Source organism: Kaistella gelatinilytica, assembly GCF_015679325.1.
Classification (GTDB): Bacteria; Bacteroidota; Bacteroidia; order Flavobacteriales; family Weeksellaceae; genus Kaistella; species Kaistella gelatinilytica.
In genome coordinates, this window is the sequence record NZ_JADPVI010000001.1 from 403,701 (window position 1) to 634,386 (window position 230,686).

Sequence of the window (230,686 nt, forward strand, 5' to 3'; positions counted from 1 at the left end):
CTTGATGAAGCCACACAATATGCCGGAGTATTTAATGTGGTAACTGAAACGGTGTTACTTGCCGCGGAAACATTATCATAAGGATCAACTGCTTTTATATAAAAACTATAGGTCGTATTGGTTGAGAGACCAGTAACGATGGAAGTTGTTACATTCCCCGCAACAGTTGCTGTTTCGGTGCCATCTTTGTAAATGACATAGCGGTCTATTCCATTTGTATCAGTAGATGCGTTCCAGGTTAATTTGGTCTGTACTCCTGTCGTATTTGATGCTGCTAAACTTGTAGGAGCTGTAGGAGCTGTAGTATCTGGAATTGCTAAATATTTCGGTCCAATCCCAACTGCGTAAAATGCATCCTGTGTTGCAATAGCTTCCGGTGAACCAACTCCATACAAATCTTTTGCTGCCTGAATACCAAAATCTCTGGCATTTCTGTAGTTGGAAGAAGGAGTTAAATAAGTAGTTTCCAAACGGTAAACAATTTTTTCCGCTTTTGCAATGGTGATCCCTGTCACATTATAAATGCTTCCGATGTCATTTGTACCCGCTTTTCCGACAGAAAGAATATAGAACCAATGGTTTAAAACTCCGCTGTTGTAGTGCACACCACAATTATCGTTTGTATTGGAATTAGGCGCTGCACAACCTTCTTCAATCGTTGCAGGTTTCCAGTTGATACCGTGATAAGTATCTGGTTGTGGAGAAAGACCGGATTTCGGATTACTCATCGAACGAAGGTAGAAAGGAGAAACTTTCGTAATATCCTCGCCGATCAACCAGGTTTGTTTAGTTGGTGCGTATTTAAATTCCGCTGCAGCTGCCCAAATATCAGACAAACCTTCATTCATAGCTCCAGATTCTCTGTTGTAAATCAAAGCCGCTGAACTTGAGCAAACGCCATGACCTAATTCATGTGCAGTAACATCATATGCGGTAAGAGGTTTAAAAGTCGAGGCTCCATCACCGTAAATCATTTCAGAACCTGTCCAACCTGCATTTTCGTACGCATTGCCGTAATGCACGTAACTTCTTAAAAGTGTTCCCGATCCGTCATAACTATTTCTACCAAAAGTGGTGAAGAAATAATCGTACGTATTTTCTACTCCCAAATGTGCATCTAAAGCAGCATTGTCAAAAGTAGCATTGTCAAATTCTGCCGCAGTCCAGTTATTGTCATTATCTTCGAAATCAACTGCAGCCGAAAGTGTTGTACTTTTTTTCAAGTTATAAGTTCGAACACCACCGCCTCTCGTTGTATCGTTCAAGGTATACTTAACTGCAGATACCATTGTGGTTTGTATATTTTGGGTACCGCTGTATCTCGTATCCGCAGTGCCCAGAACTAAAGTCGGGAAATTTTTACTTGTTTCTGCAAATGGTGCGACCGAAATTGGTAAATTTTCATCATTGCTCTGTTTCTTTTGAGCATGTTTCAGAATCGGATCAACTGCAATAATTCTTCCCTCAGTTGCATCCACGAAAATATAATCTCTACTCAAAGGTTGCGCCGCATAAATATCGAATTTATAAGCTAATACTAAACTGTATTTATCAGCACCTTGAGAAACCGGCATGTAAACCAATTCACCGGTGGGTTTTTTGTAGGTGTTTTCTGCAATATATGCAGCATCTTCCCACATGTATTTTTCAGCACCAACACTTTTAACGGCTTGTTGAAAAGCTGCATTTGAAGATAGAACAGGTGTTGACGAAGTTTTGTCATCCTGAAAAATTTCACCATTCATACTGATGAGTTTTCCATTTTGATAATGCATAAAGTAAATTCCGCCCTCTACCTTGATGTTGTTTTGATACAATTGGTATTTAGCATCAGTAAATTTTCCCGTAAAATCTTTCTCAGATTTTAAAAGTCGCAATTCTTCTGTAGGACGCAATTTCAAAATATCTTGAAAAATTGTTTTTACAGAACTTTCATTCAGGTTCGAATTATCATTGAAAACGACCAGACTTACACCGCCATTTGCATTGGTTATTCTTTGCTTAACAAGATCTTGAGCAGAAATTGAATCAGTAAAACTAAGGAGCATTCCCAAGATACCGAGCGTGAGTAATTGTTTTTTCATAACTATTGGTTTAATGTGGTGTAAAATTAATAATTATTTTAATGTCCCATTAAAAAATTGCTATTAAATTTCAGCGAAGTTTGGTTTTTATATAATTGGAGCGCGGAGACAGAATTTAAAAATTATTATCACAAAAAAATTTCCTTTCTTTAAATAAGGAAAGGAAATTAAATATTAAGAAAATTTGCAATATAGAGCAGGAAAGGATTTAATTTTTAATTACTTTTTCATTCAAATTTACTTTTTTTTGAAAGATAATCAATGATGATATAGATGATTTAGCTCCTTGATCTTTTTTATAGGAGATCCCTGTTGCTTTTTTGATGTCAGCACCAAATTTCAGCAAAATATTTTTTGCTTTATGCGCGCGATTCAGGTTTGGTGTATAAACAGTAATTTCATTTTCATCTAAAAAGTGATCTTCGACTAAAGATTCTGGTTGAAACTTTGTATTTCTTGTAAAACCGGGGAACTGTTTTATAAAACCTGCTTTTTTCAGTCGGTTTGCTGCCGAAATTGCCTCATCGATCGTTGGAAAAATTCCGATAATATTGTAAGTCATGGCTAAATGTTTGAAGTTAATAAAATAATATGCTCTACATAGTGTATGCAAATTTTATGACATTCGATGACTATTTTTCGACTTTAGCAATTCTTTAACATTAAAAAAAGCGAAAAAATTAATTTTCGCTTTTATGATTGCATCATTGCTTTTTATAACACAGCTTAAGTTTAAGAATTTTACTTCTCTCTTAATTCCTGTTTGAAATTTATTGCTTCTTTATTAAAGTTTGGAAACATCAATTTGACCGGTTTTATCTTCAATCTTATAATTTAACGCTTTGGCTAAAACAAAAATATTGTCGAGATTTTCTAAAAGCTGTTTTCTGCCTTCCGCGCGAAGTCGATTTTGATTCACACTTTTATACGCATTGTCCTTTGCCGATTTCGTAATTTTTTGAAAATCCTTTTCATCAAAACGGTTGAAGAAAGAATCATCGAGGGACTGAATTTCTACACTGGGCGTAATTCTTACATCTGCATTTGGCAATTCTTTGATGATCAATTTTTTGTTGATCGAATCGACCTCGAGTTTCATTTTGGTGAGATCGTACGAAACCTGAGCATTGGTCTTTGTAAAGGTGATGAGTTCTTTTTCAATTTTTGGCAACATTCCTCCTAAAAGCTCCGAAGAAATTTTGGTTTTCTGCATGCTCGAAAAATCCTGCTCCATAACCACCAGTTTATTCATTTTCGTGATTTGATTGGTGATAATGTAATAATCGTTTTGAACTTTGTCTTCGGATTTTTTGGTGATCGCATTCCAGATTAAAAACAGAAGAAGCATTGCCGCAGCTCCTAAAACGAACGCTATAACTATTTTGTTTGTTTTCAATTTATTTAAGTAGATCTTTAAATGAGGTATCATCTTTTTTCAGAATTTCAACCAAGTCTCTCTCGAGATAACCTGATTGAGGACTTTCAATAATCCGGCCAATTTCTTTGCCATATTTTTGAACGATTACGGTGGGAACTTTCTGAATGTTGTAAGGACCTTCTTCACCACCGGGAGCTTCTTTTTTACGGTTTACTGCAATAATATCCACTTTGTTCTCTGGATAATTTACGGCTTCCAAAATTTTAAATAATCTCGGAACTTCGCGATGGCTGTCTTCACACCAGGTTCCCATGACCAAAGTGATGTTATACGTGTTTATTTTTGCTTTTTTCAAGTCTGCAATTGCATTTTGATCGATCGCATAGTCATCATGTTCTTTAACGTACCATTCACTGTATGGTTCTTTCAGCAATTGATTTTTGGTTTGATGTCCTAAAAGCATTTTTCCGTCATTTGTAGTTTGAACTTCTCTGTTAACGACCATTTTTTGAGTATTACAGGATTGAAGGGTTAAAAATAAAGTTGTTGCAGCAAGTAGAGCCTGAGATATCTTTTTCATTGAGTTGGAATAAAATTATAATTAAAAAATTTAATTTTCTAAAATCGTTTTTAAATCGGCAGGAGAGTAGTATTTGTTTTTTAAAACCTTGTGATCCGTTTTACGGTGAACATTAATCTTTTCACCAGATTTCTCCGAAAAAGCATCTTCTCCCTTTTCTTTATAAAATTCGATGGTTTCATCTGCTTCCTTTTGACTGGAGCAAGCTTTCGACATATTAGATCGCTGAACTTCATTAAAAAGTGCTGGAAATTTTTCGCCTAGACCAAATTCTAGAACTGCGCCACTTAAAACATACTGAAGATCGCACAAAGCATCGGCAATTTCTACCAGATCATTATCGGCAATGGCTTCTTTCAATTCATTTAATTCTTCCTGTAAAAGGGAAACTCTCAATTCGCATCTTTCTTTGGACGGAATTTGAGGTTTTTCTAAAATCGGAGCATTAAAGGTTTTGTGAAATTCTGCAACCTGATTCAGCGCGTCTATTTTTTCCATTAAATTTTAATTTGAACAAAGATAAACATTCAGTTTAATAAATTGAAATGGCTCAAGAAAACAATGTTTATTTAAGCACTATTCATGGCAGATTTTTTTTAAATTTTTAATCACGAAGATCACTTAAAATCTTTCAGGCAGGAACCCAAGAACTTCAAATTTCTATTTATTCACAAATATTCATCTGTAAAACTCTGCCATCATTATTGAACATTTTCCCGCTGAAGCATCCGTCATCTCGTTTTTTTAAAACACAGTTTGCCGAAATATTCCCTTTTGTCAATTCGTTCAGGTGCAGATCATTATTCATCGCGATCCCGGAAAGTTCATATAACTGGTCCTGTTTTTTATCATAGGAGTATGTTCCTTTGACGGCTGTAGATTTACTGTTAAAAGATAATTTAAACGTAGCTTCTAATTTCCCTACCTTTCCGTGGTATATTTTTTCAATATTTTCTACAAGATGTAAAGGATTGTTGTTGTCGTGTAATGAATTTGGCGATGGTGATTCAGTGCATAAATTAATCCTCCTCATGCAGTCATTAAGGTCGCAATTGCGGTAATCGTGACCGCAATCGATGTTTTCTCGGTTTTGTTTTCAGTTGTCATTTGTGTAGTTTTTGTTATTATAAAATTAATAAAAATTTGAACACAAAAAAAAGCACCTTAAAAAAGATGCTTTGTATATCATAAAATTGCAGTTGCTATTTTGAAATTTCTCTTCCAATAACCAGTCTCTGGATTTCAGAAGTTCCTTCGCCAATCGTACATAATTTTGAATCTCTGTAGAATTTCTCAGCCGGGAAATCTTTCGTGTAACCATAACCGCCAAAAACCTGAACAGCGTTGTTTGCAATTCTTACACAAGCTTCAGAAGCGTATAGTTTGGCCATTGCGCCTTCCTTAGTCATCGGTTGTTTTGCATTTTTCAAATTGGAAGCACGTTGAATTAAAAGTTCAGCAGCATCAATTTCTGTTGCCATATCTGCCAGCATAAAATTGATCGCCTGGAATTGATTGATCGCTTTACCGAACTGATGTCTTTCCAGTGAATATTTTAAAGCTGCTTTGTAAGCTCCTCTTGCTGTTCCTAAACTTAAGGCAGCGATAGAAATACGACCACCATCTAAAATTTTCATGGCTTGTTTAAAACCTGAACCAACTTCTCCTAAACGGTTTGCATCTGAAACTCTTACATTATCAAAGATCAATTCTGCAGTTTCGGAAGCACGCATTCCTAATTTATTTTCTTTTTTTCCAGAGGTAAAACCAGGTGTTCCTTTTTCTATAACAAAAGCTGTAGAATTATTTTTTGCTCCTTTTTCTCCAGTTCTGGTCATAACGACTGCTATGTCACCGGAAATAGCGTGGGTTATAAAGTTTTTAGCACCATTGATGATCCAGTCATCGCCATCTTTCACAGCAGTTGTACTCATGCCACCAGAATCAGATCCTGTGTTATGTTCAGTTAAACCCCATGCTCCGATTACTTTTCCGGAAGCTAATTGTGGCAACCAGCGGTGTCTTTGTTCTTCACTTCCAAATTCGTAAATATGATTTGTGCAAAGTGAATTATGTGCTGCAACAGACAATCCGATAGAAGGATCAACCTGTGAGATCTCATCTAAAATCGTTACGTATTCATGATAACCTAATCCGGAACCACCATATTCTTCGGGAATTACAATTCCCATAAAACCCATATCTCCTAATTCGTGGAACAATTCTACGGGGAAAGTCTGGCTTTCGTCCCAATCCATAATGTTCGGTCTGATCTTTTTTTCTGCGAAGTCTCTCGCAGTTTCTGCGATCATATTAATGTTGTGTAAAGTATCACTATTCATATCAAATATTTGTTTTCAAAGATAATTAAAATGCTCAAGTCTGAAAACACTTTTTTTAAGAAAAATGTTATGCTGTGATCGGTTCATTTAGATAATCATCAGTTTGAAATTTTAATTTCTCTAAACTTTAATATGAAAAATACTTTTTGATGTACTTAATTATCTACTTTAGCAATCCAAAATTTTTAGTAATGAAAAGAATTCTACTTTTTTGTTTTTTAATTCCTTTTATAGGATTTGCTCAGATTCCATCGGGATATTATGATGGGACCTCAACGTTGACAGGTTATGCTCTGAAGTCCAAACTTCACGATATTATTGCCAAAAAAACGATCAGTTGGCATTATGGTGATCTGCAGAATTTTTATAACCAGACCGATGTTGATAAATATTATGATTATGATGCATCGAATACGACCATTTTATTAGATATGTATTCTAATAATCCGACAGGAACCACCGCTTATCATTATACCAGTGCGCAAATGATCGGTTCTGCAAATGCGGAAGGATTGGGTTGGAATAGAGAGCATATGATGCCGCAAAGTTCGTTTAACAGTAATTATCCGATGTATTCAGACTTATTTTTTGTGATCCCAACAGATGCAAGAATTAATCAGCTGCGAAGTAATTATCCGTACGGAATGGCGGGAACAACGAATTACTGGTTGTTTACGAACGGTTCTAAAATTAATAAAAACGGCACGCCAAATTCCGGATATACAGGAAGAGTGTATGAGCCAATTAATGAGTTTAAAGGCGACATCGCAAGAAGCTTATTATATTTCGCTGTTCGATACGAAGGTAAACTCAACTCTTTTAATTTTTATAATGGAACTTCGCCCGCGAATGACACGAGTCCATTAGATGGAACGGAAGAAAAAGCTTTTGAAAACTGGTACATTGCCATGTTGCTCCAATGGAATAATCAGGATCCCGTGTCCCAGAAGGAAATTGACAGAAACAACGCAGTTTATAACATTCAGAAAAACAGAAATCCTTTTATCGACCATCCTGAATGGGTTAATTTGATCTGGTCACAAACTCCCGCGACTGTTGCTCCACAAGCTGCTTCAAATTTAGCCAGCTCACAAACCAGTGCGTATTTTGTTAATTTAAACTGGACTCCGTCTGCAGATACAAACGTGATGGGTTATAAAATTTATCAAAACGGAGTTTATGTAGATTACAGCAGAACAAACACTATTATTATTGATCACCTCACGCCGTCAACTACTTACAATTATACGGTAAAAGCTTACAACAGCAGCTACATGGAGTCTGCTGAAAGTAATTTATTACCAGTAACCACTCTTGATTCTGATGTTTATGCGCAGGATTTAATAATCACAAAATATCTCGAAGGAACAGGTGATAACAAAGCCCTGGAAATTACCAACAAAACAGGACATCCTGTTAACATGAATAAATACCGTTTATATATTCAGTATTACAGCGGTACCAATTACTATTCTCCCGCACCTTTTGAATTGGAAGGAACTGTCGCAAATAATGAAACTTTCGTTGTTTTAAATCCAAAATCGAATTTTACATGTATTACTAATGATCAGGCGAGATTTGTTTCAGATGCACCACAAATGACTTATGACGGAAGTAACTACATCGAACTTAAATACCTTACTTCAACTGTAGAAAGTGTAGGAAGTTATGGGGTTAATAATTTCTCCACCTTAGGGAATGTATCGTTATATCGATTGCCTTCTGTTGGTCAACCTACCAAAACCTTCGATCTTTCAGAATGGAAAGCTTATCCTTCGGATTATTGCCAGAATATAGGCAGTTTGGCTGCATCAAATGTTAATCTTAACACAGAAAATGCATATTCTATCTATCCGAATCCGGTTGTAGGAAATACTTTATCTGTTAAAGGAATGCAAATTGAAAAAATCAAAAATGTTTCGGTAATTGATCTTTCTGGAAAACTGATCCTTCAGGAAAATGAACCATTTAAGAACAATAATACTTTAGATGTTCATCAATTGAAAAGTGGTGTTTATATTCTACAGCTTGATGACCAATCAGTCAAGTTTATTAAAAAATAAATAAAATTCTAAATTTCATAAAATCCCATCAATTTATTTTGATGGGTTTTTTTTTAGCGAAATTTAATCTTGAGCCAAATATAATTTCATTCTCGCTTCGTATTCTGGTTTTACTTTAATAAAATTGAAGATTTTTTTATTGTTCGGCGATGTACTTCGGATGTAGATGATCTTATCTGCAGAATATTTAAAATATGGATGGTTTTTCAGCCATTCTTCTGGAGCTTCTGACAAAGTATATTTCACGATTCTCGATTGATCCAGTCGTGCGACTGCGATCAATTTTTGGGCTAAATCTTTATCAATTTCATACGTGTCGATAATTTGCTGCATGTTTGCAAAACCTCCTAATTTCTTTCGGAAACTCAGCATCATTGCGGCGCTCTTCTCATCGAAACCAAATTCGACCATTTGTTTAAATGTAATTTGATTCAAATCAATTTTTGAAAAATCTGTTTTAGATTCAGAAGCAATTGTCTTAGATTCCGAAGAGTAGTTTCCCTCTTGTTTACTTCTGGAAGTGGTTTTAATATTTTCAGGATTTAAAATGATGAAAGGTTTGATTTCTTCCATTTTTTCTGCGGAAATAACGAAACAGCTTGCGATATCGTCAATGTTTTTGAAACTGCCTTTCAAATTTCTATCGCGATAATTTAAAATTACTTGTGCTTGTTTTTCAGAGAAACCTAATTTTCTCCAACCTTCGAAATCAGTCGTATTAGGATCAAAATTTTGATAAGCAGTTTTGGCTTTTTCAGTTGGTGTGCTTTTAAATTTTGAAGAGGGAGAATAGTTTTCCGGCGTATTTTCCGGCAGTAAAAGATAAGGAGCCATTTTGCGATAATTATCCTCAGTGATCATAAAACAAGCTTTGAATTTTTCCTTGCTTAGAAAACTTCCGCCTAAATAATTTTTATATTTTAAAATAGAGGTTGCCTGATTTTCGGTAAAACCCATTTTTACAAAATCATTTACACTAAAGTTGTCAGGATTGAATTTCCCTGGAATAATAAGGTCTTTTTTCTTAAAAGTTTTGTAATTGTTGGAATAGTTACCGGAACTTTTATATCCACCTGAAGAGTAGCTTTTATAAGCAGATGAGCCAGTTTCGGGCAACAAAATATAAGCTTCCAGTTCATTAAATTTCTCTGGGGAGATCGCGTAACATTTTTTGAGTTGTGCTTTTGATGTGAAATTTCCACCGACTACTTCTTTGTATTTCAAAATGGTCGCAACTTTTCTTTCTGTAAATCCCAATTTTGCCCAACCTTCTTCTGTTAACTCATTTGGATTAAATTCTTTTAAAGGAATTTTTTCTGAAGCGATATACTCCTCAGTCTTAAAAGTGGGAGTCGAGGAAGGTTGATTTTTGCTGTTAAAATAAAGTAAACTTGAAAATAGGATCGTCCCGGAAGTGGCGAATCCTAAAAAGTAATTTTTGGCGGCGGAGAATTGTATGTGGAAACTCATGGCGTTATATTTATGCAAACATAACCTCATTCAAGAAAAAAATCGCGGGTAAATTTACCCTTTTGATATAGTGAATTAACCCATTTTATTCGGGTTTTTCCACCAGAGAATCTTTCAATTTTTGTAACTCTGCTTTTACGAATTCCAACCGGTCAATCATACTCACGGTTTCAGAAATTTTAGAATTGGTCGTCACTGCAATTCGGGCGCCGTCTAAAGTATACCCTTTCTCTTTAACGAGATGGTAAATGATTTTCAGATTTTTAATGTCTTCCGGCGTAAAATAGCGATTCCCCTTTTTATTTTTTTTAGGCTTAATGATGGGGAATTCTTTCTCCCAATACCGAATAAGCGACGCGTTCACATCAAATGCTTTTGCGACTTCACCGATGGAATAGTAGAGTTTGTCTGGTAGATTTAGTTTCATGAAATGTCGATCAGAAATTTAAGATTCGAATAATGAAAGGTATTAAAGTTCAATTGAAATTTTAACTTTTCCACCCAATCCTTTTTCAACGATGTCAAATAAAGTTTTTAGGGTCAAATTACTCCCATTATTTTCGATTTTTGAAATATACTCCCGTTTTTTATCTACCAAATTTGCTAATTCTGTTTGGGTAAGTTGCTTCTCTTCACGTGCTTTCTTTAACTGTAAACCAATTTTAAAAGATTCAAAATCTCTGTCTAATTCATCACGTCTTTCTGTTCCTGCCTTTCCGTAAACATCATCTTTTATTTTTTGCCAACTTTTAGTTTCCATTATCTCTAGATTTTTGTTCGTAATATTCAGCCATTATTTTTAAGGCTTTTTCAATTTCATTCTTAGGTGTTTTCTGTGTTTTCTTTTGAAAAGCATTCATTAAAACAACCAATTTTTCTCCGTTAAAAAAGCAAAAAACTCTCCAAATGTTCGATCCTAATTGTATTCTCGCTTCGTAAAGACCTTCAGTTCCAACAATATGTTTTAAATAGTTTGAGGGAACACGTTCCAAAGTTTCAATTGCTTCAATAATTTTATAAATCTTATTTTGAACCTTGATGTTTTGGCTCAAAATAAAATCTTCGAAATAGTTTTTAAAGGCAATAACTTTTCGGACTTTCATTTTACAAAGGTAATTTAAAAGTTACAATTTAGCAAATGAATAAGTAAAATAAGGTTTCTAACAAATGATGAGTCGCTATTAAGATTGAGTCAAAATTTAATCTTGATGTTAATAAGCAATTTCAATTTTCAGTTTTTTGTTCTTCAATCTCTGACCCTCCAGTTTTTTCAAGAGCGCAACAACCTTTTGTCGATTGACTGCCACATAAGAAGTGGTGTCTTTCACTTCAATGAGACCAATATCGTCTTTTTCTAATTCTCCTTTTTTGATGAGGAAACCTACAATATCTACTTTATTCACCTTATCTTTTTTTCCGGCACTTATATATATAGTTAGATACGGCGTTCTTGCAGGCATTTTATAATCCTGAGTCAGCTTTTCTTCAGGCGTATTTTTTTTAATGAAAGGGAAATTTTCATCTTCCGTCATTATTAAATAGACGAAACCTTTTGCATTCATTCTCGCCGTTCTTCCGTTCCTGTGGATGAACGCATCTTCTTTTGGCGGCAATTGATAATGAACGATCGATTCGACTTCAGGAATATCTAAACCACGGGAAGCTAAATCAGTTGTAATTAAAATTCGGGAAGAGTCATTTTTGAATTTTAGCAAAGCGCGTTCTCTTTCGTCCTGTTCCATTCCGCCGTGAAATGTTTCGCGGGAGATTCCTTTTTCTTTCAATAATTCTGAAATACGATCGACTGCATCACGGTGATTACAGAAAATCAAAGTTCGTTTATTTCCTATTTTACATAAAAGTTGAAATAGCGTTTCCAGTTTTTCCTCTGAAGTCGTGATTACTTTTCGCAGCTGAAAATCTGGTTTTATTTCCAACACTTTCAAGAAATCAACTTTCTCTTCATTGTTTAAGCCTGTGAAATCTGGAATTTGATCCATTGCGGTTGCAGAAGTCAGGATTCGTTGGGAAAGAAGGGGCATTTCACTGATAATTAAACTCATATCATCATGAAAACCAAATTCTAATGATTTATCAAATTCGTCTAAAACTAAAGTTTTGATGGTGGTTGCGTCAAAATTATCGTTTTTTAAATGATAGGCTATTCTTCCGGGAGTTCCTATTAATAGAGCCGGAGCTTCAATTAAATTATTGACTTCAATTTTTTTATCGTGACCGCCGTAGCAAACACTCACTTTAAAATCGGTTCCCATTGCTTTGAAAACCTGTTCGATCTGTAAGCCTAATTCCCGGGAAGGAACGAGGATCATGGCTTGAATTCCTGAATTTTCTTTTTTGAGATTTCTTAAAACCGGAAAGAGGAAAGCGAGCGTTTTACCTGAACCTGTAGGAGATAAAAGGAGAAGATCTTTTTCATTTTCGGAAGCTTTATAAGCAGATTTCTGCATTTGATTCATATCCTGAATCTGCAAATTTTGATAGAGTGACTGTAATTCCATTTTGCAAATGTAAGAATTTCGAGGTTGAATTGTATCCAGATTTAGTTTTCGGGGCGAGATTTTCTAGTCCGGATCGGAGCGGCATCCTTTTTTATTATTGCTGTTTCGCACTTTTTCGATAGGTTGCGTGTTTTCATTCCCAATGACAAAAAAGATAGAGTCCTTCGGCAAGCTCAAGATAAACTCCTAGCGGGAAACAGCTTCAAATTATTTAGAATTTATTTAGGCTCATTTCATTTAAAACGCTTATCTTTGCACCACTTTTTGTGGAAGCATTTGGCGCAGTTAAAACATTAACAATTAACATCTTCTCTATTTTTCATCCCACCACATTGAGCCAGAATTGAAAAATTTAGAATACAAATTATTTTATTTTATGTCAGAAACGACAGACAAAGCAGGGGTTCTTTTGAACCAAAACGTAGCTCCAGAACAATTTGACTGGGATTCTTTTGAATCAGGTTTAGATGCTGAAGCAAGACAGGAAAAAAGCGATTTGGAAGAAATCTATAATGGATCTCTTAACAATCTTCAAGACAATGACGTACTTATTGGTAGAGTTGTAAGACTTACTGACAAAGAAGCTATTGTTGATATCAACTTCAAATCTGAAGGGGTTATTTCTCTAAATGAATTCCGTTATAACCAAGGACTTGCTGTAGGCGACGAGGTGGAAGTAATGGTTGACAGAAGAGAAGACAAATCTGGTCAATTACAGTTATCTCACAAAAAAGCAAGAACGCTTAAAGCTTGGGATAGAGTAAACGAACTTCATGATACAGGCGAAATCGTAAACGGTTTTGTAAAATCAAGAACGAAAGGAGGTATGATCGTGGATATTCACGGTATCGAAGCTTTCTTACCAGGATCTCAAATTGATGTTAAGCCTATTAAAGATTACGATCAGTTCGTAGGGAAAACAATGGAATTCAAAGTTGTGAAAATCAACCCAGAATTTAAAAACGTTGTAGTTTCTCACAAAGCATTGATTGAAGCAGATCTTGAAGGTCAGAAAAAAGAAATCATTGGTCAATTAGAAAAAGGACAGGTTCTTGAAGGAACTGTTAAAAATATTACTTCTTACGGGGTATTCGTAGATTTAGGTGGTGTTGATGGATTGATCCATATTACAGACCTTTCTTGGAGCCGTGTTAATCATCCATCAGAAATCCTGGAAGACGGACAAACTGTAAAAGTGGTAATCCTTGATTTTGATGACGAGAAAACTAGAATCCAGTTAGGTATGAAGCAATTGGAAGCACATCCTTGGGATGCACTTTCTGCCGATCTTAAAGTTGGAGACAGAGTAAAAGGAAAAGTAGTGGTTCTTGCAGATTACGGTGCATTCGTTGAGGTTGCTCCAGGTGTAGAAGGATTAATTCACGTTTCTGAAATGTCTTGGTCAACTCACTTAAGAAGTGCAGGTGACTTCGTTAAAGTTGGTGATGAAGTAGAAGCAGAAATCTTAACTTTAGACAGAGAAGACAGAAAAGTTTCTTTAGGAATGAAACAATTGAACCAGGACCCTTGGTCTAATATCGAATCTAAATATCCAGTAGGTTCTGAGCACACAGGAACAGTAAGAAACTTTACTAATTTCGGTGTATTCGTTGAATTGGAAGAAGGAATTGATGGATTAATTTACATCTCTGATCTTTCATGGACTAAGAAAATCAAACACCCATCAGAATTCTGTGCAGTAGGTGATAAATTGAAAGTTGTTGTTCTTGAATTAGATACAGCTGCAAGAAGATTATCATTAGGTCACAAACAATTGTTAGAGAATCCTTGGGATAAATTTGAAACTAAATACGCTGAAGGAACTGTACACGCAGGAAAAGCTACAGAAGTATTCGACAAAGGTGCACAGGTACAGTTTGACGATGCTGAAGTTGAAGCATTCTGCCCATCAAGATTATTAGAGAAGGAAGACGGATCTAAAATCAAGAAAGGAGAAGATGCTCAGTTCAAAGTAATCGAATTCAACAAAGAATTCAAAAGAGTAGTAGTTTCTCATACAGGAATCTTCAGAGACGAAGAGAAGAAAAATGTAAGAGATAACTCTTCTAACACTTCATCTGTTAAACCAGCATCATCTTCAAACAACGAAGAAAAATCAACACTTGGTGATTTAGATGTTTTAGCAGAATTGAAAAAGAAAATGGAAGGGAATTAATCCTGATTTTCAATTATAAAAAAGACGCCTCAATAACATGAGGCGTTTTTTTGTGTTAAATATTCAAAACATATCAAAATTTTTTATAAATTCGGTGCCAGATAATTAATATATATGAAAAATAGAAATTTACCCTTGAAGATTGCGGCGGTTTGCTTTATGTTTTCTTTTGGTAGTGTGAATGCACAGGATTTTAAATCGATAATCCAGAGTCACATCTCAGCAAAGAATACATTCCTAAAACCTAATCTCAATAATTTTGAGATCGTTAATCAGGATTTTTCCAAATCAATGAATGGCGAAGTTGTAAAAATACAACAGTCCTTTAATGGAATTCCGGTTTATAATGCATTAGGTACTGCGTTGGTTAAAGACGCAAAAGTTACTTACATTAATGACAATTTTACAAAAAATTATGTAACTGCTTCACAACCGAGCTCAGCAAAAGCAACAAAATCAATTTTTGGAGATGTAGCTCAGACTTTAAAGCTGAAAAACAGCAGTACTTACCAACTTATCGGCATTAATGATGCTGATACAGACGGTGCATTCGTAAAGTCGCGTTTAATTTATTTTCAGACAGAAAGCAATGACCTTAAATTATGTCATGAGTTTATTTTCGAAGAAAAAGGAACTTCTAACTATTGGGATATTCTTGCTGATGCATCTACAGGACAGATTTTAAGCAAACAGAACCTTACGCTTTCCTGTAATTTTAAGCATGATGCTTACAGTCATGATTATTCAGCACACACCCCAGAAGGTTTTGCTAACGATTTCTCTTCTAATAAAGATGCGATTGGTGCAGCTGCTTTAAACGCAAGTTATCGGGTATTTGCTTTGCCTTTAGAAAGTCCAAATCATGGTGCCAGAACTTTGGTTAACAATCCATGGTTCATTGATGCTTCACCAGACGGATGGCATTCTATCGCAGGCGGAAGTTTCCCGGGAGATTATACGACCACAAGAGGTAATAATGTTATGGCTTACGATGACAAAGCCAGTGCAAATGCACCTGGCTCTTATGCTGATGGTGGTGCAGGCAGAGCTTTTGATTTTCCTTTTATCTTAAATGATACTGCAGGAAATCTAAATGCAGCTACAACGAATTTATTTTACATTAATAATAAAATTCACGATATTTTTTATCGTTTAGGATTTACAGAAACAGCTAGAAATTTCCAGGCCTGGAACTTTAGTAAAGGTGGTGCGCAGAATGATTATGTTCAGGCAGAATCACAAGATGGCGGTGGAATGAATAATGCGAATTTCGCTACCCCAGGAGATGGTTCAAGACCAAGAATGCAAATGTACCTTTGGGATGCAAAGGTGATCGAAAGAGTATTTTATAATGCACCAGCAGAAGCAGTTGGCAGAGTGGTAGCCAATTATATTTCTACAACTTTTGGTCCTGCTTTGGATGCAACAGGAGTTACTGCAGATGTTAAAATAGCTGCTGTGATCGATGGTTGTACACCTTTACCGGCAGGTTCACTTACAGGAAAAATTGGATTGATCGCGAGAGGAACTTGTGAGTTTCAGGCGAAAGTGCAGGCAGCACAGGATGCAGGTGCAAAAGGAGTTATCATTTATAATTTGCCTGAATCTGCACCAACAGCAGGTATGGCAGGAGTAAATCCAAATATTACCATTCCATCTGTTTTAATTGACAGTTCTGAAGGAATTTACATGAAAGGTCTTTTAGCAACTAAAAACGTAAATATCACTTTAAAATATGATCCTACAGGACAAGCAACCAGAGACGGTAGTTTTGATAACGGTATTGTAGTACATGAATACGGCCATGGAATTTCTAACAGAAATACCGGAAATGGTTCATCTTGTCTTAACTCATCAGTTTCTAAAGAGCAAATGGGTGAAGGTTGGTCAGATTTCTTTGCTTTGATGTTGACTAATCAACCGGGAGCTACAGCTGCTGTTGCAAGAGGAATTGGTACTTATGCTACATCTGAACCGATTACTGGTGGTGGAATCAGACCTGCAAAATATTCTCCGGATTTTGCGATCAACGCTTACGGATATGGTGATACCAACGGAATGGAATATTTACCTGCTGGTCAAACTGTTAAAGTTCCGGATGTTCACTCAATTGGATTCGTTTGGGCAACAATGTTATGGGATCTGCACTGGAAATATGTTGAAAAATACGGCTATTCTTCAGATGTAAGCTTAAACGCAACCAACGGAAGTACAAGAGTACTGCAAAATGTAGTGAACGGTTTGAAACTTCAAGCTTGTAACCCTACATTTATCGATGGTAGAGATGCTATTTTAGCTGCTGAAGCGGCAAATACAACTACAGGAGGTGCAGACAAATGTATGATATGGAATGTTTTTGCAGCCAGAGGTTTAGGTATTGATGCTTCTGCCGGTTCTAAAACAGACATCAACGATCAAACTTACAGTTATGACGTTCCTGCAGAATGTGTTTTAGCAACAAATGATGTGAATGCTACAAAAGCCTTCAGTATCTATCCAAACCCTGCTAAAAACGAATTTTTCTTAAAATCTAACAAAAGTATTTTAGGAAAAGTTAATGTAGAAGTTTTCGATGCTAGTGGAAAATTAGTTTCCAGCCAGAAAATTGCAGCTACAGAAGCAGTAAATACACAAGCTCTTCCAAATGGAGTTTATGTAGTGAAAGTTACAGGATTAGGAGTAGAGTATTCTTCTAAACTAATGATTAAAAAATAATTTTTAATTAATATTTTTAAACCGTCTTGTATATGCAAGGCGGTTTTTTTTATGGCATTTTTTTTAAGTTGAGATTTTTCGTAAAACATTTCTATCTTTATACTAAACTCAAAATACCATCATGAAAAAAATCTACATTTTAATTTTAGGATTGTTCTGCTTTTTCGCTTCGGCGCAACCCTACAGTATTTTACTCAAAAATGCAAACTGGACGATCACGAAAATCCAGTGGAGCGGTGTTGATCATTATCCACCGGTTCCCTTTACACAATCAGGCAAAGTGGCTTTCGATTTCGATAACAATAACGGATTCAAATCTACATTTTTCAATACTGCGGGTGGGAAAGTTACTTTTGGTGCTAACAATGCAGCTTATTTTACACTTCAGAATGTTGCGGTTACTTTAGCCGAATATTATGGAGAAAACGAACAGGCTGTTCGACAGTTTGATTCGATGGCAACTGCCTTTTATTTCGGATTTCAAACCTCAGATCAGTTCACTTTTCAATATGAACAGATTTTTTCCGGTAAAAATTTAATTGTCACCAATAAATATGGAAACAAAATTTTCTACTCCAATCTGATCTTAGGGAATAACGAGGTTCCTTTAAACAACGAAAATTCCATTTATCCTAATCCTGCAAAAAATGAGATCTTCCTGAGATCATCAAAAGCTATCGCAGAAAATTCTACTGTAGAAATTTTTGATAACTCCGGCAAATTGATTTCTACACAGAAAATTTTGACAAAAAATTCATTTAGTGTACAAATGCTTCAGAATGGAGTATACACGGCTAGAGTCAGCAATTTAGCAGAGCAATATTCTTCCCGATTTATTATTAAAAAATAATTTTTGGAAAATACTTTTAGACTTTCTTTCCATTTGAAGACTCGTTTTATATATTTTCAAATCCCACATCACGTTTCAATAAATGCGCTCTAAAAAATAAATTTGAATACAATTTTACAAAATACTGGCAAAATATCCAGCTATTTCATCGAAATGGGGATTTCTGATTTTGAAGAAGCCTGTGAATTCGTTAAAAACCTGCCTTATAAAAGAAATTTTAATAAGGAAAATATTTTCTGCATTTTGGAGGAAGAAGGTGGTACCTGCAGCACGAAACACGCTTTGCTCAAAAGAGTAGCCGATGAAAATAAGATCCTCGGCGTAATATTAATGCTCGGAATATTTAAGATGAATTCTCAAAATACTCCAAAAATAGCCAAGATTCTTCAAAAATATGATTTAAGAGAAATGCCGGAAGCGCACAACTACTTAAAATTCAAAAACGAAATTCACGACTTCACCACCAGAAATTGCAAACCTGATGATTTTATACACGATCTCGTACAAGAAATAGAGATTCAACCGGATCAGATCACCCATTTCAAAGTAGAATATCACAAAAAATTCCTCGGAAATTATCTTTATAAAAACCCTCATCTCAAATATTCGCCCGAAGAATTCTGGCAGATCCGCGAAGAATGTATCGTCGCTTTACAGCAATAAAAAACCCATCAAAATTAATTGATGGGTTTCTCTATTCTGATAAACAGAATTACTTTTTGTAAGCAGCGTCTTTAATTCTCGCTTTTTTACCTCTAAGGTTTTGAACTTGTAGAAATTTCTTTTAAGATAAAATCCATCATTTAAAATATTTTAAATAAAATGATATAATTTTACAAATTTAATTTTGGTAAAGTGACTTATGTTACATTATTAAAAAAAATTGTTTACTAAATTTGAAGATAATTAAAATTTTAGATTTAAAAATTATGGAAATGTTACAACAAGAACAGGAAGTTTTTACAATGCCTAGAATTGGAGATAAAGCGCCAGAATTTAAAGCGGTAACCACTCAGGGTGAAATTAATTTTCCATCAGATTATAAGGGAGAATGGTCGATTTTATTTAGTCATCCTGCAGATTTTACGCCGGTTTGTACCTCAGAATTTATAACTTTTGCACATTTAGAAGAAAAATGCAAAAAAGCAAATTGTAATTTGGTAGGTTTATCAATTGATGGTTTATACAGCCATATCGCCTGGTTAAGAACCATAAAAGAAAAAATAAAATTTAACGGAATGCAGAATGTTGAAGTTAAATTTCCTTTAATAGAAGATATTTCAATGTCTGTTGCCAAAAAATATGGCATGATTCAAGCCGGTGAAAGCAAAACTCAAGCTGTGAGAGCGGTATTTTTTGTTGATCCAGCGGGGATTGTGAGAGCATTAATTTATTATCCTTTAAGTTTGGGACGAAATTTTGATGAATTGTACAGAGCATTAATCGCGATGCAAACTGCAGATAAATTTGATGTGGCAACACCCGCAGATTGGAATCCCGGTGATGATGTCAGCATTTCGCCTGCTGGTTCATGCGGCGTTGCAGAACAAAGAATGAATAGCACAGACGAACTGGAATGCGAAGATTGGTTTTTCTGTACCAAAAAATTAGACAAAGATTTAATTTTAAGCGAAATTCTGAAAAAATAATATAAAAACCTAAAGAGCATTGTTACAAATGCTCTTTTTACATTCTAAAAATCCTTTTATGGAAGACATGATTTTTTACGATCGGTTGCAATTTGCATTTACGATCACCTTTCACTACATATTTCCTCAATTAACGATGGGATTGTCTTTATTGATCGTCTTTTTCAAATGGAAATATTTAAGAACCAATGTTGATCAATACAACGATGCAGCAAAATTTTTTATGAAGATTTTTGCCATTAATTTCACCATGGGAGTCGTCACAGGAATTCCGATGGAATTTCAATTTGGGACCAATTGGGCAAAATTTTCTGAATTAACCGGGGGAATTATCGGGCAAACTTTAGCCATGGAAGGCATGTTTTCCTTCTTTCTAGAATCTTCATTTTTAGCACTTTTTATTTTCGGTGAAAAATTAATGGGACAAAAACTGCATTTTCTAACAGCGTTTCTCGTGTTTTTAGGTTCTTGGGCAAGTGGTTGGTTTATCTTAGCAACCAACGCATGGATGCAACATCCCGTGGGTTTTGAAATTTTAGATAATGGAAAGTTTGTATTGAATAATTTTTCTGCACTATTTAGCAATCCTTGGCTTTTACCGGCTTTTTTACATAATCAATTGGCATCAGTTGTTACTTCTTCATTTGTAATGGCAAGTATTGGTGCTTTTTATATTTTAAGAAAAAAACAAGTAGAATATGGCCAATTATTTATTAAAACAGGCGTTATTTTCGGCTTTGTTTCTAGTGTTTTATTGGCATTTCCTACTGGAGATTGGAATGCAAAAAATGTGGCAAAACATCAACCAGGAAGTTTTGCTGCAATGGAAGGAATTTTTAAAACGGAAGAAAAAGGAGCAGAAATTGTGCTCATAGGCCAACCCAATATGGTTGCAAAAAAATTGGATAATAAGATTGCAGTTCCAAATGTTTTAAGTTTTCTAACGTATCAAGAATGGAATAAACAAGTACCCGGAATGGATCAATTTAAAAAAGAAGAATTACCTGATAATATACCGGCTTTGTATTATTCTTATCATATTATGGTTGGTTTAGGCACCGTTTTCATTGGCGTAATGGCATTGGCTTTATTCTTTTTGTGGCGAAAAAAACTCTACACTTCTAAGGCTTTATTATGGACGATTATGTTTTTGGTGCCGTTTCCATATATCGCAAATCTTACCGGTTGGTACACTGCAGAGTTGGGAAGACAGCCATATTTGGTTTATGGATTATTGAAAACAGCAGATGGAATTTCGCCTACCGTTTCATCGGGTAACACCTTATTCACACTACTCGGTTTTGTCGCTTTATACATGTTACTAGGTTTACTATTTCTCCTCTTGGTTGGTAAAACCATCAATGAAGGTCCAAAACCACAAACACATTAATTATGGAAATATTTTGGTTTATCATCATCGCTATTGTTTTAGCCATGTTTTTTATTTTAGATGGATATGATTTCGGTGCGGGAATTATTCACTTATTTTTCGCAAAAAAGGAAGAAGACAAAGAGCTCATCACAAAATCTGCGGGTTTGTTTTGGGATTCAAACGAGGTTTGGCTTGTAGCAGCTGGTGGAATGCTTTTCATGGCTTTTCCCAAATTTTACGCTTCCGTTTTTAGCGGCTTTTATTTACCGCTAATTATTGTCTTATGGTTAATCGTTTTTAGAGCGATTGGTTTGGAATTTAGAAGCCAGTTTAATTTTCAAATGTGGAAAGATATTTGGGATGTCTCGTTTGGCTTTTCAAGTTTGTTATTGGCATTATTTTTCGGAATTGCATTGGGAAATATCGTTCGAGGGGTAAATTTAGGTGGTGTTGAAAACGGCGTTTCCACTCATGAAGGTCATTATTTTTTCTTGCCTTTGTGGGATAGTAGTTTCAGCCCTTTAAGCGCAACACCAGGAATTATAGATTGGTTTACCATTATTATTGGTTTAATTTCTGTAGTTACTTTAGCAATGCATGGTGCAAATTGGATTATTCTTAAAACCAATTCTACCATTAATAATAAACTGAAAAATGTCATTTTTAAATTAAATATTGTACTCGCAATTCTTACCTTCATATCCTTATCCGTTTGGCAAATCGTAAAGTCCAATTCATTAGATAATTTCTTTCATAAACCATATTTATTGGTGTTTCCAATCATTTATTTTACAGGATTAATCGGTCTATTTTATATCAAAAAATTGAAAAAAGATCTCTATGGTTTTGTGTTTTCCACTTTAATAATTTTGGGCGGAATTACCTCTTCATTGGCGTCATTATTCCCCGTCATATTACCATCTACTAATAAGGTTAATGAGAATTTAACAATTTATAATACCGCTGCAGAGAAATATGGTTTATCAGTTGCTTTGATTTGGGGAATCATTGGTATTGCTCTCATTATCATTTATTTCATTGTCCAAAAAAGATTAATGGGCGGAAAAATTGATAACATGGATTACGGCAAACATTAATTAAATTTCAACCAATGACAGACACATTAATTGCATTAATCAGCATTCTTGCTGGGATTTTTGGAGCCAATCTTTCGGGTTTAATATTTAAAAAATATTCTTTCGGTATCATAGGAAATACTATTGCAGGCGTTTTTGGAAGTATCTTTTTTATTAAATCATTTGGAAGGTTGGGTTTTGATCCTGTTTCCATTATGAAATTGGGCGAGGTTAACTTAATAGTATTTCTGATCAATATGCTCATTTCATTCTTTGGCGGAATATCAGCCGTTTTTTTAATTTTTCAATTGAAAAACAAAATGAATAATTCAGCAAAGAAAAAATCTGTAAATAATTGATTATGTGTAACCAAGATTACAGTCTATCGATTTTTTAGTATCTAAATTTGAATTAACAAAAATAAAAAAATGTCAAAAATAGTCATTTTAGGTGCCGGAATTTCTGGCCATACAGCCGCCGCACATTTGCGCAAGAAATTAGGCAAGGAACATGAAGTTTTAGTCGTTTCGCCCACTCACAATTACCAATGGTTTCCCTCAAATATTTGGGTAGGAACTGGTAAAATGAAAGCAAAAGATGTGATTTTTCCACTTGAACCTTTATATAAAAGAAAAGGAATTGGCTACAAACAAGCCAAAGCAGTGTCTTTTCATCCAGAAGGGAATGCCGAAGAAAACAAAGGATTTGTAAAAGTAGAATATGTTTACGGGGAAAAACTAGGCACGCAAGAAATCGTAAACTACGATTATCTTATTAACGCAACGGGTCCAAAATTAGCCTTTGATTTAACGGAAGGTTTATTACCAGCAACCAATAAGGTCTATTCGGTTTGTACTTATGACCATGCTGCTCATGCTTCGGAAGCGCTGCAAAAATTAATAAATGATATAAAAAATTCTGATAAAAAAGTGAAAATACTTATCGGAACTGGTCACGCAAAAGCCACTTGTCAAGGTGCTGCTTTTGAATATATTTTGAATGTAGAAAAAGAGTTGGTCAATTTTGGCGTAAGAGATAAGGTAGAAGTTACTTGGATTTCCAACGAATATGAACTTGGCGATTTTGGTATGGATGGAATGTTGTTGGATTATGGCGGCATCAATATGCGCTCAAAAGACCTAATAGAAATGGTTTTTGAAGATAGAGGCATCAATTGGATTTTAGGAGCGGCCGTAACAAAAGTTGAAGATGGTATCCTTTATTACGAAAATTTAGATGGTGAATATAGAACTGAAACTTTCGATTTCGGAATGCTAATCCCTGCTTTTTCTGGGCATGGTTTTAAAGCATTTGATAAAAATGATATTGAAATCACCGAGAAGTTATTCAAAGGATTCATGATTGTAGATGCAGATTATACCGCAAGACCTTATGAGGAATGGACTGTGCAAGATTGGCCAGAAACCTACCAAAATCCATCTTACAAAAACATATTTGCCCCAGGTATAGCATTTGCGCCACCACATTCTATTTCAAAACCGAGAAAAAGTAAAAACGGAACAGATATTACACCATCACCACCAAGAACCGGAATGCCTTCTGGAATTACAGCCAAACTTGTTGCCGACAATATTATAGATTCTATAAAATGTGGCAAAGAATCCCTGCACCACAAAGGTTCTATGGGAAATATGGGCGCCGCTTGTATCGCTTCTGCAGGATTTGGAATAACGAAAGGAAGCGGAGTAAGCATCACAACTTACCCAATCGTTCCAGATTATGTAAAATATCCAAACACAAGTGGAAGAGATATCAATAAAACATTTGGAGACATCGGTTTAGCAGGACATTGGGTGAAACTTTCTTTGCATTATGCCTTTATTTGGAAAGCGAAAATGCGTCCGTTTTGGTGGTTGATTCCAGAATAATTGAAAGTTAAATAATTAATCTTCATTTTTCAAAAAACGTATCCAATAATTAAAATTAAAAAAAATGACACAAAGAATATCAGACTCACAGAAAGCAAAAATGCAAAATCCTTTCCTTCAATTTTTCAAATTCCTTTACCTGAATGTAAGGATCTTAAAAATTGTAGCAAGCGGCCATGGCGGAACGAGGAAATAGAATTTATGTAAAGTCTAAAAATATAACTGGCAACTAAAACACTAAAAAACCCATCAAAATAAATTGATGGGTTTCTCTATTCTGGTAAACAGAATTACTTTTTGTAAGCAGCGTCTTTAATTCTCGCTTTTTTACCTCTAAGTTGTTTAAAGTAGTAGATTCTAGCTCTTCTAACTTTACCTCTTCTGTCGATTTCAATTTTTTGCAAAGCAGGCATGTTCAAAGGAAAAACTCTCTGTACACCAACATCACCGCTCATTTTTCTGATGGTAAATGTTTTGGTAGCACCAGTTCCTCTTAATTGAAGAACAGTTCCTTTAAAAAACTGAGTTCTCGTTTTCGCGCCCTCTTTAATTTCGTAATACACAGTGATGGTGTCACCGGCTTTGAATTCTGGGAATTCTTTTTTTGTGATGTACTTGTCTTGTACGTACTTTACTAAATCCATTTTTATAATAAAAATTTGTTTTGTCGAGCTAAGCAACTTTCACGGCCATCGTCAGAGGTTGATTAACAGGTTGCAAAAATACTACAAATATTATTATCACCCAACACTTTAAGAAAATAAATCACATATTTCTTAACCTTAACCTTAACCTTAACCGTAACCTCAATCTTTTTTTGGGCGTGTCCATCACTCGGTCATTAAGCGCTCGCTTCGCTCGCGCAACATTCCCTCATTCAGGTCGGGCTGTATGCTAAATCTTTTTTGCCCTTCCTTTTCCCCTCGCAAAAAAAAGGATACCGCTTCCATCCCTCACGCAAACTCCGCGAAAATAAAAAATGTAGAAAATCAAGGTATTTCAAACCTTTGTATACTTAGGTCATAACTAATTTTTCTAAGAACTCATCTTACTAATGTGTTAAGAAATCTTTCTGACTTTCTGGTTAACAACAATTCATAACGATTTACAAAAATTCCAAATTCCAAAAAAATTCGTAAATTCATGCCACCAATTTAATAAAGAAAAATGATCGATAAAAGAGTAAAAAATGTAGAAGAAGCCATCGCAGGAATCAGCGACGGAATGACCTTGATCGTCGGCGGATTCGGACTCTGCGGAATACCTGAAAATACAATTCATGCTTTAGTAGAAAGCAATGTTACCGATTTAACCTGTATCTCAAATAATGCAGGAGTTGATGATTTCGGCTTAGGATTACTTTTGAAAAAGAAACAAATCAAAAAAATGATCGCTTCTTACGTAGGAGAAAATGCCGAATTCGAAAGACAAATGCTTTCCGGAGAATTAGAAGTTGAATTGACGCCACAAGGAACTTTAGCCGAAAAATGCCGAGCAGCACAACATGGAATTCCGGCTTTTTATACTCCTGCAGGTTACGGAACAGAAGTCGCAGAAGGAAAAGAAACCAAAGATTTCGAAGGTAAAATGCACATTCTCGAACATGCTTTCAAAGCAGATTATTCCATTGTAAAAGCCTGGAAAGGCGATCACGCCGGAAATTTAATTTTCAAAGGAACGGCAAGAAACTTCAATGCGCCGATGGCAGGAAGTGGAAAAATCACAATCGCTGAAGTGGAGGAATTGGTAGAACCGGGACAACTCGACCCGAATGAAATTCACATTCCGGGAATTATGGTTCAAAGAATTTTTCAGGGCGAGAAATTTGAGAAAAGAATTGAGCAAAGAACAGTTAGAAAAAGAAGTTGAAAGTCTTCTGATTTTAAGACTTCAAGTGATGATTAAACGAAACATTTCCCGAATGGGAAATGTTTTTTTGGATCCACGTTTAAAGATTACTCTGTTCAAACGCAATCCACTCACTTTTAAAATACTCTTCCTCAATTTCTGAACAATTGAAACCATTTTCAAAATCTTGAAGTTTGAAATCATTATCTGTCCAATATCCGTAATTATCTTTCCAAGGCATTATCATTACAGTTTTTCCATCTTTATCTAAACCAATTTCTTTTTCTGGAATTCCATCTTCATCAAATTCAATAAGCCAAATATTAATATTTTGAATTTGATTTTCAAAATCAGGATTTGCTTTTGGAATTACTGTCAATAGAAATTTCGATAGTATAGTTTGAAAGAAACTTGATCTTTTAGGTTTAATAGTTTCCTCTAATTTTATTTTTAGATAGGTGTTTTGCATTTAAATATTCGTCACGATTCAGTTTTATGACTGAATTATATTTTTTGTAATTCTACAATTTTCCGCACACTTTCCTTTGCAGAAATTACGGCTCCTTCCATATATCCAGGAAATCTGGATGAAGTTTCAGAACCGGAAATAATTAGTCTTTCGTCAAAATAAGTACTTCTAAAAATTGGATTTCCATTATTTTGATGCGGAAAAAGGGAATGTTCAGAATCTTGAAAAGTGTTAATTTCTTCACTCCAAACCCATTCTTCATAAGTCAGAAATTCAGTAATCCGACTTCCAAAAATAGTTTTCAACTGTTTTAAAACAAGTTCTTTTCTTTCAGATTTGGAAAGATTTTTAAAGGCAGAATTGATAAATCCGCACAATGCAAATTTCGAGTTTTCCGCATCCGACTGATCGTAAAATTCTGTAACTGGACCAACATTACTGAAAAGCGTTCGAGGTAAATTTTCTTCCTTCCAAAAAGGTTTTTCAAACGTAAGCGCAACTTTTATAGAATCTTCCATCCACGTATGAGTTTGTAGCGCAGTTTCCCGCAAATCAGCCTGAAGTTCAGGCTGAAATGTGATTCGATTCGCCCACAATTTCGGCGGTAATGCGAGAACAACAGCATCGCCTTCAAAAATATTTTCTGCTTTTACGCTAACTGAATTTTCTTTAAATGAAATCTGACTTACCGATTCATTTAGAAATAAATCAGCGGAATCTAAACATTCTAATAAATTATTAATAAGAGTCGAAGTTCCACCAGAAATTCGGTAGCTCGGTTCACTTTTAGGAATCTCCACGATTTGTGTCGGAAATTTGGATTGAGGTTGGTAAAAAACTTCCTCGTCCATATATTGCTCAAATCGGCTGATTCCTAAGTCTTCCAAAAGTGCTGTTAAATTCAGATGTTGAGCAGTAAACCAGGTCGCACCCATTTCTATCGGAGCTTCCTCTTTTCTGTAGATGGTGTTTATTCTTCCGCCAACTCTGTTTCTGGATTCTAAAATTTTGAACGGGATACCTTCTTTTTTCAAAAGATAAGCGGTTAAAAGTCCCGATAAACCTGCTCCTACGATGATGATCATTCTTAATAATTTCTAATTGTAATATAATTTGACTGCTCCATTTTCAATATTTTATGAAAAATTAGATGATGGTGCTTTCTTGAAGAAAGTCATAATTGCAGCAATAAATAAAGCTATAATGCTCAAAAGCCAAAGATAATATCCAGAACCAAGTGCTGTAATGTTTGTCGTTGCGCCACTTTCACCGTCCATAATAGAATTGAGGCTTGTGAAATAGATTGCAAGAATTAAAGATAAGGTTACCGGTATAACTGCAAATTTCTCTTTATTGAGTATCAAAAAACCACCAAAAAAATAGAGTGGATTTGCGAGCCAGATGATTGTTGGGATTAATCCTCCTCCCAAAATGGCCATCCATCCAGCAAGCAAAATATAAAAGGAATTGGAATAAATATCTGCCTTTGGATTGGCAACATAAAATGGCGTAAAAAACATTGAAGAAATATAGAGCGTAAAACTTCCTACTACCAACCAAAAATGCACACTTTTAAACTTTTCTTTTATCATCATAATATTTTTGGCGCTAACAAATTCAGTAAAGGTAGCTCTTAAATATACGTAATCTCACTAATCCGTTCGAAAATCGAAACATCGATATTTACACGAAGTTGTGAGTAAAAACTTATTACTTAAACCGTCGTTCCAACCATTTTCCTTTCCCCAATTTGTTGTCTCCACATCGCATAGTACAATCCTTTTTCTGTCAATAAATTTTCGTGAGAACCGGTTTCGATAACCTGACCTCTTTCCAGAACATAAATTCTGTCGGCATGCATAATCGTGCTCAATCGGTGCGCAATCAGAACCGTAATTTGTTCTTTTTCTTTGGAAATTTCCCGGATGGTAGAAGTGATCTCTTCCTCTGTGATACTGTCTAGAGCCGATGTCGCTTCATCAAAAATAAGCAAGTGTGGCTTTCTTAATAATGCTCTTGCAATGGCGATTCTTTGCTTTTCTCCACCACTTAACTTTAAGCCAGCTTCACCAATTACGGTATCAATTCCTTTTTCCGCTCGTTCAATTAATGCAGTACAACTTGATTTTTTCAAAGCCAGTCGCAGATCTTCTTCGGTCGCATTTGGATTTACGAAGAGAAGATTTTCTTTAATGGTTCCAGCAAAAAGTTGTGTGTCTTGCGTTACGAAACCGATCTGATTTCTCAGTTCATCAAAATCAAATTCATTTCCGTTGATGTTATTGTAGAAAATAGAACCTTCTTTCGGGCGGTACAATCCCACTAATAATTTCACCAAGGTACTTTTTCCGGATCCACTTGGACCGACAAATGCAATGGTTTCTCCATTTTTCACTTCGAAAGAAATGTTATTCAACGCTTTGTATGACGCAGATTGATGTTGGAATGAAACTTTTTCAAACTGTAATTTTTCTATCGCACCAATTTGTTTCGGCGTGTGCGGTTTTTCTTCACTCGGTTTCTTCATTAAATTATCGAAATTAAAAAGCGATGCTTCTGCTTCCCGATAAGAAATAATGATGTTCCCGATTTCCTGCATGGGTCCGAAAATAAAGAATCCATAAAAAACCAGGGATAAATACTGTCCCGGAGTCACGATATTTTTGAAAATTAGAAATAATAAAGTGAAAGTGATCACCTGTTGCAGAAAATTAACCAGCGTTCCCTGAATAAAACTCAAAGAACGGATGCTCTTTACTTTTCGCAATTCCAGTCCTAAAATTTTGTACGTATTGCTGTTCAGTCGTTTAACTTCCTGATTGGTTAAACCCAGACTTTTTACGATCTCAATATTTCTTAAACTTTCTGTCGTACTTCCTGCTAAAGCCGTTGTTTCTGACACAATATTTTTTTGAATTCCTTTAATTCTCTTACTCAACATATTGGTAATGAAAGCGATGAAGAAAATTCCAACCACATAAACCGGCATGATCGACCAGTGCAAACGGATCGCATAAATGGAAACGAAAATAATACTTACCAGAATTCCGAAAAAGATGTTGATGAAATTGGTGATAAATTTTACTGAATCTTCCCGAACTTTCGTTAAAATTGAGAGTGTTTCGCCACTTCTTTGATCTTCAAACTGTTGGTAAGGCAATGCCATTGAATGTTGCAGACCATCCGTAAAAATATTGGCGCCAAATTTTTGGGTGATGACACTTACCACATAATCCTGAAAAGCTTTCGCAATCCGGCTTACCATGGCAGTTCCTATCAATAATCCTAAAAAATAAAAAACACCGTGATAAAGATCGGTTCCCTTTAAAAATTCATCTAAAGTTCTGGGCAACAACTTTTTAGTATCAAAAAAATTAGGATGTGTTACCAACTGATCCAGAATATTTCCCGTGATCGCCGGACCGAACAGGGAGAAAACCTGATTAATTGTTGCTAAAGCTAAAGATAAGATCAGCAGCCATTTATGTGGTTTTAAATATCGTAATAATGTTTTCATTCTGTAAAAATAAGTGGGCGCAAAATTACAGATATAATTCCGATTGCTCACGAAATCTCATAGATTGACTCGATACTATTTTTATATTAAAAGGAATTTCTATAAATTGCAGCATAAGATAAAGCCATGCTCACAAAAGAACAAATCGCCCAAAGAATTTCAAAAGAAGTTAAAGACCGTTACTACGTAAATCTCGGAATCGGAATTCCGACTTTGGTGGCGAACTTCGTTTCTCACGATCTTTCTGTAGAATTCCAGAGTGAAAATGGTGTCCTTGGAATGGGACCTTTTCCTTTTGAAGGAGAAGAAGATCCGGATTTAATTAATGCGGGAAAACAAACCATAACCACGCTTCCGGGAGCATCGTTTTTTGATTCTGCTTTCAGTTTTGGAATGATCAGAAGTAAAAAAGTTGATCTCACCATTCTTGGTGCGATGGAAGTTTCGGAAAAAGGAGATATCGCCAACTGGAAAATTCCGGGAAAAATGGTGAAAGGAATGGGTGGCGCGATGGATCTTGTAGCTTCTGCAGAAAATATTATCGTGGCAATGATGCACGTGAACAAAGCCGGAGAAAGCAAAATATTGAAGAATTGTACGCTTCCTTTAACGGGAGTTGGTTGTGTGAAGAAAGTGGTGACAGAAATGGCTGTTTTAGAAGTAACGCCAAATGGATTCAAACTTTTGGAAAGAGCACCCGGAGTTTCCGTTGAAGATATTATAAAATCAACAGAAGCCGACTTAATTATCGAAGGAGAGATCCCCGAAATGCAATTCTAACCAGATAGATCTACTTATCATACAAAAATCCTTTTCAAAACTGAAAAGGATTTTTTGCGAGAACTTTCTCGCGTTGCTTTTTCAAATTAAGTAAATTCAAAAAGTAAAAATCTATGTGATTTAAAATCTTTTAGAAATTATTTTACTTAAATTCACAGTCAAGCTGAACTTGTTGCAATATTTTAAATTATTTCAAAATCTCCTTCAAAAACATCATCGTGTGATTCCAGGCTCTTTTCGCCATCACTGCATTATAATCCGGTGATTCTGGATTGGTAAAAGTATGTTTTGAATTCGCGTAAGTGATAACTTGCCAATCCGCTTTTCCTTCCTTCATTTCTGCGACCAAAGCGTTGTAATTATCCTGAGTTACGCCTTCATCATCTGCACCATTTTCAACTAACATTTTTATGGAGATCATTTCGTTTTTTCTCGAGGCATCTTTTCCTAAACCTCCATGAATAGAAACAACACCTACAACCGGCATTTTTCCCCGCGCCACTTCCAAAGCTCCTGTTCCGCCAAAACAGTAACCGATCACCGCAATTTTTTCAGGATTTGCACCGCTTTTTTTCAATTGTTCCAGCGCCAAAGAAATTCTTTTCTGGTAAGCTTCAAAGTTTTGTTTGTAAGAACCAGCGATTTTTCCGGCAGATGGATAATCAGTTGGATTATTTCCTACTCCATATATATCGGCGATAAAGGCGATGTAACCAGCTTTTTCTAATTCTTCAGCGGCCATCTTTGCCTCCTTATCAATTCCCATCCAAGCGGGTAAGATCAAAACTCCGGGAAGTTTCTTTCCTGCATTTGAAGTGACTAAACCACTTAATTTTTGAGCGCCGTCCTGGTAAGAAACGCTCTTCAGTTTTTGCCCGAATAGTGTTCCTGATGCCATAAAAATCGCTGCTAAAAATACATTACGTATCATATTATTTATTTTTTATTGCTGTAAAAGTACATACAAACTCATTTATATCGATGACCAAAAATAAAATCATGTCGATTGATATTTTTAATAATAAAATCACAAAGATTTTCATTTCGAAAAAGTCATGCTCTAATTTTTGATTTCTAAATTTAAAGATTTAATTTTGTTCTGATCGAAGTTGTAATTTATTTACTTTCCTTCTCATTAAGTTTTTTAAAAATTAATAAAATATGTCAAAATATAAAATTCAAAAATCACCTTTCATCGTTCCCACAACTGACGGAAAACTTATTGAAGAGATCTGGGGAAATTCCACTGATAATTCTAATATTTCGATTGCTCACATGGTTGCACCGCCAAAATGGAGCGAACCTTCTCAAACGCCAGAATTTGATGAATTCACCTATATTATTAAAGGAAAAAAGCAATTTGAAATCGACGGAGAAATCGTCATTTTAGAAACCGGACAAAGTATTCTCATTCAAAAAGGAGCTAGAGTGAAATATAGCAATCCGTTTGAAGATCCATGCGATTATTTAGCAATTTGTCTCCCTGCATTTTCTATGGATCTGGTAAACAGGGAAGAATAAAACTTTGCTGTCATTCAGAATGAAGCAAATCGGAGTGATAAATTTCCTAGTATAATGAGTTTGGGCAAAGTGTTCTTTAAAATCTACCAACAGCGCTTAAAATTCCACGCCCAATTCCTTCAGTTCTTTTTCTAAATCGGTATCTTCTTTAATATGAATACAGATAAATCCTAAGGATTTGGCTACTATTATATTTTGGGAATTATCATCGATGAATACTGATTCTTCTGCTTTAATCTGATACCGGTTTAACAGAACCTCCCAAATTTTTGGATCTGGTTTAATCAATTTTTCTGTACCTGAAACCACAATTTTATCTTGAAATATTTTAAAGAAATCATACTTTTCCAACGCAAAAGGAAAAGTTTCTGCGGACCAGTTTGTTAAACCGAAAAGTTCATATTTTGAATGCTCCAGTTTCCGTAAAACGGCAACGTTATGAGGAATATCCGACTTTAGCATGGTCGTCCAGTTGTCATAATAAGCACGAATTTCCTTTTCCCATTCCGGATGTTTTGCTACCTGAATTTCGGTTCCTTCTGCTAAAGTTCTGCCACGATCCTGCTCTGAATTCCATTCATCAGTGACGATGTTTTTCAGAAAATGTTCCATCTTTTCATCATCATTAAAATGTTCCTTGAAATAATAACGCGGATTCCAATCCATTACCACGCCACCGAAATCGAATATAATATTTTTAATGCTCATTAATTTTCATTTAAATTGTTGACTTATTAAGCGTGAATTTTTTAGTATTTCTAAATATAATTGAAGCCAGAGTAATCACCAAAATGAGATGCAGATAAAAAGAGTTCAGAACCAAATCGGTGTAACTCATTTTAAAATTACTCAAAGAGATCAAAAGTAAAATTTGGGCACCGTAAGGAATGATACCCTGAACATAACAAGCGAATATATCAAGTACAGAAGCGCTTTCCTGGGGTTTCAATTCATATTTATCGGTAATTTCTTTAGAGACTTTTCCGGAGATTAAGATAGCGATCGTATTGTTAGCAACGCAAAAATTTGCAACACTTACCAAACCGCCAATTCCCAATAAAGCAGTTTTTTTCGAACTGATTATTTTGCTGATATTTTTTAATAAAAAGTTAATTCCACCCGCTTTTTCAACCAGTGCTGCTAAACCACCTGTTAGAAGAGAAAGTAAAAAGATTTCGGTCATACTTGTAAAACCTTCGTAGGTATTCTTTGCAAATTCCATCACGCCAAAGGTTCCGTAACCCATTCCTAAAACTCCGGCGAAAAGCAATCCTGAAAACAGGACTACAAAAACATTAATACCAATGATAGAAAGCGTAATAACTAGTAAATAAGGGAGAATCAAGATGAAATTAAAATCCTTTTGTTCCATTACAACCGAGCTTGGTTCCTGATTAAATCCCATAGCAACTAAAATAATAACGGCAATTATAGCGGCTGGTAACGCAAGTTTAAAATTGACTCTGAATTTATCTTTCATGGCACAACCCATACTTTGAGTCGCCGCAATCGTGGTATCGGAAATTACGGAAAGATTATCGCCGAACATGGCTCCCGAAAGCAAAGCCGCACCAATTAAACCCAGCGGAGAACCACTTTTTTCCGCCAAATCAATTACGATCGGTCCTAAGGTAACAATCGAACCAACTGAAGTCCCGGAAGCGAAAGAAAGAAAAGACGCAATCACAAAAATTCCGACCGGGAAATAAGCTGCCGAGATATAATTTAAACCTAAATTAACAATCGTATCAACACTTCCGGTTGCTTTTGAAACCGTGGCAAATGCGCCTGCTAAAAGATAAATAATACACATGGTCAATATTTTACCATCGCCACATCCTTTTAGAAAAGTATCGATTTTCTCGTTCACTTTACCTTTAAGTAAAATAAAGGCGAATACAATTCCAATTAAAGCTGCGACAGGAGAGGGCAAGGCGTAAAAATCCTGATTATATATTCCCGCTCCCAAGAACACAAAAACGAAGATCAGTAAGGGAATTATGGAGGTAAAAGAGCCATTTGTTTTAGTCATGTTGCAAAACTAAGCTTCAAAATATCAAAATGCAAAAAGTTGATGATGAAAGAATGATCTGTAAAGATTTTTAGCTCAAAATGGAAACCTCCATTAAAATTCACCTTTATAAAACTCATATTTTCCATCAATAAACTTTGCGGAAATATGTTGCAAACCATTGCTTAAAATAATCTCTTCCGCAAGTAAGACCGAATTATATCTTGCCGTTTGCTCAAATGTTTTTTCGGTGAGTTTAATTTCCGGCGCTTTGCACTCCACTAAAATTTTTGCTGTAGTTTTTTCGGTCACGAGCAAGTCAATTCTCTTTGTTGTACCGTTTAAAATCAATTTTTTTTCCAGAATTAATGAAGACAGATTTCGGCTTTTAATAAAGTGAAAATAATGCACCCAATGTTGTCGTACCCATTCTTCCGGCGTTAACAGGAACCAGGATTTACGCACCACATCATAAATAAAAAACTTATCTTTGTCTCTCTTGATTTGAAAGACAAAATCCTCATTAAAATTCAGTTTCGGAAGTTCCATTTATGAAAGAATTAGATTTAATCCTCAAAAATATTAAAAATAAAGAGCTTTTGCCTATTTATTTTTTTCATGGTGAAGAACCTTACTTTATGGATGTTGCTTTGAAATCTTTTGAAAATGATTATTTAGAAGAAGACGAGAAAGCTTTTAATCAAACCGTCGTTTACGGAAAAGACACCAATTATTCCGACGTTCTTTCTTTGGCGCGACAATTTCCCATGATGGGAGATAAACAGGTCATTATTTTGCGGGAAGCTCAGGAAATTAAAATGACTGATAAAGAAGCTGAAGCGCTAAAGGTTTATTCTGAAAATCCTGTCGAATCAACGCTTTTGGTCATCGCGCACAAGTACAAAAAAGTAGATGCTCGAAAAAGTTTTGCCAAAAATCTCACAAAAAGTAAAATGCTTTTCCTCAGTGATAAAGTCAAGGATTACGAAGTGGCAAAATGGATCTCGGGCGAAATGATCAAGTTGGGTTTGAAAAGTAAACCTCATATTCCTGTTTTGCTTTCAGAGTATTTGGGTACTGATCTGTCTAGAATTTCAAATGAGTTGCAAAAACTCAAAATGATTTTAAAGGAAGGCGAACTGATTGACGAGAAGATCATCGAAACCCATATTGGGATCAGCAAAGATTTCAATATTTTCGAACTCATCAAAGCTTTAGGTAAGAAAGATTCGACTAATTCTTTTAGAATAGCTCATTTTTTAGGTAAATCACCTAAACAAAATTCTTTTCCGATGATGATGGGGAATTTGTATAATTTCTTTTCAAATTTGGTTATTTTCCATACAATGAAGGGAGAATCGCCTCAAAATCAAGCTTCTTCGATGGGAATAAATCCTTATTTTATTAAAGATTTCGCCGAAGCTGCGCGTTTTTACAACCTTAAACATTGCACCAGAATTATATCCATTTTGCGCGAGATGGATCTTAAAAGTAAGGGGTTAGGCGCTGTAAACATGACGGAAAGTGAATTGTTAAAAGAGATGGTGTATAAAGTTCTGCATGTTGATCAATACAAAGTGAAGCTTTAATTTTTCTTTATTTTTGGGCGACTTTATACGCCTTCTCTCGTCATCATTGACGACACTTTTTTTTTCCACTTCATTGCACAAAAAGAGCTCCACTCAGGTCGGGTCTTAAGTAGTGCATAAAATTAAGATGGGCAATCATCTTAATTTGCAAGAAATTTAAAAAGATTTATTTCACTATTTCCAATTCACTTTTGGAATAGATATTTTTAGTCATTGACAAAATTCATCGGCAAAAACTTCTTTACCCCAAAATAAATCACGATTTTTGACAACTCAAAATTGTATCTCAACTTTAACCTTAATTAATGGAAGAAAATATTTTAGAATGTGTCATCGTAGGTTCCGGTCCAGCCGGTTTTACAGCTGCAATTTACGCCGCAAGAGCCGACTTGAAACCAGAATTATATACCGGACTTGAACCAGGTGGACAATTAACAACCACCACAGAAGTTGATAATTTCCCGGGATATCCGAATGGAGTTACTGGTCCTGAAATGATGATGGATCTTCAAAAACAAGCCGAACGTTTCGAGACAAAAGTTCATTACGAAATGATCACCAAAGCCGAATTTTCTACTGAGGTTGGTGGAAATCATAAATTATGGGCAGGGAATAAAGAAATTGTAGCAAAATCTGTCATTATTTCTACTGGAGCAACTGCAAAATATTTAGGTTTAGATGACGAAAAGAAATATTCGGGAGGCGGCGTTTCTGCCTGTGCAACCTGCGACGGCTTTTTCTACAAAGGAAAAGATGTTGTGGTTGTCGGAGCTGGAGATACTGCTGCTGAAGAAGCTACTTATTTAGCAAAGCTGGTCAATAAAGTGACGATCCTTGTTCGTAAAGATTATATGAGAGCTTCAAAAGCGATGATCCACAGAGTAAGCAATACTCCAAATATTGAGGTGAGATTTAACCATGAATTAATTGGTATTGAAGGTGAAAATTCTTTGGTTGAAAGAGCGGTTGTCATTAATAACCAAACTCAGGAAACTTCAAAGATAGACGTTCACGGGATTTTTATCGCAATTGGTCATAAACCTAATACAGAAATTTTCAAAGATCAGATTACTCTAGACGATAACGGTTATATCAATACCATTCCCGGGACTTCAAAGACCAATTTACCTGGTGTTTTTGCTGTTGGAGATGTTCAGGACAGTCATTACAGACAAGCAATTACTGCAGCCGGAAGCGGTTGTATGGGTGCGATGGATGCAGAAAAATATTTGGGAGAATTGGTTTAATAGTTTGAAAGAGCCAAGTTAAAAGTAAAAAGAGCCAGGTTAAAATAATTCGAAATATATCAGGTTAGTTTTAAAAAGTAGACGTTGGGTAAACGTTCCAATAAATTAAATTTGTCTTAAGCGAAAGTGAAAAACTTAATCTATATATTTATCGGTGGCGGATTAGGAAGCGTTTTGCGTTTCCTAATTTCTAATTATACTCAAAAGCTTTGGAACATTAATACGTTTCCAATGGGGACTTTTGTAGTGAATTTGATTGGATGTTTTTTGATCGGAGTTCTGACTTCCTATTTTATCAAAGTAGATAATTACCTCAAATTTCTTTTAATAACAGGCTTTTGTGGTGGATTTACAACATTCTCCACGTTCTCCGCGGAAAATTATTCTTTATGGCAAAATGGCAACTATTCGATCTTATTAATTTACATTTTTTTAAGTATAGTTGTAGGTTTATTAGCTGTTTACTTGGGTTTACAAGTTGCTAAAAATTAATTTTTCCTTTGATAATGAAGGTTTTAAAACTTTTTTGCAAAAATAATTTGGTCAATGTATAAAAGGTCTTTATATTTGCACCACTGAAAAAGAGAAATCTATTTCATTGGAGAACTGGCAGAGTGGTCGATTGCGGCAGTCTTGAAAACTGTTGACTGTAACAGGTCCTGGGGTTCGAATCCCTAGTTCTCCGCGAAAGCAAAGCCCTAAACAATATGTTTAGGGCTTTTTTTGTGATCATTTTTCTTTTACTTCAAAAAAATTGGATCAATTAAAATTACTGAAGTCTAATAACTTTAAAAATAATCTACGATTAATTTTTACAGTTTGCTGATATTTTAATATGAAAGCATTAAAAAGGTAAATCGATAGATTCTGAATCAATAAAATCTTTCGTATACGGTTTCTCCAAAAAACTCAGTGGTGGCTTTTGAAATTTAAGAATATCTTCTCTTTGAATGCCATAGACTGACCAGTAATTCGTCATCAACTGCGCAAATATATCTTCGTCCCAAAATCCGAAAACAGGGCGGTTTTCATTAGGCAAAACAGGAATTGCTTCAATCGTAATTCCTTCATCCGTATTTTCGATTTTAAATTCCGGTTTGTACTGTAAAATATAATCGGAATAGTGGAATCTTGCGAATAATTCTTCAAATTGAACCGGATGTAAAATGTGACCTTCCATTTTCTCCAGAATTTCTTTTTGTTTCTCGCCTATGATACCATTGTCTTGTAAACACGCAATAAATCCGAAACCCTGAACGCCAAACTGAAACAGTAAATTCACCGTATCATCGCGATAACTGATGATATCTTCTGAATATTTAAGCGGAAATACTGCAATGCTCCATGGTTTTTTTCCGACAAAAGAAATAGGTTCAACAATAGATTGCATCATTAAATGAAAATTTCCGAAACGTTCCCGCAATGTTTCTGATAAATCAAAAATTTGTCTTAATCTCAGATTTCGTTCACTTTCATACCTCATTTCGTAGTACAGCATTCCGTAAACCATTCTTCCGCTCCAAAGAAAAAGTAATTGCTCATCGAGTGCTTTCATGCCTTCAAATCCTTGTTGGTAGGCTTCCTGAATTTTTTTTTCTAACTCCTCAAAAGCTTTTTTCACGCGTGGCGAACAGGGTAGCTGTAGATCAGCGTAAGTGTACGATTTCGATTTATCCATCATTTCAATTCGGTCTGTTCCAAATTTAAAATGATCTAAAAGCCAAACGGGAAATACAGACATTTTTTCGGTGGTCAGATTGCCGGTGAGAAAACAGAATTGGTCGTCGAAAATAAGATCCGTGAATGGATTAAAAAGAGATAAGGACATAAATGATGAGATATTAAATTGGAAAATTTTTGCAAATATAACCATTAATGATGGCTTCCTTTAGAATTGGAAAGTAGAAATTCAAGCCTTTATGAATTTAACATCTTAGCTTTTTCCAGCTGGATCTTTTCGATCCATTCTTCAAATAATTTTTCAAACTTTTGCTCAGCATCCAACTGTTTCAGCTGTTTGATCATTCCCAATAATTCATTTTGAATGTATTGATCTTCTTTTCCGTAATTCCAGATTGGAATGATACATTTTTCAAAACTTTGCAGAAAAGTTGAACTTGGACGGTAGATGCGAGCTGTTTTTTGGTCGTCGAATAGGAGTTCTGGAAGTTCATGCGTCATTTTATATTGTAGCAAAGAAAACAACGCGTGAAGACTGAGCACCGCAGTCGCCGGATCATTAATTCCGGGACTTAAACCTTTGAGGGCAATTTCTGCGAGCTGATTGAAGCCGTAATCTGCACTTCGATCGATAGGTTGTCCACTGAAGAAATCTGCGCACTCTGAAATATTTTTCACTTGATCTTCTGAAATTTCACCCTTTCCATACACGCGCATACATGGCGAGTTTTCTAAAATAAAAGTGCCCTGCTGAAAATAAAAAGAAACATATAAATCGTTTTTATCGCAATAATGCAGGATCCTCTTTTCATTAAAACCCTGGAAATATCCGGATCGATCTGCTTTAATTTCTACGAAGGGCAAATTTTCCCAGGTTTTTATCTCTTTTTTGATGGGTTCAAAATCTTTTTTCATCGTAAGAAAAGTTTGTTTTCTTACCCTGTCGATCACCGTTTCGTATTTTACTGTTTGAGTAACATAATCCAGAAAATAAATGAAGAGAAAAATGTCAATCACCGTCAATAAAATAAGCAGATATATGCTGAGTGCGGGAACATAAATTCCACTTGAAATATCTCTGATTGTACTCAATAAAAATAAAGCATAGACAATTGTTCCGATATAAATTCCTAAAATAACCTGCTGAAACCGGTTCTCGATCATGCTGTTCAAAACGCGGTTGCTCATTTGTGAAGCCGCCTGATTCAGCACGATCATCACCATCGAAAAACTGAAAACGGTGAGAGAAATGATCGCGCCTGCAACCGTAGAAATAATAGTTCTCGCTGTTCCCGCATCTTTTAAACTCAGCCAACTTAGATTCGATTTTAATTCTTTTCCAAAAGGTGAGAAATCTAAAACCAACATCACCCAAGATAAAAAAAGAAAGCCAACTGCGATCAAAGCAGGGTAGAACGCGATGCTTTCCACCATTTTGTTATAATAAATTCGGGACCATTTGGGAAAGCTCATCTTTAGAAATTTTGTCCTTTAAAAATAGGATAAATTCCTGGGTTTACTCATTAAACCTTTTTTAAATTTCGGAAGCTATAACTTCAAAAGACTTTTCAATCAGAATTTTGATCTCCATTAAAAAAGAAAATCTTGAAAATCATCCACAAAAAAACCTTGAAAGTTTTATCGATCAAGGTTTGGAGAGATTTCTGAGTTTTAGATTATTTCATTTTCATTTCATTTTTTTTCAGCGGCATCAAAATCGGGATCATTTTACTCACGCCCTGTAGATAAGCTTCCGGATTAGAATTTCCGCGGTGACACGTGATGCAATAAACGGAGGTTATCTGTTTGGGTTTCGGATCGGGAACATGGGGCAGAAAATATTTGGAATTGATGTCATTGGTCATGACCAGCATTCCACGCGCAATTTCTTTGTTCATCTTCGCATCTGACGCAAAGTCCAGCTTTTCGGGATTGTCTTTCTGTGCGGCGTGACAATGCGAACAGTCGACACCTAAAGAGGCGTTAAAAGTGTGCATTACAAACATCAGGCTGTCTTTCGTGATGTTCTGTGGCAAAACTTTGAGATTCTTCCAGTCCGTATTCATTTCATTTACGGGATGGTGAATTTTTGTAGAATTGGTTGTTAAAGTAATGATAACACCAATCATTCCCAATAATCCAAAGAAGGATAAGAGCGATTTTAGTCTGTTGCTTTTCATAATGTTATGTTTTTAAAGAACATCTAAGTTATTAATTTTTAGGCGATGAAATTTAATAAATCGCTATTATTTAATTGTAGTATATTTTTAAATAGCAATTGAACCCATTGAGATTTAGCACCTTAATTATTTCACAAAAACTATATTTAAAGAAATTTGTTTCAATATTAGGAAGGTTCATGCCTATTTAGAAAGTTGAAAACCAAGTTGAAAAGATGATGAACATTTTGCATGTTTAAGCATTTACTGATTTCCTATTTTAAATTCTGAAAGTAAAATTTCAATTATCGAACGAAATTTTTTATCCCACACTTTTGTGAACTTTATCCCTTTATTTTTAATAAAGAATTTTCAGATCATCAACAACCACTATCCAGACATCATCAAATCATCACGCATTGTCGCAAACGGATTTCGCTAATAAGTAATTCATACCACTATTCAACTTTTTATTGACATCTTTTTGGAGTTGAGAGGTGTAATTTTGCAGTTCGAATTAGATGAACCAGAAAATTGAATGAAGATGAAAACCGAAATTAAAACTATTTTAGTACCACTCGACTTCTCCGATAAATCAAAAAATGCACTGAAAGTTGCAGCAAAAATGGCACTTAGGCATCAGGCAAAACTGATTGTCGCTCATATCGTTTATACCTATTATTTGATTGATCGCGGTGGGAAGGAAGTGATTGGCTCGCAAACGGTTCAGGAAAATATGGATGACGGAAAAATAAAGCTTGAAAAATTGCGTCTTCGATTGCTGGAGAAATACGATCTAAATATCGAAACCAAGATCAGTACTCAGAATATGGTCGATACGATCAATGAACTGGTATTGACGGATGAAGTTGATCTTGTGGTAATGGGAACTTCCGGAAATCAAAAAATGAAGCAGTTTATTTTAGGATCCAATTCCTACAATGTTCTTTTACATGCGAACTGTTCGGTGCTGCTAATACCTGAAAATTTCAAAAAGACATCTTTCAAAAAAATTCTTTTTCCAGTTCGGGTCAAACATCAATTGCATCACAAAGCTGATCTATCTGTTTTATTAGCCAGTAAAAATGAGGGCGGAATTAATCTTCTGGGAGTTGGGAAACCAAACAAACTCGTCGACGTGAGAAAAGCTTATATGGAAATGAAGAAAAATTTGCTTTTAAAATCAGCAGATTATCTTTCAGAATTTCAGGTGTCGAACGATAATGCCGGAATGATCTGCAAAGCAGCGAAAGACAAACAAAGTGACATCATTATTTTGGCAGATCAGGATGAAGAGTCCTGGAAATCATTCATGTCAGATAATTTCTTCAAGAAAATGATCAACAAAAGTGATGTTCCTTTATTGATCGTAAAGTCGAAATTAAAGAAAATAAACAGCAATATGGAACGCATCGCAAACTATGATGTAACAATGCCAATTCCGGGATAAAATAAAGAAAAATGATTACTATAAATACTTATTCAGAGCAAAATAAAGCGCCAGAAGAAATCAAAAAAGAGATCATCGATTTTCTCTTTGAAAACTTAGAGCAATACGGCGATCCTAAAAGCGATATTGAAAAATCTTTGGATTATGCTTTTGGGAAAGAAAACAAACCGGGTGGAAATGTACTTTCCGCCGTCGATTCAGAAACCCAGAAAATTGTCGGCGCCGTTATCATTAATAAAACTGGAATGGACGGATATATACCGGAAAATATTTTAGTTTATATCGCGACCGATAAAAATATGCGCGGAAAAGGAGTTGGCAAACAATTGATGCAGAAAGCGATTGAAGTCTCAGAAAGCGACATGGCTTTACATTGTGAACCCGATAATCCTGCCCGATTTTTATACGAAAAACTGGGTTTTACCAGCAAATATCTCGAGATGAGATTAAAAAAATAAGATGTCATATATTACTTTACACGCTACAAAACTTCGGCATAATTTCAAACTCCTCGATCAGATCTTCGCAGAAAATAAAATCGAGTGGGCGATCGTAGCGAAATTACTTTGTGGCAATGAGAAATTTCTGAAAGTATTGCTGAACCTGTCTGATAAAGAAATTTGTGATTCGAGGTTAAGCAATTTAAAAACGATTAAAAAACTATCTCCAGAAACGCAGACGATTTATATAAAACCACCTGCAAAACGCTTGGCAACAAGTATTGTGAAATTTGCAGATGTAAGTTTCAATACTGAATTAGGAACTTTGGAATTGCTTTCTAACGAAGCTGTTTTACAAAATAAAATTCACAGAGTTGTTTTGATGGTTGAAATGGGAGAACTTCGGGAAGGAATTATGGTGCGAAATCTCATGTCATTTTATGATGAAGTGATTGCTCTACCCAATATCGAAGTCGTAGGATTAGGCACGAATTTAAAATGTTTGAACGGGATTTTACCCGATGAGAGAAAACTTTCCAAACTTAAACGTTTCAAAGAGATCATCGAAGAAAATTCTGGGGAGAAAATTCCTTACATTTCTGGTGGTTCTTCAGTGACGATCCCTTTGATCTTTAAGAATGAAATTCCGCTTGGGATCAATCATTTTCGGGTGGGAGAAACTTTATTTTTTGGAACAAATGTTTATACCGATTCTTTGATTGCAGGAATGTACCACGACGTTTTCACCTTGACTGCTGAAATTATTGAGATGCAGGAAAAGCCAACGATCCCTTCTGGAATTGCAAGTACCAATTTGGTAGGTGAAGTTCCTGTTTTTTCGAAAGAAAAGAAAGGGAAATCCTCGCTTCGGGCAATCGTTGATGTTGGTTTGCTGGATATTGATCATAAAGATATTGCAGCATTACTGCCAGGAATTGAAATCATTGGCGCAAGTTCTGACATGCTGATCTTAGACTTGGGGGAAAATGTAGAAAATCTGGAAGTTGGTGACACCATTGATTTTAGTATGAATTATATGGCAGTTTTACGCGCAATGAATTCAGATTACGTCGATAAGAAAGTAGAAAATGAAATGGTTCCTTTTGGAATTGGAAACGACGAATATCTTTGTTTAAATTAAAGTAGAGATTGCTTATTCAGTTTAATTTATTTTCATTAAAATGGTTTGTTTTACCTTTGATAAAATATTAAAACAGACTACTTATGCCTACTGTTATCAATGCAATTACGATCGATTCTTTGAAACGTCCTTTTTCCTTTGATGGAGAATTTGTGATATTAATGGCTTCTGATCTTATCTCTGTTTTTTCTGCACAGAATTCCATCAAGACTAAATTTTACACTTTATTAATTGTAGAAAGCGGTTCGGGAAATTTGATGATCGATCATGAAAGGTATGAATTGAAGAAAGGCAATGTTTTCTTCGTCAATTATAATCAGGTTTTTCGCTTTTCGGAAGTTGAAGATTTTAAAGGAGAAGCCGTGCTTTTTACGCGGTCTTTTTACAATTTAATTTACACCGGAAACCGAAAGATAAAAAATGATACTGCTTTTTTGAACTTGCCGCCATTAATGGAATTTTCAAAGAATGACCTGGCCAATTTTAAAACAGGAGTTGCAGATATGAAGAAAGAATTTCTGTCGCCCACTATTTTAAGCAAAGAAATAATCTGTCTTTTATTAAAGGCTTCGATGCTGAAATACATCAGAAAGACCGATCATACCGAATATATCGACTTCAAGACGAATCGAAAAAGTTTGTACATCGAAGATTTCAGAAATCTGGTGGAGATTCATTTTAAAGAATTGAAAAGAACCTCGGACTATTCACAAAAACTAACGATCTCAGCCAACTATTTGAATGCTTTGATCAAAGAAAAATTAGATCTCTCTGCAGAAAATTATATTCAGAATAGAGTCATTTTAGAAGCGGAAAGACTTCTTCTGAACACGCATTTATCAGTAACCGAAATTTCTTTCGAACTGGGTTTTTCAGACAAATCTCATTTCGGAAAATATTTCAAAAAAATAACTCAGGAAAGTCCTAATCAATTTAGAAAGAAGTTTCAGGACGCAAACAATAATTTTTAACCTTTAAATTAGTATTATGAAATTAACTACAAATAATAAAACAGCCAAACTCCCAAAATCTTTTTACACCGGGATAAAATCGTTGATCGGCGGCATCAATCTGCTCAGCAATAAACAGATTCTGAAGGAAAAGGATAAATTAAACAACATGCGAAACGGAAAGGTTCGCGCTTAAATTTTCAACAGAAAGTCAACAGACTTTATCAATCATTAAAGCAATTTACGCATCGTAGATTGCTTTTTTAATTGTTAATGTCTTTAGGTTTAACTTATTCAGGATCAAACCGATAAAAACCATAAACTATCAAGAATATTTTATAAAATCTCACCGGTTTAGGCATAATTTTTTCTTTCGGAAATAAAAATCTTAAATCATGGCCACAAAAAATTTTTTCGAGAAATTTGCTAATGCTGCAACCACTTTCACTGGGAGTTCATCTGCATTTTTGGGAGCTTTGGCGATTGTCATTATCTGGGCTGCAACAGGTCCTGTTTTTCAGTATTCAGAAACCTGGCAATTGATCATTAATACGGGAACGACCATTATCACTTTTCTGATGGTTTTCTTAATTCAAAAAGCGCAGAATAAAGATTCTAAGGCCATCCAAATAAAATTGAACGAATTAATTGCCGCCAATAAAACCACGAGCAACAGGATTGTAAATATCGAAAATTTAACCGAAGAAGAACTGGATCGGATTCATAAATACTACGAAAAATTATCGGACGAAGCGGAGGAAGATGCAGATTTACATGCTTCCCATTCTATTGATGCGGCCACAAAAAATCAGGAAGAAAAATCAGAGTACTTTCGGAAAGAACATGTCTGATCATCTTTATAAACCAAAATAAACAACATTATTTAATCATTTTCCGCAGAGGTTCAAAACAAATTTTATGTTAAAATTTGAGCTTTGAATGTTTTTTCTGTAATATTGAAAGATCAATATTCATTGTGGAAGAACTTATAAAACGTTTTTTATCTCTAATAAAGTTGAAATTTAGTAATTTGGTAGTGATGCTTTTTTTAGTGTTCACCAATTTTTCGTTAGCAAAACCGCTAGCTTCTAGAAATGTGATCGACAGTTTAAAAAAAGAACTCAATCGAAATTCGATTGATGATCTGCAAAAATTTTCAATTTTTAATTCCTTAAGTATTTCTTACAGAAAAGTGTCTCCCGACAGCAGCATGCATTATGCAACAAAAGCTTTGGAACTGGCAAATAAATTGAAGTTGGAGAAAGAAAAAGGAGATGCGCTTCAAAATTTGGGGATCGCATATTTCTATGCAAATGACTTCAAAAAATCTTTAGATTATTTATACCAGTCTTTAAGCATAAGGGAAAAAATGGCAGATTCTGATAAAATTGCTCATACCTTAAACAGTATTGGGAATGTTTACTTTAATCTAAATAATGTTTCGGAAGCTCTTAAATTTTACAAACGATCTTTAGTACTTGCACGCAAGTTAGGCGACCAAAAAAGGGAAGCTTCCATTTTGAATAACATGGGAAGTTTGTACGTTTCTAACAATCGAATAGACACTGCTTATGTTATTTTAAATCAATCAATCGCAATACTTGAAAAGCAGCACGATTCTCCTACACTAAGCAGTTCTTATAACAATTTGGCCCTTTTGTACCGTAAAAACGAAGCGTATGAAAAGTCCTTGAAGTACGATCAAAAAGCCCTGAACATTAATAAAGAAATGGGGCGGAATTGGGAAATCTCTTATGTCTCCAATTCTATTGGTGAAACCTATTTGTTGATGAAAAATTATCAGAAGGCATTTGAATATTTTAGTGAAGGTTTACGTGTTGCTGAAACTTTACAAAATCAAGATGTTTTGCTTTTTAGTTATCGGTCGATGACAAAATACAACAATGCGGTAGGAAATCATGCTGAGTTTGATAATTATTTCAATAAATATGAATCAACCAAAGACGCTATTTTCACTACCCAAAATACGAACTCCATTGCAGAAATGCAGGTGAAGTATGAAACGGAGCGAAAGGAAAAGGAAAATGCCTTGCAGAAACTACAGATTACCAAAGAGCGAAGTTTAAAGAACACGTTTATTTATCTTTCTATTCTTGTTTTGGTCGCGGTAGTTATTCTCTTTTTCCGATTCAGGGTGAAGAAAAAACTCAGTTCCAAACTGGAAATTTTAGTTAATGAGAGAACGCATGATCTGCTCTTAAACCAATCGAAACTTACCGAAGCGCAACGTATCGGAAAATCTGGAAGCTGGGATTGGGATTTGGTGAATGATCAATTGAGCTGGTCCGATGAACTGCCTATTATTCTGGGGCGAAAAAACACGGAGATGAATTGGGTTACTATTTTGCGTACTGTTCATGTAGAAGACCGTCCTAAACTCATTGAAATTCTCCGAAAAAAATTTAGTGAGTTGGATTCCCATTTTGTTTTCGATTTTAGAATAGTAGCAAATAATACAATAGAAAAATATATTAGCGTTTACGCGGAATTAACGAAAGACAATTCAGGCAAAATAATTTTAGTTCAGGGAAATATTCAGGATGTCACCGAACGAAAACTCGCTGAACTCGCTTTAATTGAAAGTGAAGAGTTATACAGAAAATTAATTAGCGCTTCACCGGACGCTGTTTTCAAAATAAATGAAGAGGGCTTAATTGTTTTCGCAAGTCAGCAAAGCAAAAAACTTTTCAGAATTTCAGATGAAAGTTTGATTATCGGAACCCATATCAACGAATGGATTGTGAAAACGGATCAATTAAGAGTAATCGAAAATCTCACGTCGAAAAGTTCCGAAAAAAGCAACAGAGATACTGATATACTTTTACAGCGAAAAGATGGAAGCACTTTTTCGGGCGAGCTAAGAACTGCGATCATTAGTGATTCTGACGGAAAATCTACAGGATTAATTGTTGTGGTAAGAAATATCACCGACAGAAAGCAAATGGAACAGCGAATTTTGCGAAATACCATTGAAACCGAAGAGCGCGAAAGACAGCGTTTTTCAGAAGATCTGCATGATGGTTTAGGACCTTTATTATCTACGGCGAAGATTTATTTAGAATTAATTGCTGCTCGAATGGAGAAGCCTACTGAACAAAAGGAATTTATAAAAATGACAGATGATCTCCTACTAGAATCCATAAAAAGTACCCGTGAAATTGCAAATAATCTCACGCCAAATTTATTGAACGATTTTGGACTTATCGAAGCATTGAGTGTAAATGTGGAGAAGATCAATAAAATGAATACCATTTCTGTGGCTCTCAAAATTGATGAGAACTTTCCCGAGTTACCCAAGCAAACGGAAGTCGCTCTCTACAGAATTATTTCAGAATTACTCACTAATTCCCTGAAACACGCTTCCGCAACTAAAATAGATATTGCACTTTTAAAAACGCAAAAAGAAGTGAAAATTACCTATTCTGACAATGGAATTGGGTGCGATATTCAAAAAATACTTTCATCACCTTCGAAAGGTTTGGGCTTATCAAATATCACTTCACGCGTAAAATCCATTAACGGAAACTGTACTTTTAAATCAGTGCCCGGAGAATATTTTAGAACAAATATAACCTTATCACTCGTTGAAGAACACGAACAATACAATGCAAACTTTTTAAAAGCATGACAGACATTATTAAAATAATTTTGGTAGATGACCATCCGATTTTTTTGAAGGGACTTCGTTTAATGATCAACGAATGCAGTCAGTTTAAAGTCATCGGAGAAGCGACGAATGGGCAGGAGTTTTTGGAACTTTTGACCAACCTAACTCCAGATCTTGTTTTAATTGATATTAAAATGCCGGTGATGAATGGAGTCGACGCAACAAAAGAAGCAATAGAAAAATATCCTGATTTGAAAATTATGGCACTCACCATGTTTAGCGACTTGAAATATCTTCGGCTTATGGCTGAAGCTGGAGCGAGTGGATTTATCTTAAAAAGTATTGGTAAAGCGGAGTTGGAGTTTGCAATAAATACCTTGAAAATCGGTAAAACCTATTTTTCACCGCAATTACTCGCCGAATTTGCAGAGTTCGATCCTGCACAATCTTCAGGCATTTTTCTGGAGGATTTAAATGAGCGTCTTACCGAGCGGGAACTTGATGTTTTACAATATATTGTCAATGGTCTATCTACACAGGAAATTGCTGATAAATTATTTATAAGTAAACGAACAGTAGAAGGACATCGTGCTAATCTTATCGCTAAAACTGCGACGAGAAATGTTGTTGATCTCGTAATTTATGCCATTAGAAATAAATTGGCGATCGTATAAAAGAAATTCCTACAGCTTTTTTTAAGTTTTTTTCAACAGATATTTGATAAACTTGCTCTTCACATCAGGTATTTTTACGCTGTCTCACATCCACTTTTTACCCTAATTTCATCCTTTATAAAATGAGTTGAATGACAAAAATAGTAATTGTGGACCATCATGTTAGTTTCCGGCGGAGCTTGCGTTTAATGTTGCAGGAAATTCCGGAAGAAATTGAAATTACCGAAATCGATAGCAGCTTTAAATTTATTGACGATCTGAATCTTCTTTCCCCAGATCTTGTTTTGATGGACAGCAGATTATCACAACGGAGTGGAATTGAAACTGCAACAATCGCGCTCTCCAAAAAACCAACACTGCGTATTATTCTTCTTACCATGTTTAATGAAAATAAATATGTTCAAGAAGCTAAAAATGCAGGCATAAAAGGTCTACTTCCAAAACCGCCAAGTCTTTTAGAACTTAAAGAAGCTTATTGCGCTGTAATGAATGGCGGTTTTTATTTTCCTTCCAAATTAAAATAAATGGAAAAGCAGAAACTTTAAAATCACGTAAAAATACGCTTACGCAGAGCAACCAAATAAATTAACTTCGCCAGTAAAGATCTACTAAATTACACTTAATGATCTCCTCTATTTTATCACCAAATTAAAAAAAAATATTATGAAAAAAAACTCCTTATTTAAGTTTCAGAAAAGTCGCACCGCTCTGTTGTGTGGGATGATGATCAGTTTTGTATCTGCTTCTTCTTTAAGTGCTCAGTATTTTACGAAAGTAAATACGGGAACGCTGGTAGAAACACCGATAAAAACATATAGTGCTTCATTTGCAGATTACAATAATGATGGATTTGATGATGTTTTAATTGTTGGAACTATTGATGGCGCCACTAGTACTTTATTTGTAAATAATGGAGACGGAACTTTTACTGCAAAGACAGACAACGTTATTCACAGCACAGTTGGACCGTCAATTGCGTGCACTTGGGGAGATTATAATAATGACGGAAATATAGATCTTTACATTTGTAACAGCGGAAACAGTGGCGCTGCGCAATCTGTCAATTTTTTATACCGTAATGATGGAAACGGCGTTTTCACGAGAATTTTGACGGGTGATATTGTAACAGATCAGGATTGGTCATTGGGCGCAGCTTGGGCAGATTATGATAATGATGGTTTTTTAGATTTATATGTTGCAAATTTTGAGCAGCCAAATCGCCTTTATCATAATAATGGAGATGGTACTTTTACTAAAATTACGACAGGTGCAATTGTTACCGATGACTTTAATACCTACAGCGCATCTTGGGTAGATTATGACAATGATGGTTTTCAGGATATGTATGTGGTGAACTATTTTAATAATTCTTTGCCGGGACAGAATAACTGTCTGTATCACAACAATGGCGACGGAACGTTCACAAAAAATACCACTTCTCTCATCGCAAATGATTTGTCGGCTTCTCAGGGAAGTTCGTGGGGAGATTACAATAACGATGGTTTGATGGATCTTTTTATGACGGTAAATGATTTCGCCGATATCAAACACAATTTTCTCTACAAAAATTTAGGTGGCGGAAATTTTGAAGTAGCGAATGCAGCTCCTTCAATTGATGGTGGAGCAGGTTTCGGATCCGCCTGGCTTGATATGAATAATGATGGTTTTCTTGATCTTACCGTTTCAAATAACGGAAGTACCGCAAAACGGCTGAATAAATTATATCTTAATAATGGTGATGGTACTTTTACGAATCAAGCTGCAGATGATGCTACTACTACACCAATTCGGGATTATTGTTCTACTATTTCAGATTATAATAATGATGGTTATCCCGATATTTTCACCCCTTCTTATTCTACAACGATCGTTCACGGATTGTATAAAAATAATGGCGGTACCAATAATTGGATCAGTTTGCGTTTGCAAGGCGTACAATCTAACCGTTCTGGGATTGGTGCCCGAGTTGTTTGTTATGCCAATGGCAAAGTTCAAACAAGACAGGTTTCTTCTGCTTCAGGTGAATATACCGGCAGTACGCTCGTTCAAACTTTTGGTCTTGGAACTGCAACGGTGATTGATAAAATTGAAATTTTCTGGCCATCAGGAATTCAGCAAGTAATTACGAATCCCGCAAAAAATCAGATTTATAATATTTTGGAAACTGCTACTTTAGCAACCACAGAAAATACAAATAGTAAATCTCTTTCAATCTATCCAAATCCTGCAAAATCTGATGGAAATGTATATGTTAAATCAATGAAAAGTGGGAACTATGATTTGACCTTAACCAATTATGTGGGTCAACGAATTAAGAATTTAAAAGTTAACCTTGAAAGCGGAAAAAGTAAATCAATAAATCTCGGATTGTTACAGCCAGGAGTTTATATCATCTCCGCTTCAAATAAAGAAGATCGATCTTCCCAAAAGCTGATCATCACAAAATAATATTTGAAAAGTATTATTAATCAAGACTGAAAATTACACTTTACTGCAATTTATACCTCTCAAATCATTTTGGATTTGAGAGGTTTTTTATACATTTAAATTGGCATCAGAAATGTTAAAAAATTTCCATTTTCGAAGTCTCGTCCAAGAGACGAGACGAGTTTTGGGGATTTTAGAATTAGATTATTATTTAGCCTGAGTTTCCAAGCCTTGAATTTTCGGTTTTTTTGTTTCAAGACAAAAGGATAAGAGAAAGAATTTCCACCCACCTTAATTTTCCCTGGAAAATCTTAATCTTCCTTCATCCCTTAATCATCTTAATGTTGAAAAATCCTAAAAGTTATTTTCTTTTAATCAAATCAATCTCCTTCTTCAAACTCAAAAACATCTCCTTCACCGTCATCATATCCAAAGTTTCCGTTTCAAATTCGGCCGTGTTAATACTGCACGCATATTCCCAAATCTCTACCAGGTCAGAAAGTTTAATATCATAAGGTTTATACAGCGGATTATCTGAACTCACCGTGATATTTCTCGACGTTTTCTTTTCAAATCTTTTGTAAACAACACCTTCATTTTGAGTGATAAAAATATAGGTTTTGTTGTTTTTCAGATCATTCACATTTTCCACATATTTCCCTACGATATACGTTCCATTTTTAAAAGGCGGCATCGAATCTCCTGTTGCGGGAAAAGCCCGGAATTTTCCGTTCCTCAAAAAAGGAAGAGAAATGGTTTGCAACTTTTCAATATATTCCGGATCACTGTAACCTTGAAGATAACCCATTTGAGCTTTTTCCGGAATAATTTCTATTTTGTTTTCCCCTTTTTCATCTACCATGATCGGAAGAATAACGCGGTTATCCGGCAACTGCATCATCTTTTCCAAAGAGTATTTTCGAACATCCATTCCCACCAGTAAATCAATACTCACGCGGTAATATTTAGAGATCCGAATGAGAAGTTCAATAGGCGGTTCTGTCGCGCCATCTTCATATTTTGCGTACCGTCCGCGCGTAATGATAAGGTCGTCGGCGATTTTCTGTTGCGAGTATTTTTGCTGAGCTCTCAGATACCGCATGTTTTCTGCTAAAATTGACATTGCTATAAATTATACCAACAAAGATACAAAAATTTGATATAAATCGTACTAATTTTGTCCACATGGAAAGAGCAATTGCACATATGGATCTGGACACTTTTTTTGTGTCTTGCGAAAGGTTACAGGAACCAAAACTGAACGGAATTCCCGTCATCATCGGAGGTGGCGATCGTGGAGTAGTCGCGTCTTGCTCCTACGAAGCGCGCTATTTTGGCGTACGTTCTGCAATGCCAATTAAGATGGCTTTAAGGTTATGTCCGGAAGCTAAAGTTATTCGTGGAGACTACGAAAGATATTCAAAATTCTCCAAAGAAGTCACCGAAATTATTCAGGAAAAAGTCCCGGTTTTAGAAAAAGCCAGCATCGATGAATTTTATATGGATCTCTCTGGAATGGATCAATTTTTTGGGTGTTATCAATGGACCAAAGAAATTGCAGATTCTGTCACGAAAAATACAGGTTTGCCCATCAGTTTTGCTTTGTCCACGAACAAGACAGTTTCCAAAATCGGGACTGGAGAATCGAAACCTGTCGGAAGATTAGATATTCCGGCTCAAAATATAAAACCTTTCCTAAATCCTTTATCGGTGCGCAAAATCCCGATGGTGGGAGACGTCACTTTCCAATTGCTTTCCCGCGTCGGAATTCGAACCATTCAGACTTTATCAGAAATGCCAGTTCTTGTTTTGCAGCAAATGATCGGTAAAAATGGGGGCGAACTCTGGAAAAAAGCTAACGGAATTGATCTCACACCAGTTGTCCCGTATTCCGAAAGAAAATCACTCTCCAGCGAACATACTTTTACAAATGATACCATGGATATTTTCGAATTAAAGAGATTAATTTCTGCCATGGCCGAATCTTTAGCTTATCAACTTCGACAAGAAAAATGGCTGACTTCCACCGTAGTTTTAAAAATTCGCTATGCCAATTTCGATACCGAAACCAAACAGTGTAAAATTTCTTATACATCGATCGATCACACTTTAGCCAGAGTCGCGCTGGATTTATTTGAAAGACTTTACACGCGGCGAATGCGACTGCGATTGATTGGATTACGGTTTACGAATCTGGTTCACGGAACCTATCAAATGAATTTATTTGAAGACAGCGAAGAACTCATGAATCTCTATCAAGCTATGGATCGCATGAAAAACCGCTTCGGTAAAAATGCTCTAGGACGAGCTTCGGGATTTGAGTTGGTTTGTTGAAATGTACAAAATAATGTCATATTCGATAAACATAAATAAAATAAATCTGGCAGGTTTCATTATAGCGAAACTTTGTTTACCTTTGAATTAACCGAATATCTAATGAAAAATCTTTTTGAAATTATCTTTTTAGAGGAAGTATTTCAGTTTTTAAGTGGACTTGAAAAAAAGCATTATGAAAAAATTCTTTACAATATTCGTAAGTCTCAAATCAGTCATGATCCGGAACTTTTTAAAAAATTGACAGATGAAATTTGGGAATTTAGAACGCTTTATCAAGGTCTTCAATACCGGCTTCTTGCATTTTGGGATAAAACTTCTCCCACACAAACACTGGTTATTTCAACCCATGGATTTATAAAGAAGAGAAGTAAAGTTCCTGATAATGAAGTTCAAAAAGCAACTAATGCAAGAGTTAAATATTTTGCAGATCAACAATTAAAAAATAAGAAAAAATGAAAACATATACTTTAAATCAAGTTCAAGATCAATTGATAGGAGAAATCGGAACCACTGAACGTGACCTATTTGAATATGAACTTCAAATGGATTTAATTGGTAAGGCAATAAAGGAAACCAGAATTGAAAGAAATTTGACCCAAGAAGAATTAGGGAAATTAGTAGGAGTACAAAAAGCTCAAATATCCCGATTAGAAAGTAACGCCAGTAATGCAACAATAGACACTTTATTGAAAGTTTTCACTGCTTTAAAGGCCAAAGTAAAATTACAGGTAGAACTGCCAAATTTGAATATTAGTGTGGGAAAATAGTATAATTAAATATATTCATATTATAAGATTGAAAGTATTAAAAAAAACTCCTTCATCCCAAATCTTAAAATTGATAAACAGTAAAAATCTCAAACTAAAAAATGACTAAAAAAATTTTAAAAGGTGAAAGTCTTATTAAAAAGAAGAGAAGTTTACAAAAAGTTGGGACAGATGAAAACGGCTGGAATATATATTACATAGCAGATAATTTTGAAAAATGGGTTGAAGAATATCCTAATTCCGAATTTCACGGTGGTGGAATGCCTCAACTTCGATTAATACAAGAATTTCCTTTAGGAATAGGTTTTAAGTTTCCCAATAAATTATTGAAATGACATATTTTTTTAAATCTTAATATTGCTTAAACCCTTTCCGTCTCTATGTTCAAGAATATTTTTAACCACAAAATTTTTATTGTTTTTAAGTTCTTCAAAAAAAACTCGAGTAAAAATTCCTTTAGAAAACCTTAGAATTTGTTTGAAACTTATTCAAACACATAAGGCACATAAGATTAGAGAATAATCATGTAAAAAATAGAACAAATCAGGTGAAAATCTTTGATTTTTGAAACTAATGTGTGCTCTCAACAGTGAAAGATATAAATCTCTAATGTGACTTATGTGTTTACATTTCTTTTATCGAATTTAAAAAGGATTAAAATTCTCTTCATTTCTCGGTGTCTGGAATTCCGAAATATTTTCAACCGCAAAGTCGCAAAAGTTTTATTTTTTAGTCATTTAAAAAATCAAAAAAAGTGCATCAGAATTTCTCTTACTAAGTCAAAGGTGTTGCGTTAAAAATTAAAAATCTAAAATTCATAATTAATAGTCGTGTTCCTCAATTCTCACACTTTCCACAGCCTTCGTTACGGCACTTTATCAGTTGAAGAACTGGTGAAGCAAGCCTTCGATTCTGGTGCAAAAGAATTGGTTTTGACTGATATCAATACCGTAACCGCGATTTATGACTTTAAAAAAGAATGTGAAAAATTCGACATCAAACCAATTGTTGGAGTAGAAATTCGGAAAGAAAATCAACTCCTTTATATTACCATTGCAAAAGATGAAACCGGAATTGCAGAGATCAACCGTTTGCTTACGAATCATAATTGCGACGGCGCAGAACTTCCACAAGTTTCTCCCAATTTTCAAAAAGTATTTGTCATTTATCCGCTTCAAAATATTCCGGAGGAGTTAAAGGAAAACGAATTTATCGGCGTTCGGGCAGAAGAATTGAATGTTTTAATTCGACCTGAATGGAAAAAGTTTTTAGACAAAATGGTCGTGTTGCATCCGATCACATTTAAAACGAAAAAGGATTTCAATCTTCATAAAATTTTACGTGCGATTGATCAAAATACATTGATTTCGAAACTTTCAGAAACTGATTGTTGTTATCCAAATGAAGTTTTTCAGCCCGTAGAAATAATCGCAGAACAGTTTAAAAATCACCCGAAAATCATTGAAAATACCCAATATATTTTGGACGAATGTTCTTTCAATTTTGATTTTAAAACGCCTAAAAATAAAATCCATTTTACGCGAAATAAAAAAAATGACGATGCTCTTTTAAGGAAATTCGCCTACGATGGCTTAGAAAAAAGATATCCGGAAAAATCAAAAGAGGTCATCGATCGTATTGAAAAAGAACTGAAAGTAATTACCGATCTGAACTTTTCGGGCTATTTTTTGATTACTTTAGATATTGTAAAATACAGCATCAGTCGTGGTTTTCTGCATGTCGGACGGGGAAGTGGCGCCAATAGTATCGTAAGTTATTTGCTCGGAATTACAGAAATTTGTCCCATTGAACTCAATCTTTATTTTGAACGTTTCCTTAATAAAAACCGAAACAATCCACCTGATTTTGATATTGACTGGAGTTGGCGTGAACGCGATGAGATTTTAACTTATATTTTTGAACGCTACGGAAGAGAGCATGTCGCATTTTGTGGAACAAATGTCGAATTTAAGTATCGCTCCATCTTTCGGGAAGTTGGGAAAGCATTTGGTTTACCCAAAGAAGAACTCGATGTTCTGGCGAAAAATCCCATGGCAACGCACGATGATAATAAAGTCGTGAAACTCGTCCAAAAATACGGAATGTTGCTGGAGAAATTCCCGAATCAACGCAGCATGCATTCCTGTGGAATCATCATTTCCCAGGAACCGATTACGAATTATACCGCTTTGGAAATGCCGCCGAAAGGTTTCCCGATTGTTCAATTTGACATGAATGTCGCAGAAGATATTGGCTTCGAAAAGTTTGATATTCTTTCCCAGCGTGGATTGGGAACGATTAAAGATACTTTGGAACTCGTGAAAATAAATCAAGGAGTTACCATTGATATTCACAATACAACAGTTTTTAAAAATGATAAAAACTGCAACAATTATTTAAGCATCGGAAAAACAATTGGGTGTTTTTATATCGAAAGTCCTGCGATGCGTGGATTGCTACGGCGTTTGAAATGTGAAGATTATAAAACTTTAGTCGCTGCTTCCTCTATTATTCGTCCCGGTGTGGCGAAAAGTGGCATGATGAAGGAATATATTTTCCGACATAACAATCCTACTAAGTTTGAATATTTCCATGATGTTTTTAAAGAGCAACTCGGCGAAACCTATGGAATTATGGTTTATCAGGAAGATGTAATTAAAATCGCTTTACATTTTGGCGGTGTTTCTGCAGATGATGGCGATGTTTTGCGACGAGCGATGAGTGGAAAAAGTCGGTCGATTCAAAAGCTACAGGAAGTTCGCGATAATTTCTTTAAATCCTGTGCGGAACAAGGGCATCCGGAACAATTATCGAAGGAAGTGTATCGACAGATCGAATCTTTTGCGGGTTACTCTTTTTGCAAGGCACATTCGGCTTCTTATGCCGTAGAAAGTTATCAAAGTTTGTATTTAAAGGTTTATTATCCGATCGAGTTTATGGTTTCGGCCATCAACAATGGTGGTGGATTTTACCGGACGGAAGTTTATGTTCATGAATGCAGAATGGGCGGTGGAAAAATTCATAATCCGTGTGTGAACAAGAGTTTGTTTGAAACCACGGTTTATGGGGAAGATGTTTTTTTAGGTTTTATGCATATTGAAAAACTAGAAAGCAGAATTGCCAATTTTATTCCGGAAGAAAGAAGAAAAAATGGAGATTATGTTTCTTTGGAAAATTTTATTAAACGCGTTCCAGTGGGAATTGAAACTTTACAAACTTTAATTTTTGTAGGTGCTTTTCGATTTACGGGAAAACCTAAAAATGAGTTGTTGATTGAAGCGAGATTATTAATGATCCACTTCAAACCGGAATATCGGTTGCCGACTTTCTTTGAAACTCCGGTTCAGGAATATCAACTTCCAGTATTGAACAGAAACCGATTTGAGGATGCTTTCGACGAAATAGAAATCCTCGGATTTTCGGTTTCCTGCAGTCCTTTTGATTTGTTGCAAACGAATTACAGGGGAATTATTATGGCGAGACATTTACCGCAACATCATAAACGACAGGTGAGAATGTTGGCTTATTTAATTTCCAGAAAGCACGTTCCAACTAAAAAGGGAACGATGTTTTTCGGAACCTGGATCGATGCGGAAGGAAACTTTTTCGATACGGCGCATTTTCCGGATAATTTGCAGAAGTATCCTTTTCAGGGAGGCGGTTGTTATTTGTTATTGGGAATGGTAGAAGTTGATTTTCATTTCCCGACGATTACGATTTTCAAGATGGCGAAAATGCCGTTTATTCCAGATCCGCGTTACGCGGAAGATCAAGAAAAAAGTTATGAAGTTCACAAAAAAATTAATGAAGATGTGAGTATGACGACGAGAAATCCTTATCCGCAGGAACATGAGATTGGGTTGCCGCGGAATAAAATGGTGGTGGAGAAATAGTAAAATATCTAAAAAATTTTCAATATTGAAATGATTATTACTAAGAATATATTTGTTTGATAAAGACTTTGAGGATAATTTTTAAATTTGTTTAAATCTTTTATGCGATGAAATCTACACGGGAAATTTTCAACTACAATCCTTCCTTACTTGAAGAAGCAGAGGTAATCGAGCTTTTGGAATATTGCGGGGAACTGGAAACCGAAATTATAGAATTCAAATTTGAGAAATCGAACAGCAAAGAATTAGCAATGATCGATATGCTGCAGGAAGTGATAAAAGGATGCAGTGATTTGGAAAAAGAACAGATGGAACACGACCGTTTTGGGTACGAAGCTCCAAATTATCAGAACGCAATTTTAAGCTTAAAAAAATATATTTTGGACCGCTGCAGAGAGGAGAAAATCTGGCTGTAATATATATTTTGTTTAGACTAAATTTTACAATAAAAATCAGGTTTTTTATCCCAAATATCTCCTCAAATTCTCCACGGCTTTTAAAATAGTCTCTTCTTTTTTCGCAAAACAAAATCTCACGTTTCCTGTACTTTTTTGATCATGGTAAAAAGCAGAAACTGGAATCGTAGCGACTTTTGCTTTTTCGGTAAGCCAAACTGCGAAGTCTTTATCTGAAAGTTCAGAAATATTTTTAAAACTGAGAATTTGAAAATATCCCGCTTCGGCTTTTTCATTTAAAGTAAAAGGCAAATCTTGAATTTCATTGAGAAAAAAATCTCTTTTCTGCTGCATGATTTTTTGATTTTCTTTTGGCTCAAAAACTTCTAGATATTTGGCTAAAGCGTATTGAGCCAGCGCATTTACACTGAAAGCGAGATATTGATGAACGCGACGGTACGCTTGGGAAAGTTCGGGAGAAGCCAAAACATAACCGACTTTCCAACCCGTGATGTGGAACATTTTGCCAAATGAAAAAATGCTGAAACATCTTTCCCGAAGTTTTGGATGATGAAAAGCGCTGTAAAATTCATTTTGATCGTACGTTAGAATATCATAAACCTCGTCTGAAATGATAATGATTTCGGTGTTTTCAACGAGATCAGAAAGTTGATTGAAATCTTCTTTTTTCCAGATTTTACCGGAAGGATTGTGTGGTGAATTGATGATAATGGCTTTTGTCTTTTCGGTGATGGCTTTTTTTAAAGCTTCAAAATTAACTTTAAAATCATCATTAAGACTTACAAAAATTGGTTTTCCACCATTCATTTCAATCGCCGGAACGTAAGAATCATAATTGGGTTCGAGAACAATTACTTCATCACCAAAACTAATGACAGAAGCTAATGCCGTATAAATTCCGTAAGTTGCGCCGGGAGAAATGGTGATATTTTCTTTGCTCACAGAAATAGGAATTGTTCTCTTGTTATTAAATTCAATAAGATTTTCAATGAGCAACGGATTTCCCGACATTGGGGCATATTGATTAAAGTTTTTTTCTGCCGCTTCACACAGCAGTTTTTTCAAACGGTCATCAATTTCATAATCTGGAAATCCCTGAGAAAGATTCACCGCCTCCTGTTTTTGAGCGAGCGCTGTCATCTCAGAAAAGATCGTGTTGTCGGAACCGGAGTGCTTTTTCGGAAGAAACATATTTTAGTTTTTATCAAAATTACTTAAAAAAACGATTGAGCTATCCTAAAAATAAAACTTATCTTTAGGCTTGAAAAATTGATAAAAGATGAAAAATTCAAAATTACTGATACCGATTATTGCGTTCGCTTTACTACAAAGTTGCGCGGCAAATCTATCTTATTCAGGTTCACCCTTTAAAAAATCTTATGAGTCGATCACTTCTGCTGATTTGAAAACAAATCTTTATGTCGTAGCTGGCGATGAAATGGAAGGTCGTGATACCGGAAGTGAAGGTCAGAAAAAGGCAGGTCGCTATTTGATTGAACAGTACCAGAAAATGGGAGTTTCTCACCCGAAATCGATGAGTTCTTATTACCAGATCGTACCAAAAGAAGCTTTGATGGGAAGAAGGGGAAATTTACCTGAATCTGAAAATATTTTAGCGTTTATCGAAGGTTCAGAAAAACCGGAAGAAGTAATTGTGATTTCTGCACATTACGATCATCTTGGAATGAAAGATGGTCAAATTTACAACGGTGCAGATGATGACGGTAGTGGCACAGTAGCTGTTCTGGAAATTGCAAAGGCTTTTCAAATGGCAAAAAAATCTGGTAACGGGCCGAAACGTTCGATCTTATTTTTACATGTTACGGGCGAGGAACACGGACTTTTGGGTTCAAAATATTACGCAGACAATCCAGTTTTTCCCATGGCAAATACGGTTGTTGATCTGAATATCGATATGATCGGAAGATGCGATCCTGCGAACTGTGGAAAAGATTATGTTTACGTGATCGGGTCTGAAATGTTGAGTAAAGAATTAAAGAGGATCAATGTCGCAGCCAACGCTGCAACCGTAAAATTAGAACTGAATTACAAATACGACGATCCGAATGATACGGAAAGATTGTATTACCGTTCTGATCATTATAACTTCGCGAAAAACGGAGTTCCGGTTGCTTTTTACTTTGACGGTATTCACGCCGATTATCACAAACCAAGTGACACGCCGGATAAAATTGATTACGTTGCTTTACAAAAACGTGCGCAGTTGGTTTTCGCTACAGCTTGGGAAATTGCGAACAGAAAGGAGCGAATTATGGTAGATAAGAAATAGAAGAGCCAAGATAAAAGGTACAAGAGCCAAGTGGAAAGTAGAGGAGCGAAAAATGTTTCTTTTTACTAGTTACCTGGCTCTTTCTCTTAGTAGCTTCACCGGGAATCGAACCCGGATCTAAAGTTTAGGAAACTCTTATTCTATCCGTTGAACTATGAAGCCGGAAGTAAATCAAATTTAAGAATTTTTAGGGAGTGCTAAAAAAGAATCCACTCTTTAGAAGTGGATTCAGTAGATAAGAAAATCTCATTTTTTAGTTAAACACCAAGAAAAAAGAGAAGCCGACGGTGCTTCTCTTAAATTTTTACATTCAATAATAATTTTGAACTCGATAAAAAGAAATTGATCATCATCTCAATTTTATTTATAAGTAAAAATAGTAATTATTTTCATGTTGAATGTGAATTTAATGTTAAAATTAACAGCTTACTAACATTTTTTTGTGGATAAGTGGCTGATTATGACGAATGTTAGCGATGATAACTGAAAATGAAAATAGATTTCTTCTATTTTGTAGAATAAACAAAATTTTATTCTAGTCCCGATTGAAGTGGAAATCCTTTTTGTTTTGGCGCAAGACAAAACAAAAAGATTGTAACAGAAAGCGGGTGGAATCTTCGGGAGAGAAAACAATCTTCTAACTCCTAATAAAGAAACTAAATACCATCTAAACTTTTCAGAAATTCATTCGCGTACTTTAAATGAGCTTCTTTTTTTTCAGGATCCATTTTTTGAAAGGAATAATGCATCATTGAAACGCGTGGATTTTTTTTGAAAAATTCTTCCTGCGTTCCCACAAACCGCCAAAATAGTCCGTCCCAAATTTTTTCCCAATCGCCCGTAGAATAATCACTCATTTTTTTGATGTAATTGGAGCCGCTCAAATAGGGTTTCGTGGCGAAAGTTCCGCCGTCTGCAAACTGACTCATCCCATAAATATTGGGAACCATGACCCAATCGTAAGCGTCGATGAAGAGTTCCATGAACCATTTATAGACTTCTTTTGGATTAAATTCGCAGAGCAGCATGAAGTTTCCGAGGATCATCAAACGTTCGATATGATGGCAGTAAGCATTTTTCATCACTTTTTTAATGGTTTCGTCGATGGGCTGAATTCCGGTGGTGCCATCATAAAAACTCTTTGGAATTTTTCGGGTGAAGTTGAAGAAATTCTGCGTGCGGGAAAACCGACCTTTGTAAAGATACATTCCGTGCATAAATTCGCGCCAACCGATAATTTGTCGAATAAAACCTTCCAGAGAATTCAGTGGAATTTTATTTTTCTGCGAAAAAATCAGCGTTTGATTAATGACGTCAACGGGTTGTAAAAGTCCGGAATTGAGGAGCGGAGAAAGCACGCTGTGATTCAGAAATGCCTCTTTTTCTACGATGGAATCTTCAAAAATTCCAAAATCCTGGAAACGGTAATCGAAAAACTGCTGAAGCCAGTTTTGAGATTCTTCATGAGTGATCGGGTAGAGCGGATTTTTGGAAAGTTCCCCGGGATTATTTTTAAACTTTTCTTCGGTGTATTTTAGAGCTTCCTTCCAGAACTCTGAGTTTTCGGGAAAATGAATTGGAGGTGGAGTTTTGGTTTTGGGATATTTCTTCCGATTATCAACATCGAAAGTCCATTTTTCACCTTCAGGTTTTCCGTCGTCCGTCATCAAAATATTAAGGCGAATTCTTTCCTGTTTGTAAAATGCCGTTTGAAAATAAAACTTTTTTTCAGGGTTAAAGAATTCCGCTAAATCACTATTGTTATTAATGAATTGGGGAGAGTCGAGAATGTTGAGTTGTATGTTTTCGCAAACTTTTTTTAATCTGCGTTCCAGCCAATCGTCGCTTGGACAAACGACATTTATTTCCGTTACCTTTTTTTTATCAACTTCGACATGAAAATTTCTGATGTCGGATAATTCGTCGTGACTGTTAATGTAAATTACTTTCGCCTCTTTCTTTTCTAAATAAGTTTGAAAAAATTTCATAGAAGCTCGATGGAATGCGATTTTCTGCTTATGAAATTTCAATTCCTTAAAAAATAGGTACTCTTCAATTAAATAAATATCACCACCGTTCTCAAGCAAAGCATGATTTTGAAATAATTGATTTGGGAAAATAAGATTGATCGATCTGGACATTAATTTTTGAGGTTTTTATCTGGTTTCAAATTCTTTTTGCAATTCTTTTTTGATTTTTTTCCAGTAAGAAAAAAAAGAAGGGAAATCTCCTTCTAAAGTGGAAAGCGATTTGCGGTTTTGCTTTGTTCCTAAGTAATGCAAATTTGTTGGATGGTCTTTGTAGTGCAGATTTTCAGAAGAAATTATTGCATGCAGATCTGCAAATTCTCCAACGAAAACTTTAAGATCAGGAATGTTTTTGGATAATTCCAAAGCAAAGTTGAGTACTATCTTGGAAACGGGAAATTTTTCAAAAAAGGAAGGTTCGAGAAGTAAGACGTGTTGGTAATTTTCCGCAGATTTCCAACTTGGATTTAGATTGTAATAATTAAATATCAACGTTTTCTCATTTGTAACAACGTCGCTCTTTAAAAAATTTAGTGAAGTTTTCAAATTAAACTTTTCAGTTTCTTTTAAAATTTCGGGCGTTTTTATAGTTTCAAATTCTGAATAATCAACATCCAGAAAGGTATTTTTCTGAGTTCCGCCAAAATACTTATTCAGATTATCCTGGTTCGCAAAATACTTTTTATTAGAAAAACTTCCGGCGACCCATTGCCAACTGAAATGATTGCTTGCCAAATCTCCGTCCAGTAAATTACTGTAAAGCCATTTCGCCGGTTCTGACCAATGACAATGCGCAATATTGCAACAAACTGAAGCCAGATACATTCGCAAATGATTGTGAAGATATCCAGTTTCGTAAAGGGTTTTTACGGCTTCATCTAAAATTTGAATACCAGTTTCACCTTTTAAAATCGAAGCTGGAAATCCGTGATTTTCTACATTTTCCTGCGGTTGTTTAAGATCTGAAAAAATTTGGGTTCCTTTTTCTTTCCAGACACTTTGAAAAAAATCGCGCCAAGCTAATTCCTGCACCAATCTTTCGACCTGAAACCATTCTAAATCCAATGTTTTTAAATGATCAAAAATATCGCGCGTGGAAATAACGCCCCGAGAAATGTAGGGACTTAATTTAGTTACTGCGCCGTTTTTAAAATTACGGGTGATGCCATATTGAATGGGATCAATTTCTTGAATTCTTTGCTGGATTTCTGAAATGGATGTGGGGAATTCGATGGTAGGTAATTTATAATTATTGAAATCATTGTTCAATTTACTTTAAAATTGAAACGGAATAAATTTATAAAAAAGAATTTGAACCTGAAGAAATTTGAACATTAATATTTGAATTAAAACTAAAAAAATCCACTTTGAAAAAAGTGGATTAATTATTTATATTATTTTAATTTTAGTATCCTTTAGCATGGCCTAAAGCAAAAATTCCGCGCGTGTTCAGGTAGAGCATTTGTAAACTTGGCATTGGGAATCCAGGTGCAAGAGTTGATTTTGGCTTAAGGTCGATTATTGAGCAATCGTAAACTTCACAATAGCCACAATTGGTATCTTTCCAGCTTATTTTCCTGCAGACTTTTGCTTTGGTATGACAGCAAGAAAGTTCTTTGTCCGGAGGTAAAACATAGGTTAATTTAATAAAATCTCCAACAGCTAAAGTTTTGGGAATTGAAAAGGCAAACACCACTTCACTATTATTAGCACTGGATGTTGCTCCGCTACCATAAGGTTGTAAAGTTGGTCCGCTCATCACACCTCCAATAGAAACTCCGCCAAAGAGTGAACCTAAATTATTGGTTTTTATTTGGCATTGTTTGCAATCTTCAGGACCGTCGAGCCATTCGAAACTGGTTGTTTCCACTCTGATTTCTGTAATAGGCGCACTGGAAGGTGCTGTAATATTGTACAATTCTACGGCGTAAGTTCCATCAATGTAAGGATAGCTTGGCGGAACTGGAACGGGAGTTACCATGGATAAGGTGTTTTTGCAACAAGGGTTTGGTGGATTAGCTGGTGGTGGACAATCTCTCGTCCAATCATTATTTATACCTGCCACAAAGCCAGAAGAAGATGATAATGTAGAAAAGGAGGTTGCTGAAAATGTAAAATTTCCTTTTACAACAATATCATAACTGCCGGAAGGAATTGACCCAAAAATTGTAATTGGAAAATTAAAAGTTCCAGAAGTTATGTACATTGATGGAATTGTTACGGGACCAGCTACCGGAACACCTCCTTGATATAAATAGGCTTGAAGTGAATTTAATGTGCCAGTTGTTGTACTAGAATGAGGTAATGTATAAGTACCACTTATCATAGCAGATAGCCCACATGAATCCGAAATACCATTAATGCTTGCATCTCCCAAATCCGATCCTGAACATCCCATACAAATATCATCTAAATAAGCATAACCAAAGTGACCAGCGTGGGAACAATCATTAACGATAAATTCTATTGTTATTGTCTGTCCAATATATGAAGATAGATCTACTTTTCCACAAGTCCAAGGTCTCATTGCAATTGCTTCTGTGTATGGGCTTGGCATTCCGCTAGTTAAGAAGGGGTTATTTAGTGCTTCGATGGGTGCTGTTCCACTTCCTACTACTGGTATAATTGGAACATAATTAAAAGCTGAAGTTGATTTTATTCTCACACCAAATGCAGGAGCTTCACCAGTATTATGAACATTAGAACTTTTAAAAGGATCTTGTAAAACTAAAGCATACCAAAATGTTAATTCTTTATTGCTAGTAGTAATATTTATAGTTTTTTCGATGGATTCTGCACTACAGTTTGGTAAAATAGATGGAAGTTCGGATCTTCCTAATTTTAGTGCTTTAGTTCCCGAATGTACAGTAGGAAGAGTTGGGAATATAGCATCAAATCCTGTAGAAACTATTTCCCATTGGGATAAAGCTGTTGTACTAGGAATTGTAGATGTTACTAGCGAGCCACTACCAGTAATTGTAGAATTATAAGTTATACTAGTACCGGTTTTTCTATTATCAACAATAGTCCATCCCCATGTAGAAAAATCTTTAGTTTCAAAACCTCCGTCATCACAAATATCTGTAGAAACCTTAATTTTAGGTTGTATGTTTTTCTTACTCAGTTCTTTTTTCAAATTTGCGATATAGGTTAATTTGAAATTTGAAATTTGATTTTGAGGTATTTTTTGTTCCCTTGCTGCACTTTCAGCCCATCTATTATAATCTTGACCAAAGCCGAAATTAGAATAAAGTGTTATAATTAAGATATATAATATTTTTTTCATGATTTTATTTTTAAAGTTTATTTGGTAATTGCGTAGCTGTTCCTGTTGAAGTTCCTGTTCCTGTTCCGCCACCATTAGAACCAGCGCAAGATCCATCACGGGTAATTATTGATTGAACCAATTTATCACAAACATGACATTCCGTATCCCAAATTGTATATCGGATCCAGATTTCAACCTTGTCTCCGCAACAGGAATTTGGGGAAACACCAACAGTATGAGTAATATTTGTTGGCGATGCTAAATTGACACCAGCTGCACTTGCAGAAGTAAATACCAAAGAACGAGAGGTATTAAGTGCAGAATTTTCGCCTAAATAAAATTTAGGATTTCCACTGTTTGTCCAGCCAGTTCCGCCGATATTATTAGTTCCAACAAAATTATCCTGGTTTGCGTTTTTGTTGTTGCATTTCACGCAATCACTAGTAATCGGAAAATATTTTATCGAAACAATATCTGCATCAACTCTCACAATATTTTTCGGGGAAGAAATGGAGTTTACAATTCTTATAGTTCCAGTTGCAGCATCTAATTGCGTGGTAGAAATTGGATTTGCGGTGAGCGGATTTAATTCGCAACCATTACAACAATTCGGAAACTGTAGTGTAATTGCATCATCACAATTCCCACAACTTGTTGCACTATTAATTGTATTCCCTTGAATATTTAGCGAATAGAAAGTGGTGCTGGGAACAATATCAAAAGTAATATTTGTAGTTGCTAAAGGAGCAATTGGAGTTAAACTAGAAAACGCAGGACTCAAACTTGAAATAGTTGCGCTTCCAACTGGTGAAACTGCTAAGTAGGTGCCATTTGAGGTTGTCGGAGTGCATGCTACTGAATAATGTCCAAGTGTAGAAGTTCCAGTTGTAGAATTATTTTTATAAGTAATCACAACATGATATTTGGCTTTTCCTTGACTGTCTTTTCCATTACACTGAATATCAACTTTCGTCACTTCAAAATTACACTTCGATTGTGCAACTTTATTTGTGTTTTTTGCGTACTCAAAAGTTTTATTTAATTGGGCATCCTGTGCATCAATTAATTTTTGAATTTCAGCGGGAAATTTTGGCTCATCGGTATTTTGATCTTTAAAACCAGAATCTGCTTTTGTCATTTTAGTCTTCCCATTCCAACCTTTATCGTCAACTTTTTTACTGTCACGACAGTCTCCATTCGGACATCTTCTTCGACCAAAGTCAAAACTCAATCCCACGTTTAAAGCCAGCGCGCTGTAGGAAGTAGATTTAATATCACTTTTTACTTGCGTTCCCAGATCCAATTGTTGTTGTTCATATTGCCCCGCTTGATTGGGGTTTCCTAATGGATTTAAAGTTGAAGTTTGCGTATTGATCTTCGGTCCGAAGATATAAGCAGCGTCAGCAAAAATGCCGAACGTTTCGTTGAACATATATCGCACCCTTATTTTTGGCGTTATGGCGATACCTGTTGTTTTTGTTTCAGGTAAAGTCCACAGATTATATTCTTTGGTTTGGCCATTAACTTGAGTTGTTTGTACGGCACTGACTTCTTTTTGCGTCATGCTGAAATATTCTGCCAAAACCATGGGAGAAATAGTGAAATGTTCTCCTAAATTAAAATTAGCTTGTGGTCCTCCACCAATTCTAAAACCTGGATTTTTTTGATCTACCCCTCTATAACTAACAGAACTTGAGGTTTGTCCAAAAATTGGAAAGGCATTAGGTAAAGCAACACTCGGGTCTCCATTTCCGCCAAAATTATAAGTTCCGCCAATATTTAAACCTATTGAAGTTTTTGGCCAACCATCCCATCCTTTTCTAAATAATGAAAAAGGGACAAAAACATCTCCACTAATTCCAGATGAATTATTAACATAAGCATCTTTGGTTGCAGAATTAGGCATTGTAGAATTGTAACTTACATTAAGTCGAGGACCGCCTTTTACGACGCCGTCCCAACCTTTACGGGCATTCTCTTGCGCATGAGTTGATAAAAATGATCCGAAGAGAAGTAAGATCATAAATTTTTGAATTGTTTTCATACTGGTGATTTTTTTTAGTTTTTTATTCTTTAATGAATTTTGTTTTATAGGATTTATCTGATGTGGTAATTTCCATGATGTACAATGCTTTTGGTAAGCTCGAAACATTCATTATGTCAGAAGTTGTTTTGCTTTCTTTCACAAGTTTTCCCTCAGAATTATAAATCTTAATTCCTGTAATATTTTCAACGTCTTTGATGAAAATTTTATCTTTGGTAGGATTGGGATATAGAGTAATTTTAGAATTGGTTTCTGTTTCTACATTGCTTAGCAAACTGTAATCTATACTTGATCTCACACTTTCAATAAAAAATTGAGATGCTGTGGGAATGGTAACCCGTAAACGATAATTTCCGGGTGCCAAACCAATATAATCCTGTTTATTTATTTTTGAATTTGGCCAGGACGTACAAACCCCTGTAGTAGTAGTGACGCTAGAGGTCGCCATCACCATATTTGTTGTGTCATTTACCAGCTCAAATAAAGCTGGTGTTATGCTATAGATCACTGCATATCCAATGGTCAGCGTATAAGTTCCTGATCCGCTGATGGTGAAAATTGGAGAGAGAATAGTTACGGGGATGGTGTTGTAAAGATTATTTACAAACATTGCTACGCAACCGCCGTTGAACCAGGTTTTGTTTACAGTTGTAGGGTAAATTGCCCAATTATTAACATCTGCCGCTGAGTTGAAAGAACAAGAAGGTATTTTGTACTGGCTAAACATTAAATTAATACCCAAAAAGGTAATAAGTAAAGTAGAAAATAATTTTTTTTTCATGATGTTTTTTTTTAAGATTTTTATTATTCTTTAATGAATTTTGTTTTAAAAGATTTGTTTCCAGATAGTATTTCAATGAAATAAATTCCTTTATTTAAATTGGAGACATCAACTGCATCAGTATTTGTTTTAAGATTTTTCACAATTCTTTCTGTGGAATCATAGATTTTAATCCCCGATATATTTTTAAAATTTTTAATGAAGATGAGGTTAGAAGCAGGATTAGGATAAATTGAAGGATTAGTTTCTTGCAGATTGCTTTCTGTAGCAGATAAAGTATTTATTGTAATTGTTAAAGTATTACTTGATCTTACATTTCCTGCCGTACAAATAATATCACTTTTCAGTTCACAGGTTATTACATCTCCGTTATTCAATATATTGTCTGAATAAGTTGCAATGTTTGTACCCACATTAACTCCGTTTTTCCTCCATTGATAAATAGGAGAACTTCCACCCGAATCTATTATAGAAGTAAAACTCACTAAATCTCCATTATTGACGGTGGTGGAAGGATGTGCAAAAATTAATATGGCAGGAGTATGTAGACCTCCAGGATTTCCAATTGTTTTTTCACAATCACAAGCATCTCCAATTTGATCGCCATCTTCATCTGTTTGATCTGGGTTGTAAGTATATTTACAATTATCGGAGCTATCTAAAACTCCATCATTATCAATATCCTGAGCATTCATTTGAACAAGAAAAAAACTTCCGAAAATAATGAGGGTTTTTAAAAGAGAAAAAAAATAGTTTGCTTTCATCATATTATTTTTTAAAATTTATAGAAGCAAAAATGAAAAGAATTCTCACAAAAAAAAATCCCTAAAACTAGGGATGAGGTAAATAGAGCTAAGAAAAATTTTACTCACAGATTTTTATAATACCAAGCGATCGCTTCACCTAAAGAGGAGATATGCAATTTTTCGTAAATATGTTTCGTGTGAGAATTAATGGTCGAATAACTTACGCCCAATTGATCCGCAACCATTTTATAACTGTTTCCTTCCGCGAGAGATTTCAGAACCTCCTGTTCTTTAGAAGTTAAAATTTCCAGATTTTTTTTGGGGGAGAAATAATCTAAAACTCTTTTAGCAATCGCCGGATTCATCGCCGCGCCGCCTTCATAAACTTCTTCTATGGCTTGCAAAATTCGGGTTGGATGGTCGGATTTTAGAATGTATCCGCTTGCACCATTAGAAATACTTTGAAAAATTTTATCGCTGTCGTCAAATGCGGTCTGAATTAAAACTTTTATCTGTGGGAACTTCGATTTTATTTGCTTTAAACCTTCTAAACCATCTACAATTGGCATATTAATATCCATCAAAACAACGTCTGGATAAAATGCTTCCATTTTACTCAATACATTTTCGCAATTTTCTGCATCTCCTACATATTCCAGATTGTCGCTTAAGGAAATAAGTGCTTTCAAACTATTGAGCCGTTCTAAACTGTCGTCAAAGGCGAAAATCCGAATCATTATGAGGTTTCTTAAAAAATTATTTTGACAAAGTTAAGGGTAAAATCACGGTATGTTATTCCCTAAATCTAGGGATGTCGATGATGATTGAAGTTCCGTTATTAATTGATATTTCGAATTTCGCTCCTAATTCTTCCGCTCTTTTTTTCATATTGGTGAGACCGTTTCCACCGTTTTCTGAGTTTTTAAACCCCGTTCCATTATCAGAGATCTGTAATCTGAAGTGAGTTTCATTTTTTTCTATCGACAACTCAGCTTTCGTAGAGTCGCTGTGTTTAAGTATGTTATTGAGTGCTTCTTTACAAATTAAAATAATGTTTTTACGAGCAGAAAAATCATTGATCTCCTCGTTAATCAATTCGTCAATTTTTATTTTATACTTAATATTTGAACTGCCCAGAATCTCGCTCGTTATTTTTTTTATTCGTGTACTCAAAGACATAAATTCATCTTTGCTGGGTTTCAAACTCCAGATAATATCTCCAATATTTTCCGAAATACCTTTTGCCTGCGATTCTATTTTCTTCAGTATTTTTTTTGCTTCCGCAGGATTTTTATCGAATAATTTCTGTACGACAGCGCTGTTGATCTGCAAACTACTCAATGAAGCTCCCAAGTCATCATGCAGATCGGCGGTAATCTTATTTCGCTGATGTTCCAGTTCAAGTTTTTGTCGAAATTTTCTTTTTTGGAGCGTATATTTTCGTCTGTTATAAAGATAAAACAGCAAACCCGTTATTAAGATCGAATTGATGATCCAGAACCCAATTGTCTTATAGAATGGATTTTTGATGGTGATTACAATTCTTTTTTGAAGTTTATATTTGTTGGTGAATTTATCATAAATCGCCAATTCTAATTCATATGTTTTTGGCGACAAACTGGTGAAATCAATTTGTGCTGAATTCGACTTTAAGATCCATTTTTTGCCGTCAATGCGGTAAGCTATTTTGTACGATTCCGCATTACCTAAATCCGAAATGATGACTTTGAGAGAAATATTATTTTCTTCCGTTTTAAAATTGAGATTTTTGATATGATCCGGATTTATATCAGGTCGGAAGATCTTAGAATTTACCTGAATTTCATCAATATAAATTTTCGGGTGATAATTTGAACTGTGCTTTAATGGAGGTTTAAAATAATTAAAACCCATTGCGCCACCAAAATATAAAGTTCCATCTGGTGTTTTACAAAATGACCGGTTATTAAAATCCCAGTCTTGCACGCCGTCTTTTAAATCGTAATTGATAACTTGAAATGTCGAAGCATTAATGGAGCTTAAGCATCTCTGATGGCTCACCCAAATATTTCCGAGATCATCTTTTAGCAAACCATATATATACGTTCCTGCCATTTCTGAATTCGCGTCAAATGTTTTTAAAATATTGAAGTTTTTGTCTAAAAGATAAAGTCCGTTATTGGTACCAACCCAGAAATTTTCTTTTTGAATATCTTCCTGCATATAAAAAGATTGCTTGCCTGGAAGAATATTTTTTTCAAAAATAAAATCTCCATTTTCAGTCTTTTTCACTAAAAGCATATCATGATTAATATAGCTTATTGCAAACCGATTCTCCGAAAGCGGATTGATGTAAAACGCATTCTTTTGATTTTGATGAGGTATTTCTGTAAATTTATTTTCTTTGATATCAAATTTGATGAGACCGATCTCCGTTGCCAACAAAAGTTGATTTTCGGAAAGCGCTTTTAAATCTTGAATTTTTCCAAATGGACTTAAATTTTTACTGGATGCAAACTGGGAAACGTTTTTATTTTCGTCCATGAAAAGCAAACTGCTACCCGGAAAACTTGCGTCATTATATAACCAGATTCCTTTCCGGTATTGATCGTAACTGCTTCTAAAACTAGAGTTACTATTTATAGATCCGGTGATTTTTTTTGCAGTTTTTGTATTTTTATTCCAGGTGTAGTTTGAGTTGATGAGCAATTCGTTTTCATTTATAGAATTAATGGTAGCAACCCCGTTAAAATCCGGATTCGTAAACGTATTTTCACTTGTCGCTTTTTGAATTAACGGCCCGCCAAAATCGAATATAAGTTGTCCCTTTCCATCATCACAAAACCACAATCTATCATTTTTATCAAAACCAAATTGATAGTAAGAAAAGTTCTTAATTTTTTGGTAAATTATCTCCCTCGTTTTTTCCTTTAAAATTGTTAAGTTATTTTGTCGAAAAAGAACTAAAAGATTCCCGTTCGAAATAACTGACAATAAATTTTGTAAAGAAAGAGTACCGATTTGATTTTGAATATGAATATTGTTCGTTTTAAAGTCGTCGATCAATAAACCTTTATTGGTAGCGAAAAGGAGTTTCTTATTTTCTTTGGTGTAGGAAATAGAATTGAATTCTAAATTCTCTTTTAAAGAAATTTCCTTCAAAGGTTCTTCAATTTTTTTCGTTTTTAAGTCTATTTGCAAGACTTTATTCTTCGTGCAAAACCAAGCTTTATTACCAATAATTACTGGAAAACTTTGATAAAAAGCCTTCGAGAAATTCTGGTTATAAACATGAACTGAAGACAGTTCCGGTAAATTAAGTTTGGTAAGAAATGATATTTTTTGAGTCTTAACATCGAAACTCGAAATTTCAAATTTATTGTTGAAGCACCAAATTTTATTATTCCAAAAACCAAAAGGCATTGTTAACTGGTTTTTTTTATCTGAAAAAATCTGGAGTAAATGAAAAGTATTCTTTTGCCTTGAATAGCAATATAGACCATTGGTAGAACCAAAATACATATTGTTTTCTGCGTCCTCGGAAATCCCATAAGCTTGCGCTAAATTCGGGCATTTTTCAAAATAGCGATTCAAATTATATACTTTTACCTGGCTTCCGTCGAATCTGTTGATGGCATCATTGGCAGAAAGCCACATGAAACCGAGCTGGTCTTCGAAGCGAAAATAGTTTGAACCCTGCGAAAGTCCCTCGTTCAAGGATAAAGTTTTAACTGAAAAATCTGGAGTTTGAGAAAAAATAAAGATTCCCGAAAATAGAAGTAGTATAAAAACTGTAAATTTTCGAGTGATCATTCATGGGAATTTAAGTAAAGTTAAAAATATTTTGGAATAATCGGCGAGAATATTTTTTGAAGGTTTTTGTAGCAAAAAAGCCAGCTTCAAGAAGCTGACTCAGTTTTTTTTCGAAAAATTGCATAAAGTCTATTCCAATTTTTCCGTTAAATATCCGAAGTTCTATAAATCTAAAGTTTTTAATTTGGCAAAAATTAATGCTCGATGATATTTCTAAAATTGATTGTAAAGAATGATATTAATCTCCAGTAATTATTTTGAATTCATTTTAAAAAATATTCATAGCGATCAACTTAATGAAAGCTTTTTTAAATTTCAAAATTCAAAATTCAAAATTCAGATTTCAAATTTCAATTTTACATTTAAATAGAAAAATTTTCTTATTCCACAGTGAATGTAATTGTTTTTTCAGAATTACTCGCGCCATCAGTTTCCCAAGGTCTGCGTTGGGAGAAAACAACTTTTGTGGTTCCTGTATTTTTTCCAATGACTTCAAAGTTTTCATCGGCACTGCGGCCAACTGCATCGTCAGGTTTTGAATTTAAGTTTTCAACTCTTTTTATTTCAATGATATCTTTGTTTTCGATATCATAGCTCCAAAGATAACCTGCAGTGGAAAGACTTGTTAAAGACAAAGTTAGGTGTTCATCTACTTTCATCTTATAGGTTGATTGTAAAGACATAACTGGTTTATTCTTGTTAGGATTATACTTTTTCTGTTGCTTACATGAGGAAGAGCAATTAGCAATGATTAGTGGAACTAGAAGAAAGGTTGCTCTTATTTTCATTATTCAAAGTTATAAAAAAGAACGACTGAATATTTAATAAGCAGTCGTCCTCATTATTTTTCCGTTTTCAATTTTTAGAAAGCGTAAATTTCATGGATTAAACCATCTGCTTCTGTTCGATAATTAATCGGAGAGTTCAGCTGTTTCGCATGATTTCCGATGATTGTTAGAGCCATGTTCGCGCTGGAAGAAGTGTTAACGATTTTCTTGAAACCCGCTCCGGTGATATTTAACCACTGGTTTTGATCATTGGCACTACCGAAAGTTTGTACAACTTTTTGTCCGTTAAAAACTGTTCCTACTGCACCCAAAGTTGGTGGTTCAAGGGTAGGGAAATTTTTTGCTTTCGCAATTGACTGATTGGCTTGCATTGCTTCTGGAGCAGGAATTGCTGCGTTTTTATCATTATTTTGTTTAGACATGATATATTATTTTTAAAGTTAAAGGGAGTAAACCTGTTTGATGATACTATTTTCTAAATAAACATTAACTGTTCTGTTATTCGCTTTTGCATCTGCAAACAGCGTAAGTAAATTAATTACGATATTGTCATTGTCGGGGGAAATTTTTCTCCAGCCTAAATTTTCCAGATATACATAAACATTACGATCGCTCTCATTACTCCATAATCCCTGCACATGGAGATTGGTGTTCCAGCCGGTTTCTACAACGCCGTCAACAGCGTGCATTTTTGCGTCAATTCCGCATTGACCATAACCAATTTTAAAAAATCCACCCTGACCAAAACCTGTACCCCAACTGTTTTTTGCGATCCAGCATTGTTCGGTATCGCTGTAACCTATGATACAAACGCAGTGACCGCCTGCAAGTGCTCCTGAAACATGACGATAGACTCCTGAACTGTAAGCGAAAAAGTCATTGTAAACCGTAAAACATGCCGCTAACGGTCCTCTGGTACTTAACCAGTTTTTCATATCCGCAGCATTGGTAATCGCATGATAACTGGATATTTTGGTAACCATTGATTGCCAGTTTGCTGGTGCGCCACATGCTTGATCGCCACCTGTGTATGGGTAAGCAGATTCTGGAATGACACCAACATCTCTGAATTTGTTAAAAGCGTTTTCCGGCCACCATCCGCCGTTTGCTCCACCACACTTCCTGCCTTCACTGCCTCCTAAGCAGTAAAAAAGATGAGCTTCGGAAAAATCGATGGCTAAATTAGGATTTCCCCGCAATACACGCATCGTAGATTCAGTAGTTGCAATTGCTCCAAAAGCAACACATGATCCGCAAGCCGCTTGATTTTTAACAGAAGTTACATAATTATTTCCTCCAACATTTCGCCAGTCGAAAGTGGTAGGATATCCTACTGCACCTTTTGCAACTTTAAATGCTGCGAAGCTCGCCAAAGCTTGCTTCTCCCTTTCCATCAATGAGGCTTCTCCAGGAGCTGGTGTGAAACCTAAGAATTTTTGCATTTCACTTTCAGATAAAGAAGTGAATTCATTTTCAGCTGCAACCCATGTTGCATTTGAAGCTAGCAGTTCGGATTTTAAATCCTCGATTTTTAATTTTTGATTTGCCATGATTGTTGTTTTATTTTTTTGAAGTTTTTGAAGTTTTTGAAACTTTTGTCGGCGTTAAAAGCCGAATGGTCCAGAAGTCATCACATAGATGATTATTGGTAATAAAGGCGTACGGCATATAAAAATACCCTTTGTCTGCCCAGCTTTCACCCCATGAATTACGCACGATGAATAATTGTTTAGAATCATCATATCCAACTGCCATTACGCAATGTCCACCAAGTCTGGCTTCTGTACTTGTAGGCATTGGCATGATGCCGTCTTTACCTATGGTTCTGAAGCTTTCGTACACTGTAAATCCAAAAACAAAAGGATAACCGTCAGACAAACATGATTGTAATTGAAACAAACTGCTGTTGTTTAATCGCATATAGCTTTGGATCGTATTTTTGTGAGCGGCAGAGTAACATTTTAAACTGGGTTTTTTTGTAAACTTTGCAATGTTGTAGGTTAGCAGCGTTTCAGAACAAACACCATCTGTATTCAATGATTTAATACCGTCTCTGATAAAAGCTCCACTGTCGGAATTTACAGTGTTGATCATCACCCTCTCATTGTAATAAAGAAAAAGACGGGAGGGAGTAAAAGATTTTAACTTTTGTTTCATTTGTCCGAACTGAAACGCTGCACCTAAGCCATTTGCAGTACAGCTCCCCAATTGTCCCTGATCATAAACGGGAGGACACATTGACCGCAGATTGATTTTTGAGGTCATACTCTTCATAACGCTGAGCGGTGCAGAATACATCAGATCTCGTTGATCCGGAACATCGGGTATCCAGCCAAAAAGATGTTCTGTAGGATCAGATTTTTTTTTGATTTGTTTTGCCATTTTTAATTCGATTTTTGTTTTTAATGATTGGTTATTAATTAATTACATTGCAAAAGTACAATGAGAAAAGTGCTTTTTAATCCGTTGAAACACCTATTCTAAGAGCGTGATTTCGCTCTAAATCACACCGTTAAAACACGCTTAAATTTTCTTTGCCAAAATCACCTTGATGTTCAATAAAATCTAGTTTAAGTCGAAAACTTCCTGATGATAGACCTTTTGATTAAGTTTAAGATTACGAAGACCTATTGAATTTTTGATATGATATACAATTTCTTCTTGAACAGTTAGTAGCTGTCTTTTTTTCGAAATATGTTTTGTGTGGAATAAAATGCATGAAAAAAGCCAACTTCTAAAAGCTGGCTTATATATTATAAATTATGAAATCAGTTTATTCTAATTTCTCCTTCAAGTATTTACCTGTATGCGATTTTTTATCTTTCGCTAAATCTTCCGGTGTTCCGGCGAAAACAATTTCACCACCGTACTTTCCTGCTTCCGGACCAATGTCGATCACATAATCTGCAGTTTTTATAATATCTGGTTGATGCTCAATTACGACCACCGAATGTCCCAATTCTATTAATGCCTGCAAAGATTTCAATAATTTATTAATATCATGAAAATGCAATCCAGTTGAAGGTTCATCAAAAATAAAAAGTGATTTATCCGTCGTAACTCCTTTTACTAAAAAGGAGGCTAACTTTACTCTTTGCGCTTCACCGCCAGAAAGGGTAGAAGAACTTTGACCCAACTGCAAATATCCTAAACCAACTTCCTGCAAAGGTTTTAGTTTGGTCACGATTTTTGTCTGGTTATTTTCTGCGAAAAATTCCAACGCCTCATCAACCGTCAAATGAAGGATATCGGAAATGTTTTTTTCGTCGAATTTTATTTCCAGAATTTCATCTTTGAAACGGGTTCCGTGACAGGTTTCACATTCCAGTTCAATATCTGCCATGAACTGCATTGACACAGTGATTACGCCGTCTCCTTTGCATTCATCACATCTTCCGCCATCAACATTAAAGGAAAAATGTTTCGGTTTTAAATTTTGAACTTTCGCTAGTTTCTGTTTTGAATATAGATCCCGAATATCATCATAAGCTTTCAAATAAGTAACTGGATTTGAACGGCTTGATTTTCCGATGGGGTTTTGGTCAATGAGTTCAATGTTTTTAATGATTTTCTCCGGAAATTCCACCGAATCGTAATCACCTTTCTTTCCACCCATTCCGAGCTGAATCTGAATGTCATTGGTTAAAATATCTTTCATCAAAGTCGATTTTCCACTACCGGAAACACCGGAAATGACGACCAGACATTCCAAAGGAATATCAACATCGATGTTTTTTAAATTATTTTGTCGCGCTCCTTTTATATGGATCCATTCTTTTGGTTTTCTGCGAGTTTCAGGAACTTTAATTTCCAGTTTTCCTGTTAAATATTGGGCGGTTAAGGAATCTGAATTTTTCAATTCTTTAAAATGTCCCTCAAAAACCAGTTCGCCGCCTAGATATCCTGCTTCAGGACCAATATCAATGATGTAATCTGCAGCTTTCATCACGTCTTCATCATGTTCTACAACGATTACCGTATTTCCGAGATCACGCAGATTTTTTAAAACTTCAATTAAATTTTCAGTGTCTTTAGAATGTAAACCAATCGAAGGTTCATCCAAAATATAAATAGAACCAACCAACGAACTTCCCAGACTTGTCGCCAGATTAATTCTTTGACTTTCTCCTCCCGAAAGGGTATTCGAAGTTCTGTTAATGGTCAAATATCCCAAACCAACTTTCTCCAAAAATGCTAATCTTGTGGTGATTTCATACAGCAAACGTTTCGCAATTTCTGCATCGTGTTTGTTCAGTTTTAGAGAATTCATTAATGGTAAAAATTCATCTAAAGGCAAATCGATCATCGACTGAATGTTGTGCCCATCGATCTTCACCCATTTTGTTTCTTCACGCAAACGCAAACCTTCGCAAGTCGGACAAAGAGTTTTTCCACGATAACGGGAAAGCATTACGCGATACTGAATTTTATATAAATTTCCTTCGAGCATTTTGAAGAAATTATTTATAGAAGGGAAAGTTTTCGACTCGTCGCCTTTCCATAAGTAATTTTTCTGCTCTTTCGTCAGTTGAAAATACGGTTTGTGAATCGGGAAATCTTTTGCTTTTTTAATGAAATCTTTTTTCCATTCACTCATGCTTTCGCCTTTCCAGCTTGCAACAGCGTCTTCAAAAACAGAAAGATTTTTATTCGGGATCACCAGATCTTCATCGATACCAATTACTTTTCCGTACCCTTCACATTCCGGACAAGCTCCGTAAGGATTATTAAAGCTGAAAAAATGAACATTTGGTTCCATAAATTCAATGCCGTCGAGCTCAAATTTATTGGAGAATTCTCTGATCGTTCCGGTTTCAATATTTTTCAAAGAACAATAGCCGCGACCTTCATAAAAAGCCATTTGAATGGAATCAGCCAGCCTTTGAAGAAAACTTTCGTCTTCCTCGTAACTGAAACGGTCGATGACCAGTTGAATTTCCATTTCTTTTTCCGGTATGAAACCAAAACTTTCCAGATCTTCAATTCCGGCTACATTTCCATTCACTTCTAATCGAGTAAAACCAGTAAGTTTTAAAGTTTTTAAAAGTTCAGTGAAATTTTCAACGCCGAAAATCAAAGGACTTCTCAGCAAAAAAGTTTGATTTTCGTTCTCCTTGATGAAATTAATAACGTCTGTTACAGAATCTTTTTTCACTTCATTCCCGGAAACTGGCGAATAGGTACGACCAACTCTCGCAAAAAATAATTTCAGATAGTCATAAACTTCCGTAGAAGTTCCAACCGTAGAACGGGGATTTGAAGAAATGACTTTCTGTTGGATCGCAATCGACGGCGCCAAACCTTTGATGTCATCAACTTTTGGTTTTTCTAATTTCCCTAAAAACTGTCGGGCATAAGAACTCAAACTTTCTACATATCGCCGTTGCCCTTCTGCATAAATCGTATCAAAAGCGAGCGATGATTTACCACTTCCCGAGACACCTGTGATCACAATGAGTTTGTTCTTTGGCAGAAGTACATCAATGTGTTTCAGGTTGTTAAGATGTGCGTTTTTTACGAAAAGTTGTTTCTTAATATCGATTTCGGTCGTTGTAGCCATAAGTAAAATTGAGACCTACAAAAATACTATTTTTTTTAAGGAAAAATTTTAATAATATTCACAATAAAAGTTGGATTGTATTGTTATTTTTCCAATATTTGTGTAACAAATAAGTAATAAAATCATGAGAAAACTATTCAATGATCTAATTACACATTTGATGAGAAAAAGATAAAGTTTTAAGTTCTAACTTTTAACAAGATGCAGCTCTACCGAGTTGCATCTTTTGTTTTTCATATTAAAAAATTCCGAGAGAAAATCCTTTGTTTATTGGTTATTTCTGAAATATATTTGCCGCTTCTTTTATAAAAATCTATTAATTCAACACGATTATTTTAAATTGAGTTTAATGAAAAAAGCAGTATTAAGTATTTTAATTCTAGGTGCAACGGTCAATTTTTCAGCCCAGGAAAAAGAAGGCAGTATTTCAGAAGTGATGGTTTCGGGTAAATTACTCGAAATGCCTTTGAAAAAGGTGAATGAAAATATCACCGTGATTTCCAAAGAAGAAATTAAAAATTCTCCCGCAAAAAGTGTAGAAGAACTTCTTGCACAAATTACAGGATTTGACATTCGCAGAAGAGGCGGAAACGGCGTACAAGCTGATATTTCTTTGCGGGGAAGCAGTTTCGAGCAGGTTTTGATTTTGGTGAACGGAATACGGATGAATGATTCACAAACCGGTCATAATTCCATGAGTATTCCTTTCGATCTGGCGTCGGTAGAAAAAATAGAAATTGTGAAAGGTCCTGCTGCAAGACGTTTTGGTCAAAATGCTTACGCTGGCGTTGTGAATATTATCACCAAACCAAGTTCGGCGGAAAATGTAATTATTTCCGGAAGTGGCGGTGATTTCGAAACTTATTCTTTAGGAATCGGTGCTAATTTTGGAACAGAGAAATTCTCTAATTTTTTGCAAGCTGGTTCGTCAAGCTCGGAAGGTTACCGATACAACACCGATTACAAGATCAACAATATTTTTTACCAGAACCAATATCAGTTGGAGAATGGTAGTTTAAAATTTCAGGCTGGAATTCAAGAGAAAAAGTTTGGTGCAAACGGCTTTTATTCTACGCCAACTGCAACAGAACAATATGAAGAAACACAGGCATCGATCGTAAGTTTGGGTCTTACAAAAAAGTACAATAAATTCAATTTAAATTCAAATATTTACTGGAGAAGAGGGCAGGATTTGTATTTATTCAATAGAGCGAAACCCGAAGTTTACCGCAATATGCATATCGGAAATAATATTGGCGGAGAAATAAGCGGAAATTATAAATCTACTTTGGGAACGACCGGACTTGGAGTTGAATTGCGGAAAGAATTTTTGGCCAGTAATAATTTAGGGTCGCGCGAAAGATTTGTAACACAGGTTTTTTTGGAGCATCATTTTTCTTTCTTTCAGGATAAATTCCACCTTTCTCCCGGCATTTCCTGGGCGAATTATGGTAAAGAAGGAAATTTCTTTTATCCAGGTCTAGATGTGGGTTTTGACTTTAATGAAAACAATAAAATTTACGGAAATATTGCAAAAGTAAACCGTGTTCCCACTTTTACTGATCTGTATTATGTAAGTAAAACAGAAACTGGAAATCCTAATTTACTGCCAGAAAACGCCATCTCTGCGGAGGTTGGTTATCGTTTTCAGCAAAATAATTTTGCAGCAAAAGTGAGCGGTTTTCTACGGAATTCGAACAATGCGATCGACTGGACAAAGCAAAATCAAAACGATATTTGGCGGGCGGAAAATATTGGTAAAATTGAAACAAAAGGGGTAGAAATTGAGGTCGGACAAAATTTCAATGCTTTTCTTAAATCGTATTCCGTAGGTTATACTTATTTGGATAGTAAATCGCTGCAACCGACCAATTTAATTTCGAGATATGTTTTAGAAAATTTGAAGCATCAGTTTGTCGCTAAACTAGAAAATAGATTCTTTAAAAATCTGACCAATCAATTAATCTACAGATATAACGAAAGGGTTACAACAGGAAGTTATCAAATATTAGATGAAAAGTTAAGCTATGATCTCAAAAAGTTGAATCTCTATATTTTGGTCAATAATATAACCAATTCCTCATATACAGAAACATTTGGCGTTCCGATGCCAAAACGCTGGTTTCATGTAGGTTTTACTTATAAAATTGGACTTTAACACTCATTAAAAAACTGTGCTTTATTCCGCTAGTTTTATTATTTTTGTGACATGAAAAAAAGGATTTTCCAGTTGTTTATTTTTCTTCTGATTCTGAAGGTTTCGGCTCAAAGTGAACATGTTTCAAGTTTTGATGCCATTTCAATAACATATAAGTTTCACCCTAAATTTTTCCTTTTTGCGGAAAGTCAAATTCGGGGAATCGAAGACTATTCTTATCCGGATTATTATGAAATTAAAGGCGGAATCGGGTATAATTTAACGAAGAATCATAAACCTTTCATCGGAATCGGAAGATATGGAAATTACAAAAATCATGAATTCAGCAAAGAGGAATTTCGAATCTGGCTTCAAGATGTTATTGATCTGAAAGCCGGAAAATTTAAATTTGAAAACCGTTTCCGTGCAGAAAAAAGCTGGTTTTATGAACCGCTGAAAGATGTGCATTCCGACCGAATTCGTTTGCGTTACCGGATGAATATCTCAGTTCCATTGAATTCTGAAACGGTAAAACCCGGGACTTTGTTTGCTAATGCTTATGATGAAGTATTTTTTGTAACCACAGAAAAACCATTATTTGCCCGAAACAGAGTTTATGGTGGATTTGGATATCAGATTGATGAAAATTTCGGAATTGCATCGGGATATCTTTGGCAGCGGGAATTTGCAAATTCCGGCAATAAAAATTTACATTTTTTATATCTCGCTTTAAACATCACAATCGACGGTTCTGCGGAGAAACATTATCATTTTCCGGGGGCAGATTAAGTGTTGATAACTTTTTCTCAAATTAACCTTTAATTTTTGCGTTTGTTTCCTTATTTTGGTCCAAATCCTTATATTTGTCAAAATATTTTTTGAAGGGGACGAATATGTTTCACAAAACTTTAGAAAAAATAAAAATTAACGAATGAAATTTATTGTTGCAAGCGGAGAATTACAGAAAGCCTTGAACACCGTAAGTGGTGTGATTTCCAGTTCTCAATCGAGACCAATTCTCGAAAACTATCTTTTTGAGCTTGAAGAAAACAATCTAAAAATAACAGCTTCTGACGGTGAAACTACTTTGATCACGACTTTGGAAGTTAAATCTGACGATACCGGAAAATTTGCGGTTCCTGCAAAGATCTTTCAGGATTTTGTAAAAACGTACAACGAACAACCATTAACTTTATCAGTGAAGGAAGCTTCAGACGGAAATGGAAGTTTGCTGGAGATCTTAGATGAGAAAGATAATTTCGCTGTCGCATTGGATAATGCAGATGATTACCCGGAACTTCCTGAATTTGACGCTTCCCAAAGTGTAAAAATTTCTGCCGGAATTTTATCTGAAGCTTTAGCAAATACACTTTTTGCGACAAGTAATGATTCTCTACGACCTGTAATGACTGGAGTTTTATTCCAGTTTAAGGAAGATGAAACGAATTTTGTTTCTACAGATTCTCACCGATTGGTGGTTTACAAAAGAACAGATCTGATCAATGCAGAACCGATTGAATTCATCATGCCGAAAAAACCTTTGGCGATTTTCAAAAATATTTTAGCCAATTCCGGTGAAGATGTTACGATTGAATTTAATGAGAACATGGCGAAATTCACTTTTGGAAATAATACCTGGATCTGTAGATTGATCGACGGAAAATATCCAAATTATACAGCGGTGATTCCAAAAGAAAATCCGAATGTTTTGACCATAAACAGAAATTTATTGTTGAGTTCCATTCGAAGAGCTTCGATCATGTCGAACAAATCGACGAATCAAGTTCGTTTTAAATTATCTGGAAATATTCTTCACCTTCACGCAGAAGATACAGAATATGCAAACAAAGCAGACATGCAGATTCCTTGCGATTACAATGGAGAAGACATCAATATCGGTTTCAGTTCGAAATTTTTAACAGAAATGTTATCCGTTTTAAGTTCAGACGATATAACGATGAAAATGTCTCAACCAAACAGACCTGGAATTATCGAGCCTGTTGACGGTTTGGAAGACGAAGAGAAAATCTTGATGCTTTCGATGCCGGTAATCGGAATGTAAATATAGATCACTTTATAAAATACCAATTGAGATTCAAACTTTTTGAATCTCAATTTTTTTTTAACCTTCGAAAACACGATATTTGCACCGTTCAAAATTTAGAGCGATTGCTCCGTGTTTTGAAATCTAACATCTGAAACGTACATCAAAAATGAAAATCTCAAATAACTGGCTTAAAGACTATATCAAAACAGATCTAAAATCCGACAAGATCGGAGAATATCTTACCGATATCGGTCTTGAAGTTGAAGGTATCGACAAATTTGAATCTGTAAAAGGAAGTCTGGAAGGAATTGTTGTGGGAAAAGTTTTGACTTGTGAACAACATCCGAATGCGGATAAATTGAAAATAACGACGGTAGATATTGGGAAAGGAAAAATTCTAAATATCGTTTGTGGAGCGCCAAATGTTGCTGCAGGACAAGTTGTTCCAGTTGCGATTGTAGGAACAATGATTCACAAAGGTTCAGATTCTTTTCCTATTAAAGAAGCCAAAATTCGGGGAGAAGTTTCTCAGGGAATGATTTGCGCAGAAGACGAAATGGGTTTGAGCGACGATCACGGTGGAATTATGATCTTAGATGAAACAAAATTCGAAGTTGGAAAAAATTTCGTTGATTATTTTGAATTGACCAATGATGAAGTTTACGAAATTGGTTTAACGCCAAACAGAACCGATGCAATGTCACATTATGGTGTTGCCCGTGATCTGAATGCATTTTTGGTTTCCAATCAAATGAAATCAGATTTCGAAAAAGCAGTTTCAAAAACTTTAACTATTGAAGGAAATACCGATTTCCAGTTAGAAATTGAGGATTCAGAATTGTGTCCGAGATATATTGGAGCGGTCATCGAAAATGTAACGGTTGCAGATTCTCCGGCTTGGTTGAAAGACCGTTTGAAAGCGATAGGTTTAAGCCCTATTAATAACATTGTAGATATTACAAATTATATTTTGCATGGTTTTGGTCAACCGCTTCATGCTTTTGATGCTGATAAAATTTCCGGTAAAAAAGTGAAAGTTGGCGTCAATCCAGCTGGCTCAAAATTCACAACTTTAGATGGAGTAGAACGTACTTTGAATGGGTCTGAAATCATGATCAAAGATGGCGAAGATCACGCAATGTGTATTGCAGGAGTTTTCGGTGGTCAAAATTCTGGCGTCTCTGCAGAAACAAAAACCATCTTTTTAGAAAGTGCTTATTTCAATCCAATTGCGGTGAGAAAAGCGGCGAAAGCTCACGGTTTAAATACCGATGCTTCTTTCCGTTTCGAACGTGGAGTAGATCCAAACAGTACAAGAACGTCGATTACTCACGCAATTTCAATGATTGAAGAAATTGCAGGTGGGAAATTAGCAGGACAACTTTTAGAGCATTATCCGAAAAAATTAGATGATCATTATGTGATTCTAAGATTTTCAAAAGTAGAGCAGATCTTAGGAACAAAAATTCATAAAGAGAAAATAAAAGAAATTTTAAAATCTTTAGAAATTGTCGTTCTTAATGAAATTCAAAATGGATTAGAACTTTCTGTTCCTGCATACAGAGCCGATGTAACGCGCGAAATCGATGTTATCGAAGAGATCCTAAGAATTTATGGATATAACAAAATTGATTCCCCACAGAAGTTTTCGTTCAGCCCTGTAAAACTAAGCTTTGATAATCAGGATGCGTTAGAAAATTCCTGGGCAAGAACGTTACAAAGCAATGGTTTTAATGAAGTGATGAATAATTCGCTTACTTCTGTGAAAGATGAAACCGACGCGGTAAAATTGTTGAATCCTTTGAGTGGTGATTTAGCATTTATGAGAAAGTCATTATTAGAAGGACTTTTGGAGAATGCTGATTACAATATTAAAAGAAAAAATCAGGATATCAAATTTTTCGAACTGGGAAAAATTTACCATAAAAAAGAGAAGTACGAAGAGAGAAAACAATTAGCTCTTTTAGTTTCCGGACGTAATGTTTCTGAAAACTGGTTGCAGCCAAAATCTGCGACTGATTTTTATGTTTTGAAATCTTACGTAAAAGTTCTTTTGGATAAACTCAATTTAAAAATAGAAGAGCAGTATTTAGAAGATGCGCGTTTTTCTGATGCTTTAGAATTTGTTTCTAATGGAAAAATCATCGCAAGATTAGGAAAAGTTTCTCCTGAATTGTTGAAAGATGCGGATATTGATCAAGATTGTTTCTACGCAGAAATCGAGTTGGAAAACTGTCAGGAACTTCGGTCAAAAGATAATTTTAAATTTGTAGATATTCCAAAATTCAACAAGATCAGACGCGATTTGGCTTTGTTAATCGATAAGAATGTGACTTACGCAGATCTTTACAAATCGGCGAAGAAAAACCCTTCTAAATATTTGAAAAACATCAACCTTTTTGATGTGTATGAAGGCAAAAATCTTCCGGAAGGTAAGAAGTCATATGCTTTGAGTTTTGAACTTTTAAATGAAGAAAAAACTTTGGAAGAGAAAGATATTACTGAGGTGATGAATTCTCTCATCAAAACATTCCAGAAAGAATTTTCTGCAGAATTGAGATCATAAAAAAGATCTTATTATATACAAAAGCATTTCAGCCCGAAATGCTTTTTTTTGGCAGTATATCTAAAAGCGATTCTGTGAAAGTCGATATAATTTCTTAAATTTGAGAAAATAAAAAAAATGAAGAATATTTTTTTAGCCTTGTTTGCGGTTGCTACATTTGCTTCTTGTTCTACAATGTCAAGTTCAAAAGTTGGTGGCGCTCAAGCAAACATTAGCAATACACACTGGACTTTGGCTGATAATGTAAAAGGAAAAAAACCTACGCTCAATATTGAATCTGGTAAAATTACTGGAAATGCAGGTTGTAATAATTATTTCGGGGAATTATCTCTAGATCCTACTGCTGGAAATTTTATGACCAAAAATGTAGGCGCTACAAAAATGGCTTGTGACAATCTGCAGGTTGAAAATCAGTTTTTGAGTATGTTGAATGAAGCAAACAAATACGTAGTTTCAGGAAATACTTTGGAATTGTATAAAGGAAATCTTCTTTTAATGAAGCTTATTAAATTATAAAATATTTCAAATATAGACCTAAAAAAAGGAGCTCAATTTCGAGTTCCTTTTTTCTTCTTTATTTATGCTTCTTCGTCTTCTTCGTCATATTTTGCGAGTTCTTCGTCGCACCATTTGAAGGCCGCTTCTACAACTTTGGTGGCTTCGTCTGCCATTGTTTCTTCATCATCGCCTTCTAAATCATCGAACCATTCAACTTCTTCTTCCTCTACATTGAGGACAAATCTTGGGTATTCTGTGTGAACTACGAATAGATCTTCAGGAAAATCTGAATTGTCGGCTAATAAAAACTTTGGTAATTTCATAATAATTAATTTAACTCGTCAAAAATACAAAAATTATTGAAATTTATTCGTGTCGATCTTAATTTTTTGTAAAACTTTATATTGCGTTAATACATTTTCTTTCAGCGTATCACTTGCTTTAAAAGTGACTTTCACATTTGGATTTACAGTGCTGATCAATTCGGCGATCTGCATTTTTGAGAGGTCAGTTTCGCTTTCCATATAAAAATTCACGCGGCCTTTTTCTAATTTTTCAGATTTGAGAAATTTGGTGATTTCTCGCCGGTTTTCCAGATAGTTTCCTTTCGAGAGCCAGGTAAAAACAAAGCCGGTCATCAAACTTAAAACTGTAATTCCGTAGGTTAATTTACCAAAAATTTGATAGAGTTTTTTGAAATAAACCATCCAGATCCCCAAAGAAAAAGGTGCCATTAAACGGTAGTCGATTGGATTTACCGAATAGAAATACTGAATAAAATAAGAACAGATTATGCCAATAATTCCGATGAAAACGAAGAAAAATTCAGTTTCAGAAAGTTTATTTTTAAGAAACAGAAATGCCATTAACACGATATTTAATAATCCAATTCCATAAATGGCAACGTTTATAATTCCACCCGATGGATTTGCAATGTGAATGAAAGGATTAAAAACAGTCGTTAAACCTTGGAAAAGCTCGACCAGTAGAGTAGAAGTGGAATGCAAACCGATCTCTAAAAATGTAGCAACATAATTTTCATTAAAATAATCGATGAACAAAAATTTGTATGCAACCACAAAAATAAATCCGATCAATCCTGAAAGAACGAAGATTTTACCATAGGATCTTTTAAATCTTAAAAGCCCAAAAAGCCCGGTTCCAAACATTAGAAATAACGCCGGATAACGAATATTGTACAATAAAATTAGGATCAAGCTCAAATATAATATCGATTTCGAACCTTTGATCTCCTCATTAATTATTTTATGGGATAAGTAAAGAAATACGAATACAACAGGTAAAATTAATGCTTCGCTCATGGTATAGGAAAAGATGGAAACGAAGCTAAAAAGGCCACCGATGAGAACAGTTTCTGTCAGATAAAATTTCTTCTTTCTGGCGAAATAAATGATAAATAAATAGGATAGAATTCCAACAATTTTACTTCCCCAAAATTCATCAAGTCCAAAAATCGTAAAAAACTTTAAACTTAACGGATACCCAAGCGGAGTCACCGTATTATCGATCACGGGAAAAGCGTCGGCTGTTCTCATATACCGAATAGAATCAGGATTTACCCGTCCTTTTTCGTTGAGCAGAAAACGCAAAATGATCATTACAAAAGTTGCAATGACCAATAGGATTTGGATACGGATTTCGGGTAATTTTCTGCGCATTTATTATTTAATCGTGGTAAAGTCGCTTTTTCTCAGCTTCATAATATTTAACATCTTGATCCATATACTTGTAGAAAACATCGTCCAAATCATCAAAATAAATTTTCGGAAAAATCATTTTCTTTTTTATCGAAGGCATTTTAACCAATTTACTCTTTTTCACATCGTAATAATTCCAGTCAGCGATATAATTGTTTGTGAGTAAATTTACACTTGATTCACCGCTGCCATCGTTGTTTGCGGGACCAAATTCGCTGCGCCACATTCCGATCAACCGCATCTTTTTCGATTCTTTTTCATACCTAAACTGGTAAGAGTTTCCGGCTCTCATTTGTGAAACACTGATTTCAAAGCCATTTTTAGTTTTCCCTAGAGTAAGTGTGCCATCATCATTATAACTTTTAGTCTTTACCTTCTTAAATTTTTGAGATGAAAGCTGACAGATCACCATTCCACTTGCCGAATCGAAATAAACCTTGTCCATGATTTTATCACCATCAAAATCGCTTTTAACTATTTGATTTTGAGCAAATAAGATGGCGGGAAAAATCAGAAAAAAAAATTGGAGACTTTTCATTTTTTATTTTAAAAACATCTTTGAAACTTTCTCTGCTTTTCTACTTTCCGAATAATCATAAAAACCTTCTCCAGATTTCGCGCCCAGTTTTCCTGCCATTACCATATTCACTAATAAAGGATTAGGAGCATACTTTGGATTTTTGAAACCGTCGTACATCACATTTAAAATGGCTAAACAAACATCAAGTCCAATAAAATCAGCCAGTTGCAAAGGTCCCATCGGATGAGCCATTCCCAGTTTCATTACGGTATCAATTTCTTCAACACCCGCAACTCCGTTATATAAAGTTTCGATGGCTTCATTGATCATTGGCATCAAAATTCTGTTTGCCACAAATCCCGGATAATCGTTTACCTCCGTCGGAACTTTTCCTAAAGTTTTACTCATGTCGAAAATCGCATCAAAAGTTTCTTTAGAAGTAGAGTAGCCTTTGATGATTTCTACCAGTTTCATAATCGGAACCGGATTCATAAAATGCATTCCGATCACTTTTTCCGGACGTTTCGTAACAGAAGCGATCTTCGTAATAGAAATAGAAGAAGTGTTGGTTGCGAGAATACAATTTTCCGGCGCCAATTCATCCATTTGTTTAAAAATTTTCAGCTTCAGATCTAAATTTTCTGTTGCTGCTTCTACGATCAAATCTGCATTTGAAGCGCAATCTTTTAGATTGGTGAAAGTAGAAATGTTATTTAAAGTTCCTTCTTTTTGTTCTTCTGTGAGATTTCCTTTGATAATAATTCGGTCCAGATTTTTTGTAATCGTGGCAATACCTTTTTCCAGCGCTTCTTGTGAAACGTCAACTAATTTAACCTTGAATCCGGTTTGTGCAAAAGTGTGGGCAATTCCGTTTCCCATGGTTCCGGCTCCGATTACTACGATATTTTTCATAATTATTGATTTAGAATATTTTTACTAATTACTTCTTGAATACGATTTTTTTTCCTCCAGATAGATCGCATTTTTGCTGCCATCAACTTTGAATTTGGTTTTGATATAGTTTCGTTCTCCATCGATTTTTGGAGTGAAAACTGAAAAGTGAAGATGTGGACCTTTTGACCAACCTGTATTTCCGCTTAATCCCAACAACTGATTTTGGGTTACATTTTCTCCAACTTTTACTTTAGAGCCATTTTGTTTCAAATGAACGTATTCCGCTAAAGTTCCGTCTTCGTGCAAAATAACAATTTTATTATTAAAATTTGCGCATTCTTTAGTTGCGCAGTTTTTATCATTTTTGGTGACGACTTGCACAACTTTTCCCTCTCTTGCTGCATAAACTTCTTCACCTGTTTTCAAACTGAAATCAAGAGAATAGGTATGTTGATGAGAGAAATTTCCATTGTAACCTTGATAAATAAAATACTTTTTATTTTTTGCGAACGGCAAACTGTAATTGAAATTAGTTTCTGAAAAATTCATATTCACGTCACCTAAAACATAATCAGCATTATATTTAAAATTGGTTGCTTTTTTTGGATCAATGACTTTTAATTCAGCAACAAGAAATTTCTTCGTGTTGGCGGGAATAACAATTACTTTTTTATCACCGAGAGACGAGCTCAAATTATTTGCGGTAAAGCTGTATTCTAAAGAAACTGGCGCAAACTCTTCATTATCGGCATATAAGAAATTAACTTTCTCTACATTCTCGCGATAAATTTTGAGCCGGATGGAATCTTGGGAAAAAGTAAAATTAAATAAAACCATTAGAAATAAAATAAAAATTCTCTTCATATTAATCAGTCGTTTTTGTATAACTTTTTCCCTCTTCTAAAAGCGTTCCCTCACTTTCTGAGGTTTTAAACTTTGTTTCTATAAACGTTCTTTTTCCGTCGATTCTATTGATGAAAACTGCGAAATGCAGATGCGGACCACTTGCAAAACCCGTACTCCCACTGTAACCGATGAACTGGTCTTTTTTTACTTCATCACCTTTTTTCACAACTGCTCCGCGATATTTTAGATGCGAGTAATCAGCAAAAGTTCCGTCGCTGTGCATGATGAGAATTTTATTATTGTATTTTGCACAGGAAATATCCGGACAATTTTTATTGTTATTATCGACTACTTGAACTACAATTCCTTCTCGGGCAGCCAAAATCGGACTTCCCATTTTCAAATCAAAATCCAGTGCAAATTCGTTTTGGTGAGAAAATTTCCCGTTGTATCCTTGAAAAATTAATTGTGTTTTTCCTTTCTCGAAAGGCAATGAATAAATGTAATCGTTATCGAAATTTTCCTGCAACGCATTTCCAAAATTGTAAGTATTGGTATAAGAAAAAGAATTGGCTGTGTTGGGTTTAATTTCTTTTAAGACTGTGATCAGAAATCGTTTTGTTTTCGCCGGGATCACAACGATTTCATCATTCGGAAGAGTAGATGATAAATTGGTTAGTTTAAAATTAAACTTCGACGACATCAGCATTGGCTCTTCATTATCTGCAAAAATCGAAATTTCGCGGTTGTTGATTTCATTGTAAAAACGAAGATTCCATTTCTCCTGCGAAAAGAGTAAGGTTTGTATAAATAGAAAAAACAGAAAAAGTTTTGCTTTCATTTATTTTTTGCTAAAATAATCAAAAACAATTTTAGAAATATCGGCGATCATCTTGGTATTTGTCGATTCACTTTCCATCGAATCTGAAACGAAAACGCTGATTGCATAATGCTTTCCGTTCGGTAGCTTGATAATCGCGATGTCATTTTCGGCGATTGTTAAACCTTTATCATTCTTGCCAGAGGAGCCAGTTTTATGAGCGACCTGAGTTTCTTTTGGAAGTTGTGCGACAATTTTATTGGTTCCTGTTGTCGTTTCGATCATTATTTTGATTAGGAAATCGGTCGAATTTTTTGATACGGCTTCACCGTTATAAAACTTTTTGAGCAAATCATTCGCAGAATTTGTAGTCGTGAAGTTTTTATACATCATCTGATAACTTTGATGCATTTCTTCCTCGTTGGCTTTTATTTGAAAATTTTTAATTCCTTTACCATTAATAAATTTTTGAACGGTTTCTGTTCCGCCGATTAATCTCAATAATAGATCACAACCGTTATTATCACTTTGTGCAACGGTATATTTGATGAGTTCGCGTAAAGGCATTTCGATATTTCCCTCCGGATATTTCTCCCGAATCGGACTCCAGGTATTTTCTAAAAGTTCAGATTTCTTAATGAAAATATTTTGGTTTAAACTTAATTTCCCTTCATCCACCACATTCAAAACCGCCAAAGCAATATGGAATTTGAAAACGCTCAACATCGGAAGTTTTTTATCACCGTTGATGTTTAAATTAAATTGATCCTCAAATGAATTGATAGAAACTGCGACAGTAGCATTTTTATTTTTCGTAATGTCAAGAATTTCTTTTTTTAAATTTTGCTTTTGGGCAAAAGTGAAGGATGATATCAAAAGGAATAGGTAAATTATTTTTTTCATTAAATACTTTTATAATTGTAAAATTAGATAAAGTCATTGCGAGGAATGAGGAACGAATGACGAAGCAATACGTTTATTTTATAGATTCATAACGCTTAAAATACTTTCATATAAATCATTCCAATCGGGATTTATACTATTTATTAAATCTATTTTTTTCTGCCTGGAACCGCCTTTCAATTGCTTTTCTCTTCCAATTGCATCTCCTATGTCTTGAAAAGATTCCCAGTAGACCAATTTGTCTAAATTATACTTCGCTGTGAAACTATTTTTGAATTTTTTCGTTTTATGTTCCAAAATTCTTCCGGGTAAGTTTGAAGTTACACCAATATATAAAGCAGTGTTATTCTTATTGGTTACAATATAAATAAATCCGGGTTTCATCATTGATTTTTATCAAAGGATTGCTTCGTCGTTCCTCCTCGCAATGACGCTAAGAAATAAGTCTCACAATTTCCAAAGCCACCTTCAAAGCTTCTGTTCCATCTTCCAAAGAAACTTCTACATTTTTATTTTCAGTAATCGCATCTGCAAAACTTTCCAGTTCATCTAAAATCGCATTGTTCGGCTGAATGTTTGGATATTCAAAAATGATCTGGTTTTTTTCTCCTTCTGCATTTTCGATGATCATATCAAAATCACTTGGGTTTTCCGGTGCTGGTTTCATACGAATTACTTCTGCTTTTTTCTCTAAAAAATCAACGGAAATATAAGCATCTTGCTGAAAGAAACGGGATTTACGCATCGCTTTCATCGAAATTCTGGAAGTCGTCAAATTCGCTACACAACCGTTTTCAAATTCAATTCTCGCATTACAGATGTCCGGCGATTTTGAAACTACCGAAACGCCACTTGCATGAATGTCTTTTACCTTAGAATCAACTACAGAAAGTAAAATATCCAGATCATGGATCATTAGATCTAAAACCACAGAAACATCAGTTCCACGTGGATTAAATTCTGCCAATCGGTGAATCTCAATGAACATCGGATTTTTTATATATTCTTTTGACCCAATAAAAGCCGGATTATACCTTTCAACATGTCCAACCTGCGCTTTGATACCAAATTCACGGCATTTATAGAGAATTTCTTCCGCTTGTTTTAAAGTTTGCGTAATGGGTTTTTCAATAAAAAAATGAATGCGCTTTTCAATGGCTTTCATCGCATAATCATAGTGATAAAGCGTCGGAGTTACAATATCAAGCATTTCGATCTCATTCAGTAAATCTTCGAACTTTTCAAAATATTTATAGCCTAATTCACTTTCCAGCTTTTTGCCATTTTCGGCATCTGCGTCGTGAAAGCCGACTAATTCGTATTTTTCTGACTGATTCAGAAGTTTTAAATGTATTTTTCCTAAATGACCTGCGCCAACCAAACCCGCTTTTAGCATTGAAAATTAATTTTTGTAAAGATAATAAATTGGTGCGATATGCGGGGTTTGGGAGCGTAAAAACAATACTGATTTTTGTAAATTTCGATTAAATAGGTTAGTTTTGTTTTTAGCGGGATTTAAACACGGATCTCGCATCTTGAAACACGGAATATTTATGCAGGATTCATTTGTACATAAAGGAAAAAGGAAAATTTTGGTAGAATATCTTCGGGAAAAAATGGGCATTTCAGATGAAAACGTTTTGAAAGCCATCAACGAAGTTCCACGTCATCTTTTTCTGGAAAGTATTTTTGAGGATTTTGCTTACGAAGACCGCGCTTTCCCGATTTTAGCCAAACAAACGATTTCGCATCCTTCAACGGTAGCCGAACAAACGGAACTTTTGGAACTTCAGGAAAAAGAAAAAGTATTGGAAATTGGTACAGGAAGTGGTTATCAAACTGCTGTATTGATCGCGATGAATGCTTGGGTTTATACGGTAGAACGTCAAAAAGATCTGCACGATTTCTCTCAGAAAAAATTACGTGAACTTCATCTTCGTCCGAAATTTCAAAGTTTTGGAGATGGTTTTGCGGGACTTCCGACTTTTGCGCCCTTCGATAAGATCCTTGTTACTTGTGGCGCAGAAATCCTTCCTACCGAATTGCTTCATCAATTAAAAGTTGGTGGTATGATGGTAATTCCGCTCGGGAAAACTGATGAACAGGTTTTGACGAGATTCACGAAAAAATCGGAGAAGGAATTTGAGAAAGAAGAATTTGGTGCTTACAAATTTGTTCCGATGTTGAATAATACCAACCATTAAATAAGATGAATGACCTAATTTTCAAGACTAAAAAAATAAACAAAACATTTTTACTCCTTTATTTAGGATTTTTGTTGTTGTTCATTATTTTTGCACTTTATACTTATTATATTGCGAAGGATTTTAAAACTTTTTTAATAGGTTTTATTGGTGGACTTCCTTTAATGCTCTCTTTTGCGGCGAGTAAATGGCTGAAAATTATCATTAGAAATGATGAATTAATTATTCATTGGATTTTTACCATTTACAAAACGAAAATCCAAAACATTACCAAAATCAGAAAGGGCGAAACCATGTGGAGTGGTTTTCACAAATACGGCAACACCACAAAAGGTTTGATTATTTTTTCAAAGTTCAAAAATGACCTTTATATTACTCCCAATGATGAAGAACTTTTCTATCAAAAAATTTTAGAGATTAATCCAAATGTCATCATCGAGAAAGTTTAAAATATTTGGTAATCGGTTTTTATCACAACATTTTCCCAATATTTCTAAATTGGAAAACCCTTCTTAAAACTGATAAAAAACATATTGCAAATTCGCTTATTAAATATATACGCAGTATTTTTGCACATCTTGAATCCTATTGCGGAATTTTTTGTAGAGATGAAAAGTTTTCCAGTAGGCTAAAAAAATTATTTTTCCTAATGAAAAAAATTCAGAATATTTTTATCTCAACCCGCACTATGGCGGTTCTGTTGTTGTTATATGCCTTTTCAATGGCTTACGCAACTTTCCTCGAAAATGATTTCGGTACACCAACAGCGAAGGCACTCATTTACGAGGCGAAATGGTTTGAAGCCATTATGTTATTGCTCATCTTAAATTTTATTGGAAACATTTCACGTTACCGACTTTGGCGCCGGGAAAAATGGCCAACTTTGGTTTTTCACCTTGCATTTATATTGATCTTTATCGGTGGTGCAGTCACGCGTTATGTAAGTTACGAAGGAATTATGCACATTCGCGAAGGAGCAACTTCAAACGAAGTGGTGACTGATAAAAATTTCTTTAAAATTCAAATTGAAGAAAAAGGTGATATTTTAAATTATCAGGATGTTCCTTTCACCATGATTCCCGATGATGCACGGGAAAATAAATGGATCGCCAAATTTACCGCGAAAGATTTCAAAGCAGGTTACGATTATCACGGAAAGCAGATCACCGTAAAACAATTGCAGTTTATTCAAAGAAAGAAAGACAGTTTGGTTGCAGGAGATAATGGCGTTGAATACTTACACGTTGTTTCCGCAGGACAATCTGGTCGCGAAAATATTTACATCAAAGCTGGCGATTCGAAATTGGTCAACGGAACTTTGGTTTCTTACAACAGACCAATTGATGGCGCTGTAGAATTTAAAAACGATGGAAGTGGTTTGATGATCAAAACGCCGGTCGATGCGAATTTTATGACGATGGCAACGCAAGCAACCGGAACAACGAAAAAAGACGAATTTCAACCTTTAGCATTAAGAAGTTTATATACCATTAATGATTTAAAACTGGTAGTTCCGGAAGGTTTAAAAAAAGGAAAACTCATCGCTTATGAAGGTGATCGTAAAAAAGATAAAGATGTTCCGGATCAATTGACCGTTGAAGTTCAGGGACCAAAAACAAAGCAGATCGTTGATCTATCCGTAGAAAAAGGAAATCCAAATGCCTTTAAACAAATTGCAATGGATGGAATGAACGTTATATTAGGTTTCGGACCCAAAGTTTACAACACGCCATTTTCTTTGAAATTAGATAAATTCGTCATGGAAACCTATCCGGGAAGCTCAGCGCCAAGTGCCTACGAAAGCCACGTTCAGGTAATTGACAAAGGAAAACAAACGCCCTATAAAATTTTCATGAACCACGTTTTAAATCACGGCGGTTATCGATTTTTCCAGGCGAGTTTTGATCCGGACCGAAAAGGAACAGTACTTTCAGTAAACCATGATTTTATCGGAACGATCATTACTTATTTCGGATATACTTTCTTGTTCTTAGGAATGTTTGTGACTTTCTTCTGGAAAGGTTCTCATTTTTGGAAACTGAATAAAAATTTAAAATCAGTGAATCATAAAAGAGCGATAACGGTTATTTTGTTGTTGTTAAGCATGAGTTTTAATGCCCAATATATTGATACTCACGGAACCGACGGTTCGAAAGAACAGGCACATTCCGCCGCAGATGGTCATGGTCACGGAAATGCTGATGCAGCTTTAATGGAGGAAGGGAAGCCAAAGAAGGAATCCCAAAATTCTTTAGGCTTAAGATCACCAAAACCGATCACCGCAGATGAGATCATCGGGAAAAATAAAATTTCAAAAGAACATGCTGATCAGTTTGCCTATCTTTTAGTACAAAACTACGACGGTCGAATTGTTCCTATGAATACGCAGGCTCTAGATGTTTTAAGAAAATTATACAAAAAAGATTCATTTACAGGAACTGATGGAAAATCCCTGGATGCTAATCAGTGGTTTTTATCCATCAACACCGATACTGCGAGCTGGACCATGGTTCCGATGATCAAAGTTGGTGCAAAAGGTGGCGATGAATTAAAGAAAAAAACAAAAGCCAATGAAGAAGGGTACACTTCATTAATGCAAATGTTTCCCGCAGATGCAAGCGGACAACTTCATTATGTTTTGGAAGATGACTACAACATCGCTTTCCGAAAAAAACCTGCCGATCAAAGCAATTATGATAAAGAAGTTATTGCGGTAAATGACAGAGTACAGGTTTTCAATGAATTTTTCAGCGGTCAGTTGATGCGGATCGTACCGGTTCAAAATGATCCAAATAATACATGGCATTCCTGGTTAGATCAAAATTTCGAACCAGACGAAGCTTCTCAAAAAGTGATGGGTCCTTATTTCTCCAGTGTTTTAGATGCACAGAAAAATGGCGACTGGAATAAAGCAGGAGCTGAACTCAAAAAGTTAGAGCAGTACCAAAATACCTGGGGTAAAAATGTAGTTCCTTCCGAGTCAAAAGTGAAGCTGGAAGTGTTCATGAATAAAGTCAACCTGAATTTCAAACTACTTATCTTCTATACATTGATCGGAGGTTTGCTTTTGGTCTTAGGTTTTATTGAATTATTCAAACCCAACAAAATTTTGAATAAAGTCATTAAAGGAATTATCGCAATTGGGATCGTGGGTTATACCGCGCATTTCCTTGGCTTGGTTTCAAGATGGTATTTGTCAGGACACGCTCCCTGGAGTAACGGTTACGAAGCCATTATCTTCATCAGCTGGATCGGAATTTCTGCCGGTTTAATGTTCTATTTCGGATTTGGTAAACCTAATTTCAACCGTAAAAAAGATTTAAATAAAACGATAAACAAAAATAATGTTTCAAACGCTTTAATTCCTGCAGCCGGATTTATGGTTGCCGTGATTATGATGGGATTTGCACATGGTGGTTCCGCTTTGGATCCGCAAATTACGCCGCTCGTTCCTGTTTTAAAATCCTATTGGCTCATCATTCACGTGGCAATTATCACATCGAGTTATGGCTTTTTTGCCTTGTCGATGATTATCGCTGTGATCACTTTGGTCTTTTACATTATCTCGAATAAAAAATCATATCATTTACACCATGATTCTACTTTAAAAGAACTCACCATCGTTTCAGAAATGTCTTTAACAATAGGACTTTTCGCTTTAACGGTTGGTAATTTCTTAGGTGGGATTTGGGCAAATGAATCTTGGGGACGATACTGGAGCTGGGATCCAAAAGAAACCTGGGCATTTATTTCCATCATGGTTTATGCCTTTGTTTTACACATGAGACTTGTTCCGGGATTGCGCGGAAGATGGTCGTTCCACGTTGCAGTAATGTTCGCATTCTGTTCCATGGTAATGACGTATTTCGGAGTAAATTACTATTTAAGCGGACTACATTCTTACGCCGCAGGAGATCCGGTTCCCGTTCCAGCTTGGGTTTACATCGGTTTAGGAAGTATGCTTTTGCTCTCCGCAGTTTCATTCATCAGATTCAAAGCATTAAAAAAATAAGTGCTCAATTCAATAATAAGATCCCGAAATTAATTTTTCGGGATTTTTTTTGGGAGCAACGAGTCCGTTTTCTTTCTGGAAGATCAAACCCGCTTTCACTACTCGCTTCCTGAAAGATCGGGAGAGCTCAAACACGCCGTTCAATCGGGGCTAAAATCCCATTTTGTTTCTTCTTCCCAAAGTCCCCAAATTATCATTAAATTTGTAAAAATTAAATAACCAACATCAGACATCCATCACCGAACATCTAACATCAATCATCCTAAGATTTGAGCACTTATTTAACAATTCTCGGCTTTAATTCCGCAATTCCCACCATCACTTCTTCCCCAACTGCACAGTTTCTGGAAATGGAAGAACGTGCATTCCTCATCGATTGCGGCGAAGGAACACAGGTTCAGCTTCGAAAAGCCAAAGCCAGATTTTCTAAGATCAATAATATTTTTATTTCTCATCTTCACGGTGATCACTGTTTTGGTTTACCCGGATTAATTGCTTCTTTCCGACTTTTAGGTCGCGACATGCCTCTCAATGTTTACGGTCCAAAAGGCATCAAAGAAATGATGGAAACCATTTTTCGACTCACCGAAACGCATCGTGGTTTTGAAGTTATTTATCATGAACTTAGTGGCAAAACTTCTGAGAAAATTTATGAAGACAATCGGGTAGAAGTCTTTACGATTCCGCTTGATCACCGCATTTATTGCAACGGCTATCTCTTCAGGGAAAAACCGAAAGAACGCCATCTCAATATGCAGGAAGTTTCAAAATATTCCGAAATAGAAACCTGCGATTATCATAATTTAAAACTCGGCAAAGATTTTATTTTAAGCGATGGTTATGTTTTAAAAAATTCGATCTTGACCAATGAACCAACCAGATCAGTTTCTTATGCTTTCTGCAGTGACACGAGATATTTGGAAGACGTAATTCCTATCATCGAAAATGTTGATGTGCTTTATCACGAATCCACTTTCCTTCACGATCTGAAAGAAATGGCAGATTACACCGGACACACAACGGCTTTAGAAGCTGCAAGAATCGCCCGAAAAGCCAATGTTGGAAAATTGATTTTAGGACATTTTTCCAATCGTTACGGAGACTTAAGCGTTTTCACCGATGAAGCCCGCGAAGTTTTCCCGAACAGTTTTTTACCAAAAGCTTTGGAAGCGGTGAAGATTGGATAGAATTAATTTTGAAAAAAGTCCTTTGTTGATTAAAGAAAATTCTGAGAAATGATTATTGATTACAGTTTAACGAAAGAGGATTTTTTGCATTATCTTTTATATGCAGAATCGAAAAATAAGAAACTCCCTAAAGTTATCCGACAGACTTATATTTGGATTTCCGTTGCTTTCGTTATCTTTGTACTTAATATTTACAATAGAAATAAATTCGCGCTATGGTTTTTCATCCCGGCTTTTTTGATATTCGTAATTTCATTTCCTTTTTTATTGAAGTGGCTAACTAAATCACATTACAAAAAATTTATTGAAGAAAATTTTAAAGAGAGGATTGGATTAAATACTTCGATTGAATTTCATAGCGATCAACTTATCATTAAAAATTCGGTTGGAGAATCAAGATTTAATTTTGACAGTTTTGTGGAAATTAATGAAGTTGCCAATTATTATTTTCTGAAATTAAAAACTTTGGAAAGTGTCATTATTCCAAAAAGTAGCATTCAAAATATTGTAGACTTTAAAATCTTTGTTGAAAAACTTAAGGCAAAATATGATATCGCAGAGAATGTAGAATTGGATTGGAAGTTTAGCATTACTTGAACTTATTCTTAGTCCAGAATTTCTTTTCTGAGAAAATTTTAATTAATACTCAAAAAATCAAAAACACAATCACTCAATACCAAAAATGACCTTGCCCGAACTTAAAGATTTCCTCGACGAAAAAGCAGATTTCTACAATAATCCTTCTTTTATCGACGACGATCCCATTTCAATTCCGCACCGTTTTTCTTTAAAACAGGATATTGAAATTGTCGGATTTCTCACCGCCACCATTTCCTGGGGAAATCGAAAATCCATTATCAACGACGCCGAGAAGATGCTGAATTTTATGGAAAATTCTCCTTTTGATTTTATAAAAAATGTTTCCGGGAAAGAGTTGAAGTCTTTAGAGAAAATGACTGTTCACCGAACTTTTATGGGAGAAGATTTTCGGGAATTTATCCTAAATTTAAAACGGCTTTATTCTATAAATGACAGTTTAGAAAATTTCTTTCTAATACAAAATGACGAACAAAATTTCTACCACGCTTTACACCGGTTCCGCGAAAATTTTATTGGAGAAAATATCCATCGAAGCAAAAAGCACGTAAGTTCAACCTATAAAAATTCTTCAGCAAAGAGACTGATTATGTTTCTGCGCTGGATGGTTCGCAAGGACCGAAAAGGCGTCGATTTCGGCCTCTGGAAAAACATTGATCAGCGCTATTTATCTGTTCCATTGGACGTTCACACCGGTAACATTTCCCGCAAGATCAACATCATCCAACGAAAACAAAACGACTGGAAAACCGTGGAGGAAATGGATCTGGTGTTACGAAAATTTAATCCCGAAGATCCTGCTCTTTACGATTTTGCGCTGTTTGGTTTGGGAGTTTCCAAGGATTTTTAACTAAATTTGCGCTCTTATGGAAAAAATCAGCAGAGCCGAATTGCGCGAAAATAATATAAAATTTTTAGAGAAAATTACCGACTGGGTCATGTGGTGGATTGGTTCTATTCCTTCACTTATTGTCCATTCCATCGTATTCCTGATCGCTTTTTTACTGCCTGTTTTTGGAATTGTCGCGGTAGATAAAATGCTCTTAATTTTAACCACCGTATTATCTTTGGAAGCAATTTACCTCGCCATTTTTATCCAGATGTCCGTGAACAGAAGTCATGAGCATATTGAAGACATCCGCGAAGACATTGAAGAAATTCAGGATGATATCGAAGAAATTAGTGAAGATATTGAGGAGATCAGCGAAGATATTGAAGAAATTAGTGTTGATATTGATGACATCCAGGAAGACATTGAAGATATCGCGGAGGATGAAGATGAAGAAGATCACAACGAACGCGCCAAAAATGTAATGCTTAAAAGCCACGTTTCATCCAATAAAAGTGATATTAGGGAAATGCGTGCGATCATTGCAAAACTTCACACTCAATTAGAGGATCTTAAAAAAGAACAGGATAATAATTCAAAATGATAACGGTATTGCAGTTTGAATGTAATGTAAAATTTCCTCAGATCAGAAAAGAATTACTCAAACATTCAACAACTTAGGCATTCAAACACGATCTATTTTTAATTCGCCGACGCTTCTTTCCATTCCTTTGTAAACGAAATAAAATCCTGGATCGATAACTCTTCCGCTCGTTTATCCATAAAGATATGCGTTTGCAAAGCTTCCGGGATTTCTAGAACTTTCAGAGAATTTGACAGCTTTTTCCGTCTTTGTCCAAAGCCAGCTTTTACAATTTTCTTAAATAAAACTTCGTTGCCAACCAAACCTTCTTTCGGATTTCTTGTCAATTTGATAACACCCGATTTTACTTTCGGTGGTGGATTAAAGACATTTTCGTGTACCGTAAAAAGATATTCCACATCATACAAAGCCTGAACTAAAACTGATAAAATTCCATAAGCTTTTGTACGTGGAACAGCCGCAGTTCGTTCTGCAACTTCCTTCTGAAACATTCCTACCATTTCCGGAACGTGGCCGTAATAGTCGATGATTTTAAATAAAATTTGAGAAGAAATATTGTACGGGAAGTTTCCAATGATCGCAACCTGATCGCCAAAAGTTTCTTCAATATTCAATTTCAAAAAATCTCCAATGATATGCTGATCGTCTAGTTTTGCGTAATGTTTCTGCAGATAATCAACAGATTCTTTATCAATTTCCGCTACGAAAATTTCTGAATCTTTTTCCAGAAGATATTTCGTAAGAACGCCCATTCCTGGTCCAACTTCCAGTATTTTTTGGTACTGATCAAAGGAAAGTGACTCAACAATATTTTTTGCGATATTTTCGTCCATAAGGAAATGTTGGCCGAGATATTTTTTTGCTTTTACGTTCATAAATTCAATGTTCAAAAGGAAAAATCTGCGTTAAAAAGTATTTTCTTTATGTTTTTTTTAACACCGATTTTCTAGGATTCTCGGCAAATTACGGAAGATTTTTTCTATTTTAGCAGAAATTTATTATTTAATGGCAAAGACAGTTGAAGATTTTAACAAAAGACGGCTTCGCTCCAGTAATATTACCGTTGTGGTAAGTATTGCTCTGGTGTTATTTTTATTAGGATTAATGGGTCTTATCCTCATCAATGCTCAAAAATATTCCGATTACATCAAAGAACAATTGGTCGTGAATGCCTATTTTGACGAAAATTTTGATGCAAAGGATTCCGTGAAGATCGTGAAGCAGGAAAATGATGCTTTCAAAAAAATTCAAACTTTAGCACCCGTAAAACGGGCCACTTATATTTCTCGGGAAATGGCGGCTGAAGAAGCCAGAAAAAGTATGGGAATCGAATCCAGCGCACTTTTCGAAGAAAATATTTTCCCTTCCTCTGTAGAAATTGCACTGAAACCGGAATACGTGGATCCTGCGAAAATCAATGAAGCCATCAAGCAAATAAAGGCGACACCCGGAATTATGGATGTCAAGAACAACAGCACTTTGATGGTTGAAGTGTATAACAATCTGAACAATATTTTAAAATGGATCTTAGGATTTTCAATTCTGTTCCTCGTTTTAGCGGTGGTTTTAATTAACAACTCGATTCGACTCAAAATTTTCTCTAAGCGATTCATTATCAAAACAATGCAACTGGTTGGAGCAAAAAGGCGTTTCATTCTAAAACCTTTTATTAAAGAAGCAATAATTCTTGGTGTAGTTGGCGCAGTCATCGGATTAGCCGTTCTTTTTGGAGCATGGTATTATTTTATCACCCAGATCGGAACTCCGTTTGTACAAGACAATAATCAACTGATTATTTTAGTGGTCGGAATTTTCTTGTTGGGCGTAATTATTACCGTTCTCAGCACTATTTTCGCCACCTGGAAATTCCTCAGATCTAATGTAGATGATCTTTATTATTCATAAAAATGAGCAAAAAAAATCAAAAATTTTCCGCTGATAATTACGGAAAAAAAGAAGTCAAAACAGTTCCTGAAAACACCTTTTATTTCGGCAAGGAAAATTATAAATTCATGTTGATCGGTTTGGCTTTAATTGTCGTAGGTTTCCTTTTAATGATGGGACCCGACGCAAATACTGTTGATGGAAAATACGATCCAAATGTCTGGAACGAAGGAATTTTCTCCATCCGCAGAATCCGTATCGCACCCATGTTGGTCATCGCCGGTTTCGCAGTAGAAGTTTACGCAATACTCAAGCGAAAAAAAGTCTGATTTTCACTCAAAATATTCACCACTTTGTCAAAGTTAAGATCTTTGACAAAGTTTTTTTTTAAAACTATCATATGGATACACTTCAAGCGATCATCCTTGCAATTGTCGAAGGTCTCACCGAATTTTTGCCGATTTCTTCCACCGCACACATGGGTTTTGCCGCCAATTTGATGGGAATGGAAGAATCTGAATTTCTAAAAATGTTCCAGGTTTCGATACAGTTCGGAGCTATTTTAGCAGTCGTTGCAGCTTACTGGAAGAAGTTTTTTGATTTTTCTAATCTAAAATTTTATTACAAATTAGGTTTCGCCGTTTTGCCCGCTTTAGGTTTAGGATTTTTATTCGATGATAAAATTGAAGCCGTTCTCGGTAATCAAGTCGCCATTTCCTCCATGCTTGTTTTAGGTGGAATCGTTTTGTTGTTCGTCGATAATTGGTTCAAAAATCCTGTCATCCACGATGAAAAAGAAATGTCCATCAAAAAAGCCGTCATCATTGGTTTTTGGCAGTGTCTCGCGATGATGCCCGGAACGAGTAGAAGTGCAGCCTCAATTATCGGTGGAATGACGCAGGGTTTAACCCGAAAAGCTGCGGCTGAATTCTCTTTTTTCCTGGCCGTTCCAACAATGTTAGCAGTAACCGTTTATTCAGTTTTCGTGAAAACCTGGGGAAAAGGAACGCCAAATCCTATGAAAGGATACAAAATGATAATGGCAGACAATCATCATATTTTGCTCTTTTTCCTCGGAAATGTAGTTGCATTTATCGTTGCCTGGATCGCTATAAAATCATTCATCAGTTTGCTCAATAAATACGGATTCAAACCTTGGGGTTGGTACAGAATTATTGTGGGAATCGTTTTGCTGATTTATTTTACACAGTTTCAATAATTTTTTTGGGCAGACATTTCCGCCCTCCGTTCCCTCCCGATTTTACATCGGGATCCACTCAGGTCGGGCTGCAATTGGGATATTCTTACCAAATTTTATTTTAAATGACAGACGAAGATTTACTTTCCGGACAAATAATTCTCCTAGACAAACCTCTGGACTGGACGAGTTTTCAAGCCGTCAACAAACTCAAATACAAACTCAAAAGCGAATTTAATCTTCCAAAGAAATTTAAGATCGGTCACGCTGGAACTTTAGATCCAAGAGCAACAGGATTATTGATCGTCTGCACCGGAAAATTCACCAAAATTATTCCTGAAATTCAGGATGCACCCAAAGAATATTTCACCGAAATAAAAATAGGCGTGCAAACAGAATCTTACGACACCGAAAAACCCGAGATTTTTCAACAGGATATTTCAGAAATCACGGAAGCGCAGATCAAGGGAACTTTAGAAAAATTCCTTGGTGAGATCGATCAGAAACCACCCATTTTTTCAGCGATTAAAATTGAAGGAAATCGTGCGTACGATTTAGCCAGAGCAGGAAAAGAAGTGGAAATGAAATGGCGCAAAACCACCATTAATTACATCAAAGATATCGAAATCGAATTGCCTTTCGTCCGATTTACGGTTGGTTGTTCAAAAGGAACATATATTCGAAGTTTAGCGCACGACATCGGTCAGGAATTGGGAGTTGGAGCCTACTTAACAAATCTAAGAAGAACTAAAATTGGCGGTTACACGATTGAGAATGCAAGTTCAGATTATCTGCAAAACGATTTTAAATTTAATAAAGAGTGAAAAAATTAATTTTACTCATTTTTCTTACCACATCGATCTTCTTTTTCGCTCAGAAAAAAACGACAAAACTAGGAGTTTTTACTACCATCGATGCGAATATCGGCTTTGATTTAGGAAGTATTATTCGCGAAAATCAGGCGCAAAATGATTACGAAAAAAGTCAGCTTCCTCCTGGAAAATTTAATTATGGTTTCAGCCTTTTAGCAGGTTATCAACCTTTAACTTGGTTTTCGGTAAGTGGCGGTTTGCGATACAGTTACATCGATCCAAATTTTCATTTGCTCTATTATAAAATTCAACCTAATTTCTATATCAACGACCCTGAAACGGATGATCTTGTTTATCTTTTCGCTAACTTTGGCACCAAAATAAATCATACTGCAGCAAAAAAGGCTGGATTTGTCGGTATTGGAATTGGTAAAACCGAACCTTTAAGTAAAAGATTCGGTCATCAGTTTCAATTGAGTTTAGACGATCAGATCATCGATGGAAATGCCAGTATTTTTATAGGATTATCCTACGGAATAATCCTTTTTAGCAACAAAAATCTTTAATACAATTGGAACAGACACGCATAAATAAATATCTTTCAGAAGTTGGTTACTGTTCGCGCAGAGAAGCCGACCGTTTATTGGAACAAGGTAGAATTACCATTAATGGAGCAATTCCCGAAATGGGAACTAAGGTTTCCGACCAGGATGAAATTTTTGTGGACGGAATTTCCATCAAAAAGTCAGAGGAAAAACCAGTTTATATCGTTTTGAATAAACCGGTTGGGATTGTTTGCACGACCGATACCAAAAGGGAACTCGATAATATCGTTGAATTTGTGAATCATCCGAAAAGAATTTTCCCCATCGGACGCTTAGATAAACCGAGCGAAGGTTTAATTATGCTGACAAATGACGGTGATATTGTGAACAAGATTTTGCGCGCCAGAAACAACCACGAAAAAGAATATATCGTAAGAGTTGACAAGCCGATCTCTCCAAAATTCCTTATGCAAATGCGGGGCGGAATTCCGATCTTAGATACGGTGACGAATAAATGTGAAGTAGAACAGATCGATAATTTATCTTTCAGAATTGTTTTGACGCAGGGTTTAAACCGACAGATCCGTAGAATGTGTGAGTTTTGTGGTTATGAAGTGAAAAAATTGAAACGCATCCGAATCATGAATCTCAAACTCGATCTTCCGGTTGGGAAATGGCGTGATTTAACGGAGACTGAACTTTCTGATTTAAATAATCTTTTAAGCGATTCTGATAAAACAGTTGAGTAGAAACTGACAAGTTGTAAACCACAAAAGCCGCAAAAGTTTTATTTTCTAATTTTTCAAAAGACAAAAAAAGTATATTGGGAATTTTCCCGGAAGTGAATTGCTAATATTTCTCCTTTAAATAAAGATAAGCCGTCAAATATTTGTTCAGGCGGATCATATCTTTTTCTGTGATCGGTCGGTTAAATCTTGTGAGATTCATATTATCCTGCAGATCATTCATTTTCACCGAAACTGCAAGTGGGGATTTTTCGGTCTGTTTTACAAATTCCATATAATCCTGATCTTCCGGATGTTTCGTCAAACACTCGATCGCGAAAACAAGATCATTCGGAAAACCTTCTGCCAACAAATAATCTAAAGTGATTTCGGGGCAGTCTTCAATCACATCATGCAAAACTCCCACGATCTTTTCATCGTACGTTTTCCCGGAATTCATCACTCTGATAACGTGTCCAATATAAGGGGTGCCAAATTTATCAGTTTGTCCTTTATGAGCCTTCTGAGCGATTTTCATGGCTTTATTTAAGAGTTCGTCTTTGGTCATTTTGAAATGTTTTTTAATAGAATAATCCGAGTGAAATATAAGGGGATTTTCCGAAATATTAATAATGTTGAAGAAAAATTTTGAGGAAAACTAAAATGAAATAGTAGCAGGATTTCGATATCAAGTTGATTTTTTACTGAGAAGTTTTCAATCAGAAATGCCTTATCAACATTCAGTTTACTGAAACCAAAATTTTCTCAAAATAACGAGCACTATTAAGCCAATTCCTGCAATGGCTACCTCAAACAAAATTTCGGCGATTAATTCAAATCGGCGCATGCGTATCTTGTTTTCAGTTTTAATAGAAGCAAAAGACAGGATTACAGAAAAACAGAGCAAAACCGCGACGATACTTGTAAATTCATCTAGAACAGAACTTTTTGTAGAGGAACTGATGTGTAATGAAGTGATCACAATAAGACAGAAACCCAAGAGATTTGACGCAGTTGGTAAGATATGTTGTGAGGTTTTGTTCGACATTGAATTGAATTTTAAAAGTATTTTACGAGCGTATCGGCTAGCATTTTAGTGTTGCCTCCGAAATGGTGATCACCCGGAATATGAAGAAACCGATAACCTCGGAGCGTAATTTCTTTTCGCGGAAAATATCTGTTCTCGAAATCACTTACAACCAAAGTGAAAGGCACGTTTTTTATCTGGTTAATTTCGTTCGTAACACTGTATCCATGCTCCATGTGACCGGTTATGTATTCTTCCAGATGAATTTCAAAATCATTTACCTGCGATGGACCAATAATGATCAACTGCTGAATATTTTTCTGAAATTCCGTATCGAAACGGTTGTAAATAAAAGGCGAAACATCTGCGCCGTAGGAATATCCGATGATGATGATTTTTTTATTTGTACGGTTTTTGGTGATCTCTTTCAAATATTTTTCTGAATCTTGTGAGGCTTTTAATGGTGTTTTTTTATTCCAGAAGTATTTCTTCGTGTTCAGTGCAAAAACATCGTAGCCATAACGGTGAAGTTCCTGGCCAAATGTTTTTGAAAAAGTGTTGAATCCCGCATCACCACTTACGTAGAAAATAACCGGTTTGCTGCTGTTGCTGTTCCATTCTGTCACGGGAAATGAACTGTCATCCGAACATGAAAACAGGAGGAATAATGCAGTTAGACTCAGAATTTTTACTAACTTTTTCATTGCGGTTTAGTAATTTTATTTAAAGCTGCCGGAATTTGCAACAGATCAAAATCGTTACTGTACATCAAATATTTATTTTCCCACTGGTTTGCATATTTTTCTTTGAAATCGCGCAGACTCTGATAATGTTTGAAACTTCCGATCCGGTTGTAAACAAATTTCAAAATTTCTTCTGCCGTATTGTCGGGTTGCTTCATTCCGCCCAAAGGTGTTAATCCCAGGTTGATGTAAAGCATTTTTTTGGTCTTCGCATACTCCACGAGTTTTACAATCATGGCATCCATACTTCCATTTGGCGCAGTTACTGTCTTTCGGATCAGGTCATATGTACATTCATCGGGCGCAAAATCTGGAATAACATTTAGAAATGCTTCTATCTTTCCAGCTTCATCTTTAATAACGATCAAATCCTGCGTTTTTATTTCAGATCGCTCAAACATTCCCTGTGAAAATACCATTTCTTCTTTATCAAATTCCTTTAACCATTCATCGGAAATACTTTGAATTTCATTTAAAATTTCTTCATTTTGAGGCTGGTATAAAATCTCGGAGGTGTAGCCTTTTTTAGATAAAGAGTTCAGTCCATTTCTTAAAGTTTTTCTGTCTTTTCCTTCCAGTTTAAAGTCTTCGATATTCATGATCGCTTCCTGACCAATAAATAATTTCTGTTTTTTAAAAGGTTTAAAGAGAAATAAACTTTGCTCATCAATTCGATAATAAATAGTTTTTAAACCATTTTTTTTACAGAAATCTTCGAACTCTTCAATTAGTTTTTCTTTATGCTCTTCGTCGCAAACAGGTTCTTCTAAAACGATGGCAAAATGATTTGCAATGCGGTAAGAAATGAAACCTTCTACTTCATCGGAAAAATGAAACTGTTTGTCTTTGGCTATTTTAAAGAAATCAAGCGCTGAAGTTCCGTAGGTTTCCATTAAATTTTGGGCATCTTGAAAATCACCTGAACGATCATCACTTTTTGTTAATTGCCGAACATTAAACAGGGAAAAAATAAGGAGCAACCAGGAAACGATTCCGAGGAAAACGTTGATGTATTCAAAATCCCGCGCAAATCCGGTTTTCGGCACCAATCCACTATCCTGAAAAAGAAGAAAACTATGAATCGTGTAATACAGTGATTCGCTCCAGGTAAAATCAATCCCAAAATGGCGTTTATCAATGAAATAAAAACTGAGAAAATTAAAGATGACTACGCTGATCAAAAGTCCTATTAACCAGGAAAAACCCAGTTTCAAATATTTTCTGTTTGTTTTTAATATGTATTCTTTCCGACTGATCAGTAAAAGTAAAATAATGAACAAAGCAAAAGATGCTTCTTCGTAATCTAAAGCTTTAATGATATTTCCAAAAAATGAAATTACGGCAAGGATCATCGCAAAATACCAACCGCGTTTTAATCCCCGCAATAGGTATGCAGCCGTCACCAATAAAAGAATTCCTGCGACCAAAGTCAGTATTTTTGAGAAGTGGATCGTATCTTCAGAGAGATAAAGTTTTCCCAGTTTTAGCCGGTGTTTTATTGGTGGCGTGATGACCGAAATAATATTAATGAGTCCTAAAATAAAAATAGCGAGTGCGGGAAAAATTCGCGCGACTATTTTTCTCCCTTTCCAGATAAAAGCAAATAATCCCAGAAGCAAAGGCAACCAAAATTCAAAAACCCGGTAAAGCAAGGTTATTCCTAAACCCTGGCTGTGCGAGAATCCGAAGCTTGCGAGAATATAGATCAGTGTGAATTCTACGGCACCTAAACCTCGTAAAAATGGGGAAACGAGCATCAGTAAAACCGAAATAGTATAGCCAACTGCAGCCGCAGAAAAAGATCCTTCTGCACCAAATGCAAACATCGCGATCAAGAGGTGAAAAATCCCACAGAACTCTATTAAAACTGAAATTAAAACGGTAATGTAAAAGTGTTTTTTGTGAATTTCTCCACCAAAAAATTCGTCGATATCACTAATTTTCTTCGGAACGCGTTTTTCTAAAAATTGATAAAGAATTCCTTTTGTTCGAAGGGAGTTCACCATCCAAAAAACCAGCGCGATAAAAATCCCAACTCCCAGCAACCACATCCAGGAATTTCCAAAATTTTTATTGACGAGAGCAGCATATGCAACAACAGGAATACCCACAAGAAAAACAGTCACAATGCCGACAAATCCGTAAATGGCACTTGCTTTATGAATGCTGTTTTTATCGTAATCTTTTCGTTGAAGTTGTCGCGGCGTATAAGCCAGAGAACTGATTCCGCCTGCAGGAAGAAAAACGCTCAGGAAATTTCTTTTTAAAAATAATTCCAGCGCATCTGAAAGTTTCAGTTTGATGCCCACCGCTCTGAAACTCGCCATATACATGAATGCCTGCAATAAAACGTAAATAATGGTGAGGAAAATTCCGGCAGAGATCCAGATTGGTTTTGCCTGATGAAGTTGTGACAGAATAGAGGACATTTCCTTTCTTTCACTTCTAAAAAAGACGAAAGCCAGAAATAAAATTAAGACGGCGAGAATTTCCTGCCATTTTATTTTTGAAAGATTTTTTTTGAAAAATAATTCTATTTTTTTAATCATTAATTTTTTCTTTAATCTTCGGTTCTTTAAAATAAATAAGGAGTGAAATTACGGCGCCGATCAACATAAAAACGCCGCCTGCAAAAATAGTTTCTATCATTTCACCATGAAAATATTGTTTCGTCATAAAAGCCAGTAAAAATGCCGCAACAGCTTGCGGAATGACGGTAGAAAAGTTAAAAACCGAATAATATTTTTCATTCTCTTCGTCGGGCGCCATTTCGCCAACCAATAAATACGGCGTTGTACTGATGCTGCTCCAGGCGATCCCGATAAATACAAATGAGAGCAATAACAAATATTTTGAGTGGATAAATCCCATAGACATTAAACCTAAGGCACCACAAAATAATGCGACAGCGTGCACTGCATATTTCGAATTTCGCTTTAAAATTTTATGCAAAGTGAAAGTTAAACTTGCGCCTAAAATACTGTACAGTGCAAAACAGATCCCGACCCATTTTGTGCCGTTTTCAAAATCGAAACTCTCTGAATTTCCTGTGGTAAAAAAGTATTTCGTAATGACCGGCGTTGCATAGATCCACAACGAAAATAATCCCAACCAAGTGAAAAACTGCACGAGAAAAAGAGGAAATAATTTTTTGTATTTGAACATGCCCCAGGTTTTTAATTAAAATTACGTCGTTTTCACATTCCCTGTTCTTTTCAAAACGCCCCAGTTTTGAATTTCTCCTTTGATCGCTTTTCTGAAAGATTTAAACAGAATATAGTACATCAATTGTCGATAGATCAACCTTTGCGGAATCATCCAGACCAGTTTGCTGAATTTTTCTTTTTCAAAGGCAAAAGCTATGGCAGCTCCTAATATATCGACGAGGGAGAAGATGATATAGTATAAAATAATGTGATACGGATCTGCGACTATTAAACCTAATCCGGAGAGAATTAAACTCATTACCAAAAGTAAATCTGCGAGTGGAGCCAGGAATGGCAGTAAAATTTGGTAGAGCAAAATATTGGGTAATGCAACCCGACCGAAGTTTTTGTATTTTTTTCTGAAAATCGCATCGCGGTGTTTCCAGAAACTTTGCAGGATCCCAAAACTCCAGCGGAAACGCTGTTTCAAAAATTGACCGATCGTTTCAGGTGCTTCTGTGTAAGAAATTGCTTCATTGCACTGTTCGATAATATAGCCCAGCTTATGCAATCTCATGGTCAAGTCGCAATCTTCGGCTAAGGTATCAGTCGTAAATCCACCTGCTTCGATAACCGCTTTTCTTCTAAAAGCTCCTAATGCTCCGGGAATTACCGTGATACAGTTCAATAATGAAAATGCACGACGGTCGAAGTTTTGGGACGTAATGTATTCAATACTTTGCCATTTGGTGATCATATTAATTTCGTTACCGACCTTCACATTTCCTGCAACCGCACCGACTTCATTAGGTTTTCCAGCCAAATAAAAGGTATTCATCAATTGCGTAACCGCATCGGTTTTTAACTGCGTATCTGCATCGATACACACAATAAATTCGGAGTCGGTTTTTGAAATTCCGAAATTTAAAGCGGAAGCTTTTCCGCCGTTTGGTTTGGTGAACACTTTTACTTTCGGATTTCCTTCGAAGGCTTTTTTTACATTTTCAAACGTATTGTCTTTACTGCCGTCATCCACAAAAACGATGTTAATATCCGGATAATCCTGACTCAATAAAGAATCGACCGTTCTTATGGCATTTACTTCTTCATTATAAGCCGGAACGATGATGCTCACTTGCAAACCTGCAGGAATTCCTTTGAAAGTTTCACGCAGTTTTTTCTCTCTTTTGGTTTGAAGATAAGCGAGAACACCCATGAAAAGCATTCGGCTGATCGAGAGAATGATTCCAAGTAAAAATAGGGAATAGATGACCTGTCCGATCCAGTAACTTGCCGCAGCAAAAAAGAAATTCAGATCATTTTTCCAGCTTCTTGGTACGGGAGGCATCAGTTGAGATTCGGGAACTTTCATCAAATCTGCAACTGTTGTAAACTTACAGCCTCTGTCCTTAAAATATTTAATAATCCGTGGTAGCGCATCTACAGTCGGCTGTCTTGTATCACCACCGGAATCGTGGAGCAGAATGATGCTTGCATTATTTTGTGTCGCGAAACGAATGGTTCGGTTCACAATAGAATCTGCATTCATTTTGGGATCCCAGTCATTCGGGTCTATACTTTCGCCGATCGCGATATAATTATCTCTTTTACTTTGTACCAAAGGTTCCAGTTCCTCATAAGTTTGAGGCTCAGAATCCGCATTATAAGGTGCGCGGAAAAGTACAGTCGACTTTCCCGTGATGCATTCAATTAATGAACGGGTTGTTTTTAATTCTAAGGCAGCTCTTTCGGGAGACATTTTTGCCAGATTTCCGTGGGTGAACGTATGGTTTCCAATTTCGAAACCATCGCGGTTAATTCTTTGAACCAGAGGAATATTTGCTTCGGCATTTTCACCAATGAGGAAGAAGGTTGCAGGAACTTTTTCCCGCTCCAGAATATCCAGAATTTTGGGCGTATATTCTGAACTTGGGCCGTCATCAAAAGTTAAGATGATCTTATGACCGGGACCAATTTTTGAGCTATCCTCCGCAAATTTTTCGTAAAGAAATCCAGATGGTAATTGTGAATAAGTTTCGTCTGCAATTAAATTTTCATTTTTATCGGCCAGAATTTTTGTGCGACCCTGTTGTGGTGAGTAGAGAATATTAATGATCTCCCCATTTCCAATTGCAGTTGGTTTGCTGTTGAAATTCGGCGGCATCATTTCTAACAGAGTGAAATTATATGGGCTTTTATTTAAACTTTCTGTACTGAGATCTCTCGCGTAAAAAGACCAGATTCGTGGATCCTCACTGCCTAATCTCCATAATGCAGTTCCTGCATTCCGGTAATCATCAGAAAATCTTAAGATATTATAAACTGATGCAGCGTCGGTAAACCAAACATCGTTTTTCGAAGCGGGTTCATCTTCACTTCCCGCAAAATTATAAGCATAATGGAGATTGTAGGAATTTTCATCGAAATCAATATCAGACTTCGAAATTTTTGCACGATCGATAACCTGGCTGTAGGTGAGATCTTCCGTCCTTTTACCATTTTCATCTGTGATCCATTGTCTTCCGTATGCTCCAACACCGAGAATCAGTTTTTCGGAAGGAATATCTTTTGCAATTTGATCCAGCTGCTTCTCGATCCATTTCTGATCACTGATGGGTCCTGCGTGTGAAGGATCATTAAACTGATCATAGGCCATTATGATAAAATAATCGGTATAATCTTTTAAATAATTGTGATTATAATCGGTGTTATCTGCCATGATATCTATGGAAACTATCAGTCCGTTTTGTTTGAACTGCGTGTATAAGTTTTTCATAAAGGCGTTCAGAAACTCATCTGAATTCTCCTTCATTTCCTCGAAATCGATATTTATTCCCTGCAGATTATTTGTTTTTAAGGTCGTGATGATCTGACCAATCAGCTGATTTTGAAGTTTTTGATTATGAAGAATGGTGTGAAGCAGATCTCCGTTGAAATTTCCCTGTTTCCCAGGAATAGAAATAAAATTATTCAGGATCGGCTGAACACTTAATTTATGATATTTCATGACCGAAAGCGCCTCTTTATCGATGCGCGAATCCAGTTGAAATGTTGTTGGATTGATAAAAAACCATTCCGGATAAATCGTATTAAGTTTGCTTCCGTTCGCACGAAGATCAGAAAGCGAAAGCGGCGACCACGGAACATAAAATGCGCCACGGATCAATTGTGCATTCACAACATTCCTCGGTTTTTTTTCTTCCTGAATTCTCTTCTGCAGAAAATCTTTGAAACCTTTGAACTTTTTGTTCAGTGGTGTTGCTAAAGTGAATTTGTTATCGGGATTAATTTTCGACTCAAAGGATTTGCGAATTGAATTCATTTGTGGCATCGAAGGGTTTTTTCCTCTTGCCACCGCAATTCCGACCACTATTAATACGAAAAGGAGAATGGAACCAATGACTCTGATTGTCCACTGTGTGAGTCGGTAACGTTTTGCGTTATTGGTCTGAAATATCTGTCTTTCTTTGTCTGACATTGATTAATTAATTATTTATCAAAGGTAATTCAGTTTTAAAGTTTTTATTAGTCTAAAATTGTAATTTTAATTGATAGTTTAAATTTAAATTATATTTAATTGATGATTTCATCTATTTTAATGAATGTTCTATTATTGAAGTCTGATCCGTAAAAAATATTCGACTTTATTTATTCTAAACGATTTGTTTAATCATCATTCAGATCTTAAATAAATTGTTATAATTATTTTTAATTGTTTTCTGTTAATTGTACCTTTGTTCTAGAAATATCATGAATTTATCTCCGGAAGCACAAAAACTCTTTACGAAACTAACTTCTGAAATGTTAGAAGACGGTTTTGTGAAAATAAGCGAATATACTTTCTATAAAAAATTGGGGAGTATGACGGTATCTTTGGGAGATCACGCTTTGAAGATCATGCATCAGGGAAAATGTTACAGCATCATTCCGGAACGGGAATTTCTGAAGTTAGCAAACGGATTTGAACCGATTCTCTTCCAGTTAAAATATTTACTGGCTTTCTCCATGCGACAGGATATGAACAGACTGGTTAATTTTCTTTCAACCTATTTTTGGAATTAAAAAGTTTCTGCTTAGAAGCGTTTTCATAAATCTATCTTCCTCACTTCATCCTCAGAATTTTTAAATGTGATAGAGGTCAAAGTATTTTGGAAATAATTAATCTTCCACTGCTACTAAATATTCTGGATCTTTCATAATATTCACATCGATGACCGCTTCGGCATTATTTAAAAGTCGAATGCAATCGGCGCTTAAATTTTGAAGATGAACTTTTTTTCCAGCCTCAAGGTATTTTTTTGTAATTGAATTCAAGGCTTCAATAGCCGACATATCTGCAACGCGGGATTCCTTAAAATTGATAATGATTTCAGCTGGATCTTCTGCAATCTTAAATTTCTCTGAAAAAGCCATAACTGATCCGAAAAATAACGGTCCGTAAATATCATAGTGCTTTATTCCTGCATCATCAATTCGGGTTCTTGCACGGATCCTCTTTGCACTTTCCCACGCAAAAACCAGGGCAGAAATGATAACTCCGACCAAAACTGCCAGTGCCAAATTGTGGAGATAAACAGTGATTGCTGCAACCAAAATCCCGATAAAAATATCCTGTTTCGGCATTTTGTTAATGATTTTAAAACTTGCCCATTCAAAAGTTCCGAGAGCGACCATGATCATAACTCCGACCAAAGCCGCCATTGGTAATTTGCCAATAATGGGTGCGCCGAAAAGAATGATAATTAAAATGGTGACTGAAGCAATAATTCCAGAAAGTCTTGCTCTGGATCCTGCGGAAAGATTGACTAAAGTTTGAGCGATCATGGGACAACCACCCATTCCAAAAAAGAATCCGTTTGCAATATTAGAAGTTCCCTGTGCAATACATTCGCGGTTTCCATTTCCTTTTGTGCCCGTCATTTCATCCACAAGATTTAGAGTTAAAAGTCCTTCGGTTAATCCAACCGCCGCAAATATCAAGGAGTAGGGAAGTATGATCTTAAAAGCTTCTATACTAAAAGGAATATTTGGAATATGGAAGGGAGGAAAACCGCCTTCAACGGAGGCAATATCCTGCACTGTTTTGGTGTTGATTCCAAAACCTACAACCAAAGCAAAAACAACAATAATTGCAACTAAAGAAGCAGGAATTTTTTTTGTGATCTTCGGAAATAAAACAACGATGGCAATTGTCAAGGCAACTAAACCTATCATAATCATTAACGCTTCGCCTTTAAGCCAGGATAACTGCCCATTTTTTAGGATTTTAAACTGTGTTAATTGCGACATGAAAATAATGATAGCAAGGCCGTTTACAAAACCGTACATCACAGGTTGCGGTACCAGTCTTATGAATTTGCTGAATTTAAAAAGTCCGATTAAGATTTGAATTACTCCTGCAAGTGCGACCGCTGCGAAAACATATTCAATTCCGTTGGAGCGCATTAAAGCGATGATGACTACTACGGTTGCACCAGCTCCGCCAGAAACCATTCCGGGTCTTCCCCCAAAAACTGCGGTAATTAATCCGGCGATAAAAGCGGCGTATAAACCGACCAAGGGTGGGAAACCAGCCAGGATCGCGAAGGATAAGGATTCTGGGATCATTGTCATAGCAACTGTTAATCCTGCTAAAACTTCGTTTCGGTAATTTATTTTTTGAGAAAAATCAAATAGATTGAGAAATGCTTTCATATATTGATGGTCAACCTTTTTACAAGATCATTTTTAAATAAAACTTTCACTTTCTTAATTTTAAAAAAAGTAAAATAACCCCGGATTTGAAAATGGATTCAAATTGAGTTTTTTGAGGATGCAAAAATAATAAAATAATTAGTAGGCAATGATCTTGCTCACGGAATGAAAGTATCTAAATTAAACGCTCTTCTTCAACCGTGCTGCAATTTTGTAAACCGCCGGATCGGAAATCATCCATACACTTTAACAAAATTCCGGATAAAAAAAAGCCAAACTTAATTGGCTGTAATTTTTAAACATAAAGAAAATTCCTATCCCAAAAGTTCGATCAGTGCTTCTGCAGTTGGTCCTGCTGATAAGGGATTTTGTCCCGTAATTAAAAGTCCATCTCTTTCGACATGAGAAGCAAAAGGTAGAAGTGCATTGTGATAATCTGCACCTAATTCTTTCAAGCGATCTTCCAGCTGATAAGGAATTTTTTTTGCGCGCATTGCCAATTTTTCCTCCATATTAGAAAATCCTGTTACACGCTTTCCTTTTAAAAGAGAAGGGTCTAGTTCAGCGGCTTTAATTAAAGCAGCCGGTCCGTGACAAACCGCTGCGACGGGTTTTCCGCTTTTTAGAAAATCTAAAATTAATTGTCCACTCAAATCATTGGTCGCCAGATCGAATATTGGACCATGACCGCCCGGATAAAAAACCGCATCATAATCTGAAGCGGAGATCTCATCTAATTTGTGCGTATTTTCCAGCGCTTTTTTTGCGAGTTGATCCTCCTGAAATCTCCTGTTAGAAGAAGTAATATTTTCAGTTAACGCACTCATCGGATCAATGGGCGGTTTTCCTCCTTTTGGACTTGCCAGTGTTACTTTGTATTCTTTGTCGATAAATTCGTAATAAGGATCTGTAAATTCACCGATCCAAAGTCCGGTTTTGTCATCTGTATCTTGTAGCTCTGCGTGAGAAGTTAAAACCATTAAGATTTTTTTCATAGTATCATTTTTATTAAAAGAAAATCCGGCAATTTTTTTTGGATCAAAAAAACCACGAGCACTCTACCGGAGAATCTTTAGGTTAGAATTTATGCTAATATTTTGTCGATCGCTTTGGCCAGTTTATGATCTTTTTCGGTGACCTTATCTCCTGCGTCGTGCGTAAACAAATTGATCTCTACTTTGTTGTATTCGTTGGACCAGTTTGGATGATGTTGCTGACTTTCTGCGATGAGTGCAACTCTTGTCATAAAGGCAAATGCTTCGGAAAAATCCTTGAACTTAAAAGTCTGATGAAGTTTTCCATTGGTTTCTTTCCACATAATATTATTATTTTAAATGATTAAACGTGAATATCTTTAAAAATGAGCACGCTGTTAATTGCAATTTTCCATTTCTAGGATATAATAGCCGTTTTGGTTGATCTCCTCCTCAAAATGTGATTGAAGCGTTTCGATATGGCAAAAACTGCATTCCTTCGAAGTTAACAACTGCTCCGGTTGCCCTTTAAATTTTAAATAGTTTTTTCCGTAATTCTGAATGATCGTTTCATCCCGAATTTCAGAAGGCGCAATAATGTCGAAATGCATCACAGTGCCATCTTTTTTTGTTACATAAGTATCCCAAACTGCTACCTGCATCTTATTATTTTTTGAATTATAATTTAATATCAAAATACCTTCAGCAAAGAAGGTATCTTGGTATAGAATCTAAGTGTTGAATTCTTAATTATCAAATCCCTGACTGATCTCAAATAAAAACCAAATTCTTCTCTCAGTCGCATCTAATTGTTCCTGCAAAAGATTACTGGTCGGCGAATCGCGGTTGTCTTCCGTTGTTTTGATCGCTTTTCTTTGATTACTCGCAATATGACTGTTATCCGACAATAATTCTGCGATCATATCTTGTGCACTTACGAAATCGTCATTGTTATCAGAAATGGTTTGTAATTGTGAAATATGCGAAATACTTCGAATGGTTGTTCCTCCAATTCGTCGTACGCGCTCTGCAAGAATGTCGATGCTGTCGAAGATCGCTTCTGCTTGCTCATCAAACAAAAGGTGATAATCTCTAAAGTGTGAACCGGACAAATGCCAGTGGAAATTTTTTGTTTTCGTGTAAAGTGCGAACGCATCAGCTATCAGTGGATTCACCGCATTGACGACATTTTGTACTTCGCCTGGTTTTAAATCTGTTGGAACAGAAAGTTGTTTTGGTGCTGGAAATCCTTTAGCCTCCATTTTTCCTGAATTTTTTTTAGTTACAGGATTTGCTGTTTTGTCTTGTTTTGCCATTTTGATATTTATTTTAATGTGAATTGCGTATTGCAATCGACAATTATTATACCGAGATTAACTTGTAGAAATTTTTATGATAACTTTAACGTAACTCATGTTTTTTTAAAAATATGTGAATGATCCGAAGAAATAAATTTAAAAATTCATGAGCTTTATTTTAATGTTTAAGACTGAATTCTATTATAAATAAAAAAAGTTTACCAAACCGAAGTTCGATAAACCTTTTTAACAAAAATAAAGCTAGAAGTAGAACTGATGTTCTTACGGTAATTTCGGGAGTTAAACTCCAGAAAGATGTTTAAATTTCTTTGGTAGATTTTACGGCTAAATTGTAAACCACTAATCCAAATCCGATTTTATTGATCGCATCTGCAATGTTGTATACAACATCTACACTGCCTTTTCCCAGGATTGAAGTGTACCATCCATCAGTTCCCAACATGTAACCGAGCGGATAAATTGCCCAACCTACGAGTACAAACCAACACAGTAATTTGTGCGATTCTAAAACTGAACCACCTGCAGCTTTTGCCAGTTTCGCAGCGCTACCGAGCCAAATCTCATATACGATGGCGAAGTAAGCGATACCAGAAACCAATCCCCAGATCGCTGCATTTTCTTTGAAGATCGTCTCTCCTAAATATCCTGTAACCAACATGACAACAGACAGGAAGATCATTTTCCACAATAAACCGATTTTTGCGCCCGCAAATTTTAAGATCAAATAAAATTCAACGCACATTAATGGAACGGTTAAAATCCAGTCTACATACCTGAAAAAGGTTGGAGACTCATGAAATGCGCCCCAGTATTCTTTCATGTAAAAATAATGGACTGCTGCAATAAAAGTAATTAAGCCAGAAACTAAAACGGAGGTTCGCCATTTTTTATCAAACTGACTCAGCGATAAAAAGAAAAATGCCGATGCGGCCATCATGGCCATTGTACCTACAAAGAAGGTGAATCCAGTGTAATCATCTGGTAACATTCTCGCAATTCCTGCGGAGAGTAATAATAACTTTGTCATAATTTATAATTTTTTTTGTTCCTCAAATGTACATCAAAAATCGATATTAAGTAATAGATATTACCTATTTATGAAATATAGTAAGATATCTTACTATCGGTATAAAGAACTATAATGGTTTGTTTTTCAACTAATTAATGTTTAATACCATCATAAATAAGTTCAATAATAAGATGATTAATCGTTTTTTACATTTTTGATTCAATTACCAAAATGTATATTTGTTCAGAATTATGCAAATCAGCTATAAACTGTTTGTTTTGCGCATAATTAATGGCGTTTAACTTTCGGTAAATCATAGAGTAAAACCATATTTTAATTTTCGCGGAAATTCGTAAGTAATACTCAAAACCATTTTTAATGAAAGAAATTTCTAAAATATCGATCATCATCAGTTTTCTGGCTTTGTGGATTACGTCGAGACTAAACAGCGATGATCAAACGCTCATCGGATTTATTTTTATATTTTCTTTCGGAATTTTGCACGGCGCCAACGATCTGGTTTTGATTAAAAATTTGAAAGGCAATAAAAATCGATCCTTTTTGACTTTTTTAGGAATTTACGTCTTGGTCGTCTTCATTTCGGCCATTTTATTTCTGACAATACCTTTGATCGTTCTTATTATTTTTGTCGTGATCAGTGCGTATCACTTTGGGGAACAGCATTTTCAAGATTTAGAAAATTACAAATGGACATGGGGAAAGCCCGTATTTTACTTGGTGTACGGCAGTTTTATTCTTCTTCTTCTATTTTATTTTCACAACATTGAAGTGCAGAAAATCATCTTCAGCATTACGAATTATGAAATTAGTCTGGTGACGAATCCGGCTCCATTAATTATTTCTGGAGTGGCTTTATTGTTATTGATGATCTATAATTATTTTTATATCCCGACTTTCAAAAAAATCATGGTGGCGGAAATTATATACCTGATTGTTTTTGCTTTGATCTTCAAACTTGGAAGTCTGATTTGGGGATTCGCCATTTATTTTATTTTATGGCACAGCATCCCATCTTTGCATGATCAGATCAAATTTCTGTACGGCAAATATTCTTTCGAAAATTTCAAATTGTATTTTAAATCAGCCTTCGTTTACTGGATCGTCTCTTTGATCGGAATAGGCGTTTTTTACTACTTTCTAAAAGATGAGAAGATATTTGATGCGATCTTCTTTTCTTTTATTGCAGCCATTACTTTTCCACATGCTTTTGTGATCTTAAAGATGTTCGAGAAAAAGGCGTAAAAATTATTCATATAATCGGAAATTTAAAAAAGTAGAAATTAGACTCTATATTAAAATTTGTAGACTATCAATTTATTTGCTTAAAGCTTCAATAACCGCAAGTGCCGCACTTTCACCTGACAGCATTGCCGCGTTCAAAGAGCCATTGAGTAAAGTGTCGCCCGCAAGGAAAATTTGAGAAGAGAAACGAGTTTCATTTGGTGACAAATTATATTTAAGGTTTTTCAGATCTGGTAAAGCTTTGGGGATCTCATAGATTTTAATCAATCTCAAAACCTCAATATTAAAATGTTCTTTTAATTCGTTTTTCACTTTTTCAGTGACTTCGTCACCTTTTAAATTTTGATCATCCACAACAGTCACGGAAAGTAATTCTTTACCACCATTTTTGAAAGTCCCTAAACTTGTATGGTAAAATAGATTATTGATCAGCTTTTTTTCTTTAGGTAAAAGTCCGATCAGGGGTTTTTCGATAACTCTTTTTTCTGTTTCAAAATAAAGGGTGAAGCATGATTTCCATTCTAGCGGTTCTTTATTTAATTGTGGGAGTAAGTTTGTTGAATCCGTAGCAATGATCGTAAAATCGCTTTCCAAAACTTCGCCGTTTTCTAAAGTGATTGCGCCATCTTTTACAGAACTTGCAGTAGTGTTAAAGAGAATTTTTGTCGTTTTTAATTTTTCCACGAGTTGATTTGGAATTGCCTGGATTCCGGCTTTTGGTAAAGCAGCGCTGCCTGTTCCGAACATTTTATAGACAAACTCAAACATTCGACTCGAAGTTTCCAATTGTGTGTCTAAAAATATTCCACTGAAAAAGGGTCTGAAAAACTGACTAAGTGCCTGATCTGAAAAGCCGAAATCTTTCAAATATTCTAAAGTGGTTTTTTCCTTCTCTGCAAATATTGCTGAGATATCTTTCTTCTTTAATTGAAGATTTAACTGCAATATATTTATTTTATCGCGGAAAGTAATAATGCTGGAAAATACCGTGGGAATTAGGAGAGAAAGGTCGCGCAAAGGATCACCGATCTGATTTTTCTTTCCTTTATTAAAAATGGCAGCACCCGGCAGAAAATTTTGCAATTCCAGAGCTTCATAATCCAGAAATTTCTGTGCAGCGGGATAGGAAGTTAACAAAACCTGAAAACCGTGATCCAGTTGATATCCTTCCACAATATCGGTTTTCACACGACCACCTACAGAATCTGTAGCTTCAATAATTGTAGGAGAGAAGCCGTGTTTTTCCAGCGTTTGAGCAGCGATCAGTCCACTTACTCCGGCGCCGATGATGTATATTTTATATTCCTGTTTTTCCATGATATTTTCTAATGATTACAAAACTACCATTTTTAGTTTGAAATTTTTGAAACGGCTTGATTGAGGGATCGAAAATTATTCAAACAAAAAAAACCAATGATCGCTCATTGGTTTTCTGATCAAATTACTTTAATTTTATTTCTTGATGAACTGTAGCGTTGTTGCTTTAGTTCCGTCGTTTAACCTTACGAAGTAACTTCCTTTTACCAGAGAAGAAACGTTGATCGCTGATTTGGTCGATACTGTTGCAGTCATTACTTTTTGACCAGCTATATTAAATATTTCTACGTCGTATTCTTTTCCAGACTTCGCAAAATCAAGATTGATATAATCTGTAGCCGGATTTGGATATAGTTGAGCTACTGCACTTTTTACGTTTTGTACGGCTAAATTTTTGTCATTATATCTTGCAATAAAATACTGTATTGGCAAGCCAGGTAATTCTGTATCACCCGAAACCACAATCTTGCCGTCTGGCTGAATTCCTACGTTATAAGATTCACCATAAGTACTGTTCGGGATATCGGTAAATATTGTACCTCCCTGACCGAATGTGGTATCCAGCTGGCCGTTTGCAGTGACACGTGCAAGACCGAAATTGTAATCACCGGCTTCATTTGCAGTCGCTGTTAGAACTAATTTTCCATCATCCTGAAGCGTCATTCCTGAAAGGTAACTTGTGCCATTTGCTACCAAACGAGTTTTGAAAATTCCGTTTGTACCGTAGGTGGTATCGAGACTTCCATTAGGATTAAGTCTTGCCACTGCAACTTCATAGCGCAATGGACTGGTTGCATACCAGGAATGACCACCGATTAAAATCTGGCCATTATTCAGCTGAAGGATTCGCATACCAAAATCGTTGTCTGTACCTACATGGAAGTGCAGGATTCCCTGGTCGCCAAAAGTGGTATCTAAATTTCCGTTTGAAAGATAAACTGCAAGTGCATATTCATATTTATTTTGGTAGCCGTCTAAAATCATCCCGCCGAGTATAATTCTTCCATCAGTGCTACTAACGATAGTATCGTGGCTATAACTTGCAAAATCTGAAAAAGGCGTAATTACCCAACCACCATTTCCAAAATCAATATCTAAAGTACCATTGCTTTTTACTTTAGCCATCGCGAAATCATCTTCAACGTAGCCTGAGATGATATAGTCACCGTTACTATCGATGTCGAAAGATTCTGCAACTTCAGTTTGGCCGCCGTCGATGATGGCAATACCATTTGTTCCAAAAGTCGTATCGAAACTTCCGTCTGGATTTAATCTCACCATGATAAAATCACCGGTAGAATTATTCCAGCGGTATCCTCCCATAACGATTTTTCCGTCTTGCTGAAGTTTGATGTCTTTCACAAAAGATTTAATCCAGCCTGAAGAGAAATCTCTTTTTCCATTATCGGCAAAACTGGTGTCTAAACTTCCATCGGCATTGTATCGGCTGACTCCAATTTTTACGCTGGAAGATACTCCGGTTGCCCCTGCGACGATTATTTTTCCGTCGGGCTGAACCACCATTGCGTCTGCGGAATTATTTCCTGAAGTGTAATTACCGGTAACGATTCCGTTCCCGTTGAAGGTGTTGTCTAGGCTTCCCGATTGTGCATTTACAACCATAGAAAATGTTACAAACATAAAGCTGGTAAAGGTTTTTTTCATATTATTTTTATTAATGAATCAAATGTAGAAAAAAAAATTCCACGCTATTAATTTAGTATTGTAAAATTCATGAATTTCTAAAATTGATTTTTCTTAAAATACTGATAAACAGATTGTTAATGTTCTCAACTATTATTATGTTTACTTAAATTTAATTAGATCAGGTAGAGAAATTTGTTGCATTTTATCTCTATATCGAGTGGTCTTGAACGCTAATTATTCATGCTAATTAGAATTAAATGTTAAGAACGATAGATTAAAGCAAACATAAACTATGTATAATAAATATCGTTTTAATTACAATCGATAATTGTCAAATTCGTAATTTTGAGTAGTATTAATTATAGAAAATTAAATTTTGGAAAATTTAATGTTTAAATAGTTGGAGAAAAATGTCTTCTCAATCCCTCTATTTTAAGAACAAAAGTAGAGAAGACAAAAATCACAATGAGTACTCAAACTTATTACACCGTCTTCATCATTTTATTTGTCGCAGTTCTAATTTTCAGCATTATTGAAATTGTAAAAAGTCCTTATTCTACACCGCGAAAATTGATGTGGCTTTTTATCTGTATTCTGATGCCGATTTTGGGCTCGGTTATTTTTCACTGGTATCGAAAAGGGTAGGTAATTAAATTAAAGAATTCAACATCGGTCACAATGACGGTAGGAAGTCCTTTGAAGGAAAAAATTATTTCTTAACCTGATAATTTTGAGTTCAGCATGTCGAGAAATAATGCTAATTCAGACAATCTTGTTGCGATTTTTTTTAATGTGAAATTCAATTTTTAAAAATGGTCGTCACGGTTTGCAAATCCGCGGCAGCTCAAAAATAATTATTTTTTAAAAATTTTCCTGAGTCAATTTTAAGTCTTCGATGATAAGCTTTTAATTATTTTCTTTTTACAAAAATCATCTTATAAATTTCCAGCGTAACCAAAGGAACTAGACCCAGCAAAATTGCCATGATCCAGCCTTTTGAGTCGGGCATATGAAGTTTAAAAGCGCTTCTTAAAACCGGAACAAAAAGCAACATTAACTGCAGGAAAAGTCCCAGTAAAATAGCTCCGTTTAAATAGTGGTTTCCAAAAATTTTGATCTGATAGAAAGGTTTTTTGCTGTTTCTTAATCCGAAAGAATAGAAAAGTTGTGCACATACCAATACCAAAAAAGCCAGCGTTCTCGCATTTTTAACGACTTCCTCCGGAATATTTTTCATGAATGGAGTGTAACCGAGTTCGTAAAAGCCGTACCAAAAAGCAAAAATAGTTATGAGACCGATAAGGATCCCGCCGATTACCACATGAGTTCCGGCGCCGTGGGAAAAGAAATTTTCATTGGCATCTCTTGGTTTTTCCTGCATCACGTCAGGATCATCACCATCCATTCCGAGGGCGATTGCGGGCAAAGAATCCGTGAGTAGGTTGATCCATAAAAGTTGGGTCGCAATAAGTGGAGCCGGCCAGCCAAAAGCGATGGGCAGAAACATGGCCAAAACTTCGCCCAGATTACAGGTCAATAAAAAGATGACCGATTTTTTAATGTTCTGAAAAATATTTCTTCCCTGTTCTATGGCAACAACAATCGTAGAAAAATTATCATCGGTGAGGATCATATCGGCGGCGTTTTTGGCCACATCGGTGCCGGTAATTCCCATTGCCACTCCAATATCTGCAATATGCAGCGAAGGTCCGTCATTCACGCCGTCACCGGTCATCGAAACAATGTTTTCGTTGGCCTGCAGCGCTTTTACGATCTGCACTTTATGTTGAGGAGAAACGCGGGCAAAAACTCGGTAGTTATTTACTTTTTCAATGAATTCATCCTCGCTGATTTCCTCCAGTTCTGGACCAGTGAGAACCTGGTCGATACTTTCCGCAACTTCCAGATCTTTTGCAATGGCGAAAGCGGTATTCTTGTGATCTCCAGTAATGATAATGGTTTTAATACCGGCATTTGCGGCAAGTCTTATCGAAGGTTTTACTTCTTCCCGTGCGGGATCGATCATTCCGACCAAACCGACGAGTACCAGATCTTTTTCCATTTCCTCCGGTTCTAAATTTTCATCTGCAGGTTTGAATGCTAAAACGAGGGTTCGTAAAGCATTATCAGACATTTTTATCGCTGCCTCACTGAAATTCTTAAGGTCTTCCTCGGTAATGGCTCTAATATCTCCTTTATCAAAAATATGAGTTGCTACTGTGCGCAGACTGCCCAGAGCACCTTTCGTAAAAACGCTGCAACCACTTTCAGATTTCACCAGAACCGACATCATTTTACGGTTGCTGTCGAAAGGATTTTCTCCGATACGTGTATATTTCTGACCTAAGATTTTGCGGTCGAGTCCGAGTTGATCACCCAGAACAAGCAGGGCAATTTCGGTAGGATCTCCTGTTGCTTCTTCGTTTTCTAGCGTTGCGTCGGAGCAGAGAATCATTCCTTCAGACAGTAATTTTGCCGATTCAGAAATGGTGGTGTTTTCTGTTTCATCCAATACTATTAAACCGTCTGAGGTAAAGATTTGAGTCACGGTCATTTTATTCATCGTCAAAGTTCCGGTTTTATCGGAGCAGATAATGTTGACGGATCCTAAAGTTTCTACAGCAGGAAGTTTTCGGATAATCGCGTTTTTGCGGGACATGGCGGTAACTCCTATAGAAAGGACAACGGCGACAATTGCAGCCAGACCTTCCGGAATGGAAGCAACAGCAAGTGAGACTGAAATCAGGAACATCTCCGCCAGATCGCGCCCCTGAAGCCAGGAAACTCCGAAGATCACAATACATATTCCGACCGCAATTTTTCCGAGTGATTTTCCGAGTTCGCTGAGTTTCTTTTCTAATGGTGTTTTAATGTTGGAGTCGGTATCCAGTAAATCTGCAATCTTTCCGACTTCGGTGGTCATTCCAGTATCGACTACAATTCCTAAACCTCTTCCGGCAGTGACAATGGTCGACATAAAGGCCATGTTTTCAATTTCCGCCAGCGGCATTTTGATGTTCTCAAAAACGCTTTCTGCTTTTTTATGAACGGGCAGAGATTCTCCGGTTAAAGATGATTCTTCAATCTGAAGGTTTACGGTTTCCAAAAGACGTAAATCTGCGGGAATAATTCGGCCTGCGTCTAAAATAACAAGGTCGCCCGGTACCAATTCGGCACTGTCGATTTCTTTGGTTCGTCCCTCACGTTTTACAACAGCTTTCGGGGAAGACATTTTCAGAAGCGCGTCGATCGCCTTTCCGGCTTTCACTTCCTGATAGGTTCCAATGGCGGCATTAAGAAAAATAACGAGCGTAATAATCACGGAATCTATATATTCTCCCATGAAAGCGGTGATGATCACGGCTGCGAAAAGTACAAAGATGAGCCAGTCATTTAGTTGAGAAAAGACAATTTTTAAAAGAGATTTTTTCTTTTTGCCTTCCAAAATATTTGCGCCAAAATGTTCTTTTCTTTTCCGCGCTTCCTCTTCAGAAAGTCCTGTGTCTGCTTCCACTGAAAGCAGCGTTAAAGTTTCGGGAACAGACTTGGTAAACCAGTGTTTTATTTTTTTATCCATAAGGAAAATTATCGTTAGAAATGGGTAAGTGCAAATTACCGATTTACAGGGAAATTTCAGATAAATATTGTAGTGAAATTTGAAAAAAAGCGATAGGGAAAAAGAGAGGAGAAAAGAAACTAGATATTGGATTATTTTAAAAAATCTTTTGAATAGTTTTTATGGGGTGATTGAAGTTCCTGTAGTCGTCACGGATTGCAAATCGGCGACATCGGATTTATATATCTAAGATAACAATAAATATATTTAAGATAACAATAGATATGTTTAAGATAAAAATCAATATGTTTAAGATGTCAATAGTTATGTCTAAGACATCAATAAGAATATTTAAGATAACAATTAATTTAGTTTAGGTATCAAAATAAGGTTTTGTAAGCAAAATTTTTTAATTTTATATTTCTTATTCGATATGATAACAATGATATTCTATTATTATTTTCCTAAAATTGAAGAAGATTAAGTCTTAAACTGACCTCAAAAACCAAAATTCAAATGTCATGGGAACAAATCGAACCTATCTTCAACAAGGGATTCATCCATATCCACACATCGGAAATTTAATTCGGCAAAAATTGAAAGAATTGAATATTACGAGTACCGAAGCTGCGCGCAGACTGGGCGTGAATTCTACCAATATGCATGCTTATTACAAAAATCCTTCGCTACAGTTTGGGATCATCTGGAAATTAAGTATTGCCATTAATTATGATCTGCTGTCTGATATTATGGATCATTATCCCGAGAATTTCCCGAAAAAAATTGATCCCAGAATTGCGGAAATGGAAAAGGAACTGGAGATCTATAAGTCGCTTTTGAGAAGGTGAGTTGTGATTGAGGAATGCAAATCGTCGAAATTAAGTAACCGATGTTTTTAGAAAACAGAAATTTGTCTGCAATTAACTCAGTCAAGTTTCAAAGCCTTGACTGGATTTTTTAGATATCCCGTGAAAAAAAAAGATTGTGTCAGAATGGGAGAGTTATTATTTTAGCGCATGAAGATTTCTAGTTAATTACAATGTGTTTTTTTAATAAACTAACAATTACTATTTATGCATTTTAAGCTATTGTATTGACTAGTATAAAATGGGCCTTATATGCGTTGAATTTAATTTCCTGCACGAATTATTGAGAATATTCTTTGGTGAAGAGTGGCTGTACCCTTGTCAACTTTCCACCGCACATTAATAGTTTCTCCTGCTGCTACTGTTACTATAGCTTGTAGTGGTACAGTGGTTCCCAGCAGAATAGTTCTTGATGATTCAAGCACCTCGACATTGTCTTTAAAAATACTATACATACTTGCGTTTGAGGTACTTCTGGTACCAGGGCCATAAATCTCTCCTATAAGTCCAGCGAAAGCTGTGGGAATTCCGTTTGCAGTACCAACATCTCCTGTTATCGAACATCCCAAATCACAACCCGAAATAGCTCCATCAGCAGTAAACATAGCAAATGAGTGGAGAGATCTAAAGTTGATTAATGAAGCGCCCGTAGTTACTTTAAGCACTGTCCCCGCCCCCATAGTTATTGCGCCCATGGTAGAAAGTAATCTACCATTATGTGTAGTATGAGCACCCAAAGCAATAGCAGCATTTGAAATTAGAGTTCCCTTCATTGTAGTAGGATCAGCAGTTGACATTGCTCCCCCACAGACCCAAAAAATATTGCAGGCGCGAGCTCCGTTAATTAAATCTACTTTACTACTGACTCCAGTCGTAAATGCTCCCGTACCTCTGATGATAAATAAGGCATTAGGGTCATTTTGCCCATCCAAAGTCACTGTTCCAGCAATTGAAGGTGCGCCAGCAACGTCGTAAACACCAGGAAGTAGAATCTCGTTATTGCCAAAAACCAAACCGTGAGTAACGCCACCGGGGAAATTCATCAATTCAGTAAAAATGGCATGTACATCGAGAACGCCTTGTTGTGAGCTAAAGGTATAATTACTGTCGATCAACCCATTAAATAAAGTTAGGTATGTTCCTGCAGGTGGAGTAATACTCATACCACTTACAACTTCATATACTAAAGAGTTAGTTGTAACAACATCACCCTTTGTCACTGATTGAACTATAGCAGAACTTTGCCGACTTTTAATACCTTCCCAAGTAGGAAGGTCGGAAGTTCCGGTATTGATTTGTCCATCATTTAATGTGCTGTTATAAATCATTAATCCTGAAGCTGGAAGTACAATGTTATCGCGTTGGATTGTGGTTAAACGTGGCATTAAGAGACCTTTGTCTTCAGAAAAAATCTCCAGAGCAGAAGAAGGATCTATAGTTGTCGTGTTAATCCCAATTTGAGCGTAGATACCTTTGGGAATCGAAATGGCAATGAACATCAGGAATAATTTTAAAATTAGTTTCATGTAGTTGTTGTTAGTTTGATACTTTATATGTAATTAAATCAGCGAGAATAGTTGTGTATATGCTTGTTAAACTAAAATGAATGATCTGTAGTCACTTTTATCTGAAATAACATCCAGGTTAGCTTACGTTGCTTCCTTTTAAAAAATTATTACTTGAAATGATCAAAAAATACTGAAAGCATCATTTGAATAATAGTTTACAAATCGAAAAATGATAGGAATTTGGGAGGCAATCTCAGAGAAAAATGCAGCAGGTTGCAAGCAGTTTAAATAGCTTGTTTTGTCGGGATAGTACAGATTGTTCTATTGCATCAAAGATACAATTTTTTATTACATGCTATTCAGTTGTTTTATAAAGGTACTTATAGATAAAAATAATTTTGGTAAATTTCTCCACATAAATGTTACGAATAGTAATTAAAACAAATTGCGACTTAATATTAAAATAATTAATACTATTAATGATTTACAATCCATGCCTATCATTTCTAAAAAAAAAGAACGCCCTGATTTCTCAGAGCGTTCAAACCACATATCAAACTATTTCTAGTAAGATCCTTTTTCCACGAAATGGGCTGCAACTTTTTCAGTTAAGGCAACTACATTTGGCATATTGGTGTATTTTGTAAATCTGCGTAATCCAGAAAGCATCATGCGCTGTTCGTCGCCTTCTGCAAAGGATACGATTCCTTCTTTCGCGGCAGTGGTAATTGCTTCCACGGCTTTGTAAAGATTTAATCTCGCCATTGCTGCTTCTACAGAATCGGTATCGAAATGTTTTTCTGCTCTTAAAACTGCAGATTCTGCCATATAGATCTGGTTCAGAATTTCAGAAGCATTTAATAAAAGATGCTGCTGTTTTTCGATTTCCATCATGTATTTCTGAAGCGCGGCTCCGGCAACCATTAAGAATACTTTCTTCAAGTTGTGAAGTAGGGCTTTTTCTTCAGACATATATTCTGAATAATCAGGAACTTCAAAAGATGGAATTCCCATCAATTCTTTTCCGATTGCCATGGCTGGTTTCAATAGGTCAAGTTCACCTTTCATGGTTTTCTTGATCAACATTCCTACAGCAAGAAGTCGGTTAATTTCGTTGGTTCCTTCATAGATTCTACCGATACGGGCATCTCTCCAGGGTGCTTCCATTGGCGCATCTTCGGAGAATCCCATTCCACCGTAAATCTGAAGTCCTTCATCTGCGGTGCGTTGCGTTAAGTCTGAAACATACACTTTTAGAATTGAACATTCCACGGCATATTCTGCCAAAGCATTTAATTCTGCGTCTGCATGAGACATTCCACCTGAAATGAATTCCTCGATTTTATCTTCTACATTTTTCGCTGCTCTGTAAGAACCTGCTTCTGAAACGAAAATACCTGTTGCCATTTCAGCAATTTTTTTACGGATCGCACCAAAAGTAGAAATCGAAACGCCGAACTGTTTTCTTTCGTTGGCATATTTAATCGCTAAACCTGTAAGTCTTCTTTGTCCGTCAATGTTTGCTGCGGCTAATTTAATACGACCGGCATTCAAAGCGTTCAAAGCGATTTTGAATCCGTTGTTTCTTTCTCCTAAAAGATTTTCCACCGGAATTTTCATATCATTAAAGAAAACCTGACGGGTAGAAGAGGAGCGAATTCCTAATTTGTGTTCTTCTTCGCCCATCGTCATGCTATTTGGATCTTCCAGTTCGGAACGGTTGATCACAAATGCAGTGATGTTTTTATCATCTCCAATTCTTGCAAAAAGGGTGAAAGTCTCTGCAAATCCTGCATTCGAAATCCACATTTTCTGACCATTGATGATGTAATGTTTTCCGTCTTCTGAAAGAACGGCTCTTGTTTTCCCGGAGTTCGCATCGGAACCTGCATCAGGCTCTGTCAAACAGTACGCACCGAATTTTTCACCTGTTGCTAAAGCGGGAAGGTATTTTTGTTTTTGCGCTTCAGTTCCATAAAGTAGGATAGGAAGTGTACCAATTCCGGTGTGCGCACCGTACGCAGTTGCCAGGGAACCATTTCCTCCGGAAACCATGTCACAAGCAAGCATCGTACTCACGAATCCCATTCCAAGACCGCCGTATTCTTCCGGAACCGCAATTCCTAAAGATCCAAGTTCGCCCAGTTTTCTCATGGTTTCTTCGGTCAACGCGTAGTCTTTTTTCTCGAAACGCTCTCTATTCGGGATCACCTCGCGATCCATAAATTCTGTTAAAGATTCACGAAGCATTTTTTGCTCATCTGTCAGTTCTTCAAGACTGAATAGTTCTGCTGCAGGAATATCTTTGATGATGAATTCACCGCCTTTTAGTGTTGTTTTTGTTGTATCGCTCATGATGTTAATTTTTTTAATTTTAAAGAAGTTCAAAAATCGAGGCTGCTCCCTGTCCCGTTCCTACGCACATTGTTACCATTCCGTATTTCATGTTGCCGCGTTTTTTCATTTCGTCTAGCAATTGAACAGTTAATTTTGTTCCGGTACACCCAAGTGGATGTCCGAGTGCGATGGCACCACCATTAACGTTTAAGATATCTGGATTAAGATTCAATTCTTTTTTCAAAGCCACCGATTGAGAAGCAAAGGCTTCATTCAATTCAATTAAATCGATGTCTTTTAATTCTAAACCGGCTTGTTTTAATGCTTTAGGAACGGCGTATAATGGACCCATTCCCATAATTCTTGGCTCTAAACCTGCTGCCGCGTACGCTGCTAATCTTGCTTCCGGTTCCAAACCTAATTCTTTCACCATTTCTTCCGACATTACAATTACGAACGCCGCACCGTCACTCATTTGAGAGGAGTTTCCTGCCGTTACAGATCCGCCATTTGCAAAAACAGGACGTAATTTTGCCAAACCTTCTAAACTCGTATCTTTTCTTGGACCTTCATCCACTGTAAAGTCGTATTTCTTGGTCTGCATTTTCTGGTTCTCGTCCAGGTAATTGTATTCTACCGGAATCGGAACGATCTGATCTTTAAATCGGCCAGTTTCATTTGCTTTTAAGGCTTTTTGGTGAGATTCAAAAGAGAACTGATCCTGCTCTTCGCGGGAAATTTTAAATTGATTTGCCACTTCTTCCGCCGTGTAACCCATTCCCCAATAATAATCAGGATTGGATTTTGCCATATCGCTTTCCGGAACGGGTTTGTAACCACCCATCGGAATGTAAGACATCGATTCTGTTCCACCTGCGATAATACAATCAGCCATTCCTGCCTGAATTTTCGCAGAAGCAATAGCAATCGCTTCAGATCCGGAAGCGCAATATCTGTTCACCGTAACACCCGGAACTTGATCGGTATTTAATCCCATTAATGAAATTAAACGCGCCACGTTCAAACCTTGTTCTGCTTCTGGCATTGCATTACCAACGATTAAATCGTCGATTCTGTTTTTATCCAATTGCGGCACTGCTTCCATTAATTTTTCAATGACGGTTGCTGCCATGACATCGGGACGCGTAAAGCGAAGTGAACCTTTCGGGGCTTTTCCTACTGCGGTTCTAAACCCTTTAATTATATATGCTTGTTTTGACATTTTTTAAATTTTATAATTAATACCTCGGAGAGGTTTTCTGTTAATTGCCTTTTTTATTAATGTATTTTTTGAGCTCCGTAGGAGCGACCTTTTAATCGATGGAGCGACCTGTTAATCTTCAATCCAGTCGAATAAATATTTTTGATCATATTCAATTTCAAATTTTTCTAGAAGACCCAAATATTCTTCTTTGAATTTTTTCTTCTTATGATGTTCTTCCTGATTCAAAATATATTTCACCACAGAATCTACACCGCTTTTTGAGTATGAAAATGCTCCATAACCTTCCTGCCAATTAAATTTCCCGTTGATCCAATTTTTATCATTAATGAATTTTGAAGAACCTGCTTTGATATCTCGAACTAAATCAGAAATCAAAATGGTTGGACCGATACTAACCAGAATATGAACGTGATCTGGCATTGCAAAAACGGCAAATAATTTCTGACCTCGATTGGTAACAATACCTGTAATAAATTTATGCAATTCTTCTCTGTTCTCTTTTGCAAGAAGGTTTTGTCTGCCTTTCACTGCGAAAACAATTTGAATGTAAATTTGTGTATAGGTGTTTGCCATCATTAACAGGTCGCCTCTACGAGGCTTTCTAAAAAATTATTATCCTATTAGCAGGTCGTTCCTACGGAACTTTTTTTAATTTCTTAGTGGTTTCCCTTTAGTTAACATGAACTGAATTCTTTCCAAAGTTTTTCTTTCTCCACATAATTGCAAGAATGTTTCTCTTTCCAGATTCAATAAATATTGTTCTGTAACGATTGTTGGTTCAGAAAGATTTCCTCCGACTAAAACGTTTGCTAATTTGTCAGCAATCAGTTTATCGTGCTCAGAAATATATTTTCCGGTTAACATTTGATCAGTTCCCACTAAGAACATTCCTAAAGCATCGCGACCTAAAACTTTTACTTTTTGTTCGATTGGTTGCGTGTAGCCGTGTTCCGCTAAACTTAAAGCGAGCATTTTTGCAGTTTTAATCTGACGGTTTTTATTTACCACCACAATGTCTTTATGGTTTTCTAAAATTCCCATATCGTACGCTTCGTAAGCAGAAGTTGCTACTTTTCCCATTGCGATATTCATGAACATGTCCCGAAGTCTGTTATTTTTAACATCATCAGAATGGAATTCACGGGAAACTCTCAACGCCATTTCTTTCGTTCCACCACCACCAGGAATTACGCCGACACCAGTTTCTACCAATCCGATATAGGTTTCTGCTGCAGCAACAACGCGGTCAGCATGCATCGTCATTTCGCAACCACCACCTAAAGTCATTCCGTGTGGAGCAACTACAACAGGAATTGAGGAATAACGAACGCGCATCATGGATTTTTGGAAATAAGCAATTGCCATATTTAAATCATCCCAATCCTGATCGATGGCCATCATTAAAATCATGGCTAAATTTGCTCCAACAGAGAAATTTGCTCCTTGATTCCCGATAACTAATCCATCATATTCTTTTTCGGCTAAATCAATGGCTCTGTTCAAACCATCTAAAACTTCGCCTCCTAAAGAGTTCATTTTTGAATGGATTTCAAAGTTGATAATTCCATCACCCAAATCCTGAATGGAGGATCCTGAATTACTCCAAAGGGTTTTATTTTTTCTAATGTTATCAAGAATGATAAAAGATTCCTGACCTGGAATACTGTTGTAGTTTCCAGAAGTTTTATCGAAGTAGATGCTTTGACCTTCGTCATTCACTTTATAGAAAGTCGCAACGTTTTTCACCCAATCAGAAACTTCATAACCGGCGTCTTTTGCCAGTTCAATTCCTTTTTGAACACCAACTGCATCCCAAATTTCGAATGGTCCATTTTCCCAACCAAAACCAGCGCGCATCGCATCATCGATTTTATACAGTTCATGAGAGATTTCCGGAACTTTATGAGAAACGTAAGCGAATAAAGCGCCTAAAGATTTACGGTATAATTCTCCGGCTTTATCTTTTCCACCGATAAGAACTTTAAAACGGGCGATTGGTTTATCAATCGCTTTGGTTAAAGCAAGCGTCGGGAATTCTGTTTTTCCCTGCAGCTCATATTCCATAGTATCCAAATTCAACCCATGAATTTCAGATTTACCTTCTGCATTTTTAATTTTTTTGTAGAAACCTTGCTCAGATTTAGAACCCAACCATTTGTTGTCGACCATTTTCTGCACATAATCCGGCAATTTGAAGACATCGTTGAAATCATTCGCTTCAGCCTTACTGTCACGAACACCATTAGCAACCATCACCAAAGTATCGAGACCAACAACATCAGCAGTTCTGAAAGTTGCAGATTTTGGACGACCGATAATTGGACCGGTTAACTTATCAATATCAGAAACATTTAAGCCTAAACCTTTGATCTCGTGAAGCAAATTCATCATGGAGAAAACGCCAATTCTGTTAGCAATAAAAGCGGGAGTATCTTTGGCTAAAACCGTGGCTTTTCCTAAGAATTTTGCGCCATAATCCATGTAAAATTGAATAACTTCAGGATCAGTTTCCGGCGTAGGAATAATTTCTAAAAGCGGTAAATATCTTACCGGATTAAAGAAATGTGTTCCTGCAAAATATTTTTTGAAATCGTCGCTTCTACCTTCAATCAAGAAATGAATTGGAATTCCGGACGTGTTCGAAGAAACTAAAGTTCCCGGTTTTCTAAACTGTTCTATTTTTTCGTAAACCGATTTTTTAATGTCGAGTCTTTCAACAACAACTTCAATAATCCAGTCAGTCTTTTTGATTTTTTCTAAATCATCATCAAAGTTTCCGACCGTAATTCTTTCCGCAAATTTCGGAGAATACAAAAGTGCCGGACTTGATTTCTGTAATTTTACAAAATTCTCTGCGGCGATTCTGTTTCTAACGATCTTATCTTCTTTTGTAAGACCTTTTTTCTGCTCGGCTTCTGTTAGTTCGAAAGGAACAATATCCAGCAGAAGTACTTGTACACCAATGTTGGCGAAATGTGCTGCAATACCGGAACCCATAATTCCTGAACCTAAAACCGTAACGTGTTTGATTCGTCTGTTCATATTCGTTATTATTTTTTATTATTTAATTCGTTGGCAATTTTCAAAATGTCGGTCATTACTTCTTTAAAAATTTCCATTTTTTCAGCTGGAATATTTTCCATTACTTTCTTATTGAAGTTCACGACCACTTCTTTGGATAAGTTTCTGGAGTTAAGACCTTTATCAGTCAGTTTAATGATCACTTCCCGTTTGTCGTTGGTGGTTTTCTCTTTATAGATGTAGCCATTGTCTTCCAGAAGTTTTATTATTCTGGTTAAAGATGTTGGTTCGATGGCCATCTTTGGTCCCAGATTCGTACTTCGTGTTCCTTCTTTCGGGTCGATCTTCAAAAGGGTCAGAGCTTGAACAGCTGTTGCATCATGGACTTGTGCTAATTCCGAATACATTTTCGAAACTGCAAGCCAGGTAGATTTCAAAATGAGATCTACATTTTCAACTTTTTCATGAGGTGATTTATTCATATCAATAGTATAATGTGGTTATGTCAAATATAAATAATATTATGCATGCATAGTATATTTAATTTGTTAATATTTTGTTAAATACTAGAAATCAACTACTTAAAAGATATGAAAAGCATAATACTATGCATGCATAGTATTTGAAAAAGGCCGGATAAATAAGGATTCAATGAAGGTTTTTGATCAATCTTGAAATATCCGCAAAAGAATCACAATTTCGCTGAAAATTATGATTAGATATTAACCAAAAAGTACCTTTCCACTCAAATTTGTACTCAGAAAGATTTTTTGAGAAGTTTTTTTGAAGAAAAGAGTAGAGCATTTCTTTCTCTAAAGAAGGTGCAGAAATGTGTGGCGGAGAAAATTCTTCGTCGATATGAAAAAGCTGTGGATTTAAAAGTTCGTCATGTTTTAATAAAAGATCTTCCGTAATTCCAGCTTCTAATTTCTCGTTGTAAATAAACCACATTTTGTCCGCAAACTCTTTAGACAAACGCCAGTCGTGAGATGAAAATAGGATGCACTTATTTTGATTTTTCGCTAGTTTTCTGAGCAACTTTAAGATGATGATCTTATTTTCTTCATCTAAGTGAGTAGTCGGCTCATCTAAAATGATCATTGGGGAATTCTGCGCTAAAGCTCTTCCAATAAAGGCTTTCTGAAGATTACCATCTGATAACTGGTTTAAAGAAAAATTTCGGTATTGCGTTAAATTTAAATTTTCGATAATTTCATCAACTTCTTTTTTATCTGCAGAATTCAATTCAAAATAATACGGATAATGAATATATTTTCCGAGTGAAATTAAATCAATCAGCGTAAAGTTGGCAGGAATCGGTGCTTTCGAAAATACAACCGCGATCTGCTCTGCAATTTGTTTATTTGAAAGATTTTTTATGTTTTTGTCGCCAAGAGTTATCTGGCCTTTTAAAGTTGAAATTTGATGGAGAATGCTTTTAATCAAAGTCGTTTTACCAACACCATTATTTCCGATCAACAGACAAATATCACCTAGATCCAAAGAAGTTTCAACACCTTTGATCAAAGGGGTTTTATAACCGATCGCTGTATTTTTTAATTCTAAAAACATTAAAGTTAAATGGATATTATTTTCACTTAGACTTATTACTTTATACCTGGCTCTTTCTACTATTCAGCATCATCATCAATATCACCGGAATTCCAAACAGAGAAGTGATCACATTTAAAGGAAACTGCGACATTTCAGAAACAATAGAAAAGATTTCCATAATTAAAATTCCTAAGATCATATTCAAGATCCACTGTTGCCAAAGCTTTGCAGGATTAAAAAGCATTCTGCAGAAATGTGGAACAACAATTCCTATAAATAAAATGGGTCCAAGAAACGCTGTGACAGAAGCCGCCAGAAGAGAGGAGGCAATGATTACAAAAAACTTCAGTTGAGTCAGATTCACTCCCAAACTTTGGGCATATGCCGTTCCCAAAGAATTCCCGATCAAAGGTTTTATGGTTTTAAAAGTGAGCAAGAGTCCAATGATGACGATGATAGAAAGCACCCAAATTTGATTGGTAGAAACCTGATTGTTTGCACCGAAACTCCACAAAATATAATTTTTTAAACTTTGATTTTCCGCGTAGAACTGTAGAATTGAAACTACGGCTCCAGCCAAGGCTGAAACTAAAAATCCAAAAATGATCAGAAATGATTTATCCTGAAATCTGCCGGAAAATAGAAGTAGAATCGCCATTAAAATTAAACTTCCACCGATTGCCGTAATGCTTAAAAAACTGTTTTGCAAAAATTCAGGAAGAAGAAGGTTCTGGGAAAAAAAAATATAAAAAGCGACACTCAGACTGGCGACAGAAGTAATTCCCAAAACGGATGGTCCAGCCAAAGGATTTTGAAAATATTCCTGCAAAAGAAATCCGGATGTTGGGATCGAGATTCCCGCTAAAAGCATTACCAATATTCGATTAACGCGAAGTTGAGCGATCTGAGAGTTTTCAGAAGTGGAGGAAAAAAAGTCTGAAAAATGAAGTTCCAAAAAACCAATGTTCAAATTTACGACAATCGAAATTACGATTGCAACGAGGATTAGAATGGTGGTGATCTTGAAATTTTTAGTCATAATAAGAACTTGCGGTAAATTTAAAAAAAAGAAAACACCTTGTGAAAAGATGTTTTCTATAAATTAAAATATTTTGGTTATTTGAAAGAGTTTAGCTTTTCTGTCAACATTTCCTCACTCATTGATCCTAAAGTTTCGTCGGTTTTATCGCCTTTTCTTATAAATGTAAAGGGAATTGCACCGCCGTCCCATTTTTTGAAATTTGCTTTAAAAAATTCTGGAGTCAGTTTTGAACCATCAATTAAAACCATATGATTTGAAAGACCCTCTTTCTCCGCGAAATTTTTCACCTTCGTATCCCAATCTTCTTTCTGGTCCAGATCAACAAACGTAAATTTCACCGGTTGCCCTTTCATTTCCTCCATTTTCTTTTTGAAATGTGGAATTTCCTGCATACATGGACCACACCAGGTTGCGAAAAAATTGTTGACATATAAGGTATCGTTGTTTTGTTTCCCTAAAAATTTTGCAGTTTGTTCAGGATTCAACTCGATTTTTTTAAAAGGTGTTGCCGCTTCAGTAGTTTCATTAGATTCCGGAACAGTGACAGAATCCGTCTTCATATTTTCAGAACTTTCAACGGTTTTATTTTCTTTTTTACACGCTGTAAAAGTCGCAGCCATCATAATTCCTAAAATTACTTTTTTCATATGTAGATATTTATTTTTGTAAGCTGATATGCAATCGCCAATCATTATTAGTATTGGTATTTTCCCAAGTAGGGCGATTTCATATTATTTTTATTATTTTTGAATTCTTATACTATGGAAAATCTTTTACTCAAAACAAGACCAATCGAATTTCACTGGCTAAAATTAGCGAAAAAGCAAAGACTGACCAAAAGTATCTTCGCGCTTGAATTTGAAATTCCTCATTCTTTGAAACCAAATTTCACCTTTGAAGCCGGACAATATGTTACTTTAAAATATCTTTCGAAGGGAGCAGTTATCCAAAATGATTATTCGATGACTTCTGCACCTTTTGAAGGTAAAATTTCTTTAGGTATTAAAATTAATTACGATAAAAGTTCTTCTGAAGATTTATTTGACAATTTAGAAGTTGGCGATTCCCTTGAAGTTTCGGAACCGAGAGGACGTTTCACGATAGTTTCAAAACCACATGAATTCCGCACCATTATTGGTTTTGCGGGTGGAATTGGTATTACGCCTTTGATTAGTCACTTCAAAAATATTCTTAACAACGAACCACGAACGCGACTTTTTCTCTTTTACGGCAATAAAAATACGCAGGATATTCCTTTCAAAAATGAACTGGAGGAACTGCAGAAAAAACATGCAGATCGGTTACAAATTCAATACTTTTATTCTCAGGAAAAAGTAGGAAACGGATTATTTGAAGGTCGATTAAATGAAAAAAAAGTTGCTTTGATTATCAATCAATTTTTGAATTTAGATGATACTGATGAAGAAAGCACAATTTGGGATGCGGTAGATGAAGTTTTAATTTGTGGGAAAGGCGAGATGATCAAATCGATCGCAAATGCATGTTATCATCACGGGATTCCAAAAAAGAATATTCATTTTGAATTATTTGAGGAGTTTAATGAAGATATTTATCCGATTGAAAAAGAATTTCCTTTGATAGAAAATATCGAAGTCGTTTTGAAACTTTTTAATCATCAATATACTGCAACTTTAAAAAACAATAAGGTCAAACTTTTGCAGCAGCTTTTAATTGAGGGATTTCCAGTTCCGTATTCCTGTAAATCCGGGATCTGTGGGAGTTGCGAATGTATTTTGGAAGAAGGAGAAGTGGAGCTTTTGGAGAATGAATATTTAACGGAAACGGAAGAAAAATCGGGGAAAATTTTAGCGTGTATGTCGGTTGTTTTAAGTAAAAATATTAAAGTTAACTTTGATTTAAACTTTTAATTTGAAAAAGATTTTAGATGTATTGAAATCGTTTTTCACTTTGGTGGAAATTGGGATCTTGCTGATGATTTTAGCAAACATATGGGTATTTGCCGTCACCAATGGGAAAACTTTTACTAAGATTTCAAAGATTCCGCCAAGAGAAACTGCCTTGGTTTTAGGAACTTCACCTAAGATGAAATCAGGAATTTCAAATCCGTATTTTACTTCCAGGATGGATGCAACGGCGCTACTATATCACCATGGAAAGATCAAAAAAATCATCGTGAGCGGAGAAAAAAGCCAGGGCTACGACGAACCTTCTGCCATGAAAGATTATCTGGTTTATCAGGAAGGAGTCCCTGAAAATATAATTACCGAAGATCCAAAAGGTTTTAAAACGCAAACCAGCATCAATAACTGCAAAAATATTTATCATCAGAACGATGTGATCATCGTTTCGCAGGGTTTTCATAATCTGCGGGCTTTATTCTATGCGAGAAATAATGATATGAATGCTTTGGGTTTTGATGCGCAGGACGTTTTGAGCAATCAAAGTTTTTACAGAAATCAATCCAGGGAATTTTTGGCGAGAGTTTCTGCAGTCCTCTTTTATATTTTAGACATTGAGAAAAAAGGGTGATTTTGTAGGATTTTGGTGAAATTCTTGACCTTAATTTTCAGAAAATTCGTACAAAAAGCTATATTTGTACAAACAAAATAATATGCTCGTTATCGGAATTGCAGGTGGAACCGGCTCAGGAAAAACCACTGTGGTGAATAAAATTCTTCAGCAACTCAATGTTGAAGGAGTAAACGTACTTTCTCAGGATAATTATTATCATGATAATCAGCATCTTACCCTTTCAGAAAGAGAAGTCTTAAATTATGACCATCCCAAATCTATTGATTTTGATCTGTTGATCAAACATGTGAAAGCACTAAAAAATGGGGAACCAATTGAACAGCCGATTTATTCGTTTGTCACACATTCCAGATCTGGGGATTTCGTTTCTATTGAACCGAAAAGCGTATTGATCGTGGAAGGAATTTTGGTTTTGACCAATTCTGAATTATTGAAAGAATATGATCTAAAAGTCTTTGTTCATGCAGATTCTGATGAAAGATTAATTCGTAGAATTCGTCGTGATACACAGGAAAGAGGCCGCGATCTGCAGGAAGTTCTGCACCGTTACCAAACTACTTTGAAACCGATGCATCAGGAATTTATAGAACCTTCGAAAAATGAAGCGGATCTGATTGTTCCCAACATGAAGCAGAATACGGTTGCAATTGATTTTCTTTCGACGGTGATCAATAATACTTTGAAAAAAACGCATTAAATTTGAAATGAAAATTTCAATAATAATTTTTGAAATAATCCTATTCCAATGAAAGAATTAATTAAAGAGATCACGCCAAAATCACCAGTTGTGAAATTTCTTCAAAAATATATTTTGACGAAATATTTTATTACTGTTTTTCTCTTTTTAATATGGATGGTTTTCTTTGATAATACTTCTTTTCTCGTTGTTAATGAGCTTAATGGTGAGATCAACCGGTATGAAAAACAACTCGTTTATTATAAGGAAGAGTATCAAAAAAATGATGATTTCTTTAAAAAATTAATGAATAATAAATCCGAGAAAGAAAAATTTGCCCGGGAAAATTATTTTATGAAAAAGCCAAATGAAGAAATCTTTATTTTGGTTGTTGATTCTTCGAAAGTGAAAAAGAATTAGACTAAAGTTGATATAAATTATTCCATTATTTCTAAAATTCATGTTGACCAATAACAAAAAATATATCATTTTATTTTCCGTATTTTTATCAATGTCATTTGTTGGTGTCGTAATGAATTTATACACCGAACTGAATGATAAAAAAGTAATTGATATTCACATTTTCAATTCACAATTATTAAAATCGATGGTGATTTCCTTTGCTGTTTTGCTGATTATAATGATAACGAAAAGAAAGCAAATATTTTAAAATATCTCTTTAAAATTTTTTTAGAAGAATTATTAATCAATTTAAATTGTTAGCTCTACAAAATAATGTTTACAAAAACGACTTTAAAAGATTGGGAAAATTTAGTGCAAAAGCAACTGAGAACTGAAGATATTTATTCGATTTTATCAAAAGAAAATCTCGAAGGAATTGAGGTTAAACCTTATTACGATTCAGTTTCAAAACCTTTAAGCAATTTGCCAAAAGTAGAAGAATCTACGCATCTTGTTTCGCTTTATCATGAAAGTGCGGAAGAAAATGTTTTTGCTTTTCTCCTCACTCAGAATGTCGAAGATTTAACGGACAAAGTGATTTTTGTGAATGATAAAGATTTGGCAGACCATATTTCTTTAGACGAAACAAACCGTTATTTTTCTCTGATCGATGTTTTTTCGGAAGATCAAAATGGCGCAATCAATCAACAGTTAGTTAAAGAATTATTAGCGAAAAACTTTGAAAGAAATGTTTGTATTGACATTTCTTTGCATCAAAATTCGGGCGCAACGATCATTCAGCAATTAACATTTGCTTTGGCTAAAACTAAAGATTTGACCGAGACTTTTGGAGCAGAAATCTTAAATAAATTGATTTTTAAAGTTGCTGTTGGTGGAAATTATTGCTTTGAGATTGCTAAAATTCGGGCGCTGAAATTAATTTTCAATCAGTTTTCAAAAGAATTTAATTTAGATGAGATTCCATTTATTTTTGCTGAAACTTCTTTGCGTAATAAATCGAAAAATGATCCGGAGAATAACTTAATTCGGTCAACTTTAGAACTTTCTGCAGCCATGATCGGTGGAGCTGATGCGGTTTTCAGCAATGATTATAAAATTGAAAATTCTGATTCTGTTTCGGAAGAAATTTCGTTTAAACAGCAAATAGTTTTGGCGTACGAAAGTATTATCAATGTTTTTGATGACGCTGGAAACGGAAGCTATTATATTGAAAACATCACCCAACAATTTGCAGAGAAATCCTGGCAAGAATTTTTAAAAATGGAAGAAGAAGGCGGTTATTGTCAACTTTTAAAAGGTGGAAAAATTCAGGAAATAATTTACGAAAGCGCCACTAAAGAACAAAATTGGGTAGAAGAAGGTAAAACAAAGATCATTGGTGTAAATCTTTATCCGAAACTTGAAAAAACAAGGTCTGCGGAGGAAATCTATGACAAAAACGAAATAAAAAAAGTTCGTCTAGCGGAAATGTTTGAGTAACTTTTTCGTCTTTGAAAGAAATCAATTTTTCTTAAAGAAGACCTTTTGTGACTTTTAGTTCATCAATTTATTATCTTTCAATAGAATCAGTGAATCTTCGATTTGTGCTTTAAAAAAATACGTTGAAAAATATCCTTGATAAAGAAATTCAAAATTATATCAATGCAAATCTAAAAACAGATTTGCATTCTTTGTTATTAAAAAAATCACCGTTTTCAGAAGTGTCCATGCAGGAAATTGTGCAACAGATCAAAGGTAAAAAGGTGGCACAGAAAAAATTTCCGTTCTTATTGAAAGACGGAATTATTTTTCCACCGAATCTTAATTTGGAGCAGGCTTCTTCTCAATCGACGGCAGAATTCAAAGCTCAACATCTAAAAGGCAAAAGTTTTATCGATTTGACTTCAGGTTTTGGAATTGATGCTTATTTTCTTTCCAAAAATTTTGATGAAATAACTTTGGTGGAACAAAATGCTGAACTTTTAGAAATTGTAAAACACAATTGGGAAATTCTTGAACGACAATCTAATTTTGTCAACGAAAATTTAGAAAACTTTTTAATCGAAAATAAAGAGAAATTTGATGTCATTTATTTAGATCCGGCAAGAAGAGATTCCGAAAAAAATAAAAAATTTCTACTCGAAGATCTGTCCCCAAATCTTTTAGAAGTTCAGCACCAACTTTTAGCGATTTCTACGCAAATTATCATCAAACTTTCACCTTTGATCGATATTTCTTATTTGATCTCTGTTTTAAAGAATGTTTCTAGAATTCAGATTATAGCGGTTAGAAATGAAGTGAAAGAATTAATTGTTTTCCTGGAAAGCAGTAAAATAATTGACGATGTGGAAATTTCCTGTGTTAATTTGGAAAGTGATGATGCTGATTTTACTTTCAATTTCAAGGAGGAGAAAACTGCGGTTTCCGATTTTTCTGAACCAGAAGAGTTTTTGTATATTCCAAATAATGCCGTTTTAAAATCGGGCGCATTTAATTTGATTACAGATAGATTTAAGTGTACTAAACTTCATCCCAATACTCATTTTTATACATCTGATAAAAGAATCCAGGATTTTCCTGGAAGAGTTTTGAAAATTAAAATCATCGATTCAAAGTCCATTAAAAAAGTCGAGAAGTACAACATCATTTCAAAAAATTATCCGCTATCACCCGAAGAAATTAAGAAAAAATATAAGATTTCAGATGGTGGAAATTCCTATTTAATTTTCACGCAAACGCAAAAAGGAAAGATTATTTTAAAATCTCAATAATTTGGTTGTGAAAAATGCCAATATTTCTTACTTTTGGGGCAGTGAAAATTTTAAAAATTCATAATAATCATAAAGTACATATGAAAAAAGTAATTTTAGGTGTTGCGATCGCAAGTTTGGCGATGAGTTGTCAAAAAGTTCAGGCAGGTGGAAACTTAGGAGTTCTGAAAAGGGAAGCAGGCACAGAAAGATACAGCGATGATGTGATGTCTGACAAAGCAATGAGCGGTAAGGAAGCAGAAGCAAAACCAACTGCAGTAGCGGCAACTGGAGACAGTACCAAAACGGCTGCTCCTGCATTAATGGACAGTACGAAAATTATTCCGGCAAATTTGCAATCTCCCATGAGAGAACGAAAATAAAATATTTCTAAAATATAAAATTCAAAATGTCTTGCTTCTGCGGGACATTTTTTTTATTTTTACTGAATTCCATTTTTAATAAATTTAATAAAAAAAATAATGAAAGAAACTTTAAGTTACATTCAAGAAAATAAACAGAGATATGTTGACGAACTTTTCGAATTGCTGAGAATTGCGTCGATCTCTGCAGATCCAGCTTATAAAGACGAGGTTTTAAAATGTGCCGATGAAGTGGCAAAATTTCTGAAAGATGCAGGTGCAGATAATGTAGAAGTTTGCCAAACTAAAGGTTATCCTATTGTATATGGTGAAAAATTAATTGATAAAAATTTGCCGATTGTTTTGGTTTATGGGCATTACGATGTACAGCCGCCGGATCCGTTAGAATTGTGGAAAAAACCACCTTTTGAACCCTATATTGAAAAGACAGAGATTCATCCTGAAGGCGCTATTTTCGCAAGAGGTTCCGCCGATGATAAAGGACAGTTCTTCATGCACATCAAAGCACTCGAAGCCATGATGAAAACAAATACTTTGCCTTGTAATGTGAAATGTATTTTTGAAGGTGAAGAAGAAGTGGGTTCAAAAAGCTTGGAGGATTTTGTCAATGAAAATAAAGAAAAATTATCATGTGATGTGATTTTGATTTCAGACACTCATATTTATTCAAATGAACAACCTACCGTAACCACGGGCTTAAGAGGATTAAGTTATGTTGAAGTTGAAGTGGAAGGACCAAACAGAGATCTGCATTCCGGACTTTATGGTGGTGCAGTTCCAAATCCGATTCACGTGCTTTCGAGAATGATCGCAAATTTAATTGATGATAACGGACACATTACAATTGAGGGTTTTTATGATAATGTAGAAACCGTTTCTGATAATGAAAGAGCTGAAATGAATAAGTTGAAAGACGATCAGGAACATTTCAAAAAATCAATCGGGTTGAATGGAGTAGAGGGTGAAAAAGGATACACTACACTGGAAAGGACTTCCATTCGTCCGACTTTAGACTGCAACGGTATTTGGGGTGGTTATATTGGTGAAGGTGCGAAAACTGTAATACCGTCAAAAGCTTTTGCAAAGATATCCATGCGCTTGGTTCCTTACCAAACTCCGGATGAGATCACAGAAAAGTTCACCAAATATTTTGAAAAGATCGCTCCTTCAAATGTAAAAGTTAAAGTAACACCACATCATGGTGGAATGCCATATGTTTTACCGAGCGACACCAAAGAATTCCGAGCCGCTAAAAAAGCAATGGAGACTGCTTTCGGAAAAGAAGTTTTGCCGTACAGAAGCGGCGGAAGTATTCCGATCACCGCAATGTTCGAGCAGGTTTTAGAAGCAAAATCTGTTTTGATGGGGTTTGGTTTAGATTCAGATGCGATTCACTCCCCAAATGAGCATTATGGACTTTATAATTTCTACAAAGGAATTGAAAGTATTCCCCTCTTTTTCGCGAACTACGCGCAGGATTAGATAATATATTAGAAGGAAAAATAAAAAGTTGATTAATTAAATTAATCAACTTTTTTTTATAAATTTGATGAAATAAAAAAAATTTATTATGAAAAAACTTTTACTTATTGCATCCTTTGTAGGATTTGGTTTATTATCTGCTCAAGTTGCGGCACCCGCTACGGCAAGCTTTACAGAAGGCTTCGAAGGTGCAACTGTCCCTGCAGGCTGGTCTGTTCAGAATTTAAGTGCTCCAATTGGGACAAATGTTAATTGCTGGAACATTTTTACAGGAGCTTCTCCTTGGGTGGCACAAGCGGGAAATTCACACATCGGTGCTAATTTTAATTGCACTGCGGGTGCCGGAACAATCAGCGGTTGGCTTTTCAGTCCTGTTATTATGTTTAACAATGGTGATAAAATCAAGTTTTGGTCTAGAATTGCGACCGGAGGAAGTGCTTATCCTGATCGTTTAGAATTGCGTCTTTCGACCAATGACACGAGTGTAAATGCGGGCACAACTGCAACTTCTGTTGGTGATTTTACCACACTTTTACTTTCAATTAATCCAACTTTAGCAACAACAGGTTACCCAGAAATTTATACAGAATATACTGCAACAATTTCTGGACTGGCTGCATCAACAAACGGTCGTGTTGCTTTTCGTTACTTCGTGACGGATGGTGGTCCTGCAGGAAATAATTCCAATATTTTATCAGTGGATACTTTCTCTTATGTAAATTCTGCATTGGCGGTAAATGACGCAGCAAACGCAAAAATGGCTGTATATCCTAACCCGACATCAGACTTTTTACATTTTAATGCAAATGTATCTAAAGTACAAATCTTTGACATTGCAGGTAGAAAAACTGGTGCTGTTGAAGTTGTAAATAACATTGCTGACGTTAGAAGTCTTGAAAAAGGAGTTTATATTGTTCGATTTGAAACTGCTAAAGGAAGTCAGACTCAAAAATTTATAAAAGATTAATCAAAATATAGAATTTGTTAAGAAAACGCCTCTACTTGAGGCGTTTTCTTTTTTTTGATCGGATAATTTTTTTATATTTGTCTGTAATTAAATAATTAAAATATTATGAAAAAAGTTTACTTATTAGGAGCAGTATTTTTTGCCCTTTTCGCTAATGCACAAGATTTTGCTGCTGTTAGTTCATCACAATCAACACAGGTTTTGCTACCAAAAGCTCCTGGAGTTATTTATTCACAACCAATTGTTGGTACATCTGGAATAGTTTCTGATATGCTAGCCAATGGTGATTTTGTTGCAACTGCTGACGATTTTATTTTAACGGATAACAGCACAATTTCTAAAATAAACATCACGGGTTTTCAAAATCAAGGAAATTTAGAAACTACAATTTCTACCGGTTTAATTATGTATATCTATAGTGATGCAAGTGGTGTTCCTTCTGGAAACCCTTCTACCACGGCAGTAACACCAATTGCAAAGATTGATATTTCAAAAACTTCTCCTGCATACAGTTTGGTGAAAACAGCAACTAATTATGTTTATACTGTTGATGTGCCATTGGCTTTAGGAACTACTTTAACACTGAACAAAAACACGACCTATTGGTTAGTTTTTGCAGCGAAAACAAATCTTTCCGCATACACTGCTACTACAAGATTCAATTGGTATACCGCTGCAGTGGTTGGTAATAAAGCAAAATTAATAGATCCCCGTAATGCGTTTGGTGCAGGAGCAACAGATTGGACAGATATTTCATCGTTAACAGCAGATCCAAGTTTTGATGGTTTATCTTTTTCAATTGAAGGTGAAACTGCATTAGGAACAGGTGAAGTTTATAATTCGAATAAAGTGAGTATTTCACCAAACCCAACCTCTGATTATTTAAACTTTAACAGTAAAGTGCAGTCAGTTCAAATCGTTGACGCTTCCGGAAGAAATGTTTCTTCAAGTAAAGTGGTTAATAATCAAATTGATGTTAGAAACCTTACAAAAGGAATTTACTTTGTTAAATTTCAAACTGAAAAAGGAGTTCAAACTGAAAAATTCATTAAAAAATAAAACAAATACTAATGTTTGTTAAAAAGCGCCTCTATCTGAGGCGTTTTTTTTATATTTAAACTTTAAAATAAAGAATATGTTTACAGGGAAAGTTGCCTATATAACGGGAGGTACAAAAGGAATCGGTTTTGGGATCGCAAAAATTTTATCGGGGCAGGGAATTAGAGTAGCCATCAGTGGTAGAAAAAAAGAAGATGTAGATCATGCAGTCTCTCAACTTTCATCTGATCCTTCGAAAGTTTTAGGGATCGTTTCTAATGTGAGGAATTTTCAGGATGAGGAAAACGCAGTTTCAGCAATAAAAAATCACTTCGGTCAATTGGATTATGTGATTGCTAATGCGGGTTTGGGAGTTTTTAAACCGGTTGATGAACTTTCTGTTGATGACTGGAACGATATGATCGAAACCAATCTTTCTGGTCTTTTTTATACATTGAAAGCTTCGGTTGAAGAATTGAAAAAATCGGAAGGATATTTTATCAGTATTGCGAGTTTGGCAGGAACTAATTTTTTCGAAAAAGGTTCGGGCTATAATGCTTCCAAATTTGGTGCAGTAGGTTTTACACAAGCTGCAATGGTTGATCTTCGGAAATACAATATCAAAGTTTCTACCATCATGCCGGGTTCCGTTTCTACTCATTTTAATGGAAATGAACCTTCTGAAAAAGATGCCTGGAAAATTCAACCCGAAGATCTGGGAAATCTTGTCTTAGATATTTTCAAAATGAATCCCCGCTCTTTGCCGTCAAAAATTGAGATTAGACCCTCAAAACCAAATAATTAGTCGCTATAATTATTATGCGGTTAATATATTTTCCTTTAAATATATTATGCATGCATAGTATTTATATTTATATTTACAAAAATTAAAACAAGATGATAAAGATGAAATGTAAAGTTTCAAGTTTATCAAAAAAATAATTAAACTTTGACAAATGAAAATATTAGTATGTATAAGTAGTGTTCCAGATACTACTTCAAAAATTAATTTTACTGCAGACAAATCGGCTTTCGACAAAACCGGAATTCAGTGGGTGATCAATCCTTGGGATGAATTTGCGTTAACGAAAGCGATCAAATTGCAGGAATCTCAGGGTGCAGCGGTAACTGTATTAAATGTTGGCGATGCGACTACCGAACCTGTGATCAGAAAATCATTAGCAATCGGGGCAAATGATGCAATAAGAGTTAATGTAGAGCCGAAAGACAGTTTTTCTGTAGCGACTGAAATCGCAAATGTTGCTCAAAATGGTGGTTACGATTTGATTCTTTGTGGAAGAGAATCTATTGATTATAATGGTGGCGCCGTTCCCGGAATGGTTGCGCAGTTATTAAATCAACCTTTTGTAAACGCATGCGTTGGTTTAGACGTCAATGGCGCAGAAGCAACCGCTGTTCGTGAAATCGAAGGGGGAAAAGAAACTATTTCTGTGAAGCTTCCCGCTGTAATTGCCGGACAAAAAGGAATGGTTGACGAGAAAGATCTCATCATCCCAAACATGAGAGGAATTATGTCTGCGAGATCCAAACCTTTGGTCGTTGTAGAACCTGCTTCTTCTGATGTAAAAGTAGAAGGTGTTTCCTATGATTCAGTTCCGCAAAGAGCTGCCGTGAAAATGGTTGCAGCAGATAATCTTGACGAATTGGTGAGATTACTTCATGAGGAAGCAAAAGTAATTTAAGTTAAAATTTAACCTATAAAATTCAACAAAAATGGCAATATTCGTATATGCAGAAAATATAAATGGAATTTACAAAAAAGCGGCCTTTGAAGCGGTTTCTTATGCAAAAGCAATTGCAGATCAAGCTGGCGAAACAGTGACTGCGATTACCGTAAATCCAACAGATCCTTCAGATTTACTTTATAAATATGGAGCGACCAATGTGATCAATATTAAAGATGAAGGTTTGAAAAATTTCAGTGCAAAAGCTTATGCTCAAGCAGTGAATGAAGTTTCAAACGGTAATACAATCGTTTTTCCTCACACTACAGATGCTTCTTCTATCGCACCGATGTTGGCGATAATGAATGGTTTTTCGTTGATCACCAATGTAATCGAAGCACCGGAAAGTATTTCGCCTTTTCAGGTAAAAAGAAGAGCCTTCTCCGGAAAAGGTTATATGCACGCAAAAGCAGACGCTCAAGGAGTAATCGTAACGGTGTCTCAAAATGCTTACGGCGTAAAAGAAAATTCAGTTTCAGGATCTGAAGAAATTAAAGAACTATCAGTCGCAAATGAAGATACCAAAGTAATTTCTCACGAACAAAGTTCGGGTAAACTAGATCTGAAAGAAGCAGAGATCGTAGTTTCCGCAGGACGTGGAATGAAAGGTCCGGAAAACTGGGGAATGGTAGAAGATCTGGCGAACCTTTTAGGAGCAGCAACTGCTTGTTCAAAACCCGTTTCAGATATCGGCTGGAGACCTCACTCCGAACATGTTGGACAAACCGGAAAAGCAATTTCTCCGAATTTATATGTGGCGATAGGAATTTCAGGTGCGATTCAACATTTGGCAGGAGTAAATTCTTCTAAAACTATTGTGGTCATCAACAGTGATCCGGAAGCGCCATTTTTCAAATCTGCAGATTATGGAGTAGTAGGTGATGCCTTCCAGATAATTCCCGCATTAACGGAGAAAATAAAGGCTTTGAAAGGATAAAACATTTTTCAAGGAAATAAAAAGCGTCAGAGAGATCTGGCGCTTTTTTGTTATTCATTTTAATATTATAAATACAAATCATTAAATTTCTGATAAAAATGACTAATTTTACTCTAAATGCGAATTATCCCTAAAATTTTTTATTGATGGAAGTGTTTGTTTGGAACATGGCCATTTCTTTCCAGCTCCTGTTTATCATAGTAAGCGGGGTTATTTTTATTTATATCAGCAGCAAAAGTTTTAAATATTATGCGCTTTATAATATTTGTCTGGTCATCTATCTGCTGGGTCGTAATGATGATTATTACAATCAGTTTCAAGGCTGGATCGCTTACCTGATAGGAACGGAACATGCGGTTGTTTTTACAGATATTTTCAATTTTTTTATTCAGGTTGTATTTTATAATTTTTATTCCTTTTTTGCGCTTTATTTTTTAGATTTAGATAAACGGAAAAAATTTTTTAAAAGGGTTCGATGGATTTTCAAATTTTTGGGAGTCTTATTCCTTTTTTTCGCAGTCTTGACTTATTTTATGGGAGATGCAGATCTCTATATTTCCCTATACACTTTCATATATCTTCCCGTGTTGCTCACTATTTTTATTCTCAGTGTTGTGAAAGCCATGAAATATTCGGGGAAACATAAATATTTCTTTCTCGTTGGAGTTTGTTCATTTGTCATCTGTGCTTTAACTGCTTTTGCAGGAACTTTTGTGCCTGCTTTAAATTTGACCAATCCAATTCTTTTTTTCTTTGTCGGAATCATCATAGAAACCATATTTTTCAGCCTCGGTTTAGCCTTCAAAATTAAATTGATGAATGATGAAAAAAACAGAATTCGTGCGGTGGTGACGAGACATAACCATCAACAGGAGATCAGCAAAATTCAGGGTTTACTGGAAGGGGAGGAAAAAGAAAGAAAAAGAATTGCAGAAGAACTTCATGACGGAATTGCTGGTGATCTATCTGCCATTAAATTAAATTTAACATATTTGGAGACCGAAAACAGTAATCCAAATAATGACGATGTTCTACAGAATTTATCTAAAATAATCGATAAATCCTGTCAACAGATCAGAGAGATCTCGCACAATCTTTCTCCTTCGTCGCTTACCAATTACGGTCTTGTGGGTGCGGTAGATAATTTTTGTAAAAAGGTCGCAGACCTTTATAAAATTAAAGTCATTTTTAAATTTTCAGACAAAGAGATCGAACTCACCGATACGATAGAAACTCATATTTACAGGATCGTGCAGGAATTGCTAAATAATGTGGTGAAACATTCGGAAGCCAAAGTTGCTCACGTCACCATTACATACGATCACCCTTTCATTGAAATTTCTGTGAAAGATGATGGCAAAGGATTTACGATCAATTCATTGTCAAAAGGGATCGGTTTGAGCAATATTGATTCCAGAATACGATTTATGAATGCGCACGTTAAAAAACAAAGCACCGAAAAGGGAAGTACATTCACCATCGTCATCAATTTGAATGATATTCCTAAAACTTAGCGATTTAATGATTTACTTCATAATTAGTTAAATAATTCTCATAAAACTTTTGAAAATAAATCCCTAATCTAAAAATTCATTTATATTTGTAGCTATGGATTACAAACGATTAATCATACGTGGAATTTCTTACAGCCAAACACAATCGGGAGCTTACGCGCTTCTTTTGGAACATGAGGAAACCAACGTAAAATTACCTGTCGTAATAGGGAATTTCGAAGCACAGTCAATTTCTTTAGGTTTAGAGAAAGATATTCATCCGCCACGACCATTAACGCACGATCTGTTTGCGAAATTTGTGACTTCTGCCAATTTCACGATAACTTCGGTTATTATCTATCAAATTATTGATGGTGTCTTTTTTTCAAACATCAATTTCAAAAATAATTTGAATGGCGAAGAGTTGATCTTAGATGCCCGAACTTCCGATGCCGTCGCAATGGCAGTGCGCTTTGAGGTTCCTATTTATACCACTCCACAAGTTCTTAGTGAAGCAGGTATTTTGTTGGAACTTGATGATCCGGGAACAACAGAAGCAGAATTTTCTCCTATCGCTTCAGAAGGAGATTTAGCATCCTTTCCCTTAGAAGATCTGCATAAATTACTGGAAGACGCCGTAAAAGATGAAGATTTCGATGCTGCGTTAGAATTGCAACAGGAGATAAAAAGACGAAATAAAAAAATAGAATAAGAAATTTTATAAATAAATTATGAATTTAAAATTAAGACTTACCATATTGTCCTTCCTGCAGTTTTTTGTGTGGGGAGCCTGGTTAATTACAATCAGCGTTTATTGGTTTGGAACGAAACAATGGGGAAGTGAAGATTTTGGAAAAGTGTTCACCACTTTGGGGATCGCTTCTATTATTATGCCTGCATTAACCGGTATTATTGCCGACCGATGGATCAACGCAGAAAAATTATTTGGGATTTTGCACATTTTGTATGGAATTACACTCTGCTTCTTGCCTACTGTTACCACTGCAGATAATTTTTTTTGGGTAATGCTTCTTGCGATGATGTTTTACATGCCTACAATTTCCCTTTCCAATTCAATTGCCTATTACATTCTGAAAAATAATAATTATGATGTGGTAAAAGTTTTTCCACCCATTCGTGTTTGGGGAACAATTGGATTTATCGTCGCAATGTGGATTACCAACCTTACAGGAAATAAAGCTTCTGGAAATCAGTTTTATATCGCTGCCGTAATTGCTATCATTTTGGGTATTTATGCGTTCACTTTACCAAAATGTCCGCCTCAAAATTTAATTCCTGAGAAGGCATCTTTATCGGAGAAATTAGGTTTAAATGCTTTTTCTTTATTCAAAGATTACAAGATGGCATTGTTCTTTTTCTTCTCTATGTTTTTAGGCGCCGCACTTCAGTTGACCAATATGTACGGTGATATTTTCTTGTCGGATTTTGGGAAAATTCCAGAGTATAAAAACAGTTTCGTCGTAGAAAGATCTACGTTAATTTTGTCCATATCTCAGATTTCTGAAACATTATTTATCCTCGCAATTCCTTTCTTTCTCAGCAGATATGGAATTAAAAATGTGATGTTGCTTTCTATGTTTGCGTGGGTTTTACGTTTTGGACTTTTTGCTTACGGAGTTCCTGTTGGAATTGGTTTAGGATTAATTGTTCTTTCCTGTATTATTTATGGAATGGCATTCGATTTTTTCAATATTTCAGGTTCACTTTTCGTGGAAACAACTACAGATTATAAAATTCGTTCGTCGGCTCAAGGATTATTCATGATGATGACCAATGGTTTCGGCGCAATTGCAGGTAGTTTAGCCAGCGGTTGGATGATTCAGAAATACTTCACGCTAACAAATGGTGATAAAATGTGGCACGAAATATGGCTCGTTTTCGCAGGGTACGCTTTAGTAATTGCAGTATTATTTGCGGTCATGTTTAAGCATGAGCATAAACCGGAAGAAATCGCCGCCGTAAATCATTAAGAATTACCTTTAAAATAAGATAAAACATGCTTTTCCGAAAGTGTGTTTTTTTTTGTAATTTGGCGTACTGAAAATCAAAGCTTACAACCTGAAAAATTCAAGTTTAAAGGCATCTGTAAAAAATATAAAATCTATTTATGAAAGAAGTATTCATCGTTTCTGCAGCAAGAACTCCAATGGGAAGTTTCATGGGAAGTTTATCAGCTGTTCCGGCTACGAAATTAGGTTCAACCGCTATTAAAGGCGCTTTAGAAAAAATAAATCTTGATCCGAAACTGGTTCAGGAAGTGTATATGGGAAATGTTTTGCAAGCAGGTGAAGGTCAAGCTCCGGCTCGTCAAGCTGCAATGGGAGCAGGATTGTCTGAAGAAACTCCTGCAACTACCATTAATAAAGTTTGCGCATCTGGAATGAAGGCAGTAATGATGGCTGCACAATCTATTAAATCTGGTGATCAAGATGTTATCATAGCAGGTGGAATGGAAAATATGTCCTCAGTTCCGCATTACTACAACGCAAGAGTCGCTACCAAATTGGGTGACGTGAAAATGCAGGACGGAATGGTTCTCGACGGTTTAACCGATGTTTACGGAAAAGTTCACATGGGAGTTTGCGCTGAAAAATGTGCAGCTGAATATGGTTTTACACGAGAAGATCAGGATAATTTCGCAATTGAATCTTACAAACGTTCCGCAAAAGCCTGGAGCGAAGGGAAATTTAATGACGAAATTGTTTCTGTCGAAATTCCACAAAGAAAAGGAGATCCAATTATTTTTAAAGAAGACGAAGAATATAAATCGGTTAATTTCGATAGAATAGGAAGTCTGGCTACTGTTTTCCAAAAAGAAAATGGGACGGTAACTGCAGCAAATGCTTCTACTTTAAATGATGGTGCTTCTGCTTTGGTCTTAATGTCTAAAGAAAAAATGGAAGAATTGGGATTGAAACCTTTAGCCAGAATTGTTTCTTATGCAGATGCAGCTCAAGCGCCGGAATGGTTTACAACTTCCCCGTCAAAAGCAATACCGATCGCTCTAAAAAAAGCCGGTCTCGAAATTTCTGATATCGATTTCTTCGAATTCAACGAAGCATTTGCAGTTGTAGGTTTAGCCAATAACAAAATTTTAGGACTTGATTCTGCAAAAGTAAATGTGAATGGCGGCGCAGTTTCGCTGGGTCATCCACTGGGAAGTTCAGGTTCAAGAATCATCGTTAGTTTAATCAATATTCTAAAACAAAATAACGGAAAATACGGCGCAGCTGCTATTTGCAACGGCGGTGGTGGAGCGAGTGCGATCGTTATCGAGAACATGTAATTCCTCTTAATTTTTAAAGTGTAAACCATTAAGAATTATTAATGACATTTTTTCATTGATATCTTAATGGTTTTTTTATTTTTGTTCAACTAATTATTTCAAAATGTCAGAAAACGCCGATTTGCAAAAGCCAAATATAAAGAATAATCCGAAGATCATGAAAGCCTGGGCTTTTTACGACTGGGCAAATTCTGTATACTCTCTGGTAATTACCTCCACGATTTTTCCTATTTATTATTCTATTATTACCACTGCATATAAAAAGAAAGTCTTTATTGAAGCTTCCGGCGAATGGAAAGAGGTTCCTGTTCCACACATGATCAATATTTTGGGCAATTCTTACGAACCCACTGCGATTTTTAGTTTTTCCTTAACTTTATCTTTTTTGATCGTTGTTGTAATTTCGCCCATATTATCTTCATTAGCAGATACGATCGGCAACAAAAAATCATTTCTACAGTTTTTCTGCTATTTGGGATCTTGTTCTTGTATGGGTTTAGCCATGTTTACGGGAATGCAAAATGTATTTTTGGGTTTACTGTTTAGTGTGACTGCAAGTGTTGGTTTTTGGGGGAGTTTAGTCTTCTACAACTCGTTTTTACCCGATATCGCAACGCCCGATAAACAGGATGCGCTTTCTGCAAAAGGTTATGTTTACGGTTATATTGGTTCTGTAATTTTATTAATTCTTTGTTTATTGCTAATTCAGGTGGTAGCAAAAACGCCGGAAGAAACTAAAATTTATACAAGGATCACTTTCCTGATCACTGGAGCTTGGTGGTTTGGCTTTTCACAATACACCTTCAGATATTTGCCACAATTCGGTTTGGTTAAGGATAAATTGCCAAAAGATCTTGTGCTTTTAAATTATAAAAACATCTTCGAAAAACACGAAGAGCACGGCGGAATTTTCGAAGTAATTAAAGATAATTTAGCCTTTTACAAAGATGTTGCGAAGGAAAGTTTCCGCGAATTGTTTAAAGTAGGAAGAGAATTATTTAAGGACAGAAATCTGAAGTTTTTTCTATCCTCCTTTTTCTTTTACAGCATTGGGATGCAAACTATTTTCTTGATGGCGACCTTGTTCGGAACCTCAGAAATTTTCACGAAAGAAGAAGATCAGTACAAATTGATCATTACAATTTTAGTTATTCAGATCGTGGCCATTTTTGGTGCTTTGGCTTTTTCCAGATTATCAAGATCTATAGGAAATAAAAATGTGATCAGCATCGCGGTCGGAATCTGGATCATCTGTTGTCTTTCTGCCTTTTTCCTGAATAAGGAAAATCCTAAAGTTGAGATGCAGTTTTATATTTTGGCAGCATTCATAGGTCTAGTAATGGGTGGTTTACAGGCAATGTCCCGTTCAACTTATTCGAAATTATTACCGGAAGATTCGATGGACAATACGACTTATTTTAGTTTTTACGATGTTTTAGAGAAGCTGGCAATTATTTTAGGATCCCTTATTTTCGGTCTTACCATTCAGAAATTTCACAATATGCATTACGCATTCATTGGGATGTCTGTCTTTTTTGCAATCGGTTTAATATTGATAAGGTTCCTCAAATTAAAAGCTCATAAATAACAATTGACATCTTGGTCCACACTTTGATAACTTAATTTATTGATAATCAGAAATGTTGTATATTTGCAACAGGAAAACAGATTAAAAACGATGACCAATCCTTTATTTTACGCAAAAATCTTATTGTTCGGTGAATACGGCATTATTGAAGATTCACAGGGACTTACTTTGCCGTATAGTTTTTATAAAGGTGCGCTGAAATTTTCTGATTTAGATAGTGATTTTGAGAAAGAATCAAATGAATCTTTGCTGAAATATGCCAATTATCTCAAAGATCTGGAACTTCCTGAAGCCTATAAAATTAGTATTTCAAAATTTCAAAAAGACATTCGCAAAGGACTTTTCTTTGACTCCAATATTCCGCAAGGTTATGGTGTTGGGAGTTCTGGTGCTTTAGTCGCAGCAATTTTTGAACGTTATTCTGTTAAAACTTATCTTCCTGAACATATTTCGAAAGACGAATTGAAAGATCTCAAAATGATTTTCGGTGAAATGGAAAGTTTTTTCCACGGAAAAAGTTCTGGAATTGATCCACTCATTTGCTACATGAATCTTCCTATTTTAATTGAAAATAAGGAAAATGTAAATAAAGTTTTGATCCCAGCAAGTGAAGCTGGCAAAGGTGCCATTTTCTTGATCGATTCTGGAATGACGGGCGAAACTGGACCAATGGTTCAAATTTTCTTTGAAAAAATGAAGACTGAAGGTTTCCGGAAAACCATGAAAGAAGAGTTTATTCGCTACAATAATGCATGTATCGAAGCTTTCCTGAAAAAAGAAATGACACCACTTTTCAGAAATTTAAAAAGTCTTTCTGTTTGGGCATATGAACATTTCAAACCCATGATTCCGGAAAGCATTTATAAAGTCTGGAAAAAAGGTCTCGATACGAATGCTTATTACCTCAAACTCTGCGGAAGCGGCGGCGGCGGTTATATTTTAGGCTTTACCAAAGATTACGAGAAAGCTGAGAAAATGCTCGAAGGTTTTCACAAAGAAGTCATCTACAGATTCTAGAAATTGAAGTCGGAAAATTTGCAATCTATTTTACATTTATTCGGCTTTTTTTATGAATAATCCTCTCTTTTACAGAATTTCGCAATTGATAGGTTTCCTCTTGGGAGCGCGTGTTTTTGTTGCTTTACTCTTAACATTTGCTTTGTATGTTTCTACTTTTTTTCTCTTCAGCAGAGAAGAAAGCGTACGAAATTTTGTCTTTGATTTTAGAGTTCACGGCATTATTTTCTGCACCGTTCTAAGTATTTTGGCAGGCGGAATTATCAACCAGTTTTACGATCGGGAAAAAGATCAGTTGACGAAACCTTTCCGAACAAGAATTCAAAAATTTTTAAAGCAGAAATATTTTCTCTACGCTTATCTTACCTTAAATTTAGTTTCCCTTGGAATCGCATTTCTCATCTCTCCGCGTGTATTCTTCTTCTTTTTGACCTACCAGTTCTTCATGTGGTTTTACAGTCACAAGCTTAGCAAAGTTTTGATCATTAATAATCTCACTTTTGTAACGCTGACTGTTTATCCCTTTTTTGGAATGTGGATCTATTATAAAACATTTTCAGCCAAAATATTTTTGATGGCGATTTTTTTGTTTTTAATTCTTTTAATGATCGACATTATCAAAGATCTTTTAACGAAGAATGCTGATAAAATGTTTGGTTATGCTACGATTCCAAATCAGTTCGGAAGTAAAGTTTCTCAGGTTATTCTGGGAGTTATTTCTGTTCTTTTAATGTGGATCTCCACTTTGATCATCAGCAAAGAAGGAATTCACAATATCATGAATCTTTATTTTGCCGGCGGATTACTGGTGCTTGTATTTGCTTTGTATCTGCTTTTGAACCCTTACAAAAAAAGCAATTTCTTTGTTCTCAACATACTTAGAATCTGGGTGTTCATAGGTATTATCGCCATGTTAATGGACGGAATTATTGTAAGATTCTAATTTACTTTTTTTCACTTTATTTAAAGGTTTTATTCTACGATGGTTTCTTTTCAAAAAAGAATGGGATCGATTTCAAAGCCCCGCAAAAAGAACTAAAAAATACCTTATCTTTGCAGATAAATTTTTCAGAACATGAGCAGAGATAGAAATAGTAAAAGTAAGCCACAAAGAATAAGCAAAATTTCCAATTCCGGAAGTACCGCGAAACCACGTGCACAAAAATCTACGCGACCACGTCCTGAAAAATCAGAAGAAAGCAAAGAGCCCAAAGCTCCAAAAACTCCCAGAGAACCAAGATTAATGTCACAGGCGGAAGCGAAAAGCTACGATAAATCATATGAAAGACATGCGAAACCAGCTGGTAAAAGAGTTGGGAAATCTTTTGGTGCAGGAGGAAAATTTGTAAAAGGCGACGATAAAACCCGCACGACAAAACTTTTCAAAAACTACGAAAGACCTGTTGATGAAGGAGAAAAAACAAGAAATTTCGTTCAAAAAAGAAGATTTGATAAGTTAGCGAAAGAGGTTCCAAAAGAATCTATTCGTTTAAATAAATATATTGCCAATTCAGGGATTTGTTCGAGAAGAGAAGCCGATGAATTAATTACGCAGGGCTTAGTTCAGGTGAATGGTACTGTTGTCACTGAAATGGGTTACCAGGTTCAAAAAACAGATAAAGTTATTTTCGACGGTCAGGGAATTACCCCGGAAAAACCCGTTTATATTTTGTTGAATAAACCAAAAGGATATATTTCTACAACGAAGGACGAAAAAGCCAGAAAAACCGTAATGGATCTTGTTGCAAACGCGTCTCCGTACAGAGTTTTTCCAGTGGGAAGATTAGACCGTTCTACGACTGGGGTTATTTTGCTTACAAATGATGGCCATATGACGAAGAAATTGACGCATCCATCATTCAACATGAAGAAAATATATCATGTTACTTTAGATCGGAAATTAGACAGAGCTGATTTAAATGCAATCGCAGAAGGAATTCGTTTAGAAGAAGGTGTTGCTGAAGTTGACAGTATTTCTTACATCGAAGGAAAACCTAAAAATGAAATCGGAATTGAGATCCACATTGGTTGGAATCGGGTAGTGCGCAGAATTTTTACAAGACTTGGTTATGAAGTTGAATTGCTGGATCGTGTAATGTTTGCAGGGTTGACTAAGAAAAACATCAAACGTGGACACTGGAGAATTTTGTCAGAATTAGAAGTTAACAATTTGAAAATGATGTAAATTTCTTTTATTTAAAGAAATTTAATAAATATAAAAAACCCTTTTTGCTTCGATGCAGAAAGGGTTGTTAGTTTTAAATCAAATTTATTTTAATCCGGAAGTATTGATTTCGCCAAATGCTTTTAATAGATCCTCGTAAGAAATTCCTTCGCCACTCATAGTAAAAAGATATCGTTTTTTTGCAATGACCTGAATTTTTGAACTGACGTTTTCTCCACTTTTTTCCTCGGAAACTAAGGCTTTCATTCCATCGATTTCCGTGGTTTTTTCAAATCCATTTTCAGTGGTTTTTTCACGATTTCCGCCCAATCCCATCATCATGGAGGAAACCATTGCAGATCCCATTTCACCGGCACCATCCATTATTTGTACGTCGATCGATTTTCGATCTTCTGATTTGTACTTGGCTTCCGCAGTCGTAAGAGCCATCATTGAAGTATCGCCTACAGAAATCTCGGTTCTTTTCAGTCCGAGCAAACTCTCTGGTAAAATCGCTTTTAATTCTTCGTTAGAAAGTGGAGTTGTTTTCTTTAAAACCTCGATGTTTTTAGAAACTTCGTCCACCGATTTACTTATTTCGCTGTAGTTTTTAACACCGGAAACGAGGTCAGATATACCGCCTGATTTTTCCTCTGTCTTCGTTTCACTTTTCGTACAACTGATCAAAGTGAGGGCAAGAATGCTCATCATTAATTTTTTCATGGTATTTGCTTTTTAGTTTAAACAAAAATAGAGAATTTTTTTCATATTAGATATGGTACAAAAAATAGACTCTCCAAATAAATGAAGAGTCTTATTTAAGAATATTTTTTTTAAATTAAATCGAATTAATAATAGCGTTCAAAGTTTCCGAAGGTCGCATCGCCTCATCCGTTTTCTGGAAATTCGGCTGATAATATCCGCCAATATCCTGTGCTTTTCCTTGAGAACCGATTAATTCTTCATTGATTTTTGACTCATTTTCTTGCAACGCTTTAGCAATTGGTGCAAATTTCTGAGAAAGTTCAGCATCTTTCGTTTGATTGGCTAAAGCTTCCGCCCAATACATCGCCAGATAAAAGTGTGAACCTCTGTTATCAATCGAACCAACTTTTCTGGAAGGTGATTTATCATTGGCTAAAAATTTCTCATTAGCCAGATCCAAAGCATCTGCCAAAACCTGTGATTTATTATTATGCTGCGTTTGTGCCAAATGTTCCAGACTCGCTTGCAGTGCCATAAATTCCCCTAAGGAATCCCATCGCAAATAACCTTCTTCGATGAACTGTTCGATATGTTTTGGTGCAGAACCTCCCGCTCCGGTTTCAAATAAACCACCTCCATTCATCAATGGAACTATGGAAAGCATTTTCGCCGAAGTTCCCAGTTCTAAAATAGGAAACAGATCGGTCAGATAATCTCTCAAAACATTTCCGGAAACTGAAATGGTATCTAAACCTTGACGAATTCTGTCTAAAGTAAAATGCATCGCATCTTCAATATTTAAAATTCTGATATCCAAACCATTGGTGTCATAATCTTTTAAATATTTCTCTACTTTTTTGATCATTTCACGGTCATGCGCTCTTTGATCATCTAACCAGAAAATTGCTGGAGTGTCAGATAGGCGCGCTCTGTTTACAGCCAGTTTCACCCAATCCTGAATCGGTGCATCTTTGGTTTGACACATTCTGAAAATATCTCCTTTCTCCACATCCTGTTCCAAGAAAACATTTCCATCGGCGTCGGAAACTTTTACTTTTCCGTCAGCAGTCATTTGGAATGTTTTGTTGTGAGAACCATATTCTTCAGCTTGTTGCGCCATTAATCCAACATTAGGAACTGAGCCGATAGTCGTTACGTCTAATGCTCCGTGTTTTTTCATGTCATCAATCGCTGCCTGGTAAAAACCTGCATAACTGCGATCCGGGATCATTGCGATCGTATCTTCTTCCTGTCCCGCTTTGTTCCACATTTTTCCGCCGCCTCTGATCAATGCTGCCATAGAAGCATCAACAATAATGTCGGAAGGAACGTGGAAATTGGTAATTCCTTTTTCAGAATTCACCATTGCAACAGCAGGTCCGTTTTGCAGCGCTGCGGCAATATCTGCTTTGATGGCTGATTCATTTAAATTTCCTTTAACTTTCTCCAATAAATTTTGAAGACCATTATTAGGATTGATGTCCAATTCTTTAAATAAATCGCTATATTTTTCAAAAATCGCTTTAAAATAAACCTGAACCATGGCTCCGAAAATAATTGGATCAGAAACTTTCATCATGGTCGCTTTTAAATGTCCTGATAGAAGTACATTCGCAGCTTTTGTTTCTGCGATAGATTCAGCCACAAAAGTTTTCAAAGCCGAAATACTCATTTTCGAAGAATCAATAATTTCCAAAGCTTTTAGTGGAGCGAGACCTTTCAATTCTTTTACAGAACCGTCGTTTCCGAAAAACTCAATTTTGAATTGGGAGTCTTTTTCTAGGGTTACCGATTTCTCCGTACCATAAAAATCACCTTCTGTCATGTGCAAAACTTTCGTTTTAGAATCTGCGCTCCAAGCTCCCATTCGGTGTGGGTTTGCTTTGGCGTAGTTTTTTACTGCTTTTGGCGCTCTTCTGTCTGAGTTTCCCTCACGAAGTACAGGATTTACCGCACTTCCCAAAACTTTTGCATATTTCGTTTTAATGGCTTCTTCCTCTGCATTTTTTGGTTCTGCCGGATAATTCGGAACCGCGAAACCATGTTTCTGCAATTCAGCGATCGCTGCTTCCAACTGTGGAGAAGATGCAGAAATATTCGGTAATTTAATAATATTGGTGTCAGATTTTGAAACCATTTCTCCCAGTTCCGCCAATGCGTCTTCTACTTTTTGATCTTCATTCAAAAATTCGTGAAAATTGGCTAAAATTCTCGAGGCCAAGGAGATATCTTTAGGTAAAATTTCAATCGCTGCCGTTTTGGTAAACGCTTTTACAATAGGTAAAAATGAATGAGTTGCCAACATCGGCGCTTCGTCTGTCAACGTATAGACGATTTTTGAATTTTCTGACATTATAATATATTTTTATTAAAAATTTAAGAATTACAAATTTACTGAAATATTTAAATTTTAGGGCAATCCCGCCCAAGATTTTCCCCCACACCTTTTCCCAGGCTAAAAATTTGGTCGGTCGGGCTCTTCTCTCCAATTCCTCGCCTCGCCCCGCCTTTGCAAGACGAGTCGAGGCTGCGGGATTTCCGTTGCGATCCCTATTGCGGGATTTTCGCTTTTGTCGAGTGATAAGTATAAAACGAAGAAGATGATATTGCTTTTTCTTTAATTTTTGAGAACTGATTTAAGAATATTTTAACTTTTATTGAGATCACAACCTCTAAAATATTCAGTAAATTTGGGTAAATAAAATAATTAGAATTATGGCAGATATTACATTGCACGGTGGTGCAGTTCATACGATCGGTTCATTGCCGGCAGTTGGCAGTACAGTAAAAAAATTCAATTTGATCAGCAAAGATCTAAAAGAAATGACGAACGATGATTTTTCTTCAAAGAGGATCATTTTTAATATTTTCCCCAGTATCGATACCGGAGTTTGCGCTGCTTCTGCGAGAAAATTCAATGAGGAAGCTTCTGGATTAAATAATACCGTAGTGATCAACGTTTCTAAAGATCTACCTTTTGCATTAAACAGATTTTGTGCAGCTGAAGGATTAGATAATGTCGTGAATCTCTCAGATTTCCGTGGAACTTTCGGCGATGATTATGGCGTTACCATGATCGACTCACCAATGCAGGGTTTATTGAGCAGAGCGGTAATTGTTACGGATGAGAACGGAAAAGTTCTGTACACCGAACAGGTTCCGGAAATCGCTCAGGAACCAAACTATGAAAATGCTTTGAACGCTTTAAAATAAACCTTTTAAAAGATAGTTTTAGCCTTGTCAGGAATTAAAACTTGACAAGGTTTTTTATTTTAAGATCCAAACTTAGAAGTCCAATTTCTCAATATGAAACGTTCAGGTTCTGCAGATTTACCACTTCACTATGGCTATGTTCCGCAATGGCTTTACGAACGGATGTCTAAACTTGGTTTGGCGGTTTTCGAAGTTTTATTGAGTGATTATGGTAAAAATGAAGTATTGCGCAGAATGAGCGATCCGTTTTGGTTTCAATGTTTTGGCGCAGTTATGGGAATGGATTGGCATTCTTCCGGCGTTACAACTTCCGTTATGGGTGCTTTAAAAAGAGTTGTAAATCCCAATGCAAAAGCTCTCGGAATTTATATTGCGGGTGGCAAAGGCAAACAATCGCTTGCAACTCCCAATCAACTTTTGAAGATTTCTGAAAGCACCGGTTTAAATGGAACAGAATTAATTCGTGCGAGTAAACTTTCTGCCAAAGTTGACACCACAGCACTTCAAGACGGTTATCAATTATACACTCATAATTTTTTGGTGAGTGACGAAGGAAACTGGACCGTAATTCAGCAGGGAATGAATGTAAAAGATAAAACTGCGCGCCGTTATCATTGGCATTCAGAAAACTTAAAATCATTTATTGAAGAACCGCATACTGGAATTTCGGGAATTAATCAGGGAAAAATCTTAAATCTGACTGCTCATGACGCCAAAGAAAATAGATCCGGAATTCTCGAAATTTCACACACCAATTCAGAAAAAATCATGTCTGATTTTGCGCGTTTGATTCTACCTGCACATCACGATATTCAGGCTGCAGACGTCGATCTTAAACGTTTGGGTGCATTATTACACATCACGAGAGAAACGCAACCCGAAAATTTTGAAGAACTCTTGTTATTGAAAGGAGTTGGACCCAGAACTTTACAAAGTTTAGCTTTGGTCAGCGAAGTCATTCATGGCGCACCGTCTAGATTTCAAGATCCTGCAAGATTCGCTTTCGCACATGGTGGAAAAGATGGTCATCCGTTTCCGGTTCCGCTCAAAATTTATGATGAAACCATTTCAATTCTGCAAAAAGGAATTGAAAAATCAAAACTGGGAAATTCTGATAAACTTCAATCTGTTGAAAAATTACATCGACTCATTTCGAAAGCGGAGGAAAACTTTACACCAAACTTTGATATCAATGAAGTCATTGAAGAAGAGCGCGCCAATTCCTGGAAATATGGCGGTAAAAAAGTTTTTGGAGATGCTGAAAAACCCAAAGGACAAAAGGGTATTCAACTATCATTATTTTAAATGATATAAAATAAACAATCTTTCGCGAGTTCATGAAGATTTTGTCTGGATGTAATTTTGATGCTTCTTTTTAAGTTTTTAAATAAATTTTTATCTTTAAATCTAAATAAAAAATATGGACCTCATAAAAATTGATATTACCATTTTAAAACCTGTAAATAAAGTCTGGGATTTCTTCACGGACCCCGAACACATTACCAAATGGAATTTTGCCACTGAGGAATGGGTTTGTCCCTCTGCCGAAAATAATTTAAAAGCAGGCGGAGATTTCAATTACAGAATGGAAGCAAAGGATGCATCTTTCGGTTTTGATTACACCGGAACGTATGATGAGATCATTCCCCTTCAGAAAATTAAATATCATTTGAGTGATGGCAGAAAAGTAGAGGTAATATTCGAAAATATCGATGCAAACACGACCAAAGTGATCGAAATTTTTGAGCCCGATCCATCGCAACCCCGAGATATGCAACGCGACGGATGGTATGCAATTTTAAATAATTTTCATAAGCATGTTGAAAACAATTAGCTTATAACAGCGCTTCACCGAATTAGCTTTAAATAAAATTCCGTATTTTTAGAAAAATTACTATATATGGAGCCGATCACGATTGATATTATTATTCTGCAACCTATTCATAAAGTTTGGGATTATTTCTATAATGCTAAACATATTGTGAAGTGGAATTTTACAACCCCAAATTGGCACTGTCCAAAAGCCACGATTGATTTTCGCGAAGGTGGGCGTTTCGATTACCGGTTGGAGTGCAAAGACAATAGTTTTGGCTATAATTTTTCAGGGATCATCAATGAAATTATAGATCAGGAATCTGTAAAAAGCAAATTAGATGATGGCCGGTTAATTGAAGTTCATTTCAGAAAAATTGACGAAAATACAACGGAAGTTATAGAAGTTTTTCAACCGGAAGCTCAATATTCAAGGGAAATGCAGCGAACTGGTTGGTATGCGATCTTAGACCGTTTTCACAAATATGTCGAGAAAAATTAAATAACGAACAGCATAACAAATGCTGTTTTTTTCTATAAAAACTTAAAATGAACAATAATATATTTCCCTGTCTTTGGTTTGATGGAAACGGAAAAGAAGCCGCAATGTTCTATACCCAAACATTTGGTGGGAAAATTACAACCGACACTTCAGTAGTTTTGAATCTTGAACTTTTTGGGCAGCAATTCATGATTCTCAATGCCGGTCCACAGTTTGAAAAAAATGCATCAATTTCTTTTATGGTTCTATGTGAAACCGAAGAAGAAGTCCAGAAATATTGGGAAAATCTCTCGCAAGGTGGAATTATTTTAATGGAATTGGGTGAATATTCGTGGAGTAAAAAATACGGTTGGGTTCGAGATCATTTTGGTGTAACCTGGCAAATTTGTCTCGCTGAAAATTTAGGCGATCAAAAACTCGTTCCTAATTTAATGTTCATTCACCAAAATAATGGCAAAGCTCTGGAAGCGATGCAATTGTACACCAAAATTTTCCCGAATTCTAAAATTGGCGGGGTTTTAAAATATGGAGAAGGCGTTGAAAATGAAACGCACGAAATTCCGGAGAATGTGCAACATGCTGATTTTGAAATTAATGGCTATTCTTTTTTCTGTATGGACAATTCTTTTGATCATCAGTTTGATTTTAATGAAGGAATATCTATGGTTGTAATGACCGATGATCAGGAAGAAACAGATCATTTATGGAATTCTTTGATTGCCAATGGCGGAAGAGAATCGATGTGTGGCTGGCTCAAAGATCAGTTCGGAATGAGCTGGCAAATTGTACCCAAGAAATTACTGGAATTGATGAATGGTGAAGACCGAACAAAAGGCTTAAAGGTAATGAACGCAATGATGAATATGAAAAAAATCGTGATTGCAGACTTAGAAAATGCCTGATTAAATAAAATTAAAAACTTCAATTATGGAAACTTTGAATTACGAAATTATCATCAATGCGCCTGCTCAAAAAGTTTGGGATATTCTTTGGAACGAGAAAACCTATCCTGAATGGACGAAATTTTTTATGGAAGGTTCTCAATTAAAAACCGACTGGAAAGTGAATGGTCAAACTTATTTCCTGGATGCAAAAGGAAATGGAATGGTTTCAACGATTAAAAATCTGAATGAACCTCACGAAATAATCTTTGCACATTTAGGAATGATCAAAGACGGCGTTGAAGATACCAAAAGTCAGGCAGTCGCAGAATGGAGCGGAATGGAAGAGAAATATTTTCTGAGAGCTATTAACGAAAATACAACTGGACTCCGCGCCATCACGCACATCGAAAAAAACTACGTGGAATATATGAATAATGGCTTCAACAAAGGTTTTGAGATCATAAAAGAACTTGCAGAAAAATCCTGATCATAATTGGTCTTCAACAATAATTTCAATTCCTAAAAAAACCACTTTTTTTAAAGTAAAATAAATCTTGCATCGTCTTATACAATATGGACGTTGAAGTTATCGATATGTCGGAAAGGGAAAAAGAAAGTCTCATTGCACAAACTGTAAGAAATTATGGTGGAAAGTTGCTGTCTTTTATTCGTCCGAAAGTGAATAATACGGAAGATGCAGAAGATATTTTGCAGGAAGTTTGGTATCAGTTCAGCAATCTGACTAATATTTCTGAAATCGTAAACTTAAGTGGTTGGCTCTATACCGTTTCCCGCAACAAGATAACCGACAGTTATCGCAAGAAAAAAACAGAAAATTTAGAGGATTTCACCTTTGAAAATGATGACGGCACTTTTTCCATCAAAGATATTTTGCTTCTGGATGATTCAGAAAACCCAGAACTTTTGGCCTTTCGCGAAGAGGTTTGGAAGGAACTATTTAGAGCCTTAGAAGAACTTCCGGAAAAACAGCGTCTGGCTTTTGTAGAAAGTGAAATTGAAGGAAAGAAACTGCAGGAAATTGCCGATGAACAAGGGGAAAATATCAAAACGATCATCAGCAGAAAAAATTATGCAGTGAAGCATTTGAGGAAAAGAATGGCAATTTTGTATAAAGATCTAAACGAATAAAAAAGAAAAAATGAAAAATAGATTTAAGGGAAAGATCGCACTTTTTGCATTGTTTGCAATAGCGATGTTTTTTGCGGTTTCAGCAATTGTGATGGGACTTTGGAATTGGTTGCTACCTAATATTTTGGGTGCAAAAGTGATCACTTTCTGGCAAGCTGCGGGAATTTTAGTCTTGTCTAAAATTCTTTTCGGCGGATTTGGTGGAAGAAAAGGTTTCGGCAGCGCAAAATTTCGCAAATTAAAAGAAGAACGAATGAACGGAATGTCGGACGAGGAAAAACAAAAATTCAAAGAAATGTGGAAACAGCGTTGTGATCGTGGTTTCTTCCGGGATAAATGTTAATTAAAATTGTTATTAAGATCAATAGAAACGGACTTTTGTCCGTTTTTTTATATTTAAAGTGAGAAATGGCTTTTTCTGGCAATTGAAAATATTTAAATTTTTTAGTCAACTTTTAATGTAAAATTTAGAGTGATTCGTCTTGATAAGAAAGATGATCTTCTAAAAGTTTAAACTTTAAAATAAATTATAAAAATGTTTAAAGTAAAATAGGAAATGATTCGTCTTTAATAAAAGAATAGTAGTAAAACATAAAATTTAAAATTTAAAAAAAATGAAAAATTCAAATTTAAAAGGTGCATTCGGTGCACTTGCAGTAGTAGGAATTGCTTTGGCAGTTAAAAAAATGTCAGCAAGAAAAAAAGCGATGAAAGGAATTTTCGAAGAATACGACATCAAAGGTAGAACGCCTTTCGCATTTGCCGACAAAATAAGAGAACTTGATGATGAAAAATATGCAGAATTAAAAGGAAAATTAAAAGAAAAGTTTTCTTCTAGATGTTGCAGTCGAAATCGAAAAAACGAAAGTGCTGAAGCGTAAGAAAATTTGCGAGTCGCTCATTAATTTTTAAAACGGAGGGATTTATTCTCTCCGTTTTTTTTTGCGGAAAACTTTAAATCCTTACTTTTGTGTATCGCATTCGTCAATGAAAAACTACTATTATTTTCTCGGGATCTTAGAAAATGCTTCGGAAGAAGATATTAAGAAAGCCTTCAGAAAATTATCTTTAAAATACCATCCCGATAAAAACCCCAATGATGATTTTTTTGAAAATCGTTTTCGGGAGATCCGTGAAGCGTATGACATTTTGGGAGATCCTGAAAAACGCCGGATTTACGACGAAAATTTAGGACATCAACAAAGAAGTTACCGGCCGACGATGCCACCTTTCATCAAAACTTTTTCAGCAAACAGAATCAGAGTTAAAAAGGGGGAAGAAGTGATCATCACCTGGCAAACTCAAAATGCAGACATTGTGAAAATTCTGCCTTTTGGTCTTGAGAAAGGGTATGGAGAAAGAGTTTTTAAGATCAATGAATTTAAAGACGGTAAATTTAATATTTTACTTCACGCGACCAATTCACTGCTCAACAAAACAATTGTTCGGGGAATTACGGTTACTGAAGTTTTTGAAAATGATAAAGAGAAATTCAGAAATGACGTGGAGGAAATGTTTAAACCGCAGAAACCTTCAAGAACAAATCCAGGCGGTCAGTCAAAATTTTTACGGTTTGTTTTCGCTGCAATTCTTTTGCTCGTTGCTGTTTTGCTTCTGATCAAAACATTTTCCAGCTAGATCGAAGTTGTTTTCCTACGCCAATTTTAATCTTCCGGGACATTTTTTACATCGTTTTCCTTTCTTAAATTTTTTGCAGCAATTTTTTTTAGTGCAGAACATTTCTTCCTGTCTAGCAGAGAACGGGCTCAGTGGAGCAATTTTAAATGGAACGATGGATACATTCATGACGCAAATATAAAATTTTATTTAGAATAACTCCAAATAACGCAAATATTATTTTAATTTGATGAGATTTATCAATTGTACTTTTCACCAAAAATTTGTATTTTTACGAACCTTTATTTTGAAATATAATCTACCGTAAAAATATGAACACCACACAATTTGTAAACCGTCACATTTCTATGAACGAAGCCGATAAAGAGGCGATGTTAGAGAGAATCGGCGTTTCGAGTATTGACGAATTAATTGATCAGGCAATTCCAAGGGCTATTCGTTTGGAAAAAGACCTTGAGATTTCGGCACCACTTTCAGAGCAGGAAATGTTGATGCATTCTAAAGACTTAGCTTCAAAAAATATCGAATTTGATAATTATATTGGTTTCGGTTATCACAGCACGCTTTTGCCAAGCGCAATTCAAAGAAATATTCTAGAAAATCCATCCTGGTACACCGCTTATACACCGTATCAAGCAGAAATAGCTCAGGGAAGATTAGAAGCTTTATTAAATTTTCAGACTGTAGTTTGCGATTTAACTGGTTTTAAATTAGCAAATGCTTCTCTATTAGATGAATCTACCGCCGCTGCAGAAGCGATGCACATGTTTTTTGAAAGCAGAACAAAAGAACAGAAAAAGGAAGGTTCTATAAAGTTCTTCGTGTCTGATCTTGTTTTGCCACAAACGATCGCAGTGTTGAAAACTAAAGCAGAAGGTTTGGGAATCGATATTATTGTAGGAAATTATAAAAACCACCAGTTTAACAATTCTTATTTTGGTGTTTTATTGCAGTATCCCGGTAAAAATGGGATCATTGTAGATTACACAGAAAATATTCGATATTACAAAGAACATGAGTTGCAGGTTGTGGTTGCTTGTGATCCGTTGGCGTTGGTGAAATTAAAATCCCCCGCAGATATGGGAGCAGATTGCGCAGTGGGAACAACACAACGATTCGGGATTCCGATGGGTTATGGCGGTCCTCACGCGGCATTTTTTGCTTGTAAAGATGTATACAAAAGAGATATTCCCGGAAGAATTATCGGGGTTTCCCAGGATGCTTACGGAAAACGCGCGCTGAGAATGGCTCTGCAAACTCGTGAGCAACATATCAAAAGAGAAAAAGCAACTTCAAATATTTGTACAGCACAGGTTCTTTTAGCAGTCATGGCGGGAATGTATGCCGTTTATCACGGACCTAGAGGTTTGAACTTTATCGCTGATCAAATTCATTTCAAAGCAAATGCATTGCATGACGGTTTAAAAATGTTGGGTTATGATATAGTAGAAGAAGCCATTTTCGATACCGTAAAATTCCGTATTCACGAAGATGAGAAAAATTCTTTGATGCGTTTGATGCGTGACCGAAGAATTAATCTTAATTATTTCTCTGAAGGAATCGTAAGTATTTCCGTGAATGAAGCTTCAACTGTAGAAAAGTTGCAGTGTTTATTTGATGCTTTTGCCCAGTTCAAAGACAAACAAAGTTTTAAATTACTCATTAAAGAAGAGGTTCAAATCCCAGCAGATTCTTTGAGAACTGAACCTATTTTACAGGACGAAGTTTTCAACCGTTACCATACCGAAACCGAATTGATGAGATACATCAAGCGTCTGGAAAGAAAAGATCTATCCTTAACGCATTCTATGATCTCTCTTGGTTCCTGCACTATGAAATTAAATGCGGCGACCCAAATGTTGCCACTTTCCTGGTCAGAGTGGGGAAATGTTCATCCATTTGTTCCAACAGAACAAGCAGGAGGTTACCAAATTTTAATTAAAGAATTAGAAAAAGATTTAGCAGAAATTACTGGTTTTGCCGGAACTTCTCTACAACCAAATTCTGGTGCTCAAGGTGAATATGCAGGTTTAATGGTGATCCGCGAATATCACAAATCCCGTGGCGAAGGTCATCGAAATATTGCTTTAATTCCGCAGTCTGCACACGGAACAAATCCTGCGTCTGCAGTAATGGCAGGAATGAAGGTTGTTGTTGTAAAAAATCTTGAAAATGGAGAGATCGATTTCGAAGATCTAAAAGCGAAAGCGGAATTGCACAGCGCAAATCTTTCTGCGGCCATGATCACTTATCCTTCAACGTATGGTTTGTTTGATGAAAACATCAAGGAAATTACCCAATTAATTCACGAACACGGTGGTCAGGTTTACCTGGATGGCGCGAATATGAATGCTCAGGTTGGTTACACAAGTCCGGGAAATGTTGGAGCCGATGTTTGTCACCTCAATTTACACAAAACTTTTGCCATTCCTCACGGTGGAGGCGGTCCCGGAGTTGGTCCGATCTGCGTTGCGGAGCATTTGGTGAAATTTTTACCGAGCAATCCAAATATTAAAATAGGAACCAAAGAATCTATTGATGCGATCTCAGGAGCGCCTTTTGGTTCAAGTTTAGTTCTGAATATTTCTTATGCCTACATCAAAATGCTTGGTACAGATGGCCTGATGAAAGCAACTGCACATGCGATTTTAAATGCAAATTACCTGAAAGTAGTTTTAGGCGAGCATTTCCCAATTTTGTATGCGAACAAAAAAAATAGAGTAGCGCACGAATGTATCGTAGATTTCCGACAGTTCAAAGCCATTGGAATCGAGGTTGCCGACGTTGCAAAACGATTGATGGATTATGGTTTCCACGCTCCAACAGTGAGTTTCCCCGTTGCCGGAACGATGATGATTGAACCGACAGAATCTGAAAGCAAACGCGAACTAGACCGTTTTGCAGAAGCGTTAATCTCTATCAAAAAAGAAATCGATGAAATTGCAAATGGTGAAGCTGACGAGAAAAATAATGTCTTGAAAAATGCGCCTCACACAGAACAGATCGTAATTTCTGACTCTTGGGACAAACCTTACAGCCGTGAAAAAGCTGCGTATCCTTTAGATTGGGTGCGAGATCATAAATTTTTCGCCACCGTTTCCAGAGTTGATGAAGCGTATGGCGACAGAAATTTAATTTGTACCTGCGCTCCAATCGAGAGTTATATGGAGTAATAGATCTTTCATAAATATAAAATTCCTGAATATGATATTCAGGAATTTTTTTTTGAATAAGAGTTTGATTGTATTATTTATTTGGGCAGCCATTTCCGCCTTCCACTCCCGCTTTTTTTACTCCACTTCGTTCCATAAAAAAGAGCTGCGTTCAAGTCGGGCTGCAGATTATTGCTTCTAAAATAGGGGATTTCTAAAAAATTTAATTTTCATTATATTTTAAACATTAAACATTAAACATTAAACATCAAACATCAATCATCAAGCATTTACATCCCAAATGTCAAAGTATATTTTCTACCCAATTTCCATTTACCCTTGATGAATTCTGCGGAAATGGTTCCGTCGCCGGTTGCATCAGAGAAATCGGTAAAATAGACTTCCGGGTAATTTTCATACGTTTTCATTTTACTGTATTTTCCGGGGAAGAATAGATCTAAAACATCTTCTTTGATCGGTGCTTTTTCTGAAGTATTGTACATTAAAACTTTCAGATTTTTAGGATTTATTTTCTGGAAATATTCACAGTTCGTCAAAACTTCGGTAAAAGAATATTGCTCGTTTTTTACTGGTTGATCCACCACCAATTCGTACATCGAAGTGAATTTTGAATTTTCAGATTTATATTTTGGGTTATGATCTTCAAAATCAGGAATTCCGTCTCCATCCGAATCTGCAGAATTTGGATTAAGACCAATGAAATTTTCAAATAAATCATTGAAACCATCTTTATCATTGTCTTTTCTTACATCATCTAGATTGATTGTAAATGAAATACCATCTTTAATCACTTCATATTTCGGCAACATCGGAATTCTTGATAAGCGCTGCACATCTACCAAAGTTCCATTCATCACAAACTGATTATTCTGAATAAATTTTTGACTCTTTCCATAAAAATCCTGCAGATAACAATTTTGAGTTAGGCCTAAAAAATATGGTTTGTATTGATCATTTATTTTTTCAACCAGCCAAAGTCCGTATTTATTTTTTGCCAACGCGAAATTATCATTTACAGAAACGTAATTGAATTCAGGTAATGCAGCGATCCAGTCTTTGAATTGATTTTTGTATTCATTGGATTCAAAATATTCTTTTTCTTTTCCTTTCATTTCTGCAGTTTCTTTCTTATCATAACTGAATTTTTTGAAATCTGGTAATGACTTGATCTGAATATGTTTAGGAAGATTTTTTAGAATTTCTTCATGAGTCGGAATCGAAACTGGCTTCGAAGCTTCGTCATAATTGATACCATTGCTTAGTATAAAACATTGATTTTCAGTATTTTCATATTTTTTGTGTTTATCGGTTTCACTCTTATTACAGGAGAACAAAAGAATTGGCAACAACAGTAGGTAAACTTTCATATCAAAAATTTTTATTCTTTAAATTTAAGGCTTATTTTTGGCTTTCTATTATGATTTTAAACAGACTTTATACGCATCAACGCACAGGAAAAAATCTTGCAACTTCCGCTTCAAGGACAGATTTCCAAAGAGATTTTGACCGGATTATTTTTTCGGCAGCATTTCGAAGATTGCAAAATAAAACGCAGGTTTTTCCGCTTCCCGGAAGTGTTTTTGTGCATAACAGATTGACGCATTCTCTCGAAGTTTCATCAGTTGGTCGCAGCTTAGGAAGTGTCATCGGTGAGTTTATTGTCGACAATTTTGAGAATGAACTGGATGAGAATTCAAAAAATTTCTATCAGCATAATCTTCAAAATGTAATTGCCGCGGCGTGTCTTTGTCACGATGTTGGTAATCCTGCTTTCGGACATTCAGGTGAAGATGCGATCGCAAGTTATTTTGAGAAAAATGAGAGAGATTTAAAGCAAAAATTTACAGAAAAAGAGTGGGCTGATTTGGTGAATTTTGAAGGAAATGCTAATGCGATACGGGTTTTAACCCATCAGCAAAATGGCAAAGATGAAGGTGGAACGCAACTGACTTATACGACCTTGGCGAGTATTGCAAAATATCCGTGTGAAGCGATCGCCAAAAAAAAGGGAATTATTCATCGTAAGAAATTCGGTTTTTTTCAAAATGAAAAGGATACTTTTCTTGATATTGCAAAATCGGTGAATTTGGCGCAGGAAAGTGAAGAGCCAACTATTTTTAAACGACATCCTTTTGTTTGGCTTGTAGAAGCTGCAGACGATATTTGCTACAATATCATCGATATGGAAGATGCGCACAGGTTAGGAATTGTCTCAACTTCTGATTGTGAAAATCTTTTTATTGAACTCATCAGATCAGAAAATTCAAATATAAAAAGGGTAGAAGAGAAGCTATCGATTCTCACAAATGCTAATGAAAGGATTTCTTATTTAAGAGCGAAAGTTATTAATGCTTTAATTAACAAATCCCTGGAAATTTATAAGACTAATTTTTCTAAAATTTTGGAAGGAAATTTAGACAAAGCCTTGCTTGATATTTACAAATCTGAAAATAGATCCTTGCAAGAAATTGAAAGTTTTTCTATCGACAAAATTTACAATCATAAAAATGTAATTGAAATAGAAAACGCGGGTTATAATGTAATGAATGAGTTACTCGATCATTTTATTCCGCCCATTTTAAAGGAAAATTCAGAAAGGAAATCGTACGATAAAATGGCTTTAAAATTACTACCACAACAATTTGTTTATGAAAATGGAACCGACTATCAAAAAGTTTTGGGAGTTATCGATTTTGTTTCCGGCATGACCGATAATTTTGCGACAGATCTTTACCGCAAAATAAAAGGGATAGATATCGGCATGACGATGTAGAAACTATATTTTCGCTACTTTTCTCCTAAACACTAAAAATAAGATGGTGGCCAGGAAAATGTAAATGAATGACACTATAAAATAGTTATCAAGTAGCAGTAAACCTTTAAGACCCTCCGTTTGAAAATCCTTCGTAAATTGTATTAGATAAAACAGAACGAGTGCAACTGGAATTCCGAGAAATGTAAGAAATGAAGAGAATGTATTATTTCTAATTCGGTCGTTCAGGTTGAGAAAATAAGTGGCTGAACAGACAATCATCACCAGTGAAAATAGACCAATGACATAGAGGTCTAAAAAGAATTTCATAATATATAAAATAAATTCAAAGGTGTTGGTCTCTTCTGTTTCGGTATTGCTGATCACGATCCTGAAACCAATGTATAACGACAGACTTAACAATAGATTAAAGATCCAGAATTTAAATATTAATTTTTTCATTAGTTTTGATTACGTATTATGATTGGATCCAGTTAATTTGAAATTGGAGCAATACAATTCGTAAGGTTAAAGTTGACGTATTTTTGTCAAACATAACAATTATAATAAAACAAAATTCCTAATAATGGGTAAACAACATACATTTTACTTTAAAAGATTTGAAATTAATATTGAAATGAGGATATAATTAGCAGCCAAAATTATTCAGCCATCTTTCTATAAAAATTTTACCGTTTTCAAACATGATCCCACGAACGATTTTTTTAAGATCAGCGGTCGATTTTCCAAATAAAATACGGGTTCCACCATTTTCATTAACGTAAGCTTTTTCTGCGACGGGAAGCCATTTGATCATATTTGCTTCCAATTCTTCCAACGACGAAATGTCGGGAGAAATTTTCAAAGGTTCGATCAAACCATCGAAATCACTTCCGAGACAAATCTGTTTCCAGGGTTCTTCGATGTCAGTTTTGAGTAATCCAACCTGAATGATATGAATAATATTGAAACAGAAAGATAACGGATGTCGATCTTCTTTAGTCGGGATCAGCCAGCTTTCATTCTCAGAAATCATTGATTCCATCGTATTGAGCGGTAAGTTTTTCACCGCGATCTGCGGGAAGTGTGTATGAAAATCGGCCGTGCTCAAAAATTCATTTTCACTCGTTAAACTGATCCCATATTCAGATTGAAATCCTAAAATTCTCACATCCAGACTCATTCCTAAAATTCCGTTGCTGTTCAAAATTTCGGTAATATCTTCATCCATTAAATTGATGGACCAGGGGTTAAAAGTAAAATCATTGTTGACAAAAGACCCCCATTTTCCGCAATTTTTTTTATCCATTTCTATAGAAACCGCGCGAGCTCCTTCGTAATTATAAACGGTGCAATTGTTTCTTTTCAAAGCATTTTTCCATTCATTATTGGTGTAGCCCGTAACTCCGATATGAGAAGCGATGATTGGAATGTTTTCGTATTTTTTTTCTTCTATAATTAATGATTTTCGGAAGGCGTAAAAATCCTGCCGCGATTTTAAACCTAAATGTTTCACATCTACAATGATCGGTCGATGCTGATCGCTGTCATTCGTCATCGAATAACATTTTTTAATTACTTCATATCCAATGGTTGTAATTCCGTTTCCAAAAGGATAGAAAGAAGGGTGTTTCAACATTTTCATCCCAAAAGCATGCGTCGCCAAAAACTGTTCATTGATATGCGTGAGATGAGTCAACGTAATATAAACCAGATCCATTTTTTCTTTGGAGAGACTTTTGTAAAATCTTTCCAGATTTGCCGCAGGATTTTGATTGTAATTTGCGGTAGGATCTTCTCCATTTTCAGTATCAACGATCATTTCTTTCCAAATGTTATCGGCAGTTTGCGACAGTTTTTTGGTTTTTGTGGAGTCTGTGAACTGGTCTTCTATAAAATCTATTTTAAGAGAATTTCCAATCATTAATTTACTGAAGTTATGAGAACCTTCTAAACTCAAAATAATGTTGAGTCCGTTTTCGCTGGCTTTCTTGGTATTATTTCGGGAGAGAATTGTGATGTTGCTTTCCTTGTTATCCCGCAATAGTTTATAAAGACTCAACTCCATCAACATCAATCGGTAGTAGGAAACTTCTCCATTTCTCACTTTCTCGAAGTACATTTTGTCAAGGGGATTCGAAAATTTACTTTTTAAAATATTGCCAAAAAATCCACGGCTGTCTGCAAAACCAAATTCCAGATTTACGATCGCTGCAACTGCATAATTCACATTCCCTTTCTTACATTGCTGAACGCTGCTTTGACTTTTTAGAATATGGATAAACAATTCATCCACAACACTTGTCAGCACATTCGACATTCTCACAGGTTGCGTTAATTCTTCCAGCGTTCTGGTTGTAGGTGGGATCGCAACATCATAATGACTGAGGAAGTTTTTGAATAAAGGATGAAGATGCAGGTCAAAATATTTTTTTTCCATGGTTAGCTTTTTTTATAACTGTCGAAGTACATTTTTAAAATTTTTTCAGAATCGGTAACAGAATTGATACTGTCAGATTCAAAAATACTGGAAACCGTATTTCCCGTCATGGCAGTGATCGCAATTCGGGAACGTTCTGTCATCACCATTTCCTGACTTGATTCTCTTGTAGAAATAGTTTTTTTGAGAAGTGTTTTCCAAAGAAAATGAACTGCTTCCCGAACTCCTAAATCCCATTCCTGGCGCGGATCGTTCGCATATGCGTATTTTTTTTCATCAATATCCGGTAATTCACATTTCAGAAGTTCATAAATGTTAAGAATTCCGGCGCCATAATTATCGGTATCCCAAACTGGTGGTTTTGTTGCTGACTCTTTTAAACAGATTCTAAATGCTTCTACAATTTGCCACGGGAATTTATATTTCTCAAAAATTTTATCTCTTTTTGTAGCTTTCCAAAGTGCTGCAGCGGCTGCAACATGCGGTGTTGCATAACTTGTTCCACTTCCATAAACCATAATTTCATTATATTTTTCATCCATCGAGGGAACATAAACGTCTTCTCCTGGTGCAGAAATATCGACTTCAGTTCCGTAACTGCTTCCACGCCAAGGTTTTTGATTGGGATTTGTGGCGGAAACAGCAATAGTTCCTGGATATAAAGCGGGTGAAACGACCATTTCAACTTCATTTCCGGAAGCACAAATCCAAATTACGCCATTATCGTACGCAACTTTTGCCGCCTCTGCGATCATAGGTCGAGGATAAGTTCCCATGCACATAAACATGACATCAGCATTCGTATGAACCGCCTGATTCACTGCATCAACAACGTTTTTTCCTCTATTGATTAAAACCACGGATTCAGAAATTCGGTAAGGAATAATATTCACTAAAGTATTTTTCTTTTCGTCACATAAAATGCCATAATTCCCGTCATTTTTATAGACAGAACTCATGTCGCCTCCAGTAATGATGCTCGCAGTTCTAGTTCCGTGACCTGGATGTCGTAGAAAACCTGTTCTCATTTCATCCCGTGCATCAGAACCATCTATAAAATCTTCATCACAATCAAAATTAAACCTTCCTTTTACCTTTGCATGATCGGTATAACCTGTATCGAGCTGAACTAAATTGATTTTCTTTAAATTTTCGATGATCTCATCAACTTCTAAATTATTAGCGACAGATTTGTTTTTATTGTGAGCGTTTTTATTTTCGATAACCTCTTTTATTAAAGAATAGACATCGATATGAGTTGTATTTTTAATTTTTAGACCTACCGCAGTTCTATTCCAAAGTCTTTGGTTCAAGACATCAGAATCATCGAGTTTGAAATAGGTAGAAGCGCTCCATTTTGTTTTAAAATCATCTTGTCTTCCGGCTGCATTGCTGGTTTTCATGTTTTCCAGCATATCAGATTCGGTAAGCTCATTGTCATTTTTGTTTTTTTTCTGAAGGTCAGTTTCCATTTCCAGATCTGGAGTTGCAGTTTTAATTTGGGGTAAAGCTTCCAGTTTTGCTGCAATTTCCCACGGATTATCATTGGAACGTAAAGTAATATATTGAATAATTTTTTGCGATGGAATGGTAGACAAAGGAAATAATGGTTCTGAACTGATCGCTTCCTGAACCAGCTTTTTGTAATTTTCTTTCCAGTCATCTTGCATGGTGAGAATATTAGAAAGTTCAATTTCAAAATACTGAACAGGAAGATTGTTTTTCGTAGAAACATTCTGAATCATATTTACAGCCTGATTCAAGACCGATTCGTTTGAGTTTTTCATTTCGGTTTCAGGTTTTTCTTCTTTTGGTTCTTCTGAATTTTTTTGAATTTTTTCCGGCTGTGTTTTACCTAAAATAGTATTTCTCAGCGGGGACATTTCCTCCGATACTTTTATATTTCTAATGCGTCGGATGAGCGAACTAACTCTAATTCCTTCATTTCCGAGCCAGTCTATCGTTTCATCGGCATCGCCTTCTTTGTAAACTCCGCCATCTTTTCGCAACCATTGTCCCTGCGGATTTTTATTCGGAATACTGCTGTGATGAAGCGCAACCACTTCACCGGTTCCCAAACCAATAACAACCGCGCCAGATGAGCCGGGAAGCGTGTCGGATTCATAAATTAAAAAATCATCTTTCAGCGTTAGCATTCGAATGTCTTTCATCACCGTTTTTTTATAATCCCCTTTTGGATGTTGAATGATGACACAATTTTCGCCTTCAATAATTTTACCCAAAGTTTCATCTAAAACCGTACAAGGAATTTCAACGATATTTTTTCCTTCTTTTGATTTATCTGAAACCGCAACAATTGTAAAATCGAGTCCACTGTTCACATTGCCCGGATCTGCTTGGTAAGATGAAGTCATGAATAATTTTTCCGGCACAAAACCGAAAGTCTGAACTTTTTTTGATTCGTTATTTTCATCGAGTTCGTAATAGAATTGCACCATCGAATTTCTGGCAGTTTCGGCATCGGGAAAAACATGATTATTGGTGATCAAAATTCCCGGGGCGACTAAAAAGCCGGTTCCATATCCCGAATTTCCGTAGCGGGTTTTGATGGTAATTCTTCCAACAGATTCGGAAATTTTTAGAATTTTATAAAGAATATTGATATCCTGAAAATTTGGCACCCCATTTATCCTTTCTAAAGCCGCAGAAATAGGCATGTTTTCTCGGGCAATTCTTTTAGAAAGTTTATCACTATCTGTTTGAATATCCGTCAAGCTCGCTTCACCCATGCGGTTTTCCTGAATGCCTTTTTTTACACTGTCGATCTTGGAGGTTGCCTGCTGGAAACGCTCGTAAGCAAGATCATTGATAATTTTTTGGGACGACATTTTTTGATGATTTTAATTTTATTTAATAAAGAAACTTTTCAATAAAGAAAAATAATCCCCTCAAACTGCTAAATTTCTTTAAAAAAAGATTTAATATATTGATTTCTAGTAATTTACATTTCCTATCCAATCAAAATTACGATAAAAATAGTTATGCAAACCATAAGCATCTAACAAACAGTGTTTTCCCTCATTAAATAGGGTGTTTTAACCTTTTTTAATGGTAATCCCAATTTTTTAATTATCTTTATGAAATCAGCAAAATTAACAGCTGAATAATTTATTAACCCAATAAAATTAAACCATGGCATTTTTAGGAGCTATTATTTTTTTCGGACTTATTGTACTGTTCGCTTCATTTTTTACAGTGAAACAGGCGACCGCTGCAATTGTAGAACGATTAGGGAAATTTCACATCGTGCGTCAATCAGGACTGCATTTAAAAATCCCCTTCATTGATCAGGTTGCAAAACGTATGAATCTGAGAATTCAGCAGTTAGATGTGATCATTGATACCAAAACTTTAGATAACGTTTTTATCAGAATGAAAGTTTCTGTACAGTACCAAGTTATTGCCTCGCAAGTTGCAGATTCATTTTACCGTTTAGAAAATCCAGAAAATCAAATTACGTCTTATGTATTTGATGTGGTAAGAGCAGAAGTTCCAAAGTTGAAACTGGATGATGTTTTTGTGAGAAAAGACGATGTCGCAATCGCTGTAAAAGGCGAACTTCAAGAAGCGATGCAAAGTTATGGTTATGACATCATCAAAGCTTTGGTAACCGACATTGATCCAGATGAGCAAGTAAAACACGCCATGAACAGAATTAATGCAGCAGAACGTGAAAAAACTGCGGCTGAATACGAATCTGAAGCTCAAAAAATCAGAATTGTAGCCGTGGCAAAAGCAGAAGCGGAATCAAAGAAATTACAAGGTCAGGGTATCGCCGATCAGCGTAGAGAGATTGCTGCCGGTTTGGTAGAATCTGTGAAAATGTTGAATGAAGCAAATATCAATGCTCAGGAAGCTTCGGCTTTGATCGTAGTAACGCAGCATTATGATACGCTTCAGGCAATCGGTGCAACAAACAAAAGCAGTTTGGTTTTATTACCAAATTCGCCTAATTCTGCAAGCACTTTATTAAATGATTTAATGGTTTCTATGGCTGCAACACAGCAAATGGAACATATCAAATAATTTCTTTTTTTATGTTCGATTTTTAATTTAACATAATAATGTGGCAAGTTTTAATATATTTGCCAAAAAAAAATCAATATGAGTAAATCTACTATTTTGGGGCTTTTCGCAACGTTTGCGGTTTTAGTTTCTTGTCAGGTAAATGTTCCAATGAACGCGGAATATTTGAATAAACCTTCTAAAGTTGGAGTTTTTGTCAACGTAAATGATCCGCAGAAATTTCGGGAAGGTTCTCAAGGTTTACTCGATTTAGCAGTAACTTCTGGCGATAAATATCAACCGATGTTGGATTTAGCAAAGCAAAAAATCCTCTTTAAAGATCAGTTGATTTCGATTTATTCTGAATCGTTAAAAGCAAAAGGAAAAGAAGTGATCATCATCGATGAAAAATTTGATGGTAAAACTGCAGCTAAATTTAAAGGTGACAAAATTGAAGGAAAGAAATATGCGTACTACGATTTGAGAAATTTAAAAGAAAAATACGGAGTTGATGATGTGATTTTCGTGAATGTAAATTGGGGTGTGATGATCAGTTATTACAGTATGATTGAAACGGGAAGAGGTGGATATATATATCTGGATAATAATGTGGTCAATACCGCAGATAACACTTTATATTTTGCACAAAACAATGTGAAAATGGAAATCATCAAAGGAAAATGGAATACGCCGCCAAACTATGATAATGCCATTGGTAAAATTACAGAAGCCGTAAATAAAGCCATCGAAGAAGAAAGAAATATTTTCAAATAGAAATTTTTAAAAATAGAAAAGCCCGAAAATATTTTCGGGCTTTTTTTATGCTTTAAATTTTATTTTTCCGATTAGTAATTGAAAGAACATTTTGAAATCTGAAGCCAAACTCCACAATGGATATTTGAAAGTTGCAGGTCTGTTCTTTTCGAAAACTGCATGACTGAACCAGGCAAATCCATATCCGAAAATTGGAATGTACCACAGGAATCGCTCTTTTCCTGATTTGATCACGTAAAAAAGAACGAAAAAAATCAGAAGCGTTCCTATAAAATGGAAAATTCGTGTGCCTAATTGAGTGTGTTCTTTCAGATAAAACTGGTAGAATTCATCGAAGGTTTTTATTCTTTCTGCCATTACTTTTGAATTAAGTCGTCATTTGAAGTTCTGTGCAATTTACTATTTCTATATCCGTAGGAAAAATAAATGATCAGTCCAATTGCAAACCATACCAGAAACCAAAACCAGTTGTTATGGCTCATTCCTGTGAGAAGATAAAGACAAGAACTTAATCCCATTAATGGAATCAAGGATAGATTTTTGACGAAAGCTAAAACGCAAAGTCCGATATTAATTATAATAAAAAAGAACATCGAAATCCGGAATTCACCTTCTGTCTTATGATCCCATTCCATTAACGTGTGGAAAAATTCAGGTTGCCACCAGTAAAAGAAAAGAAGTCCACCCAGGAAAATAATTGGGAAAAGAATCTTAGCATTGATATAGGGTAAGTGAAATCTGCCTTTCAATTTTTCTTTTGATGGAAGCAACAAAACACCACCACAAACCAGAACAAAGGCGAAAATAGTTCCGATACTAGTGAAGTCCAAAATAAACGATTTATCAGTAAACAAAATTGGCACTCCAACTACGATTCCCGTAATTATGGTAGCAAAAGAGGGCGTTTTATGTTTAGGGTGAATTTCCATGAATTTTTTTGGCATCAAACCATCGCGGCTCATTGCATACCAAATTCTCGGTTGCCCCATTTGAAAAACCAATAAAACGGTCGTAATCGCAATGATAGCACCAAGAGACACCAGTAATTCCATCCAGGCAATATTCGCATTAGACCTTTCGAAAATAAATGCGAGCGGATCACCGATACCTTCAAATTTTCGATAATCGACCATTCCCGTTAGAACCAAGGTCAAAATAATATAAATTACCGTACATAAAATAAGGGAAATGATCATTCCTCTTGGAAGATTTTTCTGCGGATCTTTGGTCTCTTCTGAAAGCACACTCAATGCATCGAAACCAATATAGGCAAAGAAAACCCCGGAAACTGCACTCATCACGCCGGCAAATCCATTCGGCATAAAAGAAGGAACGTGCGTAACCGTACTAACAGGAAACCAGTTATCAGTGCTGATAAAGGCGACTCCCATTGCGATCACCATTAAGATGATAAAAAGTTTTAGAATAACAAAAACGTTATTTAAATTTTTAGATTCTTTTACACCAACATAAACCAACCAGGTGATCAATCCATTAATAACCAAAGCGGGAATATCTAAAATAATTTTTAAATTTCCTAACATTGGTGCCGTTTTCCAGGCATTGATCAATTCTACATTTTGAGAACCACCGAAAAAAGCTTTTTTCGCTTCAGGATAACTGCAGGTTAAAAACTCTGGAATATGAACGCCAATTCGGCCCATAAAACTTGTAAAATAGTCGCTCCAGGAAAACGCCACATAAATATTTCCGAAAGAGTATTCCATGATCAAAGCCCAACCAATGATCCAGGCAATTAATTCGCCGAAACTTGCGTAGGCATAGGTATATGCGGAACCGGCGGTAGGAATTCTGCTCGCAAATTCTGCGTAACAAAGTGCCGTAAAACCACAAGCGAAACCACAAATAATATACAGAATAATTACTCCGGGACCACCACGAAAAACGGCTTCTCCTAAACTACTAAAACTCCCGGCACCAATAATTGCGGCAATACCAAAAAATACGATATCCCAAACGCCTAAAACACGTAATAAACCGGAAGGATGATCATTTGCACTGTAGTTTTTTCTTCTGAAAAGCTGATTCATATTGGAAAGTAATTTACACAAATGTAAAATAAAATTTGAGAAAACTGATTTTTTTTAAATTTGAAATACTAAAATGGGTAAAAAATGGGTTATAAATAATGGTTTAAATTTGTTAAAAATTATTGGTGAATGAGGAATTTCTCCGTTGTACTTTTTCTTTTTTCTTTTCTTTTGGGTCACACCCAAACAGTAAATCTTTTCAATCCGGCAGATAACGTAGCTTATCCGTCGCAACTTTATTTTTGCAATGGGGAGAAATTTAATTTAAAAGTAGATGCAGTAGCTACTTCGACGGGTGATTATGCAATGACCAAAGATCAGCCCTCCAATTATCCTTTGACTGCTGGTGGAACGCCGATCACATTTTCGGCGACCGGAACAGATAAATTCAGCACCGCTTTTCCCATTGGTTTCAATTTTAGTTTTTATGGAAAAAATTATTCTAAAGTTGTGGCAGGAAGCAATGGAAGACTGGTTTTCACGAATGACGCAGAAATTGATAATCTGAAAGACATCAATACTTATAAAGACCGAACTTTTAGCGGAATTACAGGATATAATACCTATTCAGCATTGCCTTCCACAGATTATAATAAAGTTTTTAAAAACAATACAGCACAGGAACTTAATCTCGCGCAAATATTTTTTGGCTACACCGATTTAATTCCAAAATCTCAAAATTCCAGCGTTAATTATTTGTACAAAAACATTGTCGTTGGAGGAGTAAATGCATTGTTGGTTTCTTTTCAAAATCAAATTCGAAGCAATGGAACGGGTGGGTTTTCTAGTTCCACCTACAGCAGCAGTATTTTGTTGTTCGAAGATGGCAGAGTAATTATTTATGTGAATAATAAAATTGAAGATACCTACAACGCAATTTTAGGAATTCAAAATGATGACGCTTCTAAATTTAAAGTTCCGGCGCACAGCAATGTTTCTTATAACTATAATAACGGACCTTGGAAAACTGAAGGTGTTGCATGGGTTTTCACCCCAAATCAAAATTTAGTACCGCAATTTAAATGGTTTCAAAATGCAACTTTGCTGGGTGAAACTACAAATACTTTAACTGCTTTTGCACCGAATGACGGCGATGTTTTAAAAGTTGAAGTAACCTATCGTGACTCGAATGGCGTGCAAGTTGGAAATGCGGTTTCAGATCAGGTGACTTTCAAAAAAATTGCGAAACCTGTTATTACTACAAACGGTGGAAGTGGATGTGTAAGCGGAGTCACAATGACTGTTCCGAATGATCCGGATCTTAATTTTGAATGGTTTCGCGTTGGAAATACTACGGTTTTGGGTACGGGAAATTCTTATTATGCGACCCAAACCGGAAGTTATTTTGCACGCACTTCCAGAAAAGCTTCGCCAGTTTGTTCAGTAGATTCTGATCCTTTTACGGTTAATTTGAATTCAACGATTCCTCCTTTTAATGCGAATAACGTTTCTCTCAACTATTGTGACAATACGGGAGCATCTTCCAGAATTATTAATTTGTACGATTACTATCCGCAAGGTTCAAATTACACGTTAGTTTTTATGGATGGAACGACAGTTATTCCTAATCCTGCGAATTTTGTAATTGCTGCGAATACGGTGAAAACTTTAACGATAAATGTTAATGATGCTGTTTCTGGATGTTCAATCAATCAAAATTTCAGTATTCGTTTTGATTCCGTTCCGGCTGCTGTTAATAATTTGGCGAAAAAATATTGTTTTGGAGAAACTACAGAAGACGTTTCGAAATATTTATCTGATTTAGCAGGTGCTGGTTTCGCGATTTTTGATTATCAATATTCCACAGACGGGATTAATTATTCCACCAACTCAACAGTTAATATTAATCAATTTCCAAAGGTTTGGGTGAAAATTTCTCCTAAAAATTTAAGTACTGGAAGTTGCAATACTATTTCTACGATTATTTTTACAGAAGATGCAAAAGTAGTTGCTAATGCTCCCACAACGCAACTGGCGCCTCAATGTGCAAGTGCGACACAGACTTTCGATCTGGCATCTTTAATTCCGCAAATTAACCCTGATCCAAATGTTACGGTAACTTTTCATAACTCTCTCTCGGATGCAGAAAATGGGATTAATCCGGTTACTTACAATTTCAGAAGTGGACTTAATTATACCACTTTATATATCAGAGTTGTTAATAATTTGACGAGCTGCGTTTCACCGGATCATCCTGCGATCACAATTTTGGTCTATTTAAAACCGAAATTGCTTCTCAATTCAATAACTAAGAAAAATTGTCAGGGAAATACAACTTTTAATTTAACACAGACTGCATCAAATCTTACGGATGCGCAAAGTCCAGTCACTGTGAATTTAGAATATTATTCTACGACCGGAACGCTTTTAACACCAGGTCAGATCCTCAATTATGATGCAAATGTTTTTGGTGTGAATCCTTATATTAAATTGATCTATAATACAACTTGTAACGATACAGTACCATTTAATCTAAGTTATATTCCTAAACCTGCAGCCACTTCCAATCAGATTTTGATCTGTGAAGAAGTTGTTTATTCCCTTCAAAATTTTCAAAATTCTGTGATTTCGAATCCTGCACAATATACTTTTGTCGATGCAAGCGGAAATCCACTTCCAGCCAGTTTTGATGTGACCAATCTGCCGAAAACGGTTCAGTTCTATATTAAAGATAATCTTACAGGATGCATTTCAGATGTACAGTCAGTCACTTTTATAAAAGGCGGAAATTCCGCTTTATCAAATACTCAAACCGACTACACGCTTTGTGATGATAATTTTGATGGACAAACGCTTTTCAATCTAGATTCTAAAAAATCAGCATTTACCACTGATCCTGATGCGGTTTTTGAATATTTCAAAGATGCAGCTTACACACTGTCAATTTCGGCGAATTATACCAATGACACCCCTTTTGCACAGACTGTCTATTTGCGAATTACCCTTCCGGGATTTTGTCCTTCGTCAGCGAAAATTAATTTAATAGTCAACACGCCAAGTAAGTCTTCAACGCTTTTACCTAAATATTTCATCTGTTATAACGAAAAAGTTCTTATTGATGCTGGCACAGAAAACGTCTCATGGAAATGGAGTACAGGTGAAACAACTCAAACTATCAATTTAAATAAACCCGGGAATTATTCAGTCGAATTAACGAACTTGAGCGGTTGTAAGTACACTCATAATTTTATTGTTTCTGATGAAAATCAGCCTAAAATTGAAGTGATCAATCAAACCAATAATTCAATTGAAGTTATTGCAAATGGTGGTGTAAAACCTTACAAATATTATTTTAATGGCGTTCCACAAACTTCGAATATTTTATCTAATCCAACCGATCGGTCTTATGTAATTCAGGTAGAATCTGCAACCGAATGTTTTGGTCCGCCAAAAACCGTTTATTTTATTAAAATAAATAATGCCTTCACGCCCAATGCCGACGGAATTAATGATGTTTGGAAAGTTGAAGATCTGGATAAAATGCAGGAAGTTTCCATCATCATTATTGACAGGAACGGAACCAAAGTTTTCGAGTCTACCAATCCAAATAAAACGGAATGGGACGGAAAACTGAATGGCAGAGCTTTACCAACTTCTTCGTACTGGTATATTATTTCCTGGTATGATGCGGTTACTCAAAAAACGGAGCAACGCCAAGGTTGGATCTTGTTGAAAAACAGAAGCTAGCAGAGATCAACTGTAAATTGTAATTTCAATTTTCAGCCTTTAAATACGGTAACTTATAAGTCGGATCTGATACAAAAATAATAGTTATCCACATTTCCACAACCATCAAATAAACTTGTGCAGGCAATAACTTTTCTTTATTTTCGTTGATTAAATGTGGAAATCATTCTCGGCATTTAATGCCTTGATCTTCCATACGATTAATTCTAAAACTTTCCGAAAATCAGGATTAAATGAATTCAAAAAAAATCTTAATTGCGACAGCAATATTCTATTTCGGCTTATCCGAAGCTCAACAATCTCAATATTTCAGCGACCGCGAAAACTACCGTTTCAATCTCGCCGAAAATCTTTACCAGAACAAAATTTATAACGCCTCTCAGTTTGAGTACGCCCGACAGTATTTCTATAACGAAAATCTTTCAAATTCTAAAAAAGAAGCAGCTCAGTTTTTCGATAATGTCATCGGCGTTATTTTACGAAAAAATCATGCTGAAGAAGGTTTAGATGCTTTCATCAAAGAATATCCAAACTCAGCGTATTTTGCTCAGGCCAATTTACCTTTGGCAGATTTTTATCTGGCTCAAAAGGATTTTGAAAAAGCGCTGGAAACTTTGAAAAAAGTAAATCAATACCAACTTTCAAAACAGGAAAATACGCAGTATATCATGAAACTCGGTTATGCGAAATTCATGACCGGCGATTCGCAGGGTGCGATTGAAGCCTTAGAAGAAGCCTATAAGACAAGTGAAGGTTCCGATAAAAACGACATTGGTTATATGTTGGGACATCTTTATTATGCTGATGGACAAAATGATAAAGCCTTTACTTATTTCGACCAAATTAAAGACAACGAGAAATATGCGCGCGTTGTAAAACCTTATTATGTACAGCTTTACTTTAATAACAAAGATTATGATAAGGCGATCGCAGAAGGAAATGCTTTACTTAACGAAAATATTTCCGCTGATTATAAAGCCGAAGTCCACAAGATGATCGGTGAAAGTTATTTCATGAAAGGCGATTACAGTTCTGCTTATCCGCATTTAAAAATTTATCTGGAAAGTAAAGGAACTCCGTCTGAAAGTGATTTGTACGAAATGGGATTTGTTTCGGCACATTTGAAGAAATACGATGAAGCGGTTTCTTATTACAATCAACTTTTGAACAGCAATTCTGCGACTTCACAAAACGCATATTACCAATTAGGAAACGCTTATTTTGAAGTCGGTAAAAAACAGGAAGCACTTTCTGCCTTTCGTTCGGCGTATCAAATGACGTACGACCCAAAAGTTCAGCAACTTGCTCATTTGCAATACGCAAAGTTGAGTTATGAATTGGGGAACCCTTTTGAATCTGCATCTACAGTGATTCAAAGTTATATTTCAAAATATCCAAACAGTCCTGATACAAAGGAAATGAAATCACTTTTGGTGAAATCTTATTTGTATTCCGGCGATTATAAAGGAACTTTGGCAGCGATCGATAAAATGCCGAATTCCACTCCGGAGACGAATAAAGTTGATCAGGAAGTTTCATTTTTAATCGGTACCGAAGAATTTAATAAAGGGAATTTAGATGCTGCAGAAAAATATTTCCTGCGAAGTTTAGAATTTAACATCAATAAAGAATTCAACACGAGAGCAACGTATTGGTTGGCTCAAACGTATTATCAAAAAGGAAATTATCCTTCCGCGATCACGCGTTTTGAAAAATTAAAAAGCGAAAACTTTTTAGAGAAGCAACAGCTGAATTACGATCTGGGTTATGCTTATTTTAAATCAAAGAAATTCGACAAAGCGAAACAGTATTTCGAAGCTTATTTGAAAGACCCGAAACCGGCATTTAAAAATGATGCAGAACTTCGTTTAGCTGATACTTATTACGCGAATAATGATCTGAATGAAGCGATCGCCATTTACGATAAAACCGAAAATGCTGATGATTACACCATGTTCCAAAAAGCAATGGCTCTAGGTTTCAAAGGTGATACGGTTGCGAAAATCGCAGAACTGAAGAAATTGCTAACTCAATATAAAAACTCAGAATATTTTGACGATGCACAATATGAAATTGGAACTTCTTATGCAGCAAATGACGATTTCAAAAGCTCCAATGATTATTTCACACAAGTTATTAAAACAAGTACTGATAAGGATTTGGTAGCGAATGCTCAAATTTATCGTGCTCAGAATTACATTGATCAGAATGAAGATGCGAAAGCTTTATCTGAATTAAAGTCCCTTGGAAATCAATATAAAAATACCGCGTTTGCAAGTAAAATTGTTCAGGCAGCCCGACCAATTTTCACTAAAAATAATGATGTTTCAGGTTACCAGAATTTTGCTCAAAGTTTAGGCGTAAGAATCGATGCTTCAGAAATTGATGAAATCAATTTGAATACGGCGAAATCTTACTATGCCAGCAAAGAATACCAAAAAGCCATTCCGCTTTTTGAAAAATATTTAACGCAAAATCCAACCGGAGAAGGTTTGTATCAGGCGCAATATGAATTGGGTGAAAGTTATTTCCAAACGAATAATTCTACAAAAGCCTTGTTGGTTTTACAGGATGTTGCGAATGTGCAGAACGATTATCAGGAAGATGCGCAGACCAGAATTACGCAGATTTATTTAGCGCAGAATAATACCAATGAAGCGAAGAAATATTTAGTATCGCTATCTAATTCTACGAATGTGAATGTTAAAAACTTTGCGAATGTAGAGTTAATGAAAATTTATTCTGATGAAAAAGATTTTAAGAAATCAGAAATGCTGGCTGATCTCGTTTTACAAAATCCTAAAAATTCAGCTTCAGTAAATGAACTTGCGAAAGTTATTAAAGCCAGAAGTTTGATGAACAATGGAAAAGACAACGAGGCGAAAACTGCGTACACGGCTTTAGAAAAATCTTCAAATACCGAAGTTGCAGCGGAAGCTTTATATGCGAAAGCCTTTTATCAAAACAAAGGAAAAGCCTTTAAATCATCGAATGAAACGATTTTCAAACTGGCCAATAATTATGCGTCCGAAGAATATTGGGGTGCGAAATCGTTGGTTTTAATGGTAAAAAATTATATCGGTTTGAAAGATAATTATCAGGCAAGTTATACCGCCGATCAGATTGTCGCCAATTACGGTGATTTCCCGGAGATTGTTGCAGAAGCAAAGGATTTAAAAAAACAAATTAAGAAATAAAACTTTAATGTAAAACGTAGAATGTAAATGCATTTTTGGGATTTTTACATAAATACAAAATATCAATGAACAAACGATTTCAAATATTATCGCTGTTATTTTTAGGATTTTCGCAGTTTGCGTTTTCCCAGATCAAAGACGAAAAATTGATTTTGGACAGAAAACGGGAACCTGAAGTAAAGAAAATCGAGAAGAAGAAAACTTCTATCGAAGCAGAAAAAAATTATCCACCTGAAGAAAAGTCTGCAAATCCGCCAACTTACGATATTACCAATGTTCCGGCGTCTTCAGATTTTAAAACTTCAATTATTCAGGGTGAAGACATTTCGCCGAAATTTGATGCAGAATATCAGGACAATTATTTTCAACTCGGAATGGGGAATTACGGTAAAATTCTTGCCGACGGAAATATTTCTACGAAATTAGAAAACGGAATGGAGGTAGGCGGAGATGTTCATTTCCTTTCTACCAATGGTTTGCGTAAAGTTTATGACTGGAATTCCAAACAAAGTACTGCGAATGTAGGTTTATTTCTAAACTCTTACGGAGAAAAAGGAAAATTGAGTGTTAGTGCTGATTATGGTTTAAATGATTATAATTATTACGGGATTTACGCTTTGACGCCGGCTTCAAATGACGTCGATCTGCAGCAAAAAACCAATCGTATCAAAGTGAATGGTTACTATGATTTTTATTCAAATGAAATTTTAAATGATGTTCGCCTGAAATCATCTTTCCTAAGTGATCATTTTGGTTCTAAAGAAAATCAGGCAGAAGTTTTGGTGAATTTATCAAAGCATGGGGTAGAAATGCCGAGTTTCGATGATGTAAAGTTTAATGCTGATTTAGGATTGAATTTAGAAACGGTGAAAACAGATTTTGATTTACTCGATAAAAATTCTTCTCAATTTTTGAATGCTACTTTAGCTCCGAAAATGACTTTCCTTAAAGGGAAATCGTACTTAATGATCGGTTCTGATTTCTCCTTTTTAAATGCTAAAAATTCAAATTTAATTTTAGCTGAACAGGTAAGAAATAATAAAACCTATTGGTTTCCGAAAGCTGAATTACAGTTTGCCGCAGCTGATGAATTCAAGTTTTACGCAGGAATTACGGGTGGTTTAAAATTAAATTCTTACGCCGATCTATTGGAGCAGAATCCTTATTTGGTTTCCGATCAGGAATTGCGTGCGACGGAAACGAAATATAAATTCTATTTTGGTTTGCGTGGTGATATTGATCAGAATATTAAATATGATTTCAGCGCAGGATTCGGAAAAATGAATGATATCCTTTTCTTTAAAGCGAATGATCTGTTCAATAGTACGGTCGATTATAATCGTCCGGCTTATGATTTTGCGAATACTTTTTCTTCTGTTTACGACAATGGAACTGTAAGTGAAGCAAAAGCGAGTGTACAATATTTTCCTTTGGCAAATTTGGCTGTAGATGCTGAAGTCAATTTTGAGAAATATTTGCTCGATAATTATGAAAATATTTTTAATAAACCTTTAGTTAGAGCAAGTTTAGGAGCAAAATACTCGATGTTGGATAAGAAATTGAACTTAGGAGCGAAAGCTATTTTTGCGACAGATCAAACGACAAACTCTTTTGAGTTGAATAATGGTGGCATTAATTCAAACGTATTTATTTCTTCAGAAAACAGAAATGATAAAGTTGGTGGATTTGCTGATTTAAATTTGTCTGCAGAGTACAAAGTTCATAAAAATTTCAGTATTTTTGCACTCGGAAATAATTTACTCAACACCCAGTATCAAACTTACAAAGGTTATAAAGTTTTGGGAGCGCAGATTTTGGGCGGTGTTAAAATTAGTTTCTAAATATGAGTAATAAGCAATAGGTAATGAGTAATTTTAGATTGCTTAGTACTAATTATATATTGCTTATAAAGAAAATGGCTGCGTAGTTCAACTGGATAGAATTTCGGATTTCGGCTCCGAAGGTTACAGGTTCGAACCCTGTCGCGGTCACAAAAAAAGGATAAAATTAATTTTTTATCCTTTTTTGTTTTTAGAATTCAAGTTGGGCAATCCTCAATTAAATAAGAAGATGTAAAAAAAAACAGCAAAACTTATAAAAGCTCTGCCGTTTCTAATTTCAATTAAATCTCCTGATCGATTTAATCTTCTATATATAATGATGTGTTTCTAAATAATCTGACCTGAATTAATTATTGGTCACTGCAAGTTTAACCTCAATATTATTTCTGGTTGCGTTCGAGTAAGGACAAACCTGATGTGCTTGTTCTGTCAACGACTGCGCTTCTTCTAAAGAAACACCGGGAACATTTACATCTAATTCTACCGCTAACCCAAAACCGCCGTTTTCAATTTGACCAATGCTCACTTTTGCTTTCACTGTAGTTTCGCCGGTTTCAATTTTTGATTTTTTGATCATCAAGTTTAAAGCACTGTCAAAACAGGCCGAATAACCTGCTGCGAAAAGCATTTCAGGATTTGTAAATTCATCGCTTGCGCCACCCAAAGCTTTTGGAGTTCTAACATCTAATTCTAAAATTCCGTTTTCACTTTTAACTTTTCCGTCGCGTCCGCCTTTTGCCGTGACGCTTGTTGTATATAATGTTTTCATTTTTTTATTTTTCTATAATTTGCATTAATTTAGTCACTGTTTCTTTCAATTCTACAAGATCTTCTTCAGTTAAATTGAGTTTTTCCTGCATTTTTCCAGGGATGATACAGGCTTTTTTTTGAAGCTGATTTCCTTCTTCTGTCAGAAATACTTCTACCACGCGTTCATCTTCTTTTTTTCGATGTCTGATGATGTAGGATTTTGCCTCAAGTCTCTTTAATAGAGGCGTCAAAGTTCCGCTGTCTAAATACAATTTTTCTCCGATTTGATTGACGGTCAATCTCTCATATTCCCAAAGAACCATCATCACTAAATACTGAGAATATGTGATGTCTAATTCCTCTAAAAAAGGACGGTACATTCCCGTAATTTCTTTTGCGATCACGTAAAACGGAAAGCACAACTGGTCGCTTAATTTCGGGGTATCTTGATTTTCCATCATTTGAAATTGAAAAAATTAAGTATCTAAAATTATTTTCTGATGATAAATTCCTCCATCGGAATTCTCACTTTCTTCATGTGTGAAAGGTAATCTTTCTCCAGATCTCTGTAACCAAGATAGAGTAAAGTTACACTTCTTAAACCGAGTTCTTTCAAACCTAACATTTCGTCAACTACTTCATTGCTAAAACCTTCTGCGGGAGTACTGTCAATTTTAAGTTCTGCAGCTTGAGCCATGGCTAAACCCAGAGCAATATAAGTTTGTCTTGCAGTGTGTGCAAAATGTTCTTCTTTCGTTTGACCGTTGTATAATTCTTTGATTTGATCGGTATAAGAACCAAATCTTCCTCTTGGTAAATCTCTCACATCGGTGTGATGATCATAAACTTTGTCAATTTTTGCATCCGAATAGCTATCCCAAGCTGCAAAAACTAAAACCTGCGAACAGTCTTTCATCACCTCGGGATTCAATGCACCTTGAACCATTTTCTCTTTTAGTTCCTGATTTTCAACCACAATAACACGAAAAGGTTGAAGACCTGAAGAAGTTGGAGCCAATCTCGCCGCTTCTAATATTTTATTAAGATCTTCTGATGAAACTTTTTTAGTGGAGTCGTAAGCTTTTACAGCGTGTCTCCATTTTAAATCTTCTATTAATGACATGTACTTTAAATTATTTTTGTTCGTATTTGGAATTGCAAATATAGTAAACAATTAAATTGTACACAATTTAATAGTAAATATTTTATTTAATCTTTTTTAATTAAGAAGAAGGCAGAAAAGCTTAATAAATTTTTTTCGTGAAAATAGGGTGTTTTCGCCCCCAAATTACGTGACGAAATTTCTTAAATTCGCCGTAACACAAATTACATGAAAAAACTTCTATTTTTTCTGGTTGTCTTCTACGGCACTCAGTCATTTTCGCAGATTAATATTACAAAAGATCCTGCCTTTGGAAACGGTGGAATATTCACCGCTGACTTTAGCAACTCGCAAACTATTCTAAACACTAATATAATTGTTCTACCAGACAATTCTATTTTATATCTTATTAACAGCACCGAAAAGAATTATATTCTTAAGCTCACACCCAACGGAGCACTTGATTCGAGTTTTGCAAATAATGGCAAGCTTGAATTCCAGGAAAATAATTTTATGAATGCAATGCTGCAGGGTGATAAAATCATTGTTTGTTTCGGACCTAAACCGTCTGGTGATGATCCCTACGAAGGTTCTAAAATTATTAGATACGATCATAATGGAATTTTGGATACCACTTTTGGGGAAAATGGAGTTCTAAATGAAGTTACAGAAAGTATCAATCCTCAAGCGTTAAGTGTTTTAGTTCTGGCTGATCAAAGTTTAATTATTACCAATTCTGATAGCACAAATGCGAAGAAATTTACTGCAGATGGCATGTTAGACACGACATTTGGGAACAATGGCGAAATAAGTTATTCCTATCATTTCCCGATGGGACAATCTTCAAACGGTAAAATTACGACGTGTGATATAAGTTCGATTTCGTCTTCCGTTTTTTCATTTTATGATTTAAATTCCTTAGAGACCAATACTGTGTTGAATTTAAATCAGCATTCCTGTCACCATCACAACGGTGCTTTGTTACAAAATAAAACGAATCTTTCGACACGGATGACTTCCAATGGGATGGTTTATTCTGTTTTTGAATATAAGAATTATCCACTTCCTGATTTCAGCAGGTTAATTGTGATCAAAGATGATCACCTGGATTCTAATTTTAATGGAAATGGTTTTGCAACCTCTGAAGATTATGAACAGTTTTTAGATATGGGTTTCTCACAAAATCAATTTATCATATTAAATCAAAAAGGAAATCAAAAAGCTTTAAACGCTTTTTCTACGACTGGTAATGCTTTAAAAATTAATAATAACAGAGATTTTAATCTTTTGTCCGGTCACGAAATTGAGTTGAAAGACAATTTTATTCTGGTCAATTCTATTCTTCCAGATCAAAATCAAAACCTGATCCGAGTGAAAATTGAAAAGTATTTAGTGCAGACTGAGAAACTTTCCACTTCAAATACCTCTCTTAAAAAAATTGAAATTGAAAATCCACTGAGAGATTTTTTAAACATTAGAAATGCAGAAGATGCTGAAAGTTTAGAACTTTTTTCAATTGAGGGAAAGAAGGTTTTAGAATCCAAAAATGATAAAAAAATTAATACTGCAATTCTTCCAAAAGGAAATTATATTCTGAAAATCACTATGAAAAACAGTGAACATATTTCAAAAAAGTTGATTAAGAATTAAAATATTCTTCCATGTGATAGTACAAAAAAACCGTCTGAAATTCAGACGGTTTTTTTTATTTGTGAAGAAAAACTCTTTCTAGCTCATTTTTTTAGCATCCGCAACGAACTGCGCCAAACCTTTATCAGTTAAAGGGTGATTCAATAAATTAAGAATTGAATCTAAGGGCGAAGTGATCACATCGGCACCAATTTTCGCACAGTTGATAATATGCATAGGCGAACGGATGGACGCTGCCAAAATTTCTGTGTCGAACATATAATTATCAAAAATTATTCTGATCTCTTCGATTAAATTCATTCCGTCCACTGAAATATCATCTAATCTTCCTAAGAATGGAGAAACATAGTTTGCTCCAGCTTTCGCCGCCAATAAAGCTTGACCAGCTGAGAAAATTAAAGTACAGTTGGTTTTGATTCCTTTGTTGGAGAAATATTTTAAAGCTTTGATACCATCTTTGATCATTGGAATTTTCACTACGATATTTGGGTGAATCGCTGCTAATTCGTCGCCTTCTTTAATCATTTCTTCATAAGTGGTGCTCAAAACTTCCGCAGAAATATCGCCGTCTACAATTTCGCAAATGGTCTTGTAATGGTTTAGAACAGCTTCTTTTCCGCTGATTCCTTCTTTAGCCATTAAGGATGGATTGGTAGTAACTCCATCTAAAATTCCTAGATCCTGTGCTTCTTTAATTTGCTCCAGATTAGCGGTGTCGATAAAAAATTTCATATTACTTTTTGTTTTTGCAAAGGTAAGATTTTCGTGTGCAATGGGAAAATGATTCTATTTAAAAATATTGTGTAATTATTTAGCGGCCAGTTTCTCTTCAATCACGGCCAATGCAGATTTTACGTCACGCATTTTCTCCATCGAATCAGCATCTATCTCGATATCAAAAACTTCTTCCACATCTAAAATGACATCAACCAAATTCGCGGAATTAATATTTAGATCGTTGATAAAATCGGTATCTTCATCGATGTTTGCTAAAGCTTCCTCATTTTTCACATAAGGTTTTACGATTTCTTTTAATTTTTGAATTGCCTCTTCCTTGTCCATATTGAGATTTAAATTTTATTAAGAATATTTTTTAAAGATAATACATCCATTCACGTCACCAAAACCAAAACTGACTTTCGCTGCGATGTTGATGTTTTTTTCTACTAAATTTTGTGGAATACAATCTGAGTCGATAATCACGGAAATTTCTGGATTTAAATCTTCGCAATTGATATTGGGTGCTACAAAATTTTCTGACAGTTGTAAAATAGCAGCAACACATTCAATACTTGCTGCCGCAGAAAGACAATGTCCTGTTAAGGCTTTTAATGAATTGATGTAAGGGAAATCTTTCCCAGATCGGTTTAAAGCAGTTGATAAATTCTCAATTTCGGTAGCATCTTTTGAGGTTGCGGTTAAATGTCCACTGATATAATCGATGTCTTTTGCTTCAATTCCAGAATCTAAAATGGCATCTTTTATACATTTCTGAACAGCGGTTGAATTGGGCGCAGTCATACTTCCACCGCCGCGTTGACCGCCGCTATTTAAATTTCCGCCGAGAATTTCGCAATAGATTTTTGCATTTCTAGCTAAAGCAGATTCCAAATCTTCAACTACCAAAGCTCCGGCGCCGCTTCCCGGGACAAAACCCGCTGCAGAGGCACTCATCGGCCGAGAAGCGGATTCTGGATTTTCATTTGATTTAAAATTACAAACTTTTATCGCATCAAATCCTGCCCAAATATAAGGACCGGAATCACTGGTACTTCCAGCTAAAATTCGTTTTGCTTTTCCCGCTTTTATGCGATCAAAAGCCATTAAAATACTTTCTGTTCCTGTAGTACACGCAGAAGAATTGGTCGTGACTTGATTTCCGAAGCCTAATTTACCACCTAAATAAGCAGAAATTCCACTGTTCATGGTTTGCGAAACGGCGGTGCTTCCTAATCTTCGTGTTTGAAGCGCATCAATTTTATAAATACTTTCCCGAAATTTTTCAATGCCAGAAGTTCCGGCGCCGAAAATCGTTCCGCTGTCCCAATCTGGGTTTTCATCTTGCGAAGGTTCTAAACCAGCATCTTTCCAGGCATCTAAGCCTGCGATAACGCCGTACATAATTCCGGTTGAATTAAAATTACGTAATTCTAAATCAGTAAAATATTCGCTTAAGTTTTCTTTATCAACGGGTGGAGTTCCGGAAACCTGACAGGAAAATTGCAAGTCGGCTAATTGTTGATCAAACTGAATTCCAGAGCGTCCTTCCTTTAAAGCAGCACGAAAGCTTTCGAGACCAACTCCATTGGGTGCAACGACTCCTAAACCTGTTATTACAACTCTTGTTTCTTTCATAATTATTACACTGCTGTTTGTTAAGACTTTTCGCACAGATTTTCACGAATTTTCACAGATTTTAAAAATGCTGACTCTGGGCAATTTGAGCATAACCCCTGAAACTGTTCCTATAGATTTTCTAACGCGATAATAATTTTTGTTCCACGACTTCCGTTAAAATCCTTGAAAATCTGTGGGCGAAATTTAGCGGCATATATTTCTATTGCCGTTCTAAACTATTTTATAATCCCTGCAATAATCCCTTCACAAACAATTTCTGATTGTTCATTCAGCATCTTTACTTTGCATTTTAATTTATTAAATCTAAAGTAAATTTTCTCTGAAATCACCGTCACTTTTTCACCCGGAAAAACGGGTTTCAGAAATTCGATATCTGTGGAAGTTAAACCAATCTGGCTTTCTTCAGTCAAGTCATTTCCAACCAGAAAAATTCCTAAACAAACCAATCCAATTTGCGCCATGGTTTCGGTTAAGATAACTCCAGGAGTAATTGGATTGATTTTAAAATGACCTTTATAAAAATCTAAATCTTCTTTAAAAGTAAAAGTTCCAGTCACACCATTTTCGTCCATGCTCACCAAATCATCCACGAATAAAAATGGAGTAGAATAGGGTAGTTTTTCTAAGATTTCTGCGGTATTCATTTAACTCAAACGTTCGCCGCCATCCACGGGAATTACACAACCATTAATCCAAGCGGCTTCATCTGTACATAATAAACTCACCACATTTGCCACATCTTGCGGCGTGGTTAATCTTTTAAAAGGATTGCGTTTTTTAGTGTGTTCTTTTATTTTTTCACTTCCTGGAATCATCTGCAAAGATCGCGTATCCGTTACTCCGGCTTGAATACAGTTTGATCGTAAACCAAATGGAGCAAACTCCAAAGCGATATTTCTGGAGATGGCTTCCAAAGCAGCTTTTGCAGCAGAAACTGCGCCGTAATTGTTGATTGGTTTTATACTTCCTTCACTTGTAAAAGCAAGAATTCTCGCATCTTCCGCAAACAGATTTTCATTGAAAATTAATTTCGTCCAGTCGTATAAACTGGTTGCCATGGCTTGAAGTGTAATTGAGAAATCGTCGGTTGATAAACTTTCATTTTTAGAACCAGTCATCGGCTTTAAATTTCCTTTGGCAATACTGTGTAAGAGACATCGAATTTTTCCTTCTGAACCTAAAATATTTTTTAATTCGGTTAAAATATCCTGTTGATGTTGAAGGTTTAAAGCGTCTTTATTCAAACTTATAAAATGAATATTTTCGTTTTTAATTAAATTAAATTCTTCATTAATAGTTTCCATTTCAGCACGGGAACTGCGGTGAATAATACAAATATTCATTCCTTCTGAAGCCAGTTTTTTTGCAGAAGCTAAACCTAATCCTGAACTTCCGCCCAAAATCACAGTCCAATAATTTGTATTTTTAAATCTTCCTACCATTGCAGTAAAACTCTTTGCGCAGAAAATCCAGGCCCGAAACTTAACATTAAACCTTTCTCGCCTTTCTGCGGTTTTTGATTGATAATTTCTTCTAATACGTAAAGAACGGTCGCGCTCGACATATTTCCATACAATCTTAAAATCTCTTTTGTCGTGTCAATATTTTTCCCCAATTCTGAAAACAATCCTTCCACCATTTGCACTATTTTTTTTCCACCTGGATGGAAAATAAGATAATCGACATCTTTAATTTCTAAATTTTGTTTGGCTAAAAACGGATGGATTATATTTGGGAAATGTTCCCCAATCGTGTCGGGAACTTCAATATCTAAAATCATTTGCAACCCAGAGTTCGTTAATTTGAAACCCATCATGTGTTCATTATTATAGAAATGATACATTTCTTCTGCCACGATCTCCGGACCTTCCGCATCTTCTTCCGATGATAAAAGGACACACGCAGCGCCGTCGCCGAAAATTGCGGCACTTACAATATTCGCCATGGAGAAATCCTCTAACTGAAAAGTAGCGGTGGGACTTTCAACTGCGATTACTGCAGCACGCTTTCCTGGATTTGCCTGAAGAAAGTTCTTGGCATAAATAATTCCGGAAACTCCGGCTGCACAACCCATTTCTGTCACAGGTAATCGTACAATATCCTGACGTAAATTTAATTTGTTGATCAGATAAGCATCAAGCGACGGAATCATAATTCCAGTACAACTTACGGTAATAATGTAATCCAAAGATTGCGGATCCCAATTGGCTTTTTTCAAAGATTTATCCAAAACCTGTTCGCCTAATAAAACAACTTCACGGGCATAAATGTCATTTTTATCTTCGAAAGATGTTGCCGTGAAAACTTCAATCGGATCCATAATGGAATACCTTTCGTCAACGGCGGCTCCTTCAAAAATCTTTTTGACTTTCCGCACAAATCGGCTGTCCTGACCGACCAACCATTGATCTAAAAAAGGCAAGACTTCGGAAGTTTTTCGGGAATATTTGGGCAATTGCTTAGCAACTGTAATAATTTTTACACTCATATTTTCTCAATAATCCATTGGTAGCGGAATGCCCACTTCCATTTAATATTTACTTTTTTAAAATTTAACTGCGTAGAAAATTTCTCCAGATCTTTCCGTTTAAATCCGCGTAATATGGAGATTAAACCATCATTTGCAGTCATTTCTTTTAATCTGAATACGAAAATTATCACCTGAAAAAGACGGTATGCTAATTTACTTCTTTGCAGATCATTTACCACAATTCCTTTGGTAACAAGACCGTAAATAACTTTCATTATGTTGATGATCCCATCGTTTTTAAAGTGATGTAAAGTAAGCGTAATTAGGGCGATATCTATACTAAATTTCGAAAAATCGTATAAAAATATATCTTCAGCCAAGTAAGAGATATTTTCAAATTCTGCGGAACATTTCTCCGCGTGTCGAATCGTGGCTTCATTGGCATCGATTCCTATTAATTTGAAATTTAAGTTATTATCTGTGCCATATTTTGAAAGCATTCTTAGCATATCGCCGCCTCCGCAACCAAAATCGATGATCGTTATCAATTTATCTTTCGGAAAATCTTTAATTAAAGTTTTTACTCCATCTAAAGTCACGGAGTTTCCACCGAGCAACTGATTAATTCGGGCGATATCGTCCAGAGCGGTTACTAAACCTTCATTATCCATCGAAAAATCATCCATCGATTCTTCTAAATCCGTTCTGTAAGTTGTGTCTAAAGCCATTATTGATTGACGGTAATTTCCTTACCGTGGGTTTTTCTGATAATTAAAGGAAGTAAAAAGGGAACGTAAGTAATTAAAGTGGTCAAAATTTCTGAAAGTTTTGAATGTTCGAAAGTACTACCTAAAATTCGGCCATACCATAATCTTTGTTTGAAATTTTTATTCCAGATCGAAGAATAATTCTTTTCGAGCTGATCTCTTGAAATTTTATTGGATAAAAAATCGATTGTTTGTTCTGCGGCCAATTTCGCACTGTGAATCGCCATTGCCATTCCATTTCCGCATAAGGGATGAATTAATCCGGCCGTATCGCCCATCATTAATATATGATTTTCCACATTTTCTTTTTTTTCAAAACAGATCTGACTGATGGTCAAAGGTTTTTCAAAAACTGAAGTTGAGTGTTCTAAAATATTTTTTAAATGTGGATTTTGAGAAACCACATTTTCCTGGAATTCTTCAATATTTTTATATTTTTTGAAAGATTTAAAATTAGTTAAGTAACAGATATTGAGCAAATTGTTTTCAATTTTCGAAACGCCACAATAACCGCCTTTAAAATTATAAAGTCCAACAACTGTTTCATCAAATTCACCTTCGTAATGAGCCTTTACACCCAACCAAGGAGATTTTTTCTGAAGAAAATTTCTTTTCATTTTCAAGTCTAAGTTGGATCTTTTTCCAAATCCACCTAAAATAGCTCGAGAAGTCAAAATTTTTCCAGAGGCTAAATAAACTTCAAAAAAATCATCTTTAAAAATGACTTCATTCACCTGATCTCCGATAATTTCACAGTTTTGAGAAAGAGCCTTTTTATAAAGTGCATAATCTAAAGTATATCTACTAATTCCAAAACCACCGAGTGGAAGTTGGGTTTTAATCGTTCGTCCAGACTCGGATGAAAATTGCAGTGTAGAAATGTGCGTTGATTTTAATTCTTCAATATTTACATTGAGCCATTTAAAATAGGGAAGAACCTCGTTGGAAATATATTCGCCGCAAACTTTATGTTTTGGATAAGAATTCTTCTCAATAACAATGACTTTACAACCCATTTTAGTAAGGTGTATCGCGCTCGTTAAACCTGCTAAACCACCGCCAATGATGAGGACTTCAGTATCGCAATTTGAATTCTTCAATTTTTTATTTAAATGTAGTAAAAAATTTTAGCACAAAGTCACAAAAGTTTTATTATGCTACTTCTTGTTTATTTTTAAACACATTAGTCACATTAGTTTAATTGGAAAAGGGTTGCGTGTAAAAGAAAACATTAGTGTTCAATTTCCGAAGGAAATCTTAATCATCTAAACTCCTTAACCAAAATTTTAATGGTAAATTTTTGCATCATTCTTTATGCATTTTTTTGAATATCTAAATTTTTAGCCAATCCTTTTTGTCTCTTTTGCGGTAAAAAACAAAAAACCTCACGTTGCCGCAAGGTTCTATAGTTTATTGTAAGATTGTAAACATCCATCATCAGACCTCCATCATCCAACAATCTTAAATCTTCTCATTCTTAATCTCCTCCACAATCTCCGGATTCAAAAGCGTAGAAGTATCGCCGAAATTAGCAAAATCACCTTCCGCAATTTTTCTTAAAATACGGCGCATGATTTTCCCGGAACGGGTTTTTGGCAAGGCAGAAACAAACTGAATTTTATCCAGTTTTGCGATTGGTCCAATTGTGTCGGAGATCACGTTGTTAATTTCTTTTCTCAAATTATCTCTATCACGATCTTCGCCGCTGTCTTTCAACATCACAAATCCGTAAAGCGCACTTCCTTTCACATCGTGTGGATACCCAACAATCGCAGATTCCGCCACGGCTGGATGTAAATTCACGCTGTCTTCAATCGGCGCAGTTCCAAGGTTATGTCCGGAAACAATGATCACGTCATCAACACGTCCTGTAATTCTGTAATAGCCAACTTCGTCTCTCAAAGCGCCATCTCCGGTAAAATATTTCCCGGGAAAAGCAGTAAAATAAGTTTCTTTATATCGTTGATGATCGCCCCAAATTGTTCGTGCAATTCCAGGCCACGGAAAACGGATACATAAATTCCCATCCACTTGATTTCCGGTAATTTCATTTCTTTTATCATCCATCAAAACGGGCTGAATTCCCGGCAACGGCAAGGTTGCATAAGTTGGTTTCGTCGGTGTGATAAAAGGCAAAGGCGAAATCATAATTCCTCCAGTTTCAGTTTGCCACCAAGTATCAACAATCGGACATTTTTTCTTACCGACATGATCATTATACCAATGCCACGCTTCATCATTAATCGGCTCACCAACAGAACCAATCACTCTCAAACTCGACAAATCGTGTTTCTCAACCCACTCGTAAGATTCTTTTGCCAAGGCACGAATCGCTGTCGGAGCCGTATAAAATTGCGTTACTTTATGTTTTTCGATCACTTCCCAGAAACGATCCGGTTCCGGATAAGTTGGTACGCCTTCAAAAATAACAGTCGTCGCGCCATTCAATAAAGGTCCGTACAAAATATAAGAATGTCCCGTGATCCAGCCAATATCCGCGGTACACCAGTAAATATCGTTCTCCTTATAATTGAAAACATTCTTAAAAGTATAAGCCGTGTACACCATGTAACCAGCGGTCGTGTGCAGCATTCCTTTCGGTTTTCCAGTCGAGCCGGACGTATATAAAATAAACAAAGGATCTTCCGCATCCATGATCACCGAAATAAAATCAGAAGGCGCTTTGTCATAAAGAGGCGCCAACCAAAGATCTCTTCCTTCCTTCATGTTCACCTCGCCACCAGTTCTTTTTACGACCAAAACTTTTTCCACGGTCGGGCATTTTTCTACGGCTTCATCGATGATTCCTTTCAAATCAATTGATTTTGTACCGCGGTAACTTCCATCAGAACAGATGATCATTTTCGCTCCACAATCGTTGACTCTGGATTCCACAGCGTTTGCCGAAAATCCTGCAAAAATCACGGAGTGAATCGCACCCAATCTTGCACAAGCCAACATTGAAACCGCCAGTTCAGGAATCATCGGCAGATAAATACAAACGCGGTCGCCCTTTTGCACACCCTGATCACGCAGCACATTCGCCATTTCACAAACCCGGTCGCGCAATTCGCTGTAGGAAATATGTTGCGCCTCCTCTTTCGGATCATTCGGCTCAAAAATAATCGCCGTTTTGTCCCCACGCTCATTCAAATGCCGGTCGATACAATTCTTCGTAATATTCAGTTTTGCATTTTTAAACCACTGAATTTTAGCATCTTCCATATTGTAATCCACCACTTTGGACCACCGTTGATACCACACAAAATTCTCATCGGCCACTTTGTCCCAGAATTTTTTCGGGTTTTTAATCGATTTTTTATACTGTTTAAAATAGTCCGGCAAATCGTCTATCACGTAATTTTTCATAATATTTAATTTTTTTTAATTCTAATTTTGTTCAGGAGCCAGGAACCTGCTATCCGCTCATACTCCTCACGCCAAGGCTTTTCCCAGCGCTTGTTCCGGGGTAACCGCTTCTATCAGGGCTAGTTACGACCCATCTTATTTATTCCAATTTTCGTTTATTAAAATTCAGTTTTATAAAACCTGCATTTCCCAAAGAAATAATTTTCCAACCCTCAATTCATCTTTGATGAACCTTAATCTTCCTCAATCCCTTCATCTACCTTAATGTTAAATTTCCGATACGCAAGTCTTTATTTTTCGCAATTCTTTGCTAAGTGAAACGCCTTTGCGTCCGTAATTTTATGAAGCATAATAAAATGTTTCTTTGCGTCTTTGCGTTAAAATATTTCCCGCAATTTGACACAACAATTTACAAATACTTCTTTTTATATTCATCCATTTTCAATTGCAATTCCTCTACAACACTTTCATCATCAATCGTCGACGGCATTTGATATTCCTTTCCATCCAACATCGTCCGAATCAGTTTTCTCAATATTTTCCCAGATCGTGTTTTCGGTAAACGGTTCACCACCAAAGCATTTTTCATGCACGCCACGGCGCCGATTTTTTCGCGAACCAATAAAACAAGATCCTTCTCCAAAGTTTTCTCATCCGCTTCGGAACCTGATTTTAAAACCGCGATGGCAAAAGGAATCTGACCTTTCAAATCATCATCAATTCCAACCACACAACATTCTGCGATTTCTTTGTGAGCAGAAACCACTTCTTCCATTTCCGCTGTAGAAAGTCGGTGACCTGCGACATTGATGACGTCATCAACTCTTCCGGTCACGAATACATAACCGTCTTCATCTTTAATTGCACCGTCACCGGAAAAATAATAACCGGGGAATCTGGATAAATATCCAAATTTAAAACGTTCCGGATCGGCCCAAATTCCCATCATTGCTCCAGGCGCTAAAGGAAGTTTGATTACCAAATATCCTTCATGATGCGGTTCGAGTTCATAACCTTCTTCGCTGAAAATTTTAATATCATAACCTGGAATCGGTTTTCCAGCCGAGGCTCTTTTAATTTTAACATCTTCAACTCCCGGCATTAATCCCAACATCGGCCAACCTGATTCTGTTTGCCACCAATGATCAATTGCAGGAACTCCCACAAATTCTTCATACCAATCCAAAGTTGCGACATCACATCTTTCGCCAGCCAAAAACTGCGTTCGTAAAGACGATAAATCATATTTCTTGACTAGTTTTCCTTCAGGATCTTCTTTTTTAATAGCACGAATTGCAGTTGGAGCCGTAAACATGATGGATACTTTATGCTCTTCGATCACGCGCCAAAAAGTTCCTGCATCCGGAGTTCCGATTGGTTTTCCTTCAAAAATTACGGTCGTATTTCTATTGATCAAAGGACCATAAACCGAGTAACTGTGGCCAACTGCCCAACCAATGTCAGAAGCGGCCCAAAAAGTTTCGCCTTCATTTGCACCGTAAATATTTTTTATTGAAAATTTCATGGCAACAGCGTGACCACCATTATCGCGGACAACTCCTTTCGGTTTTCCAGTCGTTCCAGAAGTGTACAAAATATACAAAGGATGCGTAGATTCTACGGAAACGCACTCGGTTGCTTCTGATTCGGTCATTAACTTTTCAAAATCAACTAACGAAGAATCATTTTTAAAATCAACCCGATTTCCTAATAATTTACGATCAAAAGCCACGATGTGTTCTGGTTGATGTTCAGACATCGAAACTGCTTCTTTCACGAAAGGCAAATACGGAATTCTCCTGGAAACTTCCATTCCGGAACTTGCGGTGATAATCGCTTTCGGATTACAGTCGTCTATTCTGATGGCTAATTCCTGCGGCGCAAATCCGCCAAAAACAACGGAATGTGTAACGCCTAATCTTGCACAAGCCAACATGGCAAATACAGATTCCGGGATCATCGGCATGTAAATAATCGCGGTATCACCTTTTTCTAAACCTAATTTTTTCAGTCCTCCCGCAAATTTTGAAACGTGCTCCAAAACTTGGCTGTACGTATATTTGATGATTCTGTTCGTTACCGGAGAATCGTAAATAATGGCAACCTGATCGCCAAATCCATCATTTACGTGTTTATCAACTGCCAGAAAACAGGTATTTAATTCACCGTCTGCAAACCAAGTTGGGTAATTTTCGTCGTCGTCGGTTAAGATATGTTTGGGCTTTTTAAACCATTCAATTTGTTCTGCCTGTTCTGCCCAGAATTTTTCTTTGTGGGTAATACTTTCTTTAAACATTTGATCTGCGTTCATGATATTTAGGTTTTAGGTAGTGGGTTTTTAGGTTTTAGTCTAAATTCCCAAAATTGAGTTTTATTTATTGCTTATTTTCGATTATTTAGTTCTTATCTGTCAAAAGTTCTTCAACCCGTTCTGTGAGTTTTTTTATTGAATAAGGTTTGGTTATGTAATCATCTGCGCCAAGTTCCAGCCCTTTTTTAATGTCTGCTTCGCCACTTTTTGCGGAAAGTAAAATGACTTTAATTCCACTCAGGTTTTTATCTTTTTTTATTTCTGAAAGCGTGGTGTAACCATCAACATTGGGCATCATAATGTCCAATAAAATCATATCGGGAATTTCTGTTTTCAACAGTTCCAAAACTTCGGAACCGTCTCTGGCGATAAAAACTTCATAACCTGCTTTCTTAAATGCGTATTCCAAGGTCATGATGATTTTGTGTTCATCGTCGGCGATTAATATTTTTTTCATGTTTTTTTCATTTGCCGTAGGTTTCTCCTACAGTTATTATTGTTGAACGCTTTGCGTTCTTTGTTCTTTTGGGCGACCGCGAAGCGGTCGAATTTCTTTGCCGTATGTGAAACTTACGGACTAGGTTTATAAAAAATATTTTTCATCAAATTCAATTTCATTTTCCAACAATAATCTCCGGTATTCGGATTCAAAATTTTCATCATGGTGATGCTTTTTTTGATTTTTAATATAATTAATAATCAACTCTTTATCTCTTATGCAATAGGTAAATGCGCCATAACCTTCCTGCCATTCTTCGAAATCTTGAAATAATCCGCTTTCTTTCATCCAAAGATTACTGGCAACTTTAATGTCTTTTACCAGATCGCTCAGTCGAACGGTTGGATGTAAACTGGTGAAAATATGGAGATGATCCGACATCCCATTAATCCTGTATATATTGCATTTTTTGTTTTTAATAATTCCCCAGATATATTTATACAATTCGTCTTCGTGTTCAGAATTGAGGGTCGGTTTTCTATGTTTTGTAGAAAATACGATGTGATAATATATTTGGGTGTAGGGTGACATTTTTTTTTGATCATTTTTTCCGTAAGTTTCACATACGGCTATTGTTGTTGAACTCTTCGAGTTCATTATGATGTTCTTTAATTGGTAAGAAAATCTCAAATGTTACTCCGATTTCTTTATTTTTTACTTCAATGTCGCCATTTTGCGCAATCATGATTTTTTTACAAATCGCTAAACCTAATCCGCTTCCAACGGGTTTGCGAAGGTTTTGATTTTTTGACTGATAAAACTTATCAAATATGAACTCCACATCTTCTTCCGGAATCGTTTTTCCGGTATTGAAGATGGAAATTTTCAGTTGACCATCTTTTTCCTGAAATTTTGTTTGGATCATTCCCTGATCGTTTGTAAATTTCAGAGCATTTCCTAAAATATTTTGCAATACCTGGATCATCCTTAGTTCGTCATATTCGAAAATTTCATTCTCTAAAAGATGAACTTCTGAATGATGAAGATGTCTTTTTTCGAAGAGATGAATTAAAGGTTTCAGGGATTTTTTAAAAGTTTCAACGATGTTGTTTTCTTTAATATTTAATGAAATTGTTCCGCTTTCCAGTTTATCCAAGTAGAGAATATCATTGATTATTTCAGTTAAACGATCAGATTCTGAAATGATGTTTTCCAGAAAGTCTTTCTTTAATTCTGGCGGCATATCTTCATCATCCAGCAAAATTTCACTTGTTGCACGAATTGCAGTAATCGGAGTTCGAAGTTCATGAGCGACAGTGTCTAAAAATTCATCTTTTTGCTGATCTTTTACAACCAGATGTTCATTCACATTTTGTAATTCATCTGAAAGTTTTAAAAGCTGACTTGATTGTTCGCTCAATTGTTTGTTGAGAGAAATATTTTCCTTTGATTCCTCTAATATTTTCAAAACTTCCGGAAGAGAAATTTTATCTTCTTTGGTTACGCCTTCAATTAAAATTTTCGCAGAAGCAGTGCCGATCCTGCCGCTTAGAAGGTTTTCTGAAAATTTGATGAATCTGGAATCTGCGGTGTCATTTTCGTCGGTAATATTATACTTTAAATTAAATATTTTCAAAGCTTGCTGCGTTTTTTTGTCGCCCAAAAATTTGACCAAGATCTTTTTGATATCCGAAATGTTCGCCGTTCCTTTCCAGATATAAGCGTTTTCGTGATTCTGAATATAATCATCGATATCAGCGTACAATTCTGCATAGTTTCGTTCCCGATAATTGGCAAGCGTATTTGTTGAAATTAAAGTGAACAAGGAAACATTTACGAAGAAACTCCAGAAGAAAATTTGTGAAATAGGAGACAAATAAGGTATTGAAAAGAAGGTGAAGAAACTGCTGTTATAAAAGCTGCTTTGAACATAATTTTCTGAAAAACTTGGCAATACCAATCCCAAAAAGCAGATCAATATTCCAGATAAAATTCCAACCAGTGAACCTGAATAAGTTCCCCGACGCCAGAAAATTGCTCCAAAAAAGGAAGGTGCCAATTGCGCAATCAGAACAAAAGATACTAAGCCAATACTGAATAAACTTTTGCTTAATATTAAATATTTATAAAATATATATCCGGTAATTATCAATAGAAAAATACTGATTTTTCTAATGTTAACAATACTTTTAGTGTTATCAACATCTGAATTAATTTTAAATTTATCCAGCCATCCGTAAGGAATGATGATGTTATTTGACAGCATGATCGAAAGGGAAATACTTGAAATAATGATCATCGAAATGCAGGCACTTAATCCTCCAAAAAAAACCATTACGGCAATAAATGTATTTCCGAACTTTTGCGGAATTAAAATAGAGTAGAGTTCTGCATTTACATTTTCATTCAGAAATAAAATTTTTCCACCCCACGCAATTGGGAAGACAAAAAAGTTGAAGATCAATAAATAAAGCGGAAAAAGCCAAATTGCTGTTCGAAGGTGCTTTTCCTTTCTGTTTTCAATGATCGCAGTGTGAAACTGTCTCGGTAAAAGAAAAATCGCAGACATGGAAAGCATCGACATTAAAAACCAATTGAAACCTCCTTCCAAACCATTGAAAGTGTTTTTGGCTGCGAAATCCGGTAATTTTGAAGCTTGCGTATAAATATCTTCGAAACCATTGAAAACGCCATAAACAACGAAGATTCCTAAGATGATGAAGAAAATTAATTTCAAAAAACTTTCTACTGCAACTGCGGAGATAATTCCGAGTCTTTTTTCAGAGGCATCCACATATTTTGTTCCGTAATAAGAGGAAAATAGGGCGATAATTAAAACTACATAAGTTGCTGAGTCAAAAAGAATATTATCGGATTGACCGGTTTCTGTAATTAAATGGAACGTTTCGGAAATCGCTTTGATCTGTAAACTGATGTAGGGAACAATCGCAATCATACAAACTAAGGCGATCAATGCGCATAATGAACGGCTGTTTCCATACCTTAATGAAATAAAATCTGCGATACTGCTTATTTTATTTACCCGGGAAATTCTGATGATTTTTGTACTAATATAGATCCAGGCGGGAATAATAATGATCGGTCCGATGTAAATCGCCATATATTCAAGACCTTGATTTGCTGCAACACCAATACTTCCATAATAAGTCCAGGCTGAACAGTAAACTGCCAAAGACAGGGCATAAACGTAAGGATTGTTCACCCAAAAATTGCTTCTCTTCTTCTCTGCAAAATGTGCAATGAAGAACAGAAGTCCCAAGTAGAGTACAACCAGTGCGAAAAGCAAATAACTATTCATGAAATTTTTTGAAAATGATGAAGGAACTGAGAACTGAAAGCGTCCAAACGATAAAAATGTAGCCGTAAATAATGGGAAATCCCAGAAAATTTTGACCGCTGTTAAACAAAAGCAAAATCGGCGCATTGAATAAAATAAACAATGCAATACTTAAAATAACCAGTTTTTGTTGATGTCTTTTTTTCATTTTGGTAATTAAAAGAAAAGTACGGGAAACGTATTTCCCGCTGCTTTTCAAACTTTTTCAAGACTACATATTTTTGTCAGAATATTCGCCTTTGAAGGAATACCAACCGAAAATCCCTAAACCACCGACGATGATCGGCATCAGTACGGTGAGGATGATCCAGCCGAAAACATGATCTTCCTGTTTGTCAGACATTATTTTTGGGATTCCGAAAACAGTTAACCCGTAATAGGCGACTACCAAAGCTAAAATTAACCAGACAATTCCTAATATTTTTTTTACTTGATCCATTTTTTTTGTTTTTTAAAGTTAATGAAATTTGAGAGATGATGTGATTTAAACAACTGGATTTTCCGCCGGTGTTTCTTCAACCAATTCATCTTCTTCTAAACTCTTATTTTTTGTTTTTAAATAAAGGGTTCCGATGATCAAACAGACTCCCGCAACTACGATCGGATACCATAATCCTTCGAGATACCATTCTGAATGTCCGGCATCTTTTCCTGACACGACGAGATACGTTGCAACTGCAGGAAGTAATCCTCCAAACACCCCATTTCCAATATGATAAGGCAATGACATCGAAGTATAGCGAATTTTGAGTGGGAACATTTCAACTAAGAAAGCTGCAATTGGTCCGTAAACCATCGTTACAAAAACAACCTGTATAAATACCAGCATAATGAGCAACCATCTGGTGTCCGGATTTACCGTAATCGCCGTCTTAATAAGCGGTGCTTCAGGTTTTCCGTTGACTATGATTGGTCCGGCTGCTGCCCAATGTACGATGCTGTCTTTTTTCATTACCGTTCCGTCTGTAAATACTTTTTCCTGATGGAACGTGATCAAGCTGTCTGTCGAAATCTTTGCGTGAACTTTTACCGTTCTCTTTTCTGTTAATCCGTTTTTAGCAACTACTTTACTTTCGATGTGTACCGAATTATACATTGCTTTATAGATTGGTCGGTAAGCGATAATTGCTAACAACATCCCGATCATCATAATTGGTTTACGACCGATTTTATCAGATAGCCAACCGAAAAGTACAAACAATGGCGTTGCTACAAAAAGTGCTAAAGCCATCATCGTATCAACTTGTGCAGATTCAATATTCATTACTTTCTGCATAAAACTCATGGAGTAGAATTGACCGGTGTACCAAATAACTCCCTGTCCCATTACGGCTCCAAATAAAGCAAGCAATACAAATTTGAAATTAAATTTATTTCCAAAACTTTCTTTCAAAGGATTTTTAGAAGTTTTTCCTTCTTTTTTCGCTTTGGCAAAAAGTGGTGATTCTGCCATGTTTCGACGGATCACATAAGAAACACCAACCATTAAAATAGAGATCCAGAATGGAACTCTCCAACCCCAACTGTCAAATTCTTCCGGAGAAAGCGAAGTTTTAGTTACCAAAATCACGATCAGTGAAATAAATAAACCTGAAGTCGCAGTCGTTTGAATCCAGGAAGTCCAGTATCCACGTCGATGTGGTTGTGAATATTCGGCAACATAAGTTGCAGCACCTCCATATTCTCCACCTAATGCTAAACCTTGTAAAAGTCTTAGGATTAAAACCAAAACCGGTGCAGCGTAACCGATCGTTTCATATTCTGGCACACAACCGATCAGGAAAGTTGAGAATCCCATGATCAAAAGTGTTACCAGAAACGTATATTTTCTACCGATGATATCTCCCAGTCTTCCGAAGAATAATGCGCCGAAAGGTCTTACTACAAATCCTGCAGCAAAAGTTGCAAGCGTAGATAAGAAGGCCGCAGTCGGATTATCTGCCGGGAAAAATTTTGTGGCTAAAACCACCGCTAAACTTCCGAAAATGTAGAAGTCATACCACTCGATCAGTGTTCCGAGTGAGGAGGCCATGATGACACCCCAAATCGTTTTGTTCTTTTTTCTCTCCGCAACATAAGCATCATGCTCTTCCTGCGTATTAAATTTTTTGGCCATAATTTATTTGTTTTTGTTTTTTAATATTTATGAGTTATAGTGCGCTTGACCTTAATTTTTTTAGAATGAATACATCACTCTCACCATAGCGCGCAAGTTTCCGACATCTTTACTATTATTTTCAGCTTTAGCTTCTGTATTTGTATCGCCCCATTTTGCTGCGGTATATTCGATTTCCGGTGCGATATTAAATTTATTTTGTTTGAATTCGACTCTCGCAGAGGCGCGCCAAACCGCATCAAGGATTCTTGGTCCAGAAGAACCTCTCACGTAAAGATTTTTAAAACCAGCATCAACTCCCGAATTTTTGGTATAACCAAAGAAAACTCCCGGAGCAATTTTCGAATTTGCACTTGCAACATCAACCCAAAAAGCAGAGGTCTTGGTTGGTTTGTAAGATTCCTGTCCGTTGGGTTCTGTATAACCTGCGAAACCTCCAAGCATTACCAGATGATTCAGATTTCCACCAGTAATTCCATATAATTTGGTGATGATCTTATCGTTCGCATATTTAAAATATCCGAAAAACATCTCAGAATTTACTTTTTCGGTGGAAACTAAACCTGCCGATTCAATAACCGGTTTCAAAGATTGGTATTCTGCACCAACTCCGGTCGTAATTGTTTTTGTTTTGTATTGTAATTGTCCGTGGAACGTCGGAATAGAAGAATTGAAGGTCGCGCTGTTCGCAGAAGCGCCTGTTGCATTGGCAGTCTGAAATTCCCGGTCTTTGTATGCGACAATACTTAAAGTTAATTCTGGTGTTAGTTTTTGAGCAACTTTAACTTGACCTGCCCAACCAAATGGGTTAAAAATAATTCCAGAATTAAAGTTCGCAACTCCGGGGAAAACATCAGGAATAACAGAAGGATACCATGTTTGTCCGAAAGTAACTGCTGTTTTTGGCCATGTTAAAGTCGCTGTAGCATGGCGAAGTCTCATTAATCCAGTACTTCCGCTTCCGCCCGAAGTTTTGTTGAGTTCTGTATTTCCGAAGAAATCGGCTTCAATATTTCCTGTAGCTTTTGCACCCCAAACATCTGGACCTCTAAACCTGATTCCGACTCTGGACGTGATTGCTAAAAAATTACTTCCTCCGGCTGCATTGATATCTTTTCCGTTCGCATCTAATTTCTCATCGAGTGGATAAAGATTCAGTTGAAATTCCCGCGAATAAGCCGATTGTCTGCTGTCAAAATTATATTCTGTTCGAACCCAGCCGTATAATGAAGCGTCCCATTCTTTCGGTTTAGCTTTCTCAGCTTCTAACGCTTCGATTCTTTTTAATAGATCTTCATTTGAAGGGGTAACCTGTGAAACTAATTTTCCGGAAAATAATAGAAAAGAAACAATTCCCAATGAAATAGTAGTTTTCTTCATAGTTTTATAATTTTTAGTTTGTTTTTTTGTAGAAACGAAATTGAAACTAAAAATTTACCTGAAGAAATTTAATATATATCAGTGGTCTGACTATAGTTTTTGAAAATAGATTTTTAAAGGTGAAGAAAATACTCCTGAATAAGATTGATTTTATTTTTTAAACCGCTCCCATTTGATCATCATATATTTATCACCAAACTCAGTGATGACAAGACCTGAGCCTTTTATATTTTCTTCTTTTGACATGTATTCCAAAAGCTCGGTATGTTTGAAAACTTTATAGACCGGATGAAAGTCAGAGTGTGGCGGTCTTGTAATATTATACTTTTTGATCCAGGAGCTCACCGTGTTGTGAGAAACACCAATGATCCGCTCAATTTCGCGATAACTTAATCCTTCCAGATAGAGTTGAAGCGCTTTGGTAACAACATAATCATCGATTTGTTTGCCTAATTTTTTCACAGTGAAATAGTAGTTGCAGTCCTTACAAAAAAATCGCTGTCTTTCATTGATGATACCACTTTTTACAATGTTTTTCTCTTTACATTTAGGACAGGAATTTGGCATAACTATATCTTTTTAGCAAAGATATATTAAATTAGCAAACTTTAAAATTTAATAGTTTAACTTATTTTAAATATTGTGACTTTTGAAATAAAATTCTATCTTTGCATCTAATGAAAAGAATATTTCCATTAGACAATTTACATAAAGGCAGCGATGCCAATAATCACGATATTTATTGATAACGAAGCCGTTTTGGCTTCGTTTTTTTTTGATTTAAAAACTAAAATTATGCTTAGAACATCTGATCTGTCCGTTGAGAAAATTAACAAGTTGCTTCAGGAAGCCAACGAATTTTCAAAAGGTAAAGTCCTTAAAGCTAAAACTGAGATTTATGTTGCCAATCTTTTTTTTGAAGACAGCACACGAACAAAAACTAGTTTCGATGTTGCCGAAAGAAAATTGGGTTTAAATGTCGTTCCCTTTGACATCACTGCAAGCTCGGTAAATAAAGGAGAATCTTTGTATGACACCGTGAAAACATTAAAAAGTATCGGAATTGATCTTTGCGTGATCCGTCATAAAAAAGAAAAATTTTATGATGAGTTCAAAGGAATTGACATTTCTATTATTAATGGTGGCGATGGAACAGGAAATCATCCTTCCCAAAATATGCTCGATCTCATGACGATTCAACAGGAATTCGGAAAATTTGAGGGATTAAAAGTAGGAATTGTTGGTGATGTAAAACACAGTCGGGTTGCAAACTCAAACGCAGAAGTATTAAGAAAATTAGGTGCTAAAGTTTATTTCTCCGGACCTGAACAATGGTTCGACGAAGGAGCAATCATCAACGGAACTTATCTTGCCATTGACGATCTGGTAAAAGAAGTTGATGTTTTGATGTTGTTGAGAATTCAGTACGAAAGACACGAAAGTGACGAACAACTCAAATTGTCTCCCGAAAAATACCACCGAAAATTTGGTTTAACCAAAGAGCGTGAAAAAGCAATGAAAAAAAATGCGATCATTATGCATCCAGCACCGATCAATAGAGGAGTGGAGATCGATGACGAACTGGTAGAATGCAAACGTTCCCGAATTTTCAAACAAATGGAAAACGGCGTTTTCGCGAGAATGGCCATTTTGAAAACAGCTTTGGAAGCAAAAGGTTTTGAGTTTGAGTAATTCGAAAAGAGCCAAGTAAAAAGTTAGAAGAGCCAAGTGTTTTTTCGAGCGACTTATTTTAATTAAAGAATTAAAGGCCACTTAAGTACTAAACTGTCAGAAAAAGTGAAAGAGTTTTTGACGGAGTGGTTTAAAAGTAGAGATAAAAAGTAAAAATGAAAAAGAAATTAGTATTAGAATCCGGCGAAGTCTTCCACGGCAAAGGTTTCGGTGCCGATCAGGACATTGAAGGCGAAGTCGTTTTCAACACCGGAATGACCGGTTATCAGGAATTGATATCAGATCCTTCCTATTGTGGACAAATCGTTTGTATGACCTATCCGCTCATCGGAAATTACGGAATTAACCGCGATGATTACGAAAGTATCGAACCTGCCATCAAAGGTTTAATTGTAAAAGAAGTGTGTGATTTTCCTTCCAACTTCCGAACTCAAATGGATCTGGATGAATTTTTTCAAAAGAGAAATCTCTCCGGAATTTCTGGGATCGATACCAGAAGATTGACAAGGGTTCTTCGAAATTCAGGTGTTGTAAAAGGAAAAATCGTTGCGGAAGATGCTGATGAAAATTCAGTCATAGAAAGTTTGAAATCCACCGATTTCCCAACCGATCAGGTCGCCCAGGTTTCTACAAAAAAGGCTTATGCAAGTCCGGGACGAGGTTTGAAAGTGGTCTTGGTAGATTATGGTTCAAAATCAGGAATTTTACGCGAACTTACCCAAAGAGATTGCGATGTAACCGTAGTTTCACAAGATACAACGGCTGAAGAAATTCTGTTGATCAATCCCGACGGCGTCATGCTTTCCAACGGTCCCGGTGATCCGGAAGATGTAAAAGGAGCCATTGAAATGATTCAAAATATCCTTGGTAAAGTTCCAGTTTTCGGAATTTGTTTGGGACATCAACTCATCGGTTTGGCGTGTGGCGCGAAAACTTTTAAGTTGAAATTTGGACATCGCGGCGGAAATCACCCGGTATTAGATCTCAAGAAAAATAAAGTCGCTATTACTTCTCAAAATCACGGTTATGCTGTTGATCAGGAATCTTTAAAAAACACCGATTTAGAAGAAACACATATCGCTTTAAACGACAGAACTAATGAAGGTTTAAAACACAAAATTCATCCATGTTTTTCTGTGCAATATCACCCGGAAGCAAGTCCAGGACCGGAAGATGCGAATTATTTGTTTGATGAATTTATTGAGTTAATGGAGGAATTTAAATCTAAAAAAGTATTGAATTAAAGATGGCAAAACGTACAGATATAAAAACAATTTTAGTAATAGGAAGTGGTCCCATCATAATCGGACAAGCCGCAGAATTTGATTACGCAGGAACTCAGGCTTGCTTATCATTAAGAGAGGAAGGCTACAAAGTAATTCTCATCAACTCAAATCCGGCAACCATCATGACTGATGTAGAAATTGCCGATAAAGTATATATAGAACCGATTTCTCTGGAATTCGTAAGTCATATTATTCGTAAAGAACGTCCAGATGCGCTTTTACCAACTCTGGGTGGACAAACTGGATTAAACATGGCTGTAGAATTACAGAATTCTGGAATTTTAGATGAATGTAAAGTGGAAGTTTTAGGAACCAAACTTTCAGCCATTAACCAAGCTGAAGACCGCGATTTATTTCGAAACTTAATGCACGAGTTAAACGAACCAGTTCCAGATTCTGATATTGTAAATGATGTTGAAGGTGCTTTAAAATTCGCGGAAAAAATTGGATTCCCACTAATAGTTCGTCCCGCATTTACGATGGGTGGAACCGGTGGTGGAATTGCCAATTCTGTAGAAGAATTGAAAGAGATCACCAGTTTTGGATTGAAATATAGTCCGGTTCGTCAGTGTTTGGTTGAAAGATCCATCGCTGGATATAAGGAAATCGAGTATGAAGTAATGCGCGACAAAAACGACAATGCAATTGTCGTTTGTAATATGGAAAACATCGATCCGGTAGGAATTCACACTGGAGATTCGATTGTCGTTGCGCCTTCGCAAACGCTTTCTGACCGAGAATATCAAATGTTGCGTAATTCTTCCTTAAAGATTATTCGTGCTTTAGGAATTGAAGGTGGCTGTAATGTTCAGTTGGCTTTGGATCCTCATTCTTACAATTATTATATCATCGAAGTTAATCCTAGAGTTTCGCGTTCATCGGCTTTGGCGAGTAAAGCAACCGGTTATCCAATTGCTAAAATTGCTGCTAAGATCGCAGTTGGTTTAACTCTAGATGAAATTATGAATCCCGTTACAGGAAAAACTTACGCATGTTTCGAACCGGCTTTGGATTATGTCGTAACGAAATTCCCGCGTTTCCCTTTTGATAAATTCGAAACTGCTGACAGACGGCTTTCAACACAAATGAAAGCGACTGGAGAAGTCATGGCGATCGGTAGAAATTTTGAGGAATCTTTGCAGAAAGCCATCCGTTCTTTGGAGACAGGTTTAAGACATATTGGTTTAAAATCAAAAGACGCTGCAGCTTTAACCGACGAAGAAATCGAAAGAAGAATCCGAGTTTGTGATGATGAGCGTTTATTCATTATTGGTGATGCTTTACGAAGAGGTTACGACTGGGAAAAAATAGTAGAGTGGAGCAAGATCGATAAATTCTTCATTTGGAAAATTAAAAAACTCATCGATTTTGAAAAGGTTATCGCAGAAAATAAATTCGACAAAGAAACTTTACTGGAAGCCAAAAAATTAGGGTTTTCAGATATGAGTATCGCTACTTTATGGGATTCTAATCAAAAAGAAATTTTTGAATATAGAAAGAATAATGGAGTTATGCCGGTTTACAAAATGGTTGATACTTGCGCGGCAGAATTTGAAAGTGAAACTCCGTATTTCTACGGAACATATGAAGAGGAAAACGAAAGTGTGCCTTCTGATAAAGAAAAAATCATCGTTTTGGGTTCTGGACCAATTCGAATTGGACAAGGGGTAGAATTCGATTACGCCACGGTTCACTCGGTTTGGGCGATCAAAGAAATGGGTTACGAAGCGATCATCATTAATAATAATCCGGAAACTGTTTCTACAGATTTTTCCATTTCCGATAAGTTATATTTCGAACCTTTGACGGAGGAAGATGTCATGAACATTATCGAACTCGAAAAACCAAAAGGCGTCGTAGTACAGTTTGGTGGACAAACCGCCATTAATTTAGCAGACAAATTAGCAGCACACGGCGTGAAAATTTTGGGAACTTCTCTTGAAGATCTTGATCGCGCTGAAAACAGAAATAAATTTGAATCCGCACTTCAGGAAATGGGAATTCCGCAACCTTTGGGGAAAACCTGTTTTACGAAAGAAGAAGCCTTGGTGATTGCAAACGAAATTGGATTCCCGGTTTTGGTTCGTCCAAGTTATGTCTTGGGAGGAAGAGCCATGGAAATCGTTTATGATGATGCAGAACTCGCGCATTATATGACCAATGCGGTGAAAGAGAATTCAGAACATCCAATTTTGATTGACCGATATTTAACTGGTAAAGAAGTTGAAGTTGATGCCATTTCCGATGGTGAAACGGTTGTGATCCCAGGAATTATGGAGCATATCGAAAGAGCAGGAGTTCACTCCGGAGATTCGATCGCCGTTTATCCGCCCCAAAATATTAATCCTGAACAAATTGCAACTTTGGTAGATTATACCGAAAGACTGGCGAAAGGTTTAAATATCATTGGTCTAATGAATATTCAATATGTTTTGTTTGAAGGAAACGTTTACGTGATTGAAGTGAATCCCAGATCGAGTAGAACAGTACCTTTTTTATCGAAAATTACAGAAATTCCGATGGCGAATTTGGCTACTAAAGTGATCCTCGGACAAAAATTAAAAGATCTCGGTTACAAAAACGGTTTAGCGCCGGTTAAAGACGGAGTTTTTGTAAAAGTTCCGGTCTTCTCTTTTTCAAAATTAACGAGAGTAGATATTTCTCTCGGCCCGGAAATGAAATCCACTGGAGAAGTGATGGGAAAAGACACAACCTTAGAAAAAGCCCTTTACAAAGGTTTGATCGGTTCAGGAAGAAAAGTTCCATTACACGGCGCGATTCTTTTTACCGTTGCTGACAAACACAAAGCAGAAGCTTGTGAACTGGCCAGAAGATTTCAGGAAATTGGATTTAGAATTTGGGCAACCGAAGGAACTGCCAATTATTTTGAAGAACACGGCGTTCGTACAAAAATCGGTTATAAAATTGAAGAAAATCCAGAGATTAATCTGATCGATCTCATTCAAACCGGAAAAGTTCAGTACATTGTAAATACCATGACCAAAGGAAAACAGTCCGAAAGAGACGGTTTCCAAATCCGTCGAACTTCGGTTGAAAATGGTGTTCCATGTTTAACTTCAATGGACACGGTGGAAGCGATTTTAAAAGTGATTGAAAGCATGAGTTTTAAAATGGAACAGATGTAAATATTTTTGCATATTGACCTAATAAATGTCACGTTTAAACCTTCAGGATTTTAATTCCTGAAGGTTTTTTTATGTTTAAATTTACTAGCAACAAATAATTCAACACAACATGAGTTTTCTCACCGCCGAATGGAATAATTTAGCCATGATCAATTACGTAGTCGAACCCAAAATTCTGGAAAAATATGTTCCGGCCGGAACTGAACTCGATTTTTTCGAAGGCAAATGTTACGTGAGTTTTATCGGATTTCTTTTTGAAAACGTGAAAGTTTTAGGATTGAAAATTCCATTTCATACCGATTTTGAAGAAGTTAATCTAAGATTCTATGTAAGACGTTTTGAAAATGGTGCGTGGAAAAGAGGTGCGGTTTTCATCAGCGAAATTGTTCCAAAATTTGCGATCTCGTTCATAGCAAATACTTTCTACAACGAACATTATGAGACTTTTCCGATGAAACATACATTGAAAGTCAATGACAATTCCCGCGAATTCATCTATCAATGGAAAGTCAATGAGAAATGGAACACGATTCAGGTTGAAACTAATAAGGGTCCGATTGCAATTGAAATTGGTTCTGAAGCTGAATTTATCACTGAACATTATTTTGGGTATAACAAAGTGAGTGATCACGAAACGATCGAATATCAGGTCACGCATCCAAGATGGCAACAATATGAAGTGACCAGCAATAATTCTACGATTAACATTGAGGAAGTTTATGGAAAAGAATTCGCATTCATCAAGGACTTAAAACCAACTTCTGTATTTCTCGCAGTGGGTTCAAAAATAAGTATTGAAGATAAACGAAAAATTAAATTGTAAATCGGTCAAACTCACCTATAAATTAGAATAGCATACAGCGAATTTTTATTGCCTACAAAAAATATAATTTTTACCTTGTATGAAATTATATCAATGGATTTCTGGGAACGCCGAATTTATTATCTTAATCTCGCCGCAGAGCATTTGCTGCTTTCCCTGGGTTCGCTTTTAGCCGTGACTTTTCTTGGAATTTCGCTCGGTATTTTTGTCTTTTATTCTACGAAAAGCCGGAAAGTAATTCTTCCTTTAATTAATTTTCTCTACACCATTCCTTCCATCGCGATGTTTGGTTTGCTGATTCCCATTGTTGGAATCGGTTTAAATAATGCTTTGATCGTCCTGGTTTTATACGGTTTACTACCAATGGTAAGAAGCACGTTCAGCGGTTTAAAGGAAGTTCCCGCGCAACTGGTAGAAGCAGCGCAAGGTTTAGGTTCAACACCATTTCAGGTTTTCAAAAACATTTATTTTCCGCTCGCCCTACCTTCTATTTTATCGGGTTTAAGAATTACAGTAGTAATGATTGTGGCATTGACTGGTTTGGCTGCATTAATAGGTGCGGGTGGCCTTGGACAAGCAATTTTTCGTGGTTTGAATACGATGAATACTGGTTTAATTGTCACAGGATCTCTCGGTATTTCCCTCTTTGCAATTTTGGGCGATCAATGGATCGGAGTTTTTGAAAAAGACAATAGTTTTCAAAGAGTAATTTCAAAAAATGCTACGAGAAAGCAAAAAAATAGAATTGTTTTTCCAAGTCTTTTGGTTTTAATTTTTACGATCGCCGCTTTATTTTATTTAAATCCTTTAAGTTCAAGTAATTCCAAAACCATCGTCGTAGCTTCAAAACCTACAAGTGAACAGTTTATTTTAGGCGAAATAATCGCGCAGGAGATTGAAGCAAATTCCGATATAAAAGTGATCCGAAAATTCGGAATTGGAGGTGGAACAACGAATATTCATCCCGCAATGCTATCTAAAGATTTAGATGTTTATGTGGAATACACGGGAACAGCCTGGCTCAATGTTTTAAAGGAAAAGCTGCCGGAAAATCACCTGATCAATTTTGAGGAGTTAAATAAAACTTATCAAAATAAGTTCAAATTAAAATGGCTCGGACTTTTAGGTTTCAATAATACCTATGGTTTGGCGATCAGTAAAAATGATTCTCAGAAAAATAATATCCTTACTTACACAGAACTTGCATTGAAAAGCAACGACTATACTTTTGGAGCAGAATTCGATTTTTTTGAAAGAAGTGACGCTTTTCCAGGGTTGAAAAAATTGTATCCATTTCAATTTAAAAAATTAGAGGAAATGGATATCAATCTTCGGTACAAAGCTTTTGAGGAAGGAAAAATAAACGCAGTTGATGTATTCACAACCGATGCACAGATTAAAAATTTGAATCTTAAAGTTTTAAAAGATGATAAAAATTATTTTCCAAGCTATGAAGCCGGGATTGTCATTCGTCAGGAGATTTTAGAAAAATATCCCGAAATCGAAACTCTTTTGAATAAACTTCAGACTAAAATCTCGACCGAAAAAATGCAGCAGCTCAATTATGAAGTTGAGATTGAAAAGAAAAGTCCGGCAGAAGTGGCAAAAAATTTCCTAAAAACTTTAAACTAAAAGAATGGAAAACAAAGCGGTAATTTCAGTTCAAAATATCAATTTCTTTTACGGTTCACAAAAAATTTTAAATAACTTTTCTGCAGATTTTGAGAAAGGAAGTTTTACCTGCATTTTGGGTGAAAGCGGAAGCGGAAAATCAACTTTACTGCGTATTATCAATGGACTTTTAACACCGGAAAGTGGTTTGATCAAAATTGATGGTGAGATTCTTAACGCAGAAAATTTAATTCAGAAGCGATTAGAAATGGGTTATGTTTTACAGGGAAATTCCTTATTTCCGCACTTAACGGTGTTCCAGAATATGATCTACTGCTTGAAACTATTGAAAAAATCTGATGCTTTTTGCGAAGATAAAATTGCAGATCTGCTGCATTTAGTTGGGTTGAAAGAAGATCTGTTAAAAAAATTCCCGGATGAAATTAGTGGTGGACAAAAACAACGCGTAGGAATTATCCGAGCAATTGCACACGACCCAAAAATCGTTTTGATGGATGAGCCTTTTTCAGCCCTCGATAGTGAAACGCGTGACAAATTACAGCTTTTAGTAAGAGACATCCACGAAAAATTGAAAACTACTTTTGTTATGGTAACGCACTCTAAACAGGAAGCCGAAGTTTTATCAACGAACATCTTGCAATTATAAAAAGCTTTCAGAGAAATTTCATCATTGAGATTTCCTGATAAAAAAAAAGCGAAGAACAAATCTTCGCTTTTATATTTTTAAAAAATTTTCTCATTAAATTGTACCCATCACATACATTTCATCCATTGTTGGAGTAGGATTTCCACCTTCTTTTTCAAGGGTTATTGCAAACGCTTTTGCATTAGTTACCGATTTCATTTCCTGAATGGTAGAAGATTTATTCGCACTATACATTCCCATGTCTACAGGTTTCCCGTCAACAATCGCCCAAAGTTGATATTGTTTACCACTTGGCGCTGCAGGTAAGTTTTTTATTTCCAGGAAAACCTTTTTAGAAGTGTGCCAATAAACGTCGGCCAGCATATTTGGATGATTGGCAACTCCTTTAAGTTCGATCTTAACAGAGTTTTGCATCATCGAATTCATTTCCTCTAAATTGGTAACTTTCGTTGCAAGAACGGTATTATTTTGAGCAATTTGCTCGAGTTCCGTGTTTTTCGAATTCACTTCGTATCCCAAAAATCCTAACCCAAAAAGAACAGCAACTGAAGCGACCTTAATCCAAGTTGGGATCTGATAACTTGTTTTTTGCTCAACACGATTGGTCTGAAGCGGAATTATTTTTCCACTCATTTCTTTTGGCGCCGAAAAATCTAACTTTTTCAGCAATTCCAATTTAATGTGATTTGGTGGGGTGATCGCGGTTTTTGTCGCAAATTCTTCTAAAATTCGTTGGTATTCCAATACGGCAGTTTTAACTTCTGGATTATTGGCCATCACGCATTCTAGAATCGAGGATTCTTCCTGAGAACAATTTCCCAAAACGTAATCTTCTATAACTCCTGATGATATGTAATTTTTAATATCCACTATTATTTAAGTAAAAAAAATAAAATAACAAATTGAAAATCTCTCAAAACTGTTTTTAATTCTAGTAAAGCTGCTCTTGTTCTTGTTTTTACGGTTCCTAAAGGAATACCGAGTTGTTCTGCAATTTCTTCCTGCGTGAAACCTCCAAAATAAGCTTTGTTGATCAAAATACTGTAGTCCGACCTCAATGTGTTCACTAATTTCTCTACTTCCTGGAACTCATGTTTCTGTTCCGTAGAGAGTGACTTATTATCATCTACGAAATCTGGAATGCTTTGGTTTTGCAAATCGTTCTGAAATGATTTAGATTTCAGTCGGTCGATTGCAGAATTTCGAGCAATATTAAGCATCCAAGTATAAAGTGTGCCTTTATTTTGGTCGAACGAAGTTATGGAATTCCATATTTTGACAAAGGTATCTTGTAAAACTTCATTAGCTTCCTCTTCATATTTCACTATACGAAAAATCACCCCATAGAATGCAGGTGAGTAATTATCATATAAATAATTGAATCCTTTTTGATCCCTACTCAAGAGTAAGGAAACAAGTTGATCTGTGTTTAAGGATTCTTTTTTCATGAAGTTGGAAGGGCAAATATAAAAGTATTTAATCAAAAACAAAACCAATTTCTGTTTATAGTCGTAAATAATTTTCATTACATCATCAATTATGAAAAATATTCTCAAAATATCGGCTTTCCTATTATTGGGATCAGTACTTTTCAGTACGACAAATGCGCAAAAAATGCAGGTTGTCAACGGAAAAAGTATTGTGAATCCTTATTATTCCAGAACCAATACCCAAATTTTAAAAATTCCAAATTCAACCTGGAAAAAGGTTTTAAGCTCTGATTTATATTCGGTTGCAAGATTGGGTGATACAGAAGCAGCTTTTACCGGTAAGTATAACGAGTTCGACGGTAAAGGAACTTATTATTGCGCAGTTTGCGGAAATGCTCTTTTTCGGTCAGATGCAAAGTTTTCAAGTACGTGCGGGTGGCCAAGTTTTTATGAACCA

General features: G+C 35.7%; 205 protein-coding genes and 3 tRNA genes (2 of these 208 only partly in view). 103 read left to right on the top strand and 105 right to left on the bottom strand.

The window, feature by feature from the left end; genetic code table 11:
• The 7 genes from IV494_RS01725 to IV494_RS01755 form a co-directional block, all read right to left on the bottom strand.
• Positions 1-2,084 carry the 5' portion of a M4 family metallopeptidase gene (locus IV494_RS01725; RefSeq protein ID WP_196078447.1) on the bottom strand. 670 nt of this gene lie to the left of the window's left edge, so only the first 2,084 of its 2,754 coding nucleotides appear in the window; the start codon lies at positions 2,082-2,084; the stop codon falls past the left edge of the window.
• Between the two features lie 208 nt (positions 2,085-2,292).
• Positions 2,293-2,646 carry a hypothetical protein gene (locus IV494_RS01730; protein WP_196078448.1) on the bottom strand — a complete coding sequence of 118 codons (354 nt, stop codon included), beginning with the start codon at positions 2,644-2,646 and terminating at the stop codon, positions 2,293-2,295.
• A gap of 222 nt (positions 2,647-2,868) precedes the next feature.
• A complete protein-coding gene (locus IV494_RS01735) occupies positions 2,869-3,480 on the bottom strand; it encodes a DUF4230 domain-containing protein (RefSeq protein ID WP_196078449.1) in 612 nt (203 codons plus the stop codon).
• 1 nt (position 3,481) lies between these two features.
• Complete coding sequence (locus IV494_RS01740; RefSeq protein WP_196078450.1) at positions 3,482-4,042, bottom strand: TlpA family protein disulfide reductase; 561 nt, start codon at positions 4,040-4,042, stop codon at positions 3,482-3,484.
• A 30-nt stretch (positions 4,043-4,072) separates the two neighbouring features.
• Positions 4,073-4,540 carry a pyrophosphohydrolase domain-containing protein gene (locus IV494_RS01745; RefSeq protein ID WP_196078451.1) on the bottom strand — a complete coding sequence of 156 codons (468 nt, stop codon included), beginning with the start codon at positions 4,538-4,540 and terminating at the stop codon, positions 4,073-4,075.
• A gap of 166 nt (positions 4,541-4,706) precedes the next feature.
• On the bottom strand, positions 4,707-5,075 hold the full coding sequence (locus tag IV494_RS01750) for a hypothetical protein (protein ID WP_196078452.1): 369 nt from the start codon (positions 5,073-5,075) through the stop codon (positions 4,707-4,709).
• Positions 5,076-5,244: 169 nt separating this feature from the next.
• A complete protein-coding gene (locus tag IV494_RS01755) occupies positions 5,245-6,384 on the bottom strand; it encodes an acyl-CoA dehydrogenase family protein (protein ID WP_196078453.1) in 1,140 nt (379 codons plus the stop codon).
• Positions 6,385-6,575: 191 nt separating this feature from the next.
• On the opposite strand from IV494_RS01755, the gene IV494_RS01760 reads away from it, so the two are divergent.
• Positions 6,576-8,447, top strand: coding sequence for an endonuclease (locus IV494_RS01760; RefSeq protein ID WP_196078454.1), 1,872 nt, complete (start codon positions 6,576-6,578; stop codon positions 8,445-8,447).
• 63 nt (positions 8,448-8,510) lie between these two features.
• Here IV494_RS01760 and IV494_RS01765 read toward each other — a convergent pair whose 3' ends face one another.
• From IV494_RS01765 to IV494_RS01785, 5 genes are all read right to left on the bottom strand, one after another.
• Entirely contained in the window at positions 8,511-9,917 is a 1,407-nt protein-coding gene (locus tag IV494_RS01765) for a helix-hairpin-helix domain-containing protein (RefSeq protein WP_196078455.1), read from the bottom strand.
• An 85-nt stretch (positions 9,918-10,002) separates the two neighbouring features.
• Complete coding sequence (locus IV494_RS01770; RefSeq protein ID WP_039348095.1) at positions 10,003-10,344, bottom strand: MerR family transcriptional regulator; 342 nt, start codon at positions 10,342-10,344, stop codon at positions 10,003-10,005.
• A gap of 42 nt (positions 10,345-10,386) precedes the next feature.
• The gene (locus tag IV494_RS01775) at positions 10,387-10,677 is read right to left on the bottom strand and encodes a helix-turn-helix domain-containing protein (RefSeq protein ID WP_196078456.1); all 291 of its coding nucleotides are present in this window, start codon (positions 10,675-10,677) and stop codon (positions 10,387-10,389) included.
• Positions 10,667-11,020: a type II toxin-antitoxin system RelE/ParE family toxin gene (locus tag IV494_RS01780; RefSeq protein ID WP_196078457.1), complete on the bottom strand. Its 354-nt coding sequence runs from the start codon at positions 11,018-11,020 to the stop codon at positions 10,667-10,669. The genes IV494_RS01775 and IV494_RS01780 overlap by 11 nt, the downstream gene beginning before the upstream one ends.
• A gap of 108 nt (positions 11,021-11,128) precedes the next feature.
• Positions 11,129-12,436, bottom strand: a complete 1,308-nt coding sequence (locus IV494_RS01785; RefSeq protein ID WP_196078458.1) for a DEAD/DEAH box helicase — start codon at positions 12,434-12,436, stop codon at positions 11,129-11,131.
• A 376-nt stretch (positions 12,437-12,812) separates the two neighbouring features.
• Between IV494_RS01785 and rpsA the strand changes: the two genes are divergently transcribed.
• The 9 genes from rpsA to IV494_RS01830 all read left to right on the top strand — a co-directional run bounded on the left by rpsA (position 12,813) and on the right by IV494_RS01830 (position 24,163).
• On the top strand, positions 12,813-14,612 hold the full coding sequence (gene rpsA / locus IV494_RS01790) for a 30S ribosomal protein S1 (protein ID WP_196078459.1): 1,800 nt from the start codon (positions 12,813-12,815) through the stop codon (positions 14,610-14,612).
• A 114-nt stretch (positions 14,613-14,726) separates the two neighbouring features.
• Positions 14,727-17,327, top strand: a complete 2,601-nt coding sequence (locus tag IV494_RS01795) for a T9SS-dependent M36 family metallopeptidase (RefSeq protein WP_230379809.1) — start codon at positions 14,727-14,729, stop codon at positions 17,325-17,327.
• A gap of 121 nt (positions 17,328-17,448) precedes the next feature.
• Positions 17,449-18,177, top strand: a complete 729-nt coding sequence (locus IV494_RS01800; RefSeq protein ID WP_196078460.1) for a T9SS type A sorting domain-containing protein — start codon at positions 17,449-17,451, stop codon at positions 18,175-18,177.
• A 102-nt stretch (positions 18,178-18,279) separates the two neighbouring features.
• A complete protein-coding gene (locus IV494_RS01805) occupies positions 18,280-18,840 on the top strand; it encodes a hypothetical protein (protein WP_196078461.1) in 561 nt (186 codons plus the stop codon).
• A 272-nt stretch (positions 18,841-19,112) separates the two neighbouring features.
• Entirely contained in the window at positions 19,113-19,826 is a 714-nt protein-coding gene (locus tag IV494_RS01810; RefSeq protein WP_230379810.1) for a peroxiredoxin, read from the top strand.
• A 58-nt stretch (positions 19,827-19,884) separates the two neighbouring features.
• Entirely contained in the window at positions 19,885-21,216 is a 1,332-nt protein-coding gene (locus IV494_RS01815; RefSeq protein WP_196078463.1) for a cytochrome ubiquinol oxidase subunit I, read from the top strand.
• A gap of 2 nt (positions 21,217-21,218) precedes the next feature.
• Complete coding sequence (cydB, locus tag IV494_RS01820; protein WP_196078464.1) at positions 21,219-22,295, top strand: cytochrome d ubiquinol oxidase subunit II; 1,077 nt, start codon at positions 21,219-21,221, stop codon at positions 22,293-22,295.
• Between the two features lie 14 nt (positions 22,296-22,309).
• The gene (locus IV494_RS01825) at positions 22,310-22,633 is read left to right on the top strand and encodes a hypothetical protein (RefSeq protein WP_196078465.1); all 324 of its coding nucleotides are present in this window, start codon (positions 22,310-22,312) and stop codon (positions 22,631-22,633) included.
• A gap of 69 nt (positions 22,634-22,702) precedes the next feature.
• Complete coding sequence (locus tag IV494_RS01830; RefSeq protein WP_196078466.1) at positions 22,703-24,163, top strand: NAD(P)/FAD-dependent oxidoreductase; 1,461 nt, start codon at positions 22,703-22,705, stop codon at positions 24,161-24,163.
• 290 nt (positions 24,164-24,453) lie between these two features.
• Here the strand turns inward: IV494_RS01830 and rplS are convergent, their stop codons facing one another.
• Complete coding sequence (gene rplS, locus IV494_RS01835; protein ID WP_039348071.1) at positions 24,454-24,807, bottom strand: 50S ribosomal protein L19; 354 nt, start codon at positions 24,805-24,807, stop codon at positions 24,454-24,456.
• 523 nt (positions 24,808-25,330) lie between these two features.
• On the opposite strand from rplS, the gene IV494_RS01840 reads away from it, so the two are divergent.
• Complete coding sequence (locus tag IV494_RS01840; protein WP_196078467.1) at positions 25,331-26,032, top strand: CoA transferase subunit A; 702 nt, start codon at positions 25,331-25,333, stop codon at positions 26,030-26,032.
• A gap of 79 nt (positions 26,033-26,111) precedes the next feature.
• Here IV494_RS01840 and IV494_RS01845 read toward each other — a convergent pair whose 3' ends face one another.
• The 4 genes from IV494_RS01845 to IV494_RS01860 form a co-directional block, all read right to left on the bottom strand.
• Entirely contained in the window at positions 26,112-26,480 is a 369-nt protein-coding gene (locus IV494_RS01845; RefSeq protein ID WP_196078468.1) for a hypothetical protein, read from the bottom strand.
• A gap of 35 nt (positions 26,481-26,515) precedes the next feature.
• Complete coding sequence (locus IV494_RS01850; RefSeq protein WP_196078469.1) at positions 26,516-27,565, bottom strand: flavin monoamine oxidase family protein; 1,050 nt, start codon at positions 27,563-27,565, stop codon at positions 26,516-26,518.
• Positions 27,566-27,616: 51 nt separating this feature from the next.
• On the bottom strand, positions 27,617-28,072 hold the full coding sequence (locus tag IV494_RS01855) for a hypothetical protein (RefSeq protein ID WP_196078470.1): 456 nt from the start codon (positions 28,070-28,072) through the stop codon (positions 27,617-27,619).
• 122 nt (positions 28,073-28,194) lie between these two features.
• On the bottom strand, positions 28,195-29,997 hold the full coding sequence (locus IV494_RS01860; protein WP_196078471.1) for an ABC transporter ATP-binding protein: 1,803 nt from the start codon (positions 29,995-29,997) through the stop codon (positions 28,195-28,197).
• A gap of 126 nt (positions 29,998-30,123) precedes the next feature.
• Here IV494_RS01860 and IV494_RS01865 point away from each other — a divergent pair, with 126 nt between their 5' ends.
• Positions 30,124-30,777, top strand: coding sequence for a CoA transferase subunit B (locus tag IV494_RS01865; RefSeq protein ID WP_196078472.1), 654 nt, complete (start codon positions 30,124-30,126; stop codon positions 30,775-30,777).
• Between the two features lie 187 nt (positions 30,778-30,964).
• On the opposite strand, the gene IV494_RS01870 is transcribed toward IV494_RS01865, so the two are convergent.
• Positions 30,965-31,708, bottom strand: coding sequence for a dienelactone hydrolase family protein (locus IV494_RS01870; RefSeq protein WP_196078473.1), 744 nt, complete (start codon positions 31,706-31,708; stop codon positions 30,965-30,967).
• A 230-nt stretch (positions 31,709-31,938) separates the two neighbouring features.
• Between IV494_RS01870 and IV494_RS01875 the strand changes: the two genes are divergently transcribed.
• A complete protein-coding gene (locus tag IV494_RS01875) occupies positions 31,939-32,298 on the top strand; it encodes a cupin domain-containing protein (RefSeq protein ID WP_196078474.1) in 360 nt (119 codons plus the stop codon).
• A 96-nt stretch (positions 32,299-32,394) separates the two neighbouring features.
• Here IV494_RS01875 and IV494_RS01880 read toward each other — a convergent pair whose 3' ends face one another.
• From IV494_RS01880 to IV494_RS01890, 3 genes are all read right to left on the bottom strand, one after another.
• Positions 32,395-33,006 (bottom strand): HAD family hydrolase, encoded by a 612-nt coding sequence (locus IV494_RS01880; protein ID WP_196078475.1) that lies wholly within the window; start codon positions 33,004-33,006, stop codon positions 32,395-32,397.
• Positions 33,007-33,016: 10 nt separating this feature from the next.
• On the bottom strand, positions 33,017-34,330 hold the full coding sequence (locus tag IV494_RS01885) for a Na+/H+ antiporter NhaC family protein (RefSeq protein WP_196078476.1): 1,314 nt from the start codon (positions 34,328-34,330) through the stop codon (positions 33,017-33,019).
• A 93-nt stretch (positions 34,331-34,423) separates the two neighbouring features.
• Positions 34,424-34,858: a type I restriction enzyme HsdR N-terminal domain-containing protein gene (locus tag IV494_RS01890; protein ID WP_196078477.1), complete on the bottom strand. Its 435-nt coding sequence runs from the start codon at positions 34,856-34,858 to the stop codon at positions 34,424-34,426.
• 2 nt (positions 34,859-34,860) lie between these two features.
• Here IV494_RS01890 and holA point away from each other — a divergent pair, with 2 nt between their 5' ends.
• From holA to IV494_RS01910, 4 genes are all read left to right on the top strand, one after another.
• Positions 34,861-35,898, top strand: a complete 1,038-nt coding sequence (gene holA / locus IV494_RS01895) for a DNA polymerase III subunit delta (RefSeq protein WP_196078478.1) — start codon at positions 34,861-34,863, stop codon at positions 35,896-35,898.
• A gap of 305 nt (positions 35,899-36,203) precedes the next feature.
• A complete protein-coding gene (trxB, locus tag IV494_RS01900) occupies positions 36,204-37,145 on the top strand; it encodes a thioredoxin-disulfide reductase (protein ID WP_196078479.1) in 942 nt (313 codons plus the stop codon).
• 126 nt (positions 37,146-37,271) lie between these two features.
• Positions 37,272-37,637 carry a fluoride efflux transporter CrcB gene (gene crcB / locus IV494_RS01905; protein ID WP_196078480.1) on the top strand — a complete coding sequence of 122 codons (366 nt, stop codon included), beginning with the start codon at positions 37,272-37,274 and terminating at the stop codon, positions 37,635-37,637.
• 108 nt (positions 37,638-37,745) lie between these two features.
• Positions 37,746-37,830 (top strand) — tRNA-Ser (locus tag IV494_RS01910).
• Between the two features lie 159 nt (positions 37,831-37,989).
• Here IV494_RS01910 and IV494_RS01915 read toward each other — a convergent pair.
• The 3 genes from IV494_RS01915 to IV494_RS01925 all read right to left on the bottom strand — a co-directional run bounded on the left by IV494_RS01915 (position 37,990) and on the right by IV494_RS01925 (position 41,005).
• Positions 37,990-38,973, bottom strand: coding sequence for a hypothetical protein (locus tag IV494_RS01915; protein WP_196078481.1), 984 nt, complete (start codon positions 38,971-38,973; stop codon positions 37,990-37,992).
• A gap of 89 nt (positions 38,974-39,062) precedes the next feature.
• Positions 39,063-40,298 carry a DUF2254 domain-containing protein gene (locus tag IV494_RS01920; protein WP_196078482.1) on the bottom strand — a complete coding sequence of 412 codons (1,236 nt, stop codon included), beginning with the start codon at positions 40,296-40,298 and terminating at the stop codon, positions 39,063-39,065.
• Positions 40,299-40,501: 203 nt separating this feature from the next.
• Positions 40,502-41,005 (bottom strand): c-type cytochrome, encoded by a 504-nt coding sequence (locus IV494_RS01925; protein ID WP_230379811.1) that lies wholly within the window; start codon positions 41,003-41,005, stop codon positions 40,502-40,504.
• A gap of 523 nt (positions 41,006-41,528) precedes the next feature.
• On the opposite strand from IV494_RS01925, the gene IV494_RS01930 reads away from it, so the two are divergent.
• From IV494_RS01930 to IV494_RS01975, 10 genes are all read left to right on the top strand, one after another.
• On the top strand, positions 41,529-42,434 hold the full coding sequence (locus tag IV494_RS01930) for a universal stress protein (protein ID WP_196078483.1): 906 nt from the start codon (positions 41,529-41,531) through the stop codon (positions 42,432-42,434).
• A gap of 11 nt (positions 42,435-42,445) precedes the next feature.
• Positions 42,446-42,892 carry a GNAT family N-acetyltransferase gene (locus IV494_RS01935; RefSeq protein WP_196078484.1) on the top strand — a complete coding sequence of 149 codons (447 nt, stop codon included), beginning with the start codon at positions 42,446-42,448 and terminating at the stop codon, positions 42,890-42,892.
• Position 42,893: 1 nt separating this feature from the next.
• The gene (locus IV494_RS01940) at positions 42,894-44,015 is read left to right on the top strand and encodes an alanine racemase (RefSeq protein ID WP_196078485.1); all 1,122 of its coding nucleotides are present in this window, start codon (positions 42,894-42,896) and stop codon (positions 44,013-44,015) included.
• 83 nt (positions 44,016-44,098) lie between these two features.
• On the top strand, positions 44,099-44,986 hold the full coding sequence (locus tag IV494_RS01945) for an AraC family transcriptional regulator (RefSeq protein ID WP_196078486.1): 888 nt from the start codon (positions 44,099-44,101) through the stop codon (positions 44,984-44,986).
• Positions 44,987-45,002: 16 nt separating this feature from the next.
• Positions 45,003-45,161, top strand: coding sequence for a hypothetical protein (locus IV494_RS01950; RefSeq protein ID WP_196078487.1), 159 nt, complete (start codon positions 45,003-45,005; stop codon positions 45,159-45,161).
• A gap of 199 nt (positions 45,162-45,360) precedes the next feature.
• Entirely contained in the window at positions 45,361-45,816 is a 456-nt protein-coding gene (locus tag IV494_RS01955) for a low affinity iron permease family protein (RefSeq protein WP_196078488.1), read from the top strand.
• 188 nt (positions 45,817-46,004) lie between these two features.
• Positions 46,005-48,614: a tetratricopeptide repeat protein gene (locus tag IV494_RS01960; RefSeq protein WP_196078489.1), complete on the top strand. Its 2,610-nt coding sequence runs from the start codon at positions 46,005-46,007 to the stop codon at positions 48,612-48,614.
• Complete coding sequence (locus tag IV494_RS01965; protein ID WP_196078490.1) at positions 48,611-49,267, top strand: response regulator; 657 nt, start codon at positions 48,611-48,613, stop codon at positions 49,265-49,267. The genes IV494_RS01960 and IV494_RS01965 overlap by 4 nt, the downstream gene beginning before the upstream one ends.
• Positions 49,268-49,398: 131 nt before the next feature.
• On the top strand, positions 49,399-49,791 hold the full coding sequence (locus IV494_RS01970) for a response regulator (RefSeq protein WP_196078491.1): 393 nt from the start codon (positions 49,399-49,401) through the stop codon (positions 49,789-49,791).
• A gap of 139 nt (positions 49,792-49,930) precedes the next feature.
• Positions 49,931-51,715: an FG-GAP-like repeat-containing protein gene (locus IV494_RS01975; RefSeq protein WP_196078492.1), complete on the top strand. Its 1,785-nt coding sequence runs from the start codon at positions 49,931-49,933 to the stop codon at positions 51,713-51,715.
• A gap of 340 nt (positions 51,716-52,055) precedes the next feature.
• On the opposite strand, the gene IV494_RS01980 is transcribed toward IV494_RS01975, so the two are convergent.
• Complete coding sequence (locus IV494_RS01980) at positions 52,056-52,817, bottom strand: XRE family transcriptional regulator (RefSeq protein WP_196078493.1); 762 nt, start codon at positions 52,815-52,817, stop codon at positions 52,056-52,058.
• Between the two features lie 62 nt (positions 52,818-52,879).
• On the opposite strand from IV494_RS01980, the gene dinB reads away from it, so the two are divergent.
• The 6 genes from dinB to IV494_RS02010 all read left to right on the top strand — a co-directional run bounded on the left by dinB (position 52,880) and on the right by IV494_RS02010 (position 59,107).
• On the top strand, positions 52,880-54,028 hold the full coding sequence (gene dinB, locus IV494_RS01985; RefSeq protein WP_196078494.1) for a DNA polymerase IV: 1,149 nt from the start codon (positions 52,880-52,882) through the stop codon (positions 54,026-54,028).
• A 102-nt stretch (positions 54,029-54,130) separates the two neighbouring features.
• Entirely contained in the window at positions 54,131-54,487 is a 357-nt protein-coding gene (locus IV494_RS01990) for a type II toxin-antitoxin system RelE/ParE family toxin (protein WP_196078495.1), read from the top strand.
• Complete coding sequence (locus tag IV494_RS01995) at positions 54,484-54,798, top strand: helix-turn-helix domain-containing protein (RefSeq protein WP_196078496.1); 315 nt, start codon at positions 54,484-54,486, stop codon at positions 54,796-54,798. Before IV494_RS01990 ends, IV494_RS01995 begins: the two co-directional genes overlap by 4 nt.
• 101 nt (positions 54,799-54,899) lie before the next feature.
• Positions 54,900-55,133 carry an Imm27 family immunity protein gene (locus IV494_RS02000; protein ID WP_196078497.1) on the top strand — a complete coding sequence of 78 codons (234 nt, stop codon included), beginning with the start codon at positions 54,900-54,902 and terminating at the stop codon, positions 55,131-55,133.
• A gap of 495 nt (positions 55,134-55,628) precedes the next feature.
• Entirely contained in the window at positions 55,629-58,691 is a 3,063-nt protein-coding gene (locus tag IV494_RS02005; protein ID WP_196078498.1) for a DNA polymerase III subunit alpha, read from the top strand.
• A 107-nt stretch (positions 58,692-58,798) separates the two neighbouring features.
• A complete protein-coding gene (locus IV494_RS02010) occupies positions 58,799-59,107 on the top strand; it encodes a hypothetical protein (protein WP_196078499.1) in 309 nt (102 codons plus the stop codon).
• 45 nt (positions 59,108-59,152) lie between these two features.
• Here IV494_RS02010 and IV494_RS02015 read toward each other — a convergent pair whose 3' ends face one another.
• Positions 59,153-60,298 (bottom strand): methionine aminotransferase, encoded by a 1,146-nt coding sequence (locus IV494_RS02015; RefSeq protein WP_196078500.1) that lies wholly within the window; start codon positions 60,296-60,298, stop codon positions 59,153-59,155.
• Positions 60,299-60,386: 88 nt separating this feature from the next.
• On the opposite strand from IV494_RS02015, the gene IV494_RS02020 reads away from it, so the two are divergent.
• Positions 60,387-61,397 carry a M28 family metallopeptidase gene (locus tag IV494_RS02020; RefSeq protein ID WP_196078501.1) on the top strand — a complete coding sequence of 337 codons (1,011 nt, stop codon included), beginning with the start codon at positions 60,387-60,389 and terminating at the stop codon, positions 61,395-61,397.
• Between the two features lie 90 nt (positions 61,398-61,487).
• On the opposite strand, the gene IV494_RS02025 is transcribed toward IV494_RS02020, so the two are convergent.
• The 14 genes from IV494_RS02025 to uvrA all read right to left on the bottom strand — a co-directional run bounded on the left by IV494_RS02025 (position 61,488) and on the right by uvrA (position 80,403).
• Positions 61,488-61,559 (bottom strand) — tRNA-Arg (locus IV494_RS02025).
• Between the two features lie 494 nt (positions 61,560-62,053).
• A complete protein-coding gene (locus IV494_RS02030; protein WP_196078502.1) occupies positions 62,054-63,538 on the bottom strand; it encodes a cryptochrome/photolyase family protein in 1,485 nt (494 codons plus the stop codon).
• A 15-nt stretch (positions 63,539-63,553) separates the two neighbouring features.
• Positions 63,554-64,693, bottom strand: coding sequence for an FAD-binding domain-containing protein (locus IV494_RS02035; protein ID WP_230379812.1), 1,140 nt, complete (start codon positions 64,691-64,693; stop codon positions 63,554-63,556).
• 136 nt (positions 64,694-64,829) lie between these two features.
• Complete coding sequence (locus tag IV494_RS02040; RefSeq protein WP_196078503.1) at positions 64,830-66,710, bottom strand: hypothetical protein; 1,881 nt, start codon at positions 66,708-66,710, stop codon at positions 64,830-64,832.
• Positions 66,711-66,720: 10 nt separating this feature from the next.
• The gene (locus tag IV494_RS02045) at positions 66,721-68,736 is read right to left on the bottom strand and encodes a hypothetical protein (protein ID WP_196078504.1); all 2,016 of its coding nucleotides are present in this window, start codon (positions 68,734-68,736) and stop codon (positions 66,721-66,723) included.
• Positions 68,737-68,758: 22 nt separating this feature from the next.
• On the bottom strand, positions 68,759-69,517 hold the full coding sequence (locus tag IV494_RS02050; protein WP_196078505.1) for a T9SS type A sorting domain-containing protein: 759 nt from the start codon (positions 69,515-69,517) through the stop codon (positions 68,759-68,761).
• Positions 69,518-69,540: 23 nt separating this feature from the next.
• A complete protein-coding gene (locus IV494_RS14930; RefSeq protein ID WP_230379813.1) occupies positions 69,541-70,281 on the bottom strand; it encodes a thrombospondin type 3 repeat-containing protein in 741 nt (246 codons plus the stop codon).
• A 104-nt stretch (positions 70,282-70,385) separates the two neighbouring features.
• Positions 70,386-71,000 carry a response regulator gene (locus tag IV494_RS02060; protein WP_230379814.1) on the bottom strand — a complete coding sequence of 205 codons (615 nt, stop codon included), beginning with the start codon at positions 70,998-71,000 and terminating at the stop codon, positions 70,386-70,388.
• A gap of 55 nt (positions 71,001-71,055) precedes the next feature.
• The gene (locus tag IV494_RS02065) at positions 71,056-74,055 is read right to left on the bottom strand and encodes a sensor histidine kinase (RefSeq protein ID WP_196078507.1); all 3,000 of its coding nucleotides are present in this window, start codon (positions 74,053-74,055) and stop codon (positions 71,056-71,058) included.
• 380 nt (positions 74,056-74,435) lie between these two features.
• Positions 74,436-74,738 carry a protease inhibitor I42 family protein gene (locus IV494_RS02070; protein WP_196078508.1) on the bottom strand — a complete coding sequence of 101 codons (303 nt, stop codon included), beginning with the start codon at positions 74,736-74,738 and terminating at the stop codon, positions 74,436-74,438.
• A 179-nt stretch (positions 74,739-74,917) separates the two neighbouring features.
• Positions 74,918-75,265 (bottom strand): hypothetical protein, encoded by a 348-nt coding sequence (locus IV494_RS02075; protein ID WP_196078509.1) that lies wholly within the window; start codon positions 75,263-75,265, stop codon positions 74,918-74,920.
• An 18-nt stretch (positions 75,266-75,283) separates the two neighbouring features.
• Positions 75,284-76,393 (bottom strand): C1 family peptidase, encoded by a 1,110-nt coding sequence (locus IV494_RS02080; protein ID WP_196078510.1) that lies wholly within the window; start codon positions 76,391-76,393, stop codon positions 75,284-75,286.
• A 10-nt stretch (positions 76,394-76,403) separates the two neighbouring features.
• Positions 76,404-77,225 (bottom strand): C1 family peptidase, encoded by an 822-nt coding sequence (locus IV494_RS02085; protein WP_196078511.1) that lies wholly within the window; start codon positions 77,223-77,225, stop codon positions 76,404-76,406.
• Between the two features lie 391 nt (positions 77,226-77,616).
• Positions 77,617-80,403 carry an excinuclease ABC subunit UvrA gene (gene uvrA, locus IV494_RS02090; protein ID WP_196078512.1) on the bottom strand — a complete coding sequence of 929 codons (2,787 nt, stop codon included), beginning with the start codon at positions 80,401-80,403 and terminating at the stop codon, positions 77,617-77,619.
• A gap of 349 nt (positions 80,404-80,752) precedes the next feature.
• On the opposite strand from uvrA, the gene IV494_RS02095 reads away from it, so the two are divergent.
• The 5 genes from IV494_RS02095 (at position 80,753) to IV494_RS02115 (ending at position 87,669) form a co-directional block, all read left to right on the top strand.
• Positions 80,753-82,561, top strand: coding sequence for a TonB-dependent receptor plug domain-containing protein (locus IV494_RS02095; RefSeq protein ID WP_196078513.1), 1,809 nt, complete (start codon positions 80,753-80,755; stop codon positions 82,559-82,561).
• A gap of 51 nt (positions 82,562-82,612) precedes the next feature.
• Complete coding sequence (locus tag IV494_RS02100) at positions 82,613-83,329, top strand: DUF2490 domain-containing protein (RefSeq protein ID WP_196078514.1); 717 nt, start codon at positions 82,613-82,615, stop codon at positions 83,327-83,329.
• Between the two features lie 142 nt (positions 83,330-83,471).
• Complete coding sequence (dnaN, locus tag IV494_RS02105; protein WP_196078515.1) at positions 83,472-84,602, top strand: DNA polymerase III subunit beta; 1,131 nt, start codon at positions 83,472-83,474, stop codon at positions 84,600-84,602.
• Between the two features lie 151 nt (positions 84,603-84,753).
• Positions 84,754-87,153, top strand: coding sequence for a phenylalanine--tRNA ligase subunit beta (pheT, locus tag IV494_RS02110; RefSeq protein ID WP_196078516.1), 2,400 nt, complete (start codon positions 84,754-84,756; stop codon positions 87,151-87,153).
• 117 nt (positions 87,154-87,270) lie between these two features.
• Positions 87,271-87,669, top strand: a complete 399-nt coding sequence (locus tag IV494_RS02115) for an META domain-containing protein (protein WP_196078517.1) — start codon at positions 87,271-87,273, stop codon at positions 87,667-87,669.
• Positions 87,670-87,731: 62 nt separating this feature from the next.
• On the opposite strand, the gene IV494_RS02120 is transcribed toward IV494_RS02115, so the two are convergent.
• The 9 genes from IV494_RS02120 to IV494_RS02160 all read right to left on the bottom strand — a co-directional run bounded on the left by IV494_RS02120 (position 87,732) and on the right by IV494_RS02160 (position 94,748).
• Complete coding sequence (locus IV494_RS02120) at positions 87,732-87,974, bottom strand: hypothetical protein (protein WP_039347940.1); 243 nt, start codon at positions 87,972-87,974, stop codon at positions 87,732-87,734.
• A gap of 33 nt (positions 87,975-88,007) precedes the next feature.
• Positions 88,008-89,330, bottom strand: coding sequence for a hypothetical protein (locus IV494_RS02125; RefSeq protein ID WP_196078518.1), 1,323 nt, complete (start codon positions 89,328-89,330; stop codon positions 88,008-88,010).
• Positions 89,331-89,337: 7 nt separating this feature from the next.
• Positions 89,338-89,907 carry a hypothetical protein gene (locus tag IV494_RS02130; RefSeq protein WP_196078519.1) on the bottom strand — a complete coding sequence of 190 codons (570 nt, stop codon included), beginning with the start codon at positions 89,905-89,907 and terminating at the stop codon, positions 89,338-89,340.
• Positions 89,908-89,910: 3 nt separating this feature from the next.
• The gene (locus IV494_RS02135; protein ID WP_196078520.1) at positions 89,911-90,801 is read right to left on the bottom strand and encodes a 3-hydroxybutyryl-CoA dehydrogenase; all 891 of its coding nucleotides are present in this window, start codon (positions 90,799-90,801) and stop codon (positions 89,911-89,913) included.
• A gap of 24 nt (positions 90,802-90,825) precedes the next feature.
• Complete coding sequence (locus tag IV494_RS02140; protein ID WP_196078521.1) at positions 90,826-91,647, bottom strand: M23 family metallopeptidase; 822 nt, start codon at positions 91,645-91,647, stop codon at positions 90,826-90,828.
• A 1-nt stretch (position 91,648) separates the two neighbouring features.
• Positions 91,649-92,470 (bottom strand): M23 family metallopeptidase, encoded by an 822-nt coding sequence (locus tag IV494_RS14830; protein WP_196078522.1) that lies wholly within the window; start codon positions 92,468-92,470, stop codon positions 91,649-91,651.
• Complete coding sequence (gene bla, locus IV494_RS02150) at positions 92,471-93,352, bottom strand: class A beta-lactamase, subclass A2 (RefSeq protein ID WP_196078523.1); 882 nt, start codon at positions 93,350-93,352, stop codon at positions 92,471-92,473.
• Between the two features lie 78 nt (positions 93,353-93,430).
• On the bottom strand, positions 93,431-93,736 hold the full coding sequence (locus tag IV494_RS02155) for a GIY-YIG nuclease family protein (protein WP_196079475.1): 306 nt from the start codon (positions 93,734-93,736) through the stop codon (positions 93,431-93,433).
• A gap of 49 nt (positions 93,737-93,785) precedes the next feature.
• Complete coding sequence (locus IV494_RS02160; RefSeq protein WP_196078524.1) at positions 93,786-94,748, bottom strand: Gfo/Idh/MocA family protein; 963 nt, start codon at positions 94,746-94,748, stop codon at positions 93,786-93,788.
• Positions 94,749-94,905: 157 nt separating this feature from the next.
• Between IV494_RS02160 and IV494_RS02165 the strand changes: the two genes are divergently transcribed.
• The 7 genes from IV494_RS02165 (at position 94,906) to IV494_RS02195 (ending at position 102,785) form a co-directional block, all read left to right on the top strand.
• Positions 94,906-95,556 carry a protein-L-isoaspartate(D-aspartate) O-methyltransferase gene (locus IV494_RS02165; RefSeq protein WP_196079476.1) on the top strand — a complete coding sequence of 217 codons (651 nt, stop codon included), beginning with the start codon at positions 94,906-94,908 and terminating at the stop codon, positions 95,554-95,556.
• A 5-nt stretch (positions 95,557-95,561) separates the two neighbouring features.
• Positions 95,562-96,005, top strand: a complete 444-nt coding sequence (locus IV494_RS02170) for a PH domain-containing protein (protein WP_196078525.1) — start codon at positions 95,562-95,564, stop codon at positions 96,003-96,005.
• Between the two features lie 200 nt (positions 96,006-96,205).
• Positions 96,206-99,568: a cytochrome c biogenesis protein gene (gene ccsA / locus IV494_RS02175; protein WP_196078526.1), complete on the top strand. Its 3,363-nt coding sequence runs from the start codon at positions 96,206-96,208 to the stop codon at positions 99,566-99,568.
• A 269-nt stretch (positions 99,569-99,837) separates the two neighbouring features.
• Positions 99,838-100,755, top strand: a complete 918-nt coding sequence (locus IV494_RS02180) for a ribonuclease Z (protein ID WP_196078527.1) — start codon at positions 99,838-99,840, stop codon at positions 100,753-100,755.
• Between the two features lie 48 nt (positions 100,756-100,803).
• Positions 100,804-101,352, top strand: a complete 549-nt coding sequence (locus tag IV494_RS02185; RefSeq protein ID WP_196078528.1) for a YcxB family protein — start codon at positions 100,804-100,806, stop codon at positions 101,350-101,352.
• An 85-nt stretch (positions 101,353-101,437) separates the two neighbouring features.
• Positions 101,438-102,202, top strand: coding sequence for a TIGR02757 family protein (locus tag IV494_RS02190; RefSeq protein ID WP_196078529.1), 765 nt, complete (start codon positions 101,438-101,440; stop codon positions 102,200-102,202).
• 16 nt (positions 102,203-102,218) lie between these two features.
• Entirely contained in the window at positions 102,219-102,785 is a 567-nt protein-coding gene (locus IV494_RS02195) for a DUF1003 domain-containing protein (RefSeq protein ID WP_196078530.1), read from the top strand.
• Positions 102,786-102,883: 98 nt separating this feature from the next.
• Here the strand turns inward: IV494_RS02195 and rsmA are convergent, their stop codons facing one another.
• Entirely contained in the window at positions 102,884-103,660 is a 777-nt protein-coding gene (rsmA, locus tag IV494_RS02200; RefSeq protein ID WP_196078531.1) for a 16S rRNA (adenine(1518)-N(6)/adenine(1519)-N(6))-dimethyltransferase RsmA, read from the bottom strand.
• A 130-nt stretch (positions 103,661-103,790) separates the two neighbouring features.
• Between rsmA and IV494_RS02205 the strand changes: the two genes are divergently transcribed.
• The 6 genes from IV494_RS02205 to rluF all read left to right on the top strand — a co-directional run bounded on the left by IV494_RS02205 (position 103,791) and on the right by rluF (position 107,973).
• Positions 103,791-104,690 carry a cell division protein FtsX gene (locus IV494_RS02205; protein ID WP_196078532.1) on the top strand — a complete coding sequence of 300 codons (900 nt, stop codon included), beginning with the start codon at positions 103,791-103,793 and terminating at the stop codon, positions 104,688-104,690.
• 2 nt (positions 104,691-104,692) lie between these two features.
• The gene (locus tag IV494_RS02210) at positions 104,693-104,998 is read left to right on the top strand and encodes a DUF3098 domain-containing protein (RefSeq protein ID WP_039347906.1); all 306 of its coding nucleotides are present in this window, start codon (positions 104,693-104,695) and stop codon (positions 104,996-104,998) included.
• A gap of 71 nt (positions 104,999-105,069) precedes the next feature.
• Complete coding sequence (locus tag IV494_RS02215; protein WP_196078533.1) at positions 105,070-105,888, top strand: undecaprenyl-diphosphate phosphatase; 819 nt, start codon at positions 105,070-105,072, stop codon at positions 105,886-105,888.
• Between the two features lie 104 nt (positions 105,889-105,992).
• Positions 105,993-106,691 carry a tRNA pseudouridine(55) synthase TruB gene (truB, locus tag IV494_RS02220; protein WP_196078534.1) on the top strand — a complete coding sequence of 233 codons (699 nt, stop codon included), beginning with the start codon at positions 105,993-105,995 and terminating at the stop codon, positions 106,689-106,691.
• On the top strand, positions 106,688-107,245 hold the full coding sequence (locus tag IV494_RS02225; protein ID WP_196078535.1) for a hypothetical protein: 558 nt from the start codon (positions 106,688-106,690) through the stop codon (positions 107,243-107,245). Before truB ends, IV494_RS02225 begins: the two co-directional genes overlap by 4 nt.
• 5 nt (positions 107,246-107,250) lie before the next feature.
• Positions 107,251-107,973 (top strand): 23S rRNA pseudouridine(2604) synthase RluF, encoded by a 723-nt coding sequence (gene rluF / locus IV494_RS02230; protein WP_196078536.1) that lies wholly within the window; start codon positions 107,251-107,253, stop codon positions 107,971-107,973.
• Positions 107,974-108,073: 100 nt separating this feature from the next.
• Here the strand turns inward: rluF and IV494_RS02235 are convergent, their stop codons facing one another.
• The 6 genes from IV494_RS02235 to IV494_RS02260 all read right to left on the bottom strand — a co-directional run bounded on the left by IV494_RS02235 (position 108,074) and on the right by IV494_RS02260 (position 116,343).
• Positions 108,074-108,517, bottom strand: coding sequence for a phosphohydrolase (locus IV494_RS02235; protein WP_196078537.1), 444 nt, complete (start codon positions 108,515-108,517; stop codon positions 108,074-108,076).
• 177 nt (positions 108,518-108,694) lie between these two features.
• Positions 108,695-108,997, bottom strand: a complete 303-nt coding sequence (locus IV494_RS02240) for a hypothetical protein (protein ID WP_196078538.1) — start codon at positions 108,995-108,997, stop codon at positions 108,695-108,697.
• An 11-nt stretch (positions 108,998-109,008) separates the two neighbouring features.
• Positions 109,009-109,680 (bottom strand): AcvB/VirJ family lysyl-phosphatidylglycerol hydrolase, encoded by a 672-nt coding sequence (locus tag IV494_RS02245; protein WP_196078539.1) that lies wholly within the window; start codon positions 109,678-109,680, stop codon positions 109,009-109,011.
• Complete coding sequence (locus tag IV494_RS02250; RefSeq protein WP_196078540.1) at positions 109,677-112,268, bottom strand: phosphatidylglycerol lysyltransferase domain-containing protein; 2,592 nt, start codon at positions 112,266-112,268, stop codon at positions 109,677-109,679. The genes IV494_RS02245 and IV494_RS02250 overlap by 4 nt, the downstream gene beginning before the upstream one ends.
• On the bottom strand, positions 112,261-112,884 hold the full coding sequence (locus IV494_RS02255; protein ID WP_196078541.1) for an MFS transporter: 624 nt from the start codon (positions 112,882-112,884) through the stop codon (positions 112,261-112,263). The genes IV494_RS02250 and IV494_RS02255 overlap by 8 nt, the downstream gene beginning before the upstream one ends.
• A 21-nt stretch (positions 112,885-112,905) precedes the next feature.
• On the bottom strand, positions 112,906-116,343 hold the full coding sequence (locus IV494_RS02260; RefSeq protein WP_196078542.1) for a glycosyltransferase: 3,438 nt from the start codon (positions 116,341-116,343) through the stop codon (positions 112,906-112,908).
• 272 nt (positions 116,344-116,615) lie between these two features.
• On the opposite strand from IV494_RS02260, the gene IV494_RS02265 reads away from it, so the two are divergent.
• On the top strand, positions 116,616-116,927 hold the full coding sequence (locus tag IV494_RS02265; protein WP_196078543.1) for a hypothetical protein: 312 nt from the start codon (positions 116,616-116,618) through the stop codon (positions 116,925-116,927).
• Positions 116,928-117,023: 96 nt separating this feature from the next.
• On the opposite strand, the gene IV494_RS02270 is transcribed toward IV494_RS02265, so the two are convergent.
• From IV494_RS02270 to IV494_RS02295, 6 genes are all read right to left on the bottom strand, one after another.
• Entirely contained in the window at positions 117,024-118,559 is a 1,536-nt protein-coding gene (locus tag IV494_RS02270; RefSeq protein WP_196078544.1) for a SulP family inorganic anion transporter, read from the bottom strand.
• Positions 118,560-118,873: 314 nt separating this feature from the next.
• Positions 118,874-119,554 (bottom strand): type 1 glutamine amidotransferase domain-containing protein, encoded by a 681-nt coding sequence (locus IV494_RS02275; protein WP_230379815.1) that lies wholly within the window; start codon positions 119,552-119,554, stop codon positions 118,874-118,876.
• A gap of 89 nt (positions 119,555-119,643) precedes the next feature.
• On the bottom strand, positions 119,644-119,877 hold the full coding sequence (locus tag IV494_RS02280; RefSeq protein WP_196078545.1) for a 4a-hydroxytetrahydrobiopterin dehydratase: 234 nt from the start codon (positions 119,875-119,877) through the stop codon (positions 119,644-119,646).
• A 54-nt stretch (positions 119,878-119,931) separates the two neighbouring features.
• Positions 119,932-120,195 (bottom strand): DUF2024 family protein, encoded by a 264-nt coding sequence (locus IV494_RS02285; protein ID WP_196078546.1) that lies wholly within the window; start codon positions 120,193-120,195, stop codon positions 119,932-119,934.
• Between the two features lie 84 nt (positions 120,196-120,279).
• A complete protein-coding gene (locus tag IV494_RS02290; RefSeq protein ID WP_230379816.1) occupies positions 120,280-120,849 on the bottom strand; it encodes a Dps family protein in 570 nt (189 codons plus the stop codon).
• A 301-nt stretch (positions 120,850-121,150) separates the two neighbouring features.
• Positions 121,151-121,879, bottom strand: a complete 729-nt coding sequence (locus IV494_RS02295; RefSeq protein WP_196078547.1) for a bacteriorhodopsin-like — start codon at positions 121,877-121,879, stop codon at positions 121,151-121,153.
• A 360-nt stretch (positions 121,880-122,239) separates the two neighbouring features.
• Here IV494_RS02295 and IV494_RS02300 point away from each other — a divergent pair, with 360 nt between their 5' ends.
• The gene (locus IV494_RS02300; RefSeq protein WP_196078548.1) at positions 122,240-123,124 is read left to right on the top strand and encodes a Brp/Blh family beta-carotene 15,15'-dioxygenase; all 885 of its coding nucleotides are present in this window, start codon (positions 122,240-122,242) and stop codon (positions 123,122-123,124) included.
• 72 nt (positions 123,125-123,196) lie between these two features.
• Here IV494_RS02300 and IV494_RS02305 read toward each other — a convergent pair whose 3' ends face one another.
• Together IV494_RS02305 and IV494_RS02310 are read right to left on the bottom strand one after the other, a co-directional pair.
• Positions 123,197-124,441: an NAD(P)/FAD-dependent oxidoreductase gene (locus IV494_RS02305; RefSeq protein ID WP_196078549.1), complete on the bottom strand. Its 1,245-nt coding sequence runs from the start codon at positions 124,439-124,441 to the stop codon at positions 123,197-123,199.
• A 135-nt stretch (positions 124,442-124,576) separates the two neighbouring features.
• Positions 124,577-126,106 carry a T9SS type A sorting domain-containing protein gene (locus IV494_RS02310; protein ID WP_196078550.1) on the bottom strand — a complete coding sequence of 510 codons (1,530 nt, stop codon included), beginning with the start codon at positions 126,104-126,106 and terminating at the stop codon, positions 124,577-124,579.
• 447 nt (positions 126,107-126,553) lie between these two features.
• On the opposite strand from IV494_RS02310, the gene IV494_RS02315 reads away from it, so the two are divergent.
• Positions 126,554-126,733, top strand: coding sequence for a PLDc N-terminal domain-containing protein (locus IV494_RS02315; protein ID WP_196078551.1), 180 nt, complete (start codon positions 126,554-126,556; stop codon positions 126,731-126,733).
• A gap of 265 nt (positions 126,734-126,998) precedes the next feature.
• Here the strand turns inward: IV494_RS02315 and IV494_RS02320 are convergent, their stop codons facing one another.
• Complete coding sequence (locus tag IV494_RS02320) at positions 126,999-129,665, bottom strand: cation-translocating P-type ATPase (RefSeq protein WP_230379832.1); 2,667 nt, start codon at positions 129,663-129,665, stop codon at positions 126,999-127,001.
• Between the two features lie 500 nt (positions 129,666-130,165).
• Between IV494_RS02320 and IV494_RS02325 the strand changes: the two genes are divergently transcribed.
• The gene (locus IV494_RS02325) at positions 130,166-130,492 is read left to right on the top strand and encodes a helix-turn-helix domain-containing protein (protein ID WP_196078552.1); all 327 of its coding nucleotides are present in this window, start codon (positions 130,166-130,168) and stop codon (positions 130,490-130,492) included.
• Positions 130,493-130,773: 281 nt separating this feature from the next.
• Here the strand turns inward: IV494_RS02325 and IV494_RS02330 are convergent, their stop codons facing one another.
• The 9 genes from IV494_RS02330 to IV494_RS02370 form a co-directional block, all read right to left on the bottom strand.
• Entirely contained in the window at positions 130,774-132,036 is a 1,263-nt protein-coding gene (locus IV494_RS02330; RefSeq protein ID WP_196078553.1) for an ice-binding family protein, read from the bottom strand.
• A 546-nt stretch (positions 132,037-132,582) separates the two neighbouring features.
• Positions 132,583-134,373: an acyl-CoA dehydrogenase family protein gene (locus tag IV494_RS02335; protein ID WP_196078554.1), complete on the bottom strand. Its 1,791-nt coding sequence runs from the start codon at positions 134,371-134,373 to the stop codon at positions 132,583-132,585.
• Positions 134,374-134,392: 19 nt separating this feature from the next.
• Entirely contained in the window at positions 134,393-135,577 is a 1,185-nt protein-coding gene (locus tag IV494_RS02340; RefSeq protein WP_196078555.1) for an acetyl-CoA C-acyltransferase, read from the bottom strand.
• Between the two features lie 111 nt (positions 135,578-135,688).
• The gene (gene tnpA, locus IV494_RS02345; protein WP_196078556.1) at positions 135,689-136,153 is read right to left on the bottom strand and encodes an IS200/IS605 family transposase; all 465 of its coding nucleotides are present in this window, start codon (positions 136,151-136,153) and stop codon (positions 135,689-135,691) included.
• A 75-nt stretch (positions 136,154-136,228) separates the two neighbouring features.
• Positions 136,229-138,622, bottom strand: coding sequence for a 3-hydroxyacyl-CoA dehydrogenase/enoyl-CoA hydratase family protein (locus IV494_RS02350; RefSeq protein ID WP_196078557.1), 2,394 nt, complete (start codon positions 138,620-138,622; stop codon positions 136,229-136,231).
• Positions 138,623-138,630: 8 nt separating this feature from the next.
• Positions 138,631-139,083, bottom strand: a complete 453-nt coding sequence (locus IV494_RS02355; RefSeq protein ID WP_196078558.1) for a MarR family winged helix-turn-helix transcriptional regulator — start codon at positions 139,081-139,083, stop codon at positions 138,631-138,633.
• A gap of 166 nt (positions 139,084-139,249) precedes the next feature.
• Positions 139,250-140,173 (bottom strand): ABC transporter ATP-binding protein, encoded by a 924-nt coding sequence (locus tag IV494_RS02360; protein ID WP_196078559.1) that lies wholly within the window; start codon positions 140,171-140,173, stop codon positions 139,250-139,252.
• A 40-nt stretch (positions 140,174-140,213) separates the two neighbouring features.
• Complete coding sequence (locus IV494_RS02365; protein ID WP_196078560.1) at positions 140,214-141,194, bottom strand: iron ABC transporter permease; 981 nt, start codon at positions 141,192-141,194, stop codon at positions 140,214-140,216.
• A 77-nt stretch (positions 141,195-141,271) separates the two neighbouring features.
• Positions 141,272-141,844, bottom strand: coding sequence for a TlpA family protein disulfide reductase (locus tag IV494_RS02370; protein ID WP_196078561.1), 573 nt, complete (start codon positions 141,842-141,844; stop codon positions 141,272-141,274).
• Positions 141,845-141,958: 114 nt separating this feature from the next.
• Between IV494_RS02370 and IV494_RS02375 the strand changes: the two genes are divergently transcribed.
• The 21 genes from IV494_RS02375 to IV494_RS02475 all read left to right on the top strand — a co-directional run bounded on the left by IV494_RS02375 (position 141,959) and on the right by IV494_RS02475 (position 163,681).
• Positions 141,959-143,086, top strand: coding sequence for a 2Fe-2S iron-sulfur cluster-binding protein (locus tag IV494_RS02375; protein ID WP_196078562.1), 1,128 nt, complete (start codon positions 141,959-141,961; stop codon positions 143,084-143,086).
• Positions 143,087-143,150: 64 nt separating this feature from the next.
• The gene (locus tag IV494_RS02380) at positions 143,151-143,708 is read left to right on the top strand and encodes a SanA/YdcF family protein (RefSeq protein ID WP_126340516.1); all 558 of its coding nucleotides are present in this window, start codon (positions 143,151-143,153) and stop codon (positions 143,706-143,708) included.
• 82 nt (positions 143,709-143,790) lie between these two features.
• Positions 143,791-144,408, top strand: coding sequence for a uridine kinase (gene udk, locus IV494_RS02385; RefSeq protein ID WP_039347823.1), 618 nt, complete (start codon positions 143,791-143,793; stop codon positions 144,406-144,408).
• Positions 144,409-144,456: 48 nt separating this feature from the next.
• Positions 144,457-144,807 carry an FtsB family cell division protein gene (locus IV494_RS02390; protein ID WP_196078563.1) on the top strand — a complete coding sequence of 117 codons (351 nt, stop codon included), beginning with the start codon at positions 144,457-144,459 and terminating at the stop codon, positions 144,805-144,807.
• A gap of 315 nt (positions 144,808-145,122) precedes the next feature.
• Complete coding sequence (locus IV494_RS02395) at positions 145,123-146,289, top strand: methylmalonyl-CoA mutase family protein (RefSeq protein ID WP_196078564.1); 1,167 nt, start codon at positions 145,123-145,125, stop codon at positions 146,287-146,289.
• Positions 146,290-146,411: 122 nt separating this feature from the next.
• Positions 146,412-147,560 (top strand): class I SAM-dependent methyltransferase, encoded by a 1,149-nt coding sequence (locus IV494_RS02400; protein ID WP_196078565.1) that lies wholly within the window; start codon positions 146,412-146,414, stop codon positions 147,558-147,560.
• Between the two features lie 80 nt (positions 147,561-147,640).
• Entirely contained in the window at positions 147,641-147,922 is a 282-nt protein-coding gene (locus IV494_RS02405; protein ID WP_196078566.1) for a hypothetical protein, read from the top strand.
• 99 nt (positions 147,923-148,021) lie between these two features.
• Positions 148,022-149,404 carry a dipeptidase gene (locus IV494_RS02410; RefSeq protein ID WP_196078567.1) on the top strand — a complete coding sequence of 461 codons (1,383 nt, stop codon included), beginning with the start codon at positions 148,022-148,024 and terminating at the stop codon, positions 149,402-149,404.
• A gap of 88 nt (positions 149,405-149,492) precedes the next feature.
• Positions 149,493-150,371, top strand: a complete 879-nt coding sequence (locus IV494_RS02415) for a T9SS-dependent choice-of-anchor J family protein (protein ID WP_196078568.1) — start codon at positions 149,493-149,495, stop codon at positions 150,369-150,371.
• A gap of 105 nt (positions 150,372-150,476) precedes the next feature.
• Positions 150,477-151,430 (top strand): T9SS type A sorting domain-containing protein, encoded by a 954-nt coding sequence (locus tag IV494_RS02420; RefSeq protein ID WP_196078569.1) that lies wholly within the window; start codon positions 150,477-150,479, stop codon positions 151,428-151,430.
• A gap of 76 nt (positions 151,431-151,506) precedes the next feature.
• A complete protein-coding gene (locus IV494_RS02425; RefSeq protein ID WP_196078570.1) occupies positions 151,507-152,214 on the top strand; it encodes an SDR family oxidoreductase in 708 nt (235 codons plus the stop codon).
• Between the two features lie 151 nt (positions 152,215-152,365).
• A complete protein-coding gene (locus tag IV494_RS02430; protein ID WP_196078571.1) occupies positions 152,366-153,112 on the top strand; it encodes an electron transfer flavoprotein subunit beta/FixA family protein in 747 nt (248 codons plus the stop codon).
• A 31-nt stretch (positions 153,113-153,143) separates the two neighbouring features.
• Positions 153,144-154,091, top strand: a complete 948-nt coding sequence (locus IV494_RS02435) for an electron transfer flavoprotein subunit alpha/FixB family protein (protein ID WP_196078572.1) — start codon at positions 153,144-153,146, stop codon at positions 154,089-154,091.
• A gap of 146 nt (positions 154,092-154,237) precedes the next feature.
• Complete coding sequence (locus IV494_RS02440) at positions 154,238-155,605, top strand: sensor histidine kinase (RefSeq protein ID WP_196078573.1); 1,368 nt, start codon at positions 154,238-154,240, stop codon at positions 155,603-155,605.
• 94 nt (positions 155,606-155,699) lie between these two features.
• On the top strand, positions 155,700-156,296 hold the full coding sequence (locus IV494_RS02445; protein WP_196078574.1) for a bifunctional nuclease family protein: 597 nt from the start codon (positions 155,700-155,702) through the stop codon (positions 156,294-156,296).
• Between the two features lie 19 nt (positions 156,297-156,315).
• Positions 156,316-157,575, top strand: a complete 1,260-nt coding sequence (locus IV494_RS02450; RefSeq protein ID WP_196078575.1) for a nucleoside permease — start codon at positions 156,316-156,318, stop codon at positions 157,573-157,575.
• A gap of 137 nt (positions 157,576-157,712) precedes the next feature.
• Positions 157,713-158,891, top strand: coding sequence for an acetyl-CoA C-acyltransferase (locus tag IV494_RS02455; protein WP_196078576.1), 1,179 nt, complete (start codon positions 157,713-157,715; stop codon positions 158,889-158,891).
• A gap of 103 nt (positions 158,892-158,994) precedes the next feature.
• On the top strand, positions 158,995-160,479 hold the full coding sequence (locus tag IV494_RS02460) for an MFS transporter (RefSeq protein ID WP_196078577.1): 1,485 nt from the start codon (positions 158,995-158,997) through the stop codon (positions 160,477-160,479).
• Positions 160,480-160,569: 90 nt separating this feature from the next.
• Positions 160,570-161,496 carry a mevalonate kinase family protein gene (locus IV494_RS02465; protein WP_196078578.1) on the top strand — a complete coding sequence of 309 codons (927 nt, stop codon included), beginning with the start codon at positions 160,570-160,572 and terminating at the stop codon, positions 161,494-161,496.
• Positions 161,497-161,548: 52 nt separating this feature from the next.
• Positions 161,549-162,439: a UbiA family prenyltransferase gene (locus IV494_RS02470; protein WP_196078579.1), complete on the top strand. Its 891-nt coding sequence runs from the start codon at positions 161,549-161,551 to the stop codon at positions 162,437-162,439.
• 132 nt (positions 162,440-162,571) lie between these two features.
• Positions 162,572-163,681: a pseudouridine synthase gene (locus tag IV494_RS02475; RefSeq protein WP_230379847.1), complete on the top strand. Its 1,110-nt coding sequence runs from the start codon at positions 162,572-162,574 to the stop codon at positions 163,679-163,681.
• Positions 163,682-163,765: 84 nt separating this feature from the next.
• Here IV494_RS02475 and IV494_RS02480 read toward each other — a convergent pair whose 3' ends face one another.
• The gene (locus IV494_RS02480; protein WP_196078580.1) at positions 163,766-164,383 is read right to left on the bottom strand and encodes a hypothetical protein; all 618 of its coding nucleotides are present in this window, start codon (positions 164,381-164,383) and stop codon (positions 163,766-163,768) included.
• A 115-nt stretch (positions 164,384-164,498) separates the two neighbouring features.
• On the bottom strand, positions 164,499-166,718 hold the full coding sequence (locus tag IV494_RS02485) for an NADP-dependent isocitrate dehydrogenase (protein ID WP_196078581.1): 2,220 nt from the start codon (positions 166,716-166,718) through the stop codon (positions 164,499-164,501).
• A 362-nt stretch (positions 166,719-167,080) separates the two neighbouring features.
• Here IV494_RS02485 and tpx point away from each other — a divergent pair, with 362 nt between their 5' ends.
• The 11 genes from tpx (at position 167,081) to gcvP (ending at position 176,736) form a co-directional block, all read left to right on the top strand.
• On the top strand, positions 167,081-167,578 hold the full coding sequence (gene tpx, locus IV494_RS02490) for a thiol peroxidase (RefSeq protein WP_196078582.1): 498 nt from the start codon (positions 167,081-167,083) through the stop codon (positions 167,576-167,578).
• A gap of 93 nt (positions 167,579-167,671) precedes the next feature.
• Positions 167,672-168,883, top strand: coding sequence for a DUF763 domain-containing protein (locus IV494_RS02495; protein ID WP_196078583.1), 1,212 nt, complete (start codon positions 167,672-167,674; stop codon positions 168,881-168,883).
• 115 nt (positions 168,884-168,998) lie between these two features.
• Positions 168,999-169,412 carry an SRPBCC domain-containing protein gene (locus IV494_RS02500; RefSeq protein WP_196078584.1) on the top strand — a complete coding sequence of 138 codons (414 nt, stop codon included), beginning with the start codon at positions 168,999-169,001 and terminating at the stop codon, positions 169,410-169,412.
• A 66-nt stretch (positions 169,413-169,478) separates the two neighbouring features.
• Positions 169,479-169,892: an SRPBCC domain-containing protein gene (locus IV494_RS02505; protein ID WP_196078585.1), complete on the top strand. Its 414-nt coding sequence runs from the start codon at positions 169,479-169,481 to the stop codon at positions 169,890-169,892.
• Between the two features lie 47 nt (positions 169,893-169,939).
• Positions 169,940-170,794: a VOC family protein gene (locus IV494_RS02510; protein ID WP_196078586.1), complete on the top strand. Its 855-nt coding sequence runs from the start codon at positions 169,940-169,942 to the stop codon at positions 170,792-170,794.
• Between the two features lie 25 nt (positions 170,795-170,819).
• A complete protein-coding gene (locus tag IV494_RS02515; RefSeq protein ID WP_196078587.1) occupies positions 170,820-171,263 on the top strand; it encodes an SRPBCC domain-containing protein in 444 nt (147 codons plus the stop codon).
• 86 nt (positions 171,264-171,349) lie between these two features.
• Complete coding sequence (locus IV494_RS02520; RefSeq protein WP_230379865.1) at positions 171,350-171,925, top strand: RNA polymerase sigma factor; 576 nt, start codon at positions 171,350-171,352, stop codon at positions 171,923-171,925.
• A gap of 10 nt (positions 171,926-171,935) precedes the next feature.
• Positions 171,936-172,268, top strand: a complete 333-nt coding sequence (locus IV494_RS02525) for a hypothetical protein (RefSeq protein WP_196078588.1) — start codon at positions 171,936-171,938, stop codon at positions 172,266-172,268.
• 271 nt (positions 172,269-172,539) lie between these two features.
• Positions 172,540-172,806: a hypothetical protein gene (locus IV494_RS02530; protein ID WP_196078589.1), complete on the top strand. Its 267-nt coding sequence runs from the start codon at positions 172,540-172,542 to the stop codon at positions 172,804-172,806.
• 106 nt (positions 172,807-172,912) lie between these two features.
• The gene (locus IV494_RS02535) at positions 172,913-173,563 is read left to right on the top strand and encodes a J domain-containing protein (protein ID WP_196078590.1); all 651 of its coding nucleotides are present in this window, start codon (positions 172,913-172,915) and stop codon (positions 173,561-173,563) included.
• Between the two features lie 311 nt (positions 173,564-173,874).
• Positions 173,875-176,736, top strand: a complete 2,862-nt coding sequence (gene gcvP / locus IV494_RS02540) for an aminomethyl-transferring glycine dehydrogenase (RefSeq protein WP_196078591.1) — start codon at positions 173,875-173,877, stop codon at positions 176,734-176,736.
• A gap of 269 nt (positions 176,737-177,005) precedes the next feature.
• Here gcvP and IV494_RS02545 read toward each other — a convergent pair whose 3' ends face one another.
• On the bottom strand, positions 177,006-178,103 hold the full coding sequence (locus tag IV494_RS02545) for a hypothetical protein (protein ID WP_196078592.1): 1,098 nt from the start codon (positions 178,101-178,103) through the stop codon (positions 177,006-177,008).
• Positions 178,104-178,153: 50 nt separating this feature from the next.
• On the opposite strand from IV494_RS02545, the gene IV494_RS02550 reads away from it, so the two are divergent.
• Positions 178,154-179,509: a deoxyguanosinetriphosphate triphosphohydrolase gene (locus IV494_RS02550; RefSeq protein ID WP_196078593.1), complete on the top strand. Its 1,356-nt coding sequence runs from the start codon at positions 178,154-178,156 to the stop codon at positions 179,507-179,509.
• A 3-nt stretch (positions 179,510-179,512) separates the two neighbouring features.
• Here the strand turns inward: IV494_RS02550 and IV494_RS02555 are convergent, their stop codons facing one another.
• The 3 genes from IV494_RS02555 to IV494_RS02565 form a co-directional block, all read right to left on the bottom strand.
• On the bottom strand, positions 179,513-179,950 hold the full coding sequence (locus IV494_RS02555; RefSeq protein WP_196078594.1) for a hypothetical protein: 438 nt from the start codon (positions 179,948-179,950) through the stop codon (positions 179,513-179,515).
• 187 nt (positions 179,951-180,137) lie between these two features.
• Positions 180,138-181,928: an amidohydrolase family protein gene (locus IV494_RS02560; protein ID WP_196078595.1), complete on the bottom strand. Its 1,791-nt coding sequence runs from the start codon at positions 181,926-181,928 to the stop codon at positions 180,138-180,140.
• 2 nt (positions 181,929-181,930) lie between these two features.
• The gene (locus tag IV494_RS02565) at positions 181,931-184,777 is read right to left on the bottom strand and encodes a S8 family serine peptidase (protein WP_196078596.1); all 2,847 of its coding nucleotides are present in this window, start codon (positions 184,775-184,777) and stop codon (positions 181,931-181,933) included.
• A gap of 304 nt (positions 184,778-185,081) precedes the next feature.
• On the opposite strand from IV494_RS02565, the gene IV494_RS02570 reads away from it, so the two are divergent.
• Positions 185,082-185,975, top strand: a complete 894-nt coding sequence (locus IV494_RS02570) for an SPFH domain-containing protein (protein WP_196078597.1) — start codon at positions 185,082-185,084, stop codon at positions 185,973-185,975.
• Between the two features lie 78 nt (positions 185,976-186,053).
• A complete protein-coding gene (locus IV494_RS02575; RefSeq protein WP_196078598.1) occupies positions 186,054-186,728 on the top strand; it encodes a hypothetical protein in 675 nt (224 codons plus the stop codon).
• Between the two features lie 45 nt (positions 186,729-186,773).
• On the opposite strand, the gene IV494_RS02580 is transcribed toward IV494_RS02575, so the two are convergent.
• Both IV494_RS02580 and IV494_RS02585 read right to left on the bottom strand, forming a co-directional pair.
• A complete protein-coding gene (locus tag IV494_RS02580) occupies positions 186,774-187,085 on the bottom strand; it encodes a DUF962 domain-containing protein (RefSeq protein WP_196078599.1) in 312 nt (103 codons plus the stop codon).
• On the bottom strand, positions 187,085-188,779 hold the full coding sequence (locus tag IV494_RS02585) for an APC family permease (RefSeq protein ID WP_196078600.1): 1,695 nt from the start codon (positions 188,777-188,779) through the stop codon (positions 187,085-187,087). Before IV494_RS02585 ends, IV494_RS02580 begins: the two co-directional genes overlap by 1 nt.
• Before the next feature lie 129 nt (positions 188,780-188,908).
• On the opposite strand from IV494_RS02585, the gene IV494_RS02590 reads away from it, so the two are divergent.
• The 4 genes from IV494_RS02590 (at position 188,909) to IV494_RS02605 (ending at position 197,654) form a co-directional block, all read left to right on the top strand.
• A complete protein-coding gene (locus IV494_RS02590; protein WP_196078601.1) occupies positions 188,909-192,466 on the top strand; it encodes a T9SS type B sorting domain-containing protein in 3,558 nt (1,185 codons plus the stop codon).
• Between the two features lie 233 nt (positions 192,467-192,699).
• Positions 192,700-195,663: a tetratricopeptide repeat protein gene (locus tag IV494_RS02595; protein ID WP_196078602.1), complete on the top strand. Its 2,964-nt coding sequence runs from the start codon at positions 192,700-192,702 to the stop codon at positions 195,661-195,663.
• 65 nt (positions 195,664-195,728) lie between these two features.
• Positions 195,729-197,504 carry a porin family protein gene (locus IV494_RS02600; RefSeq protein WP_196078603.1) on the top strand — a complete coding sequence of 592 codons (1,776 nt, stop codon included), beginning with the start codon at positions 195,729-195,731 and terminating at the stop codon, positions 197,502-197,504.
• A 76-nt stretch (positions 197,505-197,580) separates the two neighbouring features.
• Positions 197,581-197,654, top strand: a tRNA-Arg gene (locus IV494_RS02605).
• Between the two features lie 196 nt (positions 197,655-197,850).
• Here the strand turns inward: IV494_RS02605 and IV494_RS02610 are convergent.
• The 3 genes from IV494_RS02610 to IV494_RS02620 are packed head-to-tail and all read right to left on the bottom strand — an operon-like array spanning position 197,851 to position 199,377.
• Positions 197,851-198,273, bottom strand: a complete 423-nt coding sequence (locus IV494_RS02610; RefSeq protein WP_196078604.1) for an organic hydroperoxide resistance protein — start codon at positions 198,271-198,273, stop codon at positions 197,851-197,853.
• 4 nt (positions 198,274-198,277) lie between these two features.
• A complete protein-coding gene (locus tag IV494_RS02615) occupies positions 198,278-198,712 on the bottom strand; it encodes a MarR family winged helix-turn-helix transcriptional regulator (protein ID WP_196078605.1) in 435 nt (144 codons plus the stop codon).
• A 32-nt stretch (positions 198,713-198,744) separates the two neighbouring features.
• The gene (locus tag IV494_RS02620) at positions 198,745-199,377 is read right to left on the bottom strand and encodes an NAD(P)H-dependent oxidoreductase (RefSeq protein WP_196078606.1); all 633 of its coding nucleotides are present in this window, start codon (positions 199,375-199,377) and stop codon (positions 198,745-198,747) included.
• Between the two features lie 207 nt (positions 199,378-199,584).
• Between IV494_RS02620 and IV494_RS02625 the strand changes: the two genes are divergently transcribed.
• Complete coding sequence (locus IV494_RS02625; RefSeq protein WP_196078607.1) at positions 199,585-201,006, top strand: T9SS type A sorting domain-containing protein; 1,422 nt, start codon at positions 199,585-199,587, stop codon at positions 201,004-201,006.
• 78 nt (positions 201,007-201,084) lie between these two features.
• On the opposite strand, the gene fsa is transcribed toward IV494_RS02625, so the two are convergent.
• The 18 genes from fsa to IV494_RS02715 form a co-directional block, all read right to left on the bottom strand.
• A complete protein-coding gene (gene fsa / locus IV494_RS02630) occupies positions 201,085-201,738 on the bottom strand; it encodes a fructose-6-phosphate aldolase (protein WP_196078608.1) in 654 nt (217 codons plus the stop codon).
• 75 nt (positions 201,739-201,813) lie between these two features.
• Positions 201,814-202,068, bottom strand: coding sequence for an acyl carrier protein (locus IV494_RS02635; RefSeq protein ID WP_196078609.1), 255 nt, complete (start codon positions 202,066-202,068; stop codon positions 201,814-201,816).
• A gap of 18 nt (positions 202,069-202,086) precedes the next feature.
• Complete coding sequence (locus IV494_RS02640) at positions 202,087-203,361, bottom strand: beta-ketoacyl-[acyl-carrier-protein] synthase family protein (RefSeq protein ID WP_196078610.1); 1,275 nt, start codon at positions 203,359-203,361, stop codon at positions 202,087-202,089.
• Positions 203,362-203,579: 218 nt separating this feature from the next.
• The gene (locus IV494_RS02645) at positions 203,580-204,008 is read right to left on the bottom strand and encodes a 3-hydroxyacyl-ACP dehydratase FabZ family protein (RefSeq protein WP_196078611.1); all 429 of its coding nucleotides are present in this window, start codon (positions 204,006-204,008) and stop codon (positions 203,580-203,582) included.
• The gene (locus tag IV494_RS02650; protein WP_196078612.1) at positions 204,009-204,806 is read right to left on the bottom strand and encodes an SDR family oxidoreductase; all 798 of its coding nucleotides are present in this window, start codon (positions 204,804-204,806) and stop codon (positions 204,009-204,011) included.
• Positions 204,800-205,852 (bottom strand): type III polyketide synthase, encoded by a 1,053-nt coding sequence (locus IV494_RS02655; RefSeq protein WP_196078613.1) that lies wholly within the window; start codon positions 205,850-205,852, stop codon positions 204,800-204,802. The genes IV494_RS02650 and IV494_RS02655 overlap by 7 nt, the downstream gene beginning before the upstream one ends.
• On the bottom strand, positions 205,849-206,562 hold the full coding sequence (locus tag IV494_RS02660; protein ID WP_196078614.1) for a methyltransferase domain-containing protein: 714 nt from the start codon (positions 206,560-206,562) through the stop codon (positions 205,849-205,851). The genes IV494_RS02655 and IV494_RS02660 overlap by 4 nt, the downstream gene beginning before the upstream one ends.
• The gene (locus IV494_RS02665) at positions 206,562-207,701 is read right to left on the bottom strand and encodes an NAD(P)/FAD-dependent oxidoreductase (protein ID WP_196078615.1); all 1,140 of its coding nucleotides are present in this window, start codon (positions 207,699-207,701) and stop codon (positions 206,562-206,564) included. Before IV494_RS02665 ends, IV494_RS02660 begins: the two co-directional genes overlap by 1 nt.
• Positions 207,702-208,062: 361 nt before the next feature.
• Positions 208,063-209,970: an acetate--CoA ligase gene (acs, locus tag IV494_RS02670; protein ID WP_196078616.1), complete on the bottom strand. Its 1,908-nt coding sequence runs from the start codon at positions 209,968-209,970 to the stop codon at positions 208,063-208,065.
• A gap of 409 nt (positions 209,971-210,379) precedes the next feature.
• Positions 210,380-212,281, bottom strand: coding sequence for an AMP-binding protein (locus IV494_RS02675; RefSeq protein ID WP_196078617.1), 1,902 nt, complete (start codon positions 212,279-212,281; stop codon positions 210,380-210,382).
• A gap of 85 nt (positions 212,282-212,366) precedes the next feature.
• The gene (locus IV494_RS02680; protein ID WP_196078618.1) at positions 212,367-212,738 is read right to left on the bottom strand and encodes a response regulator transcription factor; all 372 of its coding nucleotides are present in this window, start codon (positions 212,736-212,738) and stop codon (positions 212,367-212,369) included.
• Positions 212,739-212,864: 126 nt separating this feature from the next.
• A complete protein-coding gene (gene tnpA, locus IV494_RS02685) occupies positions 212,865-213,311 on the bottom strand; it encodes an IS200/IS605 family transposase (protein WP_196078619.1) in 447 nt (148 codons plus the stop codon).
• 28 nt (positions 213,312-213,339) lie between these two features.
• Positions 213,340-216,039, bottom strand: a complete 2,700-nt coding sequence (locus tag IV494_RS02690) for an ATP-binding protein (RefSeq protein ID WP_196078620.1) — start codon at positions 216,037-216,039, stop codon at positions 213,340-213,342.
• Positions 216,032-216,226, bottom strand: a complete 195-nt coding sequence (locus IV494_RS02695) for a hypothetical protein (RefSeq protein WP_196078621.1) — start codon at positions 216,224-216,226, stop codon at positions 216,032-216,034. The genes IV494_RS02690 and IV494_RS02695 overlap by 8 nt, the downstream gene beginning before the upstream one ends.
• A gap of 63 nt (positions 216,227-216,289) precedes the next feature.
• Positions 216,290-216,517 carry a DUF6814 family protein gene (locus IV494_RS02700; RefSeq protein WP_196078622.1) on the bottom strand — a complete coding sequence of 76 codons (228 nt, stop codon included), beginning with the start codon at positions 216,515-216,517 and terminating at the stop codon, positions 216,290-216,292.
• 45 nt (positions 216,518-216,562) lie between these two features.
• The gene (locus IV494_RS02705) at positions 216,563-218,110 is read right to left on the bottom strand and encodes an MFS transporter (protein ID WP_394368399.1); all 1,548 of its coding nucleotides are present in this window, start codon (positions 218,108-218,110) and stop codon (positions 216,563-216,565) included.
• Between the two features lie 144 nt (positions 218,111-218,254).
• Positions 218,255-219,574, bottom strand: a complete 1,320-nt coding sequence (locus IV494_RS02710) for a hypothetical protein (RefSeq protein WP_196078624.1) — start codon at positions 219,572-219,574, stop codon at positions 218,255-218,257.
• Positions 219,575-219,724: 150 nt separating this feature from the next.
• A complete protein-coding gene (locus IV494_RS02715) occupies positions 219,725-220,141 on the bottom strand; it encodes a transposase-like zinc-binding domain-containing protein (RefSeq protein ID WP_196078625.1) in 417 nt (138 codons plus the stop codon).
• A gap of 228 nt (positions 220,142-220,369) precedes the next feature.
• Between IV494_RS02715 and IV494_RS02720 the strand changes: the two genes are divergently transcribed.
• The 6 genes from IV494_RS02720 (at position 220,370) to IV494_RS02745 (ending at position 228,799) form a co-directional block, all read left to right on the top strand.
• Positions 220,370-221,266 carry an aspartate carbamoyltransferase catalytic subunit gene (locus IV494_RS02720; protein ID WP_196078626.1) on the top strand — a complete coding sequence of 299 codons (897 nt, stop codon included), beginning with the start codon at positions 220,370-220,372 and terminating at the stop codon, positions 221,264-221,266.
• A gap of 155 nt (positions 221,267-221,421) precedes the next feature.
• Positions 221,422-222,510, top strand: a complete 1,089-nt coding sequence (locus IV494_RS02725) for a carbamoyl phosphate synthase small subunit (RefSeq protein ID WP_196078627.1) — start codon at positions 221,422-221,424, stop codon at positions 222,508-222,510.
• Between the two features lie 2 nt (positions 222,511-222,512).
• Positions 222,513-225,698, top strand: a complete 3,186-nt coding sequence (carB, locus tag IV494_RS02730) for a carbamoyl-phosphate synthase large subunit (RefSeq protein ID WP_196078628.1) — start codon at positions 222,513-222,515, stop codon at positions 225,696-225,698.
• Between the two features lie 109 nt (positions 225,699-225,807).
• Entirely contained in the window at positions 225,808-226,521 is a 714-nt protein-coding gene (locus IV494_RS02735; protein ID WP_196078629.1) for a YqjF family protein, read from the top strand.
• Between the two features lie 93 nt (positions 226,522-226,614).
• A complete protein-coding gene (locus IV494_RS02740) occupies positions 226,615-228,153 on the top strand; it encodes an ABC transporter permease/substrate-binding protein (RefSeq protein WP_196078630.1) in 1,539 nt (512 codons plus the stop codon).
• 4 nt (positions 228,154-228,157) lie between these two features.
• Positions 228,158-228,799: an ABC transporter ATP-binding protein gene (locus IV494_RS02745; protein ID WP_196078631.1), complete on the top strand. Its 642-nt coding sequence runs from the start codon at positions 228,158-228,160 to the stop codon at positions 228,797-228,799.
• Between the two features lie 93 nt (positions 228,800-228,892).
• On the opposite strand, the gene IV494_RS02750 is transcribed toward IV494_RS02745, so the two are convergent.
• Together IV494_RS02750 and IV494_RS02755 are read right to left on the bottom strand one after the other, a co-directional pair.
• A complete protein-coding gene (locus IV494_RS02750; protein WP_196078632.1) occupies positions 228,893-229,669 on the bottom strand; it encodes an anti-sigma factor in 777 nt (258 codons plus the stop codon).
• Between the two features lie 2 nt (positions 229,670-229,671).
• Positions 229,672-230,247 carry an RNA polymerase sigma factor gene (locus tag IV494_RS02755; protein ID WP_196078633.1) on the bottom strand — a complete coding sequence of 192 codons (576 nt, stop codon included), beginning with the start codon at positions 230,245-230,247 and terminating at the stop codon, positions 229,672-229,674.
• 91 nt (positions 230,248-230,338) lie between these two features.
• Between IV494_RS02755 and msrB the strand changes: the two genes are divergently transcribed.
• A protein-coding gene (msrB, locus tag IV494_RS02760) for a peptide-methionine (R)-S-oxide reductase MsrB (protein WP_196078634.1) crosses the window boundary here: on the top strand, positions 230,339-230,686 show its 5' portion. 183 nt of this gene lie beyond the right edge of the window; 348 of the gene's 531 nt are visible here — the first part of the coding sequence; it begins with the start codon at positions 230,339-230,341; the stop codon falls past the right edge of the window.

Bases quoted from the DNA above. Each gene is read 5' to 3' on its own strand.
- IV494_RS02120 (WP_039347940.1), bottom strand. From the start codon at position 87,974: ATGAAATTACCAAAGTTTTTATTAGCCGACAATTCAGATTTTCCTGAA.
- IV494_RS01880 (WP_196078475.1), bottom strand. From the start codon at position 33,006: ATGAGCATTAAAAATATTATATTCGATTTCGGTGGCGTGGTAATGGAT.
- IV494_RS02095 (WP_196078513.1), top strand. From the start codon at position 80,753: ATGAAAAAAGCAGTATTAAGTATTTTAATTCTAGGTGCAACGGTCAAT.
- IV494_RS02680 (WP_196078618.1), bottom strand. From the start codon at position 212,738: ATGAAAAAAATATTAATCGCCGACGATGAACACAAAATCATCATGACC.
- rpsA (WP_196078459.1), top strand. From the start codon at position 12,813: ATGTCAGAAACGACAGACAAAGCAGGGGTTCTTTTGAACCAAAACGTA.
- IV494_RS02450 (WP_196078575.1), top strand. From the start codon at position 156,316: ATGAATTTAAAATTAAGACTTACCATATTGTCCTTCCTGCAGTTTTTT.
- IV494_RS01865 (WP_196078472.1), top strand. From the start codon at position 30,124: ATGCTCACAAAAGAACAAATCGCCCAAAGAATTTCAAAAGAAGTTAAA.
- truB (WP_196078534.1), top strand. From the start codon at position 105,993: ATGACAGACGAAGATTTACTTTCCGGACAAATAATTCTCCTAGACAAA.
- dnaN (WP_196078515.1), top strand. From the start codon at position 83,472: ATGAAATTTATTGTTGCAAGCGGAGAATTACAGAAAGCCTTGAACACC.
- IV494_RS02000 (WP_196078497.1), top strand. From the start codon at position 54,900: ATGACTAAAAAAATTTTAAAAGGTGAAAGTCTTATTAAAAAGAAGAGA.
- IV494_RS01920 (WP_196078482.1), bottom strand. From the start codon at position 40,298: ATGAGCTTTCCCAAATGGTCCCGAATTTATTATAACAAAATGGTGGAA.
- IV494_RS01890 (WP_196078477.1), bottom strand. From the start codon at position 34,858: ATGGAACTTCCGAAACTGAATTTTAATGAGGATTTTGTCTTTCAAATC.
- IV494_RS02480 (WP_196078580.1), bottom strand. From the start codon at position 164,383: ATGAAAAAATTAATGATGAGCATTCTTGCCCTCACTTTGATCAGTTGT.
- IV494_RS02030 (WP_196078502.1), bottom strand. From the start codon at position 63,538: ATGTCCAGATCGATCAATCTTATTTTCCCAAATCAATTATTTCAAAAT.
- IV494_RS01840 (WP_196078467.1), top strand. From the start codon at position 25,331: ATGATCGATAAAAGAGTAAAAAATGTAGAAGAAGCCATCGCAGGAATC.
- IV494_RS14930 (WP_230379813.1), bottom strand. From the start codon at position 70,281: ATGAAAGCAAACTATTTTTTTTCTCTTTTAAAAACCCTCATTATTTTC.
- rplS (WP_039348071.1), bottom strand. From the start codon at position 24,807: ATGGATTTAGTAAAGTACGTACAAGACAAGTACATCACAAAAAAAGAA.
- IV494_RS02370 (WP_196078561.1), bottom strand. From the start codon at position 141,844: ATGAAAAAAGTAATTTTAGGAATTATGATGGCTGCGACTTTTACAGCG.
- IV494_RS02355 (WP_196078558.1), bottom strand. From the start codon at position 139,083: ATGAATAAATCACCTCATGAAAAAGTTGAAAATGTAGATCTCATTTTG.
- IV494_RS02445 (WP_196078574.1), top strand. From the start codon at position 155,700: ATGGATTACAAACGATTAATCATACGTGGAATTTCTTACAGCCAAACA.
- IV494_RS02435 (WP_196078572.1), top strand. From the start codon at position 153,144: ATGGCAATATTCGTATATGCAGAAAATATAAATGGAATTTACAAAAAA.
- IV494_RS01980 (WP_196078493.1), bottom strand. From the start codon at position 52,817: ATGTCAATTTTAGCAGAAAACATGCGGTATCTGAGAGCTCAGCAAAAA.
- IV494_RS01975 (WP_196078492.1), top strand. From the start codon at position 49,931: ATGAAAAAAAACTCCTTATTTAAGTTTCAGAAAAGTCGCACCGCTCTG.
- IV494_RS02350 (WP_196078557.1), bottom strand. From the start codon at position 138,622: ATGAACAGACGAATCAAACACGTTACGGTTTTAGGTTCAGGAATTATG.
- IV494_RS02290 (WP_230379816.1), bottom strand. From the start codon at position 120,849: ATGGCAAAACAAGACAAAACAGCAAATCCTGTAACTAAAAAAAATTCA.
- IV494_RS02020 (WP_196078501.1), top strand. From the start codon at position 60,387: ATGAAAAATTCAAAATTACTGATACCGATTATTGCGTTCGCTTTACTA.
- IV494_RS01765 (WP_196078455.1), bottom strand. From the start codon at position 9,917: ATGAGTTTCCACATACAATTCTCCGCCGCCAAAAATTACTTTTTAGGA.
- IV494_RS01780 (WP_196078457.1), bottom strand. From the start codon at position 11,020: ATGAAAGTCCGAAAAGTTATTGCCTTTAAAAACTATTTCGAAGATTTT.
- gcvP (WP_196078591.1), top strand. From the start codon at position 173,875: ATGAACACCACACAATTTGTAAACCGTCACATTTCTATGAACGAAGCC.
- cydB (WP_196078464.1), top strand. From the start codon at position 21,219: ATGGAAATATTTTGGTTTATCATCATCGCTATTGTTTTAGCCATGTTT.
- IV494_RS02705 (WP_394368399.1), bottom strand. From the start codon at position 218,110: ATGGCCTCCTCACTCGGAACACTGATCGAGTGGTATGACTTCTACATT.
- udk (WP_039347823.1), top strand. From the start codon at position 143,791: ATGCTCGTTATCGGAATTGCAGGTGGAACCGGCTCAGGAAAAACCACT.
- IV494_RS02580 (WP_196078599.1), bottom strand. From the start codon at position 187,085: ATGGCAGAAAGAATAAAAACCTTCGATGAATTCTACCAGTTTTATCTG.
- IV494_RS02330 (WP_196078553.1), bottom strand. From the start codon at position 132,036: ATGAAACTAATTTTAAAATTATTCCTGATGTTCATTGCCATTTCGATT.
- tpx (WP_196078582.1), top strand. From the start codon at position 167,081: ATGGCAGATATTACATTGCACGGTGGTGCAGTTCATACGATCGGTTCA.
- IV494_RS02040 (WP_196078503.1), bottom strand. From the start codon at position 66,710: ATGAAAAAAATATTATATATCTTAATTATAACACTTTATTCTAATTTC.
- IV494_RS02375 (WP_196078562.1), top strand. From the start codon at position 141,959: ATGGAAAATCTTTTACTCAAAACAAGACCAATCGAATTTCACTGGCTA.
- IV494_RS01930 (WP_196078483.1), top strand. From the start codon at position 41,529: ATGAAAACCGAAATTAAAACTATTTTAGTACCACTCGACTTCTCCGAT.
- IV494_RS01745 (WP_196078451.1), bottom strand. From the start codon at position 4,540: ATGGAAAAAATAGACGCGCTGAATCAGGTTGCAGAATTTCACAAAACC.
- IV494_RS02085 (WP_196078511.1), bottom strand. From the start codon at position 77,225: ATGGCAAAACAAATCAAAAAAAAATCTGATCCTACAGAACATCTTTTT.
- IV494_RS02440 (WP_196078573.1), top strand. From the start codon at position 154,238: ATGGAAGTGTTTGTTTGGAACATGGCCATTTCTTTCCAGCTCCTGTTT.
- IV494_RS02560 (WP_196078595.1), bottom strand. From the start codon at position 181,928: ATGGAAAAAAAATATTTTGACCTGCATCTTCATCCTTTATTCAAAAAC.
- IV494_RS02600 (WP_196078603.1), top strand. From the start codon at position 195,729: ATGAACAAACGATTTCAAATATTATCGCTGTTATTTTTAGGATTTTCG.
- IV494_RS01990 (WP_196078495.1), top strand. From the start codon at position 54,131: ATGAAAAATCTTTTTGAAATTATCTTTTTAGAGGAAGTATTTCAGTTT.
- IV494_RS02475 (WP_230379847.1), top strand. From the start codon at position 162,572: ATGAGCAGAGATAGAAATAGTAAAAGTAAGCCACAAAGAATAAGCAAA.
- bla (WP_196078523.1), bottom strand. From the start codon at position 93,352: ATGAAAAAAATAATTTACCTATTCCTTTTGATATCATCCTTCACTTTT.
- IV494_RS02495 (WP_196078583.1), top strand. From the start codon at position 167,672: ATGAAACGTTCAGGTTCTGCAGATTTACCACTTCACTATGGCTATGTT.
- IV494_RS02045 (WP_196078504.1), bottom strand. From the start codon at position 68,736: ATGAAAACAATTCAAAAATTTATGATCTTACTTCTCTTCGGATCATTT.
- ccsA (WP_196078526.1), top strand. From the start codon at position 96,206: ATGAAAAAAATTCAGAATATTTTTATCTCAACCCGCACTATGGCGGTT.
- IV494_RS01870 (WP_196078473.1), bottom strand. From the start codon at position 31,708: ATGATACGTAATGTATTTTTAGCAGCGATTTTTATGGCATCAGGAACA.
- IV494_RS02245 (WP_196078539.1), bottom strand. From the start codon at position 109,680: ATGAAAAAGTTAGTAAAAATTCTGAGTCTAACTGCATTATTCCTCCTG.
- IV494_RS02460 (WP_196078577.1), top strand. From the start codon at position 158,995: ATGTCAGAAAACGCCGATTTGCAAAAGCCAAATATAAAGAATAATCCG.
- uvrA (WP_196078512.1), bottom strand. From the start codon at position 80,403: ATGGCTACAACGACCGAAATCGATATTAAGAAACAACTTTTCGTAAAA.
- IV494_RS01730 (WP_196078448.1), bottom strand. From the start codon at position 2,646: ATGACTTACAATATTATCGGAATTTTTCCAACGATCGATGAGGCAATT.
- IV494_RS02390 (WP_196078563.1), top strand. From the start codon at position 144,457: ATGAAAGAATTAATTAAAGAGATCACGCCAAAATCACCAGTTGTGAAA.
- IV494_RS01785 (WP_196078458.1), bottom strand. From the start codon at position 12,436: ATGGAATTACAGTCACTCTATCAAAATTTGCAGATTCAGGATATGAAT.
- IV494_RS02695 (WP_196078621.1), bottom strand. From the start codon at position 216,226: ATGAAAAAAAGACATCAACAAAAACTGGTTATTTTAAGTATTGCATTG.
- IV494_RS02505 (WP_196078585.1), top strand. From the start codon at position 169,479: ATGGAGCCGATCACGATTGATATTATTATTCTGCAACCTATTCATAAA.
- IV494_RS02690 (WP_196078620.1), bottom strand. From the start codon at position 216,039: ATGAATAGTTATTTGCTTTTCGCACTGGTTGTACTCTACTTGGGACTT.
- IV494_RS02575 (WP_196078598.1), top strand. From the start codon at position 186,054: ATGAGTAAATCTACTATTTTGGGGCTTTTCGCAACGTTTGCGGTTTTA.
- IV494_RS01825 (WP_196078465.1), top strand. From the start codon at position 22,310: ATGACAGACACATTAATTGCATTAATCAGCATTCTTGCTGGGATTTTT.
- IV494_RS02455 (WP_196078576.1), top strand. From the start codon at position 157,713: ATGAAAGAAGTATTCATCGTTTCTGCAGCAAGAACTCCAATGGGAAGT.
- IV494_RS02420 (WP_196078569.1), top strand. From the start codon at position 150,477: ATGAAAAAAGTTTACTTATTAGGAGCAGTATTTTTTGCCCTTTTCGCT.
- IV494_RS02520 (WP_230379865.1), top strand. From the start codon at position 171,350: ATGGACGTTGAAGTTATCGATATGTCGGAAAGGGAAAAAGAAAGTCTC.
- IV494_RS02135 (WP_196078520.1), bottom strand. From the start codon at position 90,801: ATGAAAAATATCGTAGTAATCGGAGCCGGAACCATGGGAAACGGAATT.
- IV494_RS02675 (WP_196078617.1), bottom strand. From the start codon at position 212,281: ATGAACGCAGATCAAATGTTTAAAGAAAGTATTACCCACAAAGAAAAA.
- IV494_RS01775 (WP_196078456.1), bottom strand. From the start codon at position 10,677: ATGGAAACTAAAAGTTGGCAAAAAATAAAAGATGATGTTTACGGAAAG.
- IV494_RS02625 (WP_196078607.1), top strand. From the start codon at position 199,585: ATGAAAAAACTTCTATTTTTTCTGGTTGTCTTCTACGGCACTCAGTCA.
- IV494_RS01845 (WP_196078468.1), bottom strand. From the start codon at position 26,480: ATGCAAAACACCTATCTAAAAATAAAATTAGAGGAAACTATTAAACCT.
- IV494_RS02340 (WP_196078555.1), bottom strand. From the start codon at position 135,577: ATGTCAAAACAAGCATATATAATTAAAGGGTTTAGAACCGCAGTAGGA.
- IV494_RS01755 (WP_196078453.1), bottom strand. From the start codon at position 6,384: ATGAATAGTGATACTTTACACAACATTAATATGATCGCAGAAACTGCG.
- IV494_RS02360 (WP_196078559.1), bottom strand. From the start codon at position 140,173: ATGTTTTTAGAATTAAAAAATACAGCGATCGGTTATAAAACCCCTTTG.
- IV494_RS02735 (WP_196078629.1), top strand. From the start codon at position 225,808: ATGAGTTTTCTCACCGCCGAATGGAATAATTTAGCCATGATCAATTAC.
- carB (WP_196078628.1), top strand. From the start codon at position 222,513: ATGGCAAAACGTACAGATATAAAAACAATTTTAGTAATAGGAAGTGGT.
- IV494_RS02140 (WP_196078521.1), bottom strand. From the start codon at position 91,647: ATGAAGAGAATTTTTATTTTATTTCTAATGGTTTTATTTAATTTTACT.
- IV494_RS01935 (WP_196078484.1), top strand. From the start codon at position 42,446: ATGATTACTATAAATACTTATTCAGAGCAAAATAAAGCGCCAGAAGAA.
- IV494_RS01740 (WP_196078450.1), bottom strand. From the start codon at position 4,042: ATGAAAAAGATATCTCAGGCTCTACTTGCTGCAACAACTTTATTTTTA.
- IV494_RS01945 (WP_196078486.1), top strand. From the start codon at position 44,099: ATGCCTACTGTTATCAATGCAATTACGATCGATTCTTTGAAACGTCCT.
- IV494_RS02610 (WP_196078604.1), bottom strand. From the start codon at position 198,273: ATGAAAACATTATATACAACAAGCGTCACGGCAAAAGGCGGACGCGAC.
- IV494_RS02380 (WP_126340516.1), top strand. From the start codon at position 143,151: ATGATTTTAGCAAACATATGGGTATTTGCCGTCACCAATGGGAAAACT.
- tnpA (WP_196078619.1), bottom strand. From the start codon at position 213,311: ATGTCACCCTACACCCAAATATATTATCACATCGTATTTTCTACAAAA.
- IV494_RS02300 (WP_196078548.1), top strand. From the start codon at position 122,240: ATGAAAGAAATTTCTAAAATATCGATCATCATCAGTTTTCTGGCTTTG.
- IV494_RS01850 (WP_196078469.1), bottom strand. From the start codon at position 27,565: ATGATCATCATCGTAGGAGCAGGTTTATCGGGACTTTTAACCGCTTAT.
- IV494_RS02615 (WP_196078605.1), bottom strand. From the start codon at position 198,712: ATGGAAAATCAAGATACCCCGAAATTAAGCGACCAGTTGTGCTTTCCG.
- IV494_RS02210 (WP_039347906.1), top strand. From the start codon at position 104,693: ATGAGCAAAAAAAATCAAAAATTTTCCGCTGATAATTACGGAAAAAAA.
- fsa (WP_196078608.1), bottom strand. From the start codon at position 201,738: ATGAAATTTTTTATCGACACCGCTAATCTGGAGCAAATTAAAGAAGCA.
- IV494_RS02015 (WP_196078500.1), bottom strand. From the start codon at position 60,298: ATGTTTCTTCCGAAAAAGCACTCCGGTTCCGACAACACGATCTTTTCT.
- IV494_RS02070 (WP_196078508.1), bottom strand. From the start codon at position 74,738: ATGTCTTTACAATCAACCTATAAGATGAAAGTAGATGAACACCTAACT.
- IV494_RS02640 (WP_196078610.1), bottom strand. From the start codon at position 203,361: ATGAAAGAAACAAGAGTTGTAATAACAGGTTTAGGAGTCGTTGCACCC.
- IV494_RS02265 (WP_196078543.1), top strand. From the start codon at position 116,616: ATGAATTTATCTCCGGAAGCACAAAAACTCTTTACGAAACTAACTTCT.
- IV494_RS02395 (WP_196078564.1), top strand. From the start codon at position 145,123: ATGTTTACAAAAACGACTTTAAAAGATTGGGAAAATTTAGTGCAAAAG.
- IV494_RS02240 (WP_196078538.1), bottom strand. From the start codon at position 108,997: ATGTCGAACAAAACCTCACAACATATCTTACCAACTGCGTCAAATCTC.
- IV494_RS01995 (WP_196078496.1), top strand. From the start codon at position 54,484: ATGAAAACATATACTTTAAATCAAGTTCAAGATCAATTGATAGGAGAA.
- IV494_RS01760 (WP_196078454.1), top strand. From the start codon at position 6,576: ATGAAAAGAATTCTACTTTTTTGTTTTTTAATTCCTTTTATAGGATTT.
- IV494_RS02535 (WP_196078590.1), top strand. From the start codon at position 172,913: ATGAAAAACTACTATTATTTTCTCGGGATCTTAGAAAATGCTTCGGAA.
- IV494_RS02465 (WP_196078578.1), top strand. From the start codon at position 160,570: ATGACCAATCCTTTATTTTACGCAAAAATCTTATTGTTCGGTGAATAC.
- IV494_RS02550 (WP_196078593.1), top strand. From the start codon at position 178,154: ATGATTTTAAACAGACTTTATACGCATCAACGCACAGGAAAAAATCTT.
- IV494_RS14830 (WP_196078522.1), bottom strand. From the start codon at position 92,470: ATGAAAGCAAAACTTTTTCTGTTTTTTCTATTTATACAAACCTTACTC.
- IV494_RS02510 (WP_196078586.1), top strand. From the start codon at position 169,940: ATGAACAATAATATATTTCCCTGTCTTTGGTTTGATGGAAACGGAAAA.
- IV494_RS02310 (WP_196078550.1), bottom strand. From the start codon at position 126,106: ATGAAAAAAACCTTTACCAGCTTTATGTTTGTAACATTTTCTATGGTT.
- IV494_RS02655 (WP_196078613.1), bottom strand. From the start codon at position 205,852: ATGAGTGTAAAAATTATTACAGTTGCTAAGCAATTGCCCAAATATTCC.
- IV494_RS01925 (WP_230379811.1), bottom strand. From the start codon at position 41,005: ATGAAAAGCAACAGACTAAAATCGCTCTTATCCTTCTTTGGATTATTG.
- IV494_RS02255 (WP_196078541.1), bottom strand. From the start codon at position 112,884: ATGTTCAAATACAAAAAATTATTTCCTCTTTTTCTCGTGCAGTTTTTC.
- IV494_RS02260 (WP_196078542.1), bottom strand. From the start codon at position 116,343: ATGTCAGACAAAGAAAGACAGATATTTCAGACCAATAACGCAAAACGT.
- rsmA (WP_196078531.1), bottom strand. From the start codon at position 103,660: ATGAACGTAAAAGCAAAAAAATATCTCGGCCAACATTTCCTTATGGAC.
- IV494_RS02320 (WP_230379832.1), bottom strand. From the start codon at position 129,665: ATGGATAAAAAAATAAAACACTGGTTTACCAAGTCTGTTCCCGAAACT.
- IV494_RS02275 (WP_230379815.1), bottom strand. From the start codon at position 119,554: ATGAAAAAAATCTTAATGGTTTTAACTTCTCACGCAGAGCTACAAGAT.
- IV494_RS02280 (WP_196078545.1), bottom strand. From the start codon at position 119,877: ATGTGGAAAGAAACCAATGGAAAACTTCATCAGACTTTTAAGTTCAAG.
- IV494_RS02635 (WP_196078609.1), bottom strand. From the start codon at position 202,068: ATGGACAAGGAAGAGGCAATTCAAAAATTAAAAGAAATCGTAAAACCT.
- IV494_RS02720 (WP_196078626.1), top strand. From the start codon at position 220,370: ATGCTTAGAACATCTGATCTGTCCGTTGAGAAAATTAACAAGTTGCTT.
- IV494_RS02515 (WP_196078587.1), top strand. From the start codon at position 170,820: ATGGAAACTTTGAATTACGAAATTATCATCAATGCGCCTGCTCAAAAA.
- IV494_RS01875 (WP_196078474.1), top strand. From the start codon at position 31,939: ATGTCAAAATATAAAATTCAAAAATCACCTTTCATCGTTCCCACAACT.
- IV494_RS02125 (WP_196078518.1), bottom strand. From the start codon at position 89,330: ATGCGCAGAAAATTACCCGAAATCCGTATCCAAATCCTATTGGTCATT.
- IV494_RS02415 (WP_196078568.1), top strand. From the start codon at position 149,493: ATGAAAAAACTTTTACTTATTGCATCCTTTGTAGGATTTGGTTTATTA.
- IV494_RS02080 (WP_196078510.1), bottom strand. From the start codon at position 76,393: ATGGCAAATCAAAAATTAAAAATCGAGGATTTAAAATCCGAACTGCTA.
- IV494_RS02325 (WP_196078552.1), top strand. From the start codon at position 130,166: ATGGGAACAAATCGAACCTATCTTCAACAAGGGATTCATCCATATCCA.
- IV494_RS02430 (WP_196078571.1), top strand. From the start codon at position 152,366: ATGAAAATATTAGTATGTATAAGTAGTGTTCCAGATACTACTTCAAAA.
- IV494_RS02660 (WP_196078614.1), bottom strand. From the start codon at position 206,562: ATGGCTTTAGACACAACTTACAGAACGGATTTAGAAGAATCGATGGAT.
- IV494_RS01800 (WP_196078460.1), top strand. From the start codon at position 17,449: ATGAAAAAAATCTACATTTTAATTTTAGGATTGTTCTGCTTTTTCGCT.
- IV494_RS02715 (WP_196078625.1), bottom strand. From the start codon at position 220,141: ATGCCAAATTCCTGTCCTAAATGTAAAGAGAAAAACATTGTAAAAAGT.
- IV494_RS02115 (WP_196078517.1), top strand. From the start codon at position 87,271: ATGAAGAATATTTTTTTAGCCTTGTTTGCGGTTGCTACATTTGCTTCT.
- holA (WP_196078478.1), top strand. From the start codon at position 34,861: ATGAAAGAATTAGATTTAATCCTCAAAAATATTAAAAATAAAGAGCTT.
- IV494_RS02190 (WP_196078529.1), top strand. From the start codon at position 101,438: ATGACCTTGCCCGAACTTAAAGATTTCCTCGACGAAAAAGCAGATTTC.
- IV494_RS01940 (WP_196078485.1), top strand. From the start codon at position 42,894: ATGTCATATATTACTTTACACGCTACAAAACTTCGGCATAATTTCAAA.
- IV494_RS02740 (WP_196078630.1), top strand. From the start codon at position 226,615: ATGGATTTCTGGGAACGCCGAATTTATTATCTTAATCTCGCCGCAGAG.
- IV494_RS01965 (WP_196078490.1), top strand. From the start codon at position 48,611: ATGACAGACATTATTAAAATAATTTTGGTAGATGACCATCCGATTTTT.
- IV494_RS01855 (WP_196078470.1), bottom strand. From the start codon at position 28,072: ATGATAAAAGAAAAGTTTAAAAGTGTGCATTTTTGGTTGGTAGTAGGA.
- IV494_RS01960 (WP_196078489.1), top strand. From the start codon at position 46,005: ATGCTTTTTTTAGTGTTCACCAATTTTTCGTTAGCAAAACCGCTAGCT.
- IV494_RS02285 (WP_196078546.1), bottom strand. From the start codon at position 120,195: ATGCAGGTAGCAGTTTGGGATACTTATGTAACAAAAAAAGATGGCACT.
- tnpA (WP_196078556.1), bottom strand. From the start codon at position 136,153: ATGGCAAACACCTATACACAAATTTACATTCAAATTGTTTTCGCAGTG.
- IV494_RS02565 (WP_196078596.1), bottom strand. From the start codon at position 184,777: ATGTCGTCCCAAAAAATTATCAATGATCTTGCTTACGAGCGTTTCCAG.
- IV494_RS02425 (WP_196078570.1), top strand. From the start codon at position 151,507: ATGTTTACAGGGAAAGTTGCCTATATAACGGGAGGTACAAAAGGAATC.
- IV494_RS02295 (WP_196078547.1), bottom strand. From the start codon at position 121,879: ATGACAAAGTTATTATTACTCTCCGCAGGAATTGCGAGAATGTTACCA.
- IV494_RS02235 (WP_196078537.1), bottom strand. From the start codon at position 108,517: ATGACCAAAGACGAACTCTTAAATAAAGCCATGAAAATCGCTCAGAAG.
- IV494_RS02060 (WP_230379814.1), bottom strand. From the start codon at position 71,000: ATGATTCGGATTTTCGCCTTTGACGACAGTTTAGAACGGCTCAATAGT.
- IV494_RS02205 (WP_196078532.1), top strand. From the start codon at position 103,791: ATGGCAAAGACAGTTGAAGATTTTAACAAAAGACGGCTTCGCTCCAGT.
- pheT (WP_196078516.1), top strand. From the start codon at position 84,754: ATGAAAATCTCAAATAACTGGCTTAAAGACTATATCAAAACAGATCTA.
- IV494_RS02270 (WP_196078544.1), bottom strand. From the start codon at position 118,559: ATGAAAGCATTTCTCAATCTATTTGATTTTTCTCAAAAAATAAATTAC.
- IV494_RS02620 (WP_196078606.1), bottom strand. From the start codon at position 199,377: ATGTCATTAATAGAAGATTTAAAATGGAGACACGCTGTAAAAGCTTAC.
- IV494_RS02250 (WP_196078540.1), bottom strand. From the start codon at position 112,268: ATGATTAAAAAAATAGAATTATTTTTCAAAAAAAATCTTTCAAAAATA.
- IV494_RS02700 (WP_196078622.1), bottom strand. From the start codon at position 216,517: ATGGATCAAGTAAAAAAAATATTAGGAATTGTCTGGTTAATTTTAGCT.
- IV494_RS02485 (WP_196078581.1), bottom strand. From the start codon at position 166,718: ATGTCAGAAAATTCAAAAATCGTCTATACGTTGACAGACGAAGCGCCG.
- IV494_RS02335 (WP_196078554.1), bottom strand. From the start codon at position 134,373: ATGAGCGATACAACAAAAACAACACTAAAAGGCGGTGAATTCATCATC.
- IV494_RS01770 (WP_039348095.1), bottom strand. From the start codon at position 10,344: ATGAAACTAAATCTACCAGACAAACTCTACTATTCCATCGGTGAAGTC.
- IV494_RS02755 (WP_196078633.1), bottom strand. From the start codon at position 230,247: ATGAAAAAAGAATCCTTAAACACAGATCAACTTGTTTCCTTACTCTTG.
- IV494_RS02010 (WP_196078499.1), top strand. From the start codon at position 58,799: ATGAAATCTACACGGGAAATTTTCAACTACAATCCTTCCTTACTTGAA.
- IV494_RS02185 (WP_196078528.1), top strand. From the start codon at position 100,804: ATGATTATTGATTACAGTTTAACGAAAGAGGATTTTTTGCATTATCTT.
- IV494_RS01970 (WP_196078491.1), top strand. From the start codon at position 49,399: ATGACAAAAATAGTAATTGTGGACCATCATGTTAGTTTCCGGCGGAGC.
- IV494_RS02650 (WP_196078612.1), bottom strand. From the start codon at position 204,806: ATGGTAGGAAGATTTAAAAATACAAATTATTGGACTGTGATTTTGGGC.
- IV494_RS02215 (WP_196078533.1), top strand. From the start codon at position 105,070: ATGGATACACTTCAAGCGATCATCCTTGCAATTGTCGAAGGTCTCACC.
- IV494_RS02100 (WP_196078514.1), top strand. From the start codon at position 82,613: ATGAAAAAAAGGATTTTCCAGTTGTTTATTTTTCTTCTGATTCTGAAG.
- IV494_RS02470 (WP_196078579.1), top strand. From the start codon at position 161,549: ATGAATAATCCTCTCTTTTACAGAATTTCGCAATTGATAGGTTTCCTC.
- dinB (WP_196078494.1), top strand. From the start codon at position 52,880: ATGGAAAGAGCAATTGCACATATGGATCTGGACACTTTTTTTGTGTCT.
- IV494_RS01795 (WP_230379809.1), top strand. From the start codon at position 14,727: ATGAAAAATAGAAATTTACCCTTGAAGATTGCGGCGGTTTGCTTTATG.
- IV494_RS01950 (WP_196078487.1), top strand. From the start codon at position 45,003: ATGAAATTAACTACAAATAATAAAACAGCCAAACTCCCAAAATCTTTT.
- IV494_RS01815 (WP_196078463.1), top strand. From the start codon at position 19,885: ATGGAAGACATGATTTTTTACGATCGGTTGCAATTTGCATTTACGATC.
- IV494_RS02595 (WP_196078602.1), top strand. From the start codon at position 192,700: ATGAATTCAAAAAAAATCTTAATTGCGACAGCAATATTCTATTTCGGC.
- IV494_RS02585 (WP_196078600.1), bottom strand. From the start codon at position 188,779: ATGAATCAGCTTTTCAGAAGAAAAAACTACAGTGCAAATGATCATCCT.
- IV494_RS02155 (WP_196079475.1), bottom strand. From the start codon at position 93,736: ATGAAACCCGGATTTATTTATATTGTAACCAATAAGAATAACACTGCT.
- IV494_RS02570 (WP_196078597.1), top strand. From the start codon at position 185,082: ATGGCATTTTTAGGAGCTATTATTTTTTTCGGACTTATTGTACTGTTC.
- IV494_RS02160 (WP_196078524.1), bottom strand. From the start codon at position 94,748: ATGCTAAAAGCGGGTTTGGTTGGCGCAGGTCATTTAGGAAAAATACAT.
- IV494_RS02555 (WP_196078594.1), bottom strand. From the start codon at position 179,950: ATGAAAAAATTAATATTTAAATTCTGGATCTTTAATCTATTGTTAAGT.
- IV494_RS02710 (WP_196078624.1), bottom strand. From the start codon at position 219,574: ATGAAGAAAACTACTATTTCATTGGGAATTGTTTCTTTTCTATTATTT.
- IV494_RS02545 (WP_196078592.1), bottom strand. From the start codon at position 178,103: ATGAAAGTTTACCTACTGTTGTTGCCAATTCTTTTGTTCTCCTGTAAT.
- IV494_RS02745 (WP_196078631.1), top strand. From the start codon at position 228,158: ATGGAAAACAAAGCGGTAATTTCAGTTCAAAATATCAATTTCTTTTAC.
- trxB (WP_196078479.1), top strand. From the start codon at position 36,204: ATGGAAGAAAATATTTTAGAATGTGTCATCGTAGGTTCCGGTCCAGCC.
- IV494_RS02130 (WP_196078519.1), bottom strand. From the start codon at position 89,907: ATGAAAAGTCTCCAATTTTTTTTTCTGATTTTTCCCGCCATCTTATTT.
- IV494_RS01915 (WP_196078481.1), bottom strand. From the start codon at position 38,973: ATGTCCTTATCTCTTTTTAATCCATTCACGGATCTTATTTTCGACGAC.
- IV494_RS02500 (WP_196078584.1), top strand. From the start codon at position 168,999: ATGGACCTCATAAAAATTGATATTACCATTTTAAAACCTGTAAATAAA.
- IV494_RS02050 (WP_196078505.1), bottom strand. From the start codon at position 69,517: ATGAAAAAAAAATTATTTTCTACTTTACTTATTACCTTTTTGGGTATT.
- IV494_RS01830 (WP_196078466.1), top strand. From the start codon at position 22,703: ATGTCAAAAATAGTCATTTTAGGTGCCGGAATTTCTGGCCATACAGCC.
- IV494_RS01955 (WP_196078488.1), top strand. From the start codon at position 45,361: ATGGCCACAAAAAATTTTTTCGAGAAATTTGCTAATGCTGCAACCACT.
- IV494_RS02590 (WP_196078601.1), top strand. From the start codon at position 188,909: ATGAGGAATTTCTCCGTTGTACTTTTTCTTTTTTCTTTTCTTTTGGGT.
- IV494_RS02195 (WP_196078530.1), top strand. From the start codon at position 102,219: ATGGAAAAAATCAGCAGAGCCGAATTGCGCGAAAATAATATAAAATTT.
- IV494_RS02525 (WP_196078588.1), top strand. From the start codon at position 171,936: ATGAAAAATAGATTTAAGGGAAAGATCGCACTTTTTGCATTGTTTGCA.
- IV494_RS02065 (WP_196078507.1), bottom strand. From the start codon at position 74,055: ATGATCACTCGAAAATTTACAGTTTTTATACTACTTCTATTTTCGGGA.
- IV494_RS02305 (WP_196078549.1), bottom strand. From the start codon at position 124,441: ATGGAAAAACAGGAATATAAAATATACATCATCGGCGCCGGAGTAAGT.
- IV494_RS01750 (WP_196078452.1), bottom strand. From the start codon at position 5,075: ATGAGGAGGATTAATTTATGCACTGAATCACCATCGCCAAATTCATTA.
- IV494_RS01885 (WP_196078476.1), bottom strand. From the start codon at position 34,330: ATGACTAAAACAAATGGCTCTTTTACCTCCATAATTCCCTTACTGATC.
- IV494_RS02170 (WP_196078525.1), top strand. From the start codon at position 95,562: ATGAATGACCTAATTTTCAAGACTAAAAAAATAAACAAAACATTTTTA.
- IV494_RS02725 (WP_196078627.1), top strand. From the start codon at position 221,422: ATGAAAAAGAAATTAGTATTAGAATCCGGCGAAGTCTTCCACGGCAAA.
- IV494_RS02075 (WP_196078509.1), bottom strand. From the start codon at position 75,265: ATGTCTAAACAAAATAATGATAAAAACGCAGCAATTCCTGCTCCAGAA.
- IV494_RS02365 (WP_196078560.1), bottom strand. From the start codon at position 141,194: ATGACTAAAAATTTCAAGATCACCACCATTCTAATCCTCGTTGCAATC.
- IV494_RS02530 (WP_196078589.1), top strand. From the start codon at position 172,540: ATGAAAAATTCAAATTTAAAAGGTGCATTCGGTGCACTTGCAGTAGTA.
- IV494_RS02410 (WP_196078567.1), top strand. From the start codon at position 148,022: ATGAAAGAAACTTTAAGTTACATTCAAGAAAATAAACAGAGATATGTT.
- IV494_RS01860 (WP_196078471.1), bottom strand. From the start codon at position 29,997: ATGAAAACATTATTACGATATTTAAAACCACATAAATGGCTGCTGATC.
- IV494_RS02405 (WP_196078566.1), top strand. From the start codon at position 147,641: ATGAAAAAAGTAATTTTAGGTGTTGCGATCGCAAGTTTGGCGATGAGT.
- IV494_RS02315 (WP_196078551.1), top strand. From the start codon at position 126,554: ATGAGTACTCAAACTTATTACACCGTCTTCATCATTTTATTTGTCGCA.
- IV494_RS02645 (WP_196078611.1), bottom strand. From the start codon at position 204,008: ATGAATACCGCAGAAATCTTAGAAAAACTACCCTATTCTACTCCATTT.
- acs (WP_196078616.1), bottom strand. From the start codon at position 209,970: ATGAAAAATTACGTGATAGACGATTTGCCGGACTATTTTAAACAGTAT.
- IV494_RS02165 (WP_196079476.1), top strand. From the start codon at position 94,906: ATGCAGGATTCATTTGTACATAAAGGAAAAAGGAAAATTTTGGTAGAA.
- IV494_RS01810 (WP_230379810.1), top strand. From the start codon at position 19,113: ATGTTACAACAAGAACAGGAAGTTTTTACAATGCCTAGAATTGGAGAT.